Raw genomic sequence first — 225,871 nt, 5'->3', positions numbered from 1 at the left:
GCCGAACCGTTCGCCTCGAGCGCGGAGCCTGCGTTGAAGCCGAACCAGCCGACCCAGAGCAGGCCAGTGCCGATGCCGGTCATGACCAGCGAGTGCGGTGCCATCGGCTCCTTCGGATAGCCGATACGCTTGCCGAGGATCAGGGCCGCGACCAGCGCCGAGACGCCGGCGTTGATGTGGACCACTGTGCCGCCGGCGAAATCGAGTGCGCCTGCCTTGAAGAAATACCCGCTCGATGCCCACACCATGTGTGCGATCGGGAAGTAGACGATGGTCAGCCAGACCAGGCCGAACACCATCACCGCCGAGAACTTCATGCGCTCGACGACAGAGCCCAGGACCAGCGCGATCGTGATCGCGGCGAAGGTCATCTGGAAGCAGATGAAGACATATTCGGGGATCTCGACGCCGGCCGTGAAGGTCGCCGCCTGCGAGGCGGGCGTGACGCCCTTCAGAAATGCCTTATCGAAGCTGCCGATGAAGTTGCTGAGCAGCGGGTTGGTCACGTCCGGACCGAACGCCAGCGTGTAGCCCCACATCACCCAGATGAGCATCGCAAGCGCCGCGACGGCGCCGATCTGAGTCATCGTGGACAACATGTTCTTCGACCGCGTGAGGCCGCCGTAGAACAGCGCGAGGCCGGGAAGGATCATCATCAGGACGAGGATCGTCGAGGTCATCATCCAGGCGGTGTCGCCCTTGTTCACGGTCGCGACGACGGGCGCGACCACCGGTGCGGCTGCGGCCTGTGCCCAGGCGGGTGCGGCGGCGATCATCGTCGCGCCGAATCCCAGAACCGCCGAGGCGGCTGTCTTCAAATCATGCTTCATCTCGTCCCCCCTCAGAGCGCTGAATCGTCGGTTTCGCCGGTGCGGATCCGCACTGCCTGGCCGACGTCGAGCACGAAGATCTTGCCGTCGCCGATCGCGCCGGTGTTCGCCGATGCCTGGATCGCCTCGACCACGCGGTCGGACAGGCTGGCGGCGCAGACCACCTCGATCTTGATCTTCGGCACCATGTTGGTGCTGTACTCGGCCCCCCGATAGATCTCGGTCTGGCCCTTCTGACGGCCGAACCCCTTGACCTCGGTGACCGTCATGCCCGCCACGCCGATCGTGGTGAGCGCTTCGCGCACCTCGTCGAGCTTGAACGGCTTGATGATGGCAATGACGAGTTTCATCGCGCCCCTTCCCCTTGTTACGGGAGGTGCCTCGCAATGTGCGTGCCAGTTGGGTTGTGGAGGGGTGAGGAGTGCTCGGCGAGCGGGCAGCGGGGGTTTTGGGGTTAAAACTTGTGCAGTGCGGTGCTGGTGCCTGATTAATAGGCAGACCCACCCTACCTGCTGTTCTCCCGCGAAAGCGGGAGCCCAGGGTTACGAACGATGCCGTTTGTGGTCCTGGGCCCCCGCTTTCGCGGGGGAACGGTTAAAGCGTTGCGGTCTTCGAACTCAGTGGCGGAAGTGGCGCATGCCGGTGAAGACCATCGCCAGGCCGGCTTCGTCCGCCGCGGCGATGACGTCGGCGTCGCGGATCGAGCCGCCGGGCTGGATCACTGCGGTTGCACCGGCCTCGACCGCCGCCAGCAACCCGTCGGCGAACGGGAAGAACGCATCCGACGCAACCGCCGAGCCGATCGTGCGCGGGGTGGACCAGCCGGCCTTCTCCGCCGCGTCCTTTGCCTTCCAAGCGGCGATGCGCGCGGATTCGAGGCGGTTCATCTGGCCGGCGCCGATGCCCGCGGTGCTGCCGTCCTTGGCGTAGACGATCGCGTTGGACTTGGTGTGCTTGGCGACGGTCCAGGCGAAGCGGCAGTCGAGGAGTTCCTGCGGCGTCGGCTGGCGCTTGGTGACGACCTTCAACTCGCCGGGCGTGCCGTTGTCGCGACCCTGGACGAGCCAGCCGCCAGCGATCGACTTCGCCGTCAAGCCCGCGCGGGCGGGATCGGGGAGGTCGCCGGTGAGCAGCAAGCGGAGGTTCTTCTTGGCGGCGAACAACGCGATCGCGTCCTCGTCGGCATCGGGGGCGACGACGACTTCGGTGAAGATGCCGGTTATCTGGCGCGCGGTCTCGGCGTCGAGCGTGCGGTTGACGGCGATGATGCCGCCGAACGCCGAGACCGTGTCGCAGGCGAACGCCGTGGCGTACGCTTCGGCGAGCGAGGCGCCGGTGGCGACGCCGCAGGGGTTGGCGTGCTTGACGATCACGACCGAGGGGGCGGCGTCGCGGAATTCGGCGATCAGTTCGAGTGCGGCGTCGGCGTCGTTGAGGTTGTTGTAGCTGAGCGCCTTGCCTTGGAGCTGGCGGGCCTGGCCGATGCCGCGGACCGAGCCGGTTGCGGTGTAGAAGGCGGCGGACTGGTGCGGGTTCTCGCCGTAGCGCAAGCTGTCGCCGCGCTTGAGCGTGATCGGCAGGGTGGCGGGGAACTCCTCGGCCTGATCGACCGTGCCGAACCAGGTGGCGATCGCCGAATCATAGGCGGCGGTGGTGGCGAACGCCTTTGCGGCGAGTTTCTTGCGGTCTTCGAGCGTCGTCGTGCCGCCGGAGACGAGCGCATAGTCGGCGGGGTCGGTGACGATCGCGACATAGGCGTGGTTCTTGGCGGCCGAGCGCACCATGCTGGGGCCGCCGATGTCGATGTTCTCGATCACGGTATCGCGGTCGGCGCCCTTCGCGACCGTGGCTTCGAACGGGTAGAGGTTGACGATCACCAGGTCGATCGCGCCGATCTTGTGCTCGGCCATCGAGGCGGCATGGCCGGCGTCGTCGCGCACCGCGAGCAGGCCGCCGTGGACCATCGGGTGGAGCGTCTTGACGCGGCCGTCCATCATTTCGGGGAAGCCGGTGAGTTCGCTGACGTCGCGGACTTCCAAGCCAGCGGCACGGAGCGCGGTGGCGGTGCCGCCGGTGGAGACGAGTTCTACGCCGTTTGCGGCCAGCGCCTTGCCGAGATCGACGATCCCGGTCTTGTCGGAGACGGACAGGAGCGCGCGCTTGATCGGGATGCTGGTCATGGGAGTCTTTCGTCGGGGGTCGCCGTGCGGCGGTGCCTTAGCGTTGGTTGCCGCTGGGGAACAGGGGGGCGGCGGACAGGGGGCGCTTCCCCCCTCCCTGGAAGGGAGGGTTGGGGGTGGGTCGGGTTCCATGTGTCCGGACGGTGCGGCTCGAGCAGGCCTACCCACCCCCGGCCCCTCCCTTTCAGGGAGGGGGGAAGATCAGACCGCCTTCTTCAGCGCCCAGCTCACACTCGCGCCGCCGGCCGCAGCCTCACCCGTGATCATCAGCTGCTGCGTCGCGACCGGGCGGCCGTCCGCGTCGATCCACACGCTGTCCTCGACCACCAGCGCGCCGCCGCGGCAGCGGAATTGCCAGAGCGGGCCGCCGGGCAGGCGGAGGATCGCGCCTAAGCCATCGGCGGTTGGAGAGACCTGCACGCCCTCCCCCAAGTGGAAGCGGATCGCGAACAACGACAATCCGGCGCGGCGCTTGCGGCCTTGCGGCAACAGCGCGTCCTCGCCGCGGAGTTCGCGACCGTCGCCGGTAAGCATCAGCTGGCGGCGGTGGAGGAAGCCCCAGCGGCGGACATAGCCGTCGTGGCTCGCCTCGATCCGACTGGCGGCATCCGATTCCTGGCGGCTGAGTTCGACTTCGCCGACGCCGCGGCCGAGCGTGCCGTCGGCTAGGATCGCGGTCGAATTGCTGTCGGCGATCGTCAGCGTCGAATGCGCCGCGGTCGAGCGCAGGCCTTCGACCATCGCGGGGGGGAGTTGGGCGATGCCCGCACGGGCGCCGCCGCAATTGATGACGATCCGCGCGGGGCCATCGGAGAATTCGAACGCGAGCGTCGAGGCGCAGCCGCCTTCGACGAGGCGCGCGATCGGGGGTGGCGCGGCGTCGACGATCAGCACCGCGGTGCCGGCGGCGAGGCGTTGATAGCCCCAGTCGCGCGCCTGGCGAAGCGGGCGGGTGCGGACGCCGCTGGCCTCGATGACCGCGGCGACCTGCGTTTCGCTTGCCGGGCCGCCGCCCTGCCAGCTCGACAGGCCGCGATCGGCGTGCGCGACGCCGAGCAAGGCGGCGACCATCCGGGTAAGCGTGACGGCAACCGTCTCGGGCAGCTCGGCGCCACGCGCGACATAGCTTTCCTGGAGCAGGGTTAGCAGCTGGATCGAATCGAGCAGCATCGCCGGGCTGCGCGAGACCGAGCCGCCATCGTCGAACAGGCCTGTGCCGAGCGCGCGGAGCAGGCCGGCTTCACCGAACGCCTGCCTTGGTTCTCCGCCGGGGATAAGGAGTCCGGCTGCGACGACTCCGCACCACGCGGCGATGCGCGGGGCACCCGCCGGGGCCTTGTCGGCGTTGCGATCGAGGTGGAGCGCGCCCTTGGCGAGCGCGTTGAGCACCTTCGAACGGTAGATCTGGTCGGAGGACGACAGGATCAGCGGCGCGTGCGCGGTCCAGGCGAGGATGCGGCGGCCCCACATGTCGGGGCGCCACGCGATCCCGCCCTGCGTGTCGGCGTGCGCGGTCAGCCAGAGCCCCATGAGGTACTCGGCGATCGGGGCGCCGCGCGCCCGGGTCGCGACGGTCGAGAGGTCGCGTAGCCACGCGAAACTGTGGAGGTATTCGGCGAAGGGCTTTGGGAGCGGCTTCGAAAGATCGAGCGTCTCGATGTCGCGCGCTTCGCCGCGGAACGAGAGGACGCCTTCGAGCAGCAGATGGCCGCGCGGAATGTCGCCGAGGATGGGGTCGTCGGGGACCGCGATCAGTTTCAGCGGATAGCGGCCCTTGAGGCGCAGCGTGTGGAGCGGCGTGCGCCATGTCAGGCGGTGGAAACGCTCGGCCAGCCGATCGGCGAGCGACAGCCCCTTGTCGCCGCCGAGCCGGATCAGGCGGCGGCCTTCGTCGATCCCGTCGGGGGCGGGATCGGTTACAAGATCAGGGGCTTCGTTCACCCCCGCAACGCGGCAATGTTGGCGGAATAGTGGTTGGGGCCGCCGCGGAAGACCGAGGTGCCGGCGACCAGCGCGTCGGCGCCGGCCTCGATGCAGCGTTTCGCCCACTCGGCATCGACGCCGCCATCGACTTCGAGATCGATCGCGCGGCCGCTCTTTTCGATCATCGTGCGGATCGCCGAGATCTTCTTGAGCTGGCTGGGGATGAAGCTCTGGCCGCCGAAGCCCGGGTTGACGCTCATCACGAGGACGAGGTCGACCATGTCCATGAGGTAGTCGAGCATCTTCGCCGGCGTGCCGGGGCAGATCACCACGCCCGCGCGCTTGCCGAGGCTCTTGATGTGCTGGAGCGAGCGGTGGATGTGCGGCCCGGCTTCGTAATGCACGGTGATGCAATCGGCGCCGGCCTCCGCGAACGCGTCGAGATACGCGTCGACGGGGGAGATCATCAGGTGGACGTCGAACGGCTTGGTGGTGACGCCGCGGACCGACTTCATGACCGCGGGGCCGAACGAGATGTTGGGGACGAAATGGCCGTCCATCACGTCGATGTGGATCCAGTCGGCGCCGGCCGCGTCGATGGCGCGGACTTCGTCGCCGAGTTTCGAGAAGTCGGCGGAGAGGATCGAGGGGGCGATGCGGACGGGTTGCATGGTTTTGTCCTAGCGCGGGATTGTCGGGGGCGGAACTCCCCGTTTGTTACTGTACGCGCTTCTTGTTTTCCTGCGCAGGCAGGAATCCAGAGTTACGGGCGGATCGCTGAGTAATCCTGGGCCCCCGCTTTCGCGGGGGAACAAGTAACTGCTCTTGCTTAGCTGCGCTTGAGGCGGGCGATGAAGAAGCCGTCGCAGCCGCCTTGGTCTGCCAGCATGCCTGGGAGGGTGCGGATGGTGCCGGTTTCCCTGGGTGTGATGCCGGCGGGGAGTTCGGACTGGTCGACCGGGGCGATCGAATAGTCGCTGCGGGCGGAGAGGAACGCGTCGAGTTGCGCTTCGCCTTCCGACGGTTCGAGCGAGCAGGTGGCGTAGACGAGCGTGCCGCCGGGCTTCACCCAGTCCGCCGCCCGCGCGAAGATGCGTGCCTGCAACGCCGCGGTTTCGGCGATGATCGAGGGGCGGACGCGGTGGAGGACGTCGGGGTGGCGGCGGAAGATGCCCGTGGCGCTGCACGGCGCGTCGATCAGGATCGCGTCGGCGGGTTCGGCAGGCGCCCATTCGAGGATGTCGGCGTTGACGACCTCGGCCTTCAGATGCGTACGGTAGAGGTTCTCGCGCAGGCGCTTGATCCGGCTCTGCGAATTGTCGACCGAGGTGACGGTCCAGCCTGCGCTCGCGAGTTGGAGCGTCTTGCCGCCGGGCGCCGCGCAGAGATCGAGGACATGGCCCTCCCCTTTGCCGAGCAGACGTGCGGGGAGCGAGGCGGCGATGTCCTGCACCCACCAGGCGCCGTCGCCGAAGCCGGCCATGTCGGGGACCGAATCATGATCGCCCAGACGCAGGTGCCCGGGCATGAAGCTTTCGCCGCCGAGTTTCTCGCGCCAGCCTTCGGTCTCGGACGGGTCGGCGATCGTCAGGTCGAGCGGCGGCACCTGGGCGATCGCGCGGCCCGCGGCGTCGACCATCTCTTCGCCCCACGCGGCTTCCCAGCGGAGTTCGACGGGGGCCGGCAGCGTCGGCACTTCGGGGAGCAGCATGTTGGCGCGAAACAGCGTGCCGAACACGCCGTGGACGAGTTTGCGCGGACCGCCGTCGACCAAAGGCAACACGGTCGAGATCGCGGCGTGCGAGGGGGTGCCGAGGATCAGCACCTGGACCAGTGCGATCCGCAGCGCCATCCGCGCCTTCGCGTCGTCGGGGAGGTTGGTCTTGGTGACCGAATCGATCATCGCGTCGAGGTCGGGCAGGCGACGCAGTGTCTCGGCGGCGATCGCATGCGCGAGGCCGCGATCGGGGCCGTGTATCGCGCGAGTTGCGGCCGGCAAGGCGGATTCGAGCGACTCGCCGCGGCGCAGCACGGCGTCGAGCAAGCGGAGCGCGGCGCGGCGGGTTGGGACGCCGAGCGGCTCGGGGGCGTGGGTATAGTCGGGCATATCAAGGTCCTTCGCGTTCGGTTTGGCGCGCGGCTTGTGGCAAAGCGGCGCGACAGGGCCCATGTGGCGGTTACGACGCCAACACGCAAATCCGGAGAGCCGCGATGGGCCAGCGCCCCGATCATCTGAAGCCACCAGAATATCTTGCGAAGAATACGCCGGTCCCGAAACCCGAGGCGATCGTGCCCGACAAGGACCCCGAGCCGCGCGATCCGACGCGCTATGGCGACTGGGAGCTGAAGGGCATGGCGATCGATTTCTGAGAGTCGATCGCCCGAGAGACGTCAGTCTTTGAGGTCGGTCTTCGGGAAGAAATGCTCGACGACGCTGTTCGCGAGGCGCGACGGGCGAAGCGTCTCGGCATCGAGGCAGCACCAGCTCGACTTCACCTCGGCCAGCACATCCTCGCCGCGCTTGATGATCGTCTCGTAGAACGCGCGCGCGCCCTGGACCTTCTCGAGCAGGACCGTCGCGATGACGTCGTCGTCGAGGAACGCAGGTTTGCGGTACGTGATCTCGTGCTTCAGCGCGACCCAGAGGTGCCCGGCCACCGCCTCGGCAGGCGCAAGGCGCTGCCAATGGTCGATCACCGCGGCCTGTACCCACTTCAGATAGTTCGCGTTGTTGACGTGACCCATGAAGTCGATGTCGGCCGGCTCGATGCCGATGGCGTAGGTATGGGGGAGCGCTGTGGACACGCCCTGCATATAGCATGCGAACCTGAACATAGCGATGACGGCGGCGCTTCGATACCGACAATAAACGCTATTCCGGATGCCTCGTGCGGGCCCTAGCATCCGACCTGCGCCCGCCTCTTGTGTTGCCCAAATACAACACCATCTTTCGGCCAACACCGAAACACTCCCACAGGAATTCGTCATGAACATCGACAAATTCACCGACCGCGCGAAGGGCTTCCTGCAATCCGCGCAGACCGTCGCGATCCGCATGAACCACCAGCGGATCGCCCCCGAACATCTGTTGAAGGCGCTGCTGGAGGACGAGCAGGGCATGGCGGCCGGACTAATTGCAGCCGCTGGTGGCGACGCCAAGCGTGCGACGTCCGAGACCGATCTCGCGCTGGCGAAAATCCCGGTCGTGTCGGGCTCGGGCGCGCAGACCACGCCGGGGATCGACAACGATGCGGTGCGCGTGCTCGACCAGGCCGAGCAGATCGCGAGCAAGGCGGGCGACAGCTTCGTCACCGTCGAGCGGCTGCTGGTCGCGCTCGCGCTGTCGCTCAACACCGCGGCGGGCAAGGCTTTGAAGGCCGGCGGCGTGACACCCGAGGGGCTGAACACCGCGATCAACGGTCTGCGTCAGGGCCGCAGCGCCGACACCGCGGGCGCCGAGGATCGTTACGATGCGCTCAAGAAGTTCGCGCGCGATCTCACCCAGGCTGCGCGCGACGGCAAGCTCGATCCCGTCATCGGCCGCGACGAGGAGATCCGTCGCACCATCCAGATCCTCGCGCGCCGGACCAAGAACAACCCCGCGCTGATTGGCGAACCCGGTGTCGGCAAGACCGCGATCGCCGAAGGGCTAGCCCTTCGCATCGCCAATGGCGACGTGCCCGATACGCTGAAGGACCGGCGGCTGATGTCGCTCGATCTCGGCTCGCTGATCGCGGGTGCCAAATATCGCGGCGAGTTCGAGGAGCGACTGAAGGGCGTGCTCGACGAGGTGAAAGCCGCGGAGGGCGACATCATCCTGTTCATCGACGAGATGCACCAACTGATCGGCGCGGGCAAATCCGAGGGCGCGATGGATGCGGGCAATCTGCTCAAGCCGGCGCTGGCGCGAGGCGAATTGCACTGCGTCGGCGCGACCACGCTCGATGAGTACCGCAAATATGTCGAGAAGGACCCGGCATTGCAGCGGCGGTTCCAGCCGGTGATGGTCGGTGAACCGACCGTCGAGGACACCATCTCGATCCTGCGCGGGCTGAAGGAGAAGTACGAGCTGCATCACGGCGTGCGGATCACCGACGGCGCGATCGTCGCCGCCTCGACGCTGTCGAACCGCTACATCACCGATCGCTTCCTGCCCGACAAGGCGATCGACTTGATGGACGAGGCCGCCTCGCGGATTCGCATGGAGGTGGAATCGAAGCCCGAGGCGATCGAGAATCTCGACCGGCGGATCATCCAGCTCAAGATCGAACGCGAGGCGTTGAAGCGCGAGACCGACGACGCGTCGGTCGACCGGCTCGACACGCTGGAGGGCGACCTCGTCAACCTCGAGGAGCAATCCGCCGAGCTGACGACGCGCTGGAAGGGCGAGAAGGACAAGATCAACGCCGAGGCGCGGGTCAAGGAACAGCTCGATGCTGCGCGGCTCGAACTGGAGCAGGCGCAGCGCTCGGGCGATCTCGCCAAGGCGGGCGAGCTTTCCTACGGGACGATTCCGGGGTTGCAGCGCCAGCTCGACGAGGCCGCGGGGGCGACCAAGGGCGCGATGCTGCGCGAGGAAGTGACCGCCGACGACATCGCCGGCGTCGTCAGCCGCTGGACCGGCATCCCGGTCGAGCGGATGCTGCAGGGCGAGCGCGACAAGTTGCTGGCCATGGAAGCGACGATCGGCAAGCGCGTGATCGGTCAGGCGCACGCGGTGAAGGCGGTTTCGACCGCGGTGCGCCGTGCCCGCGCGGGGCTGCAGGATCCGAACCGGCCGCTGGGCTCGTTCCTGTTCCTCGGGCCTACCGGCGTGGGCAAGACCGAGCTGACCAAGGCGCTGGCGGAGTTCCTGTTCGACGATCCCTCCGCGATGGTCCGCATCGACATGAGCGAGTTCATGGAGAAGCACGCGGTCGCGCGGCTGATCGGTGCGCCTCCGGGCTATGTCGGCTATGAGGAAGGCGGCGTGCTGACCGAGGCGGTGCGCAGGCGGCCGTACCAGGTGATCCTGTTCGACGAGGTCGAGAAGGCGCACGGCGACGTGTTCAACGTGCTGTTGCAGGTGCTCGACGACGGGCGGCTCACCGATGGCCAGGGGCGCACGGTGGATTTCAGCAACACGCTGATCATCCTGACGTCGAACCTCGGCAGCCAGTATCTGGCGAACATGGCGGAGGGCGACGACGTGTCGTCGGTCGAGCCGCAGGTGATGGAAATCGTCCGGTCGCATTTCCGGCCGGAATTCCTCAACCGGCTCGACGAGGTGATCCTGTTCCACCGTCTGGGGCAGGCGCACATGGCGCCGATCGTGGATATCCAGGTGTCGCGCGTCGACAAGCTGCTCGCCGACCGCAAGATCGTCCTCGACCTGACGGATGCCGCACGCGCGTGGCTGGGTCGCGTCGGCTATGATCCGGTGTACGGCGCGCGGCCGCTGAAGCGCGCGGTCCAGCGCTATCTGCAGGACCCGCTCGCCGACATGATCCTGCGCGGCGAGGTGAAGGACGGTTCGACCGTCAAGGTCGACGAAGGCGACGGGAAGCTGGTGCTCCAGGTCGCCTGAACGTCATCTCCGAACAAAAAAGGGGCGGCGGATCGATGATCTGCCGCCCCTTTTTCTTGGTCCCGTAGGATCGATTACATGTCGATGGTCAGACCAACGAACAGGTAGCGACCGATTGCTTCGTAGATGCCTGGGTAAGTGTTGCCGTTGCCGAACGAACCGATCGGCGAAGCCGTCGCGCTGAGGATCGGCGGCGTCTTGTCGAGGATGTTGTTGACACCCATGCGGTAGGTGAACTTGTCCGCGACCCGCACCGTTGCGGCGAGATCGAAGTAGTTCTGCGCCTTCACGCGGGCATCATTGACGAAGAACGGCGCCGCAAGATCGGCATCGCTGCTGGTACGCTCGAACTTGGTGGCCGACAGATAGCGCCAGTTACCCGACAGACCGATGCCGTTCGGCGTGGTCAGCGAGATACGAGCCTGGTGACGCCACTTGGACATCGGGTAGCCGCACTGCGCGCCGTACAGGCCCGCGCAGTCGAACTTCGCGCCGGCCTTGTCCGACGTGAACTTGTCGACGTACGTGCCGTTGAACGAAAGCCCGATCGTGCCGATGCTGTCCGAACGGTAGGTATACCCGGCCGACGTCTCGATGCCCTGGGTCAAGAGTGACCCAGCGTTGACGTTGGTATCGATGATGTAACCGCTCGTACCCTGGAACAGCGTACCGTTGGTACCGCGCTTGATCAGGCTGCAGAGCGCCTGATCACCGGTCGCAAGGCACTGTGCGATGGTCGTATCCGCGCCGATGACACCAATCCGATCCTTCAGCTTGATCCGGAAACCATCGACCGACAGGTTGAAGCCCGGCAGGAACGAAGGACGCAGGATCACGCCAGCGGTGAACGTGTCGGCCTTTTCGGGCTTCAGGTTCGGGTTGCCGCCCAGCAGGCCGTTATACTGCTCGGACTCGTTTGGCTGAACCAGACCGAACTGGTTTGCCGCGACACCGGTGAGCGCACATTGTGCAGCCGTATTGCCATTGACGAGACCATTGACGCGCGGACCAGCGCAAGGATCGGTTGCACCGTCGATCTGTACCGACTGGGTTGCGAACAGTTCCTGCGTATTCGGAGCACGGACCGCACGGTTATAGCCGCCACGGAAGCGGATATCGGAGATCGGCGCCCAGACGATCTCGCCCTTGTACGAGCTCGCCGAACCCGCCGTGCTGTAGCTCGAATAGCGGTAGCCGCCATTGACCGTCAGTTCGTTGAAGAACGGGCGATCGCTGACGAGCGGAACCTGAAGTTCGCCGAACACTTCCTTCACGTCGTAGCTGCCACGGATCGGCAACGTCGCGCCGCCCTGGCCGGCGAGATCGCCGCTCAGGAAGGCATTGTCGACTTCGAGAACGAGCGACTCCTTGCGATATTCGCCACCAACGTTCAGCGCGATGCCTTCGCTGGCGAACGGCGACTGGACGCCATATTCACCGCCCTTGAAGGTCATCGACGCGTTGACGACCTTTTCCTTGTTCTCGCCCGACTGGAAGCCTGGGGTCTGGACATAACCCAGTGCCGCCGGGGTGATGCCCGCGGAACCGAAGATGTTGAGCGGGACGCAGTTCGGATCGGTGCCGTCGACGACCGAGCGGCACACCGCCTGGCCAAGCGTGGCCGAACCCGGACGCGTGTCGGTAATCGCGTCGAGGGCGCGGGTCGTGCGCGAAACCGAGAACTCGTTGCGATACACCTGGTTGAACACGGTGCTGCCGAACTGGCCGTACGCTTCGTACGAGATGCCCTTGTCGATGTCGCCGCGTGCACCCGCAACGAAGCGATACTGGGTGTGACGGAGATCGGCCTGACGACCGCCACCCTCAACGTTGCGACGACCGATCTGGACGCTTGCCTGCTGATACTGAGTACCATCGGGGTTCGTCAGGTTGATGACGTTGCCGTTCGCATCCCGAACCAGATTGGTGTCGCGGAAGAAGGTCGCCCGCTGAGCCGCCGACAGGAACGGATTGTTGCTGTTCAGAACCGTGGTGTTGCTGAAATTACCCGATGGCGCGATCTGGGCGGTCGAGCGATCGTCCATGAACATGAATTCGGCGTAAGGCTTGAACGCCTTGCTGACTTCATAATTGGCGAGGAAGCCAGCCGTGTAGCGCTTGTCGGGACGCTGGTAGTAGTTCAGCGGGTTGGCATTGTAGAGCGTGCGCCCCGCCACGAGCTGACCTGCGGAGTTCAGCGTATAACCGGTCGGAGGACCGCCCTCTCTCGCATCGCCCAGCGTGAAGTTGGCCGGAAACGCGGTTGGCGATCCACCGCAGACATAGTCGTTACCGCCGGCGCCCGGGGTGTTCAGGCCGCACGAGCTGTAATCGCGCGAACCCTGCAGGATCGCGCCGATCTTGCGGTAGCCGCCGTAGCCGACAACATGGCCGCGACCGTCGCTGGTGCCGGCACCGACCTTGAAGTTGATGTCGAACTGCGTGCCGTCGAACGCTTGACCGCTCGGGGCGGGGTTGCCGCTCGCCGCCGACAGTGCCTGGAAGCGCTCACTGCGGTTGTTGTGGTTGTAGATACCGCCCGAGGTATCGACGCTGAAACCTTCGTAATCGGTGTCGAGCACGAAGTTGACGACGCCGCCGATGGCGTCCGAACCATAGACCGAACCCGCGCCGCCGGTAAGTACGTCGACGCGCTTCAACAGTGAGGCCGGGATCATGTTGACGTCGGCAGCGGCGCTGGCCGTGCTGCTCGACGATGGGTTGCCCGGCATCAGGCGGCGGCCGTTGACCAGCACCAGCGTGCGCGATTCACCGAGGTTGCGAAGGTTGATCGTCGCGGTACCGGTCGAACCGTTCGACACCGACGAGGTCTGCGTTGCGAACGACGACGGCAGGCTGTTGAGCACGTCCTCGATACGCGTCGCGCCGCGCAGCTTGATATCTGCAGCATTGACGACCGTTATCGGGCTCGCCGACGTCAAGTTCGGGTTCGAGATGCGCGAACCGGTGACGACGATATCGCCGCCGCCCGCGGTGCCGGCGGCTGCGGGATCCTGGCTAGGCGTGTTGGAGATCGCCGGCGTGGTCGATGCTGCACCGTCGTCACTCGTCGTGCCCTGCGGCGCGGGTGCTGGGGTGGTCTGCGCGTAGACCGGCAATGCAATCACGGCACCCGCGATCATCGTCGACGCGAGCAGGCAGTCTCGAAACATATGGTTTCGCATGGTGGTCTATCCCTTTAATATCGGCGAACGTTTCCGGCCGATACGATCTATTGTGCGGTCGCCCGACCGCAGCTGGCTGCGATTTCGCAAGTCAGAGCTGCCTTGTCCAAAAGAAAAGTACAGGATCGCTGCCACTCGTCGCATTACGACAGTCATGTTACCCAATGGCCACAATTTCGGGACGATGCCGTAACGGAATGCTGCATGTGATGGACTTGCCGCTCTGGCCGGCGCTGCCTATTCCGACGCTTCTCGCTAACGATGTAGGACGCCCATGCGGATCACGATTCTGGCAATTTCGAGCTTGATGATCATGGCGCTGCATCCGGCGGCCGCGGCGTCCAAGCCGCGCAAGGCGGAGCGGTCCCCGCTGCTGGCTGCCGTTACGCAATGCCGCACCGTGACCGAGCCACTGGCGCGGCTGGCCTGCTTCGATCACTCGGTGGCGGCGCTGGATACCGCGGAAGCCGATCAAGCGGTCGTCGTCATCGACCAGCAACAAGTTCGCGAAACGCGCCGAAATCTGTTTGGGATCACGCTGCCCGATACCGGCTTGTTCGGCAACGGCAACGACCTGCCGCAGATCGAGACGACTCTCGCCGGCGCGTCGGTAGACGGCGCCGGCCGATGGAGTTTCCAACTGGCCGATGGCGCGCGATGGATCCAGACGGACGATTACACGATCGCGCGGCGTCCACGGGCAAACGATAAAGTCGTCATCAAGCGGGGAGCCTTGGGGAGTTTCAGGCTAAGCGTCGGCGGCCAGCCGGGTGTGAAGGCGAAGCGCCTGAACTGAGCGCTCGTCACCTACGGTCGCATCACACCCGCCACCAGCATCGGGTCGAGCTTGGCGTCGTGCCATCGTAGCGCCCAGTGAAGGTGGGGGCCGGTGGCGCGGCCGGTCATGCCAACGGCGCCGATCGGTTGGCCTTGGCGGACGTGATCGCCGGGTTTCACGTCGATACGGGACAGGTGCAGGAAGGCGCTGTTGAGGCCCATGCCGTGGTCGAGCATCAGGAGATTGCCCTCTAGCGTGAAGGGGTGATCGGCGGTGAGGATCACGACGCCGTCGGCGGGGGCGGTTACGATCGTGCCGGTCGGGATGGCGACGTCCGTGCCTGAATGATAGCTGCCGGGTTCGCCTTTGTAGACGCGTTGCGATCCGAACAACCCGGAGATGCGACCTGTTGCTGGCCATGCGAAGGCCTGGCGCCAGCCTTGGGCGTCGGTAGTGCGGGCGCGGGCGGCGACGATCTGGGCTAGCTCGGGCGGGCGGAGCTTGGCGAAGACCGGGTCAGGCGCGGGGAATTTGGGAAGCGTGTCGAGGCGCTCGATCCGCCAGGCCCGCGGCGCAATCGTCAGCGGCTGGGTAATGGTGCGGCCGTCGGTGAGCGTGGCCGTCAGTGTCGCCTGCGGCCCCGCGTCGCGGTCGAAACCGGCGATGAAGCGGCCGTCGGGGGATAGCGCGATCGGCTTGCCGTTCAGCGTGAGCGTGCGTGCGCCGTCGGGGGCGGTGCCGAGGATCAGGCCACCCTGGCTGAGCGTGCCGGTCCAGCGGAAGGCGGACTGGGACACGGTATTCGAGGGCGGTGCTTGCTGGGCGGCGGCACCGGATGCAGCCAGCAGGACGAGCACCGCCGCGCGGATCATCGTGGGGCCATCGCTTCGCTGGCGGCGGCGGCGGTGGCGTAAGCTTCCTGGCGCGCTACGCTCCAATAGCGCAGGTCTTCGAGCGCGATGCGGTGGCCGGTGGCGGCGCAGGCGACGTGGTCGCCGGGGCTGAGCACGCGGAAACCGTTCGCCATATAGTGCAGGCGCGCGGCGCGGTCGGAGTTGGACATCAGCATGGCGGGTCTTCTCTACAGCAGGGTCGGCTGGCGCGGCGCCGCATCGGGCGCGGGCTTTGCCTTGGGGGCAGCATAGGTTTTGGCGGCGGGGCGCTCAAGACCGGTGTCCGTCACCGCATCCACCACGCCGTCGCGGAAGTGGAGTGTCAGCGTGCCTGCGTCGCGCGCGGACTTGGCGGAGGCGAGCGTCTCGCCGCCGGGCCGCGCGGTGACTCGCGCATAGCCGCGGTCGAGGATCGCGTCGGGGTTCAGCGACTGGACGAGCCGCCACGTTGCGTCGAGCTGCGCGCGTTTCGCCTCGAGTTTGCGTTCCAGCGTGGCGGGACGGAGTGCCGCCCCCGAACGATCGAGACTGCCGCGGGCGAGGGTCAGGCGACGCTCCAGCCCGCGATCCAGACGCTGGCCAAAGTCGTCCGCGCGCTGGCGCTGCGGCCCGAGCAACTGGTCGCGCTTCGGCAACAGGCGGGCGAGCGCATCGAGCCTCTCACGTCCACGCTCGACATGCCGCCGGGCGCAACGCTCGGTACGATTGCGGTGGCTGTCGATCGTCAACCGCAGGTCGGCGAGCACCGGCACCGCGATCTCGGCCGCAGCCGTTGGTGTCGGCGCGCGCAGATCGGCGGCGAAATCGCACAAGGTGGTGTCGGTCTCATGCCCGACCGCGGAGATGATCGGGATCGTGCAGGCGGCGACCGCGCGGACGACGACCTCTTCGTTGAACGACCAGAGATCCTCGACCGAGCCACCGCCGCGCGCGACGATCACGAGGTCGGGGCGCGGCACCGGGCCGCCGGGGACGATCGCGTCGAACCCGCGCACCGCAGCGGCGATCTCGGCGGCGGAACCCTCGCCCTGCACCTTCACTGGCCAGACGATGACGTGCGTCGGGCAGCGATCCTCGAGCCGGTGGAGTATGTCGCGGATCACGGCGCCGGTGCCCGAAGTGACGACGCCGATCACCTTCGGCATGAACGGCAGGCGCTTCTTCCGCGTGCCGTCGAACAGCCCCTCGCCGGCGAGCTTCGCCTTCAGTTTCTCGAGCAGCGCCATCAAGGCGCCCGCGCCCGCCAGCTCCATGCGCTCGATGACGATCTGGTATTTCGAGCGGCCGGGATAGGTGGTGAGCTTGCCGGTGGCGATCACCTCGATGCCGTCCTGGGGGACGAAGGCGAGGCTCGACGCATTGCCCTTCCAGATGACGCCGTCGATCACCGCCTGGTCGTCCTTGAGCGACATGTAGCAATGCCCGGAGGCGACGCGTTTCCAGCCCGAGATTTCGCCGCGCAGGCGGACATGCCCGAATTCGCCCTCGACCATCCGCTTCAGCTTGAAGGCGAGTTCGCCGACCGACATGGCGAGTGCGTTGTCGCCGGCGACCGGCTCGGCTACCAGCCGCCCCATGTCGCTGGACACATCATCGGAAAAGGGATCGGGCATGAACGTCCTGCTGCTGGGCTCGGGGGGTCGCGAACATGCGCTCGCGTGGAAGCTGGTGCAATCTCGCGGCCTCGATACGCTGTATGCCGCGCCGGGCAACCCCGGCATTGCGCGTGTTGCGACGCTCGTGCCGCTCGATGCGACGGATCACGCCGCCGTGGTCGCTTTCGTGCGCGAGCATGAGGTCGGGCTGGTCGTGATCGGACCCGAGGCGCCGCTGGTCGACGGGCTGGCCGATACGTTACGCGCCGCGGACATTCCGGTGTTCGGGCCTTCGAAGGCTGCGGCACAACTGGAAGGCTCGAAGGGCTTCACCAAGGATCTGTGCCTGCGCGCCGGTATCCCGACCGCCGGGTATGTCCGGGTGAAGAGCCGCGAAGAGGCGGATATCGCGCTCGCCCGCACCTTCTCGCTGCCGGTGGTCATCAAGGCGGACGGGCTTGCGGCGGGCAAGGGCGTCGTCATCGCGTTCAGCGCGGCCGAAGCCGATGCCGCGCTCGACGCGCTGTTCGCCGACGGGGAAGCCGAGGCGGTGATCGAGGAGTTCCTCGAAGGCGAGGAGGCTAGCCTCTTCGTGCTGACCGACGGCGTGTCGCTGATGCCGTTCGGCTCCGCGCAGGATCACAAGCGCGTCGGCGAGGGCGATACCGGGCCGAATACCGGCGGGATGGGCGCGTACAGCCCTGCCCTCGTTCTGACGCCAGCGCTGGAGAAGCGCGCGATCGACGAGATCGTTGCGCCGACGGTGGCGGCGATGGCGGCGGAGGGTATGCCGTTCTCGGGCGTGCTGTATGCGGGGCTGATGCTGACGCCGCAGGGGCCGAAGCTGATCGAATATAATGCTCGGTTCGGGGATCCCGAGACGCAGGTGCTGATGATGCGCTTCCAGGGCGACCTGCTCGCGACGATGCTGGCGACCGCCGAGGGACGGCTCGGCGATATGCCTGCGGCGCAGTTCAGCCACGAGACCGCGTTGACGGTGGTTATGGCGGCAGAGGGGTATCCGGGGACTCCCAAGGCTGGCGGCGCGATCGTCGGGCTGGATTCCGCGCGAGCCGCAGGCGGCACGGTGTTCCATGCGGGCACGCGGCTGGAAGATGGCGGGCTCGTAGCCTCGGGCGGGCGCGTACTGGCCGTGACGGCGACCGGCGACGACGTCGCGACGGCGCAGGCCAACGCCTACCGCGCGGTCGAGGCGATCGATTTCGCGGAAGGCTTCTACCGCCGCGACATCGGTTGGCGCGAGATCGCGCGCGGGTGATGCGTCTCGATCCTCCCCCGCCAGGGGGAGGTGGCTGGCTCTTGCCAGACGGAGGGGGAGGTAGGCAAAACCCCTGTTCCGTTTCCTCCCCCTCCGTCACCTTCGGCGACACCTCCCCCTTGCGGGGGAGGATCGTCAGGTACGAGCCAGCCAATTAGGTCTCGCCGCCCTTCGCGGGTGACGCTACGGTATGGGAATGAACGAAACTTCCGCGACCTCCGCCTCGGGCCTGAGCCTGCTGCCCGACGGCATCGCCACGCTGACCGCGATCCACTTCACGATCATCGCCGTCGTGGCGGTCCTCGTCGTGATCGGCTTGCTCTGGGGCATCAAAGCCAAGCGCAGCCGCGTGAAGGCGTCGCGCGACGTGATCGCCAACGCGGAGGAGGCCGGCGTTCCGCCCGAGCCGGCTTCGGCAAAGCCCGCGGTTCAGGAACGCAAGGCTGAGCAATCGCAGGCGCAGTCGCAAATCGCGGCTGCCCCGGTTGTGCCGCCCCCCGCTCCGGTCCGGCCTGCCCCGCCCCGGCCTGAGCCGACCCCGCCTGTACCGCCCGTAAGCAGCGCACCCGAACAGGTGCCTGTTTCGCGCGAAGACGATGCGGTGCAAGCGCCCGATCGCCTGGCCGACGAACCGATCGCCGCTGCGTCGCCTTTTGACGCGAGTCCGGCGACCGAAACTGCCGCCCTTGCACCGGTAGCTCCGTCCGAAGAGGCTCCAATAGCACCGGCGCAATCCTATGCCGATGGTCCCGTCACGCAGTTGAAGGGGCTCGGGCCGAAGGTCGCGGCGCAGCTTGGCGCGCTCGGCGTCTCGACGGTCGGCGAGATGGCGGCGCTGTCGGACAGCGAGGCGCAGCGCATAGACGCGCAGCTTGGCAACTTTACCGGGCGGATGGGTCGCGATCGTTGGATCGAGCAGGCGCGGTTGCTGGCGGCCGGCGACAAGGCCGGATTCGAGGCGGTGTTCGGCAAGCTCTAGGCTACGCGCTCGCGGGACAGGATCGTCGCGCGATCGGTTAACCTCGATCCGCACGCGCGGATGACGATTGGCTCTATGCTCCACGCGCGCCGACGGGCATGTCAGGCGCGTCGCATCTCGATGTAGGAGAGCGGCCGATAACAGGGCGATGGGTGCACATGCTGGTAACGATGAGCGCAATGCTGTTGACGGCTGCCCCCGTTCACGTGACGGCCGCGCCGATAGCGTTGCCTGGCGTCGGTGCGAGCGTGGCGCTACCGGGCGCGGTAGTGTCGCCGTTCGCGGATAACTTCGAGCCAGTTGCGGCGATGGCGGTTTCGCCGCTTGCTCTGGCCGCGTCGCTCCCGGCGATCGAGATTTTCGCTCAGGGGCTGCCGACGCAGGATATTCCGCCGGTCGGTCCCGCTCCGTTGGGAACCCCGCCTGCCCAGCGGACGCCGAACGACATTATCGTCACCGGCCGCAAGGAGACCGCGGGCGATCCGCTGCGCGCGGTCAACGCCGAGTCGTTCGCGGTGACGCAGAAGGTCGACGACGCGGTGATCGGCCCGGTCGCGCGGACCTACAAGAAGACCGTGCCGAGCCCCATTCGACGCGGCATCCACAATTTCCTCTACAACCTGCGCGAGCCGATCGTCTTCCTGAACTTCCTGCTCCAGTTCAAGCCGGGCAAGGCAGCCGAAACGGTCGGGCGGTTCGCGATCAACACGACGATCGGCGTGGCGGGCGTGCTCGACGTCGCCAAGAAGAAGCCGTTCCACCTGCCGCGACGGTCGAACGGGTTCGCCAACACGCTCGGCTATTACGGCGTCAAGAACGGCCCCTTCCTGTTCCTGCCGCTGGTCGGGCCAACGACGATCCGCGATCTTCTGGGCGGCGCGATCGATCGCCTGATCCTGCCGGTCGCCATCGGCAAGCCGTTCACCAGCACGGCGTACGCGATCCCCGCGGGCATTTTGGGTGCGCTAGATCACCGGTCGGAGTTCGACCAGACGCTGAAGGACCTGCACGACAATTCGCCCGATCCGTATGCGGCGACGCGGTCGTTCTATCTGAACCGGCGACAGGCGGAGATCGACCACCTCCACGGGCGCGTCGAGGGCGATCCGGCGGGGATGTCGGGGCCGCCGCCTAGTGTCGTGCCGTTCGTGCCGAGCGATCTGGAGCCTGGGGCCAAGCCGGTTTCGGATGTGCCGATGGAGGCTCCGGTGGTCGCGACGCCGGCGGTTGATGCGAAGCCCGCTGCCGAAACCGGTCAGTAGAAGGGGGCGGAGCCGAACGGGCTCGTCTCTTCTTCCCCCTGCCCTCTCCGTTCGTGCTGAGTAAGAACCGAGTGGCTCCGTCAGGAGCGTCTTGAGGGCTCGTATCGAAGCATGTGTTCCGCGCGCCAACCTGTCCTTCGATACGTCGCTTCGACAAGCTCAGCGGCTACTCAGGACGAACGGATGGCAGGGACAAGCGCGTCCTCGGCGTGAGAGAAACGAGTCCTCAAGTAGGAGACAAGTCTCCCAATCGACCACTACCCCGGCGGAGGCCGGGCCCAATTGGGGGACGTCGTAAACTAGGGTAGCGCTTCGTTACTGCGGCCTTGCCAATTGGACCCCGGCCTTCGCCGGGGTGGTGCATACGTAGAAGCGTCGGGTTCGATATAAACTTACGCGCCCCACGCTAGACCCTCAGACTTCGCTCACCAGCAGCTTATCGATCCGCCGTCCGTCGAGATCGACGATCTCGAACTTCCAGCCTTGTTCGACGAAGCTTTCGCCCTCGCCCGGCAGATGGCGGAACACCGACAGGGCCAACCCTGCGACGGTCGCGTAGTCGCGGTCCTCCGGGAGGTCGATGCCAAGGCGGTCGGCAAGCGAATCCGCCGCCATCGTGCCTGCCACCAGCAACGAGCCGTCGTCGCGGACCACGACCGAGGGCGCATCGTCCGGATCGGAGTCCGACTTGAACTCGCCAGCGATCGCCGCGAGCAGATCCGCCGGTGTCACGATCCCTTCGAAATGGCCGTATTCGTCATGGATCAGCGCCATCGGTACTTCGGCTTCGCGGAGCGCCAGCAACGCGTCCATCGCGTCGATCTGGTCGATCACGACGGGGGCTTTGCGCATCAGCGCACGCAGGTCGATCGGCTCGCCGCGGAACAGCGCGGCGGCGATGTCGCGCGCCTGGACGACGCCCTTGACCGCGTCGATCGAGCCTTCGCCGACCGGCAGGCGGGTGTGCTGCGATGCGAGCAGCGTCTCGCGGATCTCGTCGGGACCCCAGTCGCAGTCGAGCCAGTCGATCTCGGTGCGCGGCGTCATCACTTCGCGGACCGGGCGATCCGCGAGGCGGACGACGCCCGAGATGATCGAGCGCTCATGCTCCTCGATGATCCCCGACTTCGACGCCTCGGCGACGATCATGTGGAGTTCTTCGGCGGTGACATGCTCTTCCGATTCGCGGTTCAGGCGGAGCGCGCGGAAGATCAGCGCGCTGGTCGAATCGAGCACCCAGACGATCGGCGCGGTGCCGATCGCGAGCCAGCGCATGACGGGTGCCATGAACGAGGCGATCGCCTCGGGCGCACGCAGCGCGAACTGTTTCGGGACGAGTTCGCCGATGATCAGCGATGCATAGGTCGTCAGGCCAATGACGATCGCGAAGCCGGCGGTCTCCGCGGTCGAGGCGGACAGGCCCCACGCCTGCAACCGCGCGGCGGTCGGCATGCCGAGACTGGAGCCCGAATACGCACCGGCGAGGATACCGATCAGCGTGATGCCGATCTGGACGGTCGAGAGGAACTTGCCGGGGTCGGCCGCGAGGACCAGCGCGGCGCGCGCGCCCTTCTTGCCCGAGCGCGCCATCGCCTCGAGCCGGGCTTTGCGCGCCGAGACGATCGCGAGTTCGCTCATCGCGAACACGCCGTTCAACGCGACGAGCGCGAGGATGATCGCGACGTCGATCCAGGGGAAGGGGGGAAGCGGTGCCATTGGCTCACGCGCTCTTTGCAGGACAACGGTCCGTCGCACAACCGTCCTTACGTACTGGCTTGCGCATACTCGACATCGGACCGCGAAGATGGTCAGGCTCGGTTCAGTGCGCAGGCGGAACAATCGTCGCGACACCGGGTTATCGGGCGTATCGGGCACGAAGCCGTCATTCGTCATGTCTCAGGGAGATTATCTATGAAAACCAAGATGTTCGCAGGCGCTGCAATCGCGGCATTGATCGCCACCAGCGGCTGCACCACCGATCCGGAGACCGGTCGCCAGACGATTTCCAAGACCGCGCTTGGCGGCATCGGCGGCGCGCTGGGCGGCTATCTGCTCGGCGACGTGGTCGGTGGACGGCATGACCGGACCGAGAAGCTGCTCGGCGCAGGCATCGGCGGTCTCGCGGGTGCGGGCATCGGCGCGTACATGGACAAGCAGGAGCGCGACCTGCGCGCGCGCACTGCCGGCACCGACGTGCAGGTGATCCGCCAGGGCGACGACCTGGTGCTCAACATCCCGTCGGGCATCACCTTCGCGTATGACAGCGCCAACGTGCAGCCGCAGTTCCAGCGGACGCTCGACCAGGTTGCCGACACGCTGTCGCAGTACAACCAGACCTATGTCGACGTGTACGGGCACACCGATTCGACCGGCAGCGACGCGTACAACCAGACGCTGTCGGAGCGTCGCGCACGCTCGGTCGCGGATTACCTGTCGGGCCACGGCGTGCAGAGCGCGCGGATCGGTACGCGCGGTTACGGCAAGACGCAGCCGATCGCGTCGAATGACACAGATGCGGGCCGGGCAGCGAACCGTCGCGTCGAGGTGAAGATCGTGCCGATCACGCAGAACGACCTGCGCCAGTAAGCAGGCGCTTATCGAGGGTATTCTCCCCTGCCTACCGTTCCCCCGCGAAAGCGGGGGTCCAGGAGCCAAGAGCGTTACGACTGGTACCCTGGGCTCCCGCCTTCGCGGGAGAACGGATTTAGGTGATGACCGGACGGTTCAAAACAGCCTACCCCCGTTCGGGACCGGTCCGGTCGGCGAGATCAGCACGACCTTCCCATCCGCATCGGGAAAGCCGAGCGTCAGGACTTCGGACATCATCGGGCCGATCTGACGTGGCGGGAAGTTGACGACCGCGGCGACCTGGCTGCCGACGAGCGTCTCAGGCGTATAATGCTCGGTGATCTGCGCGGACGAGCGCTTCACGCCGATCTCGTCGCCGAAATCGATCCGCAGCTTGAACGCGGGTTTGCGTGCTTCGGGGAACGGTTCCGCTTCGACGATCGTGCCGACGCGGATGTCGACCTTCTCGAAGTCCGGATACGCGATCATCTCAGAAATCGACATTGTCGTAGTGTGCCGGGGGTGAGATCAGCTCCATCCGTTCGGACAGCAGCGGGCGGAAGCTCGGGCGGCTCTTGAAGCCGCGATACCAGCGTGCGGTCTGGTCGTGGCCCTTCCAGTCGATCCCGCCGAGATAATCGGTGACGGATATCTGCGCGGCGGCCGCTAGATCGGCGAGACTCATCGTCGCGCCGCCGAGCCAGTTCCGGTGATCGAGCAGGTAGTCCATATAATCGAGATGCCCGACCGCGGCCTTCATCGCCTCGCGCAGGCCCTTCGCGTCGGGCGCGGTGCGGTGGGCGAGGCGCTTGACCATGCGTTCGTGCAGCAGTGGTCCGGTGACGTCGCGGTAGAAATGCGTGTCGAACCATGTGACCAAGCGGCGGATCTCGGCGCGGTTGGTTGCGGTGCCGTTGATCATCGCCGCCTTCTCGACGGTTTCCTCAAAGAATTCGCAGATCGCCATCGAATCGATCAGCGGGGCGACACCGCGCGATGCGTCGACCATCACCGGAGTCTGGCCGGCGGGGTTCATATCCATGAACTCGTCGCGGCGATCCCAGGGCGATTCGCGGACCAGTTCGTAGCCGACCCCCTTCTCGCCCAGCAGCAGGCGCACCTTTCGCGAGAAGGGACACAGGGGGAATTGATAAAGCTGCCACATGCCATCCGTTTAGGCGGTGGGGGGCGGCTGTGTCACTAGCGCGGGTTGGCGCCGAGCAAGAAGATTTGGTTCACGCGGAGGCGCGGAGACGCGGAGGTGTTGCGTTCGCTGCGGGCGAAGCTCCTTCACCACCGATCGCAATAAGAGAGATGCAGAGGGACTTTAGCTCCGCGTCTCCGCGTCTCCGCGTGAAACCTCTAACTTGCACCACCCCGGGCGGGCGCCGGGGTGGTGTGAGGGCTTGGGCTTATTCCGCCGCGACCAGTTCCGCGCTGTCGTCCAGTGGGTGCGACAGGCGCGTCAGCATTTCCTTCGGCACGATCTGCCAGAAATGGGGAGCCACGCGGTCCCAATCTTCCAGCAGGCCCTTCGACCATTTGCTGTCGGTGTGATCCGCATGATCGCGAACCAAGTCGAGCAACACGTCGGCCCAGTGCAGCGACTTCACGCGGTCCCAGGTGATGTTCTCCGGGTTGGCGCGCTTCGCGAACACGCCGTCGGGATCGTAGACGAACGCCATCCCGCCGGTCATGCCCGCACCGAAGTTCGCGCCGACCGCGCCGAGCACGACTGCGATGCCGTTGGTCATGTACTCGCAGCCATTCGCGCCGCAGCCTTCGACGACCACGGTTGCACCCGAGTTGCGGACCGCGAAGCGCTCGCCCGCCTGCCCTGCCGCGAACAGTCGGCCCGATGTCGCGCCGTAGAGCACGGTGTTGCCGATGATCGTGTTGTCCTGCGATGCCAAAGGCGAACTCACCGCCGGGCGGACGATGATCGTGCCGCCTGACAGCCCCTTGCCGACATAGTCGTTCGAATCGCCGAACACTTCCAAGGTGATGCCCTTGCACAGGAACGCACCGAGCGACTGCCCCGCCGACCCACGCAAGCGGATCGTCACGTGATTATCGGCGAGCGTCGACATGCCGAACTTCCGCGTTATCTCGCTCGACAGCCGCGTGCCGACCGCGCGGTGCGTGTTGCGCACCGAATAGGTCAACTGCATCTTCTCGCCACGCGAGAACACCGCGGACGCGTCCTTGATGATCTGCGCGTCGAGACTGTCCGGCACTTCGTTGCGGAAGGTCGACAGGCTGAACCGGCGCTGCGAATCGTCGGCATCGACCTTCGCCAGGATCGGGTTGAGATCGAGATCGTCGAGATGCTCCGCGCCGCGGCTGACCTGCCGCAGCAATTCGGTGCGGCCGATCACGTCGTCGAGGCTCTTCACGCCGAGCCGCGCGAGGATGTCGCGGACTTCCTCGGCGATGAAGGTCATCAGGTTGATCACCTTCTCGGGCGTGCCGACGAACTTCTGGCGGAGCGCGTCGTTCTGCGTGCAGATGCCGACCGGGCAGGTGTTGGAATGGCATTGCCGCACCATGATGCAGCCCATCGCCACCAGCGACAGCGTGCCGATCCCGAACTCCTCCGCGCCGAGGATCGCGGCGATGACGATGTCGCGCCCAGTCTTCAGCCCGCCATCGGTGCGCAACCGCACGCGACCGCGCAGGCCGTTGAGCGTCAGCACCTGGTTGACCTCCGACAGGCCCATTTCCCACGGCGTGCCGGCATATTTGATCGACGTCTGGGGAGACGCGCCCGTGCCGCCGACATGGCCGGCGATCAGGATCACGTCGGCGTGCGCCTTGGCAACGCCCGCCGCGACCGTGCCGATGCCCGCCGAACTGACGAGCTTCACGCAGACACGAGCGCGCGGGTTGATCTGCTTCAGATCGTAGATGAGCTGAGCGAGGTCCTCGATCGAGTAGATGTCGTGATGCGGCGGCGGCGAGATCAGCGTCACGCCGGGCGTCGCGTGGCGCAGCTTGGCGATGAACTCGGTGACCTTGAAGCCGGGGAGCTGACCGCCCTCGCCGGGCTTGGCGCCCTGTGCGACCTTGACCTCGATCTCCTCGCAGGCGTTCAGATACTCCGCCGTGACGCCGAAGCGGCCGGAAGCGACCTGCTTGATCGACGAGTTGGCGTTGTCGCCGTTCGCGTAGGGCACGAAGCGCGACTTGTCCTCGCCGCCCTCGCCCGAGACGGCCTTTGCGCCGATCCGGTTCATCGCGATCGCCAGCGTCTCGTGTGCCTCGGGGCTAAGGGCACCGAGCGACATGCCGGGGGTGACGAAGCGCTTGCGGATCTCGGTGATCGCCTCGACCTGATCGACCGGCACGCCCTCCGCGGGGAAGTTGAACTGGAGCAGATCGCGCAGATACACCGGCGGGAGGTCGGATACGCCGCGCGAGAATTGCAGGTAGCTCGTATAGCTGTCGGTCGCGACCGCGGTCTGCAGCAGGTGCATCAGCTGCGCGGAATAGGCATGCGTCTCGCCGGTATGGCGCTGGCGATAGAAGCCACCGATCGGCAGCGTCGCGACGGCCGGATCGAACGCCGCTTCGTGACGATCGGTCGCGTTGACGTGGAGCGAGGCATAGCCCTCGCCGCTGATCTTGGCAGGCATGCCGGGGAACAGGTCGTTGACCAGGCTGCGCGAGAGCCCGACCGCCTCGAAGTTATAGCCGCCGCGGTAGGACGAGATGACCGCGATGCCCATCTTCGACATGATCTTGAGCAGCCCCTCCTCGACCGCGACGCGGTGGCGGCGGAGGCATTCGGCCAGATCCAGATCGCCGAACAGCCCGCGCGACTGGCGATCGACGATCGCGGCTTCGGCAAGGTACGCGTTCACGGTGGTCGCGCCGACGCCGATCAGCACGGCGTAATAATGCGTGTCGAGGCACTCGGCCGAGCGGACGTTGATCGACGCGTAGGAGCGCAGGCCGCGGCGGACGAGGTGCGTGTGGACAGCAGCGACCGCGAGCACGCCGGCGATGCCGACGCGGTCTTCGCTGATCGCCTCGTCGGTGAGAAAGATCTCGCTCTTGCCCTGGCGAACGGCTTGCTCCGCCTCGTTGCGGATGCGCTGGATCGCCGCGCGCAGCTTTTCGGGGCCGCCACCGACGTCGAACGTGCAGTCGATCTCTGCGACCGCGTTACCAAAATGCGCCTTCAACCGCGACCAATGTTCGCCCGTCAGCACCGGCGAATCGAGCACCAGCACGCGCTCGCGCTGGTCGCGCACGTCGAGGATGTTGGCGAGATTGCCGAACCGCGTCTTGAGCGACATCACGTGGCGCTCGCGCAACGGATCGATCGGCGGGTTGGTGACCTGCGAGAAGTTCTGGCGGAAGAACTGGCTGATCAGCCGCGGCTTGTCTGAGATGACGGCGAGCGGCGTATCGTCGCCCATCGATCCGATCGCTTCCTTCGCGGATTCGACCATCGGCGACAGGATCAGCTCCATGTCCTCCATCGTCTGCCCCGCCGCGACCTGGCGACGTGCGAGCTCGGCGCGGTCATAACGCACGATCGCGTCCTCGACCGAGGGCAGGTCGGCGAGCGTGTGGAATTCGCCGATCATCGCGGCGTAATCCGCCTCGCCGGAAATGCGATCCTTTACTTCGCGATCCTGGAGCAGGCGGCCTTCGTCGAGGTCGACCGCAATCATCTCGCCCGGCCCGAGCCGGCCCTTGGCGACGATGGTGGATTCGGGAACGACGACCATGCCGCTCTCGGAGCCGACGATCAGCAGGCCGTCGGAGGTCAGCGTATAGCGGAGCGGACGCAGCGCGTTGCGGTCCATGCCCGCGACCGCCCAGCGGCCATCGGTCATCGCCAGTGCGGCGGGCCCATCCCATGGCTCCATCACGGACGCGAGATACTGGTACATCGCGGTATGCTCGGGCGGCATGTCCGGGCTGGCGGCTTCGGGCACAAGCATCAGCTTGGCGGTCGGCGCATCGCGGCCCGAGCGGCAGATCGCCTCGAACACGGCGTCCAGCGCGGCGGTGTCGGACGCGCCGGCGGGGATCACCGGCTTGATGTCCTCCGAATTGTCGCCGAACGCGAGGCTCGCCATGCGGATCTCGTGGCTGAGCATCCAGTTCTTGTTGCCGCGGATCGTGTTGATCTCGCCGTTGTGCGCGAGGCAGCGGAACGGCTGCGCCAGCCACCATTGCGGGAAGGTGTTGGTCGAATAGCGCTGATGGAAGATCGCGACGCGGCTTTCGAAGCGCTGGTCGCACAGGTCCGGGTAGAAGACGGACAGCGATTCGGCGAGGAACAGCCCCTTGTAGATGATCGAACGGCATGACAGCGAGCAGATGTAGAAACCCTGGATCTGCGCCGCGATCACGCGCTTCTCGATCCGGCGGCGGACGAGGTACAGCGTCTTCTCGAACTCGGCGGCGTCCTGCTCCTCGGGCAGCGGGCCGGCGATCATGATCTGCTCGATCTCGGGGCGCGTGGCTTGTGCCTTCTGGCCAATCACGGACACGTCGACCGGCACCTGCCGCCAGCCATAGATGGTGTAGCCCGCCTCGATGATCGCGCTCTCGACGATCGTCCGGCAATCCTCCTGCGCGCCCAGATCGGTGCGGGGCAAGAAGATCATGCCGACCGCGAGACGGTTCGGGCGGACCTTGTGGCCAGACGCGGCGACCGCGTCGTCGAAGAAGCGCAGCGGCAGGTCGATGTGCAGGCCTGCGCCGTCGCCGGTCTTGCCGTCGGCGTCGACCGCGCCGCGGTGCCACACGGCCTTCAACGCATCGACCGCGGACTGCACGACACGCCGCGACGCGCGGCCATCCGTGGCGGCGACGAGACCTACGCCGCACGCGTCGCCCTCGAATTCGGGGCGGTACATGCCGTGCTCGGCGAGACGGGCGCGTTGATCGATCATCGGGGAACCCTGTTCGTTGCTCATGCCGCCACCTTCGCGTTGGCCGCCTTGGTCTTCAGCCATTTGTGCATCGTCGCGGCGACGTCGCGGCCGTCGCGGATCGCCCAGACGACTAGGCTCGCGCCGCGGACGATGTCGCCTGCCGCGAACACGCCGTCGAGCGAGGTCATCAGCGTCTTGCCGTCGACCAGCACGGTGCCCCAGCGGCTCACGCCCAGTTCCGGCGTCGCGAACAGGGTCGGCAGATCCTCGGCGTCGAAGCCGAGCGCCTTGATCACGAGATCGGCATCGACCGAATAATCGCCGGCGGGATCGGGTTCGGGCGCGCGGCGGCCGCTTGCGTCGGGGGCGCCGAGACGCATCTTCCGCACCTTGACGCTCGACACGATATCGCCGCCGTCGAAGCTCTGCGGGCCGGAGAGCCAGACGAACTCGACGCCTTCTTCCTCCGCATTGGCGACTTCGCGCTGCGAGCCGGGCATGTTGGCGCGGTCGCGACGGTAGAGGCACTTCACCGACTTGGCGCCCTGGCGGATCGCGGTGCGGACGCAGTCCATCGCGGTGTCGCCGCCGCCGATCACGACGACGTCCTTGCCCTCTGCATTGAGGCTGCCGTCGTCGAATGCGGGGACGGCGTCGCCGAAGCCCTTGCGGTTCGAGGCGACGAGGAAGTCGAGTGCCGCGACCACGCCGTTCGATCCGCCACCGGGCAGGTCCATCGCGCGCGCCTTGTAGACGCCGGTCGCGATCAGGATCGCGTCGTGGCGCTGGCGGAGATCGTCGAGGCTCGCGTCATCGCCGACCGCAAAGCCTTCGTGGAAGACGATGCCGGCTGCCTTGAGCCGCTCGACGCGGCGCATGACGATCGGCTTTTCGAGCTTGAAGCCGGGGATGCCATAGGTGAGCAACCCGCCTGCGCGGTCGTAGCGGTCGTAGACGTGGACGTCATAGCCGTGCCCGCACAGATATTCCGCTGCGGTCAGGCCCGCCGGGCCCGCACCGATCACGCCGACCGACTGGCCGCGCGACTTGCCGGGGACCAGCGGTTCGACCCAGCCGTTTTCCCAGGCGGTGTCGGTGATGAACTTCTCGACCGAGCCGATCGTGACCGCGCCGTGCCCGGTGAACTCTATGACGCAATTGCCTTCGCACAGCCGGTCCTGCGGACAGATGCGGCCGCAAATCTCGGGCATGGTCGAGGTCGCGTTGCTGAGTTCATACGCCTCGCGCAGCCGCCCTTCCGCCGTAAGCCGGAGCCAATCGGGGATATGGTTGTGCAGCGGGCAATGGACCGAACAATAGGGCACGCCGCACTGCGAGCAGCGTCCGGCCTGTTCCTCGGCTGGCTGGACCGCGTATCGCTGCGCGATTTCACGGAAATCCTCCTGTCGCTCATCCGCGGTGCGCTTTGCCGGATAGGATTGCTCCCGCCCGACAAACTTTAGCATCGAATCGTTCGCCATACATGCCTCCGACAGCCGCGTTATTGCGCCATCGGAAGCTTGTCACCGTGAAATCGACCAGCATGTCAGCATGACTGACGTATTAATCGATCAAATCAGCCAAATTATATAAGAACAATTCTCAACAAGGCTTATTGATACCGAATCGGACCTACTTGCTGAGCAACCAGACCAGCGCAGCCGAGCCGGCAGCTACCCGGTACCAGGCAAAAGGCACGAACCCGTGCTTGGTGACGATCCCGACGAACCACTTCACGACCAGCAGCGCGACGACGAACGACACTGCGGCGCCGATCGCGATCGCGCCAAGCCCGACACCGCCGCCGCTCGCGATCGCATCGCGGTTCTTCAGCAATTCGAGCGCGCTCGCGCCGAGCATCGTCGGGATCGCGAGAAAGAAACTGAACTCGGCCGCCGTGCGCCGCTCAACGCCCAGCGCCAGCGCACCGAGAATCGTCGCACCAGAGCGGCTGACGCCGGGGACCATCGCAAGACACTGGAGGAAGCCGATGCCGATTACCGTCTTCAGGGGGATGTCCGCCACGCCGCTGATGTCGCTGCGCGGCGCGAACCGCTCGACCGCGAGGATCGCGAAGCCGCCGACGATCAGCGCGATCGCGACGACCTCCGCATTCCCCAGCAGCGCCTCGATATGCTTGTGCAGCGCGAGGCCGATCACCGCCGCCGGGATGAACGCGACCACGAGGTTGCGCAGGAACAGCCACGACTTCGGCTCGCGCTTCAACAGCCCCATGCCGACCGCCCAGAACGTCCGCCAGTATAGCACGACGATCGCGAGGATCGCGCCGAGCTGGATGACGACGTTGAACACCTCCCAGCGCCCCGCATCATAGCCGAGCAGCCGCGTCGCGAGAATAAGATGCCCGGTCGACGAGACGGGCAGGAATTCGGTGATCCCCTCGACGATGCCGAGGAGGATGACGGTGAGAAGTTCGGTCAAGCGGGTGCTCCGGCGCGGTAGGTCAGGGCAGTGTCAGGCGTACGTAGCACGCGCAGGATCAGGCGACATGGACTTCCGCATGCGTCTCGGCGCGACGACCGAACCGTCCGGCCTTGCGAAAGCGCACCAGCCAGCCCGGCGCGACCGTCGACAATGGCGTCGCCTCGATCCCGAACGCGGCGAGGCCATCGGTGCCGGTGACGATATTGTCGCTCTGCAGCATCGTCCACTGATCCTTGGTGATCGGCGCACCCGGCAGGAAGCCCCCCTTGGCGATCAGCGCGCCGGCAAAGTCCGGCAGCTCGACGATCGAAGGGTTGCGGCCGATCGTCTTGGCGATCCAGCGGATGAGATTGCCCATCGTGATGATGTCAGGCCCGCCGAGTTCGAAGGTCTTGCCGCCGAACGTCTCGGGATCGGACGCCGCTGCCACCACCGCGTCGGCCACGTTGCCGACGAACACCGGCTGGAACTTCGCGCTCGCGCGCAGCACCGGCACGACCGGCGCCTTGGCGATCATCCCGGCAAAGCGGTTCACGAACTGGTCTTCCTGGCCGAACACGATCGATGGTCGCAGGATCGTCGCGTTGGGGAACGCCTCGAGCACGGCCGCCTCGCCCTGCCCCTTCGACTTGCCGTACGCCGACGCGCACTCCGGATCCGCGCCGATCGCCGAGACATGCACGAGCGCGCCGACGCCGGCCTTCGCCGCAGCCTGCGCGACCGTCTGTGCGCCGAGCGCCTGCACCCGCTGAAAATCGCCCGCCAGCACGCCGACCAGGTTCACCACCACGTCCGAGCCATGCACCGCATGCGCGATCGTCTCGGGCTTGGTGACGTCGGCACCGACGAACTGCGTCTGGCCGAGCCCGCCGAGCGGCTTAAGGAAGAACGCCTGCCGCGGATCGCGTTGCGCGATGCGGACGCGCGCACCCGTCGCCAGCAGCGCCTGCGCGACATAGCGGCCGACGAAACCGCCACCCCCGATCAGCGTCACCAGTTTGTCGTTCATCGCGCGTCCGTCCACTTTGTTTTGCCTGCCAATCACGAATAACCCCTTGCCCCAGCAAGAGGCGTGTTGACAAGCATCGCGACCCTCCCCTAGAGGCGCCCTCCTACCCCGTGCCCGGATGGCGGAATTGGTAGACGCACCAGCTTCAGGTGCTGGCGATCGCAAGGTCGTGGAGGTTCGAGTCCTCTTCCGGGCACCACGCTACAAAGAAGCGCGACCGAGCGAGGCGGATCTCAGGATCCGCTCGCGCCGCGCTCGGCTGCTAGGACAACGTTGCCCAGATGTTCTCACCGCAAAGACAGCGGGGGATGGCATGGTGCAGTCAGCAGCGAGCGGAACGCGTTCTCGCGGTGGCTGCGGACGGGTAAGGTGCCATTGGCGCTGGGTCCTGACGGTATCGAACGCAAATTTATCCATGGCATGATCCGGCGGACGGCTGGTTTACCTTCGCGGGTGCGGGACGCCATGACGGATCGAGCAACGGCGATCTGACTAACGCCGGGAACGGTCGCACGTCTTCCTATGTCGGACGCGCTCCAAGGCGCGGGTCGCGGACTGCGGCGCACCCGAAAACCAAAATGCCGCAGGCGAGACCGCTAGCGGGAGTTGGCCGGAGATCAGTAGAGCACGGGTCGGTCGGAATGCCGCCCGCGCGCACTCCGGTTTCGTTGGTGGAGTCGGCCAGGGGCTTTACGATGTCGGGGCGGGAACGGTGACTGGCCCGTGCTGCGCTAACGACAAATCTGGTTACCAAGGCGATTACGTGATCGACCGGGAATGGAAAATAGTCACCGCACCACGCGCACAGTCCCAGATCTCGCGACAATCGGAAGTCTTGGCACAACATCTCCTCATTGGAGGATAGGAAGTTCCTACTCCTGTGCAGAAGATTAAGACCCTAAAGCTCCTAAAGAGGATGAACGTCACCAACATCAAGGTAAGGGTAGTCAAACCATGATAGTTACCCAGATCGCGCACATCATTGCGGATTATGTCGTTTTTCTTGAGCTGACCGAGGAAGAGGAGCTAAACCTTGATACGGCCGTCACGATGATGGAAGCGCTAGCGGACCAGCTCGGAAATTTAGATAAAGATTTTCTACGTGAACTGATCGACGCTTTCGCCATAATCGCCGAGGAATATAGCGGCGAGGCGCAGCGGGTAGTGCGGGATATAGCGCACAACTTTTATCTCGAAGAGGCGCTCGCAGCCGACGATCCGGTGAGACTGGTTCAGTTGGAAGCGCTGCGCGATGCAAGGGAATGAACGCGAGGATATCAGCGCCCCAAGCATGTGAAAGTAACGACGTCGAACAGTCGATACCGCCTTATCGGTGACGCTGGCTGAGAGCGTTTTAGCCGATCTGAGCCCCTGGCTTTGGCCTCGGTGTGCAAATTTCTTGGCGCCAAGGCGGCGTGGAGCATGGCGACTGCGTCTTGCATCGTGACCGGCGGATTCATGTCCCGAGGCGAATTCGGGCAAGCGGCTTCCGTGTCGCCTTACTCGACCGAGTGCAAAACGGCGCTTACCCGACCGAGCAGCCGGTCGACGCATGCAGGGATCATCAAGCGCCAAGGTGCTCGTTGAACTCGTCGTTTGTTTTGGAATGGCCTCGACCGCTCAGGCGGGAGGCGCTGGATGCCCCGTGAGGATTCGAACCTCAATAGGCGGTATCAGAAACCGCAGTCTTACCATTAGACGACGGGGCATCAGCGAGGGCGGGCTCTACGGGCGACCGCCAAGGCTGTCAACGCCAAGATGATGCCGACCCGCCAGTTCGCTTGCGTAATCGCGCCGCCGCGCTACATTCGTGTCCAAGCACCGGGCGGGTATTTTCCCGCGGCGGCAGACATAGATAGCGAGTTTACGGCGATGGGGGATGTTTCCGCCCGAATGCCGTTCCGGCAGGGCAGTCCTGCCCGTCCGGCGGCGACCCGGCCCTCTCGTGGGCGGTGGGCCGATGCGCAGGCGTTTGCCGCGCTCGATCTCGGCACCAACAATTGCAGATTGCTGATCGCGCGGCCGCAGGCTGGCGGGTTCGCGGTGATCGATGCGTTCTCGCGAATCGTCCGGCTGGGGGAGGGATTGGCCTCGACTGGCAAGCTCAGCGATGCAGCAATCGAGCGGACGATCGCGGCCTTGCGCGTGTGTTCGGACAAGCTCCAGCGGCGCAACGTTACCTTGGCGCGGTCGGTTGCGACGGAGGCGTGTCGGCAGGCCTCGAACGGGCCTGCGTTCATCGCGCGCGCGCTCGCCGAGACCGGCATCCATCTCGACATCATTTCCGCCGAGGAAGAGGCGCGGCTGGCGGTGCTCGGCTGCCATGCACTGATCGAGCCGGGGGAGGATCCCGCGCTCGTGTTCGATATCGGCGGCGGCTCGACCGAACTCGTGCTGGTCGATACCTCGACGCCGATCCCGACCGTGCTCGACTGGCATTCGGCGCCGTGGGGTGTGGTGTCGCTGACCGAGCATGCCGGTGGCGGTGAGGGCGAAGGCGGCCGTCGTGCCGCGTATGCGAAGATGCGTCAGGTCGTTGCGGACAGTTTCGCGGAGTTTGCAGCCCGCCTGCCCCGGCATATCGAGCGGCCGCGGCTGCTGGGGACCAGCGGCACCGTCACGACGCTCGGCAGCGTACATCTCGGGCTCAGCCATTACGACCGCTCGGTGGTCGACGGGCTGATCGTACCCGCGTCGGCGATGCGGCGGATCAGTGCCGACCTTTCCCATATGTCGATCACGGAGCGCGCCAAGCTGCCGTGCATCGGCAACGAGCGCGCCGACCTGGTGGTCGCGGGCTGTGCCATTCTGGAGACGATCATGGATTTGTGGCCCGCCGAACGGCTCGGCATCGCCGACCGCGGCATTCGCGAGGGTATCCTGCGCGGCCTGATGGGTTCGCCCAAGCCCGGCAAAGCCACGGGAGCGACGGCATGAGTCGCGGTGGTTCCGGCGGTCATGTCCGCGTGCTCACTGCGCGCAAGCGGACCGCGCAGTCGACGCGCTGGCTCGAGCGGCAGTTGAACGATCCGTATGTGAAGCGCGCCAAGGCCGACGGCTATCGCAGCCGGGCGGCGTACAAGCTGATCGAGCTCGACGAGCGGTTCGAGTTGATCCGCGGGTCGAAGCGCGTGGTCGATCTCGGCCTCGCGCCGGGCGGCTGGGCGCAGGTGATCCGGCGGCGGATACCCAAGGCGACGGTCGTGGGCATCGACCTGCTCCCGGTCGATCCGATCGAAGGCGTGACGATCTTCGAGATGGATTTTCTCGACGATGCAGCCCCTGGCAAGCTGATCGAGGCTCTGGGCGGCGCGCCGGACCTGGTGCTGTCGGACATGGCGGCCAATACGGTCGGGCATCCGCAGACCGATGCCTTGCGGACGATGGCGCTGGTCGAGACGGCGCTGCACTTTGCCTGCGAAGTGCTGGAGCCAGGCGGGACGTTCGTGTCGAAGGTCTTCGCGGGCGGCGCGGATTCCGAGCTGGTCGCGGAGATGAAGCGGAACTTCAAGACCGTGAAGCATGCCAAGCCGCCGGCTAGTCGTAAGGGATCGGTTGAGTGGTTCGTGGTAGCGCAGGGGTTCAAAGGCCGAGACCCGAAATAGCGCTGCTATTTCGGACCAGTCGAAAGCCCGGCCAGCGTTGCGTAGCAACGACTGACGACGCGGCTTAGCCGTAGCGCTCTGCCTAAGGGTGGTCGCAAGCAATGCGGCTGGAATGAATCATAAGCATGGTTCCCCGCGAAGGCGGGGATCCAGACTGGGCTCCCGCCTTCGCGGGAGAACAAGGAGAGGGCGTGGGTCGGCGGTTTGCCTGAAGCACGTGCCCTCAACCTTCCCACGGCAAGTGCCGCGGGCCCCTTCCCTCTCCCCCTCAGGGAGAGGGTATAAAGAAAAAGCCCGCGGACTTGGGTCCACGGGCTCTGTCTATCTCGCGCGCCGCGGCAAAGCCGCGTCGTCGGCCGGGCTATGCCCGCCGGCCGGGGTTTCGGCCAAGCCGCGAATTAGCTTTCGCTAATCCCCTGCCTCAACCCTCGTAATCCGCCCCGAGATTCTGGTTCCGCGGCGGCGCAGCGGCGGTAAGCCGCAGTGCCTCGGCCGAGGCGGCCAAGCTGCCGACGGCATCGACCTCGTCGTCGTCGTCGACGCGAACCTTCTGCAGGCCCTGGATGACCTGTTCCTTGAGATGCGTCGGCTTGACGTTCTCGTCGGCGATCTCGCGCAGCGCGACGACCGGGTTCTTGTCGCGGTCGCGGTCGAGCGTCAGTTCGGCGCCGCCCGAGATTTGGCGCGCACGCTGGGCCGCGAACAACACCAGGTCGAACCGGTTGGGGATCTTGTCGACACAATCCTCGACGGTAACGCGCGCCATGCGGCTTCCTTCGTAACAACGATAGAATGAGAATGCGTCGCCTACGGGGGATGGCCTGCAAAGTCAAGAAATGCGCCTTGGCTTGCCTCCGGTGCCCGCCATGTCCATCAGGCTGCCCATGGAAGATCCAGCAGACCAGCCGACTTTCAGCGTCGACGGCAACCAGATGACGCTGCTCGATACCGGCCCCCGCCGCCTCGGCGCGGTGCTCGCGCTGATCGACGGCGCCGAGCGAACCCTGCGCATCCTCTATTATATATATGCCGACGACGAGTCCGGAAAGCGCGTCAACGCCGCGCTCATTGCCGCCGCCAAGCGCGGGGTCGAGGTCGCGCTGATCGTCGACGGGTTCGGTAGCGACGATGCCCCATACGCCTTTTTCGAACCGCTCGAAGCCGCCAACGTGTCGGTATGCCGGTTTTCCGCACGGTTCGGCCGCCGCTACCTGCTCCGCAACCATCAGAAGCTCGCGCTTGCCGACGAGACGCGGATCATCATCGGCGGCTTCAACATCGAGGATGATTATTTCGGGACTGCCGCAGAGCAGGCGTGGCGCGACCTGGGTTTGCTGGTTGAGGGTCCGGCGGCGGGGCGGCTGGCCGGCTATTTCGATGCGCTGAAGGAGTGGATCCATGAGCCGAAGGGCAAGCTGCGGCGGCTGAACGCGGCGCTGTCTCACTGGAGCGAGACCAAGGGCGCGACCCGCTGGCTGATCGGTGGACCGACGCGGAAACTGTCGCCCTGGGCTCGCGCGGTGCGCGACGACATGCGACGCGGGCGGCGGATCGATATCATCGCCGGGTATTTCACGCCTAGCCCCGCGCTGCTGCGTCGGCTCGATAAGGCCGGGCGGCGGCAGGCCGAGGTCCGGGTCGTCACGGCGAGCAAATCCGACAACAACGCGACGATCGCCGCCGCGCGCTTCACCTATGCCGGGCTGTTGCGCAAGGGCGTGCGCCTGTTCGAATACCAGCCGACCAAGCTGCACACGAAGCTCTACGTGATCGACGACGCCGTCCATATCGGCTCGGCGAACTTCGACATGCGCAGCCTGTTCATCAATCTCGAACTGATGCTGCGGATCGAGGATGCGGCGTTCGCAGCGCATGTCCGTGGGTATATTGACGGTGAGGTGGCGAAGTCGGTCGAGGTGACCAAGGAACTGTACCAGGCGAACACCGGGTGGGTGCAGCGATTGAAGCAGTTTGGCGCGTATTTCGTGGTGGCGGTGGTCGACCCGAGCTTGTCGCGTGGACTTAATTTCGGGATCGACGAGTAGAGGGTCGGGGGACATCTAATTTCTCCCGTCATCCTGACGAAAGTCAGGACCCAGGGTCGAGAACGCTATCCTGATTGGCTCTGGGTCCTGACTTTCGTCAGGATGACGGAGAGGATTTGGACGAGGTTTCCGTTTACCTGACTTGGAGCAACACTAGCGCCGACGGCAAAGCCGCCGTCGGACGGGTTCGGCTAGTTCTAGCCGACCCGCCGGCCGGGCCTGAAGCTGCGCGGCGCTTTGCTTGCGCATCGGCGCGGACGTCGCCGCGCCTGCTTCAGTCCTTCCAAGCCCAATACAATTGCGCCGGCGGCACGTTCCACCACTCCATGTCGTGATCGATCGACTCGAAATGCGGCGTCAGGAAGTCCTTCACCTTGGGCGAGAACTGATAGACCAGGAATGCACCGCCAGTCCGCAGCACAGAGTGCGTCGCAGCCGCGATCGCCGGGCCGACACCGGGGGGCAGCGTCGAGAAGGGCAGACCCGAGAGCACGTAATCCGCCTTTTCGAAGCCGTGGTCGGCGACGATCGTCTCGACCTCGTCCGCCGACCCCAGCACCGCGAAGAAGCGTGGGTCGGTGATCGTGTGGCGCAGATACTGGATGAATTCGGGGTTCGTATCGATCACCACCAGCTTGGCGTCGGACGCCATCCGGTCGAGGATCGGGCGGCAGAACGTGCCGACGCCCGGGCCGTATTCGACGAATAGCTTGCAGTTCGCCCAGTCCACCGGACCCAGCATCTTGCGGATCAGCTTGTCCGACGACGGCACGATCGACCCGACCATCACCGGGTGTTTCAGGAACCCTGAAAAGAACATCTGCCACGGGGACGGCACGCCGGCTGGTCGGCTGCGTGCACGCCGGGTGGCGGTGGTCGAACTGGGCATCGCGTTCCTTACGGTCAGGGGTCCCGCACGCTGGCGAGGCTTTGGCCCTCCCGTCGCACGAATTCCGAACGCGTTTCAAGGGCCGCAGGTTGCATCGGGCGACGAACCGAAGCGGAAGTCGTGCTGCGCCAAGTGGTTCTGGCAGCTTTGCCAAGCGTACGGCATCGCTTAAGCACGGATCATGAACGACGATCGGGCAGGACAGATTGCAGTTATTTTCGTGTCGGTCCGTAACGACGCGGACGCCGCCGGGTATGGCGAGGCCGCCATGGCCATGGACGCGCTAGCCGCAGCTCAGCCTGGCTATCGCGGCGTCGACAGCGCGCGCGAGGCGGGCGGCATGGGGATCACCGTCAGCTATTGGGCAGACGACGCCGCGGCGATCGCGTGGCGCGACCATCCCGAGCACACTGCGATTCGGGAGTTCGGGCGAGCGTTCTGGTACGACAGCTATTCGGTCAACGTCGCGCGGATCGAGCGTGCCTATGAGTGGCAACGGCCATGACCGGCGTATCGACAGACGGCCCGAAGATCGACCGCCGCTTCGCGCTGATGTTCCTCGTGATGCTGACGATCGCCGCCGGAAACACCGCGCTGCAATCGGTGCTGCCCGCTCTCGGGCGGTCGCTCGGGGTTGCCGACAGCGCAGTCGCGGCGGCGTTCTCGGTGTCGGCGTTGCTGTGGGTGATCGCAGCGCCGTTCTGGGCGAACCGGTCTGACAAGCACGGCCGGCGCGCGATGATCCTGCTCGGCGTCGGTGGGTTCAGCGTGTCGCTGACCTTGTGCGGCGTGTTCCTGCTAGCCGGGATCAACGCCTGGATCGGCGGCACGACCGCGTTCCTGTGCTTCATTGGCGGGCGACTGATCTACGGGACGTTCGGTGCGGCCGCACCGCCGGCTGTGCAGGCGCTCGTGGCTGGCGAGACAACGCGGGAAGAGCGGACCAAGGCGCTGACATTGCTCGCCTCGGCGTTCGGGCTCGGCACCATCCTGGGGCCGGCGATCGCGCCGTACCTGATCCTGGGCTCGCTCGGCGGGGTCGAGATCGGGCTCGCCGGCCCCGCGTTCCTGTTCGCGGTGTTCGGCGTGGCGGTTTGGATCACGGTGCGGCGGATGCTGCCCGACGACAAGATCGTCGCCCCGCACGAGACGCACGGCGCGAGTTCGGCCTATCCCTCGATCGGCGGCGCCCCGACCGGCGCGTCGGTCGCCGCCGCGACCGGATCGCATGTCGAGCATGTGGGGTATACCGATCCCCGCATCCGCGCGTGGATGATCGCCGGGCTGGTGATGGGCCACGCGCAGGCGATGACGGGGCAGGCGATCGGCTTCCTAGTGATCGACCGCCTCCACCTCGCCCCCGCCCTCGCGCTGGAGCCGACCGGCATCGTCCTGATGATGGGCGCAGGCGCCGCGCTGCTCGCGCAATGGGGCATCATCCCGCGCCTCAACATGACCCCGCGGCAACTCGTGCTGACCGGTCTCGTACTCGCGGCCGTCGGCACAGCGCTGACCGGCATCGCCACGTCGCTTTACACGATCGCGACCGCCTATGCGCTGGCAAGCCTAGGCTTCGGCTTCACGCGACCGGGGTTTACCGCCGGGTCCTCGCTCGCGGTCGGCGCCAACGCGCAAGGCTCGGTCGCGGGCAAGGTGACGTCGATCAACGGCGCGAGCTTCGTACTGGGGCCCTCGATCGGGGTCGGCCTGTACGAAGCCCAGCACTCCCTTCCCTATCTGGTCGCGGGCGCGGCCTGCGTGGTGATGATCGCCTATGCCTGGGTTTCGCTGCGTGATGCGAAGGACGTTTAGGCTGGGTCAGGCCGGTTACGCACCGGACCTGCCATGACATGCCACCGCGTCGAGCAATATCCCTTCTAGCCGACGGACGATCCGCACGAATGCGGTCTCCTCACCCAACGCGCGCGCCAGTACGATCGCGCCCTGAACCCCTGCAACCGTGTCTTCGGCGAGACGCAGGGCCAGCAGTGACGGGATAGCGCTTGCTTCGAGGCAGCGCGCCAAGGCCGATATCCAGCGCGCGAAATACCCGCTGATCCGGACTGCGAAAACGTCACCGGAGGCGCCCAGACCGAGCCAGCCGACGAGGCAGACCTTCCCCCCGGACTGGAAATACGCCGTCACGTCCTCGATCATGGCGGTGATTGCCGAAGCCGGATCGCTCGCCCGCTCCAGCGGCACGAAGATCGTCGTGGCGAACCAATCGTCTATCTCGGCGAGGACGGCGTCCATCATCTCCGCCTTCCCGCCGGGAAAGAAGTTGTAGAGGCTGCCCTTGCCGAGCCCGGTCGCCTTCGAGAGCGTCGCTAGGCTGGCCCCCTCGAAGCCGTGTTCGCGAAACGCCTCGGCCAGTGCCGGCAAGGCGTCGGCGCGATCGGTCAGGACGCGCTTGGCGGTCAGAGGCCGAGATCGCTCAACGAGGGATGGTCGTCGGGGCGACGGCCGAGCGGCCAATGGAACTTGCGGTCGCCGTCCGCGATCGCGCAGTCGTTGATCGAGGCGATGCGGCGCGCCATCAGCCCGGCGTCGTCGAACTCCCAATTCTCGTTGCCATAGGATCGGAACCAGTCGCCGGCGTCGTTGCGCCATTCATAGGCGAACCGCACCGCGATCCTGTTGCCGTCATGCGCCCAGACTTCCTTGATCAGGCGATAGTCGAGTTCCGCCGCCCATTTTCGCGTCAGGAAAGCGACGATCGCCTCGCGACCGGTCAGGAACTCAGCGCGGTTCCGCCAGACGCTGTCGGCCGTGTAGGCCAGCGACACCTTGTCCGGATCGCGACTGTTCCACGCGTCCTCGGCCATGTGCGCCCTCTGCGCGGCGGTCTCATGCGTAAACGGAGGCAGTGGCGGTCGTGACATGGCGGCACCTATCGATCAACTTGTACCGAATGGTACAACATCGCCGTGATGCGTGCAACGATGATCCCGGTGGCAAGCTCGATACGCCTCGCTCCCCACCCGGCGGGAACCGGGTGGGGAGCGAGGATCAGTCTTCCGCCTTGCTGGGGAACGCGAAGCCCAGGGGCTGGATGGCCGTCGCGTCCTGCTTCAGGCGGGCGGCCATCTGTTCGTATTCGCGTTCCGTCTCTGGCGTGACGCTGGCGCGCGACTCCTTCAGCGCGCCCTCGAAGTCGGCCATCGTCACGTCGGTAGAATCGATCGAGCGGCGCAACGCCACCAGGCCGGCACGGCGGACGACGTCCTCCAAATCCGCACCCGAGAAACGGTCGGTGCGGTCGGCGAGGCGATCGAGATCGACGTCGGACGCGAGCGGCATCTTCTGCGTCTGGATGCCGAGGATGCGGCGGCGGCCGGCCTTGTCGGGGACGCCGACATAGACGAGTTCGTCGAACCGGCCGGGACGCAGCAACGCCGGGTCGATCAGGTTGGGCCGGTTGGTCGCGCCGATCACGACGACCGACTGCAACTCCTCCAGCCCGTCCATCTCCGCGAGGATCGTGTTGACGACGCGTTCGGTCACCTGTGGTTCGCCCGCGCCAGAACCCCGCGCAGGTACCAGCGAATCGAGTTCGTCGATGAAGATCACGCACGGTGCGACCTGGCGTGCGCGCTGGAACAATCGGGCGATCTGCTGTTCGCTTTCGCCATACCATTTGCTGAGCAGGTCGGACGATTTGGTAGCGATGAAGTTCGCCTCCGCCTCGCGCGCGACCGCCTTGGCGAGCAACGTCTTGCCGGTGCCGGGCGGGCCGTAGAGCAGGAAGCCCTTGGCCGGGCGGATGCCGAGCCGGCGGAACGCGTCGGGGTTCTTGAGCGGGAGTTCGACGCCTTCCTTCAGCCGCATCTGCGCATCGTCGAGACCGCCGACGTCCGCCCACCGCACGGTCGGCGCCTGCACCATGACTTCGCGCATCGCCGAGGGCTGGACGCGCTTTAGCGCCCCCAGGAAATCTTCGCGCGTGACCGACAGTTCGTCGAGCACCTCGGGCGGGATCGTCCGCTCCTCGAGGTTGAGCTTGGGCATGATCCGGCGGACCGCCTCAATCGCCGCCTCGCGGGTCAGCGCGGCGAGATCGGCGCCGACGAAGCCGTAAGTGGTACGCGACAGCTCATCGAGATCGACGCGGTCCCCCAGCGGCATGCCACGCGTATGGATGCCGAGGATCTCGCGACGACCGCGCTCGTCCGGCACGCCGACGACGATCTCACGGTCGAACCGGCCCGGACGACGGAGCGCTTCGTCGATCGCTTCGGGACGGTTTGTCGCCGCGATCACGACTAGGTTCGCACGCGATTCGATGCCGTCCATCAACGTCAGCAACTGCGCAACGAGACGCTTTTCCGCCTCGCCGGACACTTGGCCACGCTTCGGCGCGATCGAATCGATCTCGTCGATGAACACGATCGACGGCGCTGCCTTCGCGGCTTCTTCGAACACTTCGCGGAGGCGCGATTCCGATTCGCCATAGGCCGAGCCCATTATCTCGGGGCCGTTGATCAGGAAGAACTGCGCGTCGGATTCGTTGGCGACGGCACGCGCAAGGCGCGTCTTGCCGGTGCCGGGAGGGCCGTGGAGCAACACGCCCTTGGGTGGGTCGACGCCGAGCCGCTGGAACAATTCGGGGTAGCGGAGCGGCAGTTCGACCATCTCGCGCAACTGGTCGATCGTCTGCGCCATGCCGCCGATATCGTCGTAGGTGACGTCGGCGCGGCGCGCCGCCTGCGGCTCCTCGTATTCGGAGCGGAGTTCGATCTCGGTATTCTCGTCGATGTGGACCACGCCCTTGGGGCTGGCGGCGATCACCGCGAGGCGGATCTCCTGGAGCGCGTACGCCGGCGCGTTCATGAACTGCTGGACGCCCGGCGGCATGTTGCCGACACGCTGGTGCCCCGCAGTCGCGACGATGTCGCCCTGGCAGATCGGCCGGCCGAGGAAGGTGCGCTTGAGTGCGTTGGTCGAACCCTGGAGGCGGAGGTTCTGCTGCGCTGGGGCGAACACGACGCGCGTCGCCGGCTTCGACTCGGCTTTCCGCACCTCGACGAAATCACCCGAACCGACACCGGCGTTCGCGCGCTGGAGGCCATCGAGGCGGAGGATGTCGAGACCCTCGTCCTCCGGATACGGGCCGACGGCGCGCGCGGGTGTGTTCTGCTTGCCGAGAATCTCGATGACATCGCCTTCGCCGATGCCGAGCGTCGCCATCAGCGCGCGCGGCAGGTGCGCCAGGCCGCGGCCGCTGTCTTCGGGACGCGCGTTGGCGACCTGAATTTTGCGCGTGGGGATTTCGCTATCGGCCATGTCGACTCCATTCGATCTCGTAGCGTCCGAGATAGGGGGCCGGTTCCAGCCTTGTCAGGGGTTGAAAACACAAAAAAAGGGCCGGCCAATGAAGGCCAGCCCATGAAAGTTTTTAGGAGAGGATGCCTGAAAGGCGAGGTCTTTTTGCGTCGAGACGGTTCGTGTTGCAAGTGCGAAGGGATCAGCTACGATTGCGCTAACTGCAATCGCATGCATGAATGCGTCCAGCGGTTGTTGTCACACTTGTCGAGTCGAAAGAGGAATCATGCGCAGGCTGCCGCCACTGGGGGCTATCGAGGCGTTCGTGCAGGTCGCGCGGCTGGGGTCGATCAAGGCCGCCGCCGAGGATCTGGCACTGTCCGCACCTGCGCTCAGCCGGCGCGTGCAAAGCCTGGAGCGATTCATCGCCAAGCCGCTGTTCGCGCGGCGGCATCAGGCGATGGTGCTGAATGCGGATGGCGAGCGGTTGCTCGCGCAGATCGCACCGGTGCTTGATTCGCTGTCGGACGCGGTCGAATCGCTGACCAGCACGACCGAAGTGCTGCGGCTGCGTCTCGGAATCCTGCCGCTCTATGCGTCCCAAAAGCTGTTCCCCAAGCTGGGCGAGTTGCGCACGTCGCATCCCGAACTGCATCTCGATATCGATACCGCGGCGCATCTGGTGTCGCGGCTCGGCGATGGACTGGACGCGGTGATCGCCCTGTCGCGCGAGATCGATCCTGCATTCTATGCGCGGCGGCTCGATCGGAACTCGGTGTATGTGATCGGGGCAAGAAGCCTGCTGGAGCGCGCGGATCCGGTCACGCGGCCCGAACAGTTATCGACGCTGACGGCGCTGGTGCACCGCGACATGACGGATACGTTCACGGCGTGGCGGACGGCGGCGGGGCTCGACGATATCGAGCCGCTGGCGATCGATCATTTCGATTCGGGGGCGCTGATGCTGGAGGCAGCCGCGCAGGGGCTCGGCGTCGCTTTCATGCATGCGAGCCATTTCGAGGATGCGAACGATCCGCGGCTCGTGCGGCTGTTCGATATCGAGGTGGAGAGCCCGTACAGCTACTGGTTCGTGTGCCGCCCGCGGGCGTTGCAGACCAAGCCGGTGAAGCTGTTCCATGACTGGCTTATACGGACGGTGGCGGAGGTCTAACCGCTACTCTCCTCCCGCTTGCGGGAGGGGTCGGGGGGGGGCGTGCCTCACTGACCAGACGCCAGTACGTACGTCGCGCCCTCCCCTAGCCCCTCCCGCGAGCGGGAGGGGAATTCAGCTCAGGCCGCCCGTGCCTTGACGATCTTGCCCGGCGAACGCGGGGGCTCGCCCTTCGGCAGCGCGTCGATCAGGTCCATGCCGTCGGTGACTTCACCCCAGACGGTGTACTGCTTGTCGAGGAAGCGCGCGTCGTCGAACACGATGAAGAACTGCGAGTTCGCCGTGTCGGGCTGGTTCGTGCGTGCCATCGAGCACACGCCGCGGACGTGCGGCTCGGCCGAGAATTCCGCCTTGAGGTTGGGCTTGCTCGACCCGCCGGTGCCGTCGCCGCGACCGCCGTCACCGCCCTGCGCCATGAAGCCCGGGATCACGCGGTGGAAGGGAACGCCGTCGTAAAAGCCTTCGTTCGCCAGCTCGACGATCCGCTCGACGTGCTTGGGCGCCAGATCGGGGCGCAACTTGATCGTGACGTCGCCGCCATCGAGGGTCAGCGTCAGCGTTTCGGGGGTGTCAGCCATTCATGTTCTCCTGAATTGATGCGCGGCAGATAGGGAGCCGCACTCCGACTGGCAAATGCGCGCCGGCCGCGTTAGGGCCCAACCGCGCATCTTTTAAGGGAGGCAGCCATGAGCGAACTCGAGCTTCCCGAGGTCGAAACCGACACCCAGCCCGAAAACCAGCTCGATCGCGACGACCATCTGCGGCCCGAATTCGTGCGGGCGGTGCTCGATGCGGTGGAGGACGGCGACGACGAGGCGGCGCGTACGCTGGTCGAGCCGTTGCACCCGGCCGACATCGCCGATCTGTTCGAGCTGACTCCACAACAGGATCGCGCCGCGCTGGCGCGGGCTGTCACCGACCTGCTCGACGGCGACGTGTTCGCCGAGATGAACGATTACGTCCGCGAGGATCTGATCGATGCGCTCGAGCCGCACCAGGTCGCCGATCTCGCCTCCGAACTCGATACCGACGATGCCGTCGCGATCATCGAGGACATGGACGAGGACGAGCAGCGCGCGGTGCTGCGCGCGCTCGACCCGGACGACCGCGCGGCGATCGAGGAGGCGCTGAGCTACGCCGAGGAGTCCGCCGGTCGCCTGATGCAGCGCGAGCTGATCGCGGTGCCCGAGCATTGGACCGTCGGCGACGCGATCGATTACCTCCGCGGGCATGAGGAGCTGACGACCGATTTTTGGGAGATCTTCGTCGTCGACCCTGCGCACAAGCCGATCGGCACGTGCCAGCTGTCGTGGATGCTGCGGACGCCGCGCGGGATCGCGATCGCCGACGTGATGAAGCGCGAGCAGACGCTGATCCCGGTCGACATGGATCAGGAGGAAGTCGCGCTGCGCTTCCAGAAATACGCGCTGATCTCCGCCGCGGTGGTCGATCATGGCGGCCGGCTGGTCGGGATGATCACGGTCGACGACATCGTGCACATCATCTCCGAAGAGGCGGGCGAGGATACCCTGCGTCTGGCGGGCGCCGGCGATGGCGACATCAACGAGCCGATCCGGCTGACGGTGCGGACGCGATTCACGTGGCTGGTGGTCAATCTCGGCACCGCGATGGTCGCGTCGTCGGTCGTGGGGCTGTTTCAGGGGACGATCGCGAGCTTTGCATTGCTCGCGGTGCTGATGCCGATCGTCTCGGGGATGGGCGGCAACGCGGGGACGCAGACTCTGGCCGTGGTGGTGCGTGCGCTCGCGACCAACCAGCTGACGAGTTCGAATACCGCGCGGATGATCGGGCGCGAGTTCCGCATCGCCACCGCCAATGGCGTCATGCTGGGCGCGCTGATCGGACTCGGGACGTATGTTATCTTCCGCAATACCGACCTATCGCTGGTGATCGCAGCGGCGATGCTGGTGAATAATATCACCGCGGGGCTGAGTGGCGTGCTGGTACCGGTGACGCTCGACAAGTTCCGGATCGACCCTGCGGTGTCGTCGGCGGTGTTCGTGACGACGATGACCGACACGATGGGATTCTTCTCGTTCCTCGGGCTCGCGTCTTTGTGGGGTCTGCACGGTTGATCGTCCGGTATTAACGCCCATTTCCAACGCTATGCCGCTCCACCTCACCAAAGTCGCGTTCGGCGCGGAAAGCGTCGACCACCTCGCCGAGCGGCTCCGGCTGCGCGGCGAGGAAGGGCCGGTGTTTCTCACCACGCGCTACCTGCCCAAGCGGCATGAGGAGGTCGCGGGCCAAGGCTCGATGTTCTGGATCCTCAAGCACCAGCTGATCGCCCGCTCGCCGATCCTCGGGTTCGGCGAGGCGGAAGAGGGTCGCGTCGCGATCCACATCGATCCGAAGCTCGTCCTCGTGCAAGCGCGGCCAAAGCGCGCGCATCAGGGGTGGCGGTATCTTGAGGGTGCGGATGCGCCGCTCGATCTGGGTGGCGATGCGACCGGGCTGGACGTAATGCCGCCCGCGCTGATGACCAAGCTGGCGGAATTGGCGCTCATTTAAAGGGGTGCGGCCCAGAACTCGTGAGGTTCATCCCACCCGACGATAAACTCCGTCGTCATCCCCGCGCAGGCGGGGATCCATATCCTCACAGAATAGCGATCCCAGTGTGAGGTCAGCCAGTATGGGTTCCCGCCTCCGCGGGAATGATGACACACGTTCGGAAGGTATGAGGGCCGATACGGATAGGGTAACTGGCTCGATCCAGATGCGGATTTCGCCGGAAAGAGGTCGGTGTGGATGGGGCAGCAGCACACCATCCCCTTCTACGGAGCAGAGACTCCCGCCGCCGGCTTCCCACACACCACCGGCCCACCGGCCGCTGCATCGACACGGCATTTCGCGTTGCCGGTGATCGTGACCGTTCCCAGCCCGCTGTTGGTCACCTGCGCGGTATAGCGCGCGGCCGCCTTCGTCTCGCCAACGCCGTCGAGGTGGACGGTCAGGTCGTTGACCGCCAGCCCCGATGCGTCGATCGCGCCCGGCCCGCTCGTCACGAGGCGCGCGCGCGCCGCGCGGCCGGCGAGCGTCATCTGGCCGGTCCCGATCAGCGTCGCGTTCAGCTGGTCGGTATCGGCCGCCGCGAGGGCCAAGCTCCCGTTACCGCTGACCGTCACGTCGACGCGCATGCCGCGCATCTTCGCGATCGTCAGCCGCCCGCCGGCAGCGACGCTGGCCGAGGTCAGCTCGGGTGTCGAGAGCGTCACGACGGTCGGCCCCGCCCCGCCGCCGCCACGCGTCTGCTCGCCCCAGCCGCCCGTGCCCTTGCGCACCGACAGCGTGGTACCATCGACCCGGACGGCCACATCGTCCCCCCTGCCCGGGCCGGTGATGGTCGCACGCGGAGAGCCGATCGTGACGCGGACCTCGAACGGCCCCTCGACCCGCACGCGATCGAAGCTGCCGACCGAGACCGTCCGGCTCGTCGCGGAAGACTGGGCGAATGCCGGCGAGGACAGGAGCAGCGACGCGGCGAGCAGATATCTCATGCCCGCGAACGTCGCCGGTTCCGTACCCTCGCGCAAGTCCGGCGGCGGTTTACCGCCCGCAGCGGACCCGCCCCGAACCCATCTTGGAGATCGTGCAGCGGGATTGCGGCCCGAGATCGACGTCACCCGAGCCCAACATGGCGACCTTGGCAGCGCCGTTCACCACCGCGCGCACGCTTCCCGAACCGGCGATCTCGACCGTCGCCGATTGCGCCTCAAACCGGGTGCCGTCGAGATCGCCCGAGCCTGCGATGTCCACCGTCAGATCGCGTGCCGTGCCGCTCGCGTGCGCGGTACCCGATCCGGCGATCGAGAATTTCGCAACGTCGACCCTGATCGCGGCGATGTCGAGATTGCCCGATCCGGCGATTCCGCCTTCGAACCCACCGCCCTCGACACGGTCCACGGCCATGTTGCCCGATCCCGAAACGCTCGCGTCGGCGAGCCGTGGCAAGGTGACGTACACCTTCACCTTGGCGCCCTTGCTCCAGCCGAAACTCGCCCCGTTCTTGCGCCCGATGTTGAGCGTATCCCCGTCACGCTCGATGCGCAGGCGATCGAGTTGTTCGCTCGGCCCCTCGGCGCGAACCGAAAAGCCGTTACCGACGCGGACGTCGACGTCGTCCGAGCCCCGAAGGTCGATGCCGTTGAAACCGGAAACCTGGAAGGTCCGGGTGGTCCCCGAACCGGCCGCCGCAGCCCCCGAGCCTTCATTGTCGCCGTTCCAGCTGAACGAGCAGGCCGCGAGAGGAATGATCAGTCCGAGCGCAAGAAAGTTCATCGCATCCTCCTGTGTGTTATTAACACAATACACCCGCCACGGGACGGCGCAATGAGAAACTTGTCTGGCGCTGGCTCGCTAAACGGCCCCCCATCTCGAGGGAGGAAGCAGCAGAACGAAAAAGGGCGGCCCCGCAGGACCGCCCCTTCGTCTCACAAAGCGCCCAGCAGTTAAGCCGGCACCTTGTCCTTGTTGTAGATCGCGGCCGCGGCGCGGAGGATGTCGAGAATCTTCTCCTGCGCCTTGGGCTCGTCGAGCTCTTCCATCGCCGCCAGTTCGCGCGCGAGGCGGCTGGTCGCGCCTTCGAAGATCTGACGCTCCGAATAGCTCTGCTCGGGCTGGTCGTCGGCACGGAACAGATCGCGGACCACTTCGGCGATCGACACGAGGTCGCCCGAGTTGATCTTCGCCTCATATTCCTGCGCGCGGCGCGACCACATGGTGCGCTTGACCTTGGGCTTGCCCTTGAGCGTGTCCATCGCCTCGCGCATCGTCTTGTCCGACGACAGCTTGCGCATGCCGACGCTTTCGGCCTTGTTGGTCGGTACGCGGAGCGTCATGCGCTCCTTCTCGAACCGGAGGACGTAGAGTTCCAGTGTCATGCCGGCGATTTCCGAGCGCTGGAGCTCGATCACACGGCCGACCCCGTGCTTGGGATAAACGACGAAATCACCGACATCGAAGGACAGTGCCTTGGCAGCCATTTGGGGCCTTTCCGGATCAGGCCTCCACGCGACGCCTCGACGAAGGACTCGTCGCTGCTGCATCGGGGGAGGGATAGGTCTGTACGTCAAGCGGATGACGTGAATCATCGCGCCCGTCGCGGACCCATCTAGCAGCTTTGCAACAAAATTACCAGCCGAACGTGGCAGGCGGCTTGCCCTTTTCGGGATTCGCCGCCTCTTATCAGTCGCCTGCGCCGGGTTCGGGCGAGAAATACTTGTCGAACTTGCCCTCGACGCCCTTCATCGCATCGGCATCCGGCGGCGTCTGGTTGTCGTTGCGCGTGACGTTGGGCCATTGCGCCGAGAAGGTGGTGTTAAGCTCGAGCCACTGCTCCAGCCCGCTCTCGGTATCGGGCAGGATCGCCTCGGCGGGGCATTCCGGCTCGCACACGCCGCAGTCGATGCACTCGCTGGGATTGATCACCAGCATGTTCTCGCCCTCGTAGAAGCAGTCGACCGGGCACACTTCCACGCAGTCCATGTACTTGCAGCGGATGCAGGCATCGGTGACGACGTAGGTCATTGCAGAACTCCTGGGCCGGATTCCTTTCCGGCGACGAACGCGCCAGCGACTATGCGCGCGTGCCCCTCGCGTCAATCATAGCAAGCCTTCTGCGAGACGTTATCAGGCTTTGCCACTCTCGTATCCTCCCCCGCCAGAGGGAGGTGGCTGGCACTCGCCAGACGGAGGGGGAGGAAAGGGAAAACCTCGGTTGCGTATCCTCCCCCTCCGTCACCTTCGGCGCCACCTCCCCCTTGCGGGGGAGGATCGAATTTATTCCGAAGCAGGATCGCGGATCGTGCCGGGGGGCGTCCTCCCAGCGATCAGGTCCTGATAGCACGCCTGAGCTTCGGGGGCGGGGCCGCGGCGCGAGGGGAGCGCTTCGACACGGATCACCCGGACCTCGTCGTTGGCGGCGAAAGTGAGGACATTCCCGATCCGCACCGGGCAGTGCGCGCGGTCGATCGGGCGGCCGTCGATGCGCAGATGACCCTTCTCGGCGATCGCCTGCGCGGCGCTGCGCGTCTTTGCGAGCCGCACGAACCACAGGAACCGATCGATCCGCATCGCGCCTTCAACCATGGCGGACCAGTGCGGCGAGCCCGGCAAAGGCGTTCTGCCGCGACGGATCGATCGGGGCCAGCGCCACGGCCCGAGCCGGCGGACGCCCACGCCAGACCCAGCGCGGCGTGTCCCCCGCCAGCGCCTTGAACCCGAGTTCGGCCATCAACCGCTCCAGCGACGCGGCATCGACGCCGATCGAAGTCGCCAGAGCAGGATCGGGCGCGAACGGCGTACGACCCTGCCGCGAGTCGTGCGCGGCACGTGCGATGCGCTCGATCAGGTCGATCCGGACTGCCTGGAGTCCAAGCGGACGGAACCCCGCCTCCAGAACCGCACCCGTGCTGCCACGCGTCAGCACGGTCGCCCCATCTCGCGGGGCGGCTATCGTCGTACCGCGAGCCGCCGCGAGGATGCGCCGCCAACGCGCCGACTCGGGCTTGAGCAACCGCGCGTCGAACATGTCGAGCGCACCAACCGTAATCCCGATCTTGCGCAACCGCTTGCGCTCCTCGGGATCGATCGCATCGAGCGCCAGCCGCATCGGCAACCGCGGCAGGATCCCGCCGGCCTCCTCGATCGCGCTCGCGACCGCGCGCAACGCCGGCGTGGCGTTCGGATCACGGCTCAACTCGGCGAGGTGGACCAGCACCGCGATCCGCCGCTTCAGCATCCCCGCGAGCCACAGCGACAGCCGCGCCTCGATCCGATCGCGCGAAGGCTTGTCGAGGCAGTCGAGCGACCGGTCGAGGATCAGTTTCGGTCGCGCGAACGACGGACCTGCGCCGAGCTTCGCGACCGGATGCCCCGCCCAGATCAGCTGCGCCGCATCGTCGAGCGCTATATCGGCGTCCGGCGCATCGACCAACGACTGGCCGCGACGCGAACGCTCGCCGGTCAGGCGCTTTTCCGCCGCCGCTAGCAGCAAACGCTTGTCGCTCGCCCGCGCATCCGCCGCGACCGTGAAGCGAAATCCGTCGAGACGACCGATCGGATGATCCTCGACCATCACCTCGCCTTCGGGCCCGATCACCACGGGCAGCGCGCCCGCGTCCGCGCCGATCTGGCGCATCAACGCGGTCGTGCGCTTGTCGACGAACCGCTGCGTCAGGCTCGCGTGGAGCGCATCCGACAGGCGTTCCTCCAGCGCCGCGGTCCGCGCCGCCCAAAGCGTCGGCTCCGCCAGCCAGTCGGCGCGCTGTGCGATGTACGCCCAGATCCGCGTCGCCGCGATCCGCCCCGCGATCACCGGTACGTCGCCCGCCACCGTATCGAGCCGCGCGATCTCGTCCGCGAACCACTGATGCGGGATATGCCCCCGCCCCTCGCTGAGATGCCCGAACACCCGCGACACGAACCGCGCATGCGGATCGAGCCCGACTTTGCGGAAATCGGGCAAGCCGCATGCAGCCCACAGTCGCGCGACCATTACCGGATGCCGCGCCCGCTCACGCACCCAGCCCTCCTCGGCCAGCCGCTTCAAGACGCCGAGATCAAGAGCCTGAGGCGCAGCGCGCAGGACCCCAGCAGGCGGCCGCGCCTCCAGGCTCGCCACCAGCGCATCAATGCTGGAGAAATCAGGCTCGCCCTGCCGCCAATAGAGGTTCTCGAGCCGCGGAAACCGGTGCTCCTCGATGGCCAGCACTTCCTCGGGGAGGAACGCGCCCGGCCCATCGTCGGACAACGCGCCGAACGTGCCGTCGCGCTGGTGCCGCCCCGCACGCCCCGCGATCTGCGCCATCTCGGCCACCGTCAGGCGACGCTGGCGCTTGCCGTCGAACTTGTTGAGGCTGGCGAACGCGACATGCGCGACGTCCATGTTCAGCCCCATGCCGATCGCATCGGTCGCGACCAGGTAATCGACCTCGCCCGCCTGGAACATCGCGACCTGCGCGTTGCGGGTGCGCGGCGACAGCGCCCCCATGACGACGGCCGCACCACCGCGAAGGCGCCGAAGCATCTCGGCGACCGCGTACACTTCCTCCGCGGAGAACGCGACGATCGCCGAGCGCTTGGGCAACCGGCTGATCTTCTTCGCGCCCGCATAGGTAAGCGTCGAGAAGCGCGGTCGGTTGACGATCTCCGCGCCGGGGACGAGCTTTTTGATCATCGGCCGCAACGCTTCGGAGCCCAGGATCATCGTCTCCTCGCGTCCCCGTGCGCGCATCAGGCGATCGGTAAACACGTGCCCGCGCTCCGGGTCGGCCCCCAACTGCGCCTCGTCCAATCCGACGAAAGCGACGTCGCGGTCGGGCATCGACTCGGCGGTACACAGGAACCAGCGCGCGTCGGGCGGCACGATCTTCTCTTCGCCCGTCACCAGCGCGACTCGGTTGGCGCCCTTGATCGCGACGACGCGGTCATAGACCTCGCGCGCGAGCAGGCGCAGCGGGAAACCGACCATGCCGCTCGAATGCGCGCACATCCGCTCGATCGCGAGGTGCGTCTTGCCCGTGTTGGTCGGGCCGAGAACCGCGGTCACGCCAGCGGAGACTTCGTCGCTCATGGCGGGCAACATCGGGGGTAAAGTGGGCTGGCGCAATGACCTGGGTCGAATTACGCCGTGTTGGTGAGGTGAATGTTGGGTTCGCTCGATCGTCGAGCTTCGGTGTCCACCTCAATCTAAAACCACCCCGGCGAAGGCCGGGGCCCAATTGGGGAACAGGCTTAACGGAGGTCCGCGCTTCATCACCTTGGCCTACCCTATTGGGCCCCGGCCTTCGCCGGGGTGGTGGATAAAGTTCGGGCGCCTTCTAAAACCCAGACAGGGAAGCAGGGTCATCAGTCCCAAATCTCGTCCGCCCCGACCCGAGCACGCCCCGCCGCCGCCAAGCCCAACAATCGCCCGGTTAATTTGACTTTAGCATGTCCCCGCCACAACCCGATGCTCGCGCCGGGGATTAAACGGCGCACGAGAATTCGGACGATTTCAGGGCGGACACGCGTGTATTTGCAGAAGGATCAGGCGCTGGAACTGGCGGGCGGCGGGGCGCGCGGCTTTGGTCGTGCGCTCGATCGGCAGCCGGATATCGCGCCGAGGACCGCCCCTTCGCGGATCGACTGGGTACCTGATCTCGGTGCTCGGATCGGCAGTCGCGAGTGGTGGCGCGGGCTCGTGACCTGCACCGCGCTGTGTGCCGCGACCGTCATGCTGGCGCCGGGGTTCAAGCCGCTGGTCGGTGCAGTGCCGTCGCCGCTGGCCGGTGCCGAGTGGGAGGAAACGCGCGCGCAGGGCATTGCGCCGCTCGGCCAGGGCGCGACCACCGGGCGGCGGATGGCGGCTAACGATCTCGTTGCCCCGCTCGCCAACGCACCCGAGCGCCCGACGCTCGAACTGTCGGCGACGCTCGGCCAGGGCGATGCGTTCGACCGGGCGCTGATGCGCGCGGGCGTCGGTCGGAACGATGCCGAAGCCGCGGCGGCGCTGGTCGCGCAGTCGGTCGATCCGAAGGCCATTCCGGCGGGCACGCGGATCGCACTGACGCTCGGGCGGCGGCCGGATCGCACCGTCGCGCGGCCGCTGGAGCAGCTCGATTTCCGCGCGCGGTTCGATCTGGCGCTGTCGCTGACGCGCGGCGCGGGCGGGCTGACCGTGAACCGCAAGCCGATCGCGGTCGATACGACGCCGTTGCGCATCCAGGGCCTGGTCGGCTCCAGCCTATACCGATCCGCGCGTTCCGCCGGTGTTCCTGGAAAGGCCGTGGAGTCGTTCATCAAGGCGATCTCGACGCGACTTTCGATCGGCCGCGACGTGACGGCGGCGGACAGCTTCGACGTCATCGTTGAGCGCGAGCGTGCCGCGACCGGCGAGACCCGAATCGGCGACCTTCTCTTCGCCGGGATCGATCAAGGACGCCGAAAGGTACAGCTCGTCCGGTTCGCGCCGGACGCGGCGAACGTCGATGTCGACGCCAGTCTAAACGGGGAGTCGAGTCGCGGCGGCTGGTTCGATGCCAACGGCCAGACCGAACGCCGCGCCGTCTCGGGCATGCCGGTCACCGGCAGGATCACGTCGAACTACGGCATGCGGTTCCACCCGCTGCTGGGCTTCACGCGCATGCACAAGGGCCTCGACATCGGCGCACCGTACGGATCGCCGATCCACGCGATGACCGACGGCATCGTGACGTTCGCAGGCCGGACCGGCGGCTACGGCAATTTCGTCAAACTGATGCACGGTGGCGGGATGGCGAGCGGATACGGCCATATGAGCCGGATCGCGGTGTCATCGGGCACGCGGGTCCGGCAGGGCCAGGTGATCGGTTATGTCGGCTCGACGGGAATGTCGACCGGCCCGCATCTGCACTGGGAAGTGTGGAAGAACGGCGCGGCCATCAACCCGCGATCGGTCCCGTTTGCGAGCGTGGCGCAGTTGTCGGGGGAGAAACTGCGCGCGTTCAAGGCAAGGGTCGCTCAGCTGCTGGCAATACGGGTCGGCGCCTAACCATCTGATGAACGTCGACGCGGTGCGCGACGGCGGCATCGACGGAATTTGTTGTTGGTTGCCCGTTGCGAACCGTGCGCTCGTCATCAACGTGAGGAACGGCTATTCTTCGTGCGAATGGCCCATTGCATTGGGCGACATTGCTCGGAGGATGCGTGGCGAACTCTTTTCTTCACGGCACTGTCCATACCGCCAGCGACGATCTCCAGTCGGCGATCCGCTCCGATCCAAGCCTCTTCGCACTGTGGCAGACGCTGACGCCGCTCGGCCGGAACGAGTTCATCTGCTGGATAGAGGACGCGAAACAGCCGAAAACGCGCCAGCGCCGCATAGAGCGTACGGGTCAGGAACTGCTCGAGGGCAAGAGGCGCCCCTGTTGCTGGGCGGGCTGCATTCACCGTACCGACAAGGCCCGAGCCGATGGCAGCAGGCCGTCCTGATCGACCGAAAAACAAAGACCGGCATGTGATCACGTCCACGATCAGATCCCCTCTTTTACCGGAATACAGCTAGCGACGGGTTATGCTTGTCGATCCCTGCACTGACCGATCGCACCTATTTGCCTTGTGCTCGCCAGCGCTGGATCGTGCGGCCGATGATCTGGTCCTCACCGCCGACGTCGCGCCATAGTTCGGAGAATAGCGGATCACCCGAGGCGGGGCGTTTCTCCTCCTCCAATCCGTCGAAGCTCACGCGGATCGGGATCGTCACGCCTTCGCCGCAGATGATGCATTCGCGATTACGGAGTGCGGGGATCGAATCGAGGAAACCGCGTGCGCCCTCGGGCATCGCCGCGCGGACGAATGCCTGGTCGCGGTCGTTGTTGAGGCGCATCGCGATGATCGTGCCGCATTGCGACAGCACACCCTCTGCGAGATCCGACGGACGCTGCGTGATGAGCCCCAGCGACACGCCGTATTTGCGGCCTTCCTTGGCGATGCGGCCGAGGATGCGCCCGACCGAACTGTTCGCCTCCTGCCCTGCCGGGATGTAGCGATGCGCCTCCTCGCAGACGAGCAGGATCGGCCGCTGCGGTTCGTTGCGCGACCAGATCGCGAAGTCGAACGTCATCCGCGCGAGCACCGCAACCACCACCGAGGTGATGTCCGACGGCACGCCAGAGACATCGATGATCGAGATCGGCTTACCGTCGCCGGGCAGGCGGAAAATGCGCGCGAGGAAGCTCGCCATCGTGTCCGCCACCAGCATGCCGGAGAACATGAAGCCGTAGCGCGGATCGGCCTTGATCTCGTCGATCTTGGATTTGAGCCGGAGATAGGGCGAAGTGTCGCCGGCGCGGTCCATCTTGCCCATCTCGGCGCTGATGATCGTCGTTAGATCGCTGAGCATATACGGGATCGGCGCGTCCACCGTGAGCTTTGCGATCTCCTGTCCGAGGCGGCTTTTCGCCTTTGCCGCGAGCAGGCATTTGGCGAGGATGTCGGCATCGAACTGTCGCGCGGAACCGCTGCTGGTGAGGAAGACCTCGCAATGCTCCTCGAAGTTCATCAGCCAATACGGCATCTGCAGGTTCGAAACGTCGTAGATCGCCCCATTCGATTTGAACGCGGCGGCATATTCGCCATGCGGGTCGATCATCACGATGTGCCCCTGCGGCGCGAGTTCGCAGATGCGGTGCAGGATCAGCGCGGCGCTGGTCGACTTGCCCGTGCCGGTCGACCCGACGAGCGCGAAATGCTTGCCGAGCATCGCGTCGACGTACAGCGCGGCGGGAATATCGGCGGTCGGATAGACCGTGCCGATCGTGATGTTCGCACGGTCGTCGGCGGCATAGACCTGTTGCAGGTCGGCCGTGGTGATCGGGAACACCTCGCAGCCGGGCATCGGATAGCGCGTGACGCCGCGGCGGAATCGATAGAGCTTGCCGGTGAGTTTATCCTCATCGCCTTCCCCCAGATAGTCGATCTCCGCGGCGACGCAGGTGCCGGCGGCATCCTCCAGCTTGAGCGAGCGGATGTTGGCGACCAGCCACGTTGCGCCGACGCGCATCTTGATCTGGCTGCCGACCTGTCCGGCCGCTGCGACGACCGGATCGGAATCGTCATGCAGCACCGCGATCGCGGCGCGATCAAGCAGGATACGGCTGCTCGATCCGGCGATCGCGAAGACAACGCCGACGGGTGCCGCCGCAGCGCTCGCGCCAGCGAATCCGCCCGTCAGGGGTGCCGCGCGCAAGAATGCGCCAGGTCCCGGCATGTCGCTCATCGCCGCAAAGTCTCCAGTCATTTCGGACCGACCCTGCCGCGATAATTGTAAATATCCGATGACGACGGTGTTGAACTTGCTGGAAAAAACCGGCGCGTTGGTGCGCGTTTAGTCGCTGAGACGCGCTAGACCCGGCGCGCGATCCAGCCTGCCGCCCAGCCCAGGAACACCGACAGCGCGACCGCGACCAGCCCGTAGGTTACCGAAGAGCGATCCGCAGCGCGCGCGACGAATCGCTCGAAGCCCGATTTGCGGATGTCGATGTCGCGTACTGCGGCTGCGAGTACGCGCCCGTCGCGGATCAGGAACGTCTCCGCTGTGAAGCGGCCGACGGGCACGCGGGCGGGAATCGACACGCGTGCACGGTAGAGCACGCCGTCGGTGATCTCGACCGCGCGAGGCGCCTCGTAATACAGGCCGGCGCGGCGCTTGAGGTCGACGAGCCCCTTCTGGAAACGGTCCTGGATCGGCGCCGGTGCGCTCGACGCCGGCGACAATTGCAGGCTGTCGAGGCCGAGTTCGTAGATCGCGCGCGTCCGGTCGTCGACGAGGCGGTCGATCGGTTTGGACGAGGCGATCGCGTAGAAACTGGGGGCGGAACGGTATCGCAGGCGTGCGGCGTTGACCCAGATGCCGGCGACCTTCTCCTTCTCGCGCATCAGGATCGACTGGGTCGGGCCCTTGACGACGACGACGATATCGGTGGGTTGCTCACCGGTCGGCAGGCGGCCACCGGGATAGAGGATCGCACCGAACAGCAGCAGCTCGGCACCGGTGAAGCTGTAGGCGATCTCGATATTGCGTTGTGACACGTCGGGGACCAGCACGGGCTTCGCCTGCGCCATCAGCAACGGCGCGAGCAGAACTAGCCAGCGAGGCTTCACGACAGCGTGACCGAGAAGATCTCCTCGGGGCGCCAGACGAGTCCGAGCAGGATGCGCGCGCCGACCAGCAGCACCATGACCGCAAGTCCGAGACGGAGATATTCGGGGCGGAACTTGGTCGCGAACCGCGCGCCGACCTGCGCTCCTACGACCGAGCCGAGCAGGAGCAAAGCCGCCAGCACGATATCGACCGCCTTGGTGGTGGTCGCGTGCACCATCGTCGCGACCGCGGTCACGAACAGCGTCTGGAACAGCGACGTGCCGACCACCACCGACGTCGCCATGCCCAGCAAATAGATCATCGCGGGGACGAGAATGAAGCCGCCACCGATGCCGAGCAGAATCGTCAGGATGCCGGTAAAGAACCCCAGCAACAACGGTGCGAGCGGCGAGATATAGAGCCCCGACGCGTAGAAGCGCGTCCTGAGCGGTAGCGCGGCGACGAGCGGGTGATGGCGACGCTTGCGCGCCTTGGGAGGGCGTCCGGTGCGCACGCGGCCGATCGTGCCGATCGATTCCTTTGCCATCAGGCCGCCGATCGACCCGAGCATGACCACGTAGACGATCGCGATCACCGTATCGATCTGGCCGCTTTGCTGGAGCAGTCGAAACAGCCACGCACCGAAGAACGACCCAAGGATGCCGCCCGCGACGAGCACCCCGCCCATCTTGGTATCGACGCCCTTGCGCCGAAAATGCGCGAACACGCCCGACACGCTCGCGCCGGTCACTTGGCTCGCGGAAGAGGCTGCGGCAACCGTCGGCGGAATGCCGTAGACGATCAGCAGTGGCGTCGTCAGGAAGCCGCCGCCGACGCCGAACATCCCCGACAACAGCCCGACTCCCCCGCCGAGCAGGATGATGACGAGCGCGTTGACCGACAGGTTGGCGACGGGGAGATACAGATCCACGACCGCAGCGTTACACCGGATTGCGCGGGCGGGGCTAGGCTCGACCTTTCAGAAGTCGCTACCGATCGAGAGGGCGGGGCCCGAGCCCGGACGCGCGCCGCCGGCGATGCGTTCGCGCCAGTCGAGCGTCAGGCGGATGGTCTTGCGCGCTACAGGCAGCGCGGCGACGAGTGAGGGTCCGATATCGAAGCGTTCGGCGTCACGCTGCGCGCTGCCCCATGCGCCAACACCGATGTCTATGGTCGCGCCGGCAAGCTTTCCCAGCGGATGCGTGAGTCGTGCGGACGCGTCGACGAAGCCTTCGATCCCGTCACGCGCAATCCCGCCGGCCTGGCCGTACGCTTCCAGACGGATACCCGGCGCGACTTCGGCGGGACCATAGCCGGCGATGACGCCCACCGTCGGTCCGCCGCGGCCGCCATCGAGCGCGAACCTTTGCTCGGCGACGAGGCGGACCGGGAACCGCGTCGGTTGCCATGCGACCCCGAACGCCGCCTCCCGTCCGGCGCCCCTGAGCGGGGTGGCGACGCGCGCCACCAGCGCGACCCTACGCTGGCTGCCGAGCGCATAGGCTAGTCGCAAACCGCCCTGCGATGCGCCGAGCTGCCCGCCCGATACCGTACCCGCGGGACCGCCACGCGCGAGCAGCCATGCGCTTCCGCTGAGACGACTTGGCCCGTTGGCGACCATGGGCGGTGCTACCGGCGACAGAACGAGGTATGTCCGAGGCTCTGCGGCGGCTGGCAAATCGGGAAGAACGCGCGCTACGGGGCGCGGCGGCACAATCGTCGGTGCCTGCCATGGTCGACCCTTGGCGTAAATCGGCAATGCAACAGCGACGCGTGGCATAGTCACCACCCGCGGAGCCACGCGGGGTCGCCCGAGAATTGCTGCGGCGACTTGCGGCACGAGCACTTCGACAACTCGCGGAATTATCTCCGAGGGTGGAAGCGAGGTTACCTCCGGCAACAACAACGCCACGCGGACCATCACCCATCCGCCCAACGCCAACGCGAGAAAGCGCAGCGGGCGCCCGACACTCATCGTGCCGCGGCGGCAAGGCCCGGGTGGTTGAGGCTGTCAGTGATGACGTCGATGGGCAGCGCGTCGGGAAACTCGTGTTGCGTCTTGTCCCAGACCGGCGCCGCGCCGCGCAGCATGCCGATATAGACGATCACCGCGCGCGGTGCGGCGATCAGCGAGACGAGGTTGCCTACGAGAAACCGCGGCAGCGCCCAGATCGCCTCGCGCATACCATAACTGCGTCCCGTGAATATCATCCGCACGATCAACCGCCACGCCAGCAACCCGCCATTGGCGACGAGCAGCCAGAACGCGATCGGGTAGGCGCCGTTCGCGTAGGGCGACGCGCCGTCGGCTTGGCCGTGTATCAGTAGCGACAACAGCCATATCGGCACCGCAAGATAGCCGACCGCTAGGATCACGACGGCCAGCGGCGCGCGTCGATCGCGCATTCGCATCCAGTGATCGGCGACCGCGCGGGGCCGCCCCCAGCCGGTACGATCCCAGCCGGCCAGCGCGATACCCATCATCCACCGCGTCTTCTGGCGCACCGATCCACTAAGCGTACACGGGAAATACGCGCGTACCGCGACCACCGTCCCGGCGTCGTCCGCCGCGACACGCGCGAAGATGCCGCGTGCACCTAGCTCTGCCAGTCGCAAGCCCAGCTCGTAATCCTCGGTCAGACTGGTGGCGTCGAACGGATCGCCGCCCCGTGCCTGCGCAATCGTCGCAAGGACGGCGGGTGCGATCGCACAGCCCGTGCCGGCAAGCGGCATCGCGGCGCCCAGCGCGGTCCGGACGACGATCTGCTTGGCGTGGGATTCGGCGAACTCGTCGGCATAGTGTCCTGACACCAGCCGCGCACCGCGGTGGACCAGCGGCAGGACGGGAAGCTGGATCACGTCATACTGCTCGATCAGGCTGTCGAAGACGCGCAACTCCTGCGCGTGCACGACGTCTTCGGCATCGTGAAGCACGATCGCCTTGGTGGGTAGATTTATCCCTGCCCCGTCTCGTAGATCGTCGCGACACAGCGCATGCCACAGCGTGTTGAGGCAGTCGGCCTTGGTCGTCGGTCCGTTGCGTGGCCCGATCACGAGCCGGATACGCGCGTCGCGCTCGGCGACCGCGGCAATCGCATCGATCGTTCCCCGGTCGTTCGGATAGGCGCCAACGTAGATTCGGTAATTATCGTGGTCGTAGCGATCGAGCGCAGTCGTCAGCATCCCGCCGATCACCGCGACCTCGTCCCACGCCGCGACGAACACAGCGATCCGTCCTGCAATGCGCGGCGACGGCAGAGTGGCGAGAGTCAGGCGAGCCCGGCCGCCATGCCTGATCCGGTGACCGATATAGACAAGATCGACCAGCAGATCATCGATACCACCGAGTAGCAGTCCGACGCCCGCAAACAGCAGCATCTCTCGCGCAGACGCGTCGATGATCCACAGCGACTCGCCCAAGCCACACCCCCGGACGGAGGGTACCGGAAGTCACCGTGGTAACGGATATAGTCTTATCGAGAACGGATGTTTGTCGTTTTCTCGAATTACGGCGGCACATGGCGAACCATCGCGTCGAACGTGCGTTACGACGATGATCCCTTTCCCCCCTTTCGGGATCGGCGCCGATGATGCCCGGCCCGGCCGCACCGCTGCGTAGCACGCGGTGCGGCCTAACCGACTTTGGGCTTACCCTTCAGACCGACCGGCTATGGTCGATTTCGACCGCCGCCGCCGGTGTTGCTACCGCCGCCACCGCCGCCGCCAGCCCCCGCCGCGCCGACCGTGCCGATGTTACCGAACAGATCCTGGAAGAATCCGCGCTCGCGACCGAGCGTCGGCGTCTTCTTGCCATAGGGTGCGATCGACGCGACCTGATCGAGCCCGCCGCGGCGAATCGCGGTGACGGTACCCTTTTGATCAAAGCTGATCTGCAACGTGATCTGCGCGTTGGCGCGCGGGTTGCGGAACGCGAGGTTGCGGCTGTCGCGCGCGAGATAATACCAGTCGCCCTGGTCGAACTGGCCGGCGAGCGTCGGCTTGCCGAGCGTGGCGAGCACCGACTGGCGGTTGTCGACGCCCGGCTGGACCGAGTTGACGAGGTCGGTATCGACGACATAGCCCTGGTGCGAGCGCAGCTGGGTGCAGCCCCCACTGGCCAATGCGGCGACCGCAAGTGCGGCGGCGAGACCCGTACGGGCGGAAAACACGCTCATATAAACTCCCAACCGGGGCACGCGAAAACACGTGACGGGTCCCACGCGATTGCATCGGCCGCCGATCGCCTCGATATGCGAGGATGCGCGGGCAAACAAGCCGAAGCGCGGCTTCGTGTTGAGGACGATAGATTTTGAGCTGGTTGGGAAGACTGCTCGGCGAGAAGCCCGACGAGGCGCTGCCGCTTTACAACGCTGTTGTCGGCCGGGCCCGCGCGGAACATTGGTATCGGGAGGGCGCGGTGCCGGACACCGTCGACGGCCGCTTCGACATGATCGCGACCTTGCTGGCGATCGTCATGTTGCGGCTCGAGACGGAGCCCGCTGGCGGCGAACCCGCGGCGCGTCTGGCCGAGCGGTTCGTCGACGACATGGACGGGCAGCTCCGCGAGATCGGGATCGGCGACATCATCGTCGGCAAGCATATCGGCAAGATGATGAGCATGCTCGGCGGGCGGCTTGGTGCCTACCGCGACGGGCTGGCGGCGGGCGATATCGCGCCGGCGTTAGTGCGCAACCTGTACCGGGGCGCTGGGCCGGACGATGCCGCGCTGACTTACGTCCGCGAGTCGGTGATGGCCTTTCATGCGGGGCTGGCTGCGACGCCACTACCGAATCTGTTATCTGGAGAATTGCCGTGAAGCCCGAGTTCAGCCGTCCCGAACGCCTCGACACGATCGGCGAGCGCGAACGGATCGTCGAGATCGCTGCGACCGAGGACGAGCGCGCGGCACTGGCCAAGCGGTTCGCGCTGCTCTCGATCACGCGTCTCGACGCGCGACTCGGCATCAAACGCACCGACAGCGGCATCGTCGTGAAGGGCCGCGTGACCGGCGCGGCGGTGCAGGCGTGTTCGGTGACCGACGAACCGCTCGATACGCAGATCGACGAGCCGGTCGCGCTGTTGTTCGTTGCGCAGTTGGTGGCGGAAGGCGACGAGGTCGAACTGTCCGACGATGCGCTCGACACGGTCGCGATCGAGGGGGGGACGATCGATCTTGGCGAGGCGGCGGCGGATACGCTGGCGCTGGCGATCGACCCGTTTCCAAGGGGGCCTAATGCCGCGGCGGCGCTGGCGGCGGCGGGGGTGATCAGCGAGGACGAGTTCCGGCCGGCGAATGCGTTCTCGGATCTGAAGGCGCGGATGGCGGGGAAGAGCTAAGCGCTTCGACGATCTCGGGTTTGTTCGAGATCAGCTTACCGAAAACCCGCACCACCCCGGCGAAGGCCGGGGCCCAATTGGAAACGGATAGTGAGGTAGGGCGGTCCGCCGTTACAACCACGTCTCCAATTGGGCCCCGGCCTTCGCCGGGGTGGTATGAAGTTGAAGGAGCGGAGCGCTCACGCCCCCTTGTTCTCCCGCGAAGGCGGGAGCCCAGTCTGGGTCCCCGCCTTCGCGGGGAAACATGGTTTAGTCCGCGTCGGGCCCTAAAGTCGGATCGAGATCGCGGGGTCGGATGAAGCGGGTCAGGCGAGCCGTACCCGCCGCAACGTCGCTCCACTCCCCCTCGAACTGAAGCTCGGCAATGCTGGCCGTCGGATACTTGTCCTCGACCGCGTCGCGAAGCGGATCGGCCCCATCCGCAACCAACATCAGGACAAGATCCTCCAACCCGGGATTATGCCCGACCAGCAGCGCGCTCTCTGCCTCGGCCGGAAAGCCGTGCACCAAGTCGAGCAACGTCGCCGCCGATGCGAGATACACCCGTCGATCCAGGTCCGGCGCGATCGTCCGGCCATAGCCCGATTCGATCTGCTCCAAGGTCTCCGAAACCCGCACCGCCGGCGACGCAATCGCATGATCGAACGCAAGCCCCAGCGACCGCATATGCCGACCGACCATCGCCGCGGCGCGCTTGCCCTTGGCGTTGAGTGGGCGGTCGAAATCGCGCGCGACCGGATCGTCCCAGCCGGACTTGGCGTGGCGCAACAGCGTCAACGTCTTCATGGCAATCCTCAAGCCGGTTCGCGGCTTTCATGCCCTACCGATGCCCGCGAGGAAAGCCGGCTTGCGACTCTGGCCACCGCTTCTTCGAGCGTGACGCGGGCGATCGGCACGCCCGGTGGGAACGCGCTGAGTAGCCGCGACGGCATCGCGGCGGACAGCATTACGAACACGCCGGAGTCATCAGCACGCCGGATCAGCCGCCCGAACGCCTGCGCCAAACGCGCTCGGACCAGCCGGTCGTCATACGCCGAACCGCCGCCCGCGAGCCTGCGTGCGGCGTGCAGAACGGACGGTTTAGCCCAAGGCACGCCCTCCATCACCACGAGTCGCAGCGACTCGCCGGGGACGTCGACGCCGTCGCGGAGCGCATCGGTGCCGAGCAGCGACGCGCCCGGATCGTCGCGAAAGATATCGACCAAGGTGCCGGTATCGATTGGATCGACGTGCTGTGCGTGCAGCGGCAGGCCTTCGCGCGCGAGTCGATCGGCGATCCGGCCGTGAACACCGCGCAAGCGCCGGATCGCGGTGAACAGGCCTAGCGTGCCGCCGCGGCTGGCGACGATCAGCTGCGCATAGGCGTTGGCGAGCGCGGCGACGTCGCCGCGCTTCACGTCGGTGACGATCAGTACTTCGGCCTGGCGGGTATAGTCGAACGGGCTCTTTGCCTCGAACCGCGCGGCAGGGCGCAGGAGATGCGGCGCGCCGCTGCGGGCTTCGGCGACTTCCCAGTCGCCGCCGCCGGTCAGCGTCGCGGAGGTGACGAGCACGCCGTGGGCGGGCTTCAGGACGATCTCGGCGAACGGCCTTGTCGGGTCGAGCCAGTGCCGGTGCAGGCCGATGTCGAACTCGCGGCCTTCGATCCGGTCGACCGCCAGCCAGTCGACGAAATCGCCGTCGACCGGTCCGCCGACGCGCGCGAGCAGCGACAGCCACGATGCCACCGTCTCCGCGCGCCAACCGATCGAGGCGATCGCGCCTTCGACCCGCGCTCGCGCAGGAGCGTCCATCCAGTCGGGAGCTTCGGCGAGCACGGCTTCGAGTCGACGGCCAAGCGTCACGAGTGGGCGGACCAGTCCGTCGAGCGCGGCTGCGGCGGGCGCGGCGGCTTCGATCAGCGTCGCGTCGGGTTCGGCGAGTTCGGTCTCCAGGCCGTACCCCGCGTCACCCGGTTGTTCGGCCCGCGCGTAGGTGAGGCCACGGACGGCGGCGAGCAACGTCTCGATCGGCCCGAACGGCGCGCCTTCGCCGAGGCGCTGCAGCCAGCCGTCGGACGCCAGCGCCCCCGCCGCGGTCACCGCATCGCTGATCGCCCTCGCCCCCTGCTCGTCGTAGCTGGCGAGGTCGGAGAGGCGTGCGGCAAGTCCTCGCCTGCGACCGCGACCGCTCGATTCGGGGCCGAGGATCCAGCGGCGCAGTTCGATCGTCTCCGCACCGGTCAGCGCGGTCGCGAACATCGAATCGGCCGCGTCGAAGATGTGATGGCCCTCGTCGAACACGTAGCGCGTCGGTCGGGTAGCGAGTTCGCGCCCTCTCGCGGCATTGACCATCACCAGTGCGTGGTTGGCGATGACGATGTCGGCGTCGGACGACGCGCGGGCGGCGCGCTCGATGAAGCATTTCCGGTAGTGCGGGCAGCCCGCGTACACGCACTCGCCGCGCCGGTCGGTCAGCGCGGTCGAGCCGTTGCGGCGGAACAGCGTCGGCAGCCAGCCGGGCAGGTCGCCGCCGACCATGTCGCCGTCCGCGCTGTAGGCGGCCCAGCGCGCGACGAGGTGCGCGAGGATCGCCGCGCGGCCTGCGAACCCGCCTTGCAGCGCGTCCTCCAGGTTCAGCAGGCAGAGGTAATTCTCGCGGCCTTTCCGCGTGACCACCTTCGCCTTGCGGATCGCCGCGTCGGGGTAAAGGCGAGCGGTTTCCTGCCCAAGCTGGCGTTGCAGCGTCTTGGTATAGGTCGAGATCCATACCGCGCCGCCGGCCTTTTCCGCCCATAGCGAGGCGGGGGCCAAGTAGCCGAGCGTCTTGCCGATCCCGGTCCCCGCCTCGGCGAGGACGAGGTTCGGCGTGTCGCGCATCGCTCGCGGGGCGAAGGCGGCGGTGGCGGCGCCGGCATAGGCGCGCTGGCCTGGACGCTCCTCGGCGCCGTGGCCGGTGAGGTCGACGAGTCGCGCCTCAGCATCGCCCGGCTCGATCGTGACAGTACGTGGCGCAGGTCGCGGCGCGTGCTCCTCCCATTCGGGGAGCGACGAGAACAGCCAGCGCTCGTTGACGGACGGTTTCTTCAGCCGCTCGGCGACGACCGGCGCCCAGGGCCAGCGCAGGCGGAACAGCGATTGCGCCGCCGTCCACGCGCCCTCACGCTCGGGCCAGTCGCCATCGGTAAGCGCCAGCATCGCCTCGGCCGCGCGGAGGAGGAACGGCGCGACCTCCGCGTCCTCGGTCGGCACGTCGAGGCCGGTGACCCGCGCGATCCCCTTCGGCGTCGGCACCGCGAACTGCGCGGGGCGGAGGAACGCGTAGAGTTCGAGCAGGTCGAGCCCCGACAGATCGGGATATCCGAGTCGCTGCCCGACCAGCGGCGCATTGAGCATGATGACCGGCGTATCGGCCGCGATCCGGATCGCCTCGCCCCGCCCGATCGGACGCGCGCCGTCCACATTCGCGATCCAGATGCCGGCGTGGCTGGCGTGGAGGGCAGGATAGCGAAGCACCGAGAGACCTTGCTGCAATGAGAACGAAAGGGCAACCTCTCGCTGCTTGTTCTTCCGCGTAGGCGGGAGCCCAGTCTGGATCCCCGCCTTCGCGGAGAAACACGCTGTCGTCGGTTTCAGCCTGAAATGCTGCACCCTTCGCGGTTGTGCAAACCTCCACCAACAAACTCACCCATATCGGCCGTTACGCAACCGGCACGGTTCACGTGCGTTGCGCACTCATCGATACCGAACTTTATCTACATCAACAGGGATGATCATCATGCGGAAGTTTCTCATGGCGCTGAGCGCACTCTCGCTCGCAATTCCGGTGGCTGCCGTGATCCCCACTAGCAAGGCGGAAGCCCGTTCGAAGCGCGAATATCGCGGGCATGACCGTCGTTACCGCGCCAAGCGTTGCCGTCATTCGAGCGGCACGACCGGTCTCGTCGCAGGCGGCGTCGGCGGCGCGGTGCTAGGTAATGCGGTCGGCGGCGGGCTGCTCGGCACGCTCGCTGGTGGCGCAGCGGGTGCGCTCGGTGGCCGTGCGGTCGACCGGACGATCACCGCGAAGGATCGTTGCCGCTAAGACGCATGCGGCGGTGGGGTGACGGACACGGGCGCAGGCGCTAATCGACGAACGCTATGACCGATGACATCCGCACCGCCGCCCTCGAGTCCAAAGCCTGGCCGTACGAGGAGGCGCGCAAACTCCTCAAGCGGTATCCGAACGGCAAGTCGGGCGATCCGGTGCTGTTCGAGACGGGCTATGGACCGTCGGGCCTGCCGCATATCGGCACGTTCAACGAAGTGTTGCGCACGACGATGGTGCGCAACGCCTTTCACGCGCTGAGCGATACGCCGACGCGGTTGATCGCCTTCTCGGACGATATGGACGGTCTCCGGAAAGTCCCGGACAACGTCCCCAACGGCGACATGCTGCGCGAGCATCTTGGCAAGCCGCTGACGCAGATCCCCGATCCGTTCGGCACGCATTCGAGCTTCGCCGCGCATAACAACGCGATTCTCCGCGAATTCCTCGACCGCTACGGCTTCGACTACGAGTTCGCCTCGTCGACCGAATATTACACGGGCGGCCGCTTCGACGAGGCGCTGAAGGGTGTGCTTCGTCACTTCCAGGGTATCCAGGACGTGATGCTGCCGACTCTGCGGGCCGAGCGTCGTGCCACCTATTCGCCGGTGCTGCCGATCTCGCCGACCAGCGGCATCGTGTTGCAGGTGCCGATCGAGGTGATCGATGCGGAGACGGGCTTGATCGCGTTCGAAGACGAAGGCCAGCGGATCGAGCAGAGCGTGCTGGGCGGCAAGGCGAAGTTGCAGTGGAAGGTCGACTGGGCGATGCGCTGGGTTGCGCTCGGCGTCGATTACGAGATGGCGGGCAAGGACCTGATCGATTCGGTCACCCAGTCGTCGAAGATCGCGCGCGTTCTCGGGGGCCGCCCGCCCGAGGGCTTCAACTACGAGATGTTCCTCGACGAGAATGGCGAAAAGATCTCGAAGTCGAAGGGCAATGGCCTGAGCCTCGAACAATGGCTGACCTATGGTCCCGAGGAATCGCTGGCGTTCTATGCGTACCGCGAGCCAAAGAAGGCCAAGTCGTTGCACATGGGCGTGATTCCGCGCGCAGTGGACGAATATTGGCAGTTCCGCGGCAATTACGCGGGCCAGGACCTGAAGCAGCAACTCGGCAATCCGGTCCATCACATCCACGACGGCAAGCTGCCGACGGGGGAGTTGCCGGTGACGTTCGGGTTGTTGCTCAACCTCGTCGGGGTGATGGGCGATGCGAGCAGGGAGCAGGTCTGGGGGTATCTCGCCAACTACGTGCCTGATGCGTCGGCGAACAAATATCCCGAGCTCGACCGGCTGATCGGCTATGCGCTGGCCTATAGCCGCGATTTCGTCGCGCCGACGCTGAAGCGTCGCGCACCCGAGGGTGTCGAGGTCGCGGCGCTGGAGCGGCTGGACACGGAACTCGCCGCGTTGCCCGCGGAGGCGAGCGCGGAGGATATCCAGAACATCGTCTACGAGATCGGCAAGACCGGCGGGTTCGACAACCTGCGCGACTGGTTCAAGGCGCTGTACGAGACGTTGCTGGGCTCGGAGCAGGGTCCGCGGATGGGAAGCTTCATCGCGTTGTACGGCGTCGCGAACTCGCGGAAACTGATCGCGGAAGCGCTCGCCCGGTAAGACGACCCGTTCGAAGAAGTACCACCCCGGCGGAGGCCGGGGCCCAGTTGGGGGACGTTCATAACTGGACGCAGAGCGCCGTTACCACGACCTTTTCAACTGGGCCCCGGCCTTCGCCGGGGTGGTGGTTTCAGGTTGGCCGAGCGGCCGTATCGCCTCGACAGCTTAACGAGAACATATTAGCAACAAGTCCGCCTCCCCCGATCCGGAAACCGGCATGTTTCATCGACCACTCGCGCGTCATCGCCTATTCTTCGCGCTCCGCCCGCCACTCCCACTAGCGCGCCAGATTACCGCCGCAGCGTCATGGTTCGAGACCGACAGCGACAAGCTGCGCCCCGAGCATCTGCACGTCACGATCGATATTCTCGACGACCAGGACCGCGTGTCGACGGCGTTGGAGCGCGACCTGAAGGCGATCGGCGATGCGGTCGAGGCGGTGCCGTTCGCGATCGAGTTCGATACCGTGATCGGCAGCGATCGATCCATTGCTCTGCGGCCGCGCCGCAAAAATGCATCCTTCGCCGCCTTGTACCAGCGGATCGCCGTAGCGCGTGAGGCGGCGGGGCTACGCGCCCGCGCTGGCTTTCGCTCGAGTGCTCACATGACGCTCGGCTACCGCGACGGCGCGCCGTTCACGCAAGACATCGCGCCGATCGGCTGGACGGCGGATGCCTTCGTACTGGTCCACAGCCATGTAGGGCGAACGCGACACGACGTGCTCGGCCGCTGGCTGCTCAGCGGCGACGACGATCGGCAACTGGCGCTGTTCTGAGCCTTCGAATTTGCCGAACGCGCGAGATCCCGTAGGACCCAGGACGCGATCGGTTGGTTCTGCCCTCGTGACCGCGCACCAAGGAGCGAACATGCGGCTGTTTTTCGACGACGCCCAGCGGACCCATGCACCAGCGTGGGAACTGCATAACGGCGCGTTCACGGCTTATGCGGAGACGCCTGCGCGCGTCGATGCGATCCTGCGCGCGCTCGGTCCGGTCCAGGCGCCGGAGGATCGCGGCGAGGCGCCGATTCTGGCTATCCATCCCGCGCCGTACCTTACCTTTCTAAAGGACGCCGCGCGACTGTGGCGCGAAGCCGGTCGCGAGGGCGATGCGATCCCCTACACCTTCCCGATCCGCGGGCGCCGTCCGCTCGATCTCACCCGGATTGACGCGCTGATCGGCGCGCACAGCTTCGACGCGACCACGCCAATCACGCCCGAGACCTGGGCCGCCGCCTATGGCAGCGCACAGTCCGCGCTCGCCGCGACGCACGCCGTCCTCGACGGCGACCGTGCCACGTTTGCGCTGTGCCGCCCGCCCGGCCACCATGCCGGCGCAGACTATTGCGGGGGATACTGCCACCTCAACACCGCCGCGATCGCCGCGCAGGCCGCACGCGATGCCGGTGTCGCGCGCGTCGCGATCCTCGACATCGACTATCACCACGGCAACGGCACGCAGGACATCTTCTACACGAGAGGCGACGTGTTCTACGCCTCGGTCCACGCCGATCCCAAGACCGACTACCCGTTCTACTGGGGTCATGCCGACGAGGCGGGCGAAGACGAAGGGATCGGCACAACGCTGAACCTCCCCCTCCCCCATGGCACGCGAATCGATGCCTTCCGCACGGCGCAGACGACCGCGCTCGACGCAATCGCCGCGTTCGATCCCGGTCTGCTCGTCGTCAGCTTCGGTGCGGACACATGGGAGGGAGATCCGATCTCGCATTTCAAACTGACCACGCCCGACTATACGGTGCTGGCCAGAGATATCTCCGCACGGGGCTGGCCGACCACGATCGTCATGGAAGGCGGCTACGCGGTCGACGCACTCGGCCACAACGTCGCGAGTTTTCTTGGTGGGTTCTGAGGCGCCGATCGCGATTGGCACACCCGCCTACCGCCGGCTGACGCTGGCGATGCTGTTCGCGGGGTTCTCGACCTTCTCGCTGCTCTATTCGGTCCAGCCGTTGCTGCCGCTGTTCGCCGCGCAGTTCGGGCTGACCGCGGAGGGCGCGTCGCTCGCGGTGTCCCTGGCGACCGGGCCACTGGCGATCGGCATATTGTTTGCGGGATTCGTCTCGGACCGGGTCGGGCGGCGGCCGCTGATGATCGCGGCGATGTTCGCGGCCGGCGCGCTGACCTTGGCGGCGGCGGTCGTGCCGGTGTGGAGCGGGTTGCTCGTGCTGCGCTTCCTGACCGGCGTAGCGCTAGCGGGCGTGCCGGCGGTGGCGATGGCCTATGTCGCGGAGGAGGTCGACGCCGGCTCGGTCGGCGCGGCGATGGGGCTGTATATCGCGGGCAGTGCGCTCGGCGGGATGGCTGGGCGGCTGGTCGTGAGCGTCGTCGCCGATCTCGAAGGCTGGCGCTGGGCGCTCGCCGCGGTCGGCGTCGCAGGGCTGGCGATGGCGGAGGCATTCCGCCGGCTTGCGCCGCTCTCGCGCAATTTCACGCCAAGCGTGGGACGTCCCCGCGCATTGCTGCGGAGTGCCGGATCGCTGTTCACCGATCGCGCGATGCCGCTGCTGTATCTCGAGGCGTTCCTGCTGATGGGCGTGTTCGTCACGATCTATAACTACGCCGGCTTCCGGTTGATGAGCCCGCCCTATAGCCTCAGCCAGGCAGCGGTCGGCGGAGTGTTCCTGTTATACGTGCTGGGATCGGTGAGTTCGGCGAAGTTCGGCACGCTGGCGGGGCGGCTCGGGCGACGGAAGGTGTTCTGGATCCCGGTCGTGCTGCTGATCGCCGGCGTGGCGCTGACCGCAATGACGCCGCTGGTGCTGGTGATCGCAGGGATCGCCGTGGTGACGATCGGCTTCTTCGGCGCGCATTCGATCGCGAGCGCCTGGGTCGGGCGGCGGGCCCAGGTTGCAGGCGGCGGCTCGCGCGGACAGGCGGCGGCGTTCTACCTGTTCTTCTATTACATGGGGTCGAGCGTGCTGGGATCCGCCGGCGGGTTCGCGTGGACGCATGCCGGGTGGCCGGGGGTAACGGCGTTCTGCCTGCTGCTCGGCGTGGCAGCGCTAGTGATCGGGCTGGTGTTGCGCACGGTACCGCCACTGGTGGTCGAGCCGCCCGCGCCGCAGCGGATGCCGGATCCTTGACGGCCTCGAACCGTCGTCCCAGCGAAAGCTGGGATATCATCGTTTGGCCCACGTTATCTGATACGGAGGGATACCCCAGTTTTCGCTGGGGTGACGGGATCTGGCGGGTTTGGTCGAACTCGAGCAACGTGCACTCGCCCCTCTACCGCGACCCCACGTCAGTCGCGTCGACCGGCGGCATGCCCGCCATTCCCTTCGCGACCGCTTCGACCCGCTCCATGACGCGGAGGACGTTGCCGCCGGACAGCTTCGCCAGATCGCCATCGCTCCACCCGCGCCGCGCCAGTTCGGCGAACAGCAGCGGATAGCCATCGACGCCCTTTAGACCGATCGGCCCGGTCCCCTGGATGCCGTCGAAATCGCCGCCGATCCCGACATGATCATGGCCCGCGACCTTCGCGATATGCTCGACATGATCTGCGACCGTCGCGGCGGTGACCTGCGGTTCCGGATGCGCCGCGTCCCATGCCACCAGCGGCGCAGGCGATTTGGCGCCGTACACCCCCGCCGGCACGCCGATGCTCTTCGCATAGGCCGAACGCGCGAAGTCCCAGGCCCGCCACTCGCCTGACAGGAACGACGGGTAGAAGTTCACCATCACCACGCCGCCGTTCGCGCCGATCGCACGAAGCAGATCGTCGGAGATGTTGCGCGGCGCGTCGGCGATCGCGCGCGCGCTGGAATGCGAGGCGATCACCGGCGCCTTGGTCGCCGCCAGCGCGGCGGCCATCGTCGCGTCGGACACATGCGACACGTCGACGATCATGCCGATCCGGTTCATCTCCGCGACGACCTGCCGCCCGAAATCGCTCAGCCCGTTGGCGCGCGGAGTGTCGGTCGAGCTGTCCGCCCAGTTCAGGCTCTTGCCGTGCGTCAGCGTCATATAGGCGACGCCGAGCGCGCGATATTGGCGCAGCACCGACAGCCGCCCATCGATCTGGTGCCCGCCTTCGACGCCGATCAGCGAGGCGATCCGCCCGGCCTTCTCGATCCGCCGGATGTCCGCAGCGGTCGTGGCCAGTTCGAATGCCGCCGGGTTCGCCGCGACGAAACGGCGGACGATGTCGATTTCCTCCAGCGTCATTTCGACCGCGTGCGGCGCGTCGGCGGGGATGTAGACCGACCAGAACTGGCCGCCGACATGACCTTTGCGCAGGCGGGGAATGTCGGTCTGGAGCGGGTTCGGCAGCCGCGCGGTGTCGACCGAGAGATCGACCGCCTCGACCTTCGCGTCGTGCAGCTCGCGTATCTCCCAGGCGAGATCGTTATGCCCGTCGATCACCGGGCTGCGCTCCAGCACGCGTTCGACGCGTCGCGATAGGGCAGCGTCGGGGCTAGCCTGCGCGGCCAGCAGCAGGAATGCGGCGATCATGTCTTCGTCCCCCATGGCGTCCGCTCCATCCTGAAGGAGGTGTTCGCGCGCGACAAGCCGGGTAAGGCGCTCGCCGGACGTGAGGAGAGGGTCGGAATTGTACACGGGAATGACCGAACCGGCGCGCGAGGCGGATGGCCGGCTCTCCACCGCGATCGCGATCGCGCGGCTGATCGGGATCATGGGAATCGTCTACGTCCATGCCTGGACCGGGCGCACCGCGGAGGAACTGGCGGCGGTGGCGTTCGGCTGGCAGGCGGTGCTGCGAACGGTACTCGGCGAAGTGTTCGGGCGTAGCGCGGTGCCGCTGCTCGGGATGATCTCCGGCTGGCTGGTCGTCTCGACCGCGACGCGCCAGGACTACGGCCCATTTCTGCTCGGCAAGGCGCGGACGATCCTGCTGCCGATGGTTTTGTGGAACGCGATCGCGATCCTGCTGGTGGGGGCGGCGGCGACGTTCGGCGACCTGAAGGCGCCGACGCCGACGAGTATCGGTTGGACGCTCAACGAACTGGTGCCGCTCGTGCAGGCGAACGACGTCAACGTGCAGATGCCGTTCCTGCGCGACCTGTTCGTCTGCATGATGCTCGCGCCGGTTCTGGTACGCGCGTCGACAGCGTGGCTGGCGCTGGTCGCGCTGATCGCGGTGGTGTGGAGCGTATCCGGGGTGCACGTCCCGTTGTTGCTGCGACCGCAGATCCTGCTGTTCTTTACCGCTGGGATCGCCGCGCGGCGCTTTGGCGTGGCGGAGCGTGTTGCGGGGTGGTCGGTCGCCCTGTGTGCGCTGCCGTTCGTGGTAATGATCGCGCCACGGCTGTGGACCGCGTTGCTCGGGAACGCGTTCTTCGACGCACATCTGCATCTGATGGCGGCATTCGATATCATGTTTCGACTGGCGTCGGCCGTGCTGTTCTGGCGGTTCGCTTGGGCGCTGGCGGGAAGCAACGTTGCGGACCGGTTGCGCGGGATCGAGCGCTATGGGTTTCTCGCATTCTGCGATCACTTGGTACTTTTATGGCTGTTCGGGCCTTTGATCGGATTGGCGACTGGCGCGCTGGGGGCGGGGTTGTATCCGGCATATCTGCTGGTCCAGCCGTTGCTGGTGCTCGGCGTGACGATCGTTCTGGGGCGAGGGCTGATGGCGCTCTCGCCGGCAGTCGCGCGGGTGCTCAGCGGCGGCCGGCTGGGGCGATCGGCTTCAGTTACCGCGTGACGGCGGATCGAGCTGGTTCACCCATTCCTGGTTGTGGACGACGGTCGAGCGCACCGGTTGACCGGCGGCGTCGAGCCAGGGGCGGTAGCGGAAACGCAGTTCGATCAGCCGGCAGGTGGTCGCGTCGAGCACCCCGTTTCCGCTGGAGCGCGTGATCATGCAGTGCGTAACGCTGCCGTCGGTCTCGACCGTGTAGCGAACGCCGACGATCCCGCCCGCACCGATCACCGCCTCCGCATTAAGGAAATCCTTGTTCTTGAAGCGGCCTTTGATAAGGCGGGGCGGCGTCTCGTCGCCACCATCGCCGTCGCCATTTCCGGAGCGACCGCTGCCGGTGCCGTTCCCTTCGCCGCCTGCTCCTGTGCCGGGTCCGGGGATGGGAGCCGCGCCGCTGGTGGCGTCGCTACCGGGGCCTGATTTCAGTGTGACGATAATCGGGGGCGGCGGGACGATCGGCGGGATGATCGGTTTTGGGACGACGACTTCGGTCGCCTTCGAGCGGAGGTTGGCGGGGGACGCGGCGCCTTCGGGGCGGTGGCTTTTCGCTGGGCGGGGGATGATCTGGTCAGGCGGCGGTGGAGGGGGTTTCGGGCCGATCCCGAATGTCTTCAGCGCATCTGGGATAGCGGTGGGGATGCTGACGCCGAGCCCGAGGATCAGCGCATAGCCGATGACGGCGCAGAGTATCGCCGCGCTGGCCGCGGATATCAGGCGGTCGCGCGGGTTCGAGTGGACGCCGTACATGCTGGCTAATTGGGGAGGCGTACGGTGGGCGGCAACGGGGTGGCTGGCTGTGAGGGAAGGTCCGAGCTTCCGAGGTTTTCCGGCAGCGACTCGATCGGGCTTACACGACATACCGCCAAGAGGCGTCGCCTGCCAAACTCAAGCACCACCCCGGCGAAGGCCGGGGCCCAGTTGAAAAGGTCGGAGTAACGAAGCGCTACGCTCCATGAGCGACGTCGCCAAACTGGGCCCCGGCCTTCGCCGGGGTAGTGCTCGCTTGGGTGCGATAGACCTCAGTTTGTCGGCGTATCGGTTTGATATCGGCCGACCTGTACGTTCGGCAGACACAAGAACGGGCGGTGCGACCCAGGTCACACCGCCCGTTCGTGGCGCGCGCCGCGGGAGTAAATCCCGCGTCGTCGGTCGGCGCTGGAGCGCCGCCGGCCGGGCTTGCTGTTGCGCGAGGCTTCGCCCGCGCAGCGGCATTCGCCTACAGCTTCGCCGTCAATTCCGGCACGATCTTGAACAGATCGCCGACCAGGCCGATGTCCGCGACCTGGAAGATCGGGGCGTCCTCGTCCTTGTTGATCGCGATGATGACCTTCGAGTCCTTCATCCCAGCGAGATGCTGGATGGCGCCCGAGATGCCGACCGCGACATAGACTTCCGGTGCGACGATCTTGCCGGTCTGGCCGACCTGGTAATCGTTCGGCGCGTAGCCTGCGTCGACCGCGGCGCGCGAGGCACCGACGCCGGCGCCCAGCTTGTCCGCGAGCGGATCGATCATCGCGTGGAACTGGTCGCTCGAGGCGAGCGCACGGCCGCCCGAGACGATAATCTTCGCGCTGGTCAGTTCGGGACGCTCGTTCTTGGCGATCTCCGATCCGGCGAAGGTCGACAGACCCTTGTCGCCAGTCGACGCGACCGCTTCGATCTCGCCCGAACCACCCTCGGTCGCCGCCTTGGCGAATGCCGTGCCGCGGACCGTGATGACCTTCTTCGCGTCGGTCGACTGCACGGTAGCGATCGCGTTACCGGCGTAGATCGGCCGCGTGAACGTGTCTTCGCTCTCGACCGACAGGATGTCGCTGATCTGCATGACGTCGAGCAACGCGGCAACGCGCGGCGCGATGTTCTTGCCATGCGTCGTCGACGGCGCGACGAACGCATCGTGGCTGGCCATCAGCTCGACGATCAACGGCGCGACATTCTCGGCGAGCGCATGCGCGAACGCAGCGTCATCCGCGACGTGCACCTTGCCGACACCGGCAATCTTCGCGGCCTCGCCAGCGACGCCGTCGACGCCTTGGCCGACGACCAGCAGATGGACTTCGCCAAGCTGCGATGCGGCAGTCACCGCCGACAGCGTGGCATCCTTGACGGCCTGACCGTCATGTTCGACCCAGACGAGCGTCTTCACTTGGCGACTCCCATTTCCTTGAGCTTGCCGACCAGCGCGTCGACATCGGCGACCTTGATCCCGGCCGAGCGCTTGGCGGGCTCGACCACCTTCAGCGTGGTCAGGCGCGGCGTCACGTCGACGCCGAAATCGGCCGGCGTCTTCTGCGCCATCGGCTTCGACTTCGCCTTCATGATGTTCGGCAGCGAGGCGTAACGCGGCTCGTTGAGGCGAAGATCGGTGGTGATGATCGCGGGTAGCTTAAGCGTGTCCGTCTCCGCACCGCCATCGACTTCGCGAGTCACGTTGACCGACCCATCGGCGATCTCGACCTTCGACGCGAACGTGCCCTGGCCCCAGTTCAGGAGGCCGGCAAGCATCTGCCCGGTCTGGTTGTTGTCATCGTCGATCGCCTGCTTGCCGAGAATGACGAGGTCGGGCTTTTCCTCCTCGACGATCTTGGCGAGAATTTTGGCCACGCCCAGCGGCTCGACCTTGGTCTCGCTGACGACGAGGATCGCGCGGTCGGCACCCATCGCGAGTGCGGTGCGGAGCGTTTCCTGCGATTTCTGCTCGCCGATCGAGACGACGACGATCTCGGTCACGCCCTTGTCCTTGAGACGGATCGCCTCTTCGACCGCGATCTCGTCGAACGGGTTCATGCTCATCTTGACGTTCGCCAGATCGACGCCCGTTCCGTCCGCCTTCACGCGAGGCTTCACGTTGTAGTCAAGCACGCGCTTGACCGGCACCAGCACCTTCATCGGGGTTCCTTCCAAGGTGAAATCATTCGTTTCGATCACCGTCACAGTATGGCGGCGTTGGCGCGACAGATGGCCGTTTCGAGCCATTTTCGCAAGTCCGGTATGGAAACATCGCTATGCCGTAGCGTCACGGCGAGATGCCGATCGGACCACCTGCCGAACAGTGTGCGACATCAACGAAAAAGGGCCCGGACGTTTCCGTCCGAGCCCCTCTTTTCGCAGAATCAGTATGCGTCGTCGACGGCGATTAGGCCGCGACCTTCTGCACCTCTGCGACGATCTTCTTCGCGGCATCGCCAAGGTCGTTCGCAGGAACGATCGCGAGGCCGGAGTTCGCGAGGATCTCCTTGCCCTTTTCGACATTCGTGCCCTCGAGACGGACGACCAGCGGTACCGAGAGGTTCACTTCCTTCGCCGCGGCGACGATGCCGTCGGCGATGATGTCGCACTTCATGATGCCGCCGAAGATGTTGACCAGGATGCCCTTCACGTTCGGATCCGCGAGGATGATCTTGAACGCCGCCGTCACCTTCTCCTTGTTGGCGCCGCCGCCGACGTCGAGGAAGTTGGCGGGGAACATGCCGTTGAGCTTGATGATGTCCATCGTCGCCATCGCGAGGCCCGCGCCGTTGACCATGCAGCCGATGTCGCCATCCAGCTTGATGTAGGCGAGGTCGTACTTCGACGCTTCGAGCTCGGCGGGATCTTCCTCGGTCTCGTCACGCAGTTCGAGCAGGTCCTTGTGGCGGAACAGCGCGTTGCCGTCGAACGCGACCTTCGCGTCGAGCACCATCAGCTTGCCGTCGTTCGTCACTGCGAGCGGGTTGATCTCGATCTGCTCGGCATCCGTGCCCATGAACGCGTCATACAGCTTCGACGCGGTGTTCGCGGCTTGCTTGGCGAGATCGCCGGTCAGCTTCAGCGCGGCAGCGACGGCGCGACCGTGATGCGGCATGAAGCCGGTCGCCTGGTCGATGTCGATCGACTGGATCTTCTCGGGCGTGTCGTGCGCGACGGCCTCGATGTCCATGCCGCCTTCGGTCGAGACGACCATCATCACCCGGCCGGTGGTGCGGTTGAGCGTCAGCGCGAGGTAGAATTCCTTGTCGATGTCGACGCCGTCGGTGACGTACAGGCGATTGACCTGCTTGCCCGCGTCACCCGTCTGGATGGTGACGAGCGTGTTGCCGAGCATGTCGGTCGCGGCAGCGCGAACCTCGTCCTCGGTCTTGGCGAGGCGGACGCCGCCCTTTGCGTCGGGACCGAGCTCGACGAACTTGCCCTTGCCGCGGCCGCCGGCGTGGATCTGCGCCTTGACGACATAGAGTGGTCCGGGGAGCTTCTTCGAGGCCTGGACGGCCTCCTCGACGGTCAATGCCGCGAAACCGGCAGGCACGGGGACGCCGAACTTGGCCAGCAGTTCCTTGGCCTGGTATTCATGGATGTTCATCGGGAAGGCTCCACGCAATTTTTAGGAAACTCGGGAATTGGTTCGACGTAAAGCACAGGGCGGCCAGCAAATCCACCCTTAAGGCATTTGCAGTTGCGTGTCGTTATCATTAGATCGATTTAACGACCACAAATGCCCTGATCTAAAGCAATTCCTTTGGCGTCGCGCCCCGCCGCCTCTACAGGAGGGCCATGGCGATCCGACTCCGCATCATTGCGTTCCGCAGTTACTCCGCCGGTGCCGATGGTGCATTCGCCCAGCCACGCGCGGCCAAACCTCAAGCGGCCGAATCGTAAGGCGTTTGGAGATTAGTAACCACTTGGGGAGCAGTGTTCCGGACATGACACAGCCCGTCCCCATCCCCCCCGCCGAACCGAAAGGCGAGGAGCTCCGTCAGGCGCTACGCAAGGCCGTCAAGATGCGCGCGCACCTGCGCGACCGGGGCCAGACGCGATTCGAGATCGAGGTGACGGATTTGTCGCTCTCGGGATTTCGTGCGGAAACGAGCTTTACGTTGTGGCCGGGAACTGTGGTGTGGCTGACGTTGCCGGGGCTGGCCGCGCTCGAGGCGGTGGTCGCCTGGCGCGACAAGTTCAAATACGGCTGCGCGTTCGCGAAACCGCTGCATCCGGCGGTGTTCGAGCATATTGTGGCACTGAGCCAGCGATAGGCGCGGCTACGCCCGCGCCGATGCGCGAGCGTAGCGATGCGCAATCGCAGGCTCGGCCGGTGGGTCGCCCAAGCGAACCCATCCGACGGCGGCTTTGCCGACCGTAACTTGCCTTAATGCGTTCTCCCGCGAAGGCTGAAGCCCAGTCTGGGTCCCCGCCTTCGCGGGGAAACAATTTTTCGTCAGTCGAACAAGCTTGACACCGACGTCTCATCTGCAATCCGCTTGATCGCCTCGCCGAGCAACGGCGCGATCTGGAGATGGCGGATCTTGCCGTGGGCGTCCTTGATGACCTCGTGATTCCCGATCGAATCGGTGATCACCAGTTCACGCAGTTCCGAGCCCTCGACTCGGGCGACGGCACCACCCGACAGCACCCCGTGCGTGACATACGCGACGACGTCCTCCGCGCCCGCTTCCTTCAACGCCGCCGCCGCGTTGCACAGCGTCCCGGCCGAATCGACGATATCGTCGACCAGGATGCAGAACCGCCCCTCGACTTCGCCGATGATGTTCATCACCTCCGACTCGCCCGCGCGCTCGCGACGCTTGTCGACGATCGCGAGCGGGGCGTTGTCGAGTCGTTTAGCGAGCACGCGGGCGCGGACGACGCCGCCGACGTCGGGCGACACCACCATCAGGTTCTTGCCCTTGAACCGCGCAAGGATGTCCGCCGACATGACAGGCGCCGCATAGAGATTGTCGGTCGGGATATCGAAGAAGCCCTGGATCTGGCCGGCATGCAGGTCGACCGACAGCACGCGGTTAGCACCCGCGACGGTGATCAGGTTCGCGACCAGCTTGGCGGAGATCGGCGTGCGCGGCCCTGGCTTCCGGTCCTGTCGCGCGTACCCCATGTACGGGATCACCGCGGTGATGCGCCGCGCCGACGCGCGCTTGAGCGCGTCGATCATGATCAGCAATTCCATGAGGTTGTCGTTGGCGGGGTAGCCGGTCGACTGGATCACGAACACGTCCTCGCCGCGGACGTTCTCGTTGATCTCGACGAAGACCTCCTCGTCCGCAAACCGCCGCACGCTGACGTCGGTCAGCGGGATCTCGAGATAGGCGGAGATCTCCTGCGCCAGCGGCAGGTTCGAATTGCCGGTCATCAGTTTCATGAAGCTATTTCCCGCTCGATATTCCGCACCCCTTAGGCGCACGAATCGTGTCGTGGAAGGGTTTGCCCGCCGCCGCGCCGCTCCGTACAGCGACGGGATGACCGTAATCACCCGTTTCGCCCCCTCGCCCACCGGCCGGCTGCATGTCGGCAACATCCGCACCGCGCTCCACAACTGGATGTTCGCGCGCGCGCATGGCGGGAAGTTCGTGCTGCGGATCGACGATACCGATCCAGAACGTAGCGAAGAGCGCTTCGTCGACGCGATCCGTGCCGATCTCGACTGGCTTGGGATGACGCCGGATGCGGAGGAGCGGCAGTCGGCGCGGTTCGCTCTGTACGAGGCGCGGTTCGCGGCACTGGTTGCGAGCGGGCACGTGTATCCGGCGTACGAGACCACGCAGGAGCTCGACCTGAAGCGGAAGATTCAGGCCGGGCGCGGGTTGCCGCCGATCTACGACCGCGCGGCGCTGGCGTTGGACGACGATGCGCGGGCGAAGCTGGAGGCGGACGGCGTGAAGCCGCATTGGCGGTTCAAGCTCGATCACGACTCGGCGATCGCATGGGACGACCTGATCCGCGGCGCGGCGCATTTCGAGGCGAAGACGATGAGCGACCCGGTGATCCGGCGCGCGGACGGGTCGTGGCTGTATATGCTGCCGTCGGCGATCGACGATGCCGAGATGGGCGTGACGCACGTGGTGCGCGGCGAGGATCACGTGTCCAACACCGCACTCCAGTTGCAGATGTTCGCGGCGCTCGGCGTGACTCCGCCGCAGTTTGCGCATGAGGCATTGCTGACCGGCGCGGAGGGCAAGCTGTCCAAGCGGCTCGGGTCGCTCGGCGTCGATCATTTCCGCGAGGTCGGGATCGAGCCGCAGGCGGTACGCGCGCTGCTCGCGCGGATCGGGACGAGCGATCCGGTCGAGCCGATCGCCGACGCCGCGCCATTGATTGCAGGGTTCGACTTCGCGCGGTTCGGGCGGGCGCCGGCGCGGTTCGACGAGGCGGAACTGGCGGCGTTGAACGCACGGATCCTGCATGCGCTGCCGTTCGAGGCGGTGGCCGAGCGGTTGCCGGAGGGCATGGACGTGGCGGCGTGGGAGGCGGTGCGGCCAAACCTCGTGACGCTGGCGGACGCGGCGGATTGGTGGGGGGTGATCGAGGGGCCGGTGGCTGTCGAGGGCGATATCGACGCCGCGTATCTCGATCAGGCGCTGGTGGCGGCGGGTGAGATCGACTGGTCGAGCGATCCCTGGCACGCGCTGACCGCTCGGTTGAAGACGGAGACGGGACGTAAGGGGAAGGCGCTGTTCCTGCCGTTGCGGCTGGCGTTGACAGGGCGCGATCACGGGCCGGACATGGCGGCGTTGCTGCCGCTGATCGGGCGTGAGCGGGGGCTGGAGCGTTTGGCGGCGCGCTGATTTCGCGTTCCTGAAAATCCGGTCCCCGAGAAAGCATGTTCTCCCGCGAAGGCGGGAGTCCAGCCTGGGCTCCCGCCTTCGCGGGAGAACAAGGAAGGGCGGGCCAACCCGCGAGCAGGTGCCAATAAACGTCCTTTGGCAGCATTTGATAGAATGCCGCACGTAATGAAATGTCTACGACAATAAGACCGCCAAAAGACCTTGTGTGGCCCAGTTGTATTTTGTGAATGCCGCGCGCGAGTGGCACTGGCGTTCGATTAAGTATCCTTCTTGATAGCCGCTATGTTATAATTGGCTATATGATGGACGCCTTCGCGGTCTGCCCATACCACTCCACAAGTATTGTCGTTTCCGATCCATTGCACAGTCATGGCCCGGCTACCGGACTTCAGTACGACCACATCTCCGGCCTTGATGTCTTCCATGCCTATTCTCCTTAAAGACTCACCGTGACGGCGGTAGCAGCGCTCGTCCACCCCCGTAATTCGCGTCCAATGATCTTCACGGACCATTTTGTGCCCGACGCACCGCCTCCAGACCCCTTGCCCCGCAAATGTAATGATGTACCATCGCGTCCGGCGGTACCTATCTCGCCGCCATCCTCGAGGAGATACAAAGGAGACGGTAATGTACGCGGATCGACTGAACCGGACGGGCGGATTCAATCCCGGGAGCCTCGGCGTCGCGCTGGCGATCAACTGCGCGGTGATCGGAGCCTTGTTCTTCGCAGCGCCTAACGTGCTGCCGTTCGTGCCCGACAAACCGCTCGTCACCTACGTGCCGTACACCCCGCCACCGCCGCCCGAGCCGGTGCCGCCCGCCGATCCTCTGATCCGCCAGCAACCGCGCCCCGCCCCGCGTCCCGACGCACCAATTACGGTAGTGCAGATACCGCAAACCGGCTTCACGGTCGCCCCCGATCCGCTGCCCTACACGCCGCCGATCGGAGTCGAAGGTACCGGAACGGGCACCGTCGCGGTCGATCCGCCGAAACTGCCGCCGCTGTTCGTCCAGCCCAGGATCGACCCGCGCTATGCCGCCGAATTCCAGCCGAGCTACCCGTCTGAGGAACGTCGCGCCGAACGCGAGGGTCGCGTCGTGGTGCGCGTACTCGTGGGCATCGACGGTCGCGTGAAACAGGTCGAGCGGGTCAGCGCGACCACCGACGCGTTCTACCGCGCGACGCTGGACCGGGCGCTGGCGAAATGGCGGTTCAAGCCGGCCACACGCGACGGCGTTCCGATCGAAGCATGGCGATCGATGGCGCTGACGTTTGTCCTCCAGAACTAAAGCTTGAGGGGCGCGGGGCTGGCCTAGCTGGCTCCGCCCCCCTATCTTGGCGCGCATGGGCTTTTTCAGTCGTTTCTCGCCGATCGCGGCATATCAGGACCTGCGGCTCTTCTTCAGCCAGCGCCGGCCGTACGAGCTGTTTTTTCTCGTGGCCGCGCTCGGCGTCACCAGTTTCCTGATCTACGCGTTCATGAAGGACTCGTACGTCGAGAAGGAATACCGTCCGAAGATCATCTACGTCGAGCAATGGCCCGCCGATCGCACCGATGCGCAGATCGAAGCTCAGCAGAAGATCGACGCACCGATCAAGGCCAAGGCGGTCGCCGAGCAGAAGGCCCGCGAGGACGCGCAACGCGAGTCGTTCAAGCGGCTGGACGACAAGCTGAAGGCCATGGGCATCTGACCCAGGCCGACACGCGCTGGATGGGCGCTGCGCTGGCACTCGCCGAACGAGGCCGAGGTCGAACCGCGCCCAACCCCAATGTCGGCTGCGTGATCGTGCTCGAAGGCCGGGTGGTCGGGCGCGGCTGGACGCAGGTTGGCGGACGTCCGCATGCCGAGGCGATGACGCTGGCCGAGGCTGGCGCGGAGGCTCGGGGGGCTACGGCTTACGTGACGCTGGAGCCGTGCGCACATCAGTCTCCGCGCGGGCCTGCATGCAGCGACCTGCTGATCGAGGCAGGCGTTGCGCGTGTCGTTGCCGCGCTCGAAGATCCCGATGCACGAACGGCAGGGCAGGGTTTTGCCCGGCTGGAGGCCGCTGGCATCGCCGTGACGCGCAGCGTTCGCGCGAACGAAGCTAGACGTTCGATGGCCGGCTTTCTCACCCGGCAGGCGCTCGGCCGCCCGCACGTCACCCTGAAGCTTGCAACATCGCTCGACGGCTGCATCGCGATGGCGGACGGATCGAGCCGCTGGATCACCGGCCCGCAAGCCCGCGCCCACGCGCATCTCGAGCGGAGTCGGCACGAAGCGATCCTCGTCGGGCGCGGCACGTATGACGCCGATGCGCCGCGACTCGACGTGCGGCTACCAGGGCTGGAAGCTCGCGGACCGATGCGCGTGCTTTTATCTTCGACCGCTGAAGACCTGCCCGGTTGGACCGTCATCGCTGCGCCGCAGAACGTCGCTACCCTTCCCCGCGTCGACCACATCCTCGTCGAAGGCGGCGCGGCCGTAGCGTCAGCGTTCCTCGCGGCCGATCTGGTCGACCGCATCCTCCTTTACCGCGCCCCGATCCTGATCGGCGGCGGCAAGCCTGCACTCCGCGACATCGGCCTCACAGACCTGGCCCAAGCACATGGTCGGTGGGCGATCGTCGATGCGCGGCAACTTGGCATGGACCGGCTCGAGGTCTACGAGCGCGAACGAAACGAGGCATAATGTTCACCGGAATCGTCACCGACATCGGCACCGTCACAACCGTGGAATCGCCCGGCGATACGCGTGTAGTCGTGAGCACCGCCTATGATACCGCCACCGTTGATCTCGGCGCGTCGATCTCCTGCTCGGGCGTCTGCCTGACCGTCGTGGATAAAGGCCCGAACTGGTTCGCGGTCGACGTCTCCGGCGAGACGATCAGCCGTACCGCCAAGGATCAGTGGACTGAAGGCCGAAAGTTCAACCTCGAACGCGCGATGAAGCTCGGCGACGAACTCGGCGGCCATATCGTCACGGGCCACGTCGACGGCCTCGGCACCGTCGTCGCGCTCGCGGAGGAAGGCGGCTCGCACCGCGTCACCATCCGCGCTGGCGCCGACATCGCGCCGTTCATCGCACCCAAGGGTTCGGTAACGGTCGATGGCGTCTCGCTCACGGTAAACAGCGTCAAAGACATCGATGGGGAGGTCGAATTCGGCCTCAACATCATCCCGCATACCTGGGCGGTCACCACGCTCGGGACGATCCAGATGGGGCAGTCGGTCAATATCGAGATCGATGTCCTCGCCCGCTATCTCCAACGCATGGAGCATTACCGTGTCAAAGCCAGCTGAATTAGCCCGTCTCAAGCACGGCTATCTGTCGAGCCCCGAAGAGATCATCGACGAGGCGCGCAATGGCCGGATGTTCATCCTGGTCGACGACGAGGACCGCGAAAACGAGGGCGATCTCGTCATCCCCGCGCAGATGGCTACCCCTGAGAAGATCAACTTCATGGCGAAGTTCGGTCGCGGCCTGATCTGCCTCGCGCTGACCAGGGAGCGGACCGAGGAACTTGGGCTCGAACTGATGAGCCGCAACAACGGCACTCGTCACGAGACCGCGTTCACCGTGTCCATCGAGGCGCTCGAAGGCGTCACCACCGGCATCTCCGCCGCCGATCGCGCTCGGACGATCGCGGTGGCGGTCGATGCGACCAAGGGCAAGCCGGACATCGTCACCCCCGGCCACGTCTTCCCGCTGGTCGCGCGCGACGGCGGCGTGCTGATCCGCGCCGGCCATACCGAGGCTGCGGTCGACGTCGCGCGGCTCGCCGGGCTCAACCCCTCGGGCGTGATCTGCGAGATCATGAACGAAGACGGCACGATGGCGCGGATGGACGACCTCGTCACCTTCGCGCAGTTCCACAACGTCAAGATCGGCACGATCCGCGACCTGATCGCGTACCGCCGCCGCCACGATCACCTCGTCGAGAAGCGCGCCGAGGCCAAGTTTACCTCCGAATGGGGTGGCGACTGGAGCGCGCTGACATTCTGGAACAAGGCGACCGGCACCGAGCAGGTCGCGCTGGTCAAGGGCAAGATCGACCCCGCCAAGCCGACGCTGGTCCGCATGCACGCGCTGTCGCCGTTCGCGGACATCTTCGGCGAATCGGGCGATCGCGGTCGTATTCTCGCGCGATCGATGCAGATGATCGCGGACGAGGGCGCTGGCGTGATCGTCGTCATCAACCGGCCGCGCAGCAACACCTTCACCTCGGCCGTGATGAAGAAGGCGGGCGCGGAGATCACCCCGGACATGGAGGAACTGCGCGACTACGGCGTCGGCGCGATGATCCTGACCGAACTCGGCGTCCACGACATGGTGCTGATCACCAACACGCATCACACGCTGGTCGGCCTCGACGGCTACGGCCTGTCAATCGTCGGCGAGCGCCCGATCGCCTCCCTGAACACCGAAAAGAGCAACTGATGGCGCATCTCCTTATCGTCGAAGCCCGGTTCTACGATCACCTCAACGACCTGCTGGTCGAAGGCGCGAAGGCCGCGATCGAAGCCGCCGGCCACACGCACGAGACGATCACCGTGCCCGGCGCGCTCGAAGTCCCTGGCGCGATCGCGCTGGCGGCCGAGAGCGAGACGTTCGACGCCTATGTCGCGCTTGGCGTCGTGATCCGCGGCGAGACCTATCATTTCGAGATCGTCGCGGGCGAGAGCGCACGCGGGATCATGCAGCTGACGATGGACGGCTTGGCCGTCGGCAACGGCATCCTGACCACCGAGAACGAGGCGCAGGCGTTGACCCGCGCGAAGCCCACCGAAGGCGACAAGGGCGGTGGCGCGGCGAACGCGGCGCTGGCGATGCTCGCGCTCAAGGACCGCTTCATCGCATGACCGCGCCGGTGCTCCTGACGGAGCGCCTGTTGCTCCGGCCCTTGGGACCGGAGGATGCCGAGGCGTGGTATGCGTTCCACGTCGATCCCGTCACAATGCGCCATCTCGGTGGTGTTCAGTCGCGCAGCGTCGCCTGGCGTGGGCTGTGTGCGATGGCGGGTGCGTGGAGCATTCGCGGCTTCTCGATGTTCGCGGTGACGCTGCGCGATACCGGCGAATGGATCGGCCGCGTTGGTCCGTGGCAGCCCGAAGACTGGCCGGGTACGGAGATCGGCTGGGGACTGGCATCGCAGTTCGCCGGTCGCGGTTTCGCGCGCGAGGCGGCGACGGCAACGATCGACTATGCGGTGGATGTGCTCGGCTGGACCGACATCATCCACACCATCGCACCTGACAACGCCGAGTCTATAGCCCTCGCGCAACGGCTCGGGTCTACTAATCGCGGCCCAACTAAACTCCCCCCGCCGCTCGAATCGCTGCCGGTGGACGATTGGGGCCAGAGTGCTGCCGACTGGCGGGCGCGGAGAGCAGGGCGTGGGTGACGTGATCAACCTGCGCCTCGTTCGGAAGCAGCGCGCGCGCGAGGCGGCTTCGTCGACGGCGGATCTGAACCGCAGGCTGTTCGGGCAGACGGCAGCGGAGAAGGCCGCGGACGCGGCTGCGAAGGCTCGGATCGAGAGGACGCTCGACGACGCGAGGCTCGATAATCTCACAACGGAAACGTCCGAGGAGTAAACTCGCCCTCACCCTTCCGACAGCAAAGTCGTCCCGGGGCCCCTTACCTTGGCAGCGTCAGACCGAACCAACGTTCGATTTACGATCCTGACCCGCCACAGGAAGGATCGATCAAGTCTGCGCCCTAGAATGGCGAAAATTGTGATGGCTTTGGCGGAACCGAAGGCAGGTCGGCGCGCCGCCCGCAACAACCACAGTGCCGATATCCTTTGAGCAAGTACGTGTCGGTAGTTGTGCGGCATGATGCCTTCCTTGTTCTCCCGCGAAGGCGGGAGCCCAGACTGGATACCCGCATTCGCGGGGAAACAAGATCCTCAGGAGTCGAGCCAACCATCCTCAACTGCCTCACCACAGGAACGTCACGCGCGTCGCGCCGTTATGCCTCCGTAACAAAGGGGCTGTCATGATTTCGGATGCGAATGCGACGTTGCTCGCCAAACTCGGCTTCGCCGCGCGTGGGGTGGTGTATATTCTCGTCGGCTGGTTCGCGGTCGACGCGGCGTTGCGCGGTGGCGAGATCGCCGACAACCAGGGCGCGATCGGGTCGATGGCGGACGAGGCGTTCGGCCCGGTGCTGCTCGCGATCGTCGCCGCCGGCCTGCTCGGCTATGCGATCTGGCGACTGACCGAGGCCGCGGCGAACCCCGAGCAGATCGGCAGCGACGTCAAGGGCAACCTCAAGCGGATCGGCCACGTCGTCAGCGGAATCGCGCATCTGATTCTCGCCTGGACCGCCGCCAAGCTCGCCATGAAGACGGGATCGCGCGACGCCGCCGTCTCACCCGGGGACGAGAGTGCGCGCGACTGGACCGCGTTGCTACTCGACCAACCGGCCGGACGTGTTCTGGTCGGCGCCGTCGCAGTCGGCGTACTGGTCGCCGCCTTCCAGCAGGCGCAGAAGGCGTGGCGCGGTGACTTCATCCACGATCTGCGTGGCGACGCTCCCGCGCCCGGTTATGTCTGCACGATGGGGAGGATCGGCTACGGGGCGCGGGCGCTCGTGTTCCTAATCGTCGCCGGGCTGTTCGGATTAGCTGCATGGACCGCGCATGCCAGCGACGCGGGCGGCGTGGCCGAGGCACTGGAACGGCTGCAATCGCAACCGGGCGGCAAGTGGTTGCTCGCGCTGACCGGTATCGGGCTGGCGCTGTTCGGCGCGTACAGTCTGGTCGAGGCGCGCTTCCGCCGGATCCATGTCGACCTGCCGGGTACCGATTAGAGCTTTCTTCTCTCCCATGTCCCCTCCCCGTTAAGGCGGGGGGCCAACGATGGCGTTCGTGTCCTTGGCTCCTGCCCTCGCGGAAGAACGACAATGATAGCCAGCGGCAAAAGATCACGGGTGCATCAGGGGATCGTTAAGCCGCGGACGTTACGGAGATCGTCATGTACACGATCAGCTTCGACGTCCCGACCAAGACACTCAACATCGTCACCGAGGGGTTCTGGTCGGTCGCGACGACGGCGGCGTTCTCAGCGGAACTGCTAGCTCGGGGATCGGCAGCGCGGCTGTATCACGGCCGGTTCGTCGTGCTCGCCGACCTGCGAAAGGCCGCCATCCAGCCGTTGAAGGTCGTCGATGCGCTCGAAGCGATGATGCCCAAGGCGTTGAAGGTGACGTCGGCGCCGATCGCTGCGGTAGTCGCGTCGCATTTGGCGAAGCTCCAGACCGAGCGCTATCTCAAGGCCGAAAACTGCCGGACGTTTCTCGATATCGACGAGGCAAGGCAGTGGCTCGCGGACGACGGCCACGCCGGCTGAAGGGCCTTCAGTCATGCGCGGTCTTCGCCGGTGGTGCCGTTTCCAGCAAGGCCGCCTCGACCTCTTCGATCGTGATGCCGAACGCGCCGGCGAGCCCTGCCACCGACGCGCCGCGATCGGCGAGCGTGCGAATACGCGCGGTGTCGACGATGGTCTTGTAGCTACGCGTGTCGCGGTCAGTCTTCGATTCTTCGCCACTCCGCGCGAGCGCGCCCGAGCGGCGGCGCTTCGAGATCTTCAGCGCCTCGACGTCGTTGGTCGGCGGCGCGTTTAACCGCGCCTTGATCCGCTGATCCTCCTCGATCCGCCGGCTTTCGCGGGCGTGTTCGCGTTCCTGGGACTGGAGATCACGTTGGGCGGCGCGCGATTCGGATCGCTGTTCGGACGCGGCAAGCCGCTCCTTTGCGCGCTGCTCGCGGCCGTTGGCACGCTCCTCCGCGCGCTTTGCGGCCCGGTCGGCGGTGCCGGGCATGAGCGCCCCCGTTCCCCTGCCGCCGCTCGGCCAGCCGTCGGTCATTAGATATCCTGTCGTCACCGGTACGCTACCCAGAGCGCGGAAGCGCGCTGCTAGGCGATGGCGGCGCGGGTGACCAGAGGCAGCCCTTCGTGATCCTCCCCCGCCAGGGGGAGGTGTCGCCGTAGGTGACGGAAGGGGGGGGACACGGAACGGACGTTGGCGCACGCCTCCCCCTCCGTCAGGCTGGCGCCTGCCACCTCCCCCTGGCGGGGGAGGATCGAGCGTCAGCCTCATTCACCGCTTACGCGTTCGCAGTCTCGAGCGCAGGGTAGTCGATGTAGCCCTCGGGACCCTGGCTGTACCACGTCTTCGCATCGTCCTTCGCGAGCGGCGCGCCGGTGCGCAGACGCTCGGGGAGGTCCGGGTTGGCGATGAACGTGCGACCGAAGGTGATCGCGTCGGCATTGCCCGAATCAAGCTCGGCCTGTGCCTCCTCGACGGTCGTGTAGTCCGAGTTCACGATCAGCACGCCGTTGAACACCTTGCGGATCGCCGGGCTGAGCTTCGGCACGTCGGTCTTGCCGAACGTACCATCGGGACCGGGCTCGCGCAGTTCGAGGAACGCGATGCCGAGATCGGACAGCGCCTTGGCAGCGGCGGTGAACAGCGCCTCGGGGTTGCTGTCGTCGACACCCTGCGAATCGCCGTTGGGCGACAGGCGGACGCTGACGCGGTCGGCCCCTGCGACCGAGATCACGCGCTCGGCGACTTCACGGAGCAGGCGGACGCGGTTCTCGATTCCGCCGCCATATTCGTCGGTACGGAAATTGGCGTTGTCGCGCAGGAACTGGTCGATCAGATAGCCATTGGCCGCGTGGATCTGCACGCCGTCAAAGCCGGCCGCCAGCGCGTTCTTCGTTGCCAACTCATAGTCGTTCAGCAGGCGCGGGATCTCGTTGGTCTCGAGCGGACGTGCGACCTCGAAGTCCTTCTTGCCCTCGAACGTGTGGGCCTGGCCTTCGGTCGCGGTTGCCGACGACGACACGGGCTGCGTCTCGTACACCGACGAATGGCCCTGGCGACCCATGTGCCACAGCTGTGCGACGATCCGGCCGCCGGCGGCATGGACCGAGTCGGTGACGGGCTTCCAGGCGGCGACCTGCGCATCGGTCCACAGACCCGGCGCGAACGGCCAGCCAAGACCTTCGCGGCTGATGCCGGTGGCTTCCGAGATGATCAGGCCGGCGCTCGCACGCTGCGTGTAATACTCGACCATGATGTCGGTCGGCACCGCATCCCTGTCGGCACGCCCGCGGGTGAGCGGCGCCATGATGATGCGGTTCGGCGCGTCGACGGCACCAAGGGTAATCGGATCGAATAGGCTAGGCATGGAAGCTCCTTATTGGCCTGACGGGCGGAAGATAGGAGGCTACAGGGCGGCATGCATCGCCCCGACCCGCAAAGATTATCTAGCGTGCCCGATACGCCGCACGGTTTGACGCCGCCCAGTTCTGCACCAACTGCGCAAAGTGTTGCCGCGCCGGGACTTATCGCCTTCGCTGCGCTGGTGGTGGCGAACGTTGCGCTCGCGTTCGGGCCGTGGTTCGTGCGCGCGACCGAGGTCGGACCGGTGGCCGCGGGGTTCTGGCGGCTGACGCTGGCGGTGCCGTTCCTGATCGCATTGGCGGTCCAGCAGGGCGCACGGCCGACCCGGTTGAGCCGCGGCGTGTGGATCGGGTTGATCGTCGGCGGCGTGTGTTTCGCGGCCGATCTCGGCGCGTGGCATCTCGGCATCCGGCGCACGACGCTCGCCAATGCGACGCTGTTCGGCAACGCCGCGACGCTGATCTTTCCGATCTACGGCTTCCTGATCGCGAAGACGTGGCCGACACGGACTCAAGGCTGGGCGCTGGTACTGGCGGCGACGGGCGCTGCGCTGTTGCTGGGTCGCTCGTATCAGCTCGATGCGAAGAACCTCGTCGGCGACCTGCTCTGCATCCTCGCGGGGCTGCTCTACACGGTCTATTTCATCCTGATGGCGCGGGCGCGGGCGACGTTGGCGCCGCTCTCCGCGCTGACTTTATCGACGCTGGCAGGGATCGTGCCGCTGCTCGTGTTCGCGCTGGCGATGGGTGAGCGGGTGATGCCGACGCACTGGGGGCCGCTGATCGGGCTCGCTCTGTGCAGCCAGGTGCTGGGCCAGGGGTTGATGATCTATGCGCTCGGCCGCTTCTCGCCGCTGGTGATCGGGATCGCGTTGCTGATCCAGCCGGTGGTCGCCGGCGTGGTGGGCTGGCTGGTGTACGGCGAACGGCTCGGCGCGGCGGATCTGGTCGGCGTCGTGATGGTGGCGGTCGCGCTGGTGCTCGTCCGCCGGGGACCTCCCCCGGAAGTCCCCCTTGAAGACGCGCTTGATACGCCTGATTTTGAACGGCAGGAGACGGTATGACCCAGGACCTTACGCTCGACGAAATCCGCGCAAAGCTCGCCCCCGGCATCGCCGCCAATGCGGCGTTCGACGGCTGGAGCGACGCCGCGCGCGACATGGCCGCGCAGGCGGAGGGGATCGACACCGACATCGCGGCGCTCGCGTTCAAGGACGGCCCGGTCGACATGATCGACGCGTGGTTCGCGCATATCGACGGCGTGATGCTGACCACGGTCCCGCCCGAGCGGTTGGCGCTCATGAAGATCCGCGAGAAGATCACCGCGCTGGTCGAGGCGCGGCTCGACGCGACGTCGATCGATCGCGAATCGCTGCGGCGTGCGTTAGCGATCCTCGCGCTTCCGCAGAACCTGGCGAAAGCGACGCGGCTTGGCTGGCGGACGGTCGACACGATCTGGCGCGCGGCCGGCGACGTCGCGACCGACTATAATTACTACACCAAGCGCACGATCCTGCTCGGCGTGTACGCGTCGACGATCACGGTGTTTCTCGACGACGAGAGCGAGGGCCTCGCAGAGACCCGCGCATTCCTAGGTCGTCGGATCAACGGGATCATGCAGTTCGAGAAGGCCAAGGCCGGGTTCCTCAAGCGCACCGAACACGGTTTCAGCCTGTCGCGATTCGTCGGCCGCCTGCGCTATCCGACTGCCTGAAGCCACCAACACTCGGCTAAGTGTCTCTGTATTCTGACTTTCATCCGGATGGCGGGACGTCGAGGCGATCGTAACCCACGACGGTTAGGGCTTCCCTTTCCCGGGCGTTACTGATAATCAGTCGCATCATGGACACTCGCACCGATCGTTCCGTCAGCCTCGAAACGCTGCCTCGCAAGCAGCATGGCATCGTTGCCGCGATCGAATGGGCGCGACTTGCCGATCCCGAGGCGCGCCGACTGCGCGAATTGGGTTTCGACGAGGGTGTCGATGTCGAGGTTTTGCACCGCGCGACGCTGGGCCAAGGCCCGATCGCCTGCCGGATCGGCCGCATGACCGTCGCGCTGCGCCGCGCGGTCGCCGGTGCGATCCAGGTCTCGCCCATGCCAGCCGCAGCAGAATAATCAGCCCTACATTATGAATGCAGCACCGCTGGTTGCGCTGGTCGGCAATCCCAATGCCGGCAAAAGCGCGCTGTTCAATGCGCTGACGGGTGCACGCCAGAAGGTCGGAAATTATCCCGGCGTCACGGTGGAGCGGAAAGTCGGGCGGCTGATGCTCGACGACGGCCGGCCGATCGAACTGGTCGACCTGCCCGGCGCGTACAGCCTCGAACCCTCCTCCCCCGACGAGCGGGTCACGCGCGACGTCGTCACTGGTACGCAGGACGGCGAACGCCTGCCTGACGCGCTGGTCGTCGTCGTCGATGCCGCCAATCTCGACAACCACCTCCGCTTCACGCTTCAGCTGATCGCGCTCGGCCTGCCGGTCGTCGTCGCGCTCAACATGGTCGATCTCGCCGAGCGCGACGGGCTGAAGCTCGACCCCAAAGTGCTGGAACGCGAACTCGGCGTGCCGGTGATCCCGACCGTCGCGGTGCGCAAGCGTGGCCTCGACGAACTGAAGGCGGCGCTGTCCGGCATCGTCGTCAACGGGCCGATGCGGCTCCGCAAATCCGACGGCAGCGTTCAGGACGACATCGTCACGCTCCAGCGCCGCGCCCGCCAGATCGCGACGTCCGCGACCGTCTCCGAGACGCAGGTCCGCCGCTGGACGCACATGCTCGACGCGGTCGCGCTGCACCCGGTTGCCGGCCCGATCCTGCTGCTCGCGATCATGTTCCTGATGTTCCAGGCGGTGTTCAGCTGGGCACAGCCGTTCATGGACGCGATCGATGCGGGCTTCACCGCGTTGCAGGGGTTCCTGACCGCCGAACTGCCCGACTCGCTGCTTCGCTCGCTGCTGGTCGACGGCGTGATCGCCGGCGTCGGCGCGGTGATCGTGTTCCTGCCGCAGATCCTGATCCTGTTCCTCTTCATCCTCGTGCTCGAGGCGAGCGGCTACATGGTCCGCGCGGCGTTCCTGATGGACCGCGTGATGGCGAGCGTCGGCCTGTCGGGCCGCGCGTTCATCCCTTTGCTGTCGAGCTTCGCCTGCGCGATTCCGGGCATCATGGCGACGCGGACGATCGACGACGAGAAGGACCGGCTGACCACCATCCTGATCGCGCCGCTGATGACGTGCTCGGCGCGCCTGCCGGTCTACACGCTGATCATCGGTGCGTTTATTCCCAATACGCAGGTGCTGCCGTTCGTCGGGTTGCAGGGGCTGGTGATGCTCGGCCTGTACGTCATGGGCATCGTCGGCGCGTTCGTCGCCGCGCTGGTGCTGCGCCGGACGGTGACCAAGGGCGTGTCGTCGGGCTTCATGATGGAGATGCCGAAATACCAGTGGCCGCAGTGGCGCGACGTCGGCATCGGCCTGTGGAGCCGCGCGCAGATCTTCCTGAAGCGCGCCGGCGGCATCATCCTGACCTCGACGATCATCCTGTGGGTGTTGCTGAGCTTTCCCAAGCCGCCCGAACAGCCCGCCGGTGCGCCGAAGATTTCGGCGGTCGATTATTCGGTCGCGGGCCGCATCGCCAACGGCATCGCGCCGATCTTCGCGCCGATCGGCTTCAACCGCGACATCGTCCTCGCGCTGATCCCGGCGATGGCCGCGCGTGAAGTCGCGGTCGCGGCGATCGGCACGGTCTATGCGATCGACGATCCCGACAGCAACCAGGGCGGTAAGGCGATGATCGAGAACCTGCGCGGCCGCTGGAGCCTGCCGACCGCGCTCGCCTTCCTGATGTGGTTCGTGTTCGCACCGCAGTGCATTTCGACGATCGCCGTCACCCGTCGCGAGACCAATGGCTGGAAATGGCCCGCCTTCATGGTTGGCTATTTGTTCGCCGCCGCCTACATCATGGCCGGAATCACATATTGGCTGGCGGTGTTCGCCGGCCTCTGAGGGGCATCATGGCAGGCAGCGTCAACAAGGTCATCATCGTCGGCAATCTGGGTCGCGACCCGGAGAGCAAGGCGTTCCAGAACGGCGGCAAGGTCGTCAATCTGCGCATCGCGACATCGGAGTCCTGGAAGGACAAGATGTCGGGCGAGCGCAAGGAAAAGACCGAATGGCATTCGGTCGCGATCTTCAACGAAGGTCTCGCGAACGTCGCCGAAAAGTATCTCCGCAAGGGCTCGAAGGTCTATATCGAGGGCGCGCTCCAGACCCGGAAGTGGCAGGACGCGCAGGGCCAGGACAAGTATTCGACCGAGATCGTGTTGCAGGGCTTCAACAGCGTGCTGACGATGCTCGACGGCCCGAACGGTGGCGGCGCAGGCGGTGGTGCAGGCGGCGGCGGTGGTAGCCGTGGCGGTGGCGGTGGCGACGACTGGGCCGGCGGCGGCGGCGGCAACGACTTCGGCGGTGGTTCGTCGGGCGGCGGTTACGGCGGCGGTGGTGGTCGCGGTGGTAGCGCACCCTCGGGCGGCGGTAGCGGTGGCGGCGCACGCGGCGGCAGCTTCGGCCAGACTGGCGGCTTCTCGGACGATCTCGACGACGACGTGCCGTTCTGATCTCTGTGACGACGCTGTATTCCGTTCCCAAGACCGCCTCGTTCGACGAGGCCGAGCGCTCCCGCGTGATCTCGGCCTACGACGTCGCCGGTGCGCGCGCGAAGGGCCAGCTCGACGATATCGTGGCGTTCGCCGCCGAACTGTGCGGCGCACCGGTCGCGTTGCTGAGCCTGGTTGAAGAGGAATATCAGCGTTTCCTGGCGCGGACCGGCTTCGACCTGGAGCAGACTCCGCGCAGCATGTCGTTCTGCGCGCACGCGATGCACCATCACGAAGTGATGGAAGTGCCCGACGCGCAGGCCGACCCGCGTTTCGTCGACAATCCGCTGGTGACGGGCGAGCCCTATGTGCGCTTCTACGCGGGCGCGCCGCTCGTCTCCAGCGAGGGCGTGCCGCTGGGTGCGCTTTGCGTGCTTGCGAACGAGCCTCGCGAAGGCCTGACCCGGTTCCAGCGCGACGGGCTTACGCTGCTGGCGAAGGCGGCGATGGGCCGGCTGGACGACCGCCGCACCGCACGCGAGCAGGCGATGGCCGAGGCCGAGGCACGCCGCACGCTCGAGGCGAGCGACCTCAAGTTTCGCACGCTCGCCGACACGATGCCGCAGATGGTGTGGTCGACGCTGCCCGACGGCTTCCATGATTACTTCAACGCGCGCTGGTACGAGTTCACCGGCACGCCCGTGGGAACGACCGATGGCGAAGGATGGAACGACATGTTCCACCCCGACGACCAGGATCGCGCCTGGGCGATCTGGCGCCAGTCGCTCGAAACCGGCGAGCCGTACAACATCGAATACCGGCTGCGGCATTTCGACGGGACGTACCGCTGGGTGCTAGGGCGCGCGCTGCCGGTGCATGATGAAAGCGGCGCGATTCAGCGCTGGTTCGGGACCTGCACCGATATCCACGAACAGAAGCTCGCCTATGAAGAACGCGAGATCATCAGCCAGGAGCTGAGCCACCGCATCAAGAACATCTTCGCGGTGATCGCCGGGCTGATCGCGTTTTCCGCGCGGGGGAAGCCCGAGTTCGCGGGGATCGCGACCGATTTGCGTCACCGGATCAACGCGCTCGGCCGCGCGCACGACTTCGTCCGCCCGCACAGCGCCAACTCGCGTCCGGCTGCCGCGCAGAACAGCCTGCACGGCCTGTTGCAGGAATTGTTCGAACCGTATCAGCGGATCGACGGCGTGCGTATCAGCGTGACGGGCGACGACGTCAGCATCGACGATCGTTCGGCCACGCCGCTTGCTTTGATGTTCCACGAGCTTGCGACCAACGCGACGAAATACGGGGCGCTGGCGACCGAACTCGGCACGGTTCGGATCACTGTCACGGCCAACGACGAGACGGTGGCGCTGAACTGGTGTGAGCAGGGTGGCCCGTCCGTCACGACGCCGACGACGCCAGCGGGCTTCGGCACACAGTTGATCGAGATGAGCGCCGTACGCCAGTTGGGTGGTAGCGTGAGTCGGACTTGGAATAACGAGGGGCTGATCGTCGACCTGACGATCCCGAAAGCTGCGTTCAGCCGTTAGCTACCCGAATCACGTCGTCATGGGCGATAGGATCGTCGTTGCAGGCCAACGCCGCCGCGGCCAAAATCGCTGCGTCGCTGAACGGCTTGCGGATGTACCCGAGGCACTCCGCATCGCCGATCTGCGCAGGGTTGGCAGTCACGAACACGACCTTGACGCCGTAATCCTGCGCCATCCGCTTGGCGATCTCCGGCCCGGTCGGTCCGTCGCGCAGGTTGATGTCTACGAACGCGAAGTTGCAACCCGGCGCCGCCGCGATCGCGCTGTCTCGGTCCGCCGCGATCCCCGCGACGCCGTAACCAGCATCCATCAGAATTCTCTCGAGATCTAGTGCAACGAAAATCTCGTCTTCGACAATGAGGGCGGTCTTGGTCATCGGCGGAGTAACCAGTCGCCCACCGATCGGTTCCGCAATTTTGGTGATTTGGATCAACGGTTCGTCCCGATATGGTCCAACTCTTACAAACGATTACCGTCGCAGCAGGAACACCGCATGCTCGGCAAGCAGGTTGGCACCGCCCGCGCCGGTGCGCTTGTCACCCGACAGGAACCAGGCGCCCTCGACGGTGATCCCGCGCGCTTTCACGAAGGCGCGGAAGTCGTCGATCGTGACGTGGTGGATGTTCGGCGTGTCGTACCAGCTCTCGGGCAATTGCCGCGTCACCGGCATCCGCCCGCCCCACAGCAGCGACAGCCGTACACGCCAATGCGCGAAATTAGGGAAGCTGACGAACGCGCGGCGGCCGATCCTCAGCAGATGATCGAGCACGAGATCAGGCGCGCGCGCGGTCTGCAACGTCTGGCTGAGGATCGCATAGTCGAAGCTGCCGTCGGGATAGCCGGCAAGGTCGATATCCGCATCGCCCTGGATCACCGACAGCCCGCGTGCGACCGCCGAGGCCACGTTGTGCGCATCGATCTCCAGCCCGCGCGCATCGACATCGCGGGTATCGCGGAGTGCGGCCATGAGCGCGCCATCGCCACAGCCGATGTCGAGCACGCGACTGCCCTGCGCGACGTTCTCGGCGATTACGGCAAGGTCAGTACGTAAGTTCATGGTGCGGTCCGGAGTTGCTCGGCTAAGCCCGGAGCGAGGCGTTCCATGTAGCGATCGGCGCGGACCAGCGGATGGAAGCCAAGATTCGCATACACGCCATGCGCGTCGGCGGTGACGAGGCCGAACCGCCGCAGTCCGGCGAACGACGGATGGTCGAGGAACCAGCTTACCATCTGGCGCCCTAGCCCCTGCCCGCGCACGGATTCCTCGACCCATACGTCCGCCAGCCACGCGAAGGTCGCGTGATCGGTGATCATCCGCGCGAACCCGACCTGCGCTTCGTCTTGGTATGCGCCAAGGCAATGCGAGCCGGCGATCGCCCGTTCGACCAGACCGCGCTCGATCCCTGGCGACCAGTAACTGCTCGCCAGCCAGCCGTGGATTCGGTCGACCTGCAACTTGCTCGCGTCGTCGGACAGGATGATCGTCATCGGCCGGCCCTCAGGAAGCCGTCGACCACCCGGTTGAGATCGGGCGCCTCCAGCAGGAACGCGTCGTGGCCGTACGGGCTCGCAAGTTCGACGAAACTGACCGGCGCGCCCGCTGCATTGAGCGCCTGAACGATCGCGCGCGACTCGGCCGTCGGGTAGAGCCAGTCGGTGTCGAAACTGACGAGGCAGAACCGCGATTTGGTCGCACGAAACGCATTGGCGAGCAGCCCGCCATGCTCTTCGGCCAGATCGAAATAATCCATCGCGCGCGTGATGTAGAGGTACGAGTTCGCATCGAACCGGTCGGTGAAGGCGAGCCCCTGGTGGCGCAGATAGCTCTCGACCTGGAAATCCGCGTCGAACCCGAACGACTTCGCGTCGCGCGCCTGAAGCCGCCGCCCGAACTTCTCGGTCAGCCCCGCCTCGGACAGATACGTGATGTGCGCCGCCATCCGCGCGACCGCGAGCCCGGCGGTCGGTGCGTCGTCATCGTGATACTCACCCCCCCGCCAGTTCGGATCGGCCATCACCGCCTGCCGCCCGACCTCGTGGAACGCGATGTTCTGCGCGGTATGCCGCGCGGTCGAGGCGATCACGACGCACGCCTTCACGCGGTCGGGGAAGGTCGCGGGCCAGCTCAGCGCCTGCATCCCGCCCATCGATCCGCCGACCACCGCGTGGAGCACGCCCACGCCGAGATGGTCGAGCAGCATCGCCTGCGCACGCACCATGTCGCGGATCGTGATGACCGGGAAACTCATTGCCCACGGCCGTCCGGTTGCCGGGTTGATCGTCGCGGGTCCCGAAGTGCCCATGCAGCTGCCGAGCACGTTGGCGCAGACGATGAAGTGGCGCGCAGGGTCGATCGGTTTCCCCTCGCCGACCATCCGCGTCCACCAGCCGGGCTTGCCGGTACGCGGGTGGTGCGAGGCGACATGCTGGTCGCCGGTCAGCGCGTGGCAGATCAGGATGGCGTTCGACGCATCGGCGTTGAGCGTGCCGTAGGTCTCGTAGGCGATATCGACCGGCGACAGCAGCACGCCGCCATCTAGGCGCAACGGCCCCGGCAACGTGACGCGGCGCGCGAGGCCGAAGCGCTGGTCGGTGTCATGGCCGGTCTCGGGGTCGATGGCAGGCGTTTCGAGCATGCCGCGCGCTACCATAGGGGGCCACGGTCATGCCAGCGCCGCTTCCTCGATCCTCCCCCGCAAGGGCGAGGTGGCTGGCGCTTGCCAGACGGAGGGGAGGAAATGAAAGCAGCTGTTGCGTTACCCTCCCCCTCCGTCGCCTTCGGCGCCACCTCCCCCTGGCGGGGAGGATCGTAAAGGTCGCCCCCCACGCACAAAGATTTGCCACCGCGGCACACCGCCCGCTATGTCCCGCGGCCATGACAAACATCACGCCCGCCCCTGCGCCGAAGCCCTGGATCCTGGGGATCGCGCCGTACACGCCCGGCCGCTCGACGACCGACGATGGCCGCACGGTGATCAAGCTGTCGTCGAACGAGAACCCGCTCGGCACCAGCCCTGCCGCGAAGGCCGCATTCGATGCCGCCGACCGCACGCTGGAACGCTATCCCGACGCGGGCGCGGTCGAACTGCGCGAGGCGCTGGCGGCGCATTACGACCTCGATCCGGCGCGCGTGATCTACGGCACCGGCTCCGACGAGATCCTCCATCTCGTCGCGGGCGCCTATGCGGGCCCCGGCGACGAGATCATCCACGTCCGCTACGGCTTCGCGGTGTACGAGATCGCGACGCGCCGCGTCGGTGCCGAGCCGGTGATCGTAGACGACCGCGACTATGCGACCGACGTCGACGCGATCCTCGCCGCCGTCACCGAGCGTACGCGCGTCGTGTTCGTCGCCAACCCGAACAACCCGACCGGCACGTTCACGCCGCGGGCGGAAATCGCACGGCTGCATGCGGGGCTGCCGAAGTCGGTGCTGCTCGTGCTCGACCAGGCCTATGCCGAATATCTGTCGCCGGAAGAGGACGATGCGGGCCTGGCGCTGGCGATGACCGAGGCGAACGTCCTCGTCACGCGCACCTTCTCGAAGATCCACGGGCTGGCGGCCGAGCGGATCGGCTGGGGCTATGCCTGCGCGCCCATCATCGACGCGATGCACCGCATTCGCGCACCGTTCAACGTCACCACCGCAGGCCAGGCCGCCGCTGTCGCCGCGATCGCCGACACCGCTTTCGTCGACGCGACGCGCGCGCATAACGACACGTGGCGTGGCTGGTTCGTCGAGCAGATCGGGCAGATGGGCAATGCCGGGCTTCGTGCCGTACCGTCCAAGGCGAACTTCGTGCTCGTGCTGTTCGAGGGTAAGCTGACCGCCGACGCCGCGTATCACGGGCTGATGGACGCGGGCTACATCGTCCGCTGGCTGCCGGGCCAGGGCCTTCCCAACGCACTGCGCATCACGATCGGCACCGAGGCGGAAACGCACGGCGTCACCGCGGCGCTGCGCAATCTGGTCGAAGCCGCCTGATGCTCCCGTTCGCGCGCGTCACGATCATCGGGCTGGGACTGATCGGCTCGTCGGTGGCGCGCGCGGTGCAGGCGACGATGCCGACGGTCCGCGTCACCGGCTACGATGCCGATGCGACCGTGCGCGAAGCCGCGGACCGGCTGCAGTTCTGCGACGACGTCGCGGACTCGGCGGGGGCAGCGGTGATCGACGCCGACCTGGTGATCCTGTGCGTGCCGGTCGGGATCATGGGCGAGGTCGCTGCCGAGTTCGCGGCCGAACTGCCGGCGGATGCGATCGTCAGCGACGTCGGCAGCTGTAAGGCGGAGATCGTCCGCGCGCTTACTGAAGCGCTACCGAACGCGACCGTCATCCCTGCGCACCCGGTCGCAGGCACCGAGCGGAGCGGTCCGGAGGCTGGTTTCGCGACGCTGTTCCGCCACCGCTGGTGCATCGTCACGCCCCCCGAAGGCGCCGACCCGGTCGCAGTCGAGCGCGTGTCCGAATTCTGGCGCAGGCTTGGCGCGCAGGTCGAGACGATGGCGCCCGAGCATCACGACCGCGTCCTCGCCGTCACGAGCCATCTGCCGCATCTGATCGCCTACACGATCGTCGGCACCGCGGGCGATCTGGAGGCAGTGACGCAGTCGGAGGTCATCAAATATTCGGCGGGCGGGTTTCGCGATTTCACACGAATCGCAGCGTCGGACCCGACGATGTGGCGCGACATCTTCCTCAACAACCGCGAGGCGGTGTTGGAGATGTTGCAGCGCTTCTCGGAGGATCTGAGCCATCTCCAGCGTGCGATCCGCTGGGGCGATGGCGATGCGCTGTTCGACCTGTTCACGCGGACTCGGGCGATCCGCCGGAGCATCGTCGAGCAGGGGCAGGACGACGACGTGCAGGATTTCGGGCGTACGCATGGGTAAGAGTAACCACCCCGGCGGAGGCCGGGGCCCAGTTGGGTAGGCCAGAGTAACAGCTCGCAACGCACATTAGCGACATCGCCCAACTGGCCCCGGCCTTCGCCGGGGTGGTGCCTCCCCAACCTAATCCAGCGCGTTCATCGCCGCGTGGACCCGCTGCTCCGCTTCCTCACGCGGCAGGCCAGGCGGCACCACTTCGCCGAACCGGAAAGTGATCACACCCGGCAGCTTCGGCCCCTTTTTCGGCCACACCAGCCCGCTGTCGCAGGCGATCGGCACCGTCGGCATCTTCAGCGCGCGATACAGCCCCGCAAACCCCGGCTTCAGCGGCGGATGCTCGCCCGGCGACACCCGCGTCCCCTCCGGAAAGATCAGGATCGAGCGTCCGGTCGCCTTCGCCGCGGTTGCCTCGCGCATCATGTTCCGCATCGCCTTGGCCGACGCCTCGCGGTCGACGACGATCGCGCCGTAGCGCCGTGCAGCCCAGCCCCAGGCCGGGATATCCGCCAGTTCGCGCTTCAACACGATCGCCGGGCCATCGAGCAAACGCTGCAACTCGAGCGTCTCGAACATCGCCTGGTGCTTGCACGCGTAGAACGCCGGCTCGGTCGGCCGTGTCCCCTCCACGCGGATATGCACACCGAGAATCCACCGCGCGCACCAGCGATGGAAACGCGTCCAGATCGTCGAATGCACGATCACCGCATGCGATCCGAACAACGCCGAGATCGGCACGGTCACCACGATCGGCACCGAGATCGTGTAGAAAACGAGCATGAACGCCCAGTTACGCAGCCAGATCATCCGCCAAATCCAATCCACAATGCGATCCGGCGAAGGATCAACTTGTTATATTCGTTGACCAAAGTCCCAAGGCGCGGTGTTCCCGGCACCCCGTCGCCGAGGATCACGACATTCTTGTCGAGCGCCGCAGCCAGTTCCATTCGCGCGCGCGCGACGTGCCAGTCCGACGTCACCAGCCGCACCGACCGGTATTTGTGCACGCGCACCCACTGCGCGGTTTCCTCGGCGTTCGAGCGCGTATCGACCGCGTCCGCGCCAAGATCGATGCAGCATGCGAACAACGCGGGCGACGTCCGATACTCCAGCGCGAGATCGATCGGCCGCACCCCCGGCGCGACTCCCGTCACGAGCATTCGCTTCGCCTGATGATCGCGGAGCAGCGCGATGCCGCGGTCGATCCGCCCTGCCCCCCCCGTCGGCACGACGATAGCGTCGGACGTGAACCCGTCGAGCGGCTTGGGCAGCAGCAGCATGAACAGCGCGAAGCCGAACGCCCAGGCGAGCGCCATGATGCCGAACAGCCGGACGATCACAGGATATGCCTCAGTGCACGGACGATCGTCACGCGGGCGGCGAGCGTGGCGAGGACGACGAACGCGATCGGCAGTATCGCCAGCGCCACCCAGTCGACTCCGCCCAGCGTCACTCCGCCGAGCAGTTCCGAACCCAGTCCGTGCAACCGGATCCCGACGAACGCGACCACCAGCAACGCCGCGACACCGCCGCCGAGTCCGCCGATGGTCGCGTCGAGCGCGATCCGCCGCTGGAACAGGCGCGCGACCTGGAGATCGGTCGAGCCGAGCATGTGCATCACCGCAATCGTCTCGCGGTGCGTCTCCAACCCCGCGCGCGCGGCCAGCACGACGACCGCAGCCGTGGCACTCGCCATCAGCAGCACCAGCGCCAGCGCAAGGAACGTCAGCGAGCGCATCACGTCGTTGACCGGCGACATCCAGCTTTCGTGGCGGTCGACGCGGACGATCGGGCTCAGGCGGCGGACACTGGTCGCAACGCGCGTGGCGGCCACCTCGTTGTGGTCGGCGAGGTCGACATCGATCATGGCGGGCACCGGCAATTGCGGGTCCGCACCATCCGACCCGAGCCAGGGTTGCAGCAGTCGCGTGAGTTCGGCGCGGTCGACCGGCGTCGCCGTCGCCACCGCCGGCATCGTCCGCAGCGCAGCCAGCACGCGCGCCGCGACGGCATCTCGGCGCACGGGATCGCCATCGACGACCTGAACCGTCAGCCGCCCCGCCAGTTGCCGGTCGAGCAAGCGCGCCGCACCCGCGGTCGCCAGCCCCAAGGCGGCGGCGAGCATCGTCAGGAACAGCATGATCGCCATTACCCACGTCATCGCGCGCAGGCCGCCCGCTTCGTCGAGCACGCGGCGTTCGACCGACGATCGCGCCTTCGACGCCCTCATGAATCGGGCCGCGTCGGTGGGTAGCGGAGCGAACCCGTCGGATCGAGCAATCGCCCACGATCGAGCCGCATCATCTGCGCGCCCGGTATCCGCCCCAGCAGATGGAAGTCGTGCGTCGCGACCACGACGGTCGTGCCCAGCTTGTTGAGCGATTCGAACAGGTGGAGCAGTCGCTCGGCCATGTCGGGATCGACGTTGCCGGTCGGCTCGTCCGCGACCAGGATCTCGGGGCGCGCGATCACCGCGCGGGCGATTGCGACGCGCTGCTGCTCGCCGCCCGACAATGTTGCCGGCCGCGCATCCGCACGCTCGGTCAGTCCGACCCAGGCGAGCATCTCGCGCACCGGTTGCTCGATATCCGCCTCGGGCATCCCCGCCACGCGCAACGGCAGCGCGATATTGTCCCAGGTCGACAGATGCGGGACGAGCCGGAAATCCTGGAACACGACGCCGATCCGCCGCCGAAATCCGGGCAGGCGATCGCGCGACAACACCACCGCATCCTCGCCGAACAGCCGGATCACGCCGCGGGTTGGGCGCTGCGCAAGATACAACAGCTTGAGCAACGAGGTCTTCCCCGCCCCACTCGCGCCGGTGAGGAAGTAGAACGCGCCGCTGCGCAGCGTGAAGCTGAGGTCCGCCAGCGTCTCCGGCCCTGCGTCCGGACCCGTGCCGTAGCGAAGCCCGACATTCTCGAATTGGACGATATTCGCCATGACGTGGTTGCGCCCGCTCTCGCCCGCTTGTTGCCCGTGCCAATGCCCGTATCGGCGCTTTCGCATGAAAGCGCGCGCCGCTTCAAGCTTGCCACATATGCGGGCCGCGTGCTTATTCGGCACGAGATACGGTCGCGCTCCGGCGGCCGCTGGTGAAGCGTACCCATGATCCTCCAATGTCCCGAGTGCAGCACGCGCTATCTGGTCCCCGACAGCGCGATCGGGACCGAGGGGCGCACCGTGCGCTGCGCCAATTGCAAGCATAGCTGGTTCCAGGCCGCCGCACCGGACGTCGAGGATGCGCTGGAGCTCCCGGAATCTACCCCGCTGGCGCCCGCACCGCCACCGCTGGCCCCGCTGGCAAGGCCGCCGATCGCGGAGCCGGTCGAACGGTTCGCGCCGTTCGCTCCTGCCGCACCGGTCGCGCCCGAGCCTGCGGTGGTAGCACCCACATTCGTTCCGCCGGCAACGCCGCAGATCGAGAACCTGCCGGTTCGCCTGCGTCGCAACACGACGCGGCGCTGGACGATCGTCGCGGTGCTGGCCGGGCTGCTGATGCTGATCGCAGCGGGAGCGATCGTGTATCTCGGTGCACCGGGCGTCGCGGCCAAGCTCGGTCTCGGAACCGGCAGCGACGAGACTCCGCTGCGGCTGCGCGACAATCCGATCGAGCGGCGCGAACTGGATAATGGCTCAGAGCTGTTCGCGGTCAGTGGCCAGGTCACCAACCCGTCGAACCAGCGCCAGCGCGTGCCCGACATCCGCGCCGAACTTCGCGATGCGCAGGGGCGGGTGGTGTATAGCTGGACGATCACCCCGCAGCAGCGGACGTTGGCGCCGGGCGGTGCGATCGACTTCAACTCCGCGACGCTGAACGTGCCGGCGAACTCGAAGCGCCTCGAACTGAGCTTTGCCGGCGAGGCGACGCGCTAGGCGCGCCGCAAACGTCGACTTACGATCCAGAACCGCGCGCCGTGCAACAGCGCGGCGGTCAGCATCCCCAGCCCGGAGGCATAGACCAGCCCCATCGGCCCCACGCCAGCGCGCACAAGCCACCAGCCCGCGCCGCCGGTGACGATGAAATACGCTACGATGCTGTTCACCCCCGCCACGACCTGATCGCCGAGCGAGCGGAGCGCGTAGACCAGTACCACCTGCGCGCCGTCGAACAGGATGAACGGCGCCCACACCGGCAGCATCGCCAGCGCGACCGCATGAGTCGCGGCATCGGCCGGAAACGCCGCAACGATCGGCCCCCGCGCGACGATCAGGACGATCCCGCACACCCCCAACGCGAGCATCGACAGCCCGGTCGCGATCAGCGCGCGCGAGATACCGGCCTTGGGATCGCCCTCGCCCACCGCATTGCCGACACGGACGCCACACGCGGAGCCAAGCCCAAGCGCCAACCCGAACGTGACGTTGTGGACCGAGAACACGATCTGGAACGCGTGCGCGACGTCGTCGCCGAACTGCGTCGACAGTGCGATCAGGATCGAGAAGCCGGCAAGCTCCAGGCCGGAAGCAACGGCTGGCACGATCCCGAACACTGCCAGCGCCGCGATCCCGGCTGGCACCCCGCGCCAGGCGGCCAGATCGATTCGCTGAACGCCGCGCTCCTTTGCGCGCGGCAAGGTCAGCGCCACAGCGATCATCCCCACCGCCCCCAATCCCGACGCGATCGCGGTGGCCGTCGCTGCCCCGACCGCGCCCATCACCGGCAGCCCGAGATGACCGCCCGACATCGCCCATGCGAGTACGGCGTTCAGCGGAAGGATCGACAGATTCACCACCGCGACACGGCGTGGCCGGCTGACCCCCTCCAGGAAGAAGCTCGCGGCGACGATCATCAGCTGCGGCGGATAGGTGAACGCCATCACCCGCACGACCCGGCCGGCCGGCTCGACCAGCGCAGGCGCGACGCCGAGTCCCGCGAGCATGCCGTCCGCGAACACGAACATCACGCCGCCGACCACCAGCCCGAGCAGCAGCCCCAGCACCAGTCCTTCGCGAAGTACCTGCCCGGTCCGCGGCAGATCCCCTGCCCCGTCGGCGCGCGCGGTATGAACGAGCACGCCCGACAGCCATGCGAGACCGGTGACGATCGCGATAAACGTCAGCGACCGGCTGGCACCCAGCGCCGCAACCTCATGCGCGCTGACCAGCCCGACGACGATCACGTCGGTGACGTGGAGGATCGTCCAGTTGAGGCTCGTCAGCATCACCGGCCAAGCCAGTGCGAGGATGCGCCGTGTTTCAGCCTGCGTATCGTTCGAGAGAAAGGGCGCGGGCATTGTTTGCGGTACTGGACGAACGCTTTTTCGCAAAGGGCGTTGCGTAGCGTTCAAACCCTTGCTAGTGGCGCTCGCCTACCAGATGCCGGGTCCGCCCGGTGATGTTTCATGGGCGGCCATGGCGGAACTGGTAGACGCGCAACGTTGAGGTCGTTGTGGGCGAAAGCCCGTGGAAGTTCGAGTCTTCTTGGCCGCACCATTTTTCAGATTAGAGTAAACACCCCCTTCGAGGGTCCCCCTTTCGCGGCCGTGCGTTGGGCTTGGCGGAGGCATTGCATGAGTTCGATCGACGACACGATCATCGACACGCCCGAGGGGCCGATGACGTTTGCGCAGTGGAAGAAGAAGAACCCGGTCCAGCTGCCTTCGCGCCGGACCAAGGGGAAGAAGCTGCCCAACAAGGTGAAGCTGACCACCGACGAGAAATAGCGGTGGCTGGGGTTCGGATTCCCGACCGATAAGCCGACGCGCGCCCCTCCCTGGAAGGGAGGGGGAAGCAGCGAGATCGTGTGTTTGTCGCTCAGTGCTTCCCCGAACTCCCTGACCCCTGCCTCGCCCGGATCATCCGCGCCTGGAACTTAACGCGTTGCCAGAACGTCGCGTCGTCGAGCCGCCATTGGCGGATCGCCTGAGTCGCCAGCGTCTCTATCAGCGCCTCACTCGTCGCCGCATCCTGCGCTGCAAACGCCCGTGCGAGGTCCTCGACGCACGGACCGTGGTCCGTGAAGTCGCGCGGCAGCGGCATGGGTGTCGGCTGGCTCGGCATCGGCATAGGTCTTTCTCCCTGTAATTAACGTCGACCACCGAACAGCGCGCGCGTGGCGCCACTGATCGAGGCTTGGTCGAACTTCAGCCGCATCGTGACGTACGGCCCCTGCCGCGTGTAGCGGTCGTCCTCGAAATCGCGGTCGCGGTAGCCGGACAAATTGTAGCCGGTGCTGATCCACGTGTTCTGCGCGGGCGACACGCCGACCGACGGCCCGCCGCTCCACGACCACGCGCCGCGCTCCCACGCATGCTGGACCGAACCGCTGACGCCGATGTCGAACCGCGTGCCGACATCCTGGCGCAACTCGAACCCGGTTACGTCGATATACCCGTCATAGGTATCGTCGGCGAATCGCCCGGCGACGTATTTCGCACCGTAGTACAGCGTCGCCTCAGTGCCGTGGCCGAGCCCTTCGGGGCCGGTGCGATAGTTGACCGCGAGGTTGTTGATGATCCGCGACGTCACCTGGTCGCCGCCTCCGTAGGCTGGGACGCCGAGCGAATTGGAGTCCGAGAACCCGGCATCCGCGCTCTCGTGCCGCAACTCGAGCCGTTCGAGCACCGACCAGCGGCTGTCGAGCGGACGCAGCGCGAGCGCGATGTCGGCGGTGGCATAGGTCGCGACCGCGCCGGTCTTGTCCTTGATCGTGTACGCCTTGATGCTCGATGCGAGCGTCTTGCCCTGCCCCAGCGTGCGGAGGAAGTTGGTGGTGATCCCCCATCGATCGCCGCTGTCGGCATTGCGGTATTCCAGGCGGCCATTCACCGACCAGCGGGCCTGGCGATAGGTCGCCCCCAGCGTCACCGCGGCATAATCGCCGTTGGTCTGGTCCTGCCCGACATAGCCACCCGAGGTGACCGGCTGGAACGCATTGACCACCGCGCCGTCCGGAATTTGCCCCTTCAGCGTGTTGCTCGCGTCGAGCGTGCCGTCGACGGTCCAGTTCTTGCCAAGCGGCACCGACTGGCTGAGCCCGTATTGCGCATAGGTGCGCGCGCCGTTCTCGCCGATCGCCTGCTGGTTGAGCGTGCTCATCAGCTTGGCACCGGTCCAGGGGGCGACGTCGACGCCGAACTGCTTGGTATGCGCGACATAGCCGTCGCCGTTCGCGATCTCGTATCCGCCGATCAGGCGGATGCCGGGCTTGATCCGGTAGGCGAGCTGGATCTGGTGGCGGATCGGGAAGTCGACACTGTCGCTGTCGCCACCGGGCGCGAACTGCGTCTGGCCGGTGAGCGTCACCGCATTGCCGAACAGCGCTTGCGTGCCGCCGACCGTCAGCAGGCGGCTGTCGCGGTTCTTGCCGTCCATGCCGCGATCCGACGCGAACTGGCCGCCGACGAAGATCGTGCCGGTGTCGCGGCGATATTCGAGGCGGGCCTCGCCGGCGGCGCGCGTGCCCGGGTTGGTCAACTGCTGCTGGTACCAGGCGACCCCGGTCACGCTCAGCCGATCGGTCAGCCGCAGTCGGCCGTCGAGCCCGAATTTGCGCGTCCCCGCCTCGACCAGGTTCTGCTGGCCGACGCCGAACGCGGTATCCTGCTGGCGGGCATAGGCGAGCAGGTCGAGCTTGGTGCCGTGGTGATCGACCTCGGCAAGGTACGCAAGCCCACGCCCCAGCCCGCCGCGACCGCCCTTGGCGATCTCGCCGCGCAGTTCGGTATTGGCGGTGACGTGCGCCTTGATGTCTGCGCCGAGCACGGTGGCCTTGCCGACGGTCTCGTCGCGGATAACCGCAGCGCCGACTTCGACGCGGCCGTTCGCAAGCTTGGTCGCGACGCGCGCGGCGGCCGCGAGCTTCGCCGATCTGCCGCCCTCGACCTCGTAATCGGCCACGATGAAGATTGGATTCAGGTTCGAATCCCGGCTCAGGATCGGCTGGCGGAAGCGGACCGTGCCCATCGACGTGTCGATATCGTAGTCGATGTGGCGGGTGAGTTCGGTGCTGGCGACGATCAGTTCGGAGCGGAAGCGATCGCGCGTCTCCAGCCGCAGTTTGTCACTGTTCGGGACGATGTTGCGCCCCTGCAGCCGATACGGACCGCTCAGCCCGTTGCCCTGGATTTCGTCGCGCGAATACAGCGTGTCGGTATGCGCGGCGAATCCAGTCGCGCGGATCCGCTTGCCCTCATACGCGGTCTTGATGCCGTTGAGCGTGCGATTGTAGCGCGTCAGCTGCGTATCGGTGAACCCGGTCTCGAAATCGCCGAACAGCGCGTAGAACTCACGACGCTCGAGCCGCAGGTACAGCTTCCGGCGGGTTGCCGCGTCATAGCCCTGGCGCGAGCCGTCGCCGTAGACGGTGTAATAGCGGTCGGGGTCGATCGTGCCGAGCAGACCGCGGTCGGGATCGTATTTGCGGTCGCTGTCATAGGCGATCGTCGCCAGCCACGAGCCCTTGACGCGGCCCTTGGCATAGAAAGCGAGCTGGCCGTCGGTGACCACGCTGTTCCGCTGCGACCGCGGCAGGCCCGACTGGCGCTTGCTGAGCATGTCGTAGCCGAGCGAGCCCGCGCCGAACCCGACCACGACCCAGTCCTTAGCGGACGCGGCGAGCCAGGCGCGGACTTCGCTGGTGTGGACGATCTTCTCTTCGGCCAGCGAGACGATCGCATGGACCGCACCGGCCTGCGTCGTCGGTTGGAGCGCGATGAAGGCGAGGCCGTCGTCGCCGACCACCTGCGCGGTAGTGGACGACCGCTCGCGACCGGCAAGCTGGCGGCCCTGTTCGAGTTCGGCCTCGACCGCCGCGGTATAGGGCTGGTCGACGGTGAAGGGGATCAGCGTGCCTGCGCGCACCGGACGGCCGGTCTTGTCGGTCACGCGCACCGCGATCAGCGGGCGGGTCAGACCGTCGGCGACGAGGCGGCTGCTGGCGGCGTCGAACACCGCGCGAACGCCGGGCCCGGAGTAATGCACCACCCGGTCGAGCGTCTTCACGACGCTGCCATCGGCGGCGAGCACGCGTGCCTGGAGGCGATTGTCGCCGTCGATCAACGGGATACCCGTCCAGCGCGAAACGGCGATGTCGGTGCCGTCGCGCTGATCGGTGCCGTCGAACGCGAGCGGCTCGACCTGCTTGCCGTTGATGGTCAGCGCAACCCGCTGGCCGGGCGCGTGCTTGACGACCGCGCGGACGATCGGCGCGCGCGGGTTGTGGTCGGCCTGTGGGAACAGCCAGTCGATGCCGGCCGCCTGATCGCCCGCCAGCCAGTCACGGCTGCCCGCGGCGACGGCGGCATCGGCGACCGTGACGGGGAGGCCCGCGTCCGCCGATGCAGCCTTGCCGGTCGGCTTGAGCTGGAAGTCGACGCGCTTGAGCAGGCCGCCGTCGCCCTCGACGAAGCGCGAGATCGGGCTGTTCGCCTGGCGCGTGTCGATATCGCAGGCGACCGGTGCGTGCGTCGCGGGGATGCTGGACGTGTCGATCTGAACGACATGGCGCCCGGCGCGGACACCCTCGAAATGGTACAGCCCGTCGCGATCGGTGGAGACGAACGTGCCGTCCTCCATCAGCAGGCGGATTCCCGGCACGCCCTTGCGCTTGTCGACCGGATCGCCGCAATTCCCCTCGGTCACGCGGCCGATGATCGTCATCGCATCGGTGAACAGCAGCGGGCGCAGGCGGACCGATGCCGCGGCCTCGTTGCTGGTGACGGTGCCCTGCCCGACGACACGCGCGCGGTTGAGCGCTTCGCCGGTGGGTGCGCCGGGGGCGATGCTGACGACGTATTTCAGTTCGGCCGAGGCACCCGCGGCGAGCACGGGTATGACGAAGTCGAGGCTGCGGCCGTCGGTCGACACGGTCGGCTCGTCACCGCCGCGCGCGGAATTGCGTTCGTAGCGTAGTCCCTTGGGCAAGGTATCGGCGACGTGGAGCCCGCGCGCCGGGACCGAATCGCGGTTGGTGATGCGCAGCAAATACTGGACGAAATCGCCCGGCGCCGCTTCACGCACCGATGCCACCTTGGTCAGCAGCAACGTTCCTGCACCGGGACTGTCGAGCGGGATGTCGGCCGAAAAGGGCTCGGGCGTCGACAGCGTCAGCGATCCACCGAAGCTGGTGTCGTTGAGGATGAACGGCGTGCCCTGCGGATCCTTCAACGCAGCGAGCGTCGCGCGATCGACGGTCGATGGCGCGGTGTAGGTGCCGGGCGGCGTCACCTTCAGGTAATAGCGGCCCGGTGCGGTGAGCGGGAATCGGTACCGGCCGGTCTCGCCCGGGTACACACGGCCGCTGGCGTCGGTGACTGCCTCACCCGTGACGACGGTGGAGGGATAGCGGCTGACGCCGTCGTCGCCGAACACGGTGGCAGGCTGGCCGGCATCGTCGACCAGCGACACGGTCGTGCCGTCGACCAGAGCGCCGGTCCGCGAATCGAAGGTGTAGCCGGCCGGATCGATCAGCAGCGACGCCATCGAGGCGAGGCTGTAACCATCCTCGGCGAAGCTCAGCTTGATCGTCGCGCCGCGCATGTTGCGGATATCGCAGGCGGCGAGTTCGGGATGCTTGCCCGTCGCGCTCGCGGGGATGCCGCCCGCGAAGATGCCGCTGTCGGCCGCGGTCTCGATGAGCGTCAGCGTCGTGTGGATCTTACCGACATCGACCGCGATGACTGCGGTCTCGCGCACGTCCGGGTCGTGGTTGCCGGCCTGGTTGTCAAGCACCAGGATCATGTCGGCATAGATGTCGATCGCCGCGACCCAGGGCGATTTGGCGAAGGTCGCGGCATCGATCGGCGCGGGTGTGAACTGGAAGCTGGGGGTCGTCTGGCACGTCGCGCCCGTCAGGTCGTAATTGGGCGGCGGCAGGTGGAATGTGAGCGTGGTCGGGCGCTTGGCCCGATTCACGTCGAGCAAAACCGTATTGGACGGCAATGTGCGTACGCCGGAATCGCTGGCCGCGTCGTCGAACGACAGCGTCGCGGTATTCTGGATACGACCGATCTGAGCGCCGGTCTGGACACCCGTCTGCGCGGTCGCCGGCAGGGTGCCGACGATCAGCCCGAGCAGGAGCGTCAGGAACAGGGCGCAAAGGCGCGAAAGGCGACGAAAGCTGGACATGAAGGGTCCTCTCCCGACGCGCGTCTTCACGCGCCGGGATCGGTCGTTCCTTGTTCGTGAGGAGCGGAGTCTGGGTGGTGGGACTTAGTTGATCGTCACGCGGAAGCTTGCCGCTACCGACGTCCCGCCGAGCAGGGTCGGAATCGTCGCGGTCACCTTCTTCGTGCCGGCATTGTACGAGCCGGTGAAAGGAGTCAGCGGGATCGCCGATCCGTCGTCGTTCGCAGGGAAGCCGTTCAGCACGCATGCCCCGCCGACGCCCAGCCCACCGATCGTGATCGATCCCGGCTGATAGGTCGTGTTGGCCGGAATGATATCGGTGAGGCTGATGTTGCTCGCAGGCACCAGCAGCGTCGCGTTGTTGACGACCAGGCAATATTGCACGACCGCGCCCGGAATCGCCTTCGGCAGCAACAGGCCGGAGACCGGATCGGAAATCACCACCGACGACTTCGTCACCGTCAGGTTGACGTTGCGCGTCGTGATTTCATAGCCGAGTGCCGCACGGCCATAGCCGTTGCTGGCGATATCGGGACCGAGACCATCCGAATCATTGTCCGCGAAAACCACGTCGACCGCGTTGTCGTCGTTGGCGAGAAGGCTGGGCACCAGGGCCGCGCCCTGCGCCGCCGCATCGCCGCCCGCCGCGACCTGCGCGATCAGCGTGACACCCGCGAGCGAGACCGCCTGGACGTTGGGCACATCCGCGACGATGAACACGATCGCCGATTGATCGGCACCGAGTTCGTTGATGTACGTGGCGGTATCTGCGCCCACGTCATAGGTGCCGTTGCCGTTTGAATCGACGAACACCTTGATGTTGGTCACGTCGAAATTGTCGCCGGTGAAAAGCCCCTGGATCGGCGTCTGGCTGGTCGACAGCAGGAAATCCTGTATGCCGTTGGTGTTGTTCGTCACCTTGAACGTCAGGACGGCGCCCGCTTGGCCGACCGAGACCTGCGTGTTGGCGGGCTGGTTGGTGGCGACGGTCAGGTTGACCTTGCGATCGACCACGAACGTCGCGGCGTTCGATGTCGCCGATTGCTGAACGCCGTTGACCAGATAGCTCGCCTGCGCGGTGTTGGTGACGGTCGTCCCGGCGGCGGTACCTGCTGGTCCCGGTCCGGTCTGTGCCATGGCGGTACCGGCCGACACGATGGCGGCCGTACCGGCCAGCAGCGTGCGTATTACCCCTTTTGCGTACATCGTTTAGGTCTTCCTTCTGTGATGGTTTTGGTCGGGTGTGGAGAGAGAGATCGGCCGGATCATTTGAGGACAGCCTGGAACGCGAACTGGCCCTGCGAACCCGCCGCTAACGGGCTCGCGAGGCGCCACCGGACGCTGGTGACATCGTTGGGGCTCGCCGCGCGCGTGCTGCCGTCGGGGCTCCGGACGCGGAGGGTGGCGAGCGAACCGTAAGTCTTGCCGTCGACCGAGACGTCGGGCGCGGGCGAACCGGGATTGGCCGATCGATAGGCGATCTGTCGCGGCAACGGGTTGTCGAGCACCACGTTCGCCAGCGGCTGCGCGCCGCTGTTGCGATAGGCGAGGACGAAGATCACCTTGTCGCCCGGCGTCACCTTGGTCGGCTTCACGAGTGTAACCCGGGTGGTGCCGTCGGCCGCGGCGCTGCGGGCCTCGACAAGGATGCTGCTGCTGACCTGCAACGGACCGGCAGCCGCGGAGGCTGCGGCGGCCGTGGCGACCAGAACGGCGGCAGTCATTGGACGCGTAATCATGGCTTGGCTCCTCATTGAATCTTGGCTTTGAACTGGACGGTATGGCTGGACCCGGCGGCGACCCGGCCGAGCGCGACGGTGACGCCGGCACCCTGCGCGGCGCTCGGGTCGAAGCGCCCGGCGTCGTCGTCGGCGCCATCGCTGAGCGGCGCACCGTCGAGAGACAGGCTGCCGAGGACGAAGACCGTGCCGACGGGGATCGGGTCGGCGATCCGCGCGCCGGTGACGGCATCGGTGAAGCGCGCCTCCAGCGTGTAGGTGATGACCGCGTCGCGCACCGCGGTCTGCGATCCGTCGGCGGCGCGCACCGACTGGCTCTTGAGCAGCACCGGGCCCGCGAGCGCGGTACCGAGCGGGACCGAGACGGTGGCGAGCGCGCCGGTCGGTCCGACCACCGCATCGCCACCGCCATCACCCGCGCTGGGATAGACGTTGCCCGTCGCGCCGGATCCCGTCGTCGAGCGCGCGGTGACGGTCAGCACGGCGTTCGTGGCGCCGCCCTCCGGCGTGGCAACCAGGATCGCGAGCAGCTTGATCGACTGGCCAGGTGTCAGGAGCGGCGTCTTGCCATCGACCGGCGCGACGTCCTTGGCAGGATCGTAGAGGCCATCGCCGTCGGTATCGATCACCAGCGTACGCAACACGGCTGCGCCGGGCGATACGGAGGCGGCTAGCACGAACGACTCGGCACCATTGTCGAGATTGGTCAGCGTGAAGGGAATGGCGACCGGCTGCGCGGTGACGACGACCGCGCCCCGGCCGTCGCGGACCAGCGCCACGTCGAGCCGCTCGGCGACGATGATCGTCACGGTGTTCGAACTGGTCGACTGCGCCGTACCATCGGCATCGTACCGCAGGCCGGCGGTATTGACGATCGGCGTACCCGCTGGCGTGCCGATCGGCGTCACTGTCGCTGGCGTCTGGGCAAGCAACGGCTGCGGCAATCCCGCGCTCAGTATGCAGGACAGCAGGCAAGGTGCCGCAGCGCGTCGAAACCGCCCGCTCTTTCCTCCATGCTGTGACATCAGACGAATCAATTTTCTTCCCTTCGATCGGGAACAAATTGTCCGAAGCCACTTAATCAAATACTACGAAATCATAATGGGATCATAAAGCCAAACTATGATAGTTAATGTGACAACATCCGTTTTCAGATGAACGGTCGTTACATCACATAGCAAAACGGTATCTTTCGTCATTACCGTTCTATTGTTGAGAAATCCAGAACCGTAGTGGCTTTATTTATGCAGATACCGTCCAGACGCAAAAGGGCCGGCCAGACGACGTCCCTCGAGAAGACGCGTCATGGCCGGCCGTGACAGGCGTAGTGATCGAGTTAGCCGCGAAGAAGCGCGCGCAGATAGGCCTTCATCTGCTGGTCGCCGGTATAGCTCAGCGATATCTCGACGCGCCGCCGGTCGGTCGGGTCGGTAACGCGGTCGATCAGCTTCAATTTGTGGAGATGCTCGATCCAGCGTTGCGACGTGGTGACGGGCGCGTCGGACATGCTGACCAGCGCCTTGATGTTCATCGGCATACGGTCGTCGCGCGATGCGAAAAGCGCCAGGAGCATGTCCCAAGCCGGTTCGTGGAACAGTTCGCCAGGCAGGAACTTCCGCCGCAATCGCCGTTGCTCGAGCACCGCATTCGCATGTTCGACGAGCGCAGCATCGTTCGGTTCGTTCCCCGCCGGCACCGGTTCCGCGGCCTTGGCGACGCGTCCGTTGAATTCTTCGGCAACGGCCGACAATTTTGCAGTCAGATCCTTGATCAATTCCACGACGGTTTCGTTTTTCACCAAAGGCTCCCCATTGCCATCGACCCGTTACCATCGACCCTCGATCGGAACCGCCATGCACGCAACCTGTCGCTGCTATCGCACGTCAATCCTCGACCACCCCAGATAAAGGCTGAGACACCCCGCCCCTCGAACTAAACGCCAAAACTTCAGCGCCGTCCTGCCGATTTGTTAAATGCGAAAACGCACGTCAACAAATAGAACTATATCTAGGTATGATATTCAAACTTATTTTATATTAATCAAATCGTTATGGGTCTTATAAGTTACCTAGCAGTCCGTTTTGGGTTTGGATGAGAACCACGAACCGCTATGTTCAGAACAACGCGCAAGTTGGCGTTGAGGATGCTTCACGGCCAACATATCGCTTCAGACGCGAAACCGATTTGCGACGAACAGATATCGCGTGCGTCCCATAGTCCGATCGAACGTGCCATGCGTTGGGCGTCGATCGCAGGAAAGGGTATCGTGTCCGCTTATATCAATGCCGTAGGGTCCGCCGTTCCCGGTCACGATATCCACGCGGCGTTCATCGCCTGGGCGCGATCGCGGGTCGATGCCCGTGCCGAGCGCGTGTTCGACCGAATGGCGTCGCGATCGGGCATCGGCCACCGCTGGTCGGTATTGCCGCCGACCGCGGACGGTGGCTCACCGGTCGACGATGCCGGCTTCTACGCCGCCGAGCCGCATCCGGGGACGGCCGCACGAATGACGCTGTACGCGGAGCACGCGCCCGAACTCGCGATCCGCGCGATCGAGGCGTTGCGCGCGAAGGTTGCGGTCGAGGGCATCACACACCTCGTCGTGGCGAGCTGTACCGGGTTCGTCGCGCCGGGGATCGACCAGATCATCGCGCGTCGTCTGGGCCTTTCATCGAGCGTCGAGCGGCTGCTGATCGGTTTCATGGGGTGTTACGCGGCGGTCGTCGCGTTGCGGAGTGCGCGGCATATCGTTCGCTCCGAGCCCCGCGCGCGCGTGCTGGTGGTGACGGTCGAACTTTCCACGCTGCACCTGCAACCGGCCAACGACATCGAGGCACTGCTGGCGATGCTGCAGTTCGGCGATGGCGCCGCGGCGGCGCTGGTGACGGCGGATGCGACCGGGTTCGCGCTCGAAGCACCGTTCGCCGCGTCGCTGCCGGATAGCGAGCAGCTGATCCGATGGGACGTGACCGATGCCGGCTTTGCGATGCATTTGTCGGGGGAGGTGCCCGGGCGTATCGCCGCCGCGCTGTCCGACGAGGCGTTTCGTGCGATCGTGAGCGCTGGACAGCCACCCGAATCGATCGACGGTTGGGCGGTCCATGCCGGTGGGCGGTCGATCCTGGATGCGGTCGAGCATGCGATGCACCTGAAGCCCGAGGCACTGGCGGCATCGCGGCAGGTGCTTGCGGACAACGGCAACATGTCGTCGGCGACGTTGATGTTCGTGTTCGAGCGATTGCTCGCCGGGCCGCCCGTCGAGCACGGCGTGGCACTCGCGTTCGGTCCTGGTCTCGCGGCGGAGGGCTTCGGATTCCGGAGCGCGGCATGAGCCTCGCGGTCCGCAGCCAGGCCGAAGAGCTGATGGACGCCGACGACCTCGATGCGGCGACCTATGCCGACGTTGTCGGCGATCTCGCCACGGTCAACACGGTGACGATGGCGCGCCGGCCGACGCTCGACTTCCTTGCGCGTGCGACCGCGGGGCGGAAGAGTTTTCGGCTGCTCGACGTGGGGTTCGGCGATGGCGACATGCTGCGGCGGATCGCGCGTTGGGCGAAGGCGAAGGGTATCAAGGCGGAACTGGTCGGGGTCGACCTCAACCCGCGAAGTGAGCAAGCGGCACGGGCGCATGGCGGGGCGATCCGCTATGTGACCGGCGACTATGCTGACCTTGCGCATGAGCCGTGGGACGTGATCGTCAGCAGCCTAGTCGCGCATCATATGAGCCACGACCAGCTGATCGCATTCCTGCGGTTCATGGAAGGACATGCGAGCGCGGGGTGGTTCGTCAACGACCTCCACCGCCACGGCTTCGCGCATTGGGGTTTTCCCGTGCTTGCGACGATAGCTCGCTGGCACCCGATCGTTCGGCACGACGGGACGCTGTCGATCGCGCGCAGCTATTGTCCCGACGAATGGCCGCCGCTGCTCGCCGAGGCGGGCATCACCGAGGCGAAGGTCCGCCGCGTCTTTCCGTTTCGGTTATGCGTCGAACGCCTGCGCTGATCGTCGGCGGCGGGCTGGCCGGGGCCGCGACGGCTATCGGGCTGGCGCGTACCGGCTTGCCGCATCTGCTCGTCGAGCGATCGCGTGAGACCGGCGATGCGATCTGCGGCGGGTTCTTGAGCTGGCGGACGCTGGAGACGCTGGCCGGGCTCGGGATCGACCCGGACACGTTGAACCTCGAGCGGGTGACGCGCGCGCGCATTTTTGCGGGCAATCGCCGCGCCGAAGCCGCCCTGCCCCATCCCGCGGTCTCGGTGACGCGCCACCGGCTCGATACCGTGCTGCTGGCAGAGGCCGAACGGCTGGGTACGCCGGTCGAGCGCGGTGTCACCGTGCGCGAGATCGACGCGACGAGCGCACGACTTGCGGACGGCGCGACAATCGCGGCCGATGCGCTGTTTCTGGCCAGCGGCAAGCACGACGTTCGCGGGATGGCGCGCGCCGAGGAGGCACGCGGCCTCGACCCAACGCTGGGGATCCGCGTTCGGATCACGCCTTCGGCTGCGCTTAGCAAAGCGCTCGCGGGCGGCATCGAGCTTCACCTGTTCGACCGCGGCTATGCCGGTCTCGCGATGCAGGAGGACGGCACCGCGAACCTCTGCATGGCGGTCCATCGTTCGCGGCTTCAGGGGGCAGGTTCCCCTGCGCAATTGTTCGAAGCCCTCGGCCGAGAGATGCCCGCACTCGGCGAATGGGTCGCGCTGATCGACCCCAGCGCACAGATCGATGCGATCGCCAACGTCCCTTACGGCTGGCGCCAACGCACCGGTACCGACGCGCTCTTCCGGCTCGGCGACCAGGCCGGCGTGATCCCCTCGCTCGCCGGCGAAGGCATGGGCATCGCGCTCGCCAGCGGAGTCGCGGCCGCCCGCGCCTATGACAAAGGTGGCCCCGCCGCCGCAGCGTCATGGCAGGAGGACTTCGCCCGCCGCCTCGCTCGCCCGATCGGCATCGCCGGCATCGTCCGCCACATCGCCGAGAGCGAACGCGCCGCGTGGCTGCTCCCTTTCCTGCGCCCCACACTGATCCAGGTCATCGCCAACGTAACCAGATTGGGGCAATCTTGAAGGCCGCCCCGCCAGCACGAGATGCATGTCCATGGACCAGCTCAATCTTTCCGAGGCCGAATGGCGCAAGCGGCTAACCGCCGAACAATATCATGTGCTGCGCGAGGGCGGCACCGAGCGCGCCTTCGCCGGCGTTCTGACCGACAACAAGGCCGATGGGATCTACCGGTGTGCAGCGTGCAGCAACGAACTGTTCGACAGCGCGGACAAGTATGATTCCGGGTCGGGCTGGCCCAGCTTCACCCAGCCGATCGGCCCCGACGCGGTCACCGATCACGCCGATCGCAGCCACGGCATGACCCGCATCGAGACGCGGTGCGCGCGCTGCGACAGCCATATGGGGCACGTCTTCCCGGACGGTCCGCCGCCGACCGGGCAGCGTTATTGCATGAACTCGCTCTCGCTCGAATTCCGACCGCGCAAAGCGAACGTCGCGGCCTGATGTCGCTTGTAGGGCGGGACCATCGCGCGTAATTCTGCGGCCACATGGCTCGTACGCGTTCTGCTCCCCCGTCCCGTCGGTCCCCAACTCCCCCGGCGTCACGCTGGCGGCGGCGGCTGGTCGTCTTTCTCCAGGTCATGGTCGGGATCGGCGTCCTCGCGCTCGGTGCGCTGGCGATCGCGGTGTATATCGCGATGTCGCAGCTGCCCAGTTTCGACAGCCTGAAGTCGTCGCCCAACGGCCAGATGATCCGCGTCCATGCCGCCGACGGCACCGTGATCGTGTCGATGGGGCCGAGCTTCGGCGAGTGGCTGCCTTACGGCCAGATCCCCAAGGTGATGCGCGACGCGACCGTCTCGGTCGAGGATCGCCGCTTCCGCTCGCATCTCGGCATCGATCCGGTCGGCATCGCGCGCTCCGTGAAGGTGCGGTTCGATCGCGGTCACTGGACGCAAGGGGGGTCGACGATCACGCAGCAGCTCGCGCGGACCGTCTTCCTCAACAACCAGAAGAAGTTCGGGCGTAAATTCCGCGAGGGCATCCTGGCGTTCGCGCTCGAATGGAAGTTCAGCAAGGACCAAATTCTCGAACTGTATCTGAACAAGGTTTACTACGGTGGCGGTGCCTACGGGATCGACGCCGCAAGCCGGAAATTCTTCGGCCACGGTGCGGATCACCTGAGCCTTGCCGAGGCTGCGGTCATCGCGGGGCTCGTCAAGGCGCCGTCGAATTACTCGCCGACCGCCGATGCCGAGGCCGCGATGGGCCGCGCCGGTGTCGTGCTGGAGACGATGCAGGAAACCGGCGCGATCACCGCGTCCGAGGCTGCCGATGCCGATGTCTCGGGGCTGAAACTGGCGCCCGAGCCGAAGCAGAACAGCGTGCGGTACTTCACCGACTGGGCACTGCCGCAGCTCGATACGCTGATCGACGAGACCACCGAACCGCTCGAAGTCTGGACGACGCTCGACCTGACGATGCAGCGCCAGGCGGACGACGCGATCCGCGCCAATGCCCCACCCGGCGCACAAGGCGCGCTGGTCGCGCTCGATCGTGGCGGCGAAGTGCGCGCGATGGTCGGCGGCAAGGACTACGTCTCCTCGATCTACAACCGCGCGACGCAGGCGGTCCGCCAGCCGGGCTCGTCGTTCAAGCTGTTCGTGTATCTCGCCGCGCTCGAGGCTGGCCACAAGCCTGAGGACTCGATCGTCGACGAACCCGTCACGATCAACGGCTGGAGCCCACGCAACGATTCCCGCCGCAACTCCGGCGCGGTGTCGTTGCGGACCGCATTCGCCTATTCGCTGAACACCGTCGCCGCCAAGCTGGGCCAGGAGGTCGGCTTCAACACTGTCGCCGACATGGCACGGCGGTTCGGGATCACCACGCCGGTCAACGTGCATCCGTCGATGGTGCTGGGCACGTCGGAGGTTCGCGTGATCGACATGACACGCGCGTTTGCGTCGGTCGCCAACAAGGGTGTGGCGGTGACGCCGTACGGGATCACGCGCGTCACGGCCAACGGCCAGACGATCTACACGCACGAAGTCGACCGTAGCCACGTATTGGTCGCGCCCTATGTCGCCGCCGAGATGACCGACCTGTTGCAGACCGCGGTCAACACCGGCACCGGGCGCGCGGCGCAGATCGGTCGACCGGTCGCGGGCAAGACCGGCACCACCACCGCATCGAAGGACGGCTGGTTCCTGGGCTTCTCCAGCGGAATCACCACAGGCGTGTGGATGGGTCGCGATGATGCCAAGCCGATCGCCGGCCTGCACGGCGGCACCGCGCCTGCCAAGGCCTGGGCTGCGTTCATGAAGCCCGCGACGGCCAATCGCCCGATCGAGCAGTTCGATACGAAGGTCACGTTGCCCGAGTGGCAGCTCGAGCCAGACGAGGAGAGCTATTTCGGGCAGCCCGACAACGGCCAGATGGCGGTCGACGCGGATGGCAATCCGATCGAGCAGGGCCAGCCGCCGGTCCCGACCGATGCGCAGACCGGCGACACGATCCCGCGGCCCGATGCGGATCAGCCCGAGGTGGCACCTGCTCCGCCTCCACAGCAGATGAACCAGGATTGGATCGACCGGGTCACCGGGCGTGAACGTCGTGAGCCGTCACCGGCTGGGCGGCAACCGCTCCAACGCGACGTGCCGCGCGATCAGGTTCAGACGCAGCGCTTCCAGAGCGATCAGGAAGAGCGCCCTAACCAGTGAAGGCCCGCACCGTGCGTACGTAGCCAGACGCGCGCGGGTGTAGGGTCTTCGCCGTAGAGTTGCTCCACGAGCGCGTGGAAGACCGGCGCGTGGTTCATGTGGACACGGTGCGCGACTTCGTGCGCGACCGTGGCGCGACGCACCCAGCTTGGCGCGAGGATCAGCCGCCAGCTGTAGCGGATGATGCCGCTCGACGCGCAGCTTCCCCAGCGGCCCTTGGCATCGCCGACCGCGACCTGCGCTATGCTGACCTTGGCCTTGGCGGCGTATTCGGCGGTTTCGGTTTCCAGCACGGCGAGTGCGGTGCGCTTGAGCCAAGCCTCGACGCGGCGCGCGATCGTTTCGGGGGGGCCTGACAGCGACAGGACCGAGCCTTCACGCACCACGGTTCGACGGCTGCCCGGCGTCCACTCGATCGTCAGCGGCTCGTCGGCGACGGTGAGGATCGCACCGGGCACGAACGGGCGTGGCTGGGGGAGTAGCGCGCGCTGTTCGGCGACCCAGTCCGCCTTGTCTTCCGCCCACGCCAGCGCCTGCTTCAACGCTGCACGCTTGGGAAGGACGAGCCTTGCCCGGCCACTCGCGGGATCGATCGACAGACGCGCGCGGCGTGCGCGCGGGTGACGGACGATCTCCAGGCCCTCGATCATCGGGCTGTCACCGGGTCAGAGCTCGCGGTCGATCACATGATATTCGAGCTCGCCGGCCTCGTCCTCGCTGATCGTCCAGCCGCGCACCGATTGCTTGGCGCGGTGGACGGCTTCGCGGTCGCCGCAGACGAGGTAATGCCACTCGGGCAACTGCTCGCCGGCAGCGCGCAGGCGGTAGGCGCAGGTCGAGGGCAGCCAGTCGATCCCGCGGACGTTGCCGGTCGTCAGCCGCACGCACTCGGGGACATAAGCGTGGCGGTGGCGGTAGTCGGAGCATTGCCCGCTGCGCCGGTCGAGCAGGCGGCACGAGACGTTGGTCGCGACGAGCTCGCCCGTATCCTCGTCCTCGAGCTTGTGGATGCAGCATTTGCCACAGCCGTCGCACAGGGCTTCCCACTGGCCGCGATCGAGCTGGTCGATCGGCGTATCTTCCCAGAAGCGCGCGCTCATCGAGCCCAGCGCTTGATTTCCGTCACCACTGCGTCGGGCCCTTGTTCCTGCGGCAGCAAAGCGAGGGGCTTGCCGTCCGGGTCCATCAGATAGGCCTGGCGCGAGTGGTTTACGAGGTAGCCGCCACCCGGCGACGCGTCGCCCTTGCTCGAATACACCGCATACTCTGTCTTGATCTTGGCGATCTGCGCGTCGGTGCCGGTGAGGCCGACCATCCGCGGGTGGAAGGCGGAGACGAACTGCTTGAGTACCGCAGGGGTATCGCGCGCCGGGTCGACGGTCACGAACACCGGCACGATCTTCGCGGCAAGCGCAGGGTCGCTCGCTTCGAGCTTTTTCACCGCGGCGCCGATCGCCTGGACATCCGTCGGACACACATCGGGACAGAAGGTGTAGCCGAAATACATGATCCGGTATTTGCCGGCGAACGCCTGTTCGGTGACGGTCTTCCCGTTCTGGTCGGTCAGCGTGAAGGCGCCGCCGATCCGGGCGCCTTCGAGCGGCGGCTTGGCGGGGGGCTGGGACGAGTTGCACGCCGACAGCGCCAAGCCGGGCAGTGCGAGCGTGCAGAGGAGGAAACGGAGTCTCATGGTGCCGCCAGCCTTGATCTGTTCGCTACTGCGGCGCAAGCGTCACCCTATATCCAGGACGAACCAAGGAAGTCTCTCGATGCGTATCCGCCTGATGCTCGCCGCTACCCTCCTGACGCCTGCGCTCGCCTGCGTCGCGGCGCCCGCGTTCGCGCAAGGCCAGTCGGAGGGGTACAAGTTCCTGTCCGCAGTGCGCGATGCGAAGAACAACGAGGTGCTGGAGATGCTCGGCAAACCCGGCAGCAACATCATCAACACGCGCGACGTGACCAGCGGAGAGGGGGCGCTCCACATCGTCATCAAGCGCGGCGACGAGGTGTATCTGCGCTTCCTGCTGCAAAAGGGTGCGGACGCGAACCTGCGCGACGGCAAGGGTAATACGCCCTTGCTGCTCGCGGTGACGCTTGGCCAGACGAACATGATCCCGATCCTGACCGCGGCGGGGGCGAACCCGAACCTCGCCAATTCGGCGGGTGAGACACCGCTGATCCGCGCGGTGCAGCGCCGCGACGTGGGGATGATCCGGGTGCTGCTTGCCGAGAACGCCGATCCCGACCAGGCGGACATCATCGCCGGCATGTCCGCGCGCGCCTATGCCAAGCAGGATGGACGCAACCCGATCGTGAGCAAGCTGCTGGAAGACGCGCCGAAGAAGGTGCGGAAGGCCGTGTCGGGCCCGAAGTTCTAGGCAGCTATCATGGCCGCCCACAGCCCAAACCGCTACGCGCCCCCCTCCCTGGAAGGGAGGGGCTGGGGGTGGGTCGGCCAGCTTGTGACGCGACGGTTGCATGATACGGAAACCGACCCACCCCCGACCCCTCCCTTCCAGGGAGGGGGGAAGTTCACAAGGTTCCTCTAGAACGCCAACCCGTCGGCGTCCGGGTCCATCTGCGCGATCAGCCGCCGCGCCGCGCGCCGGGCGAACGCGAGCGTACACCGTTTCCGCACATGCGCCGGAAGGGGCACGGTGTGCGCCTCCCGCACGATTGCCGCATCATAGCGGTCCGCCACGATGACCCCAGTACGCTCGGGCAGGAACGCGGGCCCGTTCAAGGGCCCAACGTCGAACCCGGCCGGGACCGCCCAGAAATACCGGTCGCAATGCCCGAGATAATCCGGCCACTTTCCGTCGCCTAGCAGATCGGCGCGCGACACCTTGATCTCGACAATCACGATCTGGCCACGCGCGTCCACCGCCATCAGGTCGGCGCGGCGGCCCCCGTCTAGCGGCACTTCGGTCATCGCGGTGAGGTCGTGGCGCAGCAACATCCGGATCACGCCGCGCGCCACGTCGGCGGCGCACATTACCGCATCGGGAGGCGATCCAGGTTTGTCGATGCAGGAGTCCGGCGGCATGTCGAGCATGCGCCGGAAATAGAACAATCCGCGAACGAGGCAAGCCCATTCGCGGATTGGTCGCGCGTCGTCAGCCCGCCTCGCCCTTCAGCGGCCGAGCGAGCAGGTCGCCGATGACGTCGCTCACTGGCGCGCCCTCCAGCAGACGGCAGACGGCTTCGGTGATCGGCATGTCGACGCGCGCGTCGCGCGCCGCTTCGCGCAGGACGGGCGCGGTGAAGGCGCCTTCCGCGACGGTCCGGCGGTCCGCCAGCAATGTCGCCGCCGACTCGCCGCGCCCGAGGCCGACACCCAGCGAGAAGTTGCGCGAACTCGTCGAGGAGCAGGTGAGCACGAGATCGCCCAGCCCCGAAAGCCCCGCCAGCGTCTCCGCGCGCGCGCCGCGTGCCAGGCCGAACCGCGTCATCTCGGCGAACCCGCGCGCGATCAAGGCGGCGCGCGCGTTCTGGCCGAGCCCTGCCCCCTCGACCACGCCGCAACCGATCGCGAGCACGTTCTTCACCGCGCCACCGATCTCCGCACCCGCGACGTCGGTCGAGGCGTAGGTGCGGAAATGGCGGGCCGCGAGGCGTGTAGCGAGCCGTTCGCCGAGCTCGGCATCCTCGCAGGCCAGCGTCACCGCGGTCGGCAACCCGGCGGCGACCTCATGCGCGAAGGTCGGCCCCGAGAGCACCGCGATCGGCGCATCCGGGTGCACCGCGCGCGCGACTTCGCCAACGAGCCGCTTGCTGCCCGCCTCGATCCCCTTCGCGCAGAGCACGAGCGGAATGCGGCCGATCGGGGCGGCGGCGAGGACGCTGCCGACGTGCTGGGCGGGCGCAACGACGAGGATCGCATCCATGTCCGCGAGCGCGGCGAGGTCGTCGGTCGCGCGAATCGTCGCTGACAGCGCGACGCCGCCGAGGAACAGCGTGTTCTCATGGGCGGTGTTGATCGACTCGACCACGGCGCCCTCGCGTGCCCACAGGATCACCTCGCGACCACCATAGGCCGAGACCTGCGCAAGTGCCGTGCCCCACGCGCCGCCACCGATGACGCCAATTTTCATGCCTTGACCCCTGCGCCACGCACCGCTTCGGCATTCGGATCGAGCGGCCAGCGGGGACGCGCGGCGACATCGAGCGGATCGGTAAGGCCGGCGGCGAATCGCTCCGCTCCTGCCCAGCCAATCATCGCGGCGTTGTCGGTGCACAGCCACAAGGGCGGCGCGACGAAGCGGAGCCCGCGCGCGCTGGCAAGACCCTGCAACGCGGTGCGAACCGCCGTGTTGGCAGCGACCCCGCCCGCGACGACGAGCGCGGTGGCGCCATGCGATGTCCGCAGCGCCTTGGTCGTGCGGTCGATCAGGCAGTCCACCACCGCCGCCTGGAACGAGGCGGCGATATCCTCGGGCGAATACTGGCCGACGACGCGCGCGACCGCGCTCTTCAGGCCGGCGAACGAGAAATGCGGCTCGGCCGAACCTTTCAGCGGGCGCGGCAGGGGGACGGCCTTGGGATTTCCCAACGCCGCGGCGCGTTCGACGGCAGGGCCACCGGGGAAGCCGAGGCCGAGCAGCTTGGCGGTCTTGTCGAATGCCTCGCCCGCCGCATCGTCGATCGTCGTGGCAAGGCGCCGATACGCGCCGACGCCCTCGACCAGCAGCAACTGGCAATGTCCGCCCGACACGAGCAGCAGCAGGTATGGGAACTCCAGGTCCGGATCCGACAGCCGCGGCGAGAGCGCGTGGCCTTCGAGATGGTTGACCGCGATCAACGGCTTCCCCGCCGCGTGCGCGAGCGCCTTGCCGGTGACGAGCCCGACCATCACTCCGCCGATCAGCCCCGGCCCCGCGGTCGCGGCGATCGCATCGACATCCGCCAGCGTCAGCTTCGCGTTGGCCAGCGCCGCCACGATCAGCGGCTCCAGCGCCTCGACATGCGCGCGCGCGGCGATTTCGGGGACGACGCCGCCGAACGGAGCGTGCGCCGCTTCCTGCCCGAGCAGCCGGTGCGCGAGGACCTGCCGGTCGCCGGTGACGAGCGCGGCGGCGGTTTCGTCGCAGGAGGATTCGATGCCGAGAATGATCATCGCGTGTCTGTATAGGCCTGCGTGAAGCTTGTCGAAGGGGGCCCCTTTCTGCATGGCACGCAGGATGACAGTTTTTCGGCTCGGTACGCGCGGTTCGCCGCTGGCGCTCACCCAGGCAGGCCTGGTCCGCGATGCCCTGTGCGCGGCACATGGCTGGTCGGCGGACAAGGTCGAGACGGTCGTGATCCGTACCACCGGCGACCGCGTGCAGGATCGCGCGCTCGCCGAGATCGGCGGCAAGGCGCTGTGGACCAGGGAACTCGACCGCGCGCTGCACGACGGCGACATCGACTGCGCGGTGCATTCGATGAAGGACGTCGAGACGATCCGGCCGCACACGCTGAGGATCGCCGCGATGCTGCCGCGCGCCGACGTGCGTGATCGGCTGATCGGTGCGGAGACCTTCGCCGACCTGCGCCCGGGCGCCGTCGTCGGCACGAGTTCGCCGCGACGCCGCGCGCAGATGCTGCGACTGCGGCCCGACCTCGAGATCGTGCTGATCCGCGGCAACGTCGACACGCGGCTCGGCCGAGTGGCGAGCGGCGAGATGGACGCCACGCTGCTCGCCGCCGCGGGGCTCGATCGGCTCGGGCGCGATGACGGCCACGCGATCCCGACCGACATCATGCTGCCCGCGCCGGCGCAGGGCGCGGTCGGGATCGAGGTTCTCGACGGCAGTGCCGCGCATGCGATCGTCGCCGCGATCGACCATGCCGACACCAGCCTGTGCGTGCTGACCGAGCGCGCGTTGCTCGCCCGGCTCGGGGCGGACTGCCACTCTCCGGTCGCGGCGCTCGCGGCGCTGGCGGGGGAGACGCTGACGTTGCGCGCCGAATTGATCGCCGAGGACGGGACGTGCGACGTCGCCGGATCGATCGAGGGCGGCGCGGGCGAAGACCTGGGCACGATGCTGGCGGTCGACCTTCTCACGCGCGCGCCGGCCAGCGTCCGCCGGTTGTTCGCGGCGTGACGTCGCCCCACGCCCTCGTCGTCGTGCGGCCGGAGCCCGGCAATGCGCGGACCGCGGCGGCGCTGCGGGCGCTCGGGCTGGACGTACGGCAGGTTCCGCTGTTCGCCGTCACGCCGGTCGACTGGAGCGTACCGGATCCGGCGGGGTTCGACGGACTGTTGCTGACCAGCGCGAACGCGGTGCGGCATGGCGGTGCAGGACTGGACGCGTTGAAGCGCCTGCCGGTGGTGGCCGTCGGCGCTGCGACTGCCGCGGCCGCGAGCGACGCGGGTTTTGCGGTCGCGGTGACCGGGTCGGGCGATGCCCGCGATGCCGTTTCCGATGCGCGCGATCGCGGTTTCGCGCGACTGCTGCATTTGGCCGGGCGCGATCGTGCCCCGACCGGCGACGGGATCGAGGCCATTACGGTCTACGCGAGCAATGATGTGCCGATCGACGCTACGGTGGCGCAGTCGTTCGCCGATACCGTCGTGCTGCTGCACTCCGAACGCGCCGCGGCTCGGTTGAAGGATATGCTCGATACGGCGGACATTGCCCGATCCGGAATCGAGATCGCCGCGATCAGCGCCGCCGTCGCCGAAGCGGCCGGAACCGGCTGGGCGACCGTCTCGATCGCCCCGCAACCGAGCGATCCGGCACTCGTAGCACTCGCTGCTGCACGTGCGAACATACGCGCGATTGACCATCCGGTGGATGGCGGGGATAAGCACGCCATGAGCGACTACGTGCCGACCGATCGCCCACGGGCACGCGGACCCAGAATGGGCGTCATCATTGCCCTCACCGCGCTTGCGTTCATCGCCGGACTGGCGCTGATGGCCTATGCCGCGAGGAAGCTGCCCTGGTTCGGCGCCACGGCCTCGACCACCGCTGGCGCACCCGTCGCAGGCCAGAAAGCCGGCGCGAGCAATTCCGGGTATATCCCGTCGCAACCGCTCGGTCCGGATGGCCAGCCCCAGGCGGCCGCGCCGGTCGACACCGCCGTGCTGGCAACGCGTGAGGCGACGTTGGCGGGCCAGCTGACCGCGCTCGAGGCGCGCACCGCAGCGATCACCACCGACGCCGCCGCGGCCGGTGGGCAGGCGACGCGGGCGGAAGGCCTGCTCGTGGCCTTCGCCGCGCGGCGGGCACTCGATCGCGGGGTCGGCCTTGGGTATCTGGAGGAGCAATTGCGCCTGCGGTTCGGCCAGGCCCAGCCGCGCGCGACGATGCTGCTGATCCAGGCCGCGCGCCAGCCAGTGACGCTAGAGGACCTGCGCCAGGGCCTCGATGCGATAGCGCCGGACATCACGAGTTCAACCGGTGAGAATTGGCTCGACACGATCCAGCATCAGATCGACTCACTGATAGTGCTGCGCAAGGCGGGAACGCCGTCGCCGATGCCCGCCGACCGCCTCGCGCGCGCACGGCGACTGCTTGGTGCCGGTCAAGTCGAGGCAGCCCGCGCCGAAGTCGCCCGCCTCCCGGGCGCCGCCCAAGCCGGCAACTGGATCGACGCGGCGCGGCGCTACGTCGTTGCCCGCCAAGCGCTCGACCTGATCGAGAGCACGGCACTGATCGGCCAGGCGGGACAGCCGCAACCAGCGCCGGTCGTCATGCCAACGCCACAAACGGCGACCGAAACGGACACCGCCCCGGACCCGTCGGGTATTTGAGCTGAACTGGTTTTTACTGGCGAAGAACGATCTACGGCCGATGGCTTTGCATTCGGCTGTCCGAAGATTCACCGGCGAGACCGTTCGATCTCTGTCCGACTACAGGATAGCTCTCGAATAGCGGCGCCAGGGCGGATCGTCCCGGGAACACCCACGGGGTCACGCACTGAGGTCGGCCGTGTGTTTCGATCTACGACTGTCCAGAACGGACTTTACGTGATCCAGCCTTAATTTTCTTCAACGCGCCCAGTGGGACTGCCGTTCTGTAGAGGAGGTCGACGCTCAATAGCGCCGACCTTTGTCTTTCCTACCACAACACGCCACGGACCGGCTGCAACGGCTCCGGTGCCTCGTCGCCGATCGCCTGGAGCAGGTCGATCTCGATCGTTCGGCACATTGCGTTCAACGGGACATCGTGAATCGTGTCCGCGAACGGGTCGACCAGATCGTCACCGATCTGCAGCACGGCGAGAAACATCAACCCGGCGATCGTCGAACCGATCGGCGTCGCAAACCCGAGCGTCTCGACCAGACCGATCGGCAGCAGGATGCAGAACAGCCGCGTGAAGATGCTGGGGAAGAACCGGTACTGGTTTGGCAGCGGCGTGTTCTTGATACGCTCCATGCCACCCTGTGCGTTGGCGATATCGACGAGGATCGCCTCGAACTGCGTCTGCTGGATGGTGTCGATCCAGCCGTTGCGGCGCGCGATGTCGATTCGGCGGCCGGTGCCGTCGAGCAGGCCGTTGGCGATATTGGTGCGATCGAGAGCGAACGACGCCTCTTCCTTCGACAGGAAGCGCAACACTTCGGGCGGTGCGGGCTGCTTGCGCAACTGACAGCGCAACGCGTTCACATACGCGATCTGGCGGAGGACGATCGTCCGCTTCATATCGTGGCCCTCGGGCTCTGGCAGCATGTTGCGCGCCATTCGCGCCAAATTGCGCGAGGCGTTGATCATCAGGCCCCACAGCCCGCGGCTTTCCCACCAGCGCTGATACGCGGAGTTGTCGCGGAAGCCGAGGAACAGCGCCAGCGCGGTACCGAACAGCGTCAGAGGCAGAGCCGGCGCATGAAACGGCAGGACATAATAGGTGATCGTGACGACGACGTCCCAGACGAAAAGGCCCAACAGCGGCCGCCAGACCTCGCTCAAGATTTGACTGAGGCGTGGTGTTGCGGTGACGATCAAACGAAAGCTCCCTTGTTTACTGGGCGTTTAATGCGCGAAGACACGTTTCGCTGCAATGCAGCGACGATCAGCCGCCCCGCTTAGCCGCCAGCGAGCGACTGATCGCGCAGACCGCGCCAGATCTTTACCGCCTGCACCGTTTCTGCGACGTCGTGGACGCGCAGGATTTGGACGCCGGCCTCGGCGCCCTTGAGTGCCAGCGCGAGCGAACCAGCGAGGCGCTGGTCGACCGGCGCTTCGTTCGAGAGAGCGCCGATCAGACGTTTGCGGCTCGCGCCGAGCATGATCGGGCAGCCGAGGCCATGGAAGATTGCGAGGCCATTGAGCAGCGCGAGGTTCTCGGCGAGCGTCTTGCCGAAGCCGATACCGGGATCGACGATGATCCGCGTGGCGTCGACGCCGGCTGCGACGACGGCGGCGATGCGGGTTTCGAGCCAGTCGAACACGTCGGTGAGGACGTTGGCGTAACCGCCGTCGCCGTGGCCGCCCTTTTTCGGGTCGGGCGAGTGCATCAGGACGACCGGGCAGCCGTTGTTCGCGACCACGTCCAGCGCGCGGTCGTCCCAGAGAAGCGCGGCGACGTCGTTGACGATGTGCGCGCCGGCAGCGAGCGTCGCCTCCATGACCGCAGCCTTGCGCGTGTCGACCGAGACGATCGCACCGGCGCGCGCGAGGCGTTCGACGACGGGGACGAGGCGCGCGATCTCGTCGCCTTCCCACACCGCGGGCGCGCCGGGGCGGGTCGATTCGCCGCCGACGTCGATCAGCGTCGCGCCGGCTGCGGCCATGTCGATGCCTGCGGCCGCGGCGGCGGCGGGGTCATCGACATGCTTGCCGCCGTCGGAGAAGCTGTCGGAGGTGACGTTGAGGATGCCGGCGATGATCGGCTGGTCGAAACGGAGTGTGCGTTCGCCAAGCTGGAGGGGCGCGCGGGGGCTGGTTATGGCGGCGTGGAGGTGTGCGGCGCGGTCGCCCAGCGTGGCGACTTCGGCGACGGGGATCGTGCGGCGGGTGCGGCCTTCGATCACTTCGTAGGCGGCGAACCACTGCAGGCCGCCCGCCAGGTGCGCGACGCTGTTGTCTTCGTAGCCGATCGGGGTGTCGACGAACTGGACGGGGCGGAGGTGGATGATCGTTCTCCTGCTCCCCTCCCTGGAAAGGAGGGGTCGGGGGTGGGTCTGCCGATTGGTTTACGTATCGCCCGCCAGGCCGCCAACCCACCCCCAGCCCCTCCCTTCCCGGGAGGGGAGCAAAAGTCAGATCGTGTTCGCCAGCAGATACGTCTGGCGGAGGTCGTCGATCGGCTTCAACCCCTTGTCGGTTTCGTAATGCCAGAAGCTCCAGCCGTTGCAGGCAGGGGCGTTCTGGAGCGTCGAGCCGAGCTTGTGGATCGAGCCGATCGTGCCGCAGTCGCTGAGCAGCGAGCCGTCGGCGCGGATGGTGGCACGCCACCGCCGCTTCGAGTCGGTCAGCACCGCGCCCGGGGCGAGATACGCGTTCTCGACCAACACGCCGAACGCGACCTTGGGCTGCGTGCGCGGACTCATCATCGTCGCGAGTGCCGATTCGTCGAGCGGCAATGCCGCCTCGATCCGCTCTTGCGCAGCCTCGATGTAATCGCCCTCGCGGTCGATGCCGATCCAGCTGCGACCGAGGCGCTTGGCGACTGCACCGGTGGTGCCGGTACCGAAGAACGGGTCGAGCACGACGTCGCCGGGCTTCGTGCACGCCAGCAGGATGCGGTACAGCAGCGCCTCCGGCTTCTGCGTCGGGTGGACCTTGGTGCCGTTCTTCTTCAGCCGCTCGCCGCCGCCGCAGGTCGGGAATTCCCAGTCGCTGCGCATCTGGAGCTCGTCGTTGAGCGTCTTCATCGCGCGGTAGTTGAAGTGGTATTTGGCCTTCTCGCCCTTCGACGCCCAGATTAGCGTCTCGTGCGCGTTGGTGAAGCGCGTGCCGCGGAAGTTGGGCATCGGGTTGGTCTTGCGCCAGACGATGTCGTTGAGGATCCAGTAGCCGAGATCCTGCACGGCGGCGCCGACGCGGAAGATGTTGTGGTAGCTGCCGATGACCCAGAGCGCGCCGTCGTCCTTGAGGATGCGGCGGGCTTCCTTGAGCCAGGCGCGGGTGAAGCGGTCATAGGCGGCGAAGGTGTCGAACTTGTCCCAGTCGTCGGTGACCGCGTCGACATGGCTGCCGTCGGGGCGGTAGAGTTCGCCGCCGAGCTGAAGGTTGTAGGGCGGGTCTGCAAAGATCATGTCGATCGAGTTCGACGGGAGCGCCTTCATGTGCTCGATGCAGTCGCCGCGCAGGATCTGGTCGAGCGGAAGGACGGCTTGAACCGCCGGCTCCACTGCCTTCTTCGCACGCGGCCGTGCGATCGTGTCGATCAAACCCATGTTTTCCGCCCCTTATCGACGCCCATAGCGGCGGAATTGTCCGACTCCGTCAAGCAAACATTCGTTAACGGCGTTTCGGTGCGATTCCGTCGCTGCGACCAATCGAGTCGCCGTTGCCCAGATGTTGAGTCGTGGGAGACTCGCGGCTCAAGCCCTTGGGGTGTGGCGCGAAAGACTCAGCTCGTCGTTTCCTGTGCGAAAAGTCCCTCGTGCGCCAGATAGGCGGCGGCGACGGGCGCGAAACTGCGGCGGTGAATCGGCGTGGGGCCGTGATCGCGGAGCGCCTTCATGTGGTGCGCGCAGCCGTAACCCTTGTTCGAATGCCAGTTATATTCGGGATGCACGTCGGCGGCGGCGATCATGATGAGGTCGCGTGTGTGCTTGGCGACGATCGAGGCGGCGGCGATCGACAGCGATTTCGCATCGCCGCCGACCAACGGCGTGGCGGGGTAGGTCCAGCGGGGTAAACGGTTGCCGTCGACCAAGACGTGGCCGGGGGCTTGGCCGAGTTCGACCGCCAGCGCGTCGACTGCGAGCGTCATCGCCTTCATCGTTGCCCAGTAGATGTTGAGCGTGTCGATTTCGTCCGGCTGGACGATGCCGATGCCGACGATCGCACAGCCTTTGAGGCGGGCGCAGAGCCTCTCGCGCTCGGAGGCGGAGAGTTTTTTCGAATCGTCGATACCGCGGGGAACGCCTTTTGCCGGCAGGATCACGGCGGCGGCTACGACCGGCCCCGCGAGCGGACCGCGGCCGGCCTCGTCAACGCCGGCTACGGGACCGACGCAGAGCTTTTCGTGTTTCATGCCGGGCATTGGCGGTCTTTCAACTGGTCGAACGGGCTGGTGCCGAGTGCGTGGCCCATCGGGCCGTGGCCTGCGCCTAGCCCCGGTGCGTTGGCAAGCGCGGCGCGGACGAACGCGATGGCGCGCTCGATTGCGGCGTCGAGCGGCAGGCCTTGGGCGAGCCCGGTGGCGATACCGCTGGCGAGCGTGCAGCCGGTGCCGTGCGCGTGGCGGGTTTCGATGCGGGGATTGGTCCAGTGGGTTTCGCTGGCGTTGGTGACGAGGCGGTCGGTGACGGAGGGGCCTTCGGCGTGGCCGCCTTTTATGAGAACGGCCGGGCCTAAGGCGCGGATGGCTTGCTCGCCGCCGAGGGCTGCCAGTTCAGGGAGGTTGGGGGTTACGAGCGTGGCGACCCGCATGAGGCGAGTGAAGGCGGCTATGGTGTCGCTGTTTGCAAGGACGGAGCCGGAGGTGGCGATCATCACCGGGTCGAAGATGATGGGGAGTCTGCTCCCCGCCCTGGAAGGGAGGGGTTGGGGGTGGGTTGGCTTGGGGCTCATGTCGCGCTCACCCAGCGGCCTACCCACCCCCGGCCCCTCCCTTTCAGGGAGGGGGGAAAGACGCCCTAGATATGCAGCGACGGCGTTGGCGGTGTCAGCGGAGCCGATCATGCCGATCTTTATCGCATCCACACCAATGTCCGAGACGACGGAGTCTATCTGCGCGAGGACGATGTCGGTGGGGATCTGGTGGACCGCCTGCACGCCGAGCGTGTTCTGTGCAGTGATCGCGGTAACGGCCGTCATTGCGTGGCCTCCGAGCATGGTTACCGTCTTGATATCCGCCTGGATTCCTGCGCCGCCGCCGGAGTCGGAGCCGGCTATTATGAGAACCCGCGCTGTCATAAAGTGTCCCAGATCGGGGCGAAGTGCACGAAGTGCAGACGCTGGCGCGGGTCTGCACTTTGCCTGAGGCGGGGTTGGACTGGGGATGCCGGACTGGGGTTGGCGCGGTTGGCGGTCATGGGATCGGCTATGGCATGATCGGTCGGATGTAGGACAGGGGTGTGCCTCTCTTCACCACCCCGGCGGAGGCCGGGGCCCAGTTGGGGGAGGTTGCTGACTGAGGTTTGCGTTCCGTTACTTCGGCCTTCCCAATTGGGCCCCGGCCTTCGCCGGGGTGGTAGAAGTGGTTAGGTGGTGCTTGCCCGAACGGCGCCTAGTGCCGCCTGCCCGCTGCCGGCTTTTGCGGTGGCGCCTCACCCAATCTCGTCGGACGGTCGAGCAATTCGCCGCCGCAGTTCGGGCAGCGCTCGTCGAGTGCATCGGCGCATTCCGCGCAGAAGGTGCATTCGAACGAGCAGATGAACGCTCCCGGCGCGTCGGCGGGAAGGTCGGTGGTGCAGCGTTCGCAGGTGGGGCGCATCTCGAGCATCAGGCGGCAGCCTTCCGGACGGCGTCGCAGATGCGGTCGACGACACGCTCGACTTGTGCCGGGTCGTCGCCTTCCGCCATCACGCGGATCACCGGTTCGGTGCCCGATGGACGGATGACCAGGCGTCCGTTGCCGACGAGCTCGGCCTCGGCCTGCGCGATCACCGCCTTTACGGCTTCGTCATCGAGTGGTTTGCCACCGGCGAAACGGACGTTCTTCAGCAACTGCGGCAGCGGCTCGAACCGGTGCAGCACTTCGCTCGCCAATGCGCCCGAACGCTTGACCTCCGCCAGGATCTGCAGCGCTGCGACCAACCCGTCGCCGGTCGTCGCATAGTCGGACAGGATGATGTGGCCCGACTGCTCGCCGCCGACATTGTAGCCGCTCGAGCGCATTTTCTCGAGCACGTGGCGGTCGCCGACCTTGGTCCGGACAAGGCCGAGGCCCTGTGCCGCGAGGTGGCGCTCCAGGCCCAGGTTCGACATCACCGTCGCGACGAGGCCGCCGCCCGCAAGCCGCCCCTGCCGCGCCCAGCTTGCCGCGATCGTCGCCATCAGCTGGTCGCCGTCGACGATGGTGCCGGTCTCATCGACGACGATCAACCGGTCCGCGTCGCCGTCGAGCGCGATGCCGATGTCCGCGCCGCTCGCGACCACCGTCTCGGCGAGCGTCTGCGGGGCGGTCGAGCCCACGCCGTCGTTGATGTTGGTACCGTTGGGGGTGACGCCGATCGCGACGACGTCCGCGCCGAGTTCCCACAGCGCCGACGGTGCGACCTTGTAGGCGGCGCCGTTCGCGCAATCGATCACGACCCGCATTCCGTCGAGGCGGAGATTCTCGGGGAAGGTCGACTTGGCGAAATGGATGTAGCGACCCTGCGCATCGTCGATGCGGCGCGCGCGGCCGATCTGGCTCGACGGTACGAGCGGGATGTCGCCGTCGATCAGCGCCTCGATCGCTTCCTCCGCTTCGTCCGACAGCTTGTAGCCGTCTGGACCGAACAGCTTGATGCCGTTGTCCGCGTAGGCGTTATGGCTAGCGGAGATCATGACACCGATATCGGCGCGCATCGAATGGGTGAGCATCGCGACCGCGGGCGTCGGCATCGGCCCGACCATGACGACGTCCATGCCGACGCTGGTGAAGCCCGCGACCAGTGCGGATTCAAGCATATAGCCGGACAACCGCGTATCCTTGCCGATCACGACGCGGTGGCGGTGATCGCCGCGCAGGAAGTAGGCGCCGGCGGCCATGCCGACCTTCATCGCCATCTCTGCGGTCATCGGCGAGACGTTGGTGGCGCCACGAATGCCATCGGTGCCGAAATATTTCCTTGCCATCACACGTGCTTTCCGTCCGGTATCGGGGTTTGCACCGTTGATAGCGCGGTAAACCACGAAGGGCGAGCATGTCGCAGGCTACACGGATCCTGATCGCCCTCATCGGCGGCATCGCGATCGGCATCCTCGCCGCCGCACTCGCGCCGTCACAGGCGATCGCGGTCACCGCGGTGACGCAGCCGATCGGCTCGGCGTGGCTGCACGGGCTGCAGATGGTGATCGTGCCGTTGATCGTCTCGCTGCTCGTCACGGGAATCGGCGCGACGGCCGAGGCGGCACGCGCGGGACGGATCACGATCCGCGCGCTGGTCATGATGGTCGCGATCCTGTGGGCAGTGACGATCATGTCCGCACTGGTGACGCCCTTGCTGCTCGAAGCGTGGCCGTTGCCCGCTGGACTTGCGACCGCACTCCGCACCGCGCTGACGACGAGCGCGCCGATCGGGTCGGTGCCGGGGATCGGTGCGTTCTTCGATACGATCGTGCCGACCAACGTCGTCGCGGCGGCGGCGGGGGACGCGTTCCTGCCGCTGACCGTGTTCGCGCTGGCGTTCGCGTTCGCGGTCACGCAATTGCCCGAAGCGCAGCGCAGTATCCTGACCGGGTTTTTCCAGGCGGTGGTCGACGCCCTGCTGATCGTGATCGGCTGGGTGTTGAAGCTCGCGCCGATCGGCATCTTCGCGCTCGCCTACGGGGTCGGCGCGCGGACCGGCACCGCGGCGTTCGGTGCGCTGGTGCACTACATCGTCTGCGTATCGGCGATCGGCGTGGTCGTGCTGATCGCGGCGTATCCGGTCGGGATGATCGGCGGACGCGTGCGGTTCGGGCGCTTTGCGCGCACGGTCGCGCCCGCGCAGGCGGTGGCGATCAGCACGCAGTCGTCACTCGCCTCGCTGCCGGCGATGCTGAAGGGCTCGGTCGAGCTGGGGGCTTCGCCCGCCACCGCGGGGATCGTGCTCCCGCTTGCGGTTGCCGTCTTTCGTGCGACGAGTCCGGCGATGAACCTCGCGGTCGCGCTCTACGTCGCGCATCTGGTCGGCGTGCCGATCGGGCCGGGGCAACTCGCCGCAGGGATTGCGACCGCGGCGATTACGACGATGGGGTCGGTCTCGCTACCGGGTACGGTCAGCTTCATCGCCTCGGTCGCGCCGGTCGCGATCGCGATGGGGGTGCCGATCGAGGCTCTGGGGCTGTTCATCGCGGTAGAGACCGTGCCCGACCTGTTTCGTACCGTCGGCAACGTGACGATGGACACCGCCGTCACCATCTCCGTTTCAGCGCGGTTCGATCACGGGAACGGTGCTCAGGAGATTCCGCATGAAGTATCGCACGCTCGGCCCTGATTTCGAGGTTTCCGCGCTGGGTCTCGGCTGCATGCCGATGGCCGGCATCGGCAAGGGCATGTACGGCGAGGCGAACGCCGACGAGAGTGTCGCGACGATCCACCGCGCGATCGAGCTTGGCGTGACGCTGTTCGACACCGCCGAGATCTATGGCCCGCTGGTCAACGAGGAACTGATCGGCAAGGCGATCCGCGGCAAGCGCGATGGCGTCGTGATCGCAACCAAATTCGGCTTTCGCTATGACGAGAACGGGATGACGGGGGTTGATTCCACGCCGGCCAACGTGCGGCGGGCTTGCGAGGGATCGCTGAAGCGGCTGGGGGTCGAGACGATCGACCTGTTGTACCAGCACCGCGTCGATCCGGGCGTGCCTATCGAGGATACTGTCGGCGCAATGGCTGACCTCGTACGCGAGGGCAAGGTGCGGCATCTCGGGCTGTCGGAGGCTGGGCTCGACACGATCCGGCGGGCTGCGGCGACGCATCCGATCGCAGCGTTGCAGAGTGAGTATTCGCTGTGGGAGCGCGATGTGGAGGACGAGATCCTGCCGCTGTGTCGCGAGCTGGGAATCGGGTTCGTGCCGTATTCGCCGCTCGGGCGGGGCTTCCTGACTGGGCAGATTACCGCTCGGTCAGATCTGCCGGAGGGCGATTATCGGCGTAATGACCCGCGCTATTCGGAAGAGAATTTCGCCAAGAACATGGAGATGGTCGCGGTGGTGAAGTCGATCGCCGATGCTCATGGCGCCTCGCCGGCGCAGGTGGCGCTCGCGTGGTTGCTGGCGCAGGGCGACGATATCGTGCCGATCCCGGGGTCGAAGCGCCGGGTTACGCTGGAGGACAGCATGAAGGCCGCGGAGGTGACGCTGTCGGCGGACGATCTGACTAAGCTGGATGCGGCCGCGCCTCGGGGTGGGACTGCCGGGCCGCGGTATGGCGAGAAGGCGTTGTCGATGACGCGGATCTGACTTCTCCCCTCCCGCTCGGGAGGGGTCGGGGGAGGGGCGTGCCTCACGGGCCGGACGCCAGTACGTACGTCGCGCCCTCCCCTAACCCCTCCCGCAAGCGGGAGGGGAACACGCTGCCTACTGGACGCCGTGCATCCACTTCTTGATCAGCGGCGAGATCAGCAGCAGCACGACACCGATCCCTGCCGAGACCAGGCCGATGGTCCAGAACACGCCGGCGTAGGTGTCCAGGCTGACCTTCAGGTTCGTCACCTGCCCGCCGACCGTCTCGACGCTGGCGACCTGCGCGACGACGCCGGCGACATATTGCGCGACCGAGATCGACAGGAACCACACGCCCATCATCAGCCCGACGACGCGCGCGATCGACAGCTTGGTGATCATGCTGAGACCGACCGGCGAGATGCAGAGCTCGGCGAACGAGTGGATGAAATACAGCCCGGCGAGCCACCAGATCGCGACCTTGAACGAAGGCCCGACCATGCTTGCGCCCCAGACGAGGAACAGGAAGCCGACGCCGACGCCGATCAGCGCGATGCCGAACTTGACGGGGATCGACGGCTCCAGGCCCTTGGCGGCAAGTTTCGTCCACAGGATCGACATCACCGGCGCCAGCGCGACGATGAAGAACGCATTGAAGAACTGCGTCTGGCCGGCGGAGATGCTGAAGAGGCCGAACACGCTGAGATCGGTATTGCGATCCGCGAACAGCGTCAGCGACGAGCCGGCCTGCTCGAACAGCGTCCAGAACACGACGTTGAACACGATCAGCACCATCGCCGCGAGCATCATCTGGAACTCGCGACGCTCGCCGTTGATGAACGACCAGATCAGGATGCCCGGCACCGCGATCAGGAACGTGCCGAACAGCAATTTGCCCATCAGCGACAGCGAGGCGATGTAGCCGACGATCCCCGACCCCGGCACCGGCGGCACGGCGTTCATGAGGTTGACGAACAGCAGGTAGAAGATCGGGATCCCGAGCAGCGCGAGCGCATAGATGCCGAGCGCACGATCGGGACCGGTGCGGACCGGGGGCTCGCCGTAGCCGTTTAGCTTGCCGCCATCGAACTGGATCAGCGTCCACGAGGCGAGCATGCCGATCGCGGCGAGGCCGAAGCCGGCCCACCAGCCGACCGCGACCGCGAGGAACGGACAGAGCAGCTGCGAGAACAGCGAGCCGAGATTGATGCCCATGTAGAAGATCGTGAACCCGGCATCGCGGCGCTTGTCGCCTTGTGCATAAAGCTCGCCGACCATCGTCGAGATGTTGGGCTTGAAGAAGCCGTTGCCGACCGAGATCATGCAGAGCGCGAGCAACATGATCGTGACGTAGAAGCTACTGCGCTCGGCGCCGGATTCGAAGCCGCCCTTCTCCACCGTCCGTGCGGTCGAGCCGTCGGGGGCGAGCAGCGAGACGGTGCCGTCGTCGTTGCCCTTGATCTTCAGCTTGTTCGCGCCGTCGACGAGATAGCGGACTTCGCTGTCCGCCTGGTCGACGACTTCGATCGCGTAGCGCTGGTTGGCGATCGTCGCGTACGGCTTGGCGGTCTCGCCGCCGAAGCAGAGCAGCAGATAGCCGAGCGCCATGATGATCGCGCCGAATTTTACAGCACGTTTGGAGCCTAGATACTGATCGGCGAGATAACCGCCGACGAGGGGGGTCAGGTATACGAGCGCGGTGTAGCCGCCGTAGAGCCCGGTCGCCTCGCGGTCGCCGAACACGAAATGCTTGGTGAGGTACAGCGTGAGCAGCGCGCGCATGCCGTAATAGCCGAACCGCTCCCACGCTTCGGTGGTGAACAGCCGGGCGAGCTGGCGGGGATGCCCGAACCAGGTTTCGCCGGACGCCGGGTTGATATGGGTGATATCCGGCTCTCGCGGGGTATCCGCGGTCGGGGTGTCCACCATTCTTACGCTCCCTGATACTCGTCTTGGCCGCCGTCGAACGCGGGGCCGTTATGGCGCGCAACCTAGCGGCAAAGCTCGGCCTGTAAATATCACACATCATGGCTTATCTGCCGGGACATGCTCAACGATCGCTCCACGCCGCTCTCGCTGCTCGCCACTCGCCGCTCGGGAAAGCCGCGCGACCTGATCGCGCCCGGCCCCGATTCCTACCAGCTGGCGACGATCCTCGAGATCGCGGCGCGGACACCCGATCACGGCAAGCTCGCGCCGTGGCGGTTCGTGGTGGTCGGCGAGGAGCAACGCGCGGCGCTATCGACGCTGATTACGGATGCGTACCTCGCGGAACGGCCCTCGGCGTCGCGAACCGAACTCGAGTCGCTCGACCAGTTTGCGCATCAGGCGCCGACGCTGGTGGTCGTGCTGTCGTCGCCGAAGGAGAGCAAGATTCCGCTTTGGGAACAGGAGCTTTCGGCGGGGGCGGCGTGCATGAACCTGCTTCACGCGGTGCATGCGGAGGGGTTTGCGGGCGGCTGGCTGACGGGATGGCCAGCCTATTCGGATTTGGTGCGCGATGCGTTCGGGACGGCGGCGGAGCGGATCGCCGGGTTCATGTTCATCGGCACGCCGTCGCGCGCGCTCGACGAACGGCCTCGCCCGGATATGGCACGGCTCGTAAGCCATTGGGAATCCTGAGCCTCGACTTTCCGCCAGATTGCTGTATTAGAACAGCATGACAGCGCTCAGCAGCGACGACAGCCCCGTATATATCCGCCTTCGCAGCACGATCGCTGCGGGTATTTTGCGCGGCGACTATCGTGCAGGGGACCAATTGCCGTCCGTGCGCGCGTTCGCCGCTGAGCAGGGGGCTAATCCGTTGACGGTCGCCAAGGCGTATCAGAGCTTCCAGGACGACGGGTATGTCGAGGTGCGCCGCGGGGTCGGGATGTTCGTGATGCCGGGTGCGGCGGAGGCGCTTCGGGTGGCGGAGCGCGAGAATTTCGTGACGACTCAGTGGCCGCGGATCCTGGGGCATATCGACCTGTTGGGGTTGGATGCGCATGATCTGCTGGAGCGTGAGCGGGCCTGAGGCGCTGCTAGCGATTTCCTTCGCCTCCTCTGCCCCTTGCGTTCGTCCTCACCCTCTCTCGTTCGTGCTCCCCCCCGTTCGTCCTGAGTAGTCATCGAGCAGGCGCGAAGCGGCGTATCGAGAGGACGTATCGAAGGACAGGTTGGCGCGTGGAACCCATGCTTCGATACGCACCCTCGATACGCTGCTGACGCAGCTACTCGGTCGCTACTCAGCACGAACGGAAGTGGGGTTGAACTTCAGAACAACCCCAGCGCGGCGACGTCCTCGACGCTCAGGTCGATCCCGAACAACAGGCTCATGCGGATACGGTATACGCGCGGATCGGTGATCTCGCCGACCGTCGTGTCGGTGCCCGAGCGCCGGCGGTAGTTGCGGCCGATCAGCGACGCGAAGCCGTTCGGGAGGACGATGCTGGCGATCGGGGTGTGGGTGAATCGACTGGACGGCGCGGTCGAGGTCCAGTGGTTAGACATTGCCAAGTCCGCGTCGAACACTTGCGCGAGGGTGAAGCTGTATTGCGGCTGGAATCCTCCCGTCTCGCCGCGACCGTCGGTGGTCATCGGATCGCCGTCGCGGAGCAGCATCCAGCCCTGTTCGGTGGCTTCGAGGCGGAAGCGGGCGCCGTCGGGGGCGGTTGCCTCGGCGCCGTCGGCGAGCGGGAGGACGGGCGTGTAGCTGCCGCCGAAGCCGGTATCGGCGATCCAGTCCTGGCCGTCGATCGTCACCAGTGCGAAGGTGTGCGTGAGCGGCGGTACGTCGGTGGCGGCGATCCAGACGCGGGCCAGCAACGGGCGGGCGGTGAAGCCGAGTTCCGCGAGCGCGTCGAGGAACAGGCGGTTATGCTCGAAGCAATAACCGCCGCGGCGTGCGGTCACGAGCTTGGCGAAGACTGAATCGGTGTCGATTGCGATGCCGCGGTCGAGGACGACGTCGAGGTCTTCGAACGGGATGGAGAGACGGTGCGCGTGCTGGAGGCGGCCGAGGCCGATCGAGTCGAGCGTGGGCCGCGCGGGCATCGCGACACGGAGGAGATAGGCTTCGAGGTCGAACATCGGTCGGACTTTCAGAGATTTTCTGCCTCTCCTTACCGTTCGTGCCCCAGGGACGTCGAGTGGTGGGCACCGGATGTTGCATGTGATGCAGTGCCCCTCCCCCGTTCGTGCTGAGCGAAGTCGAAGCACCTTCGCGTGGGCGCATGCCCTTCGACTACGCTCAGGGCGAACGGGAAAAGGGGCGCCATCCCTGCTTGCTCCGTCACCCCGGGCTTGTTCCGGGGACCACTGGTCCGCATTCTCAATTTTCTCGGATCTGCGGAACGGTGGATGCCGGAACGAGTCCGGCATGACGGTGTAGTTTGGGGCTATCGCGACCGGAGGCGGCCCTCACGATCCTCCCCCGCAAGGGGAGGTGGCTGGCGCTTGCCAGACGGAGGGGGTGGTAAGGGTTTACCTTCGTTGCGCGTCCTCCCCCTCCGTCACCTTCGGTGCCACCTCCCCCTTGCGGGGGAGAATTGAGGCGGCCTGGGTGCCACTCCGCGCAGCCTGTACCGCCTTCCCACTAGCTACCTCCCCGGCGGAGGCCGGGGCCCAATTGGAACGTCGGAAGTAACCGAGCGCCGCACGGATCACGGCCGTCCCCCAATTGGACCCCGGCCTCCGCCGGGGAGGGGCGGACGACGACGTCGCGTTCGATCAGGCCGCGAACAGGTCCGCTTCGATCGAGTAGAGGACCGCCGCGCTCGCGTTCGCGGCCGCCTTGAGTCCCATCGCCTCGGGGACGATCTGGTCGAGGTAGAAGCGCACCGCAGCTGACTTCATCCGCCCGAAATCGTCGCTGCCGGCCACCCCGCCCTGCCGCTCCATCAACCAGCCGCAGGTCGCGACCGACAACATGGTGAGGAACGGGTGGCTAGCGGCCAGCTTGTCGTCGGCGTCCGCGGTGGCGAGCTTACGCCCGATCGCTTCGCACGCGTCGACCAGCGCCAGCAGGCGCTCGTCCTTGGCTTCCGCGCGGATGTCGGCGATCAGCGTGGCGAACGCGCCGCCGTTATCCAGGCCGAGCTTACGCCCGACCAGATCCGCCGCCTGGATGCCGTTGGTGCCCTCGTAGATCGGCGTGATGCGGGCATCGCGGAAATACTGCGCGGCGCCGGTTTCCTCGACATAGCCCATCCCGCCGTGGACCTGAATGCCGAGCGACGCGACTTCGTTGCCGAGATCGGTGCCGTGCGCCTTGGCGAGCGGCGTGACGAGTTCGAGGCGGTTGCGCGCGGCATGGTCGCCGAGATTGGCGCGATCGACCTGCCCGGCCGCGTAATAGACGAGCGCGCGTGCCGCCTGCGTCTGTGCCTTCATCCGCATCAGCATGCGGCGAACATCGGGATGCTCGACGATCTTGACCGACTCCTTGTTCGGCGAACCGGCGCGCGCGGATTGCACGCGGTCGAGTGCGTAGGCGACCGCGCCCTGCGTCGCACCCTCCGCGACCTGGACGCCTTGGAGGCCGACGTTCAGCCGCGCATTGTTCATCATCGTGAACATCGCGCGGATGCCGCCGAGCTCCGCGCCGATCAGTTCGCCGATGCAGTCGTCGTTGTCGCCGAAGCTCAGCACGCAGGTGGGCGAGGCGTGGAGGCCCATCTTGTGCTCGATCGAGACGACGCGGACGTCGTTGAACTCGCCCGGCGTGCCGTCTTCCTGGAGGCGGAATTTGGGGACTAAGAACAGCGAGATGCCCTTCGTGCCTGCGGGTGCGCCCGGTGTCCGCGCAAGGACGAGGTGGACGATATTCGGCGCCATGTCGTGATCGCCGAACGAGATGTAGATCTTGGTGCCCTTGATCGACCACTTGCCGTCACCGAGCGGCGTGGCGGTCGCGCGGAGAGCGCCGACGTCGGAGCCGGCCTGTGGCTCGGTGAGGTTCATCGTGCCGGTCCATTCGCCGGTCGCGAGATGCGGCAAATACAGCGCCTGCTGCTCGGGGCTGCCATGATGCTGCAACGCCTCGATCGCGCCGACGGTCAGCGTCGGGCAGAGCGCGAAGCCCATGTTGGCCGAGCCGAGCGTGTCGAGCACCGCGGTCTGGATCGCGAACGGCAGGCCCTGCCCGCCCCATTCCTCCTCGACGCCGATTCCGCCCCAGCCGCCCTCGACATAATCCTTGTACGCCTGCGCGAAGCCATCGGGCATGACCACGCCGTCCGGGGTCCACTTTGCGCCGACGGTGTCGCCGGTGCGGTTGAGTGGCGCCCATTCGCCGGCCGCGAGTTGCCCGACGCCTTCGAGCACCGCGTCGACCACGTCGTCGCTGGCGGCGGCATAGCGTTCGGTGTCGGCGAGTTCACCGATCCGGACGACATGGTCGAGCACGAAACGCTGTTCGGTGGTTGCTGGAGTGAAGGCCATCGCATCCTCTTATCGCTACGGTTTGGACCCGCTATACGCCTGTGGAATGACCCGTCCACACCCTCGGATTTTACCTTACGGCACGGCCGCGATCGCCGAAGCCGCCGCACTGATTCGCGACGGGGGGATCGTCGCGGTGCCGACCGAGACGGTGTACGGGCTCGCGGCGGACGCGACCAATGCGGAGGCGGTGGCGCGGATTTATGCGGCCAAGGGGCGCCCGAGTTTCAATCCTCTGATCGTGCATGTGGCGGACCTGGCGGCGGCGGATCGGATCGCGGTGTTCGATGCGGATGCTCGGGCGTTGGCGGCGGCGTTCTGGCCGGGGCCTTTGACGTTGGTGCTGCCGGTGCGGGGGGATTCGGGGATCGCTTCGCTGGTGACGGCGGGGTTGGATACGATCGCGATCCGGGTGCCGCGGCATCGGGCGATGCAGGGGTTGATTGCGGCGTCGGGGCGGCCTTTGGCGGCGCCTTCGGCCAATGCGAGCGGGGGGATCAGTCCGACTTGCGCTGCGCATGTTGCGGGGAGCTTGGGGGGGAACGTACCGCTGATCCTCGACGATGGGGCTACCGAGGCGGGATTGGAGTCGACGATCGTGGCGGGGCGGACGGTGTTGCGGCCGGGGCCGGTTACCGCGGAGGCGCTGCTAACCCACCTCCAACACCCCCCCGGCGAAGGCCGGGGCCCAATTGGAACGTCGGATGTAACCGGGCACGACCTGCGTCATGACCGTCCCCCAATTGGGCCCCGGCCTTCGCCGGGGGGGATTGGGGTGACGGCGCCGGGGCAGCTTGAGAGCCATTATGCGCCAAGCAAACCACTTCGGTTGAATGCGACCGAGGCAAAATCGGACGAGTGGCTAATCGGGTTTGGCGACGTCGAGGGCGACATAACCCTCTCCGCATCGGGTGACCTAGTCGAGGCCGCGACGCGGCTGTTCGATCTGCTTCACGCTGCCGATGCAAACGATCACCCAAGGATCGCCATCGCGCCGATCCCATCTAAAGGCATTGGTGAAGCGATCAACGACCGCTTGCGCCGTGCCGCTCACCGATAATCCGTCCCCCCGCGGAGGCGGGGGTCCAGAAGCCAAGTTGGACTGCGGTATTTAGCTGGGCCCCCGCGTCCGCGGGGGAACAGCATTGTCAATGTTACGCGTTCACCGCCGCCTTGGACCGCGCCGCGAAGCTCTTGCGCAGCTTCTGCAGCTTCGGGGGAATCACCGCCATGCAGTATGGGTTCGAGCGACCCGACGTTTCCCAGTAATCCTGGTGATAGCCCTCGGCTTCGTACCACGTATCCATCGGCTCGATAGTCGTGACGATCGGCTTGGGCGAGTCCGCCTGAGCGCGGGCCAACGCCGCTTCCATCTCAGCCTTCTGTGCATCGTCCGCGGGGAACATCGCCGAGCGATACTGCGTGCCGACATCGTTGCCCTGCCGGTTCAGCGTCGTCGCATCGTGCGTCGCGAAGAAGATATCGAGCAAATCGCCGAGCTTCAGCTGCTCCGGATCGAAGCCGATGCGGATCGCCTCGGCATGGCCGGTGTCGCCGCCGCACACCTGTTTGTACGTCGGATCAGGGACATGCCCGCCGATATACCCGCTCTCGGCCGACTCGACGCCGATCACGTCCTTGAACACAGCCTCGGTGCACCAGAAGCAGCCGCCGGCCAGCGTTACATAATCCGTCATAACGATCTCCTTTCCGCCAATGTAGGAAGTCGCTACCCCGCAACAAAGAGGAGACGCGCGTGATTGACGGTAAGGTTATGGTGACTGGCGGGGCCGGCTATATCGGCAGCCACGCGGTGCTGGCGTTGCTCGATGCGGGGTATGACGTCGTCGTGCTCGACAATCTCGTTACGGGATTCGACTGGGCGGTCGATCCGCGCGCCGCACTCGTCGAGGCGAACGTCGCCGATGATGCGAAGGTCCGCGCGGCGATCCGCGAGCATAGCGTCAAGGCGATCATGCATTTCGCTGGCTCGGTCGTAGTGCCCGAGTCGGTCAGCGATCCGCTCAAATATTACCGCAACAACACCGCCGCGAGCCGTGCGCTCATCGAGAGCGCGGTCGTCGAAGGCGTGCCGCACTTCATCTTCTCGTCGACCGCCGCGACCTATGGCACGCCCGAGAAGGTGCCCGTCGCGGAAGGCGATGCGACCGTGCCGATCAACCCCTACGGCATGTCGAAGCTGATGACCGAGGCGATGCTGCGCGACGTCGCCGCGGCGCATCCGATGAACTATGCGGCGCTGCGCTACTTCAACGTCGCCGGCGCCGATCCGCAGGGACGCAGCGGGCAGTCCACGGTTGGCGCGACGCACCTGATCAAGATCGCGGTCGAGGCCGCGACCGGCAAGCGCGACGCGGTAGGCGTCTACGGCACCGACTTCGCCACCCCCGACGGCACCGGCGTGCGCGATTACATCCACGTCACCGACCTTGCCGCCGCGCATGTCGCCGCGCTGGAAGTCCTGGTCGCGGACCCCGCCAAGAGCCACACGCTCAACGCGGGCTATGGCAAGGGCTTCTCGGTGCTCGAGGTGCTCGATGCGGTCGACAAGGTTACCAACCGGACGATCGAACGTCGCCTCGAAGGGCGTCGCGCGGGCGATCCGGCGATGCTGATCTCGGACAATCGCGCGATCCTGGAGACGCTCGACTGGACGCCGCGCCATGCCGATCTGGACGGCATCGTCCGCGATGCGCTGGCATGGGAGCGGGCGCTCGCCGAGAAGGGCCGCTAGGACGCGGACAGATCGGGGGGCGGATCGGCGGGCGGGGTGCCGAACGCGTGGCGCTCGCCGCCGATCGCCCGTCGCGCGCGGGCGGTCGCCAGCCACCAGGCGAGCGCCCAGAGCGTGCCGAAGCTCCATCCGGCCAGCACGTCGCTCGGCCAGTGGACGCCCAGATACACGCGGCTGCAGCCGATCGCGCCGACCAGCAGGATCGCGACGACCAGCAGATACGCTCGGGTCGCACGGTCCCGAGTTACCTGCGAAGCGAGGCCGGCGAGCGTGAGATAGACGATCGCGCTGTTCGCCGAATGCCCGCTCGGGAAGCTCATATGCGTGACCGTGACGAGGTGCGCGACGATGTCGGGGCGCGGGCGGGCGACCTGCAGCTTGACCAGTTCGACCACGATATTGCCGGTGCCGCTGGCCGCGACCATGGCGGCTGCGGTCAGCCAGAGGCGCTGGACGATCAGCAGGCCAGCGGCGACCACCACGACGATCGTCAGGACGATACCGCCGCCGAGCGCGGTGACGTCGGCTGCGACCTTGGGCAGCCATGACGGCCCGCCCCACGCGCGCAGGCCGAGGATGATCGACCGGTCGAACGCGAACGGCCAGTGATCGACCGCGAGTCCGACGAGGAGGATGAGGGCTAGCCCGATAGCCGCGACCGACGCACCCGCGAGAATCGCCGGGACATGCCGCCGCCTGCTCGGCGCAACGCCCGAGGCATCGATGGTGGGTCCGCCGGGGCTCGAACCCGGGACCTCTCGATTAAAAGTCGCTTGCTCTACCAACTGAGCTACGGACCCCCGCCATCGTGGACCGCGCACCTAATCGCGTGGCCGCTTTCGGTCAACCGATTGCGCCAATTGCCGGATCGTTCGCCCGGTCAGCGGATCGCGCCAGTTCGGGATTAACCCTGCGAGGGGGCCGAGGACGAAACTGCGGGTGCGGAACGCGGCGTGCGGAACGGTGAGACCGGGCGACGACCACGCGCCGCCGGACCAGAGGATGATGTCGAGGTCGATGACGCGGCTGCCCCAGCGGCGGCCGGGGCGGCGGCCGAACGCGCGTTCGATCCGTTTGAGGCGGACCAGCAGCGCGGCGGGGTCCTCCTGCGTTTCGATCAGCGCGACGGCGTTGGCGTAGCGGCGGTTCGAAGGGCCAAGCGGTGCGCTGGCGACGGTCGGCGATCGTGCGACGACAGTGCCGAGCGTCTCCAAAGCGGCGGCGATCTCGCGCTCGGGGCTCCCGTGACGGCCGCGGCGGTTGGAGCCGAGCGCGATCGCGTAGGTGGTGGCGGCCTGCGCGATCGTCGGGTGCGGGGTTGCAGGCGACATTTGGTCCGCCTAGCGCAATCCCATGGATTCCACACCTTACACCAACGAGCTTCCCGAAACCGTCGAAGAGACCGGCGACGTCGACGTCACAACCGTCTTCGCGCCTGTCTCCGCGTTGCCCGAGACCGAGCCGCCGCATGACTGCCCGCTCTGCCCTCGCCTCGTCGCGGTGCGCGAGCAGCTGCGCACCGAGTTCCCGACCTGGTGGAACGCGCCGGTCCCTGCGTTCGGCGATCCCGCGGCGTGGCTCGGCATCATCGGCCTCGCGCCGGGCAAGCATGGCGCGAACCGAACGGGCCGCGCGTTCACCGGCGATTATGCGGGGCAGTTCCTGTACGAGACGCTCGGGCGGTTCGGGCTTGCGACCGGGACATATGGTGCGAAGGCCGAGGACGGGCTGGCGCTGGACGGCGCGATCATCCTCAACGCGGTGAAGTGCCTGCCGCCCGAGAACAAGCCGACGCCGGAGGAAATCCGCACCTGCCGGCCGTTCCTCGAGACGCAGGCGGATGCGGTGCCGACCGCGCGGGTGTTCGTGGCGCTGGGGCATATCGCGCATCAGTCGGCGGTGAAGATGCTCGGCGGTCGGTTGCCGAAAGCGCGCTTTGCCCACGGCGCGGAGCATGTGATGCCCGACGGCCGCATCCTGATCGATAGCTTCCACTGCTCACGCTACAACGTGAATACCGGTGTGCTGACGGCGGAAATGTTCGACGCGGTGTTTGCGCGGGCGCTGGAGTTACGTGGGGCGGTTTGAAACGCTCACCGGACTCCGGCCCCCAATACGGTCAGTGCCTCTCGCGGTAGAACAGACGCATTTTCCGGTGGAGGCCGGGGTCCAATTGGCGAGATCGTCGTGACAGAGCGCTGCCGCTTATGAGCGGCAGATCGCCTGTCTCAGATCTTGAGACCCTGCAAAAGCTTTGGCAGGTCACCCGATTCACCGCGTGCTTCGGCCATGAAGCGGTCCTTCAGCGGCGGGATCGCATTGACCGCGCTGATGCCGAAACGACGCACGGCGCTGGCGGTCTTGCCAGGGAGACCGAACAGGCGAGTGAGCGTGTCGGTGGCGGCGGCGGTCATGAACGTGTCGAGCCCGCGCCAGCGCTGGTAGCGCGCAAGCAGCGCCGCATCGCCGAGATCGAGGCCGAGACGCTTGCCCTCGACCAGCACTTCGGCGAGCGTCGCGACGTCGCGGAAGCCAAGGTTGAGGCCCTGCCCGGCGATCGGGTGGATGCCGTGGCCGGCGTCGCCGACCAATGCGAGCCGCTGGTCGGTGATGCGCGCGGCGTGGTGGAAGCCGAGCGGGTAGCTTGACCGCGGTGTCGCCATCGACAGCCTGCCGAGGAAGCCGCCCATGCTCTTTTCCGCTTCGGCGAGGAACGCGCGGTCGCCGAGCTTCAGCATGCCGAGTGCGTTCTTCGCGTCGACCGTCCAGACGATCGCCGAGCGATGGCCATCGGCGTCATCCGGCAGCGGGAGCAGCGCGAACGGGCCGCTCGCGTAGAAGATCTCGTACGCGACATCCTCGTGCGAACGCTCGTGGTGGAACGCGGCGATGATCGCGGTGTGCTCGTACGACCAGCGCGCGATCGTGATCCCGGCGGCCTCGCGCGTCGGCGAATTGCGGCCCTCCGCGGCGATCAACAGCGGCGCGCGAATGACGTCGCCCGAGTCCAGCGTGGCGGTGACGCCCGATTCGGCACGGTCGACCGACGTAGCGCGAGTCTGCATGCGGAGGTCAACATGCGGCGCGGCGGTTGCGGCGTCGAACAGCGTGCGGCGGAGCAGCTTGTTCTCGTACATCGTGCCGAGCGCGCCATCGTCCGCGGCGGGGACAAAATCGAGCGCGCCGGGTTCGAGGCCGTCGCTGACCCGAATCTGGCGGATGGCACACCCCTGCCCTGCCAGCGTTGCACCGATCCCGATCGCGTCGAGCATGCGGTGGCTCGCGCTCGCGACTGCCGAGGCACGGCCATCGAAGCCGGGCGCCAGCGTCACCGCGGGGTCGGCGGGATCGATCACGATCGTCGAGATGCCGTGCACGTCGAGCGCCACGGCGAGCGTCGCGCCGACCAGCCCGCCACCGAGGATGATTACATCTGTGTCCATGCCGCCGCTTTATCCCGACCGCGGGTCGCTGCCAACGACGTTCCCGACGCGGTTTAACCCGTGTTGCAGCGCGGTTATCTTGACGTTGACGCTGCCGGGGACGATGCATTTCTCTATTGTAGAGAATTTGGAGAATACGGGTCATGGCCAGCCGCGCGCAGCCAGCCTTGTGGCGTGAGACGGTGAAGGCGGGCGCCGTCCGCAGCGGCGCGCTGATCGCGGCGATCGCGTTGTTCGTCGGCACGCTATTGATGGCGCTGGCGCTGGCGAGCTATCACCCGAGCGACCCCGCGCTCAACACCGCATCGGGCGGCGACCCTGCCAACCTGGTCGGGCCGCCGGGCGCGTGGTTCGCGGATATCGCGCTCACGCTGTTCGGACCCGCGGTCGCGTTGCTGCTGCCGATCGGACCGATTCTGGGCATGCGACTGTGGCGCGACGCGCCGCTCGGGCATTGGCTGCGGATGGTACGCGGGGCGGCGATCGGCGTCGCGCTGATGGCGAGCGCACTGGCATTCGTATCGGGCACATCGGTGCTGGCGCTTCCCGCCGGATGGGGTGGCGTGATCGGCCTGTCGGTCTCCAGCGCGGTGCATTGGGCATTGAGCTTCATCGGCCAGCCGGTCGCCGAGCTGTGGTCCGCGCGCGCAATCGGGCTGGTCGCGGCAATTGCGGGCGCGATCGTCTGGGGCAAGAGCATCGAGATCGATCTCGGCGAGCGCAAATGGCGCCTTCCCCGCCGCAATCGGACCGAGGCGCTCGGCTATGACGGCTTTGCGGAGATCGACGAGGACGACGACGAGCCGCTGACGCTGACCCGCAAACCGGTCGAGCCCCGCGCGGTCGCCGAGCCCGACCCGCGCCCTGCCCCCGTCATCGCGGACCGCCAGAACGCGCCGTCGCAGGCCAAGCCCAAGGAGCGCCAGTCGTCGCTCGACCTGCGCGACAATTTCACGCTGCCGAGCCTCGACCTGCTGACCCCCTCCCCGCCTAGCCAGGGCAATGTGATCGACAAGGCCGGCCTCGAACGCAACGCGCGGCTGCTCGAGAACGTGCTCGACGATTTCCACGTAAAGGGATCGATCATCGAAGTGCGGCCGGGCCCGGTCGTGACGATGTACGAACTCGAACCCGCGCCCGGCATCAAGGCCAGCCGCGTGATCGCACTCGCCGACGATATCGCCCGCAACATGTCCGCGATTTCCGCGCGCGTCGCGGTGATCCCGGGACGCAACGTGATCGGCATCGAGCTGCCCAATGCGCGGCGCGAAGCGGTCAGCTTGCACGAACTCGTCGGCAGCCAGACGTTCGAGGACCAGTCGGCGCAGTTGCCGATCATCCTGGGCAAGAACATCGCGGGCGATTCGGTGATCGCCGATCTCGCGCCGATGCCGCATCTGCTGGTCGCGGGTACCACCGGTTCGGGCAAGTCGGTCGGGCTGAACAGCATGATCCTGTCGCTGCTCTACAAGCTGACGCCGAACCAGTGCCGGATGATCATGATCGATCCGAAGATGCTCGAACTGAGCATGTACGACGACATTCCGCATCTGCTGTCGCCGGTCGTGACCGATCCGGCCAAGGCCGTGCGCGCGCTGAAATGGGCGGTCGAGACGATGGAGGATCGCTATCGCCAGATGTCCTCCGTCGGCGTGCGCAGCCTCGCGGGTTTCAACGACAAGGTGCGCGGCGCGAAGGCCAAGGGCCAGCCGCTCGGACGGAAAGTGCAGACCGGCTATCATCCCGACACCGGCGCGCCGATGTACGAGGAGGAGAAGCTCGAATACGACGTCCTGCCGCAGATCGTGGTGATCGTCGACGAGCTCGCCGACCTGATGATGACCGCGGGCAAGGAGGTCGAGTTCCTCATCCAGCGGCTCGCGCAGAAGGCACGTGCGGCAGGCATCCACCTGATCATGGCGACGCAGCGGCCGTCGGTCGACGTCATCACCGGCGTCATCAAGGCCAACCTGCCGACCCGGATCAGCTTCCATGTCACCTCGAAGATCGATTCGCGCACCATCCTCGGCGAACAGGGCGCGGAGCAGCTGCTCGGCAAGGGCGACATGCTCTACATGCCCGGCGGCAAGGGCATCGTCCGCGTTCACGGGCCGTTCGTGACCGACGACGAGGTGCGGCTGGTGGCGGATCACTGGCGCTCGCAGGGGCTGCCGGATTACATCTCGTCGGTGACCGAGGAGCCCGAGGAGAGCTTCGCGCTGGAGGGCTCGCCGACGGGTGAGGATTCGGCGGAGGACCAGCAATATCGCCAGGCGATCCAGCTGGTCTGCGAGTCGCAAAAGGCATCGACCTCGTGGCTCCAGCGGCAGTTGCGAATCGGCTACAACTCGGCCGCGCGGTTGATCGAGCGGATGGAGAAAGACGGCATCGTCGGCCGCCCGGATCACGTCGGCCGCCGCGAAGTGCTGCGCGATACCGAGGGGCATGCGATCTAGCGATAATTGCGATCCTCCCCCGCCAGGGGGAGGTGGCTGGCACTTGCCAGACGGAGGGGGAGGCACGCGAACACCTCGGCTCCGTGCCTCCCCCTCCGTCACCTGCGGTGCCACCTCCCCCTGGCGGGGGAGGATTCCTGGAGTCCCTTTGGCTTGTCGAGGGTTTCGGACTGCGAAGGCCCGGTATACGGGGTTGATACAAGTTACGAAAAACAGGTGCGTGATGGGGTATCGGCGGTTCTGTGCAGCGGCAGCGTTGACGCTCGCAATACCCGGTCAGGTCTCCGCGCAGGATACCGCCAAGCAGACCCCCGGCAGCAGCGCGACCGACACGCAGCACCGCCCGCGCTCCGGCGTGCGTCGCGACAGCGATCTATCGCCCTCCGCGCTGACCGCCGATACGCAGCGTACCCCGCCCCCAGGCCTGTTCGCCGACTGGTTCGATATCCGCAAACGCCTGGCCGATCGCGGCATAGGGCTCAGCGCGCGCTATGCCTCGGAAAGCGCGTATAATTTCTCCGGCGGCGACCGGAAACTGTTGCGCGAGACCGGCCAGTTCGACGTCGGCGTACTGCTCGATCTCGACAAGGTCGTCGGCCTCAGGGGCGGCGCGTTCCAGGCGACCGTCACCTACCGCCGTGGCCGCGATCTGGGTGCGGACGCCAATCTCGGCGTGCTGCAACAGGTGCAAGAAGTGTACGGCCGCGGCCAGACCGTCCGGCTGACGCAATTCTGGTACGAGCAAATGCTCGGCGAAAAGCTCGAACTGAAGATCGGCCGCACCAATCCGGGCGAGGATTTCGCGTCCTTCTCGTGCTATTTCCAGAACCTCAGCTTTTGCGGTGCGCCGCCGGGGAATCTGAATGGCGATTACTGGCAGAACTGGCCGGTCAGCCAATGGGGCGCGCGGCTCCGCTACGACGTCAACGATCACCTCACGCTGAAGACCGCCGCTTACGAGGTGAACCCGCGCAACCTCGAAAAGGACTTCGTGATCGGCCATTTCCACGGTGCGACCGGCGCGCTGATCCCGGTCGAGGCCGAATGGCGGCGCGGCGACGACGACGGCCGGGTCGGCGCGTACAAGGTCGGCGGTTGGGTCAACACCTCGAACGGCGACGACGTGTTTTACGACCTGAACCGCCGGCCGATCGCGATCACCGGACTCGAACCGCTCCGCCGCAGCGCGCGCTACGGGGTGTATCTCAACATCCAGCAACAGGTCACCGGCACGTCGAAAGACGGCAAGTCGGTTACCGGGCTCAGCGTGTTCCTCAACGCGACGCAGGCCGATCGCGCCACCTCGACCACCGACAACCAGATTGCCGCCGGGCTGTTCTACAAGGGGCTGGTGCCGTGGCGGCCGAACGACATCCTCGGCTTCGGCGTGGCGCGGACCAACGTGAACGGACGCGTGGCGAAGGGCCAGGAACTCGATCCGGCGCGGCCCGCGGTGCAGGATGCCGAATACGCGTCGGAGATCTATTACAGCGTGCATCCGACCAAGTGGCTCGAGTTGCGCCCGAACGTGCAGTTCATCCACAACCCCGGCGGCGTGCACGACGCGAACGACGTCGCGGTGCTCGGCCTGAAGGGCGCGATCACGCTGTAGTCCGCGCGCTCTGACGGAACTCGCCGAATTCAGTGGCGGTTCAAGCGCGGGCGGGCAACGGTCGCGCCTTGAGGAGATTTCGATGTTCAATACCCGCCCCGCGGTGATCGCGACGATCGCCGCTTTGTCCGTCGCCGCCGTGCCCTCCCCGATCGCCGCGCAGGCGACTGGTGACCTCGCCGCCGTGCAGAAGCACCTGCAATCGGTCGAGACGATGACCGCGAATTTCTCGCAGGCGGATCGCAACGGCAAGGTGCTGACCGGCGTGCTGACGCTGAAGAAGCCTGGCAAGCTGCGTTTCCAGTATGAAAAGGGCGTGCCGATCCTGATCGTTGCGGAGGGCGGCGCGCTCACCTTCATCGATTATTCGGTGAAGCAGGTGCAGCGCTGGCCGATCAAGAACTCGCCGCTCGGCGTGCTGCTCGATCCGACGCGCGACATTACACGCTATGCCAAACTCGTCCCCGGCTACGACCAGCGGATCGTGTCGGTCGAGGCGAACGATCCCAAGCACCCCGAATATGGCCGGATCACGCTGGTGTTCGTCCGCAACGCGAGCGCGCCGGGCGGGCTGATGCTGCAGGGCTGGGTCGCGCTCGACAGCCAGAACAACCGGACGACGATCCGCCTGACCAACCAGAAGTTCGGCGAACCTGTCAGCGACAACAGCTTCCGCTGGAACGATCCACGCCGCACGGGTGTAAGAAAATAACATAAAATTCGTGTCATTCATGCAAGCGACAGGTTCGGCCCCCTAGAGAGTGGCTCGCGGATGTGGGGCATTCGGGATTTTTCCCCCTGTTGCCCGGATGGTTTTCTCACCTCTCGCCTGCGTGACGAACGCTGAGTTGGCCCTCGCTCCATGCCCCCGGAGCGAGGGTCTTTCGCGTAGAGCGGCAGGCAAAAAGATTTTGCCTGACTCGCTCAAGCGCGGCCGACGGGCAAAGCCCGGTCGACGACAGCGGCTTTGCCGATGGCGCCTTCTCCCTTCTTCAAGGTCCGCACCCGCTTCCTTGTCCCCACCCCCCCGCAACGCTACATCGCGCCGGTGAAGATCGTCTCCTGGAACATCAACTCGGTCCGTTTTCGGATCGCCATCGTCGAACAGTTTCTGCGCGACGAGCAGCCCGACATCCTGTGCCTGCAGGAGACGAAGGTGATCGACGGCGACTTCCCGTTGGAGGCGTTCCGCGCGCTCGGCTACGAGCACATCGTCCTGCACGGCCAGCGCATGCACCATGGCGTCGCGATCCTCAGCCGGGTCCCGATCGTCGAGGACGACCGCTTCGACTGGCAGGCGAACAGCGAGGCGCGCCACATCGGCGTCCGGCTGGAGAACGGCGTACGGCTCGAGAACGTCTACGTCCCCGCTGGCGGCGATGTCCCCGACCGCGAGGTGAACCCCAAGTTCGGCCAGAAACTCGACTTCATCGAGCGCATGACGACCTGGTCGGAAACCCTCCCCGGCCCCACCATCCTGGTCGGCGACTTCAACATCGCCCCGCTCGAATCGGACGTCTGGAGCCACAAGCAGTTGCTCGACGTCGTCAGCCACACTCCCATTGAGGTCGAGGCGCTCGGCAAGTTGCAGGCGGCAGGCGACTGGGTCGATCTCGGCCGCCGCTTCCACCCTGCCCCCGCCCGCCTGTTCACCTGGTGGAGCTACCGCGCGAAGGATTGGGCAGCCTCGGACCGCGGTCGCCGGCTCGATCATATGTGGGCGACCGGTGCCGCCGCCGAAGCCGCGGTGTCGCACCACGTCTATGAGCGCTGCCGAAGCTGGCTGAAGCCGTCCGACCACGTCCCGATCATGACCGAGTTCGCGTTTTGAGTAATCCCCGCGCCGCCGCCCGCGCGGTCGATGCGCTCAGGCGCGGCTGGCCGATCGCGATCGACGGGCTTGTCCTGCTCGCAGTCGAGACAGCGGATGCCGAGCGGTTGGCCGCGTTCGATCCCGATGCGAACGGCGGTGTCTTGATCTCGTCGGGCCGCGCGGCAACGTTGAAGCTCGCGAACCAGATCGCGGCGGCGGATCCGACCGAGCCCGTGCTCGTCGATCGCGCCCCCTGGATCGACTTCGCCGCCGCGACCGCGTTGGCCGATCCGCAATTCGACCTAGCCACCCCCCTCAAGGGTCCGTTCCAGACGCTCCCGCTCGCCGATCCGGACGCGGCGGCAGCTGCCTTGCGCCTTGCCCGGATCGCGGGATTGCTGCCGGCCTTCTTCCTTGGCACCGGCGAGCCCGAAGTCCGCATAACCACCGCGGACATCGACGCACACGAGGACGCGAACCGACTGACGCTCGCGGCACGCGCACGCCTCCCCGTCGAGGGCGCGGAGGACGCGGAGATCGTCGCCTTCCGCAGCCCCGAAAGCGCGGACGAGCACATCGCGCTGCTGATCGGCCAGCCCAACGGCCAGCCGCCGCTCGTCCGCCTCCACAGCGAATGCCTGACGGGCGACGTGCTCGGCAGCCTCAAATGCGATTGCGGGCCGCAGTTGCACGCCGCGATCCACGCGATCCAGCATGGCGGCTGGGGGATCCTGCTCTATCTGCGGCAGGAAGGCCGCGGCATCGGGCTGGTCAACAAGCTGCGCGCGTATGCGTTGCAGGACCAGGGGTTCGACACGGTCGATGCGAACACGCGGCTCGGCTTCGCGGTCGATGCGCGCGATTTCGGGGTGGCGGCGCGGATGCTGACGCTGCTCGGCCAGCGCGAAATACGGTTGCTGACCAACAACCCCGCCAAGGTCGCCGGGCTCGAAGCCGCAGGCGTGACCGTGATCGAACGCGTACCGCATTTCCTCCCGTCGAACCCGCACAACGCGCAGTATCTCGCGACCAAGCGCGACCGCACGGGCCATCAGTTCTGACCGACATTCCACCCTCACGACGTTTGATCGTGGTGTTCGGCGCGGCCGTTCGTCCTGACGGCAGCCCGAGCCCGACGCTTGCCCGCCGCATCGCATTCGCAGCGGCCGCGGCGGCGCGCTACGTCGATGCGGACCTGTTCTGCTCGGGCGCAAAGGGCACGCATGGGCCTTCGGAAGCCTCGGTGATGGCGGATGTCCTGGCGGAAACGGTCGACCGGTCGCGAATCCATCTCGACGAAGCCAGCGTGGACACGTTGCAGAGCGTCGTCGCGGCGACGGCTTTCGCACGCGCGGGCCAGTATGCGCAGTGCATGATCTGCACCGACGGCTACCACCAGCCCCGCATCCGCATGCTGTTCGCGATGCTCGGCATGCCCGCGAGCGCGATCCACGTGCCGCATGGCGGGAGCCGGCGGTACCAGTTCAAGATGCGGTCGCGGGAAGCGGCGGCGATCCCGTATGATCTGGTCGCGGGGATCGGTGCGATCTGGCGGCGGAAGCGGAGTTAGCGGTTCTCCTGCGAACGCAGGAGCCCAGGGTACCGAGCCCAGTCCGTGGTTACCCTGGATTCCTGCATTCGCAGGAAAACGGGTTGTGGTGCCAATCCCCTCTCCGTCACCCCGGACTTGTTCCGGGGTCCACCGTGCCGCGTATCAACGGCGGATGGTCATGCGGAACGGTGGATGCCGGAACAAGCCCGGCATGACGGCGGGAACGGTCAGTTCGTCCCGATCAACTGCGCCACGTCGTCGAAGCTCTCCGCCAGCGCGTCGACACCGATCGCCTTAAGCCGAGCACCATGCTCCGCATTGCAATGCGACCCCGCCGACAAGCCGATGACGTAGCCCCCCGACGCCACCGCCCCAGTCGCCCCCACCGGCGAATCCTCGAGGATCGCCGTCCGCGCGATATCGACCCCAAGTTGCCGCGCCCCGAACAGATACAGATCAGGCGCCGGCTTGCCGTTCGTCACATGCTCACGCCCGCTATAGAGATGGTCGCCGAACGCATCGCGCAGGCCGATATGCTCCAGATGCCGCGCGATCCAAGCTACCGGGCTCGAAGACACAATCGCCTTGGGCAAATCGACAGGGAGCGAGCGGACGAACGCCACCGCGCCTTCGATCGCGTCGACGCCAGCCGCCATCGCACGCTCGTCCTCGGCCTTCCGCGCGGCGTAGAACTCCTCGGGGAGCGGCCGGTCGATCCAGCGCTCGATCGCATCGATAAACTGCGGCCCGGCGAGCCCCATGAAATTCGCCATCGAATCTTCGGCGCTGGTCGGGTGCCCCGCGGCGGTAAGCCATTCGGCGATGTGGCGGTTGCCGACGGCTTCGCTGTCGATCAGCACGCCGTCGAAATCGAATAGCAGCGCGTCGAACCGAACCGGTATGCTCATGCGTCCGTCCCCCGCGCGCCGAACAGCGCGCTGCCGATGCGGACATGAGTCGCGCCGATCGTCACGGCTGTTTCGAAGTCGTCGGACATGCCCATGCTGAGGCCAGTCAGCCCGTGATCGCGCGCGAGCTTTGCCAACAGCGCGAAATACGGCGCCGGTTCGATGTCAGCGGGCGGCAGGCACGTCAGCCCGGCGATCGGCAGGCCGGCAGCACGCGCCTGCTCCACCAGCGCGGGCAGGTCGGCGATCGCGCAGCCACCCTTTTGCGGTTCGTCGCCAATGTTGACCTGGAGGAAACAGTCCGGCCGACGATCGCTCGCCGCTATCGCCTTCCCCAGCGCGGTGACCAGCGACGGGCGATCGACCGCATGAATGCAGTCGAACAGCGCCACCGCCTCGGCCGCCTTGTTCGACTGAAGCTGGCCGATCAGATGCAGTTCGACGTCGGGATATGTCTCGCGCAACGCCGGCCATTTCTCGGACGCTTCCTGCACACGGTTTTCGCCGAATACCCGCTGGCCTTCGACGAGCAGCGGTTCGATCGCCTCGACCGGATGCGTCTTGGAGACCGCGATCAGCGTCACGTCGTCCGCGCGGCGATCCGCGATCTCGGCGGCCTTGGCGATCCGGGTGCGGATGGCCTGCAATTTGGTGGTGTCGTCAGCAATCATGCGGCGCGCTATAGGCAGCGGCGTGGCCCGTCGTAACCCCATTCCCGCGCGCTGGCTGATGACCGACGAGCGGATGGGCGACGCCTTGTGGCCTGCGCTCAGGCGATTGCCGCCGGGATCCGGCGTGGTGTTTCGGCATTATGCCACGCCCGAGCGAGATCGGCGGGCATTGCTGCGCCGGGTTAAGCGGATCGCACAGGCGCGCCGGCTGGTCGTCGTGGTGGCGGGAAAGCCTGTGATCGCGGCCGACGGCGTGCATGGTCGGGCAAAGACCCATGGGACCAGAACCTGGCCTGCGCATTCACGAGGTGAGGCCTTGGCCGGCAAGCACGCCGGGGCCGATGCGCTGTTCGTGTCGCCGATCCATCCCACCCGGTCGCACGACGGCACGCCGGGGATCGGTCCGGCGCAGGCTATGCGGATCGGACGCGGACTCGGGATACCAATGATCGCACTAGGCGGAATGACCGAGTCGCACTGGCGGCGCATCCAGCGTTTCGGCTTCCACGGCTGGGCCGCGATCGATGCCTGGATGCCTATAGTACGCCGTCATCCTGACGAAAGTCAGGATGACGGGAAGGGAGAGTTGCGCACCACCCCGATCCTGCTGGCCACGATCGGTCTCGATTCCCGACGAGCCTAGCTTCGTCGAACGCCTAGAAGCGGAAGGCGGTGCCCAGATACACGGCCTGGCTGTCGCGACGATCGTCATCGACCTTCACGAAGCGCTCGCGGTCCGACCGATACCGCACGCCCGCGGTCACCGCGAGGCTACGCGTCAGAGCGTAAGACCCGCCAAGATCGACCGAATAGCTCGGCGCGTCCTCGACAAGCCGCGGTGCGCTCGACAGCGGGCGATCCGCCGCAGCCTTCACCGTGCCGCTGAAGCGCTTGGCGCTATAGCTTACCGCAAGGTCAGCCGCCTCGCGCCCACCCGGCATCACACCGAGATCGAGCTTGTTCACGTCACCCGAGATCGCGAACCGCTTCCAGCCGACCGACATGCCGAGGTTGTACGCGATCGGCGCAATACCGACGGTCGGCGTGGTCGAAGCGAGGCTGGCCGTGTTCGCGACACCGCGGTTGGTCTGCGCCCGGACCGCAACGGTCACAGCGCGGTTATCCTGGCGCGTCTCGGCGGGCGTGAACTTGAAGCTGCCGGCGTCGAAGCCACCGCGCGCGAACATCGCGGCAAGGCGGGGGTCGGCGGCGGCCGGGGTAAACGATCCGATACCGCGAACCGCGGCGACGTTATGCTTGGCGATCCGGGCGGGCTGTTCGCTGGCGCCGAAGGCAGGCGCGACGATTGCGGCGGTGGCGACAAGCGCCCCGGCAACCACCCCAACTATTCCCCCACGCGTCATCACAACGAATCTGTCCTTCGAATCCCGTAATCGGATCCTGTTCAACCGCATCTAACATGAATTGATCCACAGCAAAGGCCGCAGAACCGCCCATTCCCACCCTTTGTCGCCGAATTGTCGGACAGTGTTGCAATCAGCACACAGATCGCTGCGATAGCGCTACCGAATCGGTTGCTCTCCCAGTCGGGGCAGCCCCCCGCGCATACGCTCGTCGCGCACGCCGGCGTCTGCTTGCGGGCGCGCGGGCTCGCCTGTAGAGCAAGGGCTGATTTTCTTGCCAGGATGATGCCCATGTTCCGCCGCTCGCGTATCGCAGTCGTGCTGTTTGCCCTGCCTCTCGTCGCTTGCGGCGGCGGATCGGCGCGTCCCAAGGCGGATCTCGCCGCGTCGAAGATCACCACGATCGGCGTCAACAGCTACCTGTGGCGCGCGAGCCTCGACACGCTGGGCTTCATGCCGCTGCTGCAGACCGACTCCAACGGCGGCGTGATCGTCACCGACTGGTACATCAATCCGCAGACCCCGACCGAGCGCATGAAGGTCACCGTCTCGATCCTCGACCAGGATCTGCGCGCCGATGCGCTGCGCGTCGCCGCCCTCCGCGAAGTCAACCGCAATGGCCAGTGGGTCTCGTCGCCGGTCCAGGCCGCGACCACGCAGAAGCTCGAGGACATTATCCTGACCAAGGCCCGCGACCTGCGCCGCGCCTCGATCGCGGGCTGAGGACTGATATAATGGCGTCGCGTTTCAATGCGTTGAAGGCGGACGCGGCGTGGCAGAAAATCTGGGACGAGCGCAAGACGTTCGCCGCGGACGACCTGTCGACCAAGCCGCGTTCGTACGTGCTCGAGATGTTCCCCTATCCGTCGGGGCGCATCCACATGGGGCATGTCCGGAACTACACGATGGGCGACGTGCTCGCGCGGTTCCGTCGGATGAAAGGCATGGAAGTGCTCCATCCGATGGGCTGGGACGCGTTCGGCATGCCCGCCGAAAACGCGGCGATGGAAAAGGGCGTGCACCCGGGTACCTGGACGCGCGCCAACATCGCGACGATGAAGGCGCAGTTGAAGCGGCTGGGCTTCGCGCTCGACTGGACGCGCGAGCTTGCGACCTGCGAGCCTGAATATTACGGCCACGAGCAGGCGCTGTTCCTCGACCTCTTCGCGGCCGGCCTCGTGTACCGCAAGGAATCGGCGGTCAACTGGGACCCGGTCGACATGACCGTGCTCGCCAACGAGCAGGTGATCGACGGTCGTGGCTGGCGTTCGGGCGCGCTGGTCGAGCGGCGGAAGCTGTCGCAGTGGTTCCTGAAGATCACCGACTTCGCCGACGAGCTGGTCGACGGCCTCGGCGCGCTCGAGCATTGGCCCGACAAGGTCAAGTTGATGCAGGAAAACTGGATCGGCCGCAGCCAGGGCCTGCAGTTCAAGTTCGACCTCACTGCTCCCTTCCCGCTCGCGGGAGGGGTCGGGGGAGGGCCTGACACGAACACTACGGCAGCGTCCGAGGATGCCTCCCCTCCCCTGACCCCTCCCGCAAGCGGAAGGGGAATAGACAGCGTCGAGGTCTTCACCACGCGCCCCGACACGATGTTCGGCTCCAGCTTCGTCGCGGTCGCCGCGGATCACCCGATCGCGCGCGCCATCGCCGAGACGAACCCCGACGCCGCGGCCTTCATCGAGCTCTGCAAGCGCGGCGGCACCACCGCGGCGGAACTCGATACGCAGGAAAAGCTCGGCTTCGACACCGGCATCCGCGCGGTGCATCCGCTCGACAAGACGTGGCACCTCCCCGTCTACATCGCGAACTTCGTGCTGATGGAATACGGCACCGGCGCGGTGTTCGGCGTGCCAGCGCACGACCAGCGCGATCTCGATTTCGCGCGCAAATACGACCTGCCCGTCAAGCGCGTCGTCAGCGAAGGCGATGACGAAGCCCCCGTGTTCGTCGGCGACATCGCCTGGACCGGCGCCGGCACGATCGTGAACTCGCATTTCCTCGACGGTATGGACATCGAGGACGCCAAGCGCGTCGTGATCGAGCGCGCCGAGAGCGAAGGCTGGGGCAAAGGCACGACCGTGTTCCGCCTGCGCGACTGGGGCGTCAGCCGCCAGCGCTACTGGGGCACGCCGATCCCGATCATCCACTGCGACGCATGCGGCGCGGTGCCCGTGCCCAAGGACCAACTGCCGATCGTCCTGCCCGAGGACGTCAGCTTCGACATCCCCGGCAACCCGCTCGATCGCCATCCGACCTGGAAGCACGTCCCCTGCCCGTCCTGCGCAGGCCCTGCCCGACGCGAGACCGATACGCTCGACACGTTCGTCGATTCGTCGTGGTATTTCATCCGCTTCGCCAGCCAGCCGGACGCCAAGCCGTTCGACCGGTCGGGCGCGGAGAAGTGGCTGCCGGTCAACCAGTATATCGGCGGCGTCGAGCACGCGATCCTGCACCTGCTCTACGCCCGCTTCTGGACGCGCGCGCTGAAGCATATCGGCATGCTCGACATCGCCGAGCCGTTCGCCGGGCTGTTCACGCAAGGCATGGTCACGCACGAGACGTATAGCCGAGGCGACGCCGGCGACGCGCAGCCGGAGTCCGACACCGACGACGACGATTCGAGCGACGCGCCGGTGAAGACGAAGTGGCTGTCTCCCGACGAGGTCCACAAGACCGATGCAGGGTATATCGAGATCGCGACCGGTGGCCCCGTGACGGTCGGTCGCGTGACGAAGATGTCGAAGTCGAAGAAGAACACGGTCGATCCCGAGCCGATCGTCGACCAGTATGGCGCCGACGCGGTGCGCTGGTTCGTGCTCTCCGACTCGCCCCCCGAACGCGATCTCCCGTGGAGCGAATCCGGCATCGAAGGCGCGTGGCGGTTCGTCCAGCGTCTCTGGCGCCTGATTGAGTCCGACGACGCCGCCAAGGCCGAGGGCGACGACATCGCCTTGCGCAAACTCTGCCACCGCACAACGGTAGGTATTGAGAGCGATATCAACGCCTTGCAGTTCAACAAGTCCGTCGCACGGCTCTACAGCTTGTGCAGCGCGATCGAGAAGGCCGCGCCCTCCGCAGACCGTGAACAGGCGATCCGCACGTTGCTGCTGCTCGTCAGCCCGATGGTCCCGCACGTCGCCGAAGAAGCCTGGGCGACCGCGGGCAATGACGGCCTGATCGCCGACGCCGCCTGGCCGATCGTCGATCCGGCGATGCTGGTCGATGACGAGGTGACCATCGCGGTGCAGGTCAACGGCAAGCTGCGCGACACGCTCGTCTTCCCCAAGGGCGCACCGAAGGACGAGGTCGAAGCCGCCGCGCTCGCCTCCGAAAAGATCGTCCGCCTGCTCGAGGGCAAGCCGCCCCGGAAAGTGATCGTCGTGCCCGACCGTCTCGTGAACATCGTCGCATGAAGCGCTTAGCGATCCTCGGCGCGCTCGCGCTGGCCCCCGCGCTGTCGGGCTGCGGCCTTCACCCGCTCTATGCAGGCGGAAGCAGCGGCCCAGTCGCGGGTGCGCTCGGCCAGGTCGAGATCGCACCGATCGCGGGCAAGAACGGCTGGCTGATGGCAACCGCGCTGCGCGATCGCCTGCCCTCGAACGGCGCACCCGCGCTCTACCGGATCGACATCCGCCTCGACGACTCGATCAGCGGCCTCGGCGTGCGCACCGACGACAGTGTCTCGCGCGAACGCCGCACGTTGCGCGCACGCTATCAGCTCGTCCGGATCGGCGACAATTCGGTGTTGCTCGACGCGACCGCCGGCTCCGACGCCGGCATCGACGTCGTCCGCTCGGAATATGCGACGATCGCCGCCGAGAACACCGCACTCGAACGCCTGTCGCAGATCGTCGCCGACCAGATCGTCGCGCGCGTTGCGCTGTATGCACGCAACACGCCTGCGGTCGCCGCGGCGCAGGCCACTTCGCCCGCCAAGTGAAGGCCAGCGCCGGCCAGATCCGCGGTGCGCTGGCCAAACCGGGCGGCGACATACGCCTGTACCTGCTCCACGGCCCCGACGAGGCCGGCGCGAGCGACCTCGCCCGCGTACTCGCCAAGGCGATGGGCGCGGATGCCGAACGCGTCGATCTCGACGGCTCGACGCTGAAAAGCGACCCCGGCCGGCTGACCGACGAAGCCGCCTCGCTATCGTTGTTCGCCGGGGCCCGGTTCGTCCGCGTCGCGTCGGCCGGCGAGGAAAGCCTCGAAGCCTTTACCAACCTCCTCGCGGCCGAACGCGTCGGCAACCCGGTCGTCGCGATCGCCCCCACCGTCAAATCGACCGCCAAGATCGTCAAGCTCGCGATCGACTCCCCACGCGCGATGGCGTTCGCCTGCTACGCCCCGACCGCGCAGGACGCCGAACGCCTCGCGACGACGATCGCCAACGAGAACGGCCTACGCCCAGCACCCGGCGTCGCCCGCCGCCTCGTGGATACGACCGGCGGCGACCGCGCCGTCATTTCGCGAGAGATCGAGAAGCTCGCGCTATACCTCGACGCCGCCCCCGATCGGCCTGCGGACCTCGACCACCACGCACTCGATGCGGTCGGCGCGGACCTAGGCGATGCGGAAATGAGCCGCGCGATCGACGCCGTAATCGAAGGCCGGGTCGACGATCTCGGCGCCGAACTCGCCGTGCTCGAAGAAGCCGGCACCTCGCCGATCCCCTGGCTCCGCCAACTCGTCCGCCGCCTGATTGCGCTCGCCGACATGCGCGGCGAAATCGACCGCGGCGAAGCGGTCGACGCGGTCATGAAACGCCACCGCGTGTTCTTCAAGGAAGAGGCCAGCACCGCGCGGTCCTTGCGGCGCTGGTCACCAGTAATGCTCGCCACCGCGATCCAGCGCGTCCGAACCGCCGAGCGGGCAATCATGGCGTCGGGGAATGCTGGCGGTGTGGTGGCGGAGGCAGCGGTGGTGGCGCTATCCCAAGCGATCGCCCGGCGAAACTAACGCATACGCCCCCCCCGTTCGTGCTGAGTAGAGACCGAGTAGCTCCGTCAGGAGCGTATCGAGGGCTCGTATCGAAGCATGGGTTCCGCGAGCCAACCCGTCCTTCGATACGCCATCTCGATACGCGGCGATGCCGCTACTCGATGGCTACTCAGGACGAACGGGGTTGAGATCCGTCGCCACTCAGATCGCCCCACCCGTAAGCCGCTGACAAACCATATCCAGCTGGTCCAACGTCGAGTAACTCAACGTCAACGTCCCCCCAGTCTCGGTATGCGCCACCTTCACCTGCAACCCCAACAAGTCCGCCAACTGCCGCTCCAACGCCGCAATATCCGCATCCGGCACCCGAGGCTCGGACGACCCACCGCCCCCACGACTCCGCCCAGGCTTCGCATCACGCGCCAGCTTCTCGGTCTCGCGCACCGACAGCCCCCGCGACACCACCTGGTCCGCCAGCGATTCCACATCCGGCGACCCCAGCAACGCCCGAGCATGCCCCATCGACAGCGATCCATCGACCACCTGCGACTGGACCTGAGCCGGCAGCTCCAGCAGCCGCAGCAGGTTCGCGACATGGCTGCGCGACTTGTGGACGATCTTGGCGAGCACCTCCTGCGTATGCCCGTATTCGCCCGCCAACCGCTGATACGCCTGAGCCTCTTCGATCGCGTTGAGATCCTCGCGCTGGATGTTCTCGATCAGCGCGATCTCGAGCGTCTCGGCATCGTCGAAGTCGCGGACGACGACCGGCACCTCGTGCAGCCGCGCACGCTGCGCCGCCCGCCAGCGCCGCTCACCCGCGACGATCTGGAAATCATGCCCATGCGGACGAACCACGATCGGCTGGATCAGCCCGCGCGACGCGATCGACGCAGCCAGCTCGTCGAGCATCGCCTCGTCGAAATGCCGCCGCGGCTGATCGGGATGCGGCGACAGCGAACTGACCGGCAACATTCGCACACCCGAAGATTGCTGCGCCGCACCATCGGCCGACACCGGCGTCTCGCGCGCCATCTCGCCGAGCAGCGCGTTGAGGCCCCTGCCCAGCCCCGGCCGGCCGCGTTTGTTACCGTCGCTCATGCCGCAACCTGCGCAGTTGCCGGAAGCCGCCCGATAAGCTCTCGGGCTAGCGCAATATACGCCTGCGACCCTGAACAGCGATGATCGTAGATCAACGCGGGCAACCCGTGGCTCGGCGCCTCCGACAGTCGCACGTTGCGCGGGATCACCGTCTCGAACACCACTTTGCCGAGAACCGCGCGAACGTCCGCCGAAACCTGGTCGGTCAGCCGGTTACGCCGATCGAACATCGTCAGCGCCACCCCCAGGATCGACAGACCCGGATTGAACCGCTGGCGAATCCGCTCGACCGTACTCAACAACTGCGACAACCCCTCAAGCGCGAAAAACTCGCATTGCAGCGGCACGAGCAGCGAGTCCGCCGCGACCATCGCGTTGATCGTCAGCAGCCCGAGCGACGGCGGACAATCGATCAGCGCGATGTCCCATGGCCCCTGCGCCGCCTTCACCGCGCGATCGAGCCGGTGCGTACGCGCATCGAAATCGACCAGTTCGATCTCCGCGCCCGACAGGTCGACCGTCGCCGGCACGATATCGAGCCGCGGCACACGCGTATGCACCACCGCGTCCTCGATCGACGTCTCACCGACTAGCACGTCGTAGCTCGACCGTTCGCGCTGCGAATGGCCGATGCCCAGCCCGGTCGACGCGTTGCCCTGCGGGTCGAGATCGACCAGCAGCACGCGCATCCCCGTCGCCGCGAGCGCGGTCGCGAGGTTGATGGCGCTGGTGGTCTTGCCCACCCCACCCTTTTGATTGGCGACCGCGATGGTGATCATCGCGCGCTTACCCGATCCAGAACCACGATCGACGACTCCGGGTTCGTGACGCTTTGTTCCACGTGGAACATAAACCGCCAATGCTGCTTGAGCGCGGCCAGCTCCTCCTCGTCGAAACGCCCCCGAGGAAGCAACCACCGCGTCTCCGTTGTGGCGCAGTGCGCCGCGCCACGCAAAAGGTTTTGCAACGACGCGACTGCGCGGGCGGAAATGATCGACGCGTCGGCCGTGGCATTCTCCACCTTCGAGACATGAACGCGGACCTGTTCGCCAAGCCCAAGCCGAGCGACACACAACTGGAGGAAGTCGGCACGACGACGCCGAGGCTCGACCAGATCGACCGGCCCCTCGCGAACCAGCGCGACGACCATACCGGGAAACCCCCCGCCAGTGCCGATATCGAGCCACCGCTTGGCCGACGTATCCGCCCCTGCAAGCGCAACCAACTGAAGCGAATCCACCACGTGCCGGTCCCAGATCGTCGGGATCGTCGACGGTGCGATCAGATTCTGATGCGGCGCTTCCGCGACGACCATCGATACGAACGCGTTCAAGCGCTCGGTCGCCTCCGCCCCTAACCGCTCGGTCGTCCAGCTCTGCGCTTCGTCTTCGGTCATGCTGGCACTCGTTTCGTATGCAATAATACCGCCGACAAAGCCGCCGGGGTGATCCCCCGCACCCGCGCCGCGGCCGCCAGCGACGTCGGGCGAGCGGCGCTCAAGCGATCAATCATCTCGTTCGACAGCCCAGGGACGCGGTCATAGGCAAGGTCCTCCGGCAAACGGATCGCCTCGTCAGCCCGCAACCGCGCGACCTCCTGCGCCTGCCGCTCGATATACGGAGCGTAGCGCGCGTCCTCTAACACTTCGTCAACGACTGCCACCGGGATGCCTTCAGCAGCGTCCGGCGCGACATGCGCGAGCGTTACCCCCTCGAACCGGAGCCAGTCGAACGCCGTCCGCCGCGCACCATCCCGGCCAATCGCCACACCCTGATCGGCCACATGGGTCGCGGTCCGCTCCCCGTCGAGCGCCGAGCGGAAACGGACGCGATCCCGGGCCAGCGCATGCTGATGCGCCAGACGCTCGGGCCCAAGACACCCAGCCGCCTCCGCGATATCGCCCAAACGCGTCTCGGCATTGTCCGCGCGCAACGACAGCCGGAACTCAGCGCGTGCGGTCAGCATCCGATACGGCTCGGTCACCCCTTGTAGCGTGAGGTCGTCGATCATCACCCCGAGATAGCTCGACGCGCGATCCAGGATCACCGGCGCCAGATCGCAAGCATACGCCGCGGCATTGAGCCCAGCGACGAGCCCCTGCCCCGCCGCTTCCTCATACCCGGTCGTGCCGTTGATCTGCCCCGCGCAGAACACCCCCTCGATCGCTCCCAGCGCAAGCCGCGTATCGAGCGCCCGCGGATCGATATAATCATACTCGACCGCATAGCCGGGCAAGGTCATCGTCACGCGCTCGAGCCCAGGAATGCTAGCCAGCATCGCCGCCTGAACCTCGACCGGCAGCGACGTCGACAGCCCGTTCGGATAGACCGTCGCATCGTCGAGACCCTCGGGTTCGAGGAAAACCTGATGCCCGTCCCGGTCGCCGAACCGATGCACCTTGTCCTCGATCGACGGACAGTAACGCGGCCCCGCCGCCTCGATCGCACCGGTGAACAGCGGCGACCTATGGAATGCCTCACGGATGATCGCATGCGTCCGATCAGTCGTACGCGTGATGGCACACGCGATCTGCGGCAGCGGACGCGCGCCGGTCATCGGCGACATCGTCCAGGGATCGAGGTCGGACGGCTGCTCGGCAAGCGCACCCCAGTCGATCGTCCGACCGTCGAGCCGCGGTGGCGTGCCCGTCTTCAGCCGCGCCATCGGCAGGTTCCGCGCACGCAGCTGGTCGGCGAGTGGCTTGGCGGCACGCTCGCCGATCCGGCCCCCCTCCTCGCGGTCATCCCCCCGGAAGATACGTCCGCCGAGGAACGTGCCGGTCGCCAGCACGACCGCGCGTGCCGCCACGATCGCGCCATCCGCCAGCACGACACCCGCCACGCGATCGCCCTCGAAATGCAACGCCGTCGCCTCGCCCTCGACGATCGACAGCCCTTCCGTGGCCGCAAGCATCGCCTGGATCGCACCGGAATAGAGACGGCGATCAGCCTGGACCCGAGGCCCCTGCACCGCCGAACCCTTGCTCCGATTGAGCATCCGATAGTGGATCGCAGCCGCATCGGCCGCGCGACCGATCAGCCCGTCGAACGCATCGACCTCGCGAACCATGTGCCCTTTACCGAGTCCACCGATCGCCGGGTTGCACGACATCGCGCCAATATGCGCAGCGTCGAACGACACGAGCGCAGTACGCGCGCCCCTCCGCGCCGCCGCGGCTGCGGCTTCGGTTCCGGCATGGCCACCGCCAACCACCACTACATCGAACATGTCACGGCCGTAGAACGCCATGACCGACGCGTCAAAGATGTTCCACGTGGAACATCACTTCCCGATGCAGAATCGTCCGAACAGCGCGTCGAGCATCTCCCCGGTCGCGTCGAGCCCAAGCACGCCAGCAAGGATCGCGCGGGCCTGCCGAAGATGTTCCGCGACGATAAGCGCATCGGAGCTTCGATACCGAAGAGCCTCGGCTGCCGCAGCGCACTGCCGACGCTGATGCTGTTTCAATGCGATCTCATCACGGCGGGGCAGCATCGCAATCGCTCGCCGATGCAGTTCACCCCAAAGGGCATCGAGCGATCCACGGTCGTTCTGCGAGACCGCCAATGTCCGGTCGGCGGGCAGCTCCCCCCGCCCAGCGAGATCGGCGCGCGCATGGATCCAGATCGCATCCGCACGGGGCGGCGCGGTATCGGCCAGCCACATCACGATGTCCGCCGCGGCGAGCGCACCTTCCGCACGCGTTACGCCGATCGCCTCGATCGGGTCGAGCGTGTCAATCAAACCCGCGGTATCGGTCAGCACATAGGCGACACCGTTCCGCGTAACGGGCACGTCGATCCGGTCGCGCGTCGTTCCCGAGATCGGCGAGACGATCGCCGCATCGCGCTCGCCGAGCAGGTTGAGCAGCGTCGACTTGCCGCTGTTGGGAGGACCACCGATGACCACGTGCAGCCCGTCCTTGAGCCGCTCGACCGGCGGGGCGTCGACCACCGCCTCGATCTGCGCGGCGAGCGTACCGATCTCCGAGACGATCGCGTAGAACGCGGCAGTATCGCTCGCCACGTCGTCCTCGTCGGCGAAGTCGAGCATCGCCTCGATCCGCGCGGACAGCATGGCGACCGAGTCCATCCAACCGCGAACAGCCTGACTCACCCGCCCCTCCGCCGCCGTCATCGCCGCGACACGCTGGCTCTCCGTCTCCGCTTCGAGAAGATCGGCGAGCCCCTCCGCCTCGGTCAGGTCGATCCGCCCGTTGGTCAAAGCACGGCGCGTGAACTCCCCCGGCTCGGCGTGCCGCAACCCTGGCATTCCCGATAACGCACGCTCGACCGCGGCGATCACCGCGCGACCACCGTGGCAATGAAACTCGACCAGATCTTCGCCGGTCGCCGTCGCGGGTCCCGGAAACACGATGACCAGCGCGCGATCGAGCAACGCCCCATCGCTGTCCCGCAGTCCCCGGAGGCTGGCATGACGCGGCGCCGGCAATGGTCCTGCCAGCATCTCAGCCGCAGCAAACGCCTCGGGGCCGCTTACGCGAACGACAGCGATCGCCGCTGGCGGCCGTCCGCTCGATACCGCGAAAATCGTCTTCACGGGAAGCTCAGCCGCTTTTCGTCGCGCTGTCGAACAGCCGCTTCCACATCGCCATCCCCGCCTCGCCCATCGGTTGCCAGCCGCGCATCATCGATTCGAGCATCTCGGGTTTCATCTGACCGTCCGGGATCGCCTCCATCATCATCGCGATATAGCGGTCGTGGATCGGCGTCAGGTCGGGCAGCCCGACCGCGCGGCGCGCTTCTTCGGGGGTGCATTCGATCTCGATATTCATCTTCATGTGACGCACCCTCGATGACGCTTGAGCGGTCCATCGCGGCGCTGCATAGCGGGGGAATGTATGCGCGCGATGCCGCCTCGATCGCAACGCCTATCGGTCTGGTCCGCGTGACCGGCACCGGGGACCGGATCGACGCGATCGATATCGGCGTGGAGGATGGTTCGACCAGCAATGCCCCCGCGATCCTGGAAGCACTTCGCCAACTGGATGCGTATTTCGCCGGACGGCTGACCGAGTTCGACCTGCCCCTCGCGCTCTCCCCTACCCCGCGCGGTGCCGACCTTCGCCAAGCAATCGTCGACATCGCCTACGGCACGACGGCCAGCTACGGCGCGCTCGCGAAAGCGATCGGCTCCAGCCCACGCGCCATCGGCCAGGCGTGCGCACGCAATCCCTTTCCGATCATCGTCCCCTGCCACCGAATCCTTGGAGCCGGCGGAGCGCTTGGTGCGTACTCCGCGGGGGACGGCCCGATCACCAAATCCCGGCTACTCGACCACGAGCGGCCTCCAGGAGGACTGTTATGACGAACACTACCAAGATCGCCACGCTCGCGGGCGATGGCGAATTCACCGCGTATCGCGCGACCCCGGCAGGCACGCCAAAGGCCGCGATCGTCGTGATCCAGGAGATCTTCGGCGTGAACGCCGGCATTCGCCGCAAGTGCGATACGCTCGCCGAGGCCGGCTATCTCGCGATCGCCCCCGACCTGTTCTGGCGCCTCGAGCCCGGCATCGAACTCGATCCGGACATCAAGCCCGAGATGGACCGTGCGCTCGGACTGATGGGCCAGTTCGACCAGGACAAGGGCATCGCCGATATCGAGGCGACAATCCGCGCGGCCCGTGCCGAACTGGGCGACGACGCCAAGGTCGGCGTGGTCGGCTATTGCCTCGGCGGACGCCTTGCGTTCATGACCGCGGCACGGACCGACGTAGATGCGAGCGTCGGCTATTACGGCGTCGGGATCGACGGCCTGCTCGGCGAGAAGCATGCAATCGCGCACCCGGTGCTGTTGCACGTGCCGGAGGAGGATCACTTCGTCGACAAGGCTGCGCAGGCGGCAATGCACGCCGGGCTAGACGATCACCCCAAGGTGACAATCTACGATTATGCCGGCGAGGACCACGGCTTCGCGACCGAGTTCGGCGAGCGTCGCTCGGACGCATCGGCCAAGCTCGCGGACGAGCGTACGGCCAAGTTCTTCGCGGAGAATCTGGGCTAACCACACCCTCCCCGTCACCCCTGTTCCGGAGTGACGGGGTGCTGACGACAGACATGAAAAAGGCCTCGCCGGACGATCCCGGCGAGGCCTTTTCTTATCCCACTCGCACCGCGATCAGCGCAGCAGCGAGATGATCCCGAGCGTCTCGCCGGTGCCGACCCAGCCCTCGTAGATCATCTTCAGCGCGACCACGAGGATCACCGCGAGGCCGATATACGCGATCCAGCGGTACTTGTTGATGACGCGCGCGATGTAGTTCGCGGCGAGGCCCATCATCGCGACCGACAGCAGCAGGCCGATGACGAGGATGCCGGGATGCTCGCGCGCCGCGCCCGCGACCGCCAGGACGTTGTCGAGGCTCATCGAGACGTCGGCGACGGCGACGGCCCAGGCCGCGCTCGCAAAGCCCTTCGACGAGCGGATACCCGAACGCTCGTCGCCCTCGATTTCCTCGGAGCCGGCATTCTCCGCGCCCTCGCGGATTTCGCGCCAGAACTTCCAGCTGACCCAGAGCAGCAACAGGCCGCCCGCAAAGATCAGCCCGACGATGCCCATCAGCCACGTCACGATCAACGCGAAGAAGATGCGCAGCACGAGCGCAGCGCCGATGCCGATCAGGATGACCTTCTTGCGCTGGTCGGTCGGCAGCCCAGCGGCGAGTGCGCCGACGACGATCGCGTTGTCGCCCGCGAGGACGAGGTCGATCATCAGGACCGATCCGAACGCGGCGAGCGCCTTCGGGTCGCCCAGGTTGGAGAAGTCGGCGACGATGTGCTGCCAGATTTCGAGCGGCGAGCCTGGCCCGGCGACTCCCGATGCGGCGGCGGCCAGCATGGCGATGATACTCAAGATGTCAGCTCCCGGTGACGGATTATTGGGGGATTAATAGCGAAGCGGCACGCGAAAGCCATTGCTCTCGCGTGCCGCTTTGGTCTGCTTGGCGGACATGGGCAAAGCCCATGTCGTCGGTCGGGGCCCTGCCCCGCCGGCCGAACCGGTGCGAGTCCTGCTGCAGCTTGCAGCAGGCCGCACTCGGTTATTGATTCATGGAATCGAAGAAATTCTCGTTGGTCTTCGAATCCTTCATCTTGTCGAGCAGGAACTCCATCGCGTCGATCGTGCCCATCTGCATCAGGATGCGGCGCAGGACCCACATCTTGCTGAGCTTGGCCTTGTCGACCAGCAGCTCTTCCTTGCGCGTGCCCGACTTGCCGACGTCCAGCGCCGGGAAGATGCGCTTGTCCGCGACCTTGCGATCCAGCACGATTTCCGAGTTGCCGGTGCCCTTGAACTCCTCGAAGATCACCTCGTCCATGCGGCTGCCCGTATCGATCAGCGCGGTGGCGATGATCGAGAGCGAACCGCCCTCCTCGATGTTGCGCGCGGCGCCGAAGAAGCGCTTCGGACGCTGCAGCGCGTTCGCGTCGACACCACCGGTCAGGACCTTGCCCGACGACGGCACGACCGTGTTGTAGGCACGACCCAGACGTGTGATCGAGTCGAGCAGGATCACGACGTCCTTCTTGTGCTCGACCAGGCGCTTGGCCTTTTCGATCACCATTTCAGCGACCTGGACGTGACGCTGCGCGGGTTCGTCGAAGGTCGAGCTGACCACCTCGCCCTTCACGCTGCGCTGCATGTCGGTGACTTCCTCGGGGCGCTCGTCGATCAGCAGGACGATCAGGAACACCTCGGGGTGGTTGTCGGTGATTGCCTTGGCCATGTTCTGCAACATGACGGTCTTGCCGACGCGCGGCGGTGCGACGATCAGCGTGCGCTGGCCCTTGCCCTGTGGCGAGACGATGTCGATCACCCGCGCCGACTTGTCCTTGACGGTCGGGTCGGCGGGATCGAGCGTCAGCTTGCTCTCGGGATAGAGCGGCGTGAGGTTGTCGAAATTGACGCGGTGACGGACGACGTCGGGGTCGTCAAAATTGACGGCCGTGAGCTTCACCAGCGAGAAATAGCGTTCGCCATCCTTTGGCCCGCGGATCTCGCCCTCGACCGTGTCACCGGTGCGCAGACCGAACTTCCGGACCTGGTTCGGCGAGATGTAGATGTCGTCGGGACCGGCCAGATAGTTCGATTCCGGCGAGCGCAGGAAGCCAAAGCCGTCGGGCAGCACTTCGATCGTGCCGAGCCCCATGATCTGGTCGCCATTGTCCGCCTGGACCTTCAGGATCGCGAACAGCAGGTCCTGCTTGCGCAGCGTCGAGGCGCTCTCGACCCCCAGTTCCTCGGCCAGCTGGACCAGCTCGGCGGGTTTCTTCTTTTTCAGGTCTTTGAGATGCATGGGGATTTCCGGATAGCAATCAACGGGAGAACGCTCGGTCGGCGGTGCGCTTGGGAAGCGGAACTGGGCGAGACGAGTCTGGCAAGACACGACCGGGCAGGACGCCAGGAGGCCGTGTTGGGAGAAGGGGTTAGAATTGGGGGGCGGGTTAGTCAAGCGGGTGCTTGCTCCCCTCCCTGGAAGGGAGGGGTTGGGGGTGGGTCGGCCAGCTTAAACCACGCACGCCCGTCATGCGGAAACCGACCCACCCCCGGCCCCTCCCTTCCAGGGAGGGGTGAAGATTAGAACGGCTTAACGATCACCAGCACCACGATCAGCGTCACCGCCAGCGCAGGGACCTCGTTGAGCATCCGCAACTGCTTCCCCGCCAACGTCGGCTTCCCCGCGGCGAGCTTCTTCGCATAGCCGACCGCCCAGCCGTGATATCCTGTCAGCAGGAACACCAGCACCAACTTCAGATGCAGCCACCCCAGCCCCGGCGCACCGTCCGCCAGCCCCAGGTTCAGCGCCAGCGCGATCCCCAGCACCCAAACGACGATCATCGCCGGCGTCAGGATGATGTGGCGGATCTTGCTCTCGCGCTCGACCCAGTTCGCCGCCTCGCTCGTGTTCCCGGCCGCCAGCGCCTCCTGATGATACACCAGATAGCGCGGCAGCATGAACAGCCCCGCCATCCAGAAGATCACGAAGATCAGATGCGCCGCCTTCACCCAGTCGTATGCAGCGCCAAGAAATCCGCTCATGTCGTGCTCCTTACGCGGGCGATCAGCTGCTCGACATGCGCGATGGGCGTGTCGGGCAGGATGCCATGCCCCAAGTTGAAGACGTGCGGGCGCTCGACGAACGCCGCCAGGATTCGGTCGATCGCCGCATCGAGATCCGCGCCGCCCGCGATCAGCGCCAGCGGATCGAGGTTACCCTGCACCGGCATGTCCGCAGGCAACGACGCGTGCGCCCAAACCGGATAGACCGTCTCGTCCAGCCCGATCGCATCGACGCCGGTCTCACGCGCGTAAGCCGGAAGCTTGCCCCCTGCCCCCTTCGGAAAGCCGATGATCGGCACGCCGGGGCAGCGCGCATGGAGGCGCTCGACGATCGACGCGGTCGGCGCGATCACCCAGCGCTCGAACTGCGCGGGCGATAGCGAGCCCGACCAGCTGTCGAACAGCTGCACCACGTCGACGCCCGCCTCGACCTGCCGCGCGAGATACTCGACGGTGTTGTCCGCGATCGCATCGATGATCGCACCGAACGCCTCGGGGTCGCGATATGCAAAGCGCCGCGTCTCGGACTGATCCTTCGAGCCCTTCCCCGCCACCATATAGGTCGCCACCGTCCAGGGAGACCCCGCAAAGCCCAGGAACGTCGTCTCGGGAGGCAGTGCAGCCGCGACCTTCGCGACGGTGCCGTAGACCGGCTCCAGCCGCCCCATCACGGGCTGCAACCGATCGAGCGCATGGTCGACCAGCGCCGGCTCGAGCCGAGGCCCTTCGCCGACCCCGAAGCTCAGATCCTGCCCGAGCGCCCATGGGATCATCAGGATGTCCGAGAAGAGGATCGATCCGTCGAACCCGAACCGCCGGATCGGCTGCAGCGTCACTTCGGCGGCCGCATCGGGATCCGTGGCGAGCGCAAGGAAACCGCCCTTCTCCGCGCGGAGTTCGCGATACTCGGGGAGATACCGCCCCGCCTGCCGCATGAGCCACAGCGGCGGCACGGTCTGACGCTCTCCGCGAAGAGTCGCCAGGAGCGGCTTGAAGGCAGGCGTATTGGGGGTCGGATCGGTCAGCGGAGCACCCTTCTTCTACTATAAGAAGATTCAAGAAATAGGTTGTTGCAGTGGTTGGGCGGTTGAACCCGGGACTTATGCGGTGATCCCGGAATTGCCAACAGCTTGACCCTCGCGCACCGCCACAAACGCGCTGATTCGATTCAAGGCTCCCCGTTACCCACAGCCTGTGGATAAAATCCGACCCTGTGCGCGGCGGTGTGGATAGAATCGGTGTTATCCACGGCGAACCCGTCGCTTGGCGAGCCGGACGAGTTACGCTAGCCGTTCTCCCCATGTTATCCACAGATTCACGCCCACAGGCCCGCTCGCTGGTGATAAAACGCCGATGATGCGGCTCCACCTTCATTTGTTGTCGGATTCGACCGGCGAGACGCTGGAGAACATCGCGAAGGCGGCGCTAGCGCAATATGACGACGTCGAGACGGTCCGCCATTTCTGGCCGATGGTGCGAACCGAGGCGCATCTCGAGCGGATCCTCCAGGAGATCGCGCAGAACCCTGGGCTGGTCGTCTTCACGCTGGTGAACCCCGCGACGCGGCGGATTCTTGAGCAACGCTGTCTGGCGCTCGGCCTCCCTGCGGTGGCGCCGCTCGACCCAGTGAACGACGCGCTTTCCGGCTTGCTCGGACAGCAGGCGAAGGCGCGACCGGGCCGCCAGCACGTCCTCGATGCGGCCTATTTCGCGCGCGTCGATGCGATCCAGTGGACGATCGCCCATGACGACGGGATCGCCTCGGAAGAATGGGAGGAGGCCGATATCGTCCTGGCGGGCGTATCGCGTTCGTCGAAGACGCCGACCTCGATCTATCTCGCCAACCGCGGCTACAAGACCGCGAACATCCCGATCGTCGTGGAAAGCCCACCACCGCTGAACCTCTACAAGCTCGCCAACCCGCTGATCGTCGGCCTCACGACCAGCGCCGACCGCCTGATCCAGGTCCGCCGCAACCGCCTTCTGTCGCTCAACCAGCAGCCCGATACGTCGTATGTCGAGGAGGAAGCGGTGATGCGCGAACTGGCCTTTGCGCGCCGCATGTTCGCCGACAATGGCTGGCCGGTGATCGACGTCACCCGCCGATCGATCGAGGAAACCGCGGCGGCGATTATCGCGCTGTGCAATCAGCGCCGAGCTGACGCCGCTCCGAAGGTCGAGTCATGAGCCTGATCCTCGCCTCGCAAAGCGCCTCGCGTCGCGCGATGCTGACCGCCGCCGGCGTACCGTTCGAGGCGACCTTCGCCGGTGTCGACGAGGATGCGGCAAAGGCGGCGCTGCGCGACCTGACCCCGCGCGATCTTGCCGATGCGCTGGCCGAACTGAAGGCGCTCAAGGTTTCCGCAAGGATGCCCGGCTATCTCGTCCTCGGCAGCGACTCGCTGGTAGCACTGGAAGACGGCACCATCCTCGACAAGCCCGTCGACCGCGCCGACGCGGCGGCGCATCTCCGGCTGATGTCCGCCAAGCGCCACGACTTGTGGAGCGCCGCGGTGATCGCCGAGAACGGCCAGGCGATCTGGCGCCACGTCGAGCGCGCGAAGATGCACGTCCGCCCGCTGTCCGACGCGTTCATCGAGACGTATCTCGACGCGGAATGGCCCGCGATCTCGGGCTGCGTCGGCTGCTACCGCATCGAGGGCCCGGGCGCGCAACTGTTCGCCAGGATCGAAGGAAGCCAGTTCACGGTACTCGGCATGCCGCTACTCAACGTCCTCGACTTCCTCCGCGTGCGCGGCGAGCTGCCGGCGTAACCCGAAGCTTCAATCCTCCCCCGCCAGGGGGAGGTGGCTGGCCTTCGCCAGACGGAGGGGGAGGCATGCGACACGCTTGTTCCGTATCCTCCCCCTCCGTCACCTTCGGCGACACCTCCCCCTTGCGGGGGAGGATTGAGTAGGAGCTGCACATGGCAATCCGCCCGAGCTAGACTAAATCCCGTTCACCCGCGAAGGCGGGTGCCCAGACTGGATCCCCGCCTCCGCAGGGAAACACGGAGCCTTGAATGACTCGTCCCTATGCAGAAGTGATCGGCGATCCGATCGCACAGTCGAAATCGCCGCTGATCCACGGCTTCTGGCTAGACGCGCTCGGGATCGACGCGGAATACCGCCACAAGCTCGTCACCGCCGAAGACCTCCCCGCCTACTTCACCGAACGCAAGGCCGACCCAGCCTGGCGCGGGTGCAATATCACGATGCCGCACAAGCTCGCAGCACTCGACCACGTCTCCGATCCCGGCAACGTCCGCGGAACGATCGGCGCGATCAACACCGTGTTTCGCAACCAAGCGGGCGACTGCATCGGCACCAACACCGACGCCGCCGGGTTCTGGGCGCCGATCGACGACCTCGACATCGCTGGCCAGCCCGTCACGGTGATCGGCGCCGGTGGAGCCGCCCGCGCGATCCTGTTCGCGTTGTCGCGGATGGGGGTCGGCCCCGTCACCATCCTCAACCGCAATCCGCTGAAGGGCGCGGCGCTGCTGTCGACGTTCGGCCTCAAGGGCCAGGCGCTCCCGATCGGCCCCGCCGCCCCGCCATCGCGCCTGCTCGTCAACGCCAGCGTACTCGGCATGGCCGGCCAACCACCGCTCGACCTCGATCTCGGCGCGCTCGAACCGGACTCGCTGGTCTACGACATCGTCTATTCCCCGCTCGAAACCGGCCTCCTGAAAGCGGCACGCGCGCGCGATCTCGAAACCGTGGATGGCTTGGAGATGCTGATCGGCCAAGCCGCCGTCGCGTTCGAGATATTGTTCCACGTGGAACCACCGCGCGATCGCGACGACGAACTTCGAACGTTGCTGATCAAATGATCATCGGCCTCACCGGATCGATCGGCATGGGCAAATCAGCCGTCGTCGCAATGTTCGCTGACGAAGCCGTTCCAGTGTTCGACGCCGACGCCACCGTCCACCGACTGCAAGGCATCGGCGGTCGACTCGTCCCCACAATCGAAACTGCCTTCCCCGGCACCACCGCCAACGGCGCAGTTGACCGCGCAAAGCTCGGCGCCGCGGTGTTCGGCAACGACGCCGCGATCAAGCGGCTCGAGGCGATCGTCCACCCCGCCGTCGGCGAAGAACGCGCCGCCTTCCTCGCCAAGCACACGGGCCAGCGAGTCGTCTTCGACGTCCCCCTGCTGTTCGAGACCGGTGGCGACCGCAACGTCGACCTGATCGTCGTCGTCTCCGCCGCCCCCGACGTCCAGCGCGCCCGAGTCCTCGCCCGCACCGGCATGACCGCCGACAAGTTCGCGGCGATCCTCGCGCGCCAGACCCCCGACGCCGAAAAACGCGCCCGCGCCGATCACGTCATCCACACCGACACGAGCTTCGACGCAACGCGCGCGCAAGTCCGGGCGGTGCTTGCATCCTTGGAAATCTGAGCCGATACCATCGAGATGCGTGAGATCGTCTTCGATACCGAAACCACCGGCCTCAGTTTTTCCGGCGGCGACCGCATGGTCGAGATCGGCTGCGTCGAGATGCTCAACCGGGTCGAGACCGGCCGCACCTTCCACGCCTATTACCACCCCGAACGTGACATGCCGGTCGAGGCGTTCAACGTCCACGGGCTGAGCGCGCAGTTCCTCTCCGACAAGCCGAAGTTCGCCGACGCAGTTGAGGATCTGCTCGAATTCGTCGGCGACGCGCCGATGATCGCGCACAATGCCGGCTTCGACTTCTCGTTCCTCAACGGCGAGCTGACCAAGTGCGGGCGCCAGATCGTCCACATGAAGCGGATGGTCGATACGCTGCAGATCGCGCGCAGCCGTCACCCCGGCGCCAAGCATTCGCTCGACGCACTCTGCTCGCGGTTCGGCATCGATCGCAGCCACCGCGTCCTGCACGGCGCGCTGCTCGACGCGCAGTTGCTCGCGCAGGTTTACGTGGAGCTGATGGGCGGTCGCCAGATCGGTCTCGGCCTGCTCGGCGATACCAGCAGCACCGCCGCGACTCCGATCGTCGCACAGGCGCCTCGGGTCGTTCGCCCTGCCCGCGTTTTCGCGGTGAGCGAGGGAGACCTTGCGGCCCATGCTGCGTTTATGAAGGGGATCAAGGATCCGATCTGGGGGGCCGTGGCGTCCGGATGACGCTGGCAGGGTGGAGCCAATAGGACCGCCCGAAGACTGTAACGCCGACAAGGAGACGACAATGGATATCCGGATTTCTGGTCATCAGGTTGACACTGGCGAAGCACTGAACAGCCACGTGGAAGACCGACTCCAGGGTATCGCCGACAAGTATTTCTCGCGCGCCATCTCGGCGGAAGTCACGTTCGGCAAGGGGCCGCACGACGCCGGCTTCAAATGCGACATCGTCTCGCACGTGATGAAGGGCCTCGTGATCAAGGGCCACGGCGACGCCTATGACGCGCGCGCCGCGTTCGATGCCGCCGCCGCCAAGATCGAGACCCAGCTCCGCCGCTACATGCGCCGCCTGAAGGATCGCCATGCCGGCGAAGCGGTCGCGATCGCCGAGAGCAACGGCTATGACAATGCCGGCTACACGCTGTTCCAGGAAAGCATTGAGGAAGACGATGTCGCGGACGCACCGCTGATCATCGCCGAAACGCGCGTCGATATCCCCGAGGCCAGCGTATCCGACGCGGTGATGATGCTCGATCTGCGCAACACCGCCGCGTTGCTGTTCATGAATGCGGGCACCGGCGCGCACAACATGGTCTATCGTCGCGGCGATGGCACGATCGGTTGGGTCGAGCCACAGCGAGTAGCGGCCACTCCGGCCCAATAAAGAAGGGTCCATAAAGGCGCGGGTGTCGAGGCCGCGCCTTTACGCCCCCGCGCAACCCGCTAAGGCGGACGCGCGCGGGGGCGCTTGAGACATTGAACACAATGACCGATTTTAGTGACATGCTGCGTCCCGACGCAGTGCAGACGGGCGTGATTGCCAAAAACAAGAAGGCAGTGTTCCAGCATCTCGCCACGGTTGCGTCTGAGATACTCGATGCCGACCCCAAGATGATCGCCGACCGGCTGGCTGCGCGCGAGAAGCTCGGCTCGACCGGGTTCGGCGGCGGCGTCGCGATCCCGCACGCCAAGCTCGAAGGGCTCGCGCAGGTAACGGGCGTGTTCGCGCGGCTGGCAGAGCCGGTCGACTTCCAGGCGGTCGACGATCTCCCCGTCGATCTCGTCTTCATGCTGCTCTCCCCCACCGACGCCGGCGCGGTCCATTTGAAGGCGCTCGCCCGCGTCTCACGACGCCTGCGCGACAAGGCGTTCCTCGAGAAACTGCGCGGCGGCGGTTCGCCTGACGCGGTCTACGCGCTGTTCACCGCCGACGAGGTCCGCGATGCAGCCTGAGGCGGCTCCTAGTACGGCAGGCGCAGACGCACATTTCCGCGCGCTGGAATCACTCTACGCCCAAGCCCCGATCAACCGTTTCTTCGACTCCTCGCTGGAAATCCCCGAAGCCGGCGTCGCGCGCATCCATTTCACGATCGACGAGCGCCACTACCACGCCGGCGGCGCCGCGCACGGCACGAGCTATTTCAAGATGCTCGACGATGCCGCGTTCTACGCCTGCAACAGCCTGGTCACCGATCGCTTCCTGCTCACCACCGCCTTCAACCTGCTCCTCACGCGCCCGCTGAAGATCGGCCCGGTGATCGCCGAAGGACGCTGGATCAGCGGCAAGCGACGCGTGTTCGTCGCGGACGCGCGACTGATCGATGCGGACGGCGAAGAAGCGGCAAGAGGCACCGGCACCTTCATGCGCTCGCGGATCGCGCTCGCCGGCCTCCCCGGATACCGCAGCGCAGCATGAGCGGTCGTCTCCCTAGCGGAGTCCTCGTCAGCGCCCTGCTGCGGCGCGTCAACGACGCCGGCGGCTTTGGTGCGGTAATGGCGAAAGGCGACCCGCAAGGCGGCGCGATCCTGGTCATCGCGGTCGACAAAGGCGCCCCGCCCCGCCTGCTCGAACGCGGCATCGGACCCGATGGCCGGACCGCGCTGATCGACTCCACCCCTCTCGAAGACCTCGACGGATATTGGCGTCGTCGCCGCGCAAGCGACCCGGATCTCTGGGTAATCGAGGTGGACATCGCAGCGGCGGAACGGTTCGCCGCTGAAACGATCCTCGACGATTGACTCGAAAGCCCCCCCAATAGAGGGGAATTGCAACATTGATTGGCGTTGTGCTGGGACGGGTGCGATCCGGATCAGTTACGCAGTCGGGGGGATGCCTGGACAATCGGCTCGTACGATTGCTTCCGCGGTCCAACCGCATCTGAATAAGTTTGAATGACGATTCTTCAGCGGGCTGCGACGATCGCGGTCATGACCTTCTCTCTCGCCGGCCTGCTCGGCAACAGCGCTCCCGGTCAGGCAACCGGTATCGATCGCTCGACTACCAATCTCACTGCTCTCGCCAATCTAAACGCGCTCTCGCCGCAGAATGTTCCGCAGATCGCTCCAGTTGCCACCACCGTCGCACCTGTCGAGACGAACGCCGAGAACACCGCAGTCAGCCCTGCCGTCGCAGAAGCCGAAGAATTCGACACGCTCGCCCAAGCCGTTGCCGCGCAGGATAGCGCCGCCGCCGACGAAGCGCTCCAGTGCCTTGCCGGCGCGATCTACTTCGAATCCAAGGGTGAGCCGCTGACCGGCCAGCTCGCCGTCGCCGAAGTCATTATCAATCGTGCCAAGTCCGGTCGCTTCCCCGCCAACGTCTGCGCCGTAGTCAAGCAGCGCGGCCAGTTCAGCTTCGTTCGCGGTGGCCAGATCCCCAACATCAACGCCGGCACCGCCTACCGCACCGCGATCGCGGTCGCCAAGGTCGCCCTCGCCGACGCGTGGAACAGCCCGGCCGACAAGGCGCTCTACTTCAACACCCCCGATCGCCGCCCCAGCGTCCGCGCGATCAAGGTCGCCTCGATCGGCAACCACATCTTCTATCGCTGATATCCCCGCGATATCGCCGAAGTCCGACCCCGTCCCGCACCCAGCGGGGCGGGGTTTTTCATATTCTATCGCAGCACCCGCGACGCCAACCCCGCGCAATCCGCATCGCTAGCCGTCGGACCCTGCTTGCCGGTGATCGCCCGGCCGATCGCCTTGAAGATATTCCCCACGGATTTCACCTCCGGCGGGATCGTCACGTGCGGCTGCTGGATCGTCCCGGTCATGTACGCCGATCCCGGCAACTGCAGCAGCGCGTGTTGTTTAGGTGCACCGCTGAGCCGGATGTCGATCGCTTCGGACGGAAACACCACGCTCCCCTGTCCGCGCAACTGGCTGGCGGTGGTATCGACGATCATCGGATCGACCCGCCCTCGCCCCTGCGTCACGGCGAGTTTCACCACCACGCAGCGCAGCCCCGCGCGTTCGCCATCTTTCGCCAGCAACGCGCGCGCCGCATCGAACCCCAGCGCGGCGGCGATCCCCTGCGGCAATTGCCCGTCCCGCGCGACGAACCCGATGCTGCCATCGGCGTTCCCGACCGCAGCCCGGATCGTCTCGCCCGGCCCCTTCAGCCGCACCCGCGCGCTCACATTCCCGCTGAAGTCGCCGCGCCCGCCCGCGAGCGCCTGGACGCTGCTACCCCGCAACCGCAGGTCGATCGCGACGGTCGGCGTCTTGCGATCGCCCCGCTGGTCGACCGTGACCTTGCCGGTAACGGTCCCCTGCGGCAGCCTGGCGACCAGCCGGTCCAGCGTCAGCAACTGGTGATCGATCGCGATCGTCCCCTTGGCGGAGACGATCGGCGACTTCCCCTTGGCCGCGACGATATGCTGGATGCGGAACCCGAACTCGGCGTCGGTCGTGTCGATCTTGCCGATGTCGATCCGCGTATTCGGCACCAGCCTCGGCCCGATCGCCCGCTCCAGTGCTGCGCCCTTCGCCTGCGCCTCGTCCGACGACAGGTCCGCGAAGTCGAACTGGCGCGACACGATATCGCCGTTCACCTTGCTCCGCCCGTCCCGCTTGTCGACCGTCACATGCCCCGCGAAATCCGACCGCCCGACCACGCCCTTCAGCTGCGTGATCGCCCATTTCGGCGAATCGTGGCGGACGTGCGCGCTGAACGACACCGGCTGCGTCCGGAACAGCCCCGCCTCGATCACCGCGTCGATCAGCTTCAGGTCGGTCGCGCGCGCCGTTACGTCGAGCGTCATCGCATCGGTATCGAGCGGCCGGTCCATCACGCCCTTTGCCGAGATCGACAGTCTGTCCCCGTCGATCGACGCGGTGAACGGCCACGGATTGCCCTGCGATCGCTCGATCGACGGCCCCGAGACCGCGATCCGAACGGCCGCCCCACGCACGGTGCCGGTGCCGTTCGCACGGATGCCCGTAACCGGATCGGAGGAGAACCGCGCGATGACCTGCCGCCCCTGTTTGGCATCGCGGTACGAGATCACGCTGTCGCGAATGACGAGACCCTGCAGGTCGTTCGAACTGCCGCCGCTCTTGGCCTTGCCCGGCCGATCCCAGTTGGTCCGCCCCTGCTTGTCACGCACCAGCGCCAGGTACAGTCCGGACGCCTTCACGTCGCGCGGCCCGAATCCGCCCTTCAACAGCGACAGTGCGGAGAAGGTCGCCTCCGCCTCGCGCAACCGCACGAAATCGCCGCTCCCCGCCCACGCCGCCTGCGGAATACGCACCTGCGTGATGCGGATCGTCGGCGAAAAGCCGAACCCGTCGACGCGCTCGATCCCGCCGATGGTCACCGGCCGTCCGAAGCGCGCGGTCAGTTGTCGCTCGATCACGCCTTTCAGCGATCCCCAGGGGAACACGGCGAGCCCGATTACGACCGTAGCCATCACGGCCACGACGACGATGCCGGTGACTTTCACCCAGCGCTTGGCGACCCATCTTCTCATCTACTGCGGCGACGCGTCGAAACGAGAAACGTTCCGCAAGCGTCAGGACCGCTGCCGCAGAATGACCGCGGCGCGTCTGGCTCGCTAGACCCGCACGCTCTTCGGCGCCAACCTGCGGATATCGAGGACATCGACTTGCGCGAGCATCACCGCGCCCAGCGCCTTGTCACCGGTCTCGACCAATATTCCGTCATGCGTCGCGCGCACCGTCCGCCACGATACCTCGCGCACCGTCAGGGTCTTGCCGATCCGCTTTACCGCAGCGACACGCCCGTCATCCGCGATCGCCAGCGCGCCCTGCCCGTCCGCCCCGACAACGGCACCCGCTACGGCGAACCCGCGAAGCTGTGCCTGCGCCGCGTCCGCCGCCTCTTCCGGAGTCTCGATCTTCACGACCCGCCGCATCCGCACGACCACCCAGGCCAGGCCCGCGAGCAACAGCACAACGACGGCCACGATGCCGCCGACGATCGCAGGCGTCATCGCGGCCCTGCGAGCGCGTCCAGCATCGGTCGGATTCCGCGCAGGTCATACCCGGCGTCTTCGGCCTGCGCGAGCAGCAGGTTCGGATTCCGCCCAGCCTTCGCCGCCGCCAGCGCCCACAAATTGCAGCTCCGCGTCCCCGACCGGCAATAGGCCAGCACGGGCCCGTCCGAATCCGTCAGCGCCTGCGTCATCGCGTCGATCTGCGGATGCGAGAACCCCGCATGCGTCACCGGAATCGAGACGTATTTCAGCCCGGCCGCTTCCGCCGCGGCGCGGATCGCATCACCCGAAGGCTGCCCCGCATCCTCATCGTCCGGTCGGTTGTTGACGATCGTCTTGAACCCCGCCGCAGCGATGTCCGCGACTTGCTCGACCGCGATCTGTGGCGCGACCGAAATACTTTCGTTTATTTGCCGTATCATGCGGACTCGCGGATGACCTGGAGGAAGGCATCCCCATAGGCGTCGAGCTTGCGCGCGCCAATGCCTGATAACAGGCTCAGCTCGGCCCGTGACGCCGGCCGCTGCCGCGCAATGTCACGCAACACCGAATCGTGGAAGATCACATACGGCGGAACGCCCGCTTCCTTCGCCAGATCGCGCCGCCGCACGCGCAACGCCTCGAACAGCGGATCGTCCACCGGGTTCGGCGTGGCGCCAACCGCACCCTTGCGCCGCCGCTCGCGCTTCGGCGGCACGACGATCGACACCGCCGCCTCGCCCTTCAGGATAGCCTTCGCCGCCGGCCCGAACTCGAGGCCCCCATGCGGATTGGTCCTGAGCGCATCCTTCAGCATCAGCGCACGCGACACCGGCTTCAGCAACGCGACCTCGTCGCCCTCGACGATCCCGTACACCGACAACGCCTCGTGCCCGTTCATCAGGCTCCGCTCGCTGGACACCCCCGTCAGGATGCCCTCGATATACCCGACCCCGTACATCTGCCCGGTCCGAAACACCGCCGACAGGAATTTCCGCGCGGTCTCGGTCGCATCCACCGCATCGACATTGCCAAGGCAATTGTCGCAATTCCCGCAATCCTCGAGCCGCTCCTCGCCGAAATGCTTGAGCAGGATCCGCCGCCGGCACCCGGCCGTCTCGACCAGCCCGCCCATCGCGGTCAGCCGCTGCCGCTCGCCCGCCTGCCGCTCGGGCTCGACCTCGCCGATCCGCTGCCGCGCGCGCGCGAAGTCCTCCGCGCCCCAGAACAGATGCGCGATCGCCGGGTCGCCATCACGCCCCGCGCGCCCGGTCTCCTGATAATAGGCCTCGATCGATTTCGGCAGCCCGGCATGCGCCACGAACCGCACGTCGGGCTTGTCGATTCCCATCCCGAACGCGACCGTGGCGCAGATCACCATGTCCTCGCTCGCGACGAAATCCGCCTGATTCTTCGCGCGCACCTGCGGATCGAGCCCCGCATGATACGCCCGCGTCGGCCGCCCGCTCCGCCCCAGCGCCTCGGCCAGCTTCTCGGTAGCCGCGCGCGTCTGGGCGTACACAATGCCCGGCCCCGGTATCTTCTCGAGGATATCCGCGATCTGCCGATTGACGTTGTCGCGCCCCGAAATCGCATAGCGGATGTTCGGCCGGTCGAACCCCGACACGATCAGCCCCTCCTGCGAAATCCCCAACTGCTCGAGGATATCGGCGCGGGTATGCGCGTCGGCGGTCGCGGTCAGCGCCAGCCGCGGCACGTCCGGAAAACTGTCGAGCAAAGGCCGCAGCAACCGGTAATCCGGCCGGAAATCATGCCCCCACTCGCTGACGCAATGCGCCTCGTCGATCGCGAAGAGCGACAGCTTGGCCTGGCTGAGCAGGTTCCGAAAACTCTCGTTCGAAGCCCGCTCCGGCGCGACATACAGCAAATCGAGATCGCCAGCCCGAAACCGCGCGATCGTCTCCTCACGGTTCGTATCAACGCTGGTCAAAGTCGCAGCCTTGATCCCCACCGCGGTCGCCGCCCGCAACTGGTCGTGCATCAGCGCGATCAGCGGCGACACGACCACGCACGTCCCCTCCAGCATCGTCGCCGGCAACTGATAGCACAGCGACTTGCCCGCACCCGTCGGCATGACGGCCAACGTCCGCTGCCCCGCGAGCACCCGGTCGACGACATCGCGCTGCACGCCACGAAAATCAGGAAAGCCGAAGATGCGCTGGAGATCGGGAAGGGGGTCGAGTGCCATTGCCATGCGATCTAGGCGTCGCGCAGTCGCCCGTCGAGGGGCGAGCCTGCATTGGTTATCCAATCATTACCGATCATAAACTCGTTGCGAATACGATATGACGCGGCAAGATCGCGGCGCCTGACGCCGGAGACCTCACGATGATCGCCAATATCCTTAGAACCGGCGTGGCGGCATCGGTCCTCGTGAGCAGCGTCGCGCTAGCCGGCGACACGGCCCCGGCCATCCGCGACGTACCGGTCGGCGGAATGATCGCCGCAACGATCGACGGCAAGCCCGTCATCCTGCGCGTCGATCCCGCCGCGCCCGGCCTGGTCTTCGTCACGACCGCGGTCGCCGAGCGACTCGCGCTGAAGGGCGGCGCGTTGGGCCTCGGCTATTCGGTCGGTGGGCAAGGCGCGATGCAGGCGACGACGGTCCGCCCGATGACGTTCGGGACCAATGCGGTAAAGCGGCGGATCGGCTTTCCGAGCCGCAAGCACGAGCCCAAGGGAAAGGCTGCGGACCTGCGCTGGGTCGGGCGACCCTATGCCGATGTCGGCGACGGCAGCATCGGCCCGGCGTCGCTGCCCGAACCCGTCGTGCGCATCCTCCTGAACGCGCCGCGCGCCGACGAGCGGACCGTCGCGTTGCCGATGGTCGACGGCGGCGGCCTGCTGGGCAAGCTCTCCGGGACCTTCGCGCAGATCATGATAGGCGGCCAGCCGATCCGGGTCCGCTTCGATCCCTATCATCCGCGCACGACCGTCACCGCCAACGCCGCCACGCTGATCGCGCAGGCGCAGCGCGGCACGCTGGCCGGCCTCACCGCACCGGTCGAGATCGCCTTCGGTATCGCCCGACCCGTCCGCACGATGACGCTCGCCACCCCGCTCCTCGTCGGCCCGCTCGCGCTATCGTCGCTCGGCGTCCGCACCACCGACGTCGGCAACGCCGCCGCGATCCCCGATGCTGACGCGCCGCCACCCGACCCCGACGAGATCGTCGTCGTCGCCAAGGGCAAGCGCGACGCCAACCGCGATCGCCTGACGATCGGCGCCGACCTGCTCGATCGCTGCTCCAGCATCGTCTTCGACAAACCCGCCAAGCAGATCCGCCTCACCTGCGGGTAGACTCGGTCGATATCCGGCCAGTCTATCGCGGACCGGTCATGGACCGCGACCCTCCATGCCTCCATCCTCCCCCGTTCAATCCGGGGGGACGCGCATGGAACTGAACATCAGGCTGGCCGAACTGCAGAAGCGCACGATCGAACATCGCGAAGTCCTCCTGACCGAGGAAGCGGCGAAGACCGCGCTCGTCATGCCGTTCCTCCAGTCGCTCGGCTACGACGTCTTCAACCCGTCAGAAGTCGTCCCCGAATTCACTGCGGACGTCGGCACCAAGAAGGGCGAGAAGGTCGACTACGCGATCTGCGCGGGTGGCAAGGTGTCGATCCTGATCGAGTGCAAGCCGTCTTCGGTCCAGCTCAACGTCAATCACGCGGGGCAATTGTTTCGCTATTTCAGCGTCACCGACGCGCGCCTCGCGGTGCTGACCAACGGCGTCGTCTACCAATTCTATTCGGACATCGAGCGTCCGAACAAGATGGACGACAAGCCGTTTTTCACCTTTACGATGGACGCGATTAAGCCCGGCGACATCCGCACGCTCGAGAAATTCACCAAGGCCGCGTTCGACATCGACAAGATCGTCCAGGAGGCCGGCAACCTCAAGACGCAGTCGCTGATCCGCCTCGAACTGGAAAAGGAGTTCGCCGAGCCCTCCGACGAGTTCGTTCGGATGATGGCGCAGCGTGTCCACGGCGGCCGCCTGACGCCCGCGATCAAGGACGGCTTCGCCAAGCTCCTCGCGCCCGCGATCGCCGCGCTGATCCGCGATTTCGTCAACGACCGGCTGTCGTCGGCACTGAAGGCGTCGAGCCCGGTCGAGGACCTGCCGCTAGGCGCCGACGACGACCCCTCCGACGGCGACGGCATCGTCACCACGCAGGAGGAGATTTCCGGCTTCCACATCATCCAGGCGATTGCCTCGCGCTTGGTCGACCCGAAACGTGTGATCGTCCGCGACGCGAAGTCGTACTGCGCGATCCTGCTCGACGACAACAACCGCAAGACGATCGCACGGATGCACTTCAACGGCATCACGACCAAGTATCTCGGGATGTTCGCCGGCAAGGACGAAACACGTCATCTGCTGTCCGACCTGACGCACATCTACCAATATTCGGCAGCGATCGAGGCAAGGTTGCGCGAGTTGGATCCGTCGATTCCGGCGTAGGGCGCGCTCCCGATCGTTCCCCCGCATCCAAAGACCTACCACCCCGGCGAAGGCCGGGGCCCAATTGGAAAGGTAGGAGTAACGGAGCGCAGTCGCCGTCAGTAACGTCCCCCAATTGGGCCCCGGCCTCCGCCGGGGTGGTGGATTGGGTGGACTCACATTCTTCATTTCCGTGTTTCCCCGCGAAGGCGGGGACCCAGACTGGGCTCCCGCCTTCGCGGGAGAACAAGGAAGAGGCTGCCGTTCGAATGCGGCCGCCGTATTTGCTTTACGGGATGAGAGCGGTCCCGACGCAGCGGGAGCGGCGGCGTGGGCGTGAGCGCGCCTATAAACGACGGCTACGCACGGCGGCCCGCATCCCTACTCCGCCGCCAGCGCCCCATCATCATCCCCAGCGCGCTCCTGCGCCTGCCGGTTCCACATCTCCGCATACACGCCACCCTGCCGCAGCAACTCCGCGTGCGTGCCCTTCTCAACGATCCGCCCCGCCTCCAGCACGACGATCTGGTCCGCATGCACCACGGTGGACAGCCGGTGCGCGATCACGATCGTCGTCCGCCCGCGCTCGATCGCCTCCAGCGTGTCGAGGATTTCCGCCTCGGTCCGGCTATCCAGCGCCGACGTCGCCTCGTCCAGGATCAGGATTGGCGGGTTCTTGAGCAACGTCCGCGCGATCGCCACGCGCTGCTTCTCGCCCCCCGACAGCTTCAACCCGCGCTCACCGACCCGCGTCTCATACCCGAGCGGCTGGCGCTCGATGAACCCGGCGATCGCCGCACCCTTCGCAGCCATCTCGACCTCGGGCATCTCCGCCCCCTCACGCCCATAGGCGATATTGTACCCGATCGTGTCGTTGAACAGCACCGTATCCTGCGGCACAATCCCGATCGCAGCGCGCAACGACGCCTGCCGCACCTGCGCGATATCCTGCCCGTCGACGGTGATCCGCCCGCCCGTCAGGTCGTAGAACCGGTACAGCAACCGCGCGAGCGTGGACTTCCCCGCGCCCGACGGCCCAACGACAGCCAACGTCGATCCAGCCGGCACGTCCAGCTCCAGGTCGCGAAGGATCGGCCGCCCAACATCATACCCGAATGACACCCCCTCGAACCGCACATGCCCCGCGCTAACCGCCAGCGCTGGCGCACCCGGCGCATCCACGACCGTCGCGGGCGTATCGATCAGGTCGAACATCGCCGCCATGTCGAGCGCGCCCTGCCGGATCGTGCGATACACCATCCCCAACAGGTCGAGCGGCCGGAACAGCTGCGCCAGCAGCGTCGACACGAACACCACGTCGCCAGCGGAGGCGAGCCCACGGCTCCACCGCCACACGACGAAGCCCATGCCCCCCGCCAGCATCAGATTGGTGATCAGCGCCTGGCCGAGGTTCAGCCACGCGAGCGAATTCTCGCTCTTCACCGCCGCCTCGGAATAGGCCGTGATCGCGCTGTCGTAGCGCTTCGCCTCGCGCTCCTCCGCGCCGAAATACTTCACCGTCTCGAAGTTCAGCAGCGAATCCACCGCATGCGCGACGGCGCCGGTATCGAGGTCGTTCATCCGCGCGCGCAAGGCATTGCGCCAGTCGGTCACCATCCGCGTGAAGAGGATATAGCCGACCACCATCACCACGGTCGCAACGACCAGCGGCCAGCCGAACTTGGTCCAGAACAGCCCGAGCACCAGCACCAGTTCGAACACGGTGGGCGCGATGTTGAACAGCAGGAAGTACAGCATCGTGTCGATGCTCTTGGTGCCCCGCTCGACCACCTTGGTGACCGCGCCCGTCCGCCTGGACAGATGGAAATCAAGGCTCAGCGCATGGAGGTGGCGAAACACCTGTGCCGCCAGCCGCCGCGACGCGTCCTGCCCGACGCGCTCGAACACCGCGTTGCGCAGATTGTCGAACAGCGTCGTCCCGAACCGCGACGCCGCATACCCGACCACCAGCAGCACGACGAGCGTCAGCGCCCCGCGATCGTTCCCCGCCATCCGGTCGACCGCGTATTTCAACGTGAACGCGGCGCCGAAAACCTGGATCAGCTTCGACGCGATCACGAGCAGCATCGCGACGACGATCCGCGCCTTCAGCTTGGGCTGCCCCGCCGGCCACAGGAACGGCAGGAAGCGGCGGAGCGTCGGCAGCAAGGGCTGGTCCGCGCGGGTGGAGGTGTACGTATCAGGGGGCATGGATCGATGCGATGTAGGCGCAGTCAAGCCCCGGCGAAAGCAGTTGGGGGAACAATCCTGCCACTTCGTCGCTTTTGTTATCGTGTCCGATGTCGGCCACCGCGATCCACGGGAGAATGAAATGGAACCGCTGTTCTACGTCATGGCCATCATGGGCTGCGGTGACGGCAATGTGAATTGCACCGAGGCGCGGGTCATCCCGGCGCGCTACGAGACGATGGCCCAGTGCCGTGCGGCGCTCCCCGATCAGTTGGCGCAGAATACCGACGTTCCGTATCCCATGATCGGTGCCAACTGCCGTGCTCAGGGCCAATTGATGGCAAAGACCAGTAAGGCGAAGTCGCAGGGCTGAGGCTTATCGGTTCCTGCAACGCGCGGGCACCACACCCCCCGTTCGTGCTGAGCGAAGTCGAAGCACTTGAGTCTCATGTCCTTCGACTTCGCTCAGGACGAACGGATGGGGGTGGGATGGGAGCGAAATCAAACCCGAGGCCGCGTCCACAACCGAGCATCGCGCACAGTCCGCGGATACAGCGTATCCCGCCGCGCCGCCTCCCGCGCCGCCGTCACGATAAACCCCAGTTTCTGCATCCCCGACGTCGTCACCCGGTGATCCCACGCATGCTCCCCCCGAGCCGCCACGGTCCGCCCGATCGCCCCATAAATCCCCGCCGCCGACAACACCGCCCAGGCAGACCGGAAAGACAACGCCGGGGTTCCCTCCCGCGCGCTAGCCTCGAACGCCGCCGCCCGATCCGCCATCCGCCGCGTCAACACCGCGAGCCGCGACCGGAACGGCGGCTTCATGTGCTGACCCGGCGGAAAGTCCATCTCGACCAGCCACTCCTCGGGCAGATAGCATCGCCCTACGCGGTCATCCTCCTCGACATCGCGTGCGATATTGGCGAGCTGGAACGCCATCCCCAGGTCGCATGCACGGTCGAGCGTATCCTCGTCGTCGGGATCGACGCCCATCGCGATCGCCATCATGCACCCGACGACGCCCGCGACATGGTAGCAATATTTGTAGAGATCGTTCTCCGACCGCGGCCGCCACTCGCGCGCATCGAGCGCAAACCCCTCGACCAGATCGCGCGCGAACCGCTTCGGCAGCCGAGTCTCGGCCGCGAAAATCCGCAACGCATCGAACGCCGGCTCGCCGACCACTTCCCCCGCGAGCGCCTGCTCGGTCATCGCCGACAGCGCCACCAACCGCGCCGGAGCGTCGTCGACCACGGTCATGCCGTGCCCATGATCCTGCCCATCCGCGATATCGTCGCACCGCCGGCACCAGGCATACAGCAGCCAGGCCCGCTCGCGCGTAGGCTTGTCGAACAGCAGGCTGGCAGCGGCAAAACTCTTCGACCCCCGCGAGATCGACTCATGCGCGGTAGCAACGATCGCCTCGCGGGAGGGCAGGGTATAAGTCACGAGATCACCCCGCCAACTACCACCCCGGCGAAGGCCGGGGCCCAATTGGAAAGGTTAGAGTAATTGCGCGCAACGCTAACCAACTTGCGTTCCCCAATTGGGCCCCGGCCTTCGCCGGGGTGGCGGCGAGCGTTTGGGTGGCAGGTGTCTAGGTGAGCCCGGAACCTCACAAATCCGACGCGTTCATCCGCACGATCGGCTGCGTCGGCACGTGGCGCCCCATCCGGTCGAGCAGCACATCCAGCGTATCCGCCACAATCAGCAGATCCCGATGCTGCGGCCGCAAGAAGCCAACCTCGCCCATCTTCTCCCAGAACGCGATCAGGTGATCGTAATAGCCCGCCGTATTCAGCAACCCGACCGGATCCGCATGATAGCCAAGCTGTGCCCAGCTCAACGCCTCCCACAACTCGTCCATGGTCCCCGTTCCGCCCGGAATCGTCACGAACCCGTCGGAGAGATCGGTAAACATCTGCTTGCGCTGATGCATGCCGCTGACGACGTGCAATTCGGTAAGCCCCCGGTGCGCGACCTCCGCATCGACCAGCGCCTGCGGAATGACGCCGATCACCTCGCCGCCGCCCTCAAGCGCCCCATCCGCGATCGCACCCATGAGCCCGGTCCGCCCACCGCCATAAACGAGGCCAATCCCCCGCTCGGCAAAGGCGCGCCCAAGCGCCCGAGCGCCCTCGATATAGACAGGATCAGCCGGCGTAGCCGACCCGCAATACACAGCAAGTCTCTTCATCCCGCCTCGCTAGGGGAAGCGCGCAGGGTGCCGCAAGGAAAGAATGGGTTCACGCGGAGACGCGGAGACGCGGAGGTGTTTCTTTCCGGACAGCGCGTGCGCTGTCTTCACGCAAGTTCAGCAAATCGTTGGAGACACGGTCGCTACGCGACAAGCGCAACACCTCCGCGTCTCCGCGCCTCCGCGTGAACAAACCTTACTTCTCACCCTCAAGCATCAACCGAGCCGTAGCCTTCGCGCTACCCACGACCCCCGGAATCCCGGCGCCCGGATGCGTTCCAGCGCCCACGAAGTACATATTCGGAATATGCTCGTCGCGGTTGTGCACCCGGAAATACGCACTCTGCGTCAGCACCGGCTCCAGCGAGAACGCGCTACCCAGATGCGCGTTCAGATCCTCCGCGAAATCCTTCGGCGCGTACGAGAACTTCGTCACGATCCGCTCATGGATATCCGGGATCAACCGCCGCCCGATCTCGTCGAGGATGCGCTTCTCCAGGATCGGCGCGATCTCGTCCCAGTCGACCGGGAATTTCCCCAGATGCGGCACCGGCGCCAGCGCATAGAAGGTCGAATGCCCCTCCGGCGCCAGCGACGGATCGGTCACCGTCGGATGATGCAGGTACAGCGAAAAGTCCTCGCTCAGCACGCCATGATCGTAAATGTCCTCGAGCAGCCCCTTATAGCGCGGCCCGAACAGGATCATGTGGTGCGGAATGCCCGGCCACGTGCCCTTGATCCCGAAATGCACCACGAACAGCGACGGCGAATATTTCTTCCGCTCGAGCGACCCGGTTTTCCGCTTGGCACTGCGCGACGTCGCCAGCAGGTCGCGATAAGTGTGCATGATGTCGCTGTTCGCCGCGATCGCATCCGCCTGACCCGACCAGCCGCTAGCGCACGTCACGCCCGTCGCCCGGTCGCCCAGAGTCTCGATCGACGTCACGGGATCGTCGAGCCGCAGCACGCCGCCTAAGCGCTCGAACTGCGTCACCAGCGCCGCGACCAGCCGGTTGGTCCCGCCGCGTGCGAACCATACCCCGCCATCACGCTCCAACTTGTGGATCAGCGCATAGATCGCGCTCGTCGTCATCGGATTGCCGCCGACCAGCAGCGTGTGGAAGCTCAACGCCTCGCGTAGTTTCTCGGACTTCACGAAGCTCGACACGATCGAATAGACCGACCGCCACGCCTGGTATTTCGCCAGCGCGGGCGCCGCCTTGATCATCGACCCGAAGTCGAGGAACGCGACATGGCCCAGCTTCTCATAGCCTTCGTGAAAGACACCCGCCGAATATTGCAGGAACTTCTCGTATCCCGCCCAGTCGCCCGGATGCAGCTTCTCGATCTCGGCGCGCATCTGCACGTCGTCGTTGGTATAGTCGAAATTCGTCCCGTCGGGCCAGTTCAGGCGGTAGAACGGCAGCACCGGATCGAGCGTCACGTCCTCGCTCATGTCACGCCCGGTCAGTGCCCACAATTCGCGCAGGCAGTCCGGATCGGTGATGACCGTCGGGCCCGCGTCGAACGTGAACCCGTCTCGCTCCCAGAAATACCCGCGCCCGCCCGGCTTGTCACGGCTCTCGACGATCGTCGTCTGCACGCCCGCGGATTGCAGCCGGATCGCGAGCGCCAGCCCGCCGAAACCTGCGCCGATGACTATTGCGGTCTTCATGATGACATACTGCCTGCGATGGCGCGGACGGCGCGCACGATGGGGACGGGGGGCTTGCCGGTCAGAACGCGCGCCTTGTCGGAAAGCGTCGAGCGTCCGGCGTAGAAACGGCCGATGAGCGAGGGTGAGAGGCGGTAGAAGCGCTCGAGGATGCGGTAGCGTTCCTCCGGCTCGGCGGCGCGGAACAACATCGTGTCGAGCATCCGGTAGAAGCCCCGGCTTTTCCAAGTCGCCTGCGCCATAGCATGCGTCGCATCGTGGAGTTTCGCGCCCGTGAAATCGCTGAGCCCTGCAAGCATCGCCGCGGTCCGCACCGCATCGGGCAGCGAGTACCCCGTGGTCGGATGAAACATCCCCGCGCGCATGCCGGCCTTGGCCACCCGAGCGCCGCCCGACCGCCAATACGCCTCGAAATCGCCTCCCATCGCGACCGGCAGCACGCCCGACTCCTCGCGCACGACGCTCTCGACCGACCAGCCACGCGCCGTGACATAGTCGTCGATCCGCGCGCCGAGCACAGGAATATCGAGATCGGACGTGTCGCTATAATAGGTGTCCTCGACGAACATCCGATCCGCGGCGAACGGCAGGCAGTAGACGAACCGATACCCGTCGATCTGCGGTATCGTGGCGTCCATCACCATCGGCTTTGGCGCCTCGTGCGGCACGCTCAACGCCAGTTCGCGCCCGAGAAACTTCTGCCAAGCGAGATCGAGCAGCGACAGATCGCCCGCCCCCCGCGCATCGATCACGCCGGTCGCCTCGATCCGGTCGCCATCCGCCAGCACGACAGCCGTCGCACTCGCCCCCGACACCTTCCGCCCCAGCATCAAAGCATGCGGCGGCAGCACGCGGCGCACTTCGCGATCAAGCCGCGTGCTCTCGATCGAATAATAGGTCGCATCGATCGTCCGTTCGTGCGCCGGAAACCGCACGTCGTACCCACGCCAGGCATGCACCACGAGCGGCGCGACGATCCAGCGATCACCTTGCGCCACGTCGCTCCCGAAGAACGACCAGAGGTGATTGCCGCCGACGACTCGCGCAGCGTCGATCAGCCGCACGTCGAGCGCCGGATGCTTTGCTTTCAACGCCAGCGCTATCATCCCGCCGGCCAAACCCGCGCCAACGATCGCAACGTCGCAGGAGATCGTCGATGCCATGCCTCCGACTAGCGCAAAGCGGGGGACACGAAAACAACCTTTCCGAACCAATCGCCCGCGAAGACAACCTGCGTTGCCGGGGCAGGGGGGGAGTGGCTCTCTTAGTATCCTCCCCCGCCAGGGGGAGGTGGCTGGCCCTCGCCAGACGGAGGGGGAGGAAAGGGAAACCTCCGTTCCGCATCCGCCCCCTCCGTCACCTCCGGCGACACCTCCCCCTGGCGGGGGAGGATTGAGCATCGCGATGCCTGAACTGTGTGAACCGTACGAAGAGGAAAAGCCCAACCTGCCCCCCTCCCTGGAAGGGAGGGGCTGGGGGTGGGTCGGCTTCCACAAGTTCGAACGCGCGTATCTAAGGGTGGACTGGCCTCCGCAAACCGGAACGCCAGCGGCTCAAGCGGGCCAACCCACCCACGACCCCTCCCTTCCAGGGAGGGGAGAGTGCGCGGCGACGGATACCCTTCCACCAAGATCGCTCTTAGACAGCACGAATGCCCACATCCGCCCCCACGCTAACTACAGCCCGGCTAACCCTAACCGCCCACGCCGCCACCGACCTCGAAGACTGCGCCACAATGTGGACCGACCCGCGCGTCTACACGACCATCGGCGGCCAGCCCCGATCGCGCGAGGAGGTCTGGATCCGCCTCCTCCGCTCGGTCGGCCAATGGACGCTGTTCGGCTACGGCAGCTGGATCGCCCGAGCCACCGCCACAGGCCACCTCATCGGCGAACTCGGCCTGATCGAAGCACGCAGAGCCATCGAGCCCCCGATCGACGCGGCTCCAGAAATAGGCTGGACGCTAGCCGGCGACGCGCAAGGCAAAGGCTACGCTTCCGAAGCGCTCGCAGCAATCCTCGCCTGGACCGACGCGCGCATCCCCACGACGACCTGCATAATAGACCCCGCCAACGCCCCCTCGATCCGCCTCGCGGAACGGCTAGGCTACCGCCTGCGCACCACGGGGACCTACCGAGACGCGCCGATCCTGATCTTCGACCGAGCCGCGGCGTCGCAAAGTCCCGGCGCTATTTCTGCGCAGTAACCACCGGAGTCTGCACCGACGCGATCGGCATGGGATCGCCCGCCCGATCGTAGAACGCCATCAACACCAGCCCGAGCGCCAATATACTCCCCGCGATCACATAGATCAGGCTCTTGTGATCCTTGCCGGAATTGGCGCTGGTATTCGTGCCGGTATCCCCGCGCGCGGCGTTTTGATGTGCCATGCATCTCTCTCCGTATTGGCAGGTCATCCTGCTCTGGAGGGCGAGGCTATCAGGTTTCGCCGCACTGCATAGAGGCTATCGCAACCGCATCGGACGTGCGGAAATACACCGCCCGACCTAAGCCAATCCCGGCGCGATCGGCCAATAGGTCGCATACCGCTCATGCGCGACGCGGAAATACGGCACCATCCGCACCGGCTGCCGGTCCGCCGCGGCAATTGTGAACTCCAGCGGCCGCTCCCCCGCCCGCATCCCCCGCGCGATCGTGTCGGGATCGCCCGCCAGCGTCGGCGGCGTGAACGGCGCGGCGTTATACTCGCCATATTTGCGCTCGTTGACGATGATGTCCGATCCCGGCGCCAGGCCATCGCGCCCGAAGCTCCCCGCCATCACCAGCGGCCCGTAAGTGAACGCAACGATATCCGGTGCGGCCGGCGATCGCTCGACCCCGGCGCGCATATCCAGCCGCAGTTCCACCGTATCGCCGTCGCGCCACCCCCGCGCCAATTCCAGATACCGCCCCGGACTGGTCGACCGCACCGCCTCGACCCCGTTCACCAGCACCACCGCGGTCCGGCTCCACCCTGGGTGACGCAGCTTCAGCGTCAGCTCGGCCGGTCGCTTCAACGTCCAGCGCAGCGTCGTCGTCGCCGCATCGGGGAACGCCGTCACCTGCGTCAACACCGCGTCCTTGTCCTTCCACCGCACGGCGGAGGGCACGAACAGGTTCACGTACAGCGCACGGTCGTCGTGGAAATAGATCGAGTCGCGGTATTTGACGTGGTTCTCCATCCCCGTGCCGGTGCAGCACCAGAACGAGTTCTCGGGCGTGTGATACAGCTTCATGTAGCCCGGCCGCGCACCCTGGAAGTACGTCGCCATGCCGCTGTCCGGGTCCTGCGACGCGAGAATTCCGTTATACAGCGTCCGCTCGTAATAATCGGCATAGCCCGCCTGCGGATCGTGCAGGAACAGCGCCCGCGTCAACTTCAGCATGTTGTGCTGGCAACACGTCTCCGATCCCTTCGCCGACAGGACGTGCTCGGCGAAATCGGCGACCGGAAAGAAATGCTCGTTGTCGCCGTGCCCGCCGGTCGCAAACGACCGCGTCAGCGCCACCGTCTTCCAGAAGAATTCGGACGCATCGCGGTATTCGGGCTTCCCCGTCACCTCCCACACCCGCTGGAAGCCGATGATCTTCGGCACCTGCGTATTGGCATGCAGCCCGTCGAGATGGTCGCGGCTCTTGGCCAGTGGCGCAAGGATCGCCTTGTGTGAGAACCGCTCCGCCATCGTGCGATACTCGGCGGTCCCGGTCATCGTGTAGAGGTCGGCGAACACCTCGTTCATGCCGCCATGCTCGGTATCCAGCATGGTCTCGAACTGCGCGTCGCTCAGCGGACGGCTCGCGACCACCGCCCAGTCCGCCAGCCGCAGCAGCACGGCACGCGCCGTGTCGCTGTCCGCCAGCAGCGTCGCATCGCGCAGGCCCGCATACACCTTGTGCAGCGTGTACCACGGCACGCCGGTGATCGGATCGCCGCGCAGATGCGCCGCCACCAGCGCCGGCCCGTCGGGGAACGCGCAGACCAGCCCGGTCCCCGACGCCGCCTGGCACGCTGCCAGTTCGCGCGCGATATGGTCGATTCGCGCCTTGAACCGCCGGTCGCCGGTCGATCGATAGGCCAGCGCACACGCGGACAGATAATGCCCCAGCGTATGCCCGTGGCAATTGATGTCCGCCCACAGCGGATCCGATTCCCAACCGCCATAGACCGGTGCTTTCGGTGCCAGCCCGGCATTGACGCGGAAATTGTGGAGCATCCGGTCGGGTTGCAGCGTGAGCAGATACGCCTCGGTCTTGCGCTGCGCATGCAGGAACGGCCCCTCGCCAAGCGTGACGTCGGCCAAATCGAACGCCTGCAACTTTGCGGTCGGCACCGTCGCCGGCACCGCACCTTGCGGCACGAACGCAAACGCCTGCGGACCGATCGACAGGGTGCCCGCGGTCAGCGCACCGGTCGCGACACCCGTCAGGAATTTCCGGCGGGATTGGCCCCCGCGGCACAGCTCGACCATAACGACACCCTCTTATGCTCTCATTATTTGTCTGAGTAGCAGGCGTGTCATCCGGGCGAAAGAGGCAGGATATCGAGAGTCAGGGCACCCGGTGTGCGCAGACATAGCCGGCGAACCGGGGCACGAGCCGGGTCGTCTGCATCGCGCCCATCGTCGCCGAGGTCTGGCACGCCAGCCCGTCGCGGTGGGCGCAACGCCGGTCCGCGGTATTGACGGCAGCCAGCCGCGCGCGGTCCAGCCGCGACAGGCTCCGCTCGAACCCGTCCTGGAGATAATCGAGGTCGCCGGGGGTAATCGTCCGTACACGGCGTGCCGGGCACAGCCTGTCGGTACGCCGCCCCAACGCCTCGAACCCTGCACGGGTCGCGGGGGGCATACCGGAATACCCGGTCACGGTCAGGATCGACGCGAGCAGAACCATCGACGTCTCCATCATGCTGTAATCGCCTGCGACTATCACGCACCTGCGACGACGTCTTGCGGCCCCCCCTTTGTCGGGGCGATCCGATCGCGGCGATCCGATCGCGGCGATCCGATCGAGGCGATCCGATCGGGGTGATCACCGGCGCTGTGGTAATTCCGCTACTGGTGCGGTTGATTCCGATCAACATCGGCGCGCCGGGTCTGGTACTGACGATCACGACGGCTATGGGGTAACCATCGCATGAGGTGGGGAGGTTTTCCCCCGGTTCATGTGGCGGGGCGCATGGGGCGGCTGGCTGATCACGGCGAGCCATCATCGGCGACATCACGAACGACACGGGTGCAACTATGGCCTCTATTTCCGATTTTGGGATCGGCTCTGCGGCACCGACAGGCAGCGCGGCGATCTTGCCAGCGCGCATGCGAAAGCGGCTGTTCGTCGTGGCGGCAGCAACGACGTGGGCGATGCTGTCGGCGGCCGCGCCCGTCACGCGGCTCGACGTTCAGGTCGACAATCTCCGCTCGTCGAAGGGGATGATCCGGATCTGCCTCACCGCGGACCCCGATAATTTCCCCGCCTGCGTCGACGATGCCAAGGCACTGACGCGAACGCTGCCCGCCAGCGTCCACGCCACCAGCTTTTCGGGCCTGCCGCAGCGCGGCTATGCGCTCGCGATCATCCATGACGAGAACAGCAATGCGAAGCTCGACACGATCGCCGGCATCCCGCGCGAGGGCTATGGTTTCTCGCGCAATGCCGCCGTACGCTTCGGCCCGCCGCGTTTCGATGCCGCCCGGTTCATGCTTGCCGGTGATGCCGAAATGCAACAGGTAAAAATGCGTTACATCTTCTGACCGATCGCAGCGGACCGAAAACGGTTTTACCGCGTTGCGACGTGGAACCTTTTTCTCCGGAGCATTTCCTTGCGCGCATTCACCCTTCTCATGTCTGCCGCAATCGCGGTGCTGGCAACCGCCACCCCGGCGCTCGCCCAGACCGATCCGAACCCGTCGCCAACGATCACCGACCCTCGCGATAACAACCGTATCACCATAGCGGTCGGCGCGGTGTCGATGCCCGATTACGAAGGTGCGGACAGCAATTCCTTCACCCCCGCCGGCGCGATCGTCGGCACGGTGCGCGGGCATGACTTCTTCCTCCGCGGCACGCAGCTCTATTTCAACCTGATCCCGAACACGGGCGAAGTCGGCATCAACTACGAAGTCGGCGTGATCGGCGGCATCCGCCGCGATCGCACCGGCGACATCGACAACCGCCAGGTCCGCGCGCTCGGCAAGATCGATACCGCGTATGAGCTCGGCGGCTATGTCGGCATCGGCAAGACCGGCGTCATCACCAGCGACTACGACACGATCACCGCGCGCGTCGCGTACGTCCACGACGTCTCGGGCACCTATGACAGCTACGTCATCACCCCGCAGGTGAACTACACGACGCCGCTGTCGGTCCGCACGCTCGTCTCGCTCGGCGTGTCGGCGGATTATGCCGGCAACGGCTTCGGCCGCACCTACGCGGCCGTGACGCCGATCGGTTCGCTGAACAGCGGCCTGCGCACCTACGACATCAACGACAGCGGCTTCCGTCGCGCGAACGCCTCGCTGTTCGTCGTGCAGAGCCTCTCGGGCGATCTGCGCCACGGCTTCGGCGTCGGTGCCGGCGTCCTCTACGGTCGCATGCTCGGCAAGTACAAGAACACGCCGATCGTCGCCGACGTCGGCGATGCGGACCAGTGGCTCTACGCCCTCGGCCTGACCTACACGTTCTAAGCTATCGATTTCGGCGGATCCGGCTCGGCCCGATCCGCCGAACGCGTTACCTCTGCTCCCTTTACCGTCGGGAGAGAGAAGGGGCCTGCCGGGCGTTACCCGCAGGACGAGGTAGAGGTGAAGCCGGCACCCAGCCGCCACCAAAAACCCCAATCGTCGCAAGCAGGTAAGCCTCTCTGCCGGATCGTGAAATTTATTTCATCGCACCCCCTTGAACCGTGCATCCATTCTTCATCCGCGTACGTTCCTCGCCACGGACGGCTTTTTTTATGTCCGTAATTGAGCGCGTTACGAGCGGGATTCGAGCAATCGACCCGATCGGGGCATGCCCCGTTGCGCGACTGCCGCAGAGCATTTCGACGTCCGCAACAGCAAGGGGAGGACCCTGATATGACCGAGAGCGTGCACCTGATCGAAGCCCTCGATGCGCGAGTGGAACGCCGCAGCGAGCGACGTGAATTCTTCAAGACCGCGCTGGGCGCCGCTGCGATGACCGCAGCCGGTGCGACCGCGCTGTCCTTCTCCACGTCGGCGTCGGCACAGACGATTACCGATGCGGACGTCCTGAACTTCGCACTCAACCTCGAATATCTCGAGGCGCAGTTCTATTCCTACGCCGCCTACGGCACCGGCCTCGACAACAGCCTGCTCAGCGGCACCAGCACGCAGGGTGCGGTTCGTGGCGGTCGCCAGGTCAACTTCACCGACCCGATCGTGCGTCAGTACGCACGTGAGATCGCGCAGGATGAGATCGCCCACGTCAAGTTCCTCCGCACTGCACTCGGCTCCGCCGCCGTTGCGCAGCCGGTGATCGACGTCAGCGTCTCGCCGACCAGCGCGTTCTCGCTTGCGGCCCAGGCTGCTGGCCTCGTCCCCGCCGGCACCGCGTTCGATCCGTACGCTTCGGACGAAGCGTTCCTGCTCGGTGCGTTCATCTTCGAAGACGTCGGCGTGACTGCATATAAGGGCGCTGCCCCGCTGCTCACCAGCAAGGCCTATCTCGAAGCCGCCGCCGGCCTGCTCGCGGTCGAGGCGTATCACGCCGCGATCGTCCGCACGACGCTGTATGGCAAGGGCATCGCGACGCCGTCGCTGCGCCAGTCGGCGGACGCGATCTCGAACGCACGCGACAGTCTGGACGGTACGACCGATCTCGATCAGGGCATCTCGCCCATCTCGCAGACGCCGATCAACCTGAGCACGACGCAGGCCGCGGTCACCGCGTCGAACATCGTTCCGCTCGATGCGAACGGCGTCGCCTTCAGCCGCTCGGCCAGCCAGGTGCTCAACATCGTGTACCTCAACAAGGGTGCGGCGTCGGCAGGCGGGTTCTACCCGAACGGCATGAACGGCAACATCAAGACGAGCATCGCGGCAAGCTGATCGGTCATCCGATCACCCGCTCTTCTTCGATATTCAGGGGATTAACCCAATGACCGATCTCAATACCAAGCTGGAAATATTCGACGCGATCGCCAGCCGTCGCAACGAACGTCGTAACTTCCTCCGCTTCGCCGGCGGTTCCGCACTCGCCATCGGCGGCGCCACGCTGCTCTCGGCATGCGGCAGCGACGATTCCGATCTCGCACCGACCCCGACTCCGGGACCGGCGCCGGTCGCAGCACTCAACGACGCCGACGTGCTCAACGTCGCACTGAACCTCGAATATCTCGAGGCACAGTTCTACGCGTTCGCGGCATTCGGTGTCGGCCTCAACGCCAACATGCTGACCGGCATCGGTACGCAGGGTGCCGTTACCGGCGGTGCACAGGTGCCGTTCCAGGACACCGTCGTCCGTGAGTACGCGCGCGAAATCGCGATCGACGAAGTCGCACACGTCGCCTTCCTGCGCTCGGCCCTCGGCAGCGCCGCGGTCGCCCAGCCTGCGATCGACATTTCGGTCGGCACGGCAGCCGCTCCGGGTGCGTTCACCGCGGCCGCACGTGCGGCGGGCGTCATCGGTGCGACGGGTGTGTTCAACCCCTATGCCGACGACAACAGCTTCCTGCTCGGCGCGTATATCTTCGAAGACGTCGGTGTGTCGGCCTACAAGGGCGCAGCACCGCTGATCGCCAACAAGACCTATCTCGAGGCGGCCGCCGGCATCCTCGCGGCAGAGGCGTATCACGCGGGCCTGATCCGCACGATCCTGTATCGCAAGGGTCTGCAGACGCCGAACCCGATCCCGTCGCTCATCACCGCCGCGAACCAGATCAGCGACGCGCGCGACAGCCTCGACGGCTCGAGTGACGACGACCAGGGCATCACCGGGTCGGATCCGACGATCTCGAACATCGTGCCCACCGACGCCAACGGCCTGGCCTACAGCCGCTCGGTCGCTCAGGTGCACAACATCGTCTACCTGACGCCCACTGCGAAGATCGGCGGCGGCTTCTTCCCCAACGGGACAAACAACCGCCTCGATTCGCTGCGGACCAGCGGCGCCAACGCGTGATCGCGATCACTGCCTGAAACTGAAACCTTGGGCCGCGGCGAGCAATGGGAGCGCCGCGGCCCTCGTTTGGGGAACGACCATGACCAACTTCACGAAGCTCACCATGCTCGCCGGTCTCGCGACCGCGGGCATTTTCGCTGTCCCGGCCGCCGCGCAGGACATGACCACCGACAGCAAGCCGTTCTCGGGCGTCTATATCGGCGCAGCCGGCGGCTATGACGTCCAGGGCAACGACGTCGGCTCGTCGATCCTGTTCGACCGCAACAACGACGGCAATTTCAGCGACAGCGTCAACACTATTACCGGCGCCAACGCCTTCTCGCCGGGCTTCTGCAACGGCTCCGCCCGCACCGCGGTGCCGGCCTATGGTTGCCGCAACGACGATGACGGCTGGTCGTATTACGGCCGCGCAGGCTTCGACGTACAGCGCGGCGCGTTCGTGGTCGGCATCGTCGGCGAATTCGGCAAGTCCGAGATCACCGACAGCGTCGCCGCCTTCTCGACCACGCCCGCCAGCTACACGATGGCGCGCAAGCTGAAGTGGGAAGGGTCGGCCCGCCTTCGCGCCGGTCTCGCCGCGCGCAACACGTTGTTCTACGCCACCGGCGGCGCCGGCTATGCCAAGATCGACAACCTGTTCTTCACCACCAACACCGCCAACGCGTTCGCAGCCACCGGTTCGGACAAGAAGTGGGGCTATGTCGGCGGCGGCGGCATCGAGCAGAAGCTGACCAAGAACATCTCGATCGGCATGGAATACACCTACCACCAGTACAAGGACGACGACGCCCGCGTCCTGGTCACCGCCGGCACCGCGCTCGCCGGCAGCCCGGTGCTGCTCGCGAACAACCCGTTCGTCCTCGCCCCCAACACCGCCGGCACGGCCTTCCGCCGCAGCGACGACCAGTTCCGCTGGCACTCGCTGCGCGGCACGGTGAGCTTCCGGTTTTAAGGCGCAGGGCGGCCTGCACCAACCTGGTGCAGGACTCGCCCAAGCCCGGCCAGCGCAGCAAAGCACGCCACAAGGCGTAGCTTAGCTACGACTGACGGCGCGCGGGGTGACAGAAAAGGCCGATGCCCCAACCCGGGCAGCGGCCTTTTCTTTATGTGCTCGATCCTCCCCCGCCAGGGGGAGGTGGCACCGAAGGTGACGGAGGGGGAGGGCCACACAACAGCGGTGATCCCTTACCGCCCCCTCCGTCTGGCAAGTGCCATCCACCTCCCCCTGGCGGGGGAGGATCGTGAGACCCCCGTTCGCCCTGAGCGAAGTCGAAGGGAAAGCCCCAAGCGCAATCGCCTCGCCCCCGCTCGACCCAAGCCGGCAAATTCCCCATTGCACCCCACCCCAACCCCCCTATGCTCACCCCACCCCGGGGGAGCGCTTATCCGCGCTTGAGAGGAAGGCAGGAGCCTTCGACCCGCTGAACCTGATCCGGTTGATACCGGCGGAGGGAGGGAGCGGTCGCCACAGAACCGCAAGCCTTGCTCCGAAACCCGTAGGAGCAAGCGCATGGCTGATTTCGAAGCACGCACCCCCACAGCAGACATCGGCGTAACCACCGGCCCGATCCGAGGCTCCCGGAAAATCCACGTCGCGGTCCCGACCAGCCCGGACGTCCGCGTCGCCATGCGCGAGATCGTCCTCGACCCGAGCTGCTCCGAACCCCCGTTGCGCGTCTATGACACCAGCGGCCCCTACACCGACCCCCGCGCGAAAATCGACATCAACGCCGGCCTCCCCCAACTCCGCCGCGCCTGGATCGAGGGACGCGGCGACGTGGAATCCTACGAAGCCCGAGAACTCCGCCCCGAAGACAACGGGCAGCTCGGCCCAGACCGCTCCGGCGGAGTCCCTCAATTCCCCGCCACCATCAAACGCCCCCTCCGCGCGCGCGCCGGCGCCAACGTAAGCCAGATGCACTACGCCCGCCGAGGCATCATCACCCCCGAAATGGAATACGTCGCCACCCGCGAAAACCTCGGCCGCGCCATGCTGAAAGACTACAAACGAGACGGCGAAAGCTTCGGCGCAAGCATCCCCGACTACGTAACCCCCGAATTCGTCCGCGACGAGATCGCCCGCGGCCGCGCGATCATCCCCAACAACATCAACCACCCCGAATCCGAACCGATGGCGATCGGCCGCAACTTCCTCGTCAAGATCAACGCCAACATCGGCAACTCCGCGGTCGCCTCCAACGTCGCCGCCGAAGTCGACAAGCTCGTCTGGTCGATCCGCTGGGGCGCCGACACCGTGATGGACCTCAGCACCGGCCGCAACATCCACGACACCCGCGAATGGATCCTGCGCAACTCACCGGTCCCGATCGGCACCGTCCCCATCTACCAGGCGCTCGAAAAGGTCGGCGGCGTCGCCGAGGACCTCACCTGGGAGATCTTCCGCGACACGCTCATCGAGCAGGCCGAACAGGGCGTCGACTATTTCACGATCCACGCCGGCGTCCGCCTCGCCTACATCCCGATGACCGCGAAACGCGTCACCGGCATTGTCTCGCGCGGCGGCTCGATCATGGCGAAATGGTGCCTCAGCCACCACAAGGAGAGCTTCCTCTACGAGCGCTTCGACGAGATCACCGAGATCATGAAGGCCTACGACATCGCCTACAGCCTCGGCGACGGCTTGCGCCCCGGCAGCATCGCCGACGCCAACGACGAAGCGCAGTTCAGCGAACTCTACACGCTAGGCGAACTCACCCACCGCGCGTGGAAGAGCGACGTCCAGGTCATGATCGAAGGCCCCGGCCACGTGCCGATGCACAAGATCAAGGAGAACATGGACAAGCAACTCGACGTCTGCGGCGAAGCGCCATTCTACACATTAGGGCCGCTCACCACGGACATAGCTCCCGGCTACGATCACATCACCAGCGGTATCGGCGCCGCGATGATCGGCTGGTACGGCACCGCAATGCTCTGCTACGTTACGCCGAAGGAGCATCTAGGCCTCCCCGACCGCGACGACGTAAAAGTCGGCGTAGTGACCTACAAACTAGCCGCCCACGCCGCCGACCTCGCCAAAGGCCACCCCGCCGCCCAGATGCGCGACGACGCCCTCTCCCGCGCACGCTTCGAGTTCCGCTGGAGAGACCAGTTCAACCTCTCCCTCGACCCCGACACCGCCGAACAATACCACGACCAGACGCTCCCCGCAGAAGGCGCCAAGACCGCCCACTTCTGCTCGATGTGCGGCCCAAAATTCTGCTCGATGAAGATCACGCAAGAGGTGCGGGACTTCGCCGCGAAGCAGAACGCCTCGGCGGATACGTTCCTGGCGGCGGACGTCGAACAAACCGACACCAACCGAGCGATCTTCGCAAAGGGCGCTGTGCATGTCGACCCGGAGAAAGGCATGGCCGAAATGAGTGAAAGATTTCGAGAGAAGGGAAGCGAAATCTACTTACCGGCTGAGTGATTGTTGGTGGGCAGGGGAATATCCCTGCCCACCGTCAACCGATCGCTTCGGGTAGACTACTCGCTAAAGGCCGATCACGGCCATGCGAGCAGCATCAAGGTTCAGGAGAGCATCTTCATGACGGAAGAAGCACTTCTTCGACATCGCCAACGGTTGGCCAAGGCGGTTGGTCAAAAACCAACGCCACATCCAACGGTTGTCCATGTGGAGGAACCATTCTGTCTGCTCCATCTGCCTTCTCCATTGAAGAAACAAGATGGGATCCATGCATTTACTACAACTGACCTGCGCGTAGTACGATCTTCGATGAAGCGGATGTGCTACTGGAGCGCGCGGTGTTCCGCATCGCCTGTCATAGTGCCGACTTAAACCCGACCGATTAGTCATTCAGTTGTCAATAATGCGGCAAAAGTCCCAATTTAACGCGCTCGAATAGGCACCTCCCTTTGCTCGGCGGCCCGAAGCGAATCAGGTCGACGTGAGTAGATTGGCACAGTTGATTGACTGGAACAATAGTAGAACGCGGTTCGCGTTGAGGGTTCGTCTTTTGATCCACGACGTTTCCCGGCTTTACACCGACTCTTGTACCGAGGCCTGACGATATCTCACGTCATTGGAAGAAAATTGCGCTAGCATCCGACGGTAGCGCTTCTTGCGTAGGCCCCCATCTCGGGCCGCGCCGGACCACTCTCTGGATAGTCCACTCACTGCGCCACACTCAAGCAAGCCGCTCGACCAGTCGCGTTGTCGCAACCGGATCGTGACAAGCGAAACGATCGTCACCTTACCCAACTTGCAACGCCGCCAACACACCCGGAAACCGAATGAGCTTCGGGTAACTTCCCTCCACCTCCTCCGCGACACCCTGCGCGATCAACTCGTTCAAGTTGTTCGCGGCACCCTGATACGTCACCCCCAGCGCTTCCGCGAAATCAGAGATCGATCGCACCGGGCGTTCGAACGCCAGATCGATGATCCGCAACATCAGCGCCGATCGCCGTGCCGTCTGGAAGCGTTCGCGATACGCGCGTTGCAGGTCCTGCAGGCGTTCGACCACCGCGATCGTCTCTTCCGCCGATTCCGCAACGGCTTCGAGAAAGAACGCGATCCAGTCTTCCCACGCGCCGTCGCGCGACACCGCGTACATCAGGTCGATATAGCGATCCTTGTGCCGCTCCAGATACGGACTCATGTAGAGCAGGGGCTGCGGCAACGTGCCGTTGTCGATCAGCATCAGCGTGATCAGCATGCGACCAACCCGCCCGTTGCCATCGGCAAACGGGTGGATCGCCTCGAACTGGTAATGCACCAGCGCGGCGTCGATCAACGGCGACGGACGTTCCTCGCGATTGACGAACGTCATCAAGGTATCGAGCACGCGCGGCGTTTCTGTCGGCGGCGCGGGAATGAACCGTGCGGTGTCGATCCGGCCCGATCCCCCGATCCAGTTCTGGTCGCGCTTCAACTCGCCCGCCTCGACCGTTGCCCCGCGATTGCGTGCGACACCGGTCAACAGCGTGCGGTGCGCGTCGCGGATCAATCGGGACGAGATCGGCAGCGTGGCGAGCCCGTCGATCGCCCCCTCCAGAGCGCGAACATAGTTCAGCACCTCGCGGTTGTCGCCGCGCGTCGCCGCTTCCGCTGCCCCGGCCTCGAACAGGAACAGGTCGGTCAGCGTCGTATAGGTCCCCTCCATACTGGACGAGGACACCGCCTCGCGCCGTTGAAGCGGCCGGATCAGCAACAGCGGATTGGCGACCGATCGCCCGATTCCCTTGAGTTCTCCCACTGCTTGCGTCGCGCGCGTGAGTTCGGGCAGAAAGCGACCTATGTCGAGTATCGCGGGCGGCAGTGGCGCGGCGACGAACGCCTTGCGACCGCCGACCGTAGGCATAAGCTGCCCGGTCGCGCGATCGTTGAAGCCGTTGCGGTCCATGCAACGGATCTACAAAGTGCAACGGCCACTTTCAACGAAAACCGTGTTTCGTGAAAAGTGCTGCCGTCGCTTTATACATCCGTGCAAAGTGGTTCAAGGATGCCTTCCAAGGTGGATGCCCCAGCGCCACACTTGCCGCGCGAAAAGTCCAACACGTAACAATATCGCTGTCCTACACGCCTTCGCCCTGATCCGTTTCGCGCATGCAAACAAAACCAACGCGCACGCGCTCTCGCCGCGATGTCATGCCCGACATCGCCCCCGCTCTCGAACCGGCCGCTCCCGAGCCAACCGCACCGACCACCGCGATGACCATCATCGAGGCCGAGCATCTCCCGACGGTCGAGGACTTCGACCTTACCGAATACGACTGGGTGCCGGTCCGGCGGAAGGTGCGGCACGATGGCTGGACGGTCGCGACGCAGCAGGCGTTCATCGGCGTGCTGGCGGATACCGGCTCGGTCACGCAGGCCGCGCGCGAGGTGAACATGTCGGCGACCTCTTGCTACCGCCTGCGCCGCGCGGCCGATGGCGGGGCGTTCGCAGCGGCGTGGGATGCGGCGGTGCAGACCGCGTCGCTGCGGCTGGTCGATCTCGCCTTCGACCGCGCGATCAACGGATCGCCCGAGCCGGTGTTCGATCGCGACGGCAACCGCGTCGGCCAGCGCGTCCGGTTCAACGATCGCCTGCTGATGTTCCTCCTGCGGGCGCACCAACCCGATCGCTATCGCACCCCCGGCCAGTCGCCTGCGCCGGCGCCCATCCCGGTGTTGCCGGTCGAGGCCACGCTCGCCGCGCTTGCACCGCCGATGCCCGCCGAACCGCACCGCCTGATGGCCCCCGAGGCGCTGGTTATGGCGCTCGCAGTCGCCGATATCCGCGCCGAACCCATTGCCCAGCGCCGTCCCGCGTCAACCGGTTCCGCACCGTCCGTCCAGACGTTCGAGGCGCAGCTCGCCGCCGCGAAGGCGACGATCCCGCCCAAATATCCCGAGAGGGGCCGCGCCCAGGAGGGTGAGGATGACCATGAAGGTCCTGGCCGGCGCCGTTTCCGAGCGTAACTTTATCGTGACCTTTGGCGCCGCCCCTCGAACGCGGCTTCGAAGCCCTACCGCTTCCGAACGAACTCCGCGCGCAGCACTAGCCCCTTGATCCCCTCGTACCGGCAGTCGATCTCCTGTGCGTCACCAGTCAGCCGGATCGACTTGATCACCGTCCCGCGCTTCAGCGTCTGCCCCGCGCCCTTCACGGTAAGATCCTTGATCAGCGTCACCTGGTCGCCATCCGCCAGCACGTTGCCGACCGAATCCCGCACCACGACCGCACCGTTATCCGCCGTCTCAGCCGTCGCCGCACCGCCCGCAACCCACTCGCCGGTCGCTTCGTCATAGACATATTCGTCGCTCATTGGTCGGTCTCCGGCAGCGCCCAGTCGATCGGCGCGCGCCCATGGGTTTCGAGAAAGGCGTTGGCCCGGCTGAACGGCCGCGATCCGAAGAACCCGGTCCGTGCCGCCAGCGGCGACGGGTGCGCCGACTGGATCACCAGATGCCGCCCGCCCTTGCTCACATCGTCGACGAACGCCGCCTTCTTCTGCGCATACGCCCCCCACAGCAGGAACACGACCGGTTTGTCCTGCGCGTTCACCGCCGCGATGACGGCGTCGGTAAACCGCTCCCACCCGCGCTTCTGGTGCGACGCAGCCTCACCCATCCGCACGCTCAGCACCGCGTTGAGCAACAGCACGCCTTGTGCGGCCCAATGATCCAGCATGCCATGGCGTGCCCGCGGGATCCCGAGATCCGCCTCCAGCTCCTTGTAGATATTCACCAAGCTAGGCGGCGTCCGCACGCCCTTCCGCACCGAGAAGCTCAGCCCATGCGCCTGCCCTTCACCGTGGTACGGATCCTGCCCCAGGATCACGACCCGCACCTGATCGAGCGGCGTCAGCTCCAGCGCCCGAAACCGGTCCGCATCCTCCGGGAAGATCCGCGCCCCCGCCGCCCGTTCGCCCTCCAGAAACGCATCGAGCGCCCGCATATACGGCGCCTCGAACTCGGCAGCGAGCGACTGCCAGCTTGGCGGGAGCGTGTGATCGATCATCCCCGCCGCATGTCGGACAGGGCAGGGCAGTGTCAATCGCAGCTCCTAGTTCCCCCGCGAAGGCGAGGGCCCAGGATCACACACGATACCGCCCGAGACCCTGAACCCCCGCCTCCGCAAGGGAACGGCAAAGCGAAAGGCTCGCACTTCCCTGCACCCGCCATTATATGCGCCGCCATGACCGAGATCACCGTCGCCGCGCTGCAGCTGGGCTTCACGCCCAACATCGACCGCAACATCGCCAACGTCTCGCGCCTCGTCCACGAGGCCGCCGCGAAGGGCGCGCAGGTGATCCTGCCGCCCGAGCTGTTCGAAGGCGAGTATTTCTGCCGCGTCGAGGACGAGGGCGTCTTCGCCAACGCCGCCCCGGTCGGCGAGCACAAGGCGGTGCTCGCGATGCAGGCGCTCGCCGAGGCGCTCAAGGTCACCATCCCGACCAGCTTCTTCGAGGCGGACGGCCCGCATCATTACAACAGCCTGGCCATGATCGGCCCCGACGGCAACGTCCAAGGCGTCTACCGCAAGAGCCACATCCCCGACGGCCCCGGCTACGAGGAGAAGTTCTACTTCCGCCCCGGCAACACCGGCTTCAAGGTCTGGCCCCACGCGTCGGAGGCCGGGCGGACGACGCTAGGCGTCGGCGTCTGCTGGGACCAATGGTACCCGGAGACGGCGCGCGCGATGATGCTGATGGGCGCGGAAATCCTGTTCTACCCGACCGCGATCGGCAGCGAGCCGCATGATACTTCGCTCGACACCGCAAGGCTGTGGCGCCGCGCCATGGTCGGCCACGCGGTCAGCAACGTCGTCCCGATCGTCGCTGCCAATCGCGTTGGCGTCGAGCACGGCCAGACCTTCTACGGCACCAGCTTCATCGCCGACGAGCGCGGCGACATCCTCGCCGAACTCGGCCGCGACGACGAAGGCGTGATTACCGCAACGATCGACCTCGACATCGTCAAGCGCCACCGCGCCGCCTTCGGCTTCTTCCGCGACCGCCGCCCGGATCTATACGGCCGGCTGGTCCAGGACGTCTGACCTCTCAATCCTCCCCCGCCAGGGGGAGGTGGCTGGCGCTTGCCAGACGAAGGGGGGGAATGGGTGACCAAGGTTCCATATCCTCCCCCTCCGTCACCTTCGGCGACACCTCCCCCTGGCGGGGGAGGATCAGTTCAGAACCAAGCCATCCCCGCCAACAACGCCCCCACCAGCGCAGCAGCCCCCGCCACCCACAGCAACCACCGCCGCCCGGTCAGCGCGGTAATCGACGCCAACGCGATCGCCACCTGGATCGCTGTCACCGCCAACGCCAGCTTCGTATGCGGCCGCAACGCCTCGTCCGACTCCCCATCCGCCGCCGCCGAGCGCCGATCGAGCGTCTCCGCCTCCCGCTTCAACGCCGTCCCCCGCGCCTTGTACCGCGCGATATCCGCCCGGTGCGTCGCCATCTGGGTCGCACCAAACCCAGGCGGCGCGAGGTCGACCTCCATCTGCGCGATATGCCGCTTCAAATCCTCCGCCTGGTAATAGCCCCACGCATCCGACGCCTGCGCCTTGATCAGCACCGCCTCGTTCTTGTGGAGCAGCGCCTCGTTCTGCGTATGCCCGCCGAGGAAACTGGTCACCGCCGCCAGCGTCGCCAGGATCGCGGTGAACAATGCGATCCGCTGGTCGAACGCCTCGCCCTTTGCTGCGCGTTCCTCCGACAGTTGCTCATGCAACCCGCGCACTTCGAAATCATCATCCATGTTAGTCGCTATGGCCCTCCGCGCGTGACTGGACGCTGATGATCGCGTGACATAGTCGTCAGCGCGCCATGATCCGCCCTCGCTCGATACTGCTCGCACTCACGCTTCTCACCGGCTGCGCAACGCCGTCGACAAAGACCTTTCCGCTGAGCAATCACTTCGACGGCGAACGCTTCTTCAACCCCGACGGCGTGCAGGGCAGCACCGGCGAGCAGAAGCAGGGCCCCGTCGCGCTGCTTCGCAATCTCGTAAAGCCGCCCTACCGAACCTGGCCCGACGTCCCCGTCACCCCTACGCGGCCCCCGGCCCGCGTCGAGGGCCAGACGATGCGCGTCACCTGGATCGGCCATTCGACCGTGCTGGTGCAGACCCAGGGGCTCAACATCCTCACCGATCCAATGTGGCTCGAACGCTCGTCCCCGGTCCAGTTCGTCGGCGTGAAGCGAGTCCGCGAACCGGGCGTGCGTCTCGCGGATCTGCCGAAGATCGACCTGATCCTGCTCAGCCACGACCACCGCGACCACCTCGACATGATTGCGATGCGCCGGCTCTGGCACCGCGACAAGTCGCTGATCGTGACCGGTCTCGGCAACGACCAGATCCTCGCGCGTAGCGGCGTCCATGCGATCGCACGCGACTGGGGCGGGCGCGTGACGTTGCGTCCCGGCATCGACGTGATCGTCGACCGCGCGCATCACTGGAGCGAATACGATCCCGGCGATCGCGACAAGACGCTCTGGGCGGGCTTCACGGTAACGCTGCCGGGTGGGAACCTGTATTTCGCGGGCGACACCGGGCCGGGCGACATGCGCTGGGCAGCCGAAGCGCGCGCCGCCGGTCCGGTCCGCCTCGCGATCCTGCCGATCGGCGCCTATCATTTCGCGGGCCACGAAACCGATAACCACATCGGCCCGGACCAGGCGGTGACCGCGTTCGAACAACTCGGCGCGGCCTATGCGATCGGCGTCCACTGGGGCACGTTCGAGCTGACGTCAGAGGGTATCAACGAACCGCCCGAGCACCTCCGCGCGGCGCTGCTACGCGAACACATCCCGATCAACCGCTTTCGCACGCCCGTAGCCGGCGAGGCCTGGGTGATCGAGTAGCTTCCATTCCCCGGAGTTACACAGGAGCCGACCGTTTCACAGCTCCCCGGCAGAGGCAGGCGCCTAGCTGGGAAACGCCTGTCGTGAGCGCGGGACGATGGCGGGCATGAGCCCGATCGACCACAGGGGTGCCGATACGGGACGCCGGTCGTCGGTTGAGGTCACGATGCATCCTCATCGAAGGGCAGGGTCCGTGCCGACCGTTGAACGAACAGCGCCTGCACGGTCCTGGCAGAGGGCCCTCCTAATCGATCAGCCGGTCTTGAGCCACTGACGGAGCAGCGCGGTGACTTCGCCGGGACGCTCCATCGGTGCGAGGTGACCGCAGGAGCGCAGCATGTGAAACCGCGAACCCTCGATCCGGGCACTCAGCGCGCGTGCGTCTTCGGGGGTGCAGATCAGGTCGCGGTCGCCGACCGCCACCAGTGTCGGGACGTGGATCGCGGCGATCGCCTCGCTAATGTCGGGGCGTGCGAGCAGCGCGCGTTGCTGGCGTTCGAAGACGGTCTGGCCGACGCGCTCCGCCATCGCCTGCGCGGGGCCGGCGACGATCGCTGTCAGGCGCGGGTCGGCGTGCGGCGCGGTGGCGAGCAGGCCCTGGCCGACGACGGTGCGCGGGCGCACTTCCATTGAGGCGCGCGTGCCGAACAATGCGATCCGCTCGATCCGGTCGGGGGCTTGCCGCACCATCTCCATCGCGACGTAGCCGCCGAGGCTGACGCCGGCGACCGCGAACCGCGGCGGTGCGCTGGCGAGCACGCGCGCGGCCAGTTCGGACAGCGTGTCGTCCTGCGACAGGTCGCCGAACTCGACCTGTGCAATACCCGCAAGATCGACGATCTGGCGGGCCCAGAGCTGGCCGTCGCAGCCCATCGCGGGGAGCAGCATCAACGGTGTACGCGGTCGGACCATGCGAAATCTCCGGTAGCGGCGGGTTGCGGGGATGCTCACCTCAGGCGACGAACGGGAAGGCGAGCGCGATCATGCCGACGATCGTCATCACGACGCAGACGGCGATCGCGGGCACGAGCGTGAAGCGCTGGTGATCGGCGAGGTCGATCCCAACCAGGCTGACCAGCAGATAGGTCGACGGCACCAGCGGGCTGAGCAGGTGGACCGGCTGGCCCATCAGCGACGCGCGCGCGATCGCCTCGGGCGCGACACCGTAATGCGCGCCGGCCTCGGCGAGGATCGGCAGCATCCCGAAATAGAACGCGTCGTTCGAGATGAAGAAGGTGAACGGCATGCTCAGCACCGCAGTGATCGGTGCCATGTACGGCCCGAGCGCAGGCGGGATCACGCCGACTACCGCCTTGCTCATCGCCTCGACCATGCCGGTGCCGCCGAGGATGCCGGTGAAGATGCCAGCCGCGAAGATCAGCGACACCACCGCCAGCACGTTGCCGGCATGCGCGGAAATGCGCTCCTTCTGGTCGGCGACGCCGGGATAATTGACGATCATCGCGATCGCGAACGCCAGCATCATCAGCACGGACAGCGGGAGAATGCCCCACACCAGCAACGTCAGCAGCGTGATGACGAGGGCCGCGTTGAACCAGATCAGTTTCGGGCGGCGTGCCTCGGGATATTGCGAGACGGCCATGCCGGTGAACTCGGTGTCCGCCGTGATCCCCGCTTCGCCCATCCGGACGCGCTCTTTCCGGCCGAAATACACCGCGAGACCGATCAGGAAGGCGAGGCCGGCGATCATGCCGGGGATCAGCGGCAGGAACAGCGTCGCCGGATCGAGCTTCAGCGCACTAGCGGCGCGCGCGGTTGGCCCGCCCCACGGCGTCAGGTTCATGATCCCGCTCGTCGTCATCAACAGGCAGACCAGGTACAACCGGTTCATGTTGAAGCGCTTGTAGAGCGGCAGCAGCGCGGCAATCGTGATGATGTAGGTGGTCGAACCGTCGCCATCGAGGCTGACGAGCGCACACAGCACGACCGTCCCGATCAGGATCCGCATCGGATCGCCGTGGACCATCCGGATCAGCCGTCCGACCAGCGGATCGAAGAGTCCCGTGTCGGTCATCGTCGAGAAGAACAGGATCGCGAACAGCAGCATGACGCCGGTCGGCGCGAGGTTCTTGATACCGTCGATCATCATCGGGCCGAGACCCGCGGCCTCGCCCGCGAACACGCCGAAGATCGACGGGATCACGATGAGCGCGACCAGCGGCGTCATCTTCTTGGTCATGATCAACGTCATGAACGTGGCGACCATCAGGAAGCCGAGCAGGGCAAGGTTCATCGCATCGTCCTAGGAAAGGGCGTGAATAGGGGGGTGGTTGGGGTCGCAGGAGCTATCGCAATTACCGTCGCAGCAATCGTCGCTGGGGCCGTCACAACCACTCCGTCATCCTGACGAAAGTCAGGACCCAGGGTTACAGGGTGCAGTGCTGCGTGGCTCTGGGTCCTGACTTTCGTCAGGATGACGGGACGGTGGGATGAGCCACCTCGTATGCTGGCCAGCATCAGAACGTCACACCTACGCGGGCGCTGAGGGTCTGACCGCTGTCGTTGCCGACATAGTCGCCGGCGCGGTTGTCGGTGTTCCACTGGATCGCGTTCACCTGGAAGCGGGTGAAGGAGTTGAGGTACCAGTTGACGCCTACAGTCGCTGCCCAGCCGTCGCCGCCGGTGAGCAGATTGTCGAAATCGAGGCTTTCGTAGCGCGCGGTGAGTTCGATCGCGCCGACTCCGCCGTCGAACGTGGGCTTCAACACCTTGGGCTGGCCGAAGCTGCCGAGCCGCGGGTTGTACGGCGGCAGGTCGCCGGTCAGGAACAGACCGCCCGAGACGCTCCACGCCTTGCTGACGAAATCGGGACGACCGCCGTCGAGCCGCGCGTTGCGGCGGCCCGCTTCGCCCATCACCCACAACGGCCCGCGATAGCCGCCGAGTTCGACGCCGTAGCCGGTCGTGCCGGTGCCGCCGATCAGCGGGCCGGTCGACACGCGGAGCGCCCCGTTGAAGCGACCGCCGATCACCGTGTTGCGCGTCAGCGTCCCCGCCACCGACGACAGCGATTCGTCGAAGCCCCACGCGCCGATGTGCAGCACGCCGGTATCGGACTTGATCGGGTTCCAGTGCGCGCGGCCGAGCACCGTGCGGCTGTCGCCGACCGTCTGCGTGCCGTCGATCCGGTCGCCGGTGATCGTTACCGAGGCATGGCCGGTCTTCCAGAAGATGCGCGGCATCACGCCGATGCCGTAGAAACCACGCTGCGGGATGATCGCGGTGGCGACCGTGGTGCGTTCGAGGAACGGCGTCGAATCCGAGCCGGTCGAGCCTTCGAAGCCGCGATCGTTGAACAGGTGGCCGGCGCGGACGTCGTAGTCGAGGCCAGGCTTGATCTTGTTGCGCCAGCCGACAAACGCGGTGACGACGTCGACCTCGTTCTCCGAGAAATCGCTCTCGAACTGGTAGAAGAAATGCGTGCCGACGCCGCCTTCGAGGCCGAGGCGCAGCGCGCGCATGCCGGTCGTGGTGATGTTGCGGCCATCGTACTTCGAGCCGAAGCTGGAGCTGACGTCGGTCAGGATGCGGCCGCGCGGCTTGAACGTGTAGACGCCGTCCGCGGAGTGGAAGACGGGCAGGCCAGCGCCCCACTCGGTGGTCACGCCCGACGGATTGTCGCGCGCGGCGACCGCCTGCGCGACGCTGCGATCCGCCGGGCCGGGCGGGGCGAGCTGCGGCGCGAACGGCACCGTGCGACGCGGCTCGGTGTTCTGCGCGACTGCCTGCGGTGCGATTTGGACGGGCGGCACGGGCGCGGACGCCTGCGCGACGGCGGCATTGTTCTCCAGCCGGTCGAGCCGCGACTTCAGCGCGGCGATCTCGGCGGCCTGCGCACGGACCAGCGCCGCGAGGTCGGCGTCGGTCGGAGCTTGGGCCAGCGCCGGCGTCGCGGCGATCAGCGCGAGTGCGGCGCACCCGGTACGGAAGAGAGTCATTGTTGGGCTCCGGTGGCGAGAATCGCGGTCCAGTCGCGCAGGAAACGCTGGCGCTTGACGCGGTCGAGGTTGACGAGAAGTTGTGGTCCCACGCGGATCGGTCGCGCCTGGCTCGAGGGAAGACGGCGGGCGGAAACGTCGGTGCGGACCGGCCACAGGCTGCGTTTCGCGAGCAGCGACTGCCCTTCACGCGACAGCAGGAAATCGAGGAACAGCTTGGCCGCCGCCGGGTGTGCGGCCTCGCGCGCGATGAACGCGATCCGCGAGGTGACGATCGTATAGTCCTGAAGGAACGCGACGCCGATGCGGGGATCGGTCCGCGCGCGTTCCAGCGCGTAGGAGCCGATCACGTTGTACGCGATCGCCTGCCGTCCCTCGGCGACGCCACGCAGCATCGGCTCGCTGGTCCGCGACAGCACGGGCCTGGTCGCGGCGATCGCCTCGATCAACGACCGCGTGTCGCGGGTGATCGCGAGGTCCTCCGACAGGTACAGATAGCCGACGTTGGAGCGTGCCGGATCGAACGTGGTCACGCGCCCAGTCAGAGCGCGCGCATTCTTCCGCAACCATGTCTCCAGCGCGGCGTGCGTGCGCGGCACCTGTCCGGCGGGCACGAGACGCTTGTTGTAGACGATCCCGATCGGCTCCGCGGTGACGCCGAACCCCATGTTCTTCCACACCGACACCGGCGGCAGCGCGGGCTTTTCGGGGCTCGCATAGCCTTGCGCGAAGCCGTCGTTGATCAGCTTCACCTGGAGGTCCATCGCCGACGACCAGACGAGATCGGCTGACATCTTTTTCGCGCGCGTCTCGGTGACGAAGCGGCGGTACATTTCGGTCGAGCCGATGTCCGCGTACAGCACGGTGATGCCCGGATAGCGCTTCCGGAACGCGGCGACGACCGGCAGCAATTCGGCGCGATCGGCATTGCCGTAGATCCGCACCTGCCGCTCGGCACGCGCGTCGGAGATCAGCTGGTCGTAGGAGCGCGGGTAGTTGGCAGGGCGCTGCGCCACGACGGCGGTCGCGGTGAAGCTCGTAGCCAGCAGTGCGATCTTCAGAAAAATTCGTGCCATCGTCACTCTCCTCGCCTTCCGTCTCTGTGTTCGGATAGACTGCAACGGTGGAGTACGAACCGAACCTGTCACCAACCTTTCATGGTTTTTCATGCGCATCCTGCTGATCGAGGACGACGCGGCGTTGGCGCGGAGCATCGCGGCGTTGCTGCGCGCGGGCGGTAATGCGGTCGATCACGTCGCGACGGGCGAGGACGCGTTGTCGGTGGTGGCGGGGGAGCCGTATGCACTCGTCATCCTCGACGTCGGGCTGCCGGGCATCGACGGGTTCACCGTGCTGGAGACGTTGCGCCGTCGCGGCGAGCGGGTGCCGGTGTTGATGCTGACGGCGCGCGATGCGCTCGACGACCGCGTGCGCGGGCTCGATCTCGGCGCCGACGATTATCTGCGGAAGCCGTTCGACCCCGAGGAACTGGAGGCGCGCGTTCGGGCGCTGGGGCGGCGGCGCGGGGGCGATCCTTTGCCGGTACTCAGCGTCGGTACGCTGACGATCAACCGCTCGACCGGCGACGCCGACATCGCCGGCCGTGCGCTCGATCTGCGTCGGCGCGAGCGCGCGGTGCTGGAGGCACTGGCGACTCGTGCAGGCCGGGTCGTCCCGCGCGCGCTGCTGATCGGCGAGGTGTTCGGGTTCGACGAGCCGGTCGGCGACAATGCGATCGAGGTTCATGTCACACGGCTGCGGGGAAAACTCGCGCCTGACGGCCCCGGTATCCGCACCGTCCGCGGAGTCGGCTACATGCTCGATGCCGGCTGAAACCGACACCACCGATCGGGGCACGCCCGCACTCCGCACCCGCCTGCTGGTCGCGGTGCTCGGCCCGTTGCTGGCGGCGGCGATCCTGATCGGCGTGGTCGGCGCGACGCTGATTGCCGACGTCGTCCGCCGCACCAATGACCGCGTGCTCGGTGGTGCGCTCGGCGCGATCGCCGAGACTGTGCAGGTCGAACGTGGCGAAGTGACGCTCGACCTGCCTTCCGCCGCGTTCGGGATGCTGGAGAATACCGAGCGCGACAACGTCTATTACCGCGTCGCCGTCGGGCCGGACCTGCTCACCGGCTATGCGGACCTGCCCGCGCCCGATCCCGCCACGCTCGACATCGACGTGCCGCGCTACCGGTTCGCGCGCTACCGCGACCAGCAGATCCGCATCGCCGAAGTCCGCCGCTCGCTCCCCCGGATCGACAAGCCCGTCA

At 66.3% G+C, this 225,871-nt stretch carries 217 protein-coding genes, 4 tRNA genes, 1 pseudogene and 1 riboswitch (2 of these 223 only partly in view); of the genes and pseudogenes, 104 read left to right on the top strand and 118 right to left on the bottom strand.

Features of this window, described 5'->3' with window-relative positions:
* From C8J42_RS12150 to C8J42_RS12125, 6 genes are all read right to left on the bottom strand, one after another.
* Positions 1–830: the 5' portion of an ammonium transporter gene (locus tag C8J42_RS12150; protein ID WP_133020233.1), read on the bottom strand. It extends 535 nt beyond the left edge of the window; only the first 830 of its 1,365 coding nucleotides appear in the window; its start codon is at positions 828–830; the stop codon falls past the left edge of the window.
* An 11-nt stretch (positions 831–841) separates the two neighbouring features.
* Positions 842–1,180 carry a P-II family nitrogen regulator gene (locus C8J42_RS12145; protein ID WP_056053652.1) on the bottom strand — a complete coding sequence of 113 codons (339 nt, stop codon included), beginning with the start codon at positions 1,178–1,180 and terminating at the stop codon, positions 842–844.
* 267 nt (positions 1,181–1,447) lie between these two features.
* Positions 1,448–3,010 (bottom strand): bifunctional phosphoribosylaminoimidazolecarboxamide formyltransferase/IMP cyclohydrolase, encoded by a 1,563-nt coding sequence (purH, locus tag C8J42_RS12140; RefSeq protein ID WP_133020232.1) that lies wholly within the window; start codon positions 3,008–3,010, stop codon positions 1,448–1,450.
* Positions 3,011–3,211: 201 nt separating this feature from the next.
* Positions 3,212–4,951, bottom strand: coding sequence for a heparinase II/III family protein (locus tag C8J42_RS12135; protein ID WP_243644350.1), 1,740 nt, complete (start codon positions 4,949–4,951; stop codon positions 3,212–3,214).
* The gene (gene rpe, locus C8J42_RS12130; protein ID WP_133020231.1) at positions 4,948–5,604 is read right to left on the bottom strand and encodes a ribulose-phosphate 3-epimerase; all 657 of its coding nucleotides are present in this window, start codon (positions 5,602–5,604) and stop codon (positions 4,948–4,950) included. Before rpe ends, C8J42_RS12135 begins: the two co-directional genes overlap by 4 nt.
* 158 nt (positions 5,605–5,762) lie before the next feature.
* Positions 5,763–7,040, bottom strand: a complete 1,278-nt coding sequence (locus C8J42_RS12125) for a transcription antitermination factor NusB (protein ID WP_133020230.1) — start codon at positions 7,038–7,040, stop codon at positions 5,763–5,765.
* Positions 7,041–7,144: 104 nt separating this feature from the next.
* Between C8J42_RS12125 and C8J42_RS12120 the strand changes: the two genes are divergently transcribed.
* Complete coding sequence (locus C8J42_RS12120) at positions 7,145–7,303, top strand: DUF1674 domain-containing protein (protein ID WP_082441494.1); 159 nt, start codon at positions 7,145–7,147, stop codon at positions 7,301–7,303.
* A gap of 21 nt (positions 7,304–7,324) precedes the next feature.
* Here C8J42_RS12120 and C8J42_RS12115 read toward each other — a convergent pair whose 3' ends face one another.
* Positions 7,325–7,738: a thioesterase family protein gene (locus C8J42_RS12115; RefSeq protein ID WP_107955557.1), complete on the bottom strand. Its 414-nt coding sequence runs from the start codon at positions 7,736–7,738 to the stop codon at positions 7,325–7,327.
* A 181-nt stretch (positions 7,739–7,919) separates the two neighbouring features.
* On the opposite strand from C8J42_RS12115, the gene clpB reads away from it, so the two are divergent.
* Positions 7,920–10,499, top strand: coding sequence for an ATP-dependent chaperone ClpB (gene clpB, locus C8J42_RS12110; protein WP_120300734.1), 2,580 nt, complete (start codon positions 7,920–7,922; stop codon positions 10,497–10,499).
* Positions 10,500–10,573: 74 nt separating this feature from the next.
* Here clpB and C8J42_RS12105 read toward each other — a convergent pair whose 3' ends face one another.
* Positions 10,574–13,684, bottom strand: coding sequence for a TonB-dependent receptor (locus C8J42_RS12105; RefSeq protein ID WP_133020229.1), 3,111 nt, complete (start codon positions 13,682–13,684; stop codon positions 10,574–10,576).
* A gap of 274 nt (positions 13,685–13,958) precedes the next feature.
* Between C8J42_RS12105 and C8J42_RS12100 the strand changes: the two genes are divergently transcribed.
* Positions 13,959–14,480: a hypothetical protein gene (locus C8J42_RS12100; protein WP_120300736.1), complete on the top strand. Its 522-nt coding sequence runs from the start codon at positions 13,959–13,961 to the stop codon at positions 14,478–14,480.
* An 11-nt stretch (positions 14,481–14,491) separates the two neighbouring features.
* On the opposite strand, the gene C8J42_RS12095 is transcribed toward C8J42_RS12100, so the two are convergent.
* The 3 genes from C8J42_RS12095 to xseA are packed head-to-tail and all read right to left on the bottom strand — an operon-like array spanning position 14,492 to position 16,968.
* Complete coding sequence (locus C8J42_RS12095) at positions 14,492–15,334, bottom strand: M23 family metallopeptidase (RefSeq protein WP_120300737.1); 843 nt, start codon at positions 15,332–15,334, stop codon at positions 14,492–14,494.
* Positions 15,331–15,531: a DUF2093 domain-containing protein gene (locus C8J42_RS12090; protein ID WP_055881745.1), complete on the bottom strand. Its 201-nt coding sequence runs from the start codon at positions 15,529–15,531 to the stop codon at positions 15,331–15,333. Before C8J42_RS12090 ends, C8J42_RS12095 begins: the two co-directional genes overlap by 4 nt.
* Before the next feature lie 12 nt (positions 15,532–15,543).
* Positions 15,544–16,968, bottom strand: coding sequence for an exodeoxyribonuclease VII large subunit (xseA, locus tag C8J42_RS12085; protein ID WP_120300738.1), 1,425 nt, complete (start codon positions 16,966–16,968; stop codon positions 15,544–15,546).
* Between xseA and purD the strand changes: the two genes are divergently transcribed.
* The 3 genes from purD to C8J42_RS12070 all read left to right on the top strand — a co-directional run bounded on the left by purD (position 16,967) and on the right by C8J42_RS12070 (position 20,470).
* Complete coding sequence (gene purD / locus C8J42_RS12080) at positions 16,967–18,229, top strand: phosphoribosylamine--glycine ligase (RefSeq protein WP_133020228.1); 1,263 nt, start codon at positions 16,967–16,969, stop codon at positions 18,227–18,229. The genes xseA and purD overlap by 2 nt on opposite strands.
* Positions 18,230–18,425: 196 nt before the next feature.
* On the top strand, positions 18,426–19,208 hold the full coding sequence (locus tag C8J42_RS12075; protein WP_133020227.1) for a hypothetical protein: 783 nt from the start codon (positions 18,426–18,428) through the stop codon (positions 19,206–19,208).
* A gap of 158 nt (positions 19,209–19,366) precedes the next feature.
* A complete protein-coding gene (locus tag C8J42_RS12070; RefSeq protein WP_243644402.1) occupies positions 19,367–20,470 on the top strand; it encodes a VacJ family lipoprotein in 1,104 nt (367 codons plus the stop codon).
* 414 nt (positions 20,471–20,884) lie between these two features.
* On the opposite strand, the gene C8J42_RS12065 is transcribed toward C8J42_RS12070, so the two are convergent.
* The gene (locus C8J42_RS12065; RefSeq protein ID WP_056488005.1) at positions 20,885–22,186 is read right to left on the bottom strand and encodes a hemolysin family protein; all 1,302 of its coding nucleotides are present in this window, start codon (positions 22,184–22,186) and stop codon (positions 20,885–20,887) included.
* 195 nt (positions 22,187–22,381) lie between these two features.
* Here C8J42_RS12065 and C8J42_RS12060 point away from each other — a divergent pair, with 195 nt between their 5' ends.
* A complete protein-coding gene (locus C8J42_RS12060) occupies positions 22,382–23,056 on the top strand; it encodes an OmpA family protein (RefSeq protein ID WP_133020226.1) in 675 nt (224 codons plus the stop codon).
* Between the two features lie 138 nt (positions 23,057–23,194).
* Here C8J42_RS12060 and C8J42_RS12055 read toward each other — a convergent pair whose 3' ends face one another.
* From C8J42_RS12055 to C8J42_RS12030, 6 genes are all read right to left on the bottom strand, one after another.
* Entirely contained in the window at positions 23,195–23,542 is a 348-nt protein-coding gene (locus C8J42_RS12055; protein ID WP_133020225.1) for a tRNA-binding protein, read from the bottom strand.
* Positions 23,529–24,203: a glutathione S-transferase family protein gene (locus tag C8J42_RS12050; RefSeq protein ID WP_056054264.1), complete on the bottom strand. Its 675-nt coding sequence runs from the start codon at positions 24,201–24,203 to the stop codon at positions 23,529–23,531. Before C8J42_RS12050 ends, C8J42_RS12055 begins: the two co-directional genes overlap by 14 nt.
* Before the next feature lie 247 nt (positions 24,204–24,450).
* Positions 24,451–28,953 carry a glutamate synthase large subunit gene (gene gltB, locus C8J42_RS12045; protein WP_165895499.1) on the bottom strand — a complete coding sequence of 1,501 codons (4,503 nt, stop codon included), beginning with the start codon at positions 28,951–28,953 and terminating at the stop codon, positions 24,451–24,453.
* A 20-nt stretch (positions 28,954–28,973) separates the two neighbouring features.
* Positions 28,974–30,416 (bottom strand): NAD(P)-dependent oxidoreductase, encoded by a 1,443-nt coding sequence (locus C8J42_RS12040; protein ID WP_133020224.1) that lies wholly within the window; start codon positions 30,414–30,416, stop codon positions 28,974–28,976.
* A 151-nt stretch (positions 30,417–30,567) separates the two neighbouring features.
* Complete coding sequence (locus tag C8J42_RS12035; protein ID WP_133020223.1) at positions 30,568–31,377, bottom strand: undecaprenyl-diphosphate phosphatase; 810 nt, start codon at positions 31,375–31,377, stop codon at positions 30,568–30,570.
* A 58-nt stretch (positions 31,378–31,435) separates the two neighbouring features.
* Positions 31,436–32,389 carry a complex I NDUFA9 subunit family protein gene (locus C8J42_RS12030; RefSeq protein WP_133020222.1) on the bottom strand — a complete coding sequence of 318 codons (954 nt, stop codon included), beginning with the start codon at positions 32,387–32,389 and terminating at the stop codon, positions 31,436–31,438.
* Between the two features lie 112 nt (positions 32,390–32,501).
* Here C8J42_RS12030 and C8J42_RS12025 point away from each other — a divergent pair.
* Positions 32,502–32,588 (top strand) — tRNA-Leu (locus C8J42_RS12025).
* Between the two features lie 755 nt (positions 32,589–33,343).
* Positions 33,344–33,655 (top strand): hypothetical protein, encoded by a 312-nt coding sequence (locus tag C8J42_RS12020; RefSeq protein WP_165895480.1) that lies wholly within the window; start codon positions 33,344–33,346, stop codon positions 33,653–33,655.
* Positions 33,656–34,024: 369 nt separating this feature from the next.
* Here C8J42_RS12020 and C8J42_RS12015 read toward each other — a convergent pair.
* Positions 34,025–34,098, bottom strand: a tRNA-Gln gene (locus C8J42_RS12015).
* 184 nt (positions 34,099–34,282) lie between these two features.
* On the opposite strand from C8J42_RS12015, the gene C8J42_RS12010 reads away from it, so the two are divergent.
* Together C8J42_RS12010 and C8J42_RS12005 are read left to right on the top strand one after the other, a co-directional pair.
* Positions 34,283–35,326 carry a Ppx/GppA phosphatase family protein gene (locus C8J42_RS12010; RefSeq protein ID WP_133020467.1) on the top strand — a complete coding sequence of 348 codons (1,044 nt, stop codon included), beginning with the start codon at positions 34,283–34,285 and terminating at the stop codon, positions 35,324–35,326.
* The gene (locus tag C8J42_RS12005; protein ID WP_093398175.1) at positions 35,323–35,994 is read left to right on the top strand and encodes an RlmE family RNA methyltransferase; all 672 of its coding nucleotides are present in this window, start codon (positions 35,323–35,325) and stop codon (positions 35,992–35,994) included. Before C8J42_RS12010 ends, C8J42_RS12005 begins: the two co-directional genes overlap by 4 nt.
* Positions 35,995–36,415: 421 nt before the next feature.
* Here C8J42_RS12005 and rpoZ read toward each other — a convergent pair whose 3' ends face one another.
* Positions 36,416–36,760, bottom strand: coding sequence for a DNA-directed RNA polymerase subunit omega (gene rpoZ, locus C8J42_RS12000; protein WP_133020221.1), 345 nt, complete (start codon positions 36,758–36,760; stop codon positions 36,416–36,418).
* Between the two features lie 118 nt (positions 36,761–36,878).
* Between rpoZ and C8J42_RS11995 the strand changes: the two genes are divergently transcribed.
* A complete protein-coding gene (locus C8J42_RS11995; RefSeq protein WP_133020220.1) occupies positions 36,879–38,039 on the top strand; it encodes a phosphatidylserine/phosphatidylglycerophosphate/cardiolipin synthase family protein in 1,161 nt (386 codons plus the stop codon).
* Between the two features lie 274 nt (positions 38,040–38,313).
* On the opposite strand, the gene C8J42_RS11990 is transcribed toward C8J42_RS11995, so the two are convergent.
* Positions 38,314–38,928, bottom strand: coding sequence for a methyltransferase (locus C8J42_RS11990; RefSeq protein ID WP_133020219.1), 615 nt, complete (start codon positions 38,926–38,928; stop codon positions 38,314–38,316).
* Between the two features lie 181 nt (positions 38,929–39,109).
* Here C8J42_RS11990 and C8J42_RS11985 point away from each other — a divergent pair, with 181 nt between their 5' ends.
* Both C8J42_RS11985 and C8J42_RS11980 read left to right on the top strand, forming a co-directional pair.
* Complete coding sequence (locus tag C8J42_RS11985; RefSeq protein ID WP_133020218.1) at positions 39,110–39,433, top strand: antibiotic biosynthesis monooxygenase; 324 nt, start codon at positions 39,110–39,112, stop codon at positions 39,431–39,433.
* Complete coding sequence (locus C8J42_RS11980) at positions 39,430–40,740, top strand: MFS transporter (RefSeq protein ID WP_133020217.1); 1,311 nt, start codon at positions 39,430–39,432, stop codon at positions 40,738–40,740. Before C8J42_RS11985 ends, C8J42_RS11980 begins: the two co-directional genes overlap by 4 nt.
* Positions 40,741–40,755: 15 nt before the next feature.
* Here the strand turns inward: C8J42_RS11980 and C8J42_RS11975 are convergent, their stop codons facing one another.
* The 3 genes from C8J42_RS11975 to C8J42_RS11965 all read right to left on the bottom strand — a co-directional run bounded on the left by C8J42_RS11975 (position 40,756) and on the right by C8J42_RS11965 (position 44,211).
* Positions 40,756–41,310, bottom strand: coding sequence for a TetR/AcrR family transcriptional regulator (locus C8J42_RS11975; protein WP_243644349.1), 555 nt, complete (start codon positions 41,308–41,310; stop codon positions 40,756–40,758).
* Between the two features lie 35 nt (positions 41,311–41,345).
* On the bottom strand, positions 41,346–41,810 hold the full coding sequence (locus C8J42_RS11970; RefSeq protein WP_133020216.1) for a DUF1348 family protein: 465 nt from the start codon (positions 41,808–41,810) through the stop codon (positions 41,346–41,348).
* A gap of 127 nt (positions 41,811–41,937) precedes the next feature.
* A complete protein-coding gene (locus tag C8J42_RS11965; protein ID WP_107954274.1) occupies positions 41,938–44,211 on the bottom strand; it encodes a CDC48 family AAA ATPase in 2,274 nt (757 codons plus the stop codon).
* A gap of 265 nt (positions 44,212–44,476) precedes the next feature.
* Here C8J42_RS11965 and C8J42_RS11960 point away from each other — a divergent pair, with 265 nt between their 5' ends.
* Positions 44,477–45,361, top strand: coding sequence for a LysR substrate-binding domain-containing protein (locus tag C8J42_RS11960; protein WP_060526147.1), 885 nt, complete (start codon positions 44,477–44,479; stop codon positions 45,359–45,361).
* Between the two features lie 119 nt (positions 45,362–45,480).
* Here the strand turns inward: C8J42_RS11960 and C8J42_RS11955 are convergent, their stop codons facing one another.
* The gene (locus C8J42_RS11955; RefSeq protein WP_133020215.1) at positions 45,481–45,939 is read right to left on the bottom strand and encodes a peptidylprolyl isomerase; all 459 of its coding nucleotides are present in this window, start codon (positions 45,937–45,939) and stop codon (positions 45,481–45,483) included.
* A gap of 108 nt (positions 45,940–46,047) precedes the next feature.
* Here C8J42_RS11955 and mgtE point away from each other — a divergent pair, with 108 nt between their 5' ends.
* The gene (gene mgtE / locus C8J42_RS11950; protein WP_133020214.1) at positions 46,048–47,457 is read left to right on the top strand and encodes a magnesium transporter; all 1,410 of its coding nucleotides are present in this window, start codon (positions 46,048–46,050) and stop codon (positions 47,455–47,457) included.
* A gap of 31 nt (positions 47,458–47,488) precedes the next feature.
* Positions 47,489–47,893, top strand: coding sequence for a DUF1489 domain-containing protein (locus C8J42_RS11945; protein WP_056053914.1), 405 nt, complete (start codon positions 47,489–47,491; stop codon positions 47,891–47,893).
* A 263-nt stretch (positions 47,894–48,156) separates the two neighbouring features.
* Here the strand turns inward: C8J42_RS11945 and C8J42_RS11940 are convergent, their stop codons facing one another.
* The 6 genes from C8J42_RS11940 to C8J42_RS11915 form a co-directional block, all read right to left on the bottom strand.
* Entirely contained in the window at positions 48,157–48,879 is a 723-nt protein-coding gene (locus C8J42_RS11940; protein ID WP_133020213.1) for a DUF2807 domain-containing protein, read from the bottom strand.
* A gap of 49 nt (positions 48,880–48,928) precedes the next feature.
* On the bottom strand, positions 48,929–49,660 hold the full coding sequence (locus C8J42_RS11935; protein ID WP_133020212.1) for a head GIN domain-containing protein: 732 nt from the start codon (positions 49,658–49,660) through the stop codon (positions 48,929–48,931).
* Between the two features lie 170 nt (positions 49,661–49,830).
* Positions 49,831–50,364 (bottom strand): CarD family transcriptional regulator, encoded by a 534-nt coding sequence (locus tag C8J42_RS11930; protein ID WP_056053923.1) that lies wholly within the window; start codon positions 50,362–50,364, stop codon positions 49,831–49,833.
* 202 nt (positions 50,365–50,566) lie between these two features.
* Positions 50,567–50,908, bottom strand: a complete 342-nt coding sequence (gene fdxA / locus C8J42_RS11925; protein WP_031393648.1) for a ferredoxin FdxA — start codon at positions 50,906–50,908, stop codon at positions 50,567–50,569.
* 252 nt (positions 50,909–51,160) lie between these two features.
* Positions 51,161–51,454, bottom strand: coding sequence for an RNA-binding S4 domain-containing protein (locus tag C8J42_RS11920; protein ID WP_133020211.1), 294 nt, complete (start codon positions 51,452–51,454; stop codon positions 51,161–51,163).
* A gap of 7 nt (positions 51,455–51,461) precedes the next feature.
* Entirely contained in the window at positions 51,462–53,954 is a 2,493-nt protein-coding gene (locus tag C8J42_RS11915) for a helicase-related protein (RefSeq protein ID WP_133020210.1), read from the bottom strand.
* 438 nt (positions 53,955–54,392) lie between these two features.
* Here C8J42_RS11915 and C8J42_RS11910 point away from each other — a divergent pair, with 438 nt between their 5' ends.
* Both C8J42_RS11910 and C8J42_RS11905 read left to right on the top strand, forming a co-directional pair.
* Entirely contained in the window at positions 54,393–55,892 is a 1,500-nt protein-coding gene (locus tag C8J42_RS11910; RefSeq protein ID WP_133020209.1) for a M23 family metallopeptidase, read from the top strand.
* A 155-nt stretch (positions 55,893–56,047) separates the two neighbouring features.
* A complete protein-coding gene (locus C8J42_RS11905; protein WP_243644347.1) occupies positions 56,048–56,332 on the top strand; it encodes a YdeI/OmpD-associated family protein in 285 nt (94 codons plus the stop codon).
* A 115-nt stretch (positions 56,333–56,447) separates the two neighbouring features.
* Here C8J42_RS11905 and C8J42_RS11900 read toward each other — a convergent pair whose 3' ends face one another.
* The 6 genes from C8J42_RS11900 to bamE form a co-directional block, all read right to left on the bottom strand.
* Positions 56,448–58,118 carry an ATP-binding protein gene (locus C8J42_RS11900; RefSeq protein ID WP_133020465.1) on the bottom strand — a complete coding sequence of 557 codons (1,671 nt, stop codon included), beginning with the start codon at positions 58,116–58,118 and terminating at the stop codon, positions 56,448–56,450.
* Positions 58,119–58,243: 125 nt separating this feature from the next.
* Positions 58,244–58,963, bottom strand: a complete 720-nt coding sequence (locus C8J42_RS11895; RefSeq protein WP_056064071.1) for a TIGR02186 family protein — start codon at positions 58,961–58,963, stop codon at positions 58,244–58,246.
* Positions 58,964–58,998: 35 nt separating this feature from the next.
* A complete protein-coding gene (locus C8J42_RS11890) occupies positions 58,999–59,913 on the bottom strand; it encodes a sulfite exporter TauE/SafE family protein (RefSeq protein ID WP_120300760.1) in 915 nt (304 codons plus the stop codon).
* 48 nt (positions 59,914–59,961) lie between these two features.
* On the bottom strand, positions 59,962–60,603 hold the full coding sequence (locus C8J42_RS20460) for a hypothetical protein (protein WP_243644345.1): 642 nt from the start codon (positions 60,601–60,603) through the stop codon (positions 59,962–59,964).
* A 350-nt stretch (positions 60,604–60,953) separates the two neighbouring features.
* Positions 60,954–62,402: a glycosyl transferase family protein gene (locus C8J42_RS11880; protein WP_243644343.1), complete on the bottom strand. Its 1,449-nt coding sequence runs from the start codon at positions 62,400–62,402 to the stop codon at positions 60,954–60,956.
* A gap of 248 nt (positions 62,403–62,650) precedes the next feature.
* Positions 62,651–63,157, bottom strand: a complete 507-nt coding sequence (bamE, locus tag C8J42_RS11875; protein ID WP_082441496.1) for an outer membrane protein assembly factor BamE — start codon at positions 63,155–63,157, stop codon at positions 62,651–62,653.
* 134 nt (positions 63,158–63,291) lie between these two features.
* Here bamE and C8J42_RS11870 point away from each other — a divergent pair, with 134 nt between their 5' ends.
* Positions 63,292–63,798 carry a ubiquinol-cytochrome C chaperone family protein gene (locus C8J42_RS11870; protein ID WP_243644342.1) on the top strand — a complete coding sequence of 169 codons (507 nt, stop codon included), beginning with the start codon at positions 63,292–63,294 and terminating at the stop codon, positions 63,796–63,798.
* Entirely contained in the window at positions 63,795–64,319 is a 525-nt protein-coding gene (locus C8J42_RS11865; protein WP_120300762.1) for a DUF177 domain-containing protein, read from the top strand. Before C8J42_RS11870 ends, C8J42_RS11865 begins: the two co-directional genes overlap by 4 nt.
* A 249-nt stretch (positions 64,320–64,568) precedes the next feature.
* On the opposite strand, the gene C8J42_RS11860 is transcribed toward C8J42_RS11865, so the two are convergent.
* Both C8J42_RS11860 and C8J42_RS11855 read right to left on the bottom strand, forming a co-directional pair.
* Positions 64,569–65,105 carry a histidine phosphatase family protein gene (locus C8J42_RS11860; protein WP_133020207.1) on the bottom strand — a complete coding sequence of 179 codons (537 nt, stop codon included), beginning with the start codon at positions 65,103–65,105 and terminating at the stop codon, positions 64,569–64,571.
* An 8-nt stretch (positions 65,106–65,113) separates the two neighbouring features.
* On the bottom strand, positions 65,114–67,813 hold the full coding sequence (locus C8J42_RS11855; RefSeq protein WP_133020206.1) for an ATP-dependent DNA helicase: 2,700 nt from the start codon (positions 67,811–67,813) through the stop codon (positions 65,114–65,116).
* 262 nt (positions 67,814–68,075) lie between these two features.
* On the opposite strand from C8J42_RS11855, the gene C8J42_RS11850 reads away from it, so the two are divergent.
* The 5 genes from C8J42_RS11850 (at position 68,076) to C8J42_RS11830 (ending at position 73,108) form a co-directional block, all read left to right on the top strand.
* Positions 68,076–68,381, top strand: a complete 306-nt coding sequence (locus C8J42_RS11850) for a hypothetical protein (RefSeq protein WP_133020205.1) — start codon at positions 68,076–68,078, stop codon at positions 68,379–68,381.
* 56 nt (positions 68,382–68,437) lie between these two features.
* Complete coding sequence (locus tag C8J42_RS11845; protein WP_133020204.1) at positions 68,438–70,003, top strand: lysine--tRNA ligase; 1,566 nt, start codon at positions 68,438–68,440, stop codon at positions 70,001–70,003.
* A gap of 217 nt (positions 70,004–70,220) precedes the next feature.
* Entirely contained in the window at positions 70,221–70,778 is a 558-nt protein-coding gene (locus tag C8J42_RS11840) for a 2'-5' RNA ligase family protein (RefSeq protein WP_120300766.1), read from the top strand.
* A 91-nt stretch (positions 70,779–70,869) separates the two neighbouring features.
* The gene (locus C8J42_RS11835) at positions 70,870–71,874 is read left to right on the top strand and encodes a histone deacetylase family protein (protein WP_133020203.1); all 1,005 of its coding nucleotides are present in this window, start codon (positions 70,870–70,872) and stop codon (positions 71,872–71,874) included.
* The gene (locus C8J42_RS11830; RefSeq protein ID WP_243644339.1) at positions 71,864–73,108 is read left to right on the top strand and encodes an MFS transporter; all 1,245 of its coding nucleotides are present in this window, start codon (positions 71,864–71,866) and stop codon (positions 73,106–73,108) included. The genes C8J42_RS11835 and C8J42_RS11830 overlap by 11 nt, the downstream gene beginning before the upstream one ends.
* A gap of 142 nt (positions 73,109–73,250) precedes the next feature.
* On the opposite strand, the gene C8J42_RS11825 is transcribed toward C8J42_RS11830, so the two are convergent.
* Positions 73,251–74,495, bottom strand: coding sequence for a dipeptidase (locus C8J42_RS11825; protein WP_243644338.1), 1,245 nt, complete (start codon positions 74,493–74,495; stop codon positions 73,251–73,253).
* Positions 74,496–74,589: 94 nt separating this feature from the next.
* Between C8J42_RS11825 and C8J42_RS11820 the strand changes: the two genes are divergently transcribed.
* The gene (locus C8J42_RS11820; protein WP_133020202.1) at positions 74,590–75,693 is read left to right on the top strand and encodes an acyltransferase; all 1,104 of its coding nucleotides are present in this window, start codon (positions 74,590–74,592) and stop codon (positions 75,691–75,693) included.
* On the opposite strand, the gene C8J42_RS11815 is transcribed toward C8J42_RS11820, so the two are convergent.
* The 4 genes from C8J42_RS11815 to sucC form a co-directional block, all read right to left on the bottom strand.
* Positions 75,679–76,437, bottom strand: a complete 759-nt coding sequence (locus C8J42_RS11815) for an energy transducer TonB (protein ID WP_133020201.1) — start codon at positions 76,435–76,437, stop codon at positions 75,679–75,681. The genes C8J42_RS11820 and C8J42_RS11815 overlap by 15 nt on opposite strands.
* Positions 76,438–76,906: 469 nt before the next feature.
* The gene (locus tag C8J42_RS11810; RefSeq protein ID WP_133020200.1) at positions 76,907–77,836 is read right to left on the bottom strand and encodes an electron transfer flavoprotein subunit alpha/FixB family protein; all 930 of its coding nucleotides are present in this window, start codon (positions 77,834–77,836) and stop codon (positions 76,907–76,909) included.
* Complete coding sequence (locus tag C8J42_RS11805) at positions 77,833–78,579, bottom strand: electron transfer flavoprotein subunit beta/FixA family protein (protein ID WP_056064107.1); 747 nt, start codon at positions 78,577–78,579, stop codon at positions 77,833–77,835. The genes C8J42_RS11810 and C8J42_RS11805 overlap by 4 nt, the downstream gene beginning before the upstream one ends.
* Before the next feature lie 247 nt (positions 78,580–78,826).
* A complete protein-coding gene (gene sucC / locus C8J42_RS11800) occupies positions 78,827–80,029 on the bottom strand; it encodes an ADP-forming succinate--CoA ligase subunit beta (RefSeq protein WP_133020199.1) in 1,203 nt (400 codons plus the stop codon).
* A gap of 340 nt (positions 80,030–80,369) precedes the next feature.
* On the opposite strand from sucC, the gene C8J42_RS11795 reads away from it, so the two are divergent.
* The gene (locus tag C8J42_RS11795) at positions 80,370–80,699 is read left to right on the top strand and encodes a PilZ domain-containing protein (protein WP_056487867.1); all 330 of its coding nucleotides are present in this window, start codon (positions 80,370–80,372) and stop codon (positions 80,697–80,699) included.
* 182 nt (positions 80,700–80,881) lie between these two features.
* On the opposite strand, the gene C8J42_RS11790 is transcribed toward C8J42_RS11795, so the two are convergent.
* Positions 80,882–81,820, bottom strand: a complete 939-nt coding sequence (locus C8J42_RS11790; protein ID WP_056064113.1) for a ribose-phosphate pyrophosphokinase — start codon at positions 81,818–81,820, stop codon at positions 80,882–80,884.
* 97 nt (positions 81,821–81,917) lie between these two features.
* Between C8J42_RS11790 and gltX the strand changes: the two genes are divergently transcribed.
* Positions 81,918–83,243 carry a glutamate--tRNA ligase gene (gltX, locus tag C8J42_RS11785; protein WP_133020198.1) on the top strand — a complete coding sequence of 442 codons (1,326 nt, stop codon included), beginning with the start codon at positions 81,918–81,920 and terminating at the stop codon, positions 83,241–83,243.
* Positions 83,244–83,500: 257 nt separating this feature from the next.
* Here gltX and C8J42_RS11780 read toward each other — a convergent pair whose 3' ends face one another.
* A complete protein-coding gene (locus C8J42_RS11780) occupies positions 83,501–83,668 on the bottom strand; it encodes a DUF2158 domain-containing protein (RefSeq protein WP_165895196.1) in 168 nt (55 codons plus the stop codon).
* Between the two features lie 202 nt (positions 83,669–83,870).
* Here C8J42_RS11780 and C8J42_RS11775 point away from each other — a divergent pair, with 202 nt between their 5' ends.
* The 10 genes from C8J42_RS11775 (at position 83,871) to C8J42_RS11730 (ending at position 90,580) form a co-directional block, all read left to right on the top strand.
* The gene (locus C8J42_RS11775) at positions 83,871–84,533 is read left to right on the top strand and encodes a TonB family protein (RefSeq protein ID WP_120300774.1); all 663 of its coding nucleotides are present in this window, start codon (positions 83,871–83,873) and stop codon (positions 84,531–84,533) included.
* A gap of 55 nt (positions 84,534–84,588) precedes the next feature.
* Positions 84,589–84,936: a hypothetical protein gene (locus C8J42_RS11770; RefSeq protein ID WP_056064121.1), complete on the top strand. Its 348-nt coding sequence runs from the start codon at positions 84,589–84,591 to the stop codon at positions 84,934–84,936.
* Positions 84,933–85,916 (top strand): bifunctional diaminohydroxyphosphoribosylaminopyrimidine deaminase/5-amino-6-(5-phosphoribosylamino)uracil reductase RibD, encoded by a 984-nt coding sequence (gene ribD, locus C8J42_RS11765; protein ID WP_120300953.1) that lies wholly within the window; start codon positions 84,933–84,935, stop codon positions 85,914–85,916. Before C8J42_RS11770 ends, ribD begins: the two co-directional genes overlap by 4 nt.
* A complete protein-coding gene (locus C8J42_RS11760) occupies positions 85,916–86,527 on the top strand; it encodes a riboflavin synthase (protein ID WP_120300775.1) in 612 nt (203 codons plus the stop codon). The genes ribD and C8J42_RS11760 overlap by 1 nt, the downstream gene beginning before the upstream one ends.
* The gene (gene ribB / locus C8J42_RS11755; protein WP_136188794.1) at positions 86,511–87,665 is read left to right on the top strand and encodes a 3,4-dihydroxy-2-butanone-4-phosphate synthase; all 1,155 of its coding nucleotides are present in this window, start codon (positions 86,511–86,513) and stop codon (positions 87,663–87,665) included. The genes C8J42_RS11760 and ribB overlap by 17 nt, the downstream gene beginning before the upstream one ends.
* Positions 87,665–88,087 (top strand): 6,7-dimethyl-8-ribityllumazine synthase, encoded by a 423-nt coding sequence (gene ribH / locus C8J42_RS11750; protein WP_120300777.1) that lies wholly within the window; start codon positions 87,665–87,667, stop codon positions 88,085–88,087. The genes ribB and ribH overlap by 1 nt, the downstream gene beginning before the upstream one ends.
* Entirely contained in the window at positions 88,084–88,629 is a 546-nt protein-coding gene (locus C8J42_RS11745) for a GNAT family N-acetyltransferase (RefSeq protein ID WP_133020197.1), read from the top strand. The genes ribH and C8J42_RS11745 overlap by 4 nt, the downstream gene beginning before the upstream one ends.
* The gene (locus C8J42_RS11740; protein WP_133020196.1) at positions 88,622–88,822 is read left to right on the top strand and encodes a DUF4169 family protein; all 201 of its coding nucleotides are present in this window, start codon (positions 88,622–88,624) and stop codon (positions 88,820–88,822) included. The genes C8J42_RS11745 and C8J42_RS11740 overlap by 8 nt, the downstream gene beginning before the upstream one ends.
* Before the next feature lie 403 nt (positions 88,823–89,225).
* Complete coding sequence (locus tag C8J42_RS11735; RefSeq protein ID WP_133020195.1) at positions 89,226–90,041, top strand: DUF1206 domain-containing protein; 816 nt, start codon at positions 89,226–89,228, stop codon at positions 90,039–90,041.
* Between the two features lie 164 nt (positions 90,042–90,205).
* Positions 90,206–90,580 carry a hypothetical protein gene (locus C8J42_RS11730; RefSeq protein ID WP_133020194.1) on the top strand — a complete coding sequence of 125 codons (375 nt, stop codon included), beginning with the start codon at positions 90,206–90,208 and terminating at the stop codon, positions 90,578–90,580.
* Positions 90,581–90,587: 7 nt separating this feature from the next.
* Here C8J42_RS11730 and C8J42_RS11725 read toward each other — a convergent pair whose 3' ends face one another.
* Entirely contained in the window at positions 90,588–91,097 is a 510-nt protein-coding gene (locus C8J42_RS11725; protein WP_243644336.1) for a hypothetical protein, read from the bottom strand.
* A 241-nt stretch (positions 91,098–91,338) separates the two neighbouring features.
* Positions 91,339–92,427 carry an alkene reductase gene (locus tag C8J42_RS11720; RefSeq protein WP_133020193.1) on the bottom strand — a complete coding sequence of 363 codons (1,089 nt, stop codon included), beginning with the start codon at positions 92,425–92,427 and terminating at the stop codon, positions 91,339–91,341.
* Between the two features lie 51 nt (positions 92,428–92,478).
* Between C8J42_RS11720 and C8J42_RS11715 the strand changes: the two genes are divergently transcribed.
* The 6 genes from C8J42_RS11715 to C8J42_RS11690 all read left to right on the top strand — a co-directional run bounded on the left by C8J42_RS11715 (position 92,479) and on the right by C8J42_RS11690 (position 98,577).
* Entirely contained in the window at positions 92,479–93,486 is a 1,008-nt protein-coding gene (locus C8J42_RS11715) for a DMT family transporter (protein ID WP_133020192.1), read from the top strand.
* Positions 93,483–94,136 (top strand): COQ9 family protein, encoded by a 654-nt coding sequence (locus tag C8J42_RS11710; RefSeq protein ID WP_133020191.1) that lies wholly within the window; start codon positions 93,483–93,485, stop codon positions 94,134–94,136. Before C8J42_RS11715 ends, C8J42_RS11710 begins: the two co-directional genes overlap by 4 nt.
* A 128-nt stretch (positions 94,137–94,264) precedes the next feature.
* Positions 94,265–94,540 carry a FeoA family protein gene (locus C8J42_RS11705; RefSeq protein WP_133020190.1) on the top strand — a complete coding sequence of 92 codons (276 nt, stop codon included), beginning with the start codon at positions 94,265–94,267 and terminating at the stop codon, positions 94,538–94,540.
* 13 nt (positions 94,541–94,553) lie between these two features.
* The gene (locus tag C8J42_RS11700) at positions 94,554–96,428 is read left to right on the top strand and encodes a ferrous iron transporter B (protein WP_056064162.1); all 1,875 of its coding nucleotides are present in this window, start codon (positions 94,554–94,556) and stop codon (positions 96,426–96,428) included.
* Between the two features lie 8 nt (positions 96,429–96,436).
* Positions 96,437–97,039 (top strand): single-stranded DNA-binding protein, encoded by a 603-nt coding sequence (gene ssb / locus C8J42_RS11695; protein ID WP_133020189.1) that lies wholly within the window; start codon positions 96,437–96,439, stop codon positions 97,037–97,039.
* A gap of 68 nt (positions 97,040–97,107) precedes the next feature.
* The gene (locus tag C8J42_RS11690; RefSeq protein ID WP_243644400.1) at positions 97,108–98,577 is read left to right on the top strand and encodes a PAS domain-containing protein; all 1,470 of its coding nucleotides are present in this window, start codon (positions 97,108–97,110) and stop codon (positions 98,575–98,577) included.
* On the opposite strand, the gene C8J42_RS11685 is transcribed toward C8J42_RS11690, so the two are convergent.
* From C8J42_RS11685 to C8J42_RS11670, 4 genes are all read right to left on the bottom strand, one after another.
* Positions 98,567–98,953 carry a response regulator gene (locus C8J42_RS11685; protein WP_120300955.1) on the bottom strand — a complete coding sequence of 129 codons (387 nt, stop codon included), beginning with the start codon at positions 98,951–98,953 and terminating at the stop codon, positions 98,567–98,569. The genes C8J42_RS11690 and C8J42_RS11685 overlap by 11 nt on opposite strands.
* 93 nt (positions 98,954–99,046) lie before the next feature.
* On the bottom strand, positions 99,047–99,634 hold the full coding sequence (metW, locus tag C8J42_RS11680) for a methionine biosynthesis protein MetW (protein ID WP_133020188.1): 588 nt from the start codon (positions 99,632–99,634) through the stop codon (positions 99,047–99,049).
* Positions 99,631–100,065: a GNAT family N-acetyltransferase gene (locus tag C8J42_RS11675; RefSeq protein ID WP_133020187.1), complete on the bottom strand. Its 435-nt coding sequence runs from the start codon at positions 100,063–100,065 to the stop codon at positions 99,631–99,633. The genes metW and C8J42_RS11675 overlap by 4 nt, the downstream gene beginning before the upstream one ends.
* A complete protein-coding gene (locus C8J42_RS11670) occupies positions 100,062–101,213 on the bottom strand; it encodes a homoserine O-acetyltransferase (RefSeq protein WP_133020186.1) in 1,152 nt (383 codons plus the stop codon). Before C8J42_RS11670 ends, C8J42_RS11675 begins: the two co-directional genes overlap by 4 nt.
* A gap of 239 nt (positions 101,214–101,452) precedes the next feature.
* On the opposite strand from C8J42_RS11670, the gene hisC reads away from it, so the two are divergent.
* Both hisC and C8J42_RS11660 read left to right on the top strand, forming a co-directional pair.
* Entirely contained in the window at positions 101,453–102,562 is a 1,110-nt protein-coding gene (hisC, locus tag C8J42_RS11665) for a histidinol-phosphate transaminase (protein ID WP_133020185.1), read from the top strand.
* Positions 102,562–103,470 carry a prephenate/arogenate dehydrogenase family protein gene (locus C8J42_RS11660; protein WP_133020184.1) on the top strand — a complete coding sequence of 303 codons (909 nt, stop codon included), beginning with the start codon at positions 102,562–102,564 and terminating at the stop codon, positions 103,468–103,470. Before hisC ends, C8J42_RS11660 begins: the two co-directional genes overlap by 1 nt.
* Positions 103,471–103,590: 120 nt before the next feature.
* Here C8J42_RS11660 and C8J42_RS11655 read toward each other — a convergent pair whose 3' ends face one another.
* Genes C8J42_RS11655 through ftsE form a run of 4 tightly spaced genes read right to left on the bottom strand, consistent with a single transcriptional unit; the run spans position 103,591 to position 106,410 of the window.
* Positions 103,591–104,271: a 1-acyl-sn-glycerol-3-phosphate acyltransferase gene (locus tag C8J42_RS11655; RefSeq protein ID WP_133020183.1), complete on the bottom strand. Its 681-nt coding sequence runs from the start codon at positions 104,269–104,271 to the stop codon at positions 103,591–103,593.
* On the bottom strand, positions 104,268–104,804 hold the full coding sequence (locus C8J42_RS11650; protein ID WP_133020182.1) for a YdcF family protein: 537 nt from the start codon (positions 104,802–104,804) through the stop codon (positions 104,268–104,270). Before C8J42_RS11650 ends, C8J42_RS11655 begins: the two co-directional genes overlap by 4 nt.
* Entirely contained in the window at positions 104,801–105,694 is an 894-nt protein-coding gene (locus C8J42_RS11645; RefSeq protein ID WP_133020181.1) for a permease, read from the bottom strand. The genes C8J42_RS11650 and C8J42_RS11645 overlap by 4 nt, the downstream gene beginning before the upstream one ends.
* A complete protein-coding gene (ftsE, locus tag C8J42_RS11640) occupies positions 105,691–106,410 on the bottom strand; it encodes a cell division ATP-binding protein FtsE (protein ID WP_056487786.1) in 720 nt (239 codons plus the stop codon). The genes C8J42_RS11645 and ftsE overlap by 4 nt, the downstream gene beginning before the upstream one ends.
* Before the next feature lie 165 nt (positions 106,411–106,575).
* On the opposite strand from ftsE, the gene C8J42_RS11635 reads away from it, so the two are divergent.
* Complete coding sequence (locus C8J42_RS11635) at positions 106,576–107,343, top strand: MJ0042-type zinc finger domain-containing protein (protein WP_133020180.1); 768 nt, start codon at positions 106,576–106,578, stop codon at positions 107,341–107,343.
* Here the strand turns inward: C8J42_RS11635 and C8J42_RS11630 are convergent.
* Positions 107,340–108,704 carry an MATE family efflux transporter gene (locus C8J42_RS11630; protein ID WP_243644334.1) on the bottom strand — a complete coding sequence of 455 codons (1,365 nt, stop codon included), beginning with the start codon at positions 108,702–108,704 and terminating at the stop codon, positions 107,340–107,342. The two genes, C8J42_RS11635 and C8J42_RS11630, sit on opposite strands and share 4 nt — an antisense overlap.
* Positions 108,705–108,816: 112 nt before the next feature.
* On the opposite strand from C8J42_RS11630, the gene C8J42_RS11625 reads away from it, so the two are divergent.
* Together C8J42_RS11625 and C8J42_RS20125 are read left to right on the top strand one after the other, a co-directional pair.
* Positions 108,817–108,903, top strand: a tRNA-Leu gene (locus C8J42_RS11625).
* A gap of 77 nt (positions 108,904–108,980) precedes the next feature.
* Positions 108,981–109,133, top strand: coding sequence for a hypothetical protein (locus tag C8J42_RS20125; RefSeq protein ID WP_165886441.1), 153 nt, complete (start codon positions 108,981–108,983; stop codon positions 109,131–109,133).
* A 91-nt stretch (positions 109,134–109,224) separates the two neighbouring features.
* Here the strand turns inward: C8J42_RS20125 and C8J42_RS11620 are convergent, their stop codons facing one another.
* The 6 genes from C8J42_RS11620 to C8J42_RS11595 all read right to left on the bottom strand — a co-directional run bounded on the left by C8J42_RS11620 (position 109,225) and on the right by C8J42_RS11595 (position 118,074).
* Positions 109,225–109,476, bottom strand: a complete 252-nt coding sequence (locus tag C8J42_RS11620; protein WP_056064202.1) for a hypothetical protein — start codon at positions 109,474–109,476, stop codon at positions 109,225–109,227.
* Between the two features lie 18 nt (positions 109,477–109,494).
* The gene (locus C8J42_RS11615; RefSeq protein ID WP_243644332.1) at positions 109,495–114,537 is read right to left on the bottom strand and encodes a DUF11 domain-containing protein; all 5,043 of its coding nucleotides are present in this window, start codon (positions 114,535–114,537) and stop codon (positions 109,495–109,497) included.
* Positions 114,538–114,621: 84 nt separating this feature from the next.
* A complete protein-coding gene (locus C8J42_RS11610) occupies positions 114,622–115,743 on the bottom strand; it encodes a DUF11 domain-containing protein (protein WP_133020179.1) in 1,122 nt (373 codons plus the stop codon).
* A 59-nt stretch (positions 115,744–115,802) separates the two neighbouring features.
* Positions 115,803–116,276 (bottom strand): DUF11 domain-containing protein, encoded by a 474-nt coding sequence (locus C8J42_RS11605; protein WP_056064208.1) that lies wholly within the window; start codon positions 116,274–116,276, stop codon positions 115,803–115,805.
* Positions 116,277–116,287: 11 nt separating this feature from the next.
* Positions 116,288–117,184, bottom strand: coding sequence for a hypothetical protein (locus C8J42_RS11600; RefSeq protein WP_133020178.1), 897 nt, complete (start codon positions 117,182–117,184; stop codon positions 116,288–116,290).
* Between the two features lie 428 nt (positions 117,185–117,612).
* Positions 117,613–118,074, bottom strand: coding sequence for a hypothetical protein (locus C8J42_RS11595; RefSeq protein ID WP_056064771.1), 462 nt, complete (start codon positions 118,072–118,074; stop codon positions 117,613–117,615).
* A gap of 468 nt (positions 118,075–118,542) precedes the next feature.
* Between C8J42_RS11595 and C8J42_RS11590 the strand changes: the two genes are divergently transcribed.
* The 5 genes from C8J42_RS11590 to C8J42_RS11570 are packed head-to-tail and all read left to right on the top strand — an operon-like array spanning position 118,543 to position 124,012.
* Complete coding sequence (locus C8J42_RS11590; RefSeq protein WP_243644329.1) at positions 118,543–119,607, top strand: type III polyketide synthase; 1,065 nt, start codon at positions 118,543–118,545, stop codon at positions 119,605–119,607.
* Positions 119,604–120,284, top strand: coding sequence for a methyltransferase domain-containing protein (locus tag C8J42_RS11585; protein ID WP_133020176.1), 681 nt, complete (start codon positions 119,604–119,606; stop codon positions 120,282–120,284). The genes C8J42_RS11590 and C8J42_RS11585 overlap by 4 nt, the downstream gene beginning before the upstream one ends.
* Positions 120,263–121,351: an FAD-dependent monooxygenase gene (locus tag C8J42_RS11580; protein WP_133020175.1), complete on the top strand. Its 1,089-nt coding sequence runs from the start codon at positions 120,263–120,265 to the stop codon at positions 121,349–121,351. The genes C8J42_RS11585 and C8J42_RS11580 overlap by 22 nt, the downstream gene beginning before the upstream one ends.
* Positions 121,352–121,382: 31 nt before the next feature.
* Positions 121,383–121,793 (top strand): peptide-methionine (R)-S-oxide reductase MsrB, encoded by a 411-nt coding sequence (gene msrB, locus C8J42_RS11575; RefSeq protein WP_133020174.1) that lies wholly within the window; start codon positions 121,383–121,385, stop codon positions 121,791–121,793.
* 44 nt (positions 121,794–121,837) lie between these two features.
* A complete protein-coding gene (locus C8J42_RS11570) occupies positions 121,838–124,012 on the top strand; it encodes a PBP1A family penicillin-binding protein (RefSeq protein WP_133020173.1) in 2,175 nt (724 codons plus the stop codon).
* On the opposite strand, the gene C8J42_RS11565 is transcribed toward C8J42_RS11570, so the two are convergent.
* From C8J42_RS11565 to C8J42_RS11555, 3 genes are read right to left on the bottom strand one after another with little or no spacing between them, the layout of a single operon-like run.
* Positions 123,988–124,662: a SprT family zinc-dependent metalloprotease gene (locus C8J42_RS11565; RefSeq protein WP_133020172.1), complete on the bottom strand. Its 675-nt coding sequence runs from the start codon at positions 124,660–124,662 to the stop codon at positions 123,988–123,990. The two genes, C8J42_RS11570 and C8J42_RS11565, sit on opposite strands and share 25 nt — an antisense overlap.
* 15 nt (positions 124,663–124,677) lie before the next feature.
* Positions 124,678–125,112: a YcgN family cysteine cluster protein gene (locus C8J42_RS11560; RefSeq protein ID WP_133020171.1), complete on the bottom strand. Its 435-nt coding sequence runs from the start codon at positions 125,110–125,112 to the stop codon at positions 124,678–124,680.
* Positions 125,109–125,702, bottom strand: coding sequence for an SCO family protein (locus tag C8J42_RS11555; RefSeq protein ID WP_133020170.1), 594 nt, complete (start codon positions 125,700–125,702; stop codon positions 125,109–125,111). The genes C8J42_RS11560 and C8J42_RS11555 overlap by 4 nt, the downstream gene beginning before the upstream one ends.
* Positions 125,703–125,781: 79 nt before the next feature.
* On the opposite strand from C8J42_RS11555, the gene C8J42_RS11550 reads away from it, so the two are divergent.
* A complete protein-coding gene (locus C8J42_RS11550; RefSeq protein ID WP_243644328.1) occupies positions 125,782–126,390 on the top strand; it encodes an ankyrin repeat domain-containing protein in 609 nt (202 codons plus the stop codon).
* A 167-nt stretch (positions 126,391–126,557) separates the two neighbouring features.
* Here C8J42_RS11550 and C8J42_RS11545 read toward each other — a convergent pair whose 3' ends face one another.
* From C8J42_RS11545 to tsaD, 3 genes are all read right to left on the bottom strand, one after another.
* Complete coding sequence (locus C8J42_RS11545; RefSeq protein WP_133020169.1) at positions 126,558–127,067, bottom strand: MmcB family DNA repair protein; 510 nt, start codon at positions 127,065–127,067, stop codon at positions 126,558–126,560.
* Positions 127,068–127,128: 61 nt separating this feature from the next.
* Positions 127,129–128,106, bottom strand: coding sequence for an NAD(P)H-dependent glycerol-3-phosphate dehydrogenase (locus C8J42_RS11540; RefSeq protein ID WP_133020168.1), 978 nt, complete (start codon positions 128,104–128,106; stop codon positions 127,129–127,131).
* Positions 128,103–129,128 carry a tRNA (adenosine(37)-N6)-threonylcarbamoyltransferase complex transferase subunit TsaD gene (tsaD, locus tag C8J42_RS11535; RefSeq protein WP_133020167.1) on the bottom strand — a complete coding sequence of 342 codons (1,026 nt, stop codon included), beginning with the start codon at positions 129,126–129,128 and terminating at the stop codon, positions 128,103–128,105. The genes C8J42_RS11540 and tsaD overlap by 4 nt, the downstream gene beginning before the upstream one ends.
* Before the next feature lie 64 nt (positions 129,129–129,192).
* On the opposite strand from tsaD, the gene hemC reads away from it, so the two are divergent.
* Both hemC and C8J42_RS20455 read left to right on the top strand, forming a co-directional pair.
* Positions 129,193–130,098: a hydroxymethylbilane synthase gene (gene hemC / locus C8J42_RS11530; RefSeq protein WP_133020166.1), complete on the top strand. Its 906-nt coding sequence runs from the start codon at positions 129,193–129,195 to the stop codon at positions 130,096–130,098.
* On the top strand, positions 130,095–131,753 hold the full coding sequence (locus C8J42_RS20455) for a uroporphyrinogen-III synthase (protein WP_243644326.1): 1,659 nt from the start codon (positions 130,095–130,097) through the stop codon (positions 131,751–131,753). Before hemC ends, C8J42_RS20455 begins: the two co-directional genes overlap by 4 nt.
* Positions 131,754–132,060: 307 nt before the next feature.
* On the opposite strand, the gene C8J42_RS11520 is transcribed toward C8J42_RS20455, so the two are convergent.
* From C8J42_RS11520 to glmM, 7 genes are all read right to left on the bottom strand, one after another.
* Positions 132,061–132,945, bottom strand: coding sequence for a bestrophin family ion channel (locus tag C8J42_RS11520; protein ID WP_056064245.1), 885 nt, complete (start codon positions 132,943–132,945; stop codon positions 132,061–132,063).
* Positions 132,946–133,025: 80 nt separating this feature from the next.
* On the bottom strand, positions 133,026–134,075 hold the full coding sequence (gene folP, locus C8J42_RS11515; protein ID WP_133020165.1) for a dihydropteroate synthase: 1,050 nt from the start codon (positions 134,073–134,075) through the stop codon (positions 133,026–133,028).
* A gap of 126 nt (positions 134,076–134,201) precedes the next feature.
* Positions 134,202–135,341 carry a site-specific DNA-methyltransferase gene (locus C8J42_RS11510; protein WP_133020164.1) on the bottom strand — a complete coding sequence of 380 codons (1,140 nt, stop codon included), beginning with the start codon at positions 135,339–135,341 and terminating at the stop codon, positions 134,202–134,204.
* A gap of 176 nt (positions 135,342–135,517) precedes the next feature.
* The gene (locus tag C8J42_RS11505) at positions 135,518–136,156 is read right to left on the bottom strand and encodes a ribonuclease HII (RefSeq protein ID WP_133020163.1); all 639 of its coding nucleotides are present in this window, start codon (positions 136,154–136,156) and stop codon (positions 135,518–135,520) included.
* Positions 136,144–137,031, bottom strand: a complete 888-nt coding sequence (locus C8J42_RS11500) for a bifunctional hydroxymethylpyrimidine kinase/phosphomethylpyrimidine kinase (protein WP_133020162.1) — start codon at positions 137,029–137,031, stop codon at positions 136,144–136,146. The genes C8J42_RS11505 and C8J42_RS11500 overlap by 13 nt, the downstream gene beginning before the upstream one ends.
* A gap of 313 nt (positions 137,032–137,344) precedes the next feature.
* Positions 137,345–137,560, bottom strand: coding sequence for a DUF1272 domain-containing protein (locus C8J42_RS11495; protein WP_120300812.1), 216 nt, complete (start codon positions 137,558–137,560; stop codon positions 137,345–137,347).
* On the bottom strand, positions 137,560–138,900 hold the full coding sequence (gene glmM, locus C8J42_RS11490) for a phosphoglucosamine mutase (RefSeq protein WP_133020456.1): 1,341 nt from the start codon (positions 138,898–138,900) through the stop codon (positions 137,560–137,562). Before glmM ends, C8J42_RS11495 begins: the two co-directional genes overlap by 1 nt.
* Positions 138,901–138,968: 68 nt before the next feature.
* On the opposite strand from glmM, the gene C8J42_RS11485 reads away from it, so the two are divergent.
* Complete coding sequence (locus C8J42_RS11485) at positions 138,969–140,243, top strand: cation:dicarboxylase symporter family transporter (protein ID WP_133020161.1); 1,275 nt, start codon at positions 138,969–138,971, stop codon at positions 140,241–140,243.
* Entirely contained in the window at positions 140,218–141,210 is a 993-nt protein-coding gene (locus tag C8J42_RS11480) for an aldo/keto reductase (protein ID WP_133020160.1), read from the top strand. The genes C8J42_RS11485 and C8J42_RS11480 overlap by 26 nt, the downstream gene beginning before the upstream one ends.
* Before the next feature lie 117 nt (positions 141,211–141,327).
* On the opposite strand, the gene C8J42_RS11475 is transcribed toward C8J42_RS11480, so the two are convergent.
* Positions 141,328–143,121 (bottom strand): peptide MFS transporter, encoded by a 1,794-nt coding sequence (locus tag C8J42_RS11475; protein ID WP_056487721.1) that lies wholly within the window; start codon positions 143,119–143,121, stop codon positions 141,328–141,330.
* A 117-nt stretch (positions 143,122–143,238) separates the two neighbouring features.
* On the opposite strand from C8J42_RS11475, the gene C8J42_RS11470 reads away from it, so the two are divergent.
* Positions 143,239–143,814, top strand: coding sequence for a nitroreductase (locus tag C8J42_RS11470; RefSeq protein ID WP_133020159.1), 576 nt, complete (start codon positions 143,239–143,241; stop codon positions 143,812–143,814).
* 37 nt (positions 143,815–143,851) lie between these two features.
* Positions 143,852–144,208: a GntR family transcriptional regulator gene (locus C8J42_RS11465; protein WP_056053547.1), complete on the top strand. Its 357-nt coding sequence runs from the start codon at positions 143,852–143,854 to the stop codon at positions 144,206–144,208.
* A 239-nt stretch (positions 144,209–144,447) separates the two neighbouring features.
* Here C8J42_RS11465 and C8J42_RS11460 read toward each other — a convergent pair whose 3' ends face one another.
* Positions 144,448–145,263: an arylamine N-acetyltransferase gene (locus tag C8J42_RS11460; RefSeq protein WP_133020158.1), complete on the bottom strand. Its 816-nt coding sequence runs from the start codon at positions 145,261–145,263 to the stop codon at positions 144,448–144,450.
* A 639-nt stretch (positions 145,264–145,902) separates the two neighbouring features.
* A complete protein-coding gene (locus C8J42_RS11455) occupies positions 145,903–147,615 on the bottom strand; it encodes an acyl-CoA dehydrogenase (protein ID WP_133020157.1) in 1,713 nt (570 codons plus the stop codon).
* A gap of 46 nt (positions 147,616–147,661) precedes the next feature.
* Here C8J42_RS11455 and C8J42_RS11450 point away from each other — a divergent pair, with 46 nt between their 5' ends.
* The gene (locus tag C8J42_RS11450; protein WP_133020156.1) at positions 147,662–148,675 is read left to right on the top strand and encodes an L-threonylcarbamoyladenylate synthase; all 1,014 of its coding nucleotides are present in this window, start codon (positions 147,662–147,664) and stop codon (positions 148,673–148,675) included.
* Between the two features lie 94 nt (positions 148,676–148,769).
* Here the strand turns inward: C8J42_RS11450 and msrA are convergent, their stop codons facing one another.
* Positions 148,770–149,312: a peptide-methionine (S)-S-oxide reductase MsrA gene (msrA, locus tag C8J42_RS11445; RefSeq protein WP_107964160.1), complete on the bottom strand. Its 543-nt coding sequence runs from the start codon at positions 149,310–149,312 to the stop codon at positions 148,770–148,772.
* Between the two features lie 59 nt (positions 149,313–149,371).
* On the opposite strand from msrA, the gene galE reads away from it, so the two are divergent.
* The gene (gene galE, locus C8J42_RS11440; protein WP_133020155.1) at positions 149,372–150,370 is read left to right on the top strand and encodes a UDP-glucose 4-epimerase GalE; all 999 of its coding nucleotides are present in this window, start codon (positions 149,372–149,374) and stop codon (positions 150,368–150,370) included.
* Here the strand turns inward: galE and C8J42_RS11435 are convergent.
* The 3 genes from C8J42_RS11435 to folK form a co-directional block, all read right to left on the bottom strand.
* A complete protein-coding gene (locus C8J42_RS11435) occupies positions 150,367–150,852 on the bottom strand; it encodes a phosphatase PAP2 family protein (protein WP_133020154.1) in 486 nt (161 codons plus the stop codon). The two genes, galE and C8J42_RS11435, sit on opposite strands and share 4 nt — an antisense overlap.
* Positions 150,853–151,094: 242 nt before the next feature.
* Positions 151,095–151,170: transfer RNA gene (locus C8J42_RS11430), tRNA-Lys, on the bottom strand.
* 21 nt (positions 151,171–151,191) lie between these two features.
* A complete protein-coding gene (gene folK / locus C8J42_RS11425) occupies positions 151,192–151,701 on the bottom strand; it encodes a 2-amino-4-hydroxy-6-hydroxymethyldihydropteridine diphosphokinase (RefSeq protein WP_133020153.1) in 510 nt (169 codons plus the stop codon).
* Positions 151,702–151,723: 22 nt separating this feature from the next.
* Here folK and C8J42_RS11420 point away from each other — a divergent pair, with 22 nt between their 5' ends.
* Positions 151,724–152,458, top strand: a complete 735-nt coding sequence (locus C8J42_RS11420) for a uracil-DNA glycosylase (RefSeq protein ID WP_133020152.1) — start codon at positions 151,724–151,726, stop codon at positions 152,456–152,458.
* A gap of 140 nt (positions 152,459–152,598) precedes the next feature.
* Here C8J42_RS11420 and C8J42_RS11415 read toward each other — a convergent pair whose 3' ends face one another.
* On the bottom strand, positions 152,599–153,813 hold the full coding sequence (locus C8J42_RS11415; protein WP_133020151.1) for a UbiH/UbiF/VisC/COQ6 family ubiquinone biosynthesis hydroxylase: 1,215 nt from the start codon (positions 153,811–153,813) through the stop codon (positions 152,599–152,601).
* Between the two features lie 143 nt (positions 153,814–153,956).
* Between C8J42_RS11415 and C8J42_RS11410 the strand changes: the two genes are divergently transcribed.
* The 6 genes from C8J42_RS11410 (at position 153,957) to C8J42_RS20120 (ending at position 161,264) form a co-directional block, all read left to right on the top strand.
* Positions 153,957–156,269, top strand: a complete 2,313-nt coding sequence (locus C8J42_RS11410; RefSeq protein WP_133020150.1) for a DNA translocase FtsK — start codon at positions 153,957–153,959, stop codon at positions 156,267–156,269.
* A gap of 256 nt (positions 156,270–156,525) precedes the next feature.
* Positions 156,526–157,881 (top strand): carbohydrate porin, encoded by a 1,356-nt coding sequence (locus C8J42_RS11405; protein WP_243644324.1) that lies wholly within the window; start codon positions 156,526–156,528, stop codon positions 157,879–157,881.
* Between the two features lie 82 nt (positions 157,882–157,963).
* Positions 157,964–158,593, top strand: coding sequence for an outer membrane lipoprotein carrier protein LolA (locus C8J42_RS11400; RefSeq protein ID WP_133020149.1), 630 nt, complete (start codon positions 157,964–157,966; stop codon positions 158,591–158,593).
* Between the two features lie 336 nt (positions 158,594–158,929).
* The gene (locus tag C8J42_RS11395; protein ID WP_133020454.1) at positions 158,930–159,712 is read left to right on the top strand and encodes an exodeoxyribonuclease III; all 783 of its coding nucleotides are present in this window, start codon (positions 158,930–158,932) and stop codon (positions 159,710–159,712) included.
* Positions 159,709–160,755, top strand: a complete 1,047-nt coding sequence (gene ribA / locus C8J42_RS11390; RefSeq protein WP_133020148.1) for a GTP cyclohydrolase II — start codon at positions 159,709–159,711, stop codon at positions 160,753–160,755. Before C8J42_RS11395 ends, ribA begins: the two co-directional genes overlap by 4 nt.
* Before the next feature lie 29 nt (positions 160,756–160,784).
* A complete protein-coding gene (locus C8J42_RS20120) occupies positions 160,785–161,264 on the top strand; it encodes a YdcF family protein (protein ID WP_165895478.1) in 480 nt (159 codons plus the stop codon).
* A 209-nt stretch (positions 161,265–161,473) separates the two neighbouring features.
* Here the strand turns inward: C8J42_RS20120 and C8J42_RS11380 are convergent, their stop codons facing one another.
* Together C8J42_RS11380 and C8J42_RS11375 are read right to left on the bottom strand one after the other, a co-directional pair.
* On the bottom strand, positions 161,474–162,154 hold the full coding sequence (locus tag C8J42_RS11380) for an HAD family phosphatase (RefSeq protein WP_133020146.1): 681 nt from the start codon (positions 162,152–162,154) through the stop codon (positions 161,474–161,476).
* Complete coding sequence (locus C8J42_RS11375; RefSeq protein ID WP_133020145.1) at positions 162,151–162,825, bottom strand: YggS family pyridoxal phosphate-dependent enzyme; 675 nt, start codon at positions 162,823–162,825, stop codon at positions 162,151–162,153. The genes C8J42_RS11380 and C8J42_RS11375 overlap by 4 nt, the downstream gene beginning before the upstream one ends.
* Positions 162,826–162,883: 58 nt before the next feature.
* Here C8J42_RS11375 and C8J42_RS11370 point away from each other — a divergent pair, with 58 nt between their 5' ends.
* A complete protein-coding gene (locus C8J42_RS11370) occupies positions 162,884–163,468 on the top strand; it encodes a thiamine phosphate synthase (protein WP_133020453.1) in 585 nt (194 codons plus the stop codon).
* 13 nt (positions 163,469–163,481) lie between these two features.
* Here the strand turns inward: C8J42_RS11370 and C8J42_RS11365 are convergent, their stop codons facing one another.
* Positions 163,482–164,189, bottom strand: a complete 708-nt coding sequence (locus C8J42_RS11365; RefSeq protein WP_192976718.1) for a hypothetical protein — start codon at positions 164,187–164,189, stop codon at positions 163,482–163,484.
* A gap of 291 nt (positions 164,190–164,480) precedes the next feature.
* Here C8J42_RS11365 and C8J42_RS11360 point away from each other — a divergent pair, with 291 nt between their 5' ends.
* The 4 genes from C8J42_RS11360 to holA are packed head-to-tail and all read left to right on the top strand — an operon-like array spanning position 164,481 to position 169,148.
* Positions 164,481–164,912: a DUF3576 domain-containing protein gene (locus C8J42_RS11360; protein ID WP_056053843.1), complete on the top strand. Its 432-nt coding sequence runs from the start codon at positions 164,481–164,483 to the stop codon at positions 164,910–164,912.
* An 11-nt stretch (positions 164,913–164,923) separates the two neighbouring features.
* The gene (leuS, locus tag C8J42_RS11355; RefSeq protein ID WP_133020144.1) at positions 164,924–167,605 is read left to right on the top strand and encodes a leucine--tRNA ligase; all 2,682 of its coding nucleotides are present in this window, start codon (positions 164,924–164,926) and stop codon (positions 167,603–167,605) included.
* Positions 167,602–168,132: an LPS assembly lipoprotein LptE gene (lptE, locus tag C8J42_RS11350; protein WP_133020143.1), complete on the top strand. Its 531-nt coding sequence runs from the start codon at positions 167,602–167,604 to the stop codon at positions 168,130–168,132. Before leuS ends, lptE begins: the two co-directional genes overlap by 4 nt.
* Entirely contained in the window at positions 168,129–169,148 is a 1,020-nt protein-coding gene (gene holA / locus C8J42_RS11345) for a DNA polymerase III subunit delta (protein WP_056053835.1), read from the top strand. The genes lptE and holA overlap by 4 nt, the downstream gene beginning before the upstream one ends.
* 183 nt (positions 169,149–169,331) lie before the next feature.
* Here the strand turns inward: holA and C8J42_RS11340 are convergent, their stop codons facing one another.
* From C8J42_RS11340 to C8J42_RS11315, 6 genes are read right to left on the bottom strand one after another with little or no spacing between them, the layout of a single operon-like run.
* Positions 169,332–170,231, bottom strand: a complete 900-nt coding sequence (locus C8J42_RS11340) for a ParB/RepB/Spo0J family partition protein (protein ID WP_133020142.1) — start codon at positions 170,229–170,231, stop codon at positions 169,332–169,334.
* Positions 170,228–171,010: an AAA family ATPase gene (locus tag C8J42_RS11335; RefSeq protein WP_056064325.1), complete on the bottom strand. Its 783-nt coding sequence runs from the start codon at positions 171,008–171,010 to the stop codon at positions 170,228–170,230. Before C8J42_RS11335 ends, C8J42_RS11340 begins: the two co-directional genes overlap by 4 nt.
* Positions 171,007–171,627, bottom strand: coding sequence for a 16S rRNA (guanine(527)-N(7))-methyltransferase RsmG (gene rsmG / locus C8J42_RS11330; protein WP_133020141.1), 621 nt, complete (start codon positions 171,625–171,627; stop codon positions 171,007–171,009). Before rsmG ends, C8J42_RS11335 begins: the two co-directional genes overlap by 4 nt.
* A complete protein-coding gene (gene mnmG / locus C8J42_RS11325; protein ID WP_133020140.1) occupies positions 171,624–173,459 on the bottom strand; it encodes a tRNA uridine-5-carboxymethylaminomethyl(34) synthesis enzyme MnmG in 1,836 nt (611 codons plus the stop codon). Before mnmG ends, rsmG begins: the two co-directional genes overlap by 4 nt.
* Positions 173,460–173,513: 54 nt before the next feature.
* A complete protein-coding gene (gene mnmE, locus C8J42_RS11320) occupies positions 173,514–174,791 on the bottom strand; it encodes a tRNA uridine-5-carboxymethylaminomethyl(34) synthesis GTPase MnmE (protein WP_133020139.1) in 1,278 nt (425 codons plus the stop codon).
* A gap of 7 nt (positions 174,792–174,798) precedes the next feature.
* On the bottom strand, positions 174,799–175,032 hold the full coding sequence (locus C8J42_RS11315) for a DUF6489 family protein (RefSeq protein WP_056053820.1): 234 nt from the start codon (positions 175,030–175,032) through the stop codon (positions 174,799–174,801).
* A 56-nt stretch (positions 175,033–175,088) separates the two neighbouring features.
* Here C8J42_RS11315 and C8J42_RS11310 point away from each other — a divergent pair, with 56 nt between their 5' ends.
* Positions 175,089–175,559: a methylated-DNA--[protein]-cysteine S-methyltransferase gene (locus tag C8J42_RS11310; protein WP_133020452.1), complete on the top strand. Its 471-nt coding sequence runs from the start codon at positions 175,089–175,091 to the stop codon at positions 175,557–175,559.
* Positions 175,556–176,257 (top strand): dienelactone hydrolase family protein, encoded by a 702-nt coding sequence (locus tag C8J42_RS11305; protein WP_133020138.1) that lies wholly within the window; start codon positions 175,556–175,558, stop codon positions 176,255–176,257. Before C8J42_RS11310 ends, C8J42_RS11305 begins: the two co-directional genes overlap by 4 nt.
* 114 nt (positions 176,258–176,371) lie before the next feature.
* On the opposite strand, the gene C8J42_RS11300 is transcribed toward C8J42_RS11305, so the two are convergent.
* The 4 genes from C8J42_RS11300 to hemE all read right to left on the bottom strand — a co-directional run bounded on the left by C8J42_RS11300 (position 176,372) and on the right by hemE (position 180,339).
* Positions 176,372–177,091, bottom strand: a complete 720-nt coding sequence (locus tag C8J42_RS11300) for a TerC family protein (protein ID WP_060526119.1) — start codon at positions 177,089–177,091, stop codon at positions 176,372–176,374.
* Between the two features lie 202 nt (positions 177,092–177,293).
* A complete protein-coding gene (gene rho / locus C8J42_RS11295; RefSeq protein WP_031395107.1) occupies positions 177,294–178,550 on the bottom strand; it encodes a transcription termination factor Rho in 1,257 nt (418 codons plus the stop codon).
* A gap of 281 nt (positions 178,551–178,831) precedes the next feature.
* Positions 178,832–179,293, bottom strand: coding sequence for a CopD family protein (locus C8J42_RS11290; RefSeq protein ID WP_060526118.1), 462 nt, complete (start codon positions 179,291–179,293; stop codon positions 178,832–178,834).
* Complete coding sequence (hemE, locus tag C8J42_RS11285) at positions 179,290–180,339, bottom strand: uroporphyrinogen decarboxylase (protein ID WP_133020137.1); 1,050 nt, start codon at positions 180,337–180,339, stop codon at positions 179,290–179,292. Before hemE ends, C8J42_RS11290 begins: the two co-directional genes overlap by 4 nt.
* A gap of 328 nt (positions 180,340–180,667) precedes the next feature.
* On the opposite strand from hemE, the gene C8J42_RS11280 reads away from it, so the two are divergent.
* From C8J42_RS11280 to C8J42_RS11235, 10 genes are all read left to right on the top strand, one after another.
* Positions 180,668–181,501, top strand: a complete 834-nt coding sequence (locus C8J42_RS11280) for a pyruvate, water dikinase regulatory protein (protein ID WP_093398203.1) — start codon at positions 180,668–180,670, stop codon at positions 181,499–181,501.
* Positions 181,498–182,088, top strand: a complete 591-nt coding sequence (locus C8J42_RS11275) for a nucleoside triphosphate pyrophosphatase (RefSeq protein ID WP_133020136.1) — start codon at positions 181,498–181,500, stop codon at positions 182,086–182,088. Before C8J42_RS11280 ends, C8J42_RS11275 begins: the two co-directional genes overlap by 4 nt.
* 248 nt (positions 182,089–182,336) lie before the next feature.
* Positions 182,337–183,149, top strand: a complete 813-nt coding sequence (locus C8J42_RS11270) for a shikimate dehydrogenase (RefSeq protein ID WP_133020135.1) — start codon at positions 182,337–182,339, stop codon at positions 183,147–183,149.
* A complete protein-coding gene (gene coaE, locus C8J42_RS11265) occupies positions 183,146–183,721 on the top strand; it encodes a dephospho-CoA kinase (protein ID WP_133020134.1) in 576 nt (191 codons plus the stop codon). Before C8J42_RS11270 ends, coaE begins: the two co-directional genes overlap by 4 nt.
* A gap of 15 nt (positions 183,722–183,736) precedes the next feature.
* Entirely contained in the window at positions 183,737–184,429 is a 693-nt protein-coding gene (gene dnaQ, locus C8J42_RS11260) for a DNA polymerase III subunit epsilon (protein WP_133020133.1), read from the top strand.
* 61 nt (positions 184,430–184,490) lie between these two features.
* A complete protein-coding gene (gene raiA, locus C8J42_RS11255) occupies positions 184,491–185,090 on the top strand; it encodes a ribosome-associated translation inhibitor RaiA (protein ID WP_133020132.1) in 600 nt (199 codons plus the stop codon).
* 101 nt (positions 185,091–185,191) lie between these two features.
* A complete protein-coding gene (locus tag C8J42_RS11250) occupies positions 185,192–185,659 on the top strand; it encodes a PTS sugar transporter subunit IIA (protein WP_056064361.1) in 468 nt (155 codons plus the stop codon).
* Positions 185,649–186,122, top strand: coding sequence for a PaaI family thioesterase (locus C8J42_RS11245; RefSeq protein ID WP_133020131.1), 474 nt, complete (start codon positions 185,649–185,651; stop codon positions 186,120–186,122). Before C8J42_RS11250 ends, C8J42_RS11245 begins: the two co-directional genes overlap by 11 nt.
* Entirely contained in the window at positions 186,119–186,445 is a 327-nt protein-coding gene (locus tag C8J42_RS11240) for a DUF1491 family protein (protein ID WP_056487629.1), read from the top strand. The genes C8J42_RS11245 and C8J42_RS11240 overlap by 4 nt, the downstream gene beginning before the upstream one ends.
* Before the next feature lie 153 nt (positions 186,446–186,598).
* A complete protein-coding gene (locus C8J42_RS11235) occupies positions 186,599–187,258 on the top strand; it encodes a cell wall hydrolase (RefSeq protein WP_107964314.1) in 660 nt (219 codons plus the stop codon).
* 65 nt (positions 187,259–187,323) lie between these two features.
* Here the strand turns inward: C8J42_RS11235 and C8J42_RS11230 are convergent, their stop codons facing one another.
* From C8J42_RS11230 to recQ, 4 genes are all read right to left on the bottom strand, one after another.
* A complete protein-coding gene (locus C8J42_RS11230) occupies positions 187,324–189,180 on the bottom strand; it encodes an AsmA family protein (RefSeq protein WP_133020130.1) in 1,857 nt (618 codons plus the stop codon).
* Positions 189,181–189,264: 84 nt separating this feature from the next.
* Positions 189,265–189,663 (bottom strand): hypothetical protein, encoded by a 399-nt coding sequence (locus C8J42_RS11225; protein WP_133020129.1) that lies wholly within the window; start codon positions 189,661–189,663, stop codon positions 189,265–189,267.
* Positions 189,660–190,088 carry a TIGR01244 family sulfur transferase gene (locus C8J42_RS11220; RefSeq protein WP_133020128.1) on the bottom strand — a complete coding sequence of 143 codons (429 nt, stop codon included), beginning with the start codon at positions 190,086–190,088 and terminating at the stop codon, positions 189,660–189,662. The genes C8J42_RS11225 and C8J42_RS11220 overlap by 4 nt, the downstream gene beginning before the upstream one ends.
* On the bottom strand, positions 190,085–191,854 hold the full coding sequence (recQ, locus tag C8J42_RS11215; RefSeq protein WP_133020127.1) for a DNA helicase RecQ: 1,770 nt from the start codon (positions 191,852–191,854) through the stop codon (positions 190,085–190,087). The genes C8J42_RS11220 and recQ overlap by 4 nt, the downstream gene beginning before the upstream one ends.
* Before the next feature lie 140 nt (positions 191,855–191,994).
* Here recQ and C8J42_RS11210 point away from each other — a divergent pair, with 140 nt between their 5' ends.
* Positions 191,995–192,966 (top strand): hypothetical protein, encoded by a 972-nt coding sequence (locus C8J42_RS11210; RefSeq protein WP_133020126.1) that lies wholly within the window; start codon positions 191,995–191,997, stop codon positions 192,964–192,966.
* A gap of 94 nt (positions 192,967–193,060) precedes the next feature.
* Complete coding sequence (locus C8J42_RS11205; protein ID WP_133020125.1) at positions 193,061–194,134, top strand: type I restriction endonuclease; 1,074 nt, start codon at positions 193,061–193,063, stop codon at positions 194,132–194,134.
* Positions 194,135–194,494: 360 nt separating this feature from the next.
* Here C8J42_RS11205 and C8J42_RS11200 read toward each other — a convergent pair whose 3' ends face one another.
* A complete protein-coding gene (locus tag C8J42_RS11200) occupies positions 194,495–196,324 on the bottom strand; it encodes an ABC transporter ATP-binding protein/permease (RefSeq protein WP_133020124.1) in 1,830 nt (609 codons plus the stop codon).
* A gap of 121 nt (positions 196,325–196,445) precedes the next feature.
* On the opposite strand from C8J42_RS11200, the gene C8J42_RS11195 reads away from it, so the two are divergent.
* The gene (locus C8J42_RS11195) at positions 196,446–196,676 is read left to right on the top strand and encodes a hypothetical protein (RefSeq protein WP_133020123.1); all 231 of its coding nucleotides are present in this window, start codon (positions 196,446–196,448) and stop codon (positions 196,674–196,676) included.
* A gap of 128 nt (positions 196,677–196,804) precedes the next feature.
* Here C8J42_RS11195 and C8J42_RS11190 read toward each other — a convergent pair whose 3' ends face one another.
* The 4 genes from C8J42_RS11190 to crtY all read right to left on the bottom strand — a co-directional run bounded on the left by C8J42_RS11190 (position 196,805) and on the right by crtY (position 201,341).
* Positions 196,805–197,755 carry a phytoene/squalene synthase family protein gene (locus C8J42_RS11190; RefSeq protein ID WP_133020122.1) on the bottom strand — a complete coding sequence of 317 codons (951 nt, stop codon included), beginning with the start codon at positions 197,753–197,755 and terminating at the stop codon, positions 196,805–196,807.
* Positions 197,756–197,921: 166 nt separating this feature from the next.
* The gene (locus C8J42_RS11185) at positions 197,922–198,503 is read right to left on the bottom strand and encodes a TIGR00730 family Rossman fold protein (RefSeq protein WP_133020121.1); all 582 of its coding nucleotides are present in this window, start codon (positions 198,501–198,503) and stop codon (positions 197,922–197,924) included.
* 196 nt (positions 198,504–198,699) lie between these two features.
* Entirely contained in the window at positions 198,700–200,178 is a 1,479-nt protein-coding gene (locus C8J42_RS11180) for a phytoene desaturase (RefSeq protein WP_056053615.1), read from the bottom strand.
* Entirely contained in the window at positions 200,175–201,341 is a 1,167-nt protein-coding gene (crtY, locus tag C8J42_RS11175) for a lycopene beta-cyclase CrtY (protein WP_133020120.1), read from the bottom strand. The genes C8J42_RS11180 and crtY overlap by 4 nt, the downstream gene beginning before the upstream one ends.
* 488 nt (positions 201,342–201,829) lie before the next feature.
* Between crtY and C8J42_RS11170 the strand changes: the two genes are divergently transcribed.
* On the top strand, positions 201,830–202,384 hold the full coding sequence (locus C8J42_RS11170) for a GNAT family N-acetyltransferase (RefSeq protein WP_133020119.1): 555 nt from the start codon (positions 201,830–201,832) through the stop codon (positions 202,382–202,384).
* On the opposite strand, the gene C8J42_RS11165 is transcribed toward C8J42_RS11170, so the two are convergent.
* The 3 genes from C8J42_RS11165 to C8J42_RS20340 all read right to left on the bottom strand — a co-directional run bounded on the left by C8J42_RS11165 (position 202,368) and on the right by C8J42_RS20340 (position 205,068).
* Positions 202,368–202,568: a hypothetical protein gene (locus tag C8J42_RS11165; protein ID WP_133020118.1), complete on the bottom strand. Its 201-nt coding sequence runs from the start codon at positions 202,566–202,568 to the stop codon at positions 202,368–202,370. The two genes, C8J42_RS11170 and C8J42_RS11165, sit on opposite strands and share 17 nt — an antisense overlap.
* A gap of 117 nt (positions 202,569–202,685) precedes the next feature.
* Positions 202,686–204,647, bottom strand: coding sequence for a glycoside hydrolase family 127 protein (locus C8J42_RS11160; protein ID WP_133020117.1), 1,962 nt, complete (start codon positions 204,645–204,647; stop codon positions 202,686–202,688).
* Between the two features lie 79 nt (positions 204,648–204,726).
* Entirely contained in the window at positions 204,727–205,068 is a 342-nt protein-coding gene (locus C8J42_RS20340; RefSeq protein ID WP_207897132.1) for a hypothetical protein, read from the bottom strand.
* A gap of 125 nt (positions 205,069–205,193) precedes the next feature.
* Between C8J42_RS20340 and C8J42_RS11150 the strand changes: the two are divergent.
* The 7 genes and pseudogenes from C8J42_RS11150 to thiC form a co-directional block, all read left to right on the top strand.
* Positions 205,194–205,639, top strand: a pseudogene (locus C8J42_RS11150) (sterol desaturase family protein); the annotation flags it as partial.
* Entirely contained in the window at positions 205,536–205,925 is a 390-nt protein-coding gene (locus C8J42_RS11145) for a DUF2141 domain-containing protein (protein ID WP_133020451.1), read from the top strand. The pseudogene C8J42_RS11150 and the gene C8J42_RS11145, both read left to right, overlap by 104 nt.
* A 69-nt stretch (positions 205,926–205,994) precedes the next feature.
* Positions 205,995–206,858, top strand: coding sequence for a MipA/OmpV family protein (locus tag C8J42_RS11140; RefSeq protein WP_207897115.1), 864 nt, complete (start codon positions 205,995–205,997; stop codon positions 206,856–206,858).
* A 390-nt stretch (positions 206,859–207,248) separates the two neighbouring features.
* Positions 207,249–208,241, top strand: a complete 993-nt coding sequence (locus tag C8J42_RS11135; protein ID WP_133020115.1) for a ferritin-like domain-containing protein — start codon at positions 207,249–207,251, stop codon at positions 208,239–208,241.
* A gap of 49 nt (positions 208,242–208,290) precedes the next feature.
* Positions 208,291–209,313, top strand: a complete 1,023-nt coding sequence (locus C8J42_RS11130; RefSeq protein WP_056487672.1) for a ferritin-like domain-containing protein — start codon at positions 208,291–208,293, stop codon at positions 209,311–209,313.
* A 79-nt stretch (positions 209,314–209,392) separates the two neighbouring features.
* On the top strand, positions 209,393–210,265 hold the full coding sequence (locus C8J42_RS11125) for an outer membrane beta-barrel protein (RefSeq protein WP_243644320.1): 873 nt from the start codon (positions 209,393–209,395) through the stop codon (positions 210,263–210,265).
* Between the two features lie 409 nt (positions 210,266–210,674).
* Positions 210,675–210,784, top strand: a riboswitch (TPP riboswitch).
* A gap of 39 nt (positions 210,785–210,823) precedes the next feature.
* The gene (thiC, locus tag C8J42_RS11120) at positions 210,824–212,746 is read left to right on the top strand and encodes a phosphomethylpyrimidine synthase ThiC (RefSeq protein ID WP_133020114.1); all 1,923 of its coding nucleotides are present in this window, start codon (positions 210,824–210,826) and stop codon (positions 212,744–212,746) included.
* A gap of 63 nt (positions 212,747–212,809) precedes the next feature.
* On the opposite strand, the gene C8J42_RS20115 is transcribed toward thiC, so the two are convergent.
* Positions 212,810–212,977, bottom strand: a complete 168-nt coding sequence (locus C8J42_RS20115) for a hypothetical protein (protein WP_165895477.1) — start codon at positions 212,975–212,977, stop codon at positions 212,810–212,812.
* A gap of 553 nt (positions 212,978–213,530) precedes the next feature.
* Positions 213,531–214,682, bottom strand: coding sequence for a Fic family protein (locus tag C8J42_RS11115; protein WP_133020113.1), 1,152 nt, complete (start codon positions 214,680–214,682; stop codon positions 213,531–213,533).
* A gap of 245 nt (positions 214,683–214,927) precedes the next feature.
* On the opposite strand from C8J42_RS11115, the gene C8J42_RS11110 reads away from it, so the two are divergent.
* Positions 214,928–215,743, top strand: coding sequence for a hypothetical protein (locus C8J42_RS11110; RefSeq protein WP_133020112.1), 816 nt, complete (start codon positions 214,928–214,930; stop codon positions 215,741–215,743).
* Positions 215,744–215,790: 47 nt separating this feature from the next.
* Here the strand turns inward: C8J42_RS11110 and C8J42_RS11105 are convergent, their stop codons facing one another.
* The gene (locus C8J42_RS11105) at positions 215,791–216,090 is read right to left on the bottom strand and encodes an alkylphosphonate utilization protein (RefSeq protein WP_133020111.1); all 300 of its coding nucleotides are present in this window, start codon (positions 216,088–216,090) and stop codon (positions 215,791–215,793) included.
* A complete protein-coding gene (gene ung / locus C8J42_RS11100) occupies positions 216,087–216,785 on the bottom strand; it encodes a uracil-DNA glycosylase (protein ID WP_133020449.1) in 699 nt (232 codons plus the stop codon). The genes C8J42_RS11105 and ung overlap by 4 nt, the downstream gene beginning before the upstream one ends.
* Positions 216,786–216,962: 177 nt before the next feature.
* Here ung and aguB point away from each other — a divergent pair, with 177 nt between their 5' ends.
* Positions 216,963–217,823 carry an N-carbamoylputrescine amidase gene (aguB, locus tag C8J42_RS11095; RefSeq protein ID WP_133020110.1) on the top strand — a complete coding sequence of 287 codons (861 nt, stop codon included), beginning with the start codon at positions 216,963–216,965 and terminating at the stop codon, positions 217,821–217,823.
* A 134-nt stretch (positions 217,824–217,957) separates the two neighbouring features.
* Here aguB and C8J42_RS11090 read toward each other — a convergent pair whose 3' ends face one another.
* Entirely contained in the window at positions 217,958–218,533 is a 576-nt protein-coding gene (locus tag C8J42_RS11090) for a DUF4337 domain-containing protein (RefSeq protein WP_133020109.1), read from the bottom strand.
* A 68-nt stretch (positions 218,534–218,601) separates the two neighbouring features.
* Here C8J42_RS11090 and C8J42_RS11085 point away from each other — a divergent pair, with 68 nt between their 5' ends.
* Entirely contained in the window at positions 218,602–219,639 is a 1,038-nt protein-coding gene (locus C8J42_RS11085) for an MBL fold metallo-hydrolase (protein ID WP_133020108.1), read from the top strand.
* A 252-nt stretch (positions 219,640–219,891) separates the two neighbouring features.
* Here C8J42_RS11085 and C8J42_RS11080 read toward each other — a convergent pair whose 3' ends face one another.
* From C8J42_RS11080 to C8J42_RS11065, 4 genes are all read right to left on the bottom strand, one after another.
* A complete protein-coding gene (locus C8J42_RS11080) occupies positions 219,892–220,551 on the bottom strand; it encodes an alpha/beta fold hydrolase (RefSeq protein WP_133020107.1) in 660 nt (219 codons plus the stop codon).
* A gap of 40 nt (positions 220,552–220,591) precedes the next feature.
* Positions 220,592–221,893, bottom strand: coding sequence for a CitMHS family transporter (locus C8J42_RS11075; RefSeq protein ID WP_056064457.1), 1,302 nt, complete (start codon positions 221,891–221,893; stop codon positions 220,592–220,594).
* A gap of 223 nt (positions 221,894–222,116) precedes the next feature.
* A complete protein-coding gene (locus C8J42_RS11070) occupies positions 222,117–223,598 on the bottom strand; it encodes a porin (protein WP_107954151.1) in 1,482 nt (493 codons plus the stop codon).
* Entirely contained in the window at positions 223,595–224,674 is a 1,080-nt protein-coding gene (locus tag C8J42_RS11065; protein ID WP_133020106.1) for an ABC transporter substrate-binding protein, read from the bottom strand. Before C8J42_RS11065 ends, C8J42_RS11070 begins: the two co-directional genes overlap by 4 nt.
* Before the next feature lie 91 nt (positions 224,675–224,765).
* Between C8J42_RS11065 and C8J42_RS11060 the strand changes: the two genes are divergently transcribed.
* Both C8J42_RS11060 and C8J42_RS11055 read left to right on the top strand, forming a co-directional pair.
* Positions 224,766–225,431 (top strand): response regulator transcription factor, encoded by a 666-nt coding sequence (locus C8J42_RS11060; RefSeq protein WP_056487542.1) that lies wholly within the window; start codon positions 224,766–224,768, stop codon positions 225,429–225,431.
* Positions 225,421–225,871 carry the 5' portion of a sensor histidine kinase gene (locus C8J42_RS11055; protein WP_133020105.1) on the top strand. Its footprint extends 959 nt past the window's final position, so 451 of the gene's 1,410 nt are visible here — the first part of the coding sequence; it begins with the start codon at positions 225,421–225,423; its stop codon lies beyond the right edge, outside the window. The genes C8J42_RS11060 and C8J42_RS11055 overlap by 11 nt, the downstream gene beginning before the upstream one ends.

This window comes from Sphingomonas sp. PP-CE-1A-559 (genome assembly GCF_004340965.1).
In the GTDB taxonomy this organism is placed as follows: domain Bacteria; phylum Pseudomonadota; class Alphaproteobacteria; order Sphingomonadales; family Sphingomonadaceae; genus Sphingomonas.
This window is presented reverse-complemented; position numbering and strand designations above follow the sequence as displayed.

Bases quoted from the DNA above. Each gene is read 5' to 3' on its own strand.
- C8J42_RS12145 (WP_056053652.1), bottom strand. From the start codon at position 1,180: ATGAAACTCGTCATTGCCATCATCAAGCCGTTCAAGCTCGACGAGGTG.
- purH (WP_133020232.1), bottom strand. From the start codon at position 3,010: ATGACCAGCATCCCGATCAAGCGCGCGCTCCTGTCCGTCTCCGACAAG.
- rpe (WP_133020231.1), bottom strand. From the start codon at position 5,604: ATGCAACCCGTCCGCATCGCCCCCTCGATCCTCTCCGCCGACTTCTCG.
- C8J42_RS12125 (WP_133020230.1), bottom strand. From the start codon at position 7,040: ATGCCCGACTATACCCACGCCCCCGAGCCGCTCGGCGTCCCAACCCGC.
- C8J42_RS12120 (WP_082441494.1), top strand. From the start codon at position 7,145: ATGGGCCAGCGCCCCGATCATCTGAAGCCACCAGAATATCTTGCGAAG.
- clpB (WP_120300734.1), top strand. From the start codon at position 7,920: ATGAACATCGACAAATTCACCGACCGCGCGAAGGGCTTCCTGCAATCC.
- C8J42_RS12105 (WP_133020229.1), bottom strand. From the start codon at position 13,684: ATGCGAAACCATATGTTTCGAGACTGCCTGCTCGCGTCGACGATGATC.
- C8J42_RS12100 (WP_120300736.1), top strand. From the start codon at position 13,959: ATGCGGATCACGATTCTGGCAATTTCGAGCTTGATGATCATGGCGCTG.
- C8J42_RS12095 (WP_120300737.1), bottom strand. From the start codon at position 15,334: ATGATCCGCGCGGCGGTGCTCGTCCTGCTGGCTGCATCCGGTGCCGCC.
- C8J42_RS12090 (WP_055881745.1), bottom strand. From the start codon at position 15,531: ATGCTGATGTCCAACTCCGACCGCGCCGCGCGCCTGCACTATATGGCG.
- purD (WP_133020228.1), top strand. From the start codon at position 16,967: ATGAACGTCCTGCTGCTGGGCTCGGGGGGTCGCGAACATGCGCTCGCG.
- xseA (WP_120300738.1), bottom strand. From the start codon at position 16,968: ATGCCCGATCCCTTTTCCGATGATGTGTCCAGCGACATGGGGCGGCTG.
- C8J42_RS12075 (WP_133020227.1), top strand. From the start codon at position 18,426: ATGAACGAAACTTCCGCGACCTCCGCCTCGGGCCTGAGCCTGCTGCCC.
- C8J42_RS12070 (WP_243644402.1), top strand. From the start codon at position 19,367: ATGCTGGTAACGATGAGCGCAATGCTGTTGACGGCTGCCCCCGTTCAC.
- C8J42_RS12065 (WP_056488005.1), bottom strand. From the start codon at position 22,186: ATGGCACCGCTTCCCCCCTTCCCCTGGATCGACGTCGCGATCATCCTC.
- C8J42_RS12060 (WP_133020226.1), top strand. From the start codon at position 22,382: ATGAAAACCAAGATGTTCGCAGGCGCTGCAATCGCGGCATTGATCGCC.
- C8J42_RS12055 (WP_133020225.1), bottom strand. From the start codon at position 23,542: ATGTCGATTTCTGAGATGATCGCGTATCCGGACTTCGAGAAGGTCGAC.
- C8J42_RS12050 (WP_056054264.1), bottom strand. From the start codon at position 24,203: ATGTGGCAGCTTTATCAATTCCCCCTGTGTCCCTTCTCGCGAAAGGTG.
- gltB (WP_165895499.1), bottom strand. From the start codon at position 28,953: ATGATCGATCAACGCGCCCGTCTCGCCGAGCACGGCATGTACCGCCCC.
- C8J42_RS12040 (WP_133020224.1), bottom strand. From the start codon at position 30,416: ATGGCGAACGATTCGATGCTAAAGTTTGTCGGGCGGGAGCAATCCTAT.
- C8J42_RS12030 (WP_133020222.1), bottom strand. From the start codon at position 32,389: ATGAACGACAAACTGGTGACGCTGATCGGGGGTGGCGGTTTCGTCGGC.
- C8J42_RS12020 (WP_165895480.1), top strand. From the start codon at position 33,344: ATGATAGTTACCCAGATCGCGCACATCATTGCGGATTATGTCGTTTTT.
- C8J42_RS12010 (WP_133020467.1), top strand. From the start codon at position 34,283: ATGCCGTTCCGGCAGGGCAGTCCTGCCCGTCCGGCGGCGACCCGGCCC.
- C8J42_RS12005 (WP_093398175.1), top strand. From the start codon at position 35,323: ATGAGTCGCGGTGGTTCCGGCGGTCATGTCCGCGTGCTCACTGCGCGC.
- rpoZ (WP_133020221.1), bottom strand. From the start codon at position 36,760: ATGGCGCGCGTTACCGTCGAGGATTGTGTCGACAAGATCCCCAACCGG.
- C8J42_RS11995 (WP_133020220.1), top strand. From the start codon at position 36,879: ATGGAAGATCCAGCAGACCAGCCGACTTTCAGCGTCGACGGCAACCAG.
- C8J42_RS11990 (WP_133020219.1), bottom strand. From the start codon at position 38,928: ATGCCCAGTTCGACCACCGCCACCCGGCGTGCACGCAGCCGACCAGCC.
- C8J42_RS11985 (WP_133020218.1), top strand. From the start codon at position 39,110: ATGAACGACGATCGGGCAGGACAGATTGCAGTTATTTTCGTGTCGGTC.
- C8J42_RS11980 (WP_133020217.1), top strand. From the start codon at position 39,430: ATGACCGGCGTATCGACAGACGGCCCGAAGATCGACCGCCGCTTCGCG.
- C8J42_RS11970 (WP_133020216.1), bottom strand. From the start codon at position 41,810: ATGTCACGACCGCCACTGCCTCCGTTTACGCATGAGACCGCCGCGCAG.
- C8J42_RS11965 (WP_107954274.1), bottom strand. From the start codon at position 44,211: ATGGCCGATAGCGAAATCCCCACGCGCAAAATTCAGGTCGCCAACGCG.
- C8J42_RS11960 (WP_060526147.1), top strand. From the start codon at position 44,477: ATGCGCAGGCTGCCGCCACTGGGGGCTATCGAGGCGTTCGTGCAGGTC.
- C8J42_RS11955 (WP_133020215.1), bottom strand. From the start codon at position 45,939: ATGGCTGACACCCCCGAAACGCTGACGCTGACCCTCGATGGCGGCGAC.
- mgtE (WP_133020214.1), top strand. From the start codon at position 46,048: ATGAGCGAACTCGAGCTTCCCGAGGTCGAAACCGACACCCAGCCCGAA.
- C8J42_RS11945 (WP_056053914.1), top strand. From the start codon at position 47,489: ATGCCGCTCCACCTCACCAAAGTCGCGTTCGGCGCGGAAAGCGTCGAC.
- C8J42_RS11940 (WP_133020213.1), bottom strand. From the start codon at position 48,879: ATGAGATATCTGCTCGCCGCGTCGCTGCTCCTGTCCTCGCCGGCATTC.
- C8J42_RS11935 (WP_133020212.1), bottom strand. From the start codon at position 49,660: ATGAACTTTCTTGCGCTCGGACTGATCATTCCTCTCGCGGCCTGCTCG.
- C8J42_RS11930 (WP_056053923.1), bottom strand. From the start codon at position 50,364: ATGGCTGCCAAGGCACTGTCCTTCGATGTCGGTGATTTCGTCGTTTAT.
- fdxA (WP_031393648.1), bottom strand. From the start codon at position 50,908: ATGACCTACGTCGTCACCGATGCCTGCATCCGCTGCAAGTACATGGAC.
- C8J42_RS11920 (WP_133020211.1), bottom strand. From the start codon at position 51,454: ATGCGGATCGATCGGTTCCTGTGGTTCGTGCGGCTCGCAAAGACGCGC.
- C8J42_RS11915 (WP_133020210.1), bottom strand. From the start codon at position 53,954: ATGAGCGACGAAGTCTCCGCTGGCGTGACCGCGGTTCTCGGCCCGACC.
- C8J42_RS11900 (WP_133020465.1), bottom strand. From the start codon at position 58,118: ATGAGCGACATGCCGGGACCTGGCGCATTCTTGCGCGCGGCACCCCTG.
- C8J42_RS11895 (WP_056064071.1), bottom strand. From the start codon at position 58,963: ATGGCGCAGGCGAAGCCCGTGCTGGTCCCCGACGTGTCACAACGCAAT.
- C8J42_RS20460 (WP_243644345.1), bottom strand. From the start codon at position 60,603: ATGGTCGCCAACGGGCCAAGTCGTCTCAGCGGAAGCGCATGGCTGCTC.
- bamE (WP_082441496.1), bottom strand. From the start codon at position 63,157: ATGAGCGTGTTTTCCGCCCGTACGGGTCTCGCCGCCGCACTTGCGGTC.
- C8J42_RS11860 (WP_133020207.1), bottom strand. From the start codon at position 65,105: ATGAAGACGTTGACGCTGTTGCGCCACGCCAAGTCCGGCTGGGACGAT.
- C8J42_RS11850 (WP_133020205.1), top strand. From the start codon at position 68,076: ATGCGGAAGTTTCTCATGGCGCTGAGCGCACTCTCGCTCGCAATTCCG.
- C8J42_RS11845 (WP_133020204.1), top strand. From the start codon at position 68,438: ATGACCGATGACATCCGCACCGCCGCCCTCGAGTCCAAAGCCTGGCCG.
- C8J42_RS11840 (WP_120300766.1), top strand. From the start codon at position 70,221: ATGTTTCATCGACCACTCGCGCGTCATCGCCTATTCTTCGCGCTCCGC.
- C8J42_RS11835 (WP_133020203.1), top strand. From the start codon at position 70,870: ATGCGGCTGTTTTTCGACGACGCCCAGCGGACCCATGCACCAGCGTGG.
- C8J42_RS11825 (WP_243644338.1), bottom strand. From the start codon at position 74,495: ATGGGGGACGAAGACATGATCGCCGCATTCCTGCTGCTGGCCGCGCAG.
- C8J42_RS11820 (WP_133020202.1), top strand. From the start codon at position 74,590: ATGACCGAACCGGCGCGCGAGGCGGATGGCCGGCTCTCCACCGCGATC.
- C8J42_RS11815 (WP_133020201.1), bottom strand. From the start codon at position 76,437: ATGTACGGCGTCCACTCGAACCCGCGCGACCGCCTGATATCCGCGGCC.
- C8J42_RS11805 (WP_056064107.1), bottom strand. From the start codon at position 78,579: ATGAAGGTGCTGGTGCCGGTCAAGCGCGTGCTTGACTACAACGTGAAG.
- sucC (WP_133020199.1), bottom strand. From the start codon at position 80,029: ATGAACATCCATGAATACCAGGCCAAGGAACTGCTGGCCAAGTTCGGC.
- C8J42_RS11795 (WP_056487867.1), top strand. From the start codon at position 80,370: ATGACACAGCCCGTCCCCATCCCCCCCGCCGAACCGAAAGGCGAGGAG.
- C8J42_RS11790 (WP_056064113.1), bottom strand. From the start codon at position 81,820: ATGAAACTGATGACCGGCAATTCGAACCTGCCGCTGGCGCAGGAGATC.
- gltX (WP_133020198.1), top strand. From the start codon at position 81,918: ATGACCGTAATCACCCGTTTCGCCCCCTCGCCCACCGGCCGGCTGCAT.
- C8J42_RS11780 (WP_165895196.1), bottom strand. From the start codon at position 83,668: ATGGAAGACATCAAGGCCGGAGATGTGGTCGTACTGAAGTCCGGTAGC.
- C8J42_RS11775 (WP_120300774.1), top strand. From the start codon at position 83,871: ATGTACGCGGATCGACTGAACCGGACGGGCGGATTCAATCCCGGGAGC.
- C8J42_RS11770 (WP_056064121.1), top strand. From the start codon at position 84,589: ATGGGCTTTTTCAGTCGTTTCTCGCCGATCGCGGCATATCAGGACCTG.
- C8J42_RS11760 (WP_120300775.1), top strand. From the start codon at position 85,916: ATGTTCACCGGAATCGTCACCGACATCGGCACCGTCACAACCGTGGAA.
- ribH (WP_120300777.1), top strand. From the start codon at position 87,665: ATGGCGCATCTCCTTATCGTCGAAGCCCGGTTCTACGATCACCTCAAC.
- C8J42_RS11745 (WP_133020197.1), top strand. From the start codon at position 88,084: ATGACCGCGCCGGTGCTCCTGACGGAGCGCCTGTTGCTCCGGCCCTTG.
- C8J42_RS11735 (WP_133020195.1), top strand. From the start codon at position 89,226: ATGATTTCGGATGCGAATGCGACGTTGCTCGCCAAACTCGGCTTCGCC.
- C8J42_RS11730 (WP_133020194.1), top strand. From the start codon at position 90,206: ATGTACACGATCAGCTTCGACGTCCCGACCAAGACACTCAACATCGTC.
- C8J42_RS11725 (WP_243644336.1), bottom strand. From the start codon at position 91,097: ATGACCGACGGCTGGCCGAGCGGCGGCAGGGGAACGGGGGCGCTCATG.
- C8J42_RS11720 (WP_133020193.1), bottom strand. From the start codon at position 92,427: ATGCCTAGCCTATTCGATCCGATTACCCTTGGTGCCGTCGACGCGCCG.
- C8J42_RS11715 (WP_133020192.1), top strand. From the start codon at position 92,479: ATGCATCGCCCCGACCCGCAAAGATTATCTAGCGTGCCCGATACGCCG.
- C8J42_RS11710 (WP_133020191.1), top strand. From the start codon at position 93,483: ATGACCCAGGACCTTACGCTCGACGAAATCCGCGCAAAGCTCGCCCCC.
- C8J42_RS11705 (WP_133020190.1), top strand. From the start codon at position 94,265: ATGGACACTCGCACCGATCGTTCCGTCAGCCTCGAAACGCTGCCTCGC.
- C8J42_RS11700 (WP_056064162.1), top strand. From the start codon at position 94,554: ATGAATGCAGCACCGCTGGTTGCGCTGGTCGGCAATCCCAATGCCGGC.
- ssb (WP_133020189.1), top strand. From the start codon at position 96,437: ATGGCAGGCAGCGTCAACAAGGTCATCATCGTCGGCAATCTGGGTCGC.
- C8J42_RS11685 (WP_120300955.1), bottom strand. From the start codon at position 98,953: ATGACCAAGACCGCCCTCATTGTCGAAGACGAGATTTTCGTTGCACTA.
- metW (WP_133020188.1), bottom strand. From the start codon at position 99,634: ATGAACTTACGTACTGACCTTGCCGTAATCGCCGAGAACGTCGCGCAG.
- C8J42_RS11675 (WP_133020187.1), bottom strand. From the start codon at position 100,065: ATGACGATCATCCTGTCCGACGACGCGAGCAAGTTGCAGGTCGACCGA.
- C8J42_RS11670 (WP_133020186.1), bottom strand. From the start codon at position 101,213: ATGCTCGAAACGCCTGCCATCGACCCCGAGACCGGCCATGACACCGAC.
- hisC (WP_133020185.1), top strand. From the start codon at position 101,453: ATGACAAACATCACGCCCGCCCCTGCGCCGAAGCCCTGGATCCTGGGG.
- C8J42_RS11660 (WP_133020184.1), top strand. From the start codon at position 102,562: ATGCTCCCGTTCGCGCGCGTCACGATCATCGGGCTGGGACTGATCGGC.
- C8J42_RS11655 (WP_133020183.1), bottom strand. From the start codon at position 104,271: ATGATCTGGCTGCGTAACTGGGCGTTCATGCTCGTTTTCTACACGATC.
- C8J42_RS11645 (WP_133020181.1), bottom strand. From the start codon at position 105,694: ATGAGGGCGTCGAAGGCGCGATCGTCGGTCGAACGCCGCGTGCTCGAC.
- ftsE (WP_056487786.1), bottom strand. From the start codon at position 106,410: ATGGCGAATATCGTCCAATTCGAGAATGTCGGGCTTCGCTACGGCACG.
- C8J42_RS11635 (WP_133020180.1), top strand. From the start codon at position 106,576: ATGATCCTCCAATGTCCCGAGTGCAGCACGCGCTATCTGGTCCCCGAC.
- C8J42_RS11630 (WP_243644334.1), bottom strand. From the start codon at position 108,704: ATGCCCGCGCCCTTTCTCTCGAACGATACGCAGGCTGAAACACGGCGC.
- C8J42_RS20125 (WP_165886441.1), top strand. From the start codon at position 108,981: ATGAGTTCGATCGACGACACGATCATCGACACGCCCGAGGGGCCGATG.
- C8J42_RS11620 (WP_056064202.1), bottom strand. From the start codon at position 109,476: ATGCCGATGCCGAGCCAGCCGACACCCATGCCGCTGCCGCGCGACTTC.
- C8J42_RS11615 (WP_243644332.1), bottom strand. From the start codon at position 114,537: ATGTCCAGCTTTCGTCGCCTTTCGCGCCTTTGCGCCCTGTTCCTGACG.
- C8J42_RS11610 (WP_133020179.1), bottom strand. From the start codon at position 115,743: ATGTACGCAAAAGGGGTAATACGCACGCTGCTGGCCGGTACGGCCGCC.
- C8J42_RS11605 (WP_056064208.1), bottom strand. From the start codon at position 116,276: ATGATTACGCGTCCAATGACTGCCGCCGTTCTGGTCGCCACGGCCGCC.
- C8J42_RS11585 (WP_133020176.1), top strand. From the start codon at position 119,604: ATGAGCCTCGCGGTCCGCAGCCAGGCCGAAGAGCTGATGGACGCCGAC.
- C8J42_RS11580 (WP_133020175.1), top strand. From the start codon at position 120,263: ATGCGTCGAACGCCTGCGCTGATCGTCGGCGGCGGGCTGGCCGGGGCC.
- msrB (WP_133020174.1), top strand. From the start codon at position 121,383: ATGGACCAGCTCAATCTTTCCGAGGCCGAATGGCGCAAGCGGCTAACC.
- C8J42_RS11570 (WP_133020173.1), top strand. From the start codon at position 121,838: ATGGCTCGTACGCGTTCTGCTCCCCCGTCCCGTCGGTCCCCAACTCCC.
- C8J42_RS11565 (WP_133020172.1), bottom strand. From the start codon at position 124,662: ATGATCGAGGGCCTGGAGATCGTCCGTCACCCGCGCGCACGCCGCGCG.
- C8J42_RS11560 (WP_133020171.1), bottom strand. From the start codon at position 125,112: ATGAGCGCGCGCTTCTGGGAAGATACGCCGATCGACCAGCTCGATCGC.
- C8J42_RS11555 (WP_133020170.1), bottom strand. From the start codon at position 125,702: ATGAGACTCCGTTTCCTCCTCTGCACGCTCGCACTGCCCGGCTTGGCG.
- C8J42_RS11550 (WP_243644328.1), top strand. From the start codon at position 125,782: ATGCGTATCCGCCTGATGCTCGCCGCTACCCTCCTGACGCCTGCGCTC.
- C8J42_RS11545 (WP_133020169.1), bottom strand. From the start codon at position 127,067: ATGCTCGACATGCCGCCGGACTCCTGCATCGACAAACCTGGATCGCCT.
- C8J42_RS11540 (WP_133020168.1), bottom strand. From the start codon at position 128,106: ATGAAAATTGGCGTCATCGGTGGCGGCGCGTGGGGCACGGCACTTGCG.
- tsaD (WP_133020167.1), bottom strand. From the start codon at position 129,128: ATGATCATTCTCGGCATCGAATCCTCCTGCGACGAAACCGCCGCCGCG.
- hemC (WP_133020166.1), top strand. From the start codon at position 129,193: ATGACAGTTTTTCGGCTCGGTACGCGCGGTTCGCCGCTGGCGCTCACC.
- C8J42_RS11510 (WP_133020164.1), bottom strand. From the start codon at position 135,341: ATGGGTTTGATCGACACGATCGCACGGCCGCGTGCGAAGAAGGCAGTG.
- C8J42_RS11505 (WP_133020163.1), bottom strand. From the start codon at position 136,156: ATGCCCGGCATGAAACACGAAAAGCTCTGCGTCGGTCCCGTAGCCGGC.
- C8J42_RS11500 (WP_133020162.1), bottom strand. From the start codon at position 137,031: ATGACAGCGCGGGTTCTCATAATAGCCGGCTCCGACTCCGGCGGCGGC.
- C8J42_RS11495 (WP_120300812.1), bottom strand. From the start codon at position 137,560: ATGCTCGAGATGCGCCCCACCTGCGAACGCTGCACCACCGACCTTCCC.
- glmM (WP_133020456.1), bottom strand. From the start codon at position 138,900: ATGGCAAGGAAATATTTCGGCACCGATGGCATTCGTGGCGCCACCAAC.
- C8J42_RS11485 (WP_133020161.1), top strand. From the start codon at position 138,969: ATGTCGCAGGCTACACGGATCCTGATCGCCCTCATCGGCGGCATCGCG.
- C8J42_RS11480 (WP_133020160.1), top strand. From the start codon at position 140,218: ATGAAGTATCGCACGCTCGGCCCTGATTTCGAGGTTTCCGCGCTGGGT.
- C8J42_RS11475 (WP_056487721.1), bottom strand. From the start codon at position 143,121: ATGGTGGACACCCCGACCGCGGATACCCCGCGAGAGCCGGATATCACC.
- C8J42_RS11470 (WP_133020159.1), top strand. From the start codon at position 143,239: ATGCTCAACGATCGCTCCACGCCGCTCTCGCTGCTCGCCACTCGCCGC.
- C8J42_RS11465 (WP_056053547.1), top strand. From the start codon at position 143,852: ATGACAGCGCTCAGCAGCGACGACAGCCCCGTATATATCCGCCTTCGC.
- C8J42_RS11460 (WP_133020158.1), bottom strand. From the start codon at position 145,263: ATGTTCGACCTCGAAGCCTATCTCCTCCGTGTCGCGATGCCCGCGCGG.
- C8J42_RS11455 (WP_133020157.1), bottom strand. From the start codon at position 147,615: ATGGCCTTCACTCCAGCAACCACCGAACAGCGTTTCGTGCTCGACCAT.
- C8J42_RS11450 (WP_133020156.1), top strand. From the start codon at position 147,662: ATGACCCGTCCACACCCTCGGATTTTACCTTACGGCACGGCCGCGATC.
- msrA (WP_107964160.1), bottom strand. From the start codon at position 149,312: ATGACGGATTATGTAACGCTGGCCGGCGGCTGCTTCTGGTGCACCGAG.
- folK (WP_133020153.1), bottom strand. From the start codon at position 151,701: ATGTCGCCTGCAACCCCGCACCCGACGATCGCGCAGGCCGCCACCACC.
- C8J42_RS11420 (WP_133020152.1), top strand. From the start codon at position 151,724: ATGGATTCCACACCTTACACCAACGAGCTTCCCGAAACCGTCGAAGAG.
- C8J42_RS11415 (WP_133020151.1), bottom strand. From the start codon at position 153,813: ATGGACACAGATGTAATCATCCTCGGTGGCGGGCTGGTCGGCGCGACG.
- C8J42_RS11410 (WP_133020150.1), top strand. From the start codon at position 153,957: ATGGCCAGCCGCGCGCAGCCAGCCTTGTGGCGTGAGACGGTGAAGGCG.
- C8J42_RS11400 (WP_133020149.1), top strand. From the start codon at position 157,964: ATGTTCAATACCCGCCCCGCGGTGATCGCGACGATCGCCGCTTTGTCC.
- C8J42_RS11380 (WP_133020146.1), bottom strand. From the start codon at position 162,154: ATGAGCATACCGGTTCGGTTCGACGCGCTGCTATTCGATTTCGACGGC.
- C8J42_RS11375 (WP_133020145.1), bottom strand. From the start codon at position 162,825: ATGATTGCTGACGACACCACCAAATTGCAGGCCATCCGCACCCGGATC.
- C8J42_RS11370 (WP_133020453.1), top strand. From the start codon at position 162,884: ATGACCGACGAGCGGATGGGCGACGCCTTGTGGCCTGCGCTCAGGCGA.
- C8J42_RS11365 (WP_192976718.1), bottom strand. From the start codon at position 164,189: ATGACGCGTGGGGGAATAGTTGGGGTGGTTGCCGGGGCGCTTGTCGCC.
- C8J42_RS11360 (WP_056053843.1), top strand. From the start codon at position 164,481: ATGTTCCGCCGCTCGCGTATCGCAGTCGTGCTGTTTGCCCTGCCTCTC.
- leuS (WP_133020144.1), top strand. From the start codon at position 164,924: ATGGCGTCGCGTTTCAATGCGTTGAAGGCGGACGCGGCGTGGCAGAAA.
- lptE (WP_133020143.1), top strand. From the start codon at position 167,602: ATGAAGCGCTTAGCGATCCTCGGCGCGCTCGCGCTGGCCCCCGCGCTG.
- C8J42_RS11340 (WP_133020142.1), bottom strand. From the start codon at position 170,231: ATGAGCGACGGTAACAAACGCGGCCGGCCGGGGCTGGGCAGGGGCCTC.
- C8J42_RS11335 (WP_056064325.1), bottom strand. From the start codon at position 171,010: ATGATCACCATCGCGGTCGCCAATCAAAAGGGTGGGGTGGGCAAGACC.
- rsmG (WP_133020141.1), bottom strand. From the start codon at position 171,627: ATGACCGAAGACGAAGCGCAGAGCTGGACGACCGAGCGGTTAGGGGCG.
- mnmG (WP_133020140.1), bottom strand. From the start codon at position 173,459: ATGTTCGATGTAGTGGTGGTTGGCGGTGGCCATGCCGGAACCGAAGCC.
- C8J42_RS11315 (WP_056053820.1), bottom strand. From the start codon at position 175,032: ATGAAGATGAATATCGAGATCGAATGCACCCCCGAAGAAGCGCGCCGC.
- C8J42_RS11310 (WP_133020452.1), top strand. From the start codon at position 175,089: ATGTATGCGCGCGATGCCGCCTCGATCGCAACGCCTATCGGTCTGGTC.
- C8J42_RS11305 (WP_133020138.1), top strand. From the start codon at position 175,556: ATGACGAACACTACCAAGATCGCCACGCTCGCGGGCGATGGCGAATTC.
- C8J42_RS11300 (WP_060526119.1), bottom strand. From the start codon at position 177,091: ATGCTGGCCGCCGCCGCATCGGGAGTCGCCGGGCCAGGCTCGCCGCTC.
- rho (WP_031395107.1), bottom strand. From the start codon at position 178,550: ATGCATCTCAAAGACCTGAAAAAGAAGAAACCCGCCGAGCTGGTCCAG.
- C8J42_RS11290 (WP_060526118.1), bottom strand. From the start codon at position 179,293: ATGAGCGGATTTCTTGGCGCTGCATACGACTGGGTGAAGGCGGCGCAT.
- C8J42_RS11280 (WP_093398203.1), top strand. From the start codon at position 180,668: ATGATGCGGCTCCACCTTCATTTGTTGTCGGATTCGACCGGCGAGACG.
- C8J42_RS11275 (WP_133020136.1), top strand. From the start codon at position 181,498: ATGAGCCTGATCCTCGCCTCGCAAAGCGCCTCGCGTCGCGCGATGCTG.
- C8J42_RS11270 (WP_133020135.1), top strand. From the start codon at position 182,337: ATGACTCGTCCCTATGCAGAAGTGATCGGCGATCCGATCGCACAGTCG.
- coaE (WP_133020134.1), top strand. From the start codon at position 183,146: ATGATCATCGGCCTCACCGGATCGATCGGCATGGGCAAATCAGCCGTC.
- dnaQ (WP_133020133.1), top strand. From the start codon at position 183,737: ATGCGTGAGATCGTCTTCGATACCGAAACCACCGGCCTCAGTTTTTCC.
- raiA (WP_133020132.1), top strand. From the start codon at position 184,491: ATGGATATCCGGATTTCTGGTCATCAGGTTGACACTGGCGAAGCACTG.
- C8J42_RS11250 (WP_056064361.1), top strand. From the start codon at position 185,192: ATGACCGATTTTAGTGACATGCTGCGTCCCGACGCAGTGCAGACGGGC.
- C8J42_RS11245 (WP_133020131.1), top strand. From the start codon at position 185,649: ATGCAGCCTGAGGCGGCTCCTAGTACGGCAGGCGCAGACGCACATTTC.
- C8J42_RS11240 (WP_056487629.1), top strand. From the start codon at position 186,119: ATGAGCGGTCGTCTCCCTAGCGGAGTCCTCGTCAGCGCCCTGCTGCGG.
- C8J42_RS11235 (WP_107964314.1), top strand. From the start codon at position 186,599: ATGACGATTCTTCAGCGGGCTGCGACGATCGCGGTCATGACCTTCTCT.
- C8J42_RS11230 (WP_133020130.1), bottom strand. From the start codon at position 189,180: ATGAGAAGATGGGTCGCCAAGCGCTGGGTGAAAGTCACCGGCATCGTC.
- C8J42_RS11225 (WP_133020129.1), bottom strand. From the start codon at position 189,663: ATGACGCCTGCGATCGTCGGCGGCATCGTGGCCGTCGTTGTGCTGTTG.
- C8J42_RS11220 (WP_133020128.1), bottom strand. From the start codon at position 190,088: ATGATACGGCAAATAAACGAAAGTATTTCGGTCGCGCCACAGATCGCG.
- recQ (WP_133020127.1), bottom strand. From the start codon at position 191,854: ATGGCACTCGACCCCCTTCCCGATCTCCAGCGCATCTTCGGCTTTCCT.
- C8J42_RS11210 (WP_133020126.1), top strand. From the start codon at position 191,995: ATGATCGCCAATATCCTTAGAACCGGCGTGGCGGCATCGGTCCTCGTG.
- C8J42_RS11205 (WP_133020125.1), top strand. From the start codon at position 193,061: ATGGAACTGAACATCAGGCTGGCCGAACTGCAGAAGCGCACGATCGAA.
- C8J42_RS11200 (WP_133020124.1), bottom strand. From the start codon at position 196,324: ATGCCCCCTGATACGTACACCTCCACCCGCGCGGACCAGCCCTTGCTG.
- C8J42_RS11195 (WP_133020123.1), top strand. From the start codon at position 196,446: ATGGAACCGCTGTTCTACGTCATGGCCATCATGGGCTGCGGTGACGGC.
- C8J42_RS11185 (WP_133020121.1), bottom strand. From the start codon at position 198,503: ATGAAGAGACTTGCTGTGTATTGCGGGTCGGCTACGCCGGCTGATCCT.
- C8J42_RS11180 (WP_056053615.1), bottom strand. From the start codon at position 200,178: ATGAAGACCGCAATAGTCATCGGCGCAGGTTTCGGCGGGCTGGCGCTC.
- crtY (WP_133020120.1), bottom strand. From the start codon at position 201,341: ATGGCATCGACGATCTCCTGCGACGTTGCGATCGTTGGCGCGGGTTTG.
- C8J42_RS11170 (WP_133020119.1), top strand. From the start codon at position 201,830: ATGCCCACATCCGCCCCCACGCTAACTACAGCCCGGCTAACCCTAACC.
- C8J42_RS11165 (WP_133020118.1), bottom strand. From the start codon at position 202,568: ATGGCACATCAAAACGCCGCGCGCGGGGATACCGGCACGAATACCAGC.
- C8J42_RS11160 (WP_133020117.1), bottom strand. From the start codon at position 204,647: ATGGTCGAGCTGTGCCGCGGGGGCCAATCCCGCCGGAAATTCCTGACG.
- C8J42_RS20340 (WP_207897132.1), bottom strand. From the start codon at position 205,068: ATGGTTCTGCTCGCGTCGATCCTGACCGTGACCGGGTATTCCGGTATG.
- C8J42_RS11145 (WP_133020451.1), top strand. From the start codon at position 205,536: ATGCTGTCGGCGGCCGCGCCCGTCACGCGGCTCGACGTTCAGGTCGAC.
- C8J42_RS11135 (WP_133020115.1), top strand. From the start codon at position 207,249: ATGACCGAGAGCGTGCACCTGATCGAAGCCCTCGATGCGCGAGTGGAA.
- C8J42_RS11130 (WP_056487672.1), top strand. From the start codon at position 208,291: ATGACCGATCTCAATACCAAGCTGGAAATATTCGACGCGATCGCCAGC.
- C8J42_RS11125 (WP_243644320.1), top strand. From the start codon at position 209,393: ATGACCAACTTCACGAAGCTCACCATGCTCGCCGGTCTCGCGACCGCG.
- thiC (WP_133020114.1), top strand. From the start codon at position 210,824: ATGGCTGATTTCGAAGCACGCACCCCCACAGCAGACATCGGCGTAACC.
- C8J42_RS20115 (WP_165895477.1), bottom strand. From the start codon at position 212,977: ATGGAGCAGACAGAATGGTTCCTCCACATGGACAACCGTTGGATGTGG.
- C8J42_RS11115 (WP_133020113.1), bottom strand. From the start codon at position 214,682: ATGGACCGCAACGGCTTCAACGATCGCGCGACCGGGCAGCTTATGCCT.
- C8J42_RS11110 (WP_133020112.1), top strand. From the start codon at position 214,928: ATGCCCGACATCGCCCCCGCTCTCGAACCGGCCGCTCCCGAGCCAACC.
- C8J42_RS11105 (WP_133020111.1), bottom strand. From the start codon at position 216,090: ATGAGCGACGAATATGTCTATGACGAAGCGACCGGCGAGTGGGTTGCG.
- ung (WP_133020449.1), bottom strand. From the start codon at position 216,785: ATGATCGATCACACGCTCCCGCCAAGCTGGCAGTCGCTCGCTGCCGAG.
- aguB (WP_133020110.1), top strand. From the start codon at position 216,963: ATGACCGAGATCACCGTCGCCGCGCTGCAGCTGGGCTTCACGCCCAAC.
- C8J42_RS11090 (WP_133020109.1), bottom strand. From the start codon at position 218,533: ATGGATGATGATTTCGAAGTGCGCGGGTTGCATGAGCAACTGTCGGAG.
- C8J42_RS11085 (WP_133020108.1), top strand. From the start codon at position 218,602: ATGATCCGCCCTCGCTCGATACTGCTCGCACTCACGCTTCTCACCGGC.
- C8J42_RS11080 (WP_133020107.1), bottom strand. From the start codon at position 220,551: ATGGTCCGACCGCGTACACCGTTGATGCTGCTCCCCGCGATGGGCTGC.
- C8J42_RS11075 (WP_056064457.1), bottom strand. From the start codon at position 221,893: ATGAACCTTGCCCTGCTCGGCTTCCTGATGGTCGCCACGTTCATGACG.
- C8J42_RS11070 (WP_107954151.1), bottom strand. From the start codon at position 223,598: ATGACTCTCTTCCGTACCGGGTGCGCCGCACTCGCGCTGATCGCCGCG.
- C8J42_RS11065 (WP_133020106.1), bottom strand. From the start codon at position 224,674: ATGGCACGAATTTTTCTGAAGATCGCACTGCTGGCTACGAGCTTCACC.
- C8J42_RS11060 (WP_056487542.1), top strand. From the start codon at position 224,766: ATGCGCATCCTGCTGATCGAGGACGACGCGGCGTTGGCGCGGAGCATC.